The following is a 230,686-nucleotide window of genomic DNA, read 5'->3' as shown; positions in this document are numbered from 1 at the left end:
ATATCAAACTTTATTAGAATCTGGAGGGAACAATCGTGGATCACATCAAAGAAATTTTAGAGTACAATCGTGTTTTCGTAGAAAACAAAGAATACGAGGCCTATAGAACGGGCAAGTTCCCCAATAAAAAAATGGTCATTATCACCTGTATGGATACACGGCTAACGGAATTACTCCCAAAAGCTATGAACCTGCGCAACGGTGATGTGAAAATCATCAAAAATGCGGGTGCGATTATTTCACAGCCCTTTGGAAGCGTAATGCGCAGTGTGCTAGTCGCCCTGTATGAGCTGGGAGCAGACGAAGTCGTCGTCGTAGGCCATTATGAATGCGGTATGGCTGCATTAAATGCAGACCACATGGTCAATGAAATGCTCGATCGCGGAATTTCTCAGGAAGTGCTGAACACATTAGAAAATTCAGGCATTAAGCTAAATAAATGGTTAAAAGGTTTTGATAACATTGAAGAAGGGGTAAGAACTACCGTGAAGCTTATTAAGAATCACCCGCTTCTCCCCCCTAATGCCCCCGTTCACGGCATGGTTATTCATCCAGATACAGGAGCGTTAACGCTTGTCGTTGACGGGAATGAACAGTAAACAGGATACGCTTCGGCAGAAAGTTACCAGGGTAGTTTAAGCTCGTACATACGAGCCTAAACTACCCTTTTTTATGAAAAAAAGCGCATATACGTGGAGAATGACAGGAGCCAATTTTGGCTAACCTGTGAACGACCTGTCTGAAAGTTGTCAAACCATACAGTTTCAGTGTACACTTTTCATGAAGCTGCAGAATACCTGCGCAGTGCTGTTACAACCGTTACTATGATGGATGAAGGAGATAAGATCTATGAATTTACTATCGTATGGTCTGTTGGGGCTTCTCGCAAGAGAGGAATCCTCCGGCTATGATCTGATGTTGCGTATTCAGCCTTTTTGGCAGGCTAAGCACAGTCAGATCTATCCGCTACTGGCCCGTATGGAGAGCAAGGAACTGCTAGCCTCTCGTTGGATTCAGCAGTCCGACAAGCCTGATAAGAAAATGTATACCATTACCGACAAGGGAATCCATATGCTTCAGCAATGGTCCCAGGAAGCGTTAGCTGCTCCGGTTACACGGGATGAATTAAGTCTTCGACTGTTCTGTCTTTGGTTGACGGACAAAAGTAGTGCCAATCGTATGCTGGAGGAACGCAAACGTCATTTTATTCAGAAAATCCAGCATCTTGAGGATATTCTGAACGACATTCCCGCAGAGAATTTACATTTTGGCAGTAAGACCTTTGGTGACTATATTTTAGTACAAAAAGGACTTTTGAATGCTAAAGCAGGTCTGGAATGGTGCCAAATGGTTCTGCGTATGCTGCTTGCCGGTGATGTCAGTACGGATACTAATCCGTTTTTACTTAAGCCGCAAAGCTGAATGCTTTTACCAATCCATGCATAGGATTTATGGGACGTTATTATTTAATTTTTAAAAATTAAAATTCTTTGAAACCCTTTTCCATGCCATTCGTATTACTGGTTAGCGGTTGTTTGACCTATAAAAAAAATTTACTAAGGGGGATATATTTACATGAAAAAAACATTTACTTTGAAAAATATGATGATGCTGATGATGGCTTTTACCCTACTCATTGCTATGATCGCACCATCTACAGCTGATGCAAGGCGAGGCGGCGGGTTTAAATCCGGGCCTAAATCATACCAATCTACACCAAGCAAGGCAAATGACAGCAGTGGCGTCAATAAGTCAGATAGCGGAACCAAGTCAGGAGCAACTGCTGGGAATACAAACAGAACTGGTGGATTCCTTGGCGGTGGCGGCGGATTCCTGAAAGGTATGATGCTGGGCGGTTTGGCAGGTATGCTCTTCGGCGGATTGTTCGGTAACATGGGCGCATTGGGTAGCTTGCTTGGTCTGGCCGTTAACGTTCTCGCCATTTACGTCCTGATCATGGCCGGAGTAGGTATCTACCGTGCTATTAAAAATCGTCGCAGACCCGATGATTCCCGCGGAGGACGTTACTAAGCTATGATTTTGAGTATGGATGAGATTGTCAACGCTATTTGCTTGCATATGGCTGAACGCAAAGGTGTCCAGCCCACTGATGTAACAGTAGAATTAAGCTGGGAAGAGGATACAGGTTATTCCGCAGAAGTCCATGTACAGGGCCGTAGTCAATATCTGGTGGAAGCCAACATGATTGAAGCAATTCTGAGATACCTGTATTCCGAATACAATATTCGTGCCTATCGCGAACAAATCAGATTGGATCTGGATGAAGAAATTACTGCTATTGTCCAAACTTGATTATTTCGCATAAGAAGAACCGACCTTTGCTTGATGGCAAGGGTCGGTTTTTTTGCTCGTTTTCTAATAGATCATTAAGGTTGCTATAGCATTACATTTAGACGCGGACGTACCTTGACCTTGTTATATGGATTCATTTGCTCTATGAATAGCCTGTCTGCTAAATGATGGAGCCGGAGATAGCTGTACCTGCGGCACCCTTTCGAGTAAGCCACTACCGTACATTTCCCGAAACGGCTGCTCCTCCATATGAATATAGCCGATATAGCAGCCGCATTCTTTCATCCGGCACGGACGTTTGCCACTCAGACCCTCAAGACCATCCCTGTATAAGTGTCCTAGCACCCTTCGATCCTGATAGCAGTGTTTTACTCTTCCGTCACCCTGGACATAAAATACATCTTCACCAGCGCGACATGCCCGCCCCTGACTGCTATAATCCTTTAAATTCCATTGAAAATAGGGGTCTATCGTAGTTAATTCAGCAACCTCAACATCTGTATAATAATGTGGTCGATCCTTGTAGGCGTTGATCCACAAATAAACATCCCTTGGAAGTTGCGATCGCAAGGAACGAATAGCCGGAAATGCCTGTCTTAACCCGACAGTACCGACACTATAGGAAATGCCAAGTTCATATAGCTTCATAGCCTGCGATATAAAAACTTGCTCTTTCGTCTCTCCAGGGTGATATGTAGCCCACAGCGCAGCAGTCTCCGGGTTCAGTTCTTGCGTCCAATCCAGCTTAGTCGATAGATTCGTCTGTACCGCCACTTTTTCCACATGCGCCATGTGGGAAAACTCAATCATGGTCTTGCGATACCAGGAATGAATCAAGGCTTCTCCATACGGATTAAAAAAAATAGAGAGACGATGCCCCAGAGCGCCCTGTTCTCGTACCCAATCGGCAAAACGTTCCAACTGGGCCCGATCCTTGTTCAACGTTTCCCGACTATCAACGTTTTTACTGAACGGACAGTATGGGCAGGCATAGTTGCATGAGGTCAACGAACCACGATAATATAAGGTCGCTCTCATGCGCCTACATATCCTTCCATGCGCTCACGTACTGATGTGGAGATCATCCAGTCCCCAATCGCATCGGAATAGGCCATTCCTTCCTCTGTAAGTCGCAGCCTACCCTCCTCGACGACAGCCATACCGGATTCCAGCAGCAATGACATTCCCGTAAAATCGTCCGACAGGGATACATCGAAGCGCTCTGCATAGGCCGATAGCTCCAAACCTTCCCGATGAAGAAGCGCCTTTAAGATAAAGCGTCGCTTACTCTCATCCACATTTAAAATAAAGCCGTAGTCAGCCAGATCATGACGTTCCGCAGCAACATAATCTGCGATAATACTACGCGTAGCTGCTGCACTAACACCGTACCGGCTGGCATAGTGAACATTACGTGTATAGGATCGCGCACCACACCCCAGACCAGCCATACCTTCCTCCTGACAACTGTAGGGCAAAAGCGCTTTGCTGGATATACCATCATTTTTAGCAAAACGGCGCATGGAATATTGTACATATCCTGCCCGTTTGAGCCGTTCGCGCGCCACTTCATACAAGCTAAGACGAATATCATGTTCCAGCCCGGTATAGCCTGGCTTTAAAATCGTATTTTCTCGAATATATAGCGGATAAAGAAAAATTTCTCCTGGCGAGTAAGACAGTGCTTCCTCTAAAGAATACAGCCAGGTTTCCACCGTTTGACCAGGCAGGCCATAGATCAGATCCACGTTCAGCAATGGAAAGTTGTATTCCACCAGCCGCTCAAGTGCTTCTCTAACAAGTTTGGGCTTCTGAGGTCGGTAAATGGCGGCACTTTCTGATTCCACAAAGCTCTGAATTCCCATGCTGACACGATCTGTCTCGCGGCGCTTGAGCACCTCCAACCTATCCTCAGTCACAGTATCGGGAGAGGTTTCCACCGAAATAGAAGCTCGTTTAGGGTCCAGTCCCATTATATTTTCCGCTATGTCAAACAAACGCTCCACCAAAGGAGCCTCCAGTAAGGTTGGTGTACCGCCGCCGATCGCAAAACGCGAAAAAGGCCGACGGCCCATAATGGGTGCCCATTGCTTGGCTTGTCTTTCTAGCGCATCCACATACTCCTTATGTACATCCAGACGCTTGTCCGGCAAAGTGAAGAGGTTACAAAATCCACAGCGAGCCGCGCAAAACGGAATATGCATATACAAAAAATAGCTTTCTAACTCCTCCTTCTCCCACAGCTCCTGCAATGAGAGCGGTGTATCAAACGAACGATAGGCCGTTTTATGCGGGTAAGAGTACAGATAGGAGCGGTAGGGAGCTTCACGGATCGTGCGTGCCCATTCAGCAGGAGTTTCAGGCCACTGAAACCTAGAGGGTGCTAAGTTTGTGTCTATCTCCGGGGCTACCGCACCCGTTGGATGTGAGTGATTCAGATTCATGGCTTTCATTTCTGCTCCTTCCTCGCGCTGGATTGATTTCTTGATATTTTACTAGTGCAATCTATATTTCTATTTGCTTTATAATATAAATTCGCGGTAAGGCACATTCCAGACTACCTCATGCGCCAGACGATGTCCTTCATAGCCGTCTTCCCCATAAGCTGTACCATGATCGGAAAAAACCATGCAAAACGTCTTGCCCCGATTTCGTAAAGCATCAAACAAACGTCCAAGCTCACCATCCACATACCGCAAGGCTGCTCGTTGAGACTCCACTGAATCTTTAGCTGAGCCCTTCACAAAATAATGATTAGGCCCATGGATCGCTGATACATTCAGAAACAAAAACAAGCGCTGCGACGGGTCTGTATTCCCCAACAGTTTCAGAGCATGATTCACCTGATGCTCCGTCGAACGGGGATTGGTAACGCCAAAGTTCATACGCCAGTAGCTTTCTTGGAAATACCCTGGCAGCACTTTGGCAAGCTTATTTTTCTTCGTGAAAAAAATAACGCCGCCGATACAGATGGTCCGATAACCTTCACCCTCTAGCCCGGACACAATATCCGGGGCATCGAACAGCCAGGTATGTGGATGCGTACGCAGTCCCGTATCCTTTGTGTGAAACAGACGGATATGTGAAGTCTTATCCGTATTCGCTGGAGTCGGCAAAAATCCGCCAAAAAAGGCATGATGTGCAGCATAGGTAAAGCTACCCGGTGTATGACGCTTTTCCCACGACCCGGAGCCGCACAAATTCGGACAGTTCTCTTCCTCCAGCTTTGCTACATCATAACGCAGAGTATCAAGCGTAATCATGACAATATCATGAGAGCCGACAATTTGGTTCATATCAATCATATCTGTCTTTCCTTTCCGTACCCACGCTCCTATTAGCGAGGTGCTGCATTTCCCATTCATACGGATTCCAACCCTGATGCTCAACCCGGTACAGCAAATCACCGAACGGATTAACATCCAATACATAGGGACGACCGCCATGAGCCGGAACCAGCACATCCAGTCCAGCAACCATGGAGGCTGGAAAAACACTCATAGCGGCTTTCGCCGTAAGCTGGATCGATTCCACCGTATTCTGTGGTAATCCGGCTTCCTTCAGCGTGAGCCGCTCATTACGCAAATGCAAATTCGTAATGGGGCTGTGGCTCAAACGTAAAACCGCATGGCAAGCTTCTGATCCGCACACGAGTTGGCGCACATCATAAACACGCCCGTTCAGGGTCGCTTTGGGAATCCAGCGCTCTACATGTACCCCTTCCAGGCATAGCCAGTTAAGGATAGCATGAATGTCCTGCTTATCCGTATAACGACGCAGTCGTCCGGCATTATAATACACGCGCTGTCCGCGTATGATTTCCGTTCCAATCGTGGTCACCGCCAGTTCCGCGTGTGTATGGGGATGTACCTGATAGGCCATGACACCAGAAGCACCAGACCCACAAAATATTTTCACAAATACGCGGTGAAACCCGCTCTCCTTTATTGCCGCGTGCAGATCGACAACATCATGAAATGCACCACCTGAAGATGCAAGCACTGGCGGGACTCTTATATCTGCCTTGCTTAAATCGGCGCTACAACGCCGTTTGTCGAACATCACGGCCACTTCCGCCGGATCGTTCATCCAGTATGACGAGGGCCAGAGCAGAGCCACTTCATCCCGCAGCCAGGCCAGCAGACGGCAATAGCCCCGGAACCATTGTGCCGGGTGCCAAATACGACCGTGCTGCTCCTGCAGACGTCGCGCTTCTGCCGCCGATATACTTGTGCCTTGTGTCCATTCGGGCCATGGCAACAGAGAATCGTCTCCCTCACCATCCGAGGCGCCAAGAGCAATCAACTCACGCTCTACCTCAAAGCTTTCGCCCGGTGCATCCAGACGAAGCAGCGGACCACTGTTCATCTGCCCCGCCAGTAACTGATCAATGCTCTCTTGCAGAAAGGAACTGCCATTCACGCTATCATGCGTAGCTCGCGCAGCTATTCGCGCCATCAGCTCTCTCAGACCTTGTTTCTGCCGAATAGCTTCCAGCACATTCTTATAGGAAACCTCCAGAGCGGGTGGAAGCATTAATCTGCTTCGCGCCTCCTGCAGCCCGGTAGTTCGACGATTCCCCGGATTACCGAACAAGATAAACGGCTCGCTGACATTACAGTCTGACATCTTAACCATAGAGCCGCCTCACTTTAGATCATTTTAATTTTGAAAACAGTCCGTTTTAAGTCCATTTGTATAAATTACTCAGTCAGTGATGGATAACGCCAATCATCTTCCTCATCCGCTTCTTGTTGATCTTCCACGTTCACAGATAGACCCGAGCTTTTCCAACGTTGCATCATTTCACTAGACATATAATGATAGCTCAAATCCAGATGCTTCAGCCCTTTTATACTTTCACTAGCCAGCAGCGCTTCTGCACCTTTATCAGACAACGTACCTTGTGAGAGATCCAGCACTTCCAGTTGTCCAATCACAGGGGCATTAGCTGCTGCAATTGCAATTTCATCCTGTATTTCACTATCTTTCAGTCCCAAGTATGTAAGTTTGGGGAAAGGATTGCTATTCAAAAACGGCAAAACATCTTTCAGGTTACCGTCAAAACCATAGTTATCGACACCCAAATACAGTTCCAGCTTGCGCAGTTCAGGCAGTTCTGCATTGTGTATTTGCTGAAGAACGCTCACAGGCAGGCCGCCACAAATAATAACCAATTCCTGAAGGTTGTTATGACGAAGTGGTTCCAGACTCAGGTCCTGGCTTCCTTTGATATGAAAGGACTCCAACGCTGGAAACGCTTCTAATAACGGGGATAGATTCGTCTGGTTAATCCATGAAACCTCACACTCATCATATTCCATATCACCAATAAACAGCTTGCGTAACTTAGGGAAATGATCTTTAAGCTTCACTAACACTGGGATGAAATCATCTGGTGAGCTCTCATAGGCTCCACCCCAATCTCCAATGATCAGATCCGTAACTTCCGCGCTCTCCGGCTTGGCTGCCAGTTCCTCAAGCAATTTAGCCATCGTTTGGCCATTCTCATAAGCTTCAAAATCCACTACCAATTTTACTTCCATCTTACAATTCCTCCGATCATTTATCTGAGAATGTAATAAAACTTGAAAACTATCTATTTCCAATTTAGTCTATCCTATTCTACCAATGTTCGTCAAAAATAGTCCTATATCGACATCAATCCTATGTAAAATGTGCTCAATGAAATCAAAACAAGACAGCCCACTAAGCAGGCTGTCTTGCGCATATGTCTATAATAAACTTCTACTATTATATAGTAGTAATTCTAGAACCAAATTATTGGCTAATTGTAATCGGTGAGTTATCGGACAGCAATGCCAGATTATTCACGATCACATTCTCCTCATTGCCCAAGCCACTGGTAACGAGTGTTTGTGAACCTGCCGTCTGAACAGTCTTCACTTCCTTACGTTTCGCATGGTCTCCGTTTACAACATATACATATTCTTTACCTTGATCCTTTTGAACTGCCGCAGTAGGAACCACAATGCCTTCTTGTGCATTGGCAGCGACAAAGCTGATATCAGCCAACATGCCGGATTTCAGTTTTGTGTCTGGATTCGCAACTGAGATTTTTACAGGATAGCCTTTTCCACTTGCATCCAACGGGCTTACATTTTTAACTGTACCTGTTGTTACAATGTTGGACGCTGCAACACGAACCTGTACCTTGTCACCTACTTTTACATTGTTGATCTGTTCCGCTGGAACATAGATTAATGTATTGACCGTACTCAGATTCGCAATGACCAGCGCAGGAGATTGAGCGGATACCATTTCGCCCACTTCTGCATTTTTCGTACCCACAATACCATTAATCGGTGATGTAACAACGGTGTCATCCAATGCATCCTGAGCAATGTTTACATTCAGCTGAGCCTGCTTAAGAGATTGTTGGCTGGACTCGATGACCGCAGTATTTTGAGATACTTTGAGTTGGTTTTGCGCATTGCTGTAGCCACTATTGGCATTACTGTAGCTATTTTTTGCTGAATCATAGCTGTTGCGAGCTGTAGTCAAGGCCTTCTGCGCAGCTACCAACTGATCTTGTGCATTAGCCTGCGCATTTTGTGCATTATTGTAAGCCGCTTCCGCATTCACAACTGCTGTTTTGGCTTGTTCTAATTGTGCTTGAGTGCTCGCACCTGCATCAAATAGACTTTGTGTACGTGTTACATTCTTCTGTGCATCTGCCAAAGCTTGCTGCGTTTGTTTCACCGTATTGGCTGCCGAGGAGACACCATGTGTTGCTTGTTCTACGGCTGTAGTGGCTTGATTAATAGCCCCCTGTGCCTGATTGATTGCACTTTGGGATTGAATCACGCCGCTCTTGGACTGCACTAAGCCCGAGTTTGCTTGAACCATCGTAGATTCGTGGGATGCTTGAGCGGTGCTTACTCCGGCTGCTGCCGCAGCTGCTGCGGCGCGAGCTTTCGCAACATTATTCCGCATGTCTTTATCATCAAGCTTGAACAGTACTTGACCCTTTTTAACCTCGGAGCCAATATCCACAGGCAGCTCAACCACTTTACCGCCCACTTTAGGCACAATGTTCACCGTCTCCGAAGGTGTTACCGTTCCTGTATAAATATTTCCCTGTCCGATGATGCCTTGCTGTGCTTGGCTGATTTTAACCGGAACGACCATGTCCTGAGCCGCCCCGCTATTACTGGAGCAGCCTGCCAGCACTGCGCCGCCGAGCACTAAAGCCGCTAATGTACTTTCTACTCTCAATATTTTCATGATAATTCCCTTTCTTTCTGTCCGTGGAAATAATGTAAGTCATCCAGTCGATATTTTGTACTTCACTTATTTTAAGCTTCCGGCTGTGTCTTTGCTTTCTTCCTCTGAATAAACAAAAAGATGAGTGGAATTGTGCAAAACAGCGGTATGGATGAAATGAGGAACGTATCCCCAATTCCTCTTGATGTAGCATCCAGTGTGATTAAACTACTTATGGATGACATCCATGAGCTGCCCAATGTCGCTTGAAGCGCATGAGCCGAGTCTGGTGTAATGGACTCCGAAATTTGCTGGGCATGAGCAGCCGAACGGCTTTGCATAATGGCGGTTAGCACCGCAATCGCCATAGATGCAGCCACAGTACGTACCAGATTGGACGCTGTAGACGCATTGGCTACCTTGCTCGGATGAACGGCATTCATGCCGACCGTGGATAATGGCATCATGCAAATACCAATTCCCAGACCCCGTAATGCCATTACGGTTTCCAACCAGGCATGCGAAGTATCTGGCGTAAGCTGGTGAAGATGATAGGTCATAAAGCTGGTTAGCGTCAGGCCCACAAGTCCCAAAGGCACAATGCCGAACTTATCGAACAGCTTCCCGGCAATAGGCATCATAGCCGCCATGGCAATGGCCTGTGGAATGAGGATAATACCGGTATCAATCGGTGACACACGCTGGATATTTTGCAAAAACAACGGTGTTAGGAACGTTCCTCCGTACATCCCCATCATGACCAGACTAGAGGCAATTACACTAATCGTATACTTTGAATTCTTGAATAATGAGATTTCAATTACAGCATTATCCTTGCCGCTTTCTACATAGATCAGAAAAACAAGTGCCCAGAAAGCAATAAACAGCAGGGATACAATTCCAAAAGAAGTCCAGCCATCACGCTGGCCGTTTGTCAATGCGTACAAGAGTGTTCCGGCACAAGTTGCCGCCAGCAAAAAGCCCGGTAGATCAAACGGCTTCGGCTCTACTTTAGGCGGTTCTTTGATTAGAAGAATAACCATTAAAATTGCAAATAAAGCAACTGGCACACTGACAATAAACAAGAATCGCCAGTTAAACCACTCAATTAAATATCCGCTGAGCGTAGGCCCTACAGCCGGCGCTGCCATTGCAGCGATCCCCCATATACCAAGGGACATACCGATTTGTTCACGCGGCATAATTTTGTAAATAATCGTCATACTCAGCGGCATAATAACACCACCGCCCAGACCAGCCAGCACCCGTGCTGCGATCAGGGAAGAATCACTCCATGCAAAAATACATATTCCCGTTCCCAGCGAAAATACGCTGAGCGCAAGAATCAAAAACTTTTTGTATCCGAGGCGCTGCTCCATATATCCGGTAATCGGTACGATTACACCAGATGCAAGCGTGTAACCTGTAATAACCCACTGAATACGTGTCGTCGTAGATCCTAAATCTGTCGTCAATCTAGGAATGGCGACATTGATCAGACTGTTGTTCAGAATGGCGACAAAGGCGCCTAAAACGATAGCGAAAAAGGCAAGCCAGCGTTCTTTGGAAGAATCTGTCGAAGGAGCAGCAGCAATATCATTGGCAGCCACATGGACCCCTCCTTTTTAAGGTGTATGAATTTTTACTTCCACGTTCGTTCCAGGAATAAGCTTCAGATCCTTCGGCTTGTTCACAGCAATCTCTACAGGCACACGCTGAGTCACCTTGTTAAAGTTACCACTTGTGTTCACTGCAGGAACGAGTGAGAACACGCCGTTGGAGGCTTCGCCCACTTTACGAACTTTCCCCTGAATCACCTGGTCACCTGCTGCATCAAGCGTAATATCAACAAGCTGTCCTGGTTTAATACGGTTAATATCAGTTTCTTCAATATTCGTAGATACGTACAAGCTGTTCATATCCACCATAGTTGCAACAGCACTACCCGGCGATCCGATTTCATGCTCTTTCGAATAAATCTTAATGACGGTTCCGTTGATCGGCGCGCGCAGTACGGACTTGCTGATCATACTCGCATCCAACCCCGATACATCCTGCTCGGCAATCGGTTCATTACGCTGAACAACATCTCCTTCTTCCACATCAATGTGACTAATTTCTCCAGAGATTTGCGGCATTACCTTATATTGATCGGCTTGAACGCGCGCATCGTCACTTTTAACAAAGTGTGTTGCTTGATACCAATAATAGTAGCCAATAGCTCCACCGCTCAGAATGAGCAGTACAATGAGGATTGGCAATACAGTTTTCTTACTCACTTCTTCCACCCCTGTTGTCCAAAAAATTTTTATTATTCAACGCTAATATTTTAAAATTGAAATATTAGGCCATTAAACCAAATAGAGAGCGTAAATAAACACATGGCAACATTCCATGCAAAAGACAGGACTATCTTATGTACATAGGACAATCTGATCCATGGTCCACAAACCGCCTTTTATATTTAAATATTTTCATATAACTATTGTACATTGAAATATTATAGATATATTTATCTATTCAGGCAACATAAATTTTCAGTTTTTTCATAATTTTTTTTCATAAAAAAGAACCTTGTTTCCAAGGCTCTTTCACGAAAAGGGATAGTTTACAATTAAAGGGTTACACAGTAACGTTAAGAGAAAGGCGTAGGTACAGCTGACCGTTGTTTGCAGTTTTTCGCCTCCTGCCCTTCCTTCGTGTTCTTATTCATTCTGTTTCCCTGAGAAACTTGCTCCCCTATGCACCCCCCGCAAAGGCAGCGTTCTGCCGTCCCATGTACATCCTCTTTGGAATCCCGTAATAGCCGTACGTAATCCAGAGATTGCTGTAAAGAAGCAGGTCCCGGAATGAAGCGAACCTTTTTGCCTTCCAGCAGACAGTATACCTCAATAAGCTGAGGAAGAGCTCCAAATGCATAATAACAAAATACATTTGTCATATGTTGGAATGTACTGACAACGTTAGGATTATAGTCAACGATGTACTTTTGAATGAGCAGGGAATCTGCTTCTGCTGATAGTTGCCAAGCAGCCTGAACAATAAGCGAAATATTGACCTCTAACTCAGGCACAGACGTACAAAATTGTTCATACAGCATCACAGGCACCATCAAGTCATTATTTAAGCCACAAATTTTTGACAACTCACCTGACACTTTATTTTTGACATCCCAATAATGGAACAAAGATTCAAAGCTATCTGACTGCTTGGGCCACCATTTCTCCAGCACATACTGGACAGGGACTTCCCGCCGTACCTTTACTTCCATTCCAAAGTATTCGTTAAGCGCATGCCCTACTGCATATTGAACCCGTTGCCGCCAATTCCAGCCCTCACGCCCTCTTTTCCTCTGTGATTGACGGATTGGCTGTGGAGTTCTCCACATCTCCTCCAGCTGATAGTCGTGCAGAAGAGGAAAGCCGCTTAAGCTATCGCTATTGCGCATACCTATCCCTCACTCTCTTCTCAGGACACTTCAATACCAGCCTGTGCAAATTGTCTTCCGTAAGCTCGGCAATTCTCCTTGTCATCATCCAATGGATTGAACTCAATCTTCAGACTCTCTTGAATGACCGATGCACCGCGTTCTTTGACTTTTTCCTCTACCAAGTCCACTGCGCCACAGAATTGCGTATAAGATGTATCTCCACTGCCAAATACTGCGGTCTTTTTACCAGACAAATCAAGTTCGTCTAGTTCCTCGTAAAAATCCAAAAATTCATCAGGAAGCTCACCATCTCCCCATGTATATACACCCAGTAGGAACCCGTCATATGCGAGCAGTTCTTGCGCGCTGCAATCATACGAAGCCTTCAACTCCGCCTCATGCCCTGCCTGACGAACGCCCTCGGCGATCAATTCCGCAATTTCCTCTGTATTACCGGTCAAACTGGCATAAGCAATCATGATTTTACCCAAGTTCATCCCTCACCTTTATTTGAAATATGGGATGCTTTCACTCCCTGTTACTCAAATAATATTTGATAATGATTCTCATTGTCAAATATTAATTTCAAAACTAGCTTTATTCTTGGGGAGATATACGCAAAACAGCCGCATTACATGCGACTGTTGGCTGATAATCTCTATGGATAAGCACATTAAATTAGAGCCTTGTTTAATTAAGTAGAATTTCAGCTGTGTTGATAAAAAATATTATGTACGTACAATCCAATCCGTTTTTCATTATTTTAATAAAAAAACGGATTGTTGTACGTACAAGTGGGATTGATTTCATTTTAATATGGAAGCGCTATAATTACAAGTACATCCGAGAAAAAATATTTTAGACCATTTGACTACTTACTTATTTATGTAATCATTCGATTGTTGCTGAGGTTTGTTGTACAATAGACTCCATATGGGGATTTCTGTGCAGCTTGCTGCCTAAATCCTGAATTGACTGCTGAAGGATGGATTGTACATGTATGTAGCACAAGAGTGGAAAGACTATGAAGTAATGGATACAGGCGGTGGTGAAAAACTGGAACGTTGGGGTGATATTGTCCTGCGTCGTCCCGATCCGCAAATCATATGGCCTTTGGCCCAGGAAACAGCCGAATGGCGTAATGTTCATGGGCATTATCACCGCAGTTCCTCCGGTGGCGGCAACTGGGATATGAAAAAACCTATCCCCGAGCGCTGGACAATTAGCTATGGACCGCTTAAATTCCACATTAAACCGACCAGCTTCAAGCATACCGGTCTTTTTCCGGAGCAAGCAGCGAACTGGAGCTGGATGATGGATAAAATCAAAGGCGCAGGCAGACCGATTTCCGTACTGAACCTGTTTGCATACACGGGAGGAGCCACGACTGCTGCTGCGTATGCTGGAGCCAGTGTAGTTCACGTGGATGCCGCCAAAGGCATGGTACAGTGGGCAAAGGAAAACGTTCAATTGTCTGGTCTGGCTGACCGTCCGGTACGCTTCATTACGGATGACGTATTCAAGTTCGTGCAACGGGAACAACGTCGGGGCAACCGTTATGATGCCATTATCATGGACCCCCCTTCTTACGGACGCGGACCGAACGGAGAAACTTGGAAGCTTGAAGAAAGCTTATACCCGTTTCTCGAATCCTGCATGAGCATCATTTCGGATCAACCGCTGTTCATGCTGATTAACTCCTATACTACAGGTATTTCGCCTACTGTATTGCGCAATATGCTGAGCATGACCATGCAACAAAAGTACGGCGGACAAATTAGCGCTGGTGAAATCGGATTGCCGATCACACGCTCGGGATTGAATTTGCCTTGTGGTATTCTCGGACGCTGGGAGGCTTAAATTCCTCTTATGACTCAAAATGAACTTACCCGGCATGAGCATGCACTGCCCAACATTCCTGTCCTATATGAGGACAATCATGTTTTGGCAGTTGTAAAGCCTGTCAATGTTCCAACGCAAGAGGATGCCAGTGGTGATCCTGATCTGTTGTCTTTACTCAAGGAAGATCTAAAAATCAGACACAATAAGCCTGGTAACGTTTTTTTGGGCTTAGTTCACAGACTGGATCGGCCTGTAGGTGGGGCCATGATTTTTGCTAAGACGTCCAAAGCTGCTTCTCGCCTGTCAGAGTCGGTACGAAGTCGTCATTTTCACAAACTGTATACCGCAGTTCTGAATGGCGTTCCGACGGACCCACAGGGCCGTCTAACCCATTACTTGCTAAAGGATAGCCGAACCAACACGGTTCAAGCGGTTCGACCTGGCACAGCTGGTGCGAAAGAAGCCATTTTGGAGTACTGCGTGATCGGACAAGCAGATGGACTCAGTCTCGTGCAGATTAAGTTGCACACCGGACGCTCACACCAAATTCGTGTGCAAATGCAGGCGATCGGCTGTCCCCTCTACGGTGACCAAAAATATGGCGGTCATCTGAGCCGATCCGGTCAACAGCTGGCGCTCTGGTCCTTACTCGCTGGAGCACCGCATCCGGTTAGCAAGGACGATATGAGATTTCACTCGTTACCTCCTGTCCAATTTCCATGGAATGAATGGCCAAGGTCGCTTTATGAGAACATGATTACGTCTGAAATTTGAATCGGAAAGCCCTGCTCTATCTGAATATCGATCTTCGACCCCATTTGCACAAAGAACCTGCAACGCATGTGAACAACCATGCATTGCAGGTTCTTTTTTTTGCAGAAAATTAAATTAATGCGTCATCTCATCCTTTTATGACGAGGAAGCCACGGACTGCCCCTTCTTGCTGTTTACCAGCTGTTGACGGGGATGGGCGTTTTGTGCATTCGTATTTTTGATGAAAAATGCTAAAATCAGAGCGGCCACACTCAACGCTGTTGCAATGATAAAAGCCGAGTTAATCCCATAAATCGTAGCTTGATTACCTGCAGCCAGCATCCCCGCTTTATCCGTCACGCTTAGTCCCTCAGATGTAACAATCGATGTCAAGCGGTTGCTGCTTTGTGTGGACATCACTGTCACCAGAATTGCCGTCCCAATCGAGCCGGAAATCATACGCAGCGTATTACTCATCGCCGTACCATGTGCATTCAATCGTTGCGGAAGCTGATTCAACCCGGCCGTTTGGATCGGCATCATCAGCAACGACATCCCGAACATCCGCACCGTATAATTAATTAACAGTGTCATATAGGTGGTTGTTTCGGTCAACCTTGTAAATTCCCAAGTCGTTATAACCATGATCAGCAAGCCAATTACAGACAACCAGCGTGCTCCGATTCGGTCAAAAATAGCCCCCGTTACAGGAGACATGAGCCCCATCAGAATCGCTCCCGGTAACATCAGCATACCAGACTGGAGCGGTGTAAAACCCCGAATATTTTGCAAATAAATCGGAAGCAATATCATACCGGCGTACAAAGCCATCGTCACAATCACATTAATGATTGTCGTCAAGCTGTATACATCGTATTTAAAGATACGGAACTCCAGCATAGGCTCATCTGCCTTCAGTTGGCGAACAATAAACAAAATAAGCGCAATTGTCCCAACGATAAGCGTAGACAGGACTGGAATACTTCCCCAACCTGATGTTCCTGCATCACTAAAGCCGTATAACAGTCCACCGAAACCGAGCGTAGACAAAATGATGCCTGGAATGTCCAGCTTTGGCTTGGACTGCTCCGTTACATTTTTCAGAAAAATAAATCCGATCACAATTGAAATTACTGATATCGGCAGGATGATCCAGAACAATACCCGCCAGTCATAATGCTGTACTATATAACCGGATAAGGTTGGCCCAATGGCTGGAGCAAAACCCATCGCAATCCCCAGGGTTCCCATCGCCCGGCCACGACGCTCTATTGGGTAGATGTTCAAGATAACGACCATCATTAAGGGCATCATGATACCTGCCCCCGCGGCCTGAATAAGCCGACCGATCAGCAATATGCTGAAGCTTGGCGCTATAGCACATAACAGCGTCCCGATTGAAAAAATAGTCATCGCGCTAATAAACAATTTACGAGTGGAGAAACGGGCAATCAAGAACGCGGTCACCGGGATCAATACCCCATTCACGAGCATAAAGCCCGTGCTGAGCCACTGAGCTATATTGGCATCTATATTCAGATCACTCATCATTTTCGGTAAAGCCACACTGATCAACGTCTGATTTAATATCGCTACAATCGCGCCAATCAACAGAGCGGCCACAATGGGTGCTCTGCGTACATTACCTGGTAGTGTCATTTGAGGACTGCTCAAGTTGATTCATTCCCTTCGGTGTTAATTTCATGATCATTTGTTTATGGATATCCAGGACCATCTCTAGCTGGTCCTTCGGGATGTCCAGAATGGGCAAGACGCGCTCCATCCACATGGCGTCTACTTTTTGCATGATATCTTTCCCTTCCGGCGTAAGCGTCAACACTAAGGATCTACGGTCATGCTCATGCCGTCCGCGAGCAATATATCCCGCCTTGGTCAAGCGGTCAACCACTCCACTCATAGAGCTGCTTCCCACATGCGCTATATCTGCCAACTCGGATAATCCGATGTTGGGGCGTTTATTCAGAATTGCCAAAGCCATATGCTGAATGGCCGTCAGATCCAAATGCTGCTCCTCATTCCAGAAGGCATAAAATATCGTTTTGTTAACCTCCCTTACCGATTGAATAATCCGGTACACCTCAAGTCTGTCTTCCTCTCTGTCACTCACTGAAACCATCCTTCTTTCTAATACCCAATTCACAATCCATATAACATAAACAAGCAACTATTTGTACACGAATTGTTATTTATTAATAACTATTATTTTATCATCTCTTATGTAAATGTCAACATTCACCCAAATATCATCTATACTTCAACACAAAAAAGCGCGGTATGAATACCACGATAGGTATTTACATCCGCGCACTCCTATTTGCCTTAAAATGATAATCTGCTGCGTACAGCTACTTTTCATGTAGCCACCATTCTAGTTATTCTGCTCGCTCTATTGGTTCCTTTACTCCCTCAGTCTCACTTGCCGATACTGATGTCTTCGCCTTCGTTGTAATTTTCCCCAACAAATAAACCAGCAAATTTTGATTGTGCTGAGAAATTCGGTTTAGTGCAGAACCCAGAAAATCATCCCGTATTCGTAATCCACGCTCTACTTCTTCTCTCCCTTGATCTGAAATGACAATCCATACAATTCTACGGTCTTTTACGTCTCTGAAACGGGTGACCAGTCGATTCCGTTCCATCCGATCCAGCAGCATCGTAACCGCGGCTGGTGTGGTGGCGAGATATGGGATTAGTTGAGACGGTTTCATACGGCCGTATTCGTTCAAAACCTCCAGCACCGTAAGTTGAGCTTCGGTTAGTGATGGAGCCAGTTGCTGCTCCATATGAACCTTATAATCCTTAGCCATTCTGGACCAGATTTTCGCAAATTCGGTCGTTTGCATTTTGCCTCACTCCTTTAGATAACAGGGTCAGTAAAAGCATCAAAGTTACCGTATGGGCCACCGTCCGGATTGTATTTCATCACATTAAATTTTCGCCATTCAGCCCCGGTTTCCTGCCGTTTTTGGAGCATCAAATGAAAAGGGGAAGGAAGTCTCACCTCGGTTTTGAAGGCTGGTCAGAGTTCGACACCATGACGGCAAAAAGGTCCTCATTCGTGCCGGAATGGCACGAGAGGACCTCTCTTTTTCGAGCTAATAAGCGCTTGACTTTCCTATTATTCTATGGACTGAGAAGTTTGCGGCTCACTACGCAGCAGCACATTCACAATTTCGTCCTTCTTCTCCACTGGAGCCAGCAGCTTGCCTGTATCCTTTCGGTCGGTCAAAGGAGCCTTTTCCGAAAGGAAGGACATCGTTTGTCCTTCTGCTGTGATTGCAAATAATTGAACAGCTTCACGGCAATAGAAGGCAGCCACGATTCGAGTTCCATTCGAACGTACTCGTTTGCCTTCCTTGAACTCAAAGGTAGTGATACCTTTGCCGCCTCTTCCCTGTGTAGGATAGTCCAACAGAAGCGTACGCTTACCATAACCAGACTCGGTCAGCACCAACACTTCTCCTTCATCCTCTTCTACCCATAACGCCGCGATAATTTCATCGCCTTCCGCTAGCTGTATACCTTTGACACCAGCCGATACGCGACCCATCGCATTAACCTCTTGCTCCTTGAAGCGTATACTCATACCCGCGCGGGTAATCAGCATAATATCCCGGGTACCCTCGCTTAACGTTACCGATAATACCTCATCGTCCCCTGCTACTTTGCAGGCGGCTACGGCACTAGAACGTTTTGTAGCATATTCTTTTAATTCTGTACGCTTTACTTGGCCCTTCTTTGTTACAAATACTAGACTTTTGCCGATTTCCTCGATGTTTTTGAGCGGAATAACACTTACGATACGATCTTCCTTCGATAACGGAATGACGTTGACAATGGGTGTGCCCGGCTCTTTCCACTTATACTCTGGCACCTGATGTACAGGCAGTAAAAAATATTGTCCGCGCTGGGTGAAGACGAGCAATACATCCAGCGTATTCACATCAAGCAATTGGGTAACGTAATCCCCTTCTTTAACACCAGAACTTGAACGTTCCCCGCCTGAACGAGTGAATGACAACATACTTGTACGTTTCACATAGCCATCTTTCGAGAGTGTCAGCAGTACATCCTCTGCTCCCACCATGACTTCCAGGTTCACCTTAATCTCTTCTACCTCGCCCTGGATATCTGAACGACGGTCAATGCCGTACTTTTCGCGAATTTCCAAAAGTTCCTTGCGAATCAGGCTGATCAGCTTGCGATCACTTTCCAGAATAGAACGATATTGCGCGATTTTTTTCTGGATATCACCCAGTTCTTTTTCAAGCGTTGTGATTTCCAGATTGGTGAGACGGTACAACTGCAAGGTCAAAATAGAATCTGCCTGCCGTTCGCTAAAACCAAACATCCATTGCAAATTATTTTGTGCGTCCTGACGATTTTTGGAAGCTTTTATGGCTGCGATGACCTCATCCAGAATGTTCAGTGCTTTGACCAAACCTTCCAGCACATGGGCACGATCCTCTGCCTTTTCCAGTTCATACTGGATACGGTGAGTGACAACTTCGCGTTGATGGGCGATATACGCTTCCAAAATGGACTTCAGCCCAAGCTGATGTGGCGCCTTGTTCACAATGGCTACCATGTTGAAGTTATATGCCACCTGTAGGTCGGTTTTTTTCAGCAAATAAGCTAAAATCCCTTCCGCATCAGCTTCCTTCTTCAGCTCCACAACGATGCGCAAACCATTTCGTCCACTTTCGTCACGAACCTCGGCAATCCCTTCCACCTTTTTCTCCAGACGGATATTTTCCATGGCGGTTACGAGCCTTGATTTGACGATCTGATACGGAATCTCGGTAATGACCAGCTGCTGCTTGCCTCCGCGCAAAGACTGAATTTCCGTTTTGGAGCGAATATAAATGCGTCCTTTTCCCGTGCGGTAAGCGTCCTTGATGCCTTCGCCACCCATAATGAGTCCGCCCGTCGGGAAATCAGGACCTTTAATAAAGGTCATAATCTCTTCCAGCTCAATCTCCGGCTTTTCCATCACCGCAATGCTGGCATCAATAACTTCGCGTAAACTATGTGTAGGGATCTCTGTCGCAAATCCTGCCGAGATCCCACTGGAACCGTTCACCAACAAATTTGGATAACGAGACGGCAACACAACAGGCTCTTTGGCCGAGTTATCAAAATTGTCCTTGAACAAAACCGTACGCTTTTCAATATCGCGCAGCATTTCCATTGCGATCGGAGACAAGCGAGCCTCCGTATAACGCATAGCTGCCGCCGGATCATCATCCTGGGAGCCCCAGTTACCGTGACCATCCACCAGCACGTGACTCATTTTCCAAGGCTGCGCCATCCGTACCATGCCATCGTAAATCGACGAGTCACCGTGGGGGTGGTAATTACCCATAACGTCCCCAACGGTTTTGGCTGATTTACGATATGCTTTATCCGGCGTATTGCCCGAATCGTACATTGCATAAAGAATACGACGTTGTACGGGTTTTAATCCGTCCCGTACGTCGGGTATCGCCCGATCCTGAATAATATATTTGGAATATCGGCCAAAGCGGTCACCGACCACTTCCTCCAGAAAAGCTGGCAAAAACTGCTCCGATAAGCTCATGTATACACCTCTTTTGATAGCACTACTCTACGTATTCCGTGAAATCTACGTTTTCCACGATCCAGCGCTTGCGCGGATCCACCTTATCACCCATCAAAGTGGACACCCTGCGTTCAGCCTTGGCTGCATCCTCTATCTGAACGCGTAACAAGGTGCGTGAATCGGGATTCATCGTTGTTTCCCATAACTGATCAGGGTTCATTTCCCCAAGTCCTTTATAGCGCTGAAGCTCAAAATTTCGTCCAAATTCTTTTAAATAATTATCAAGTTGCTCGTCAGTCCAAGCATAACGCACCGTTTCGAGCTTACCCGACTTTCGAGTTATTTTATACAATGGCGGTTGAGCAATAAATATGCGTCCTGCATCAATAAGCTCTTTCATGTACCGATAAAAGAACGTCAACAACAGCACTTGAATGTGCGCACCATCTGTATCTGCATCGGTCATAATGATGATTTTGGAATAATTGCTGTCTTCCAGCGAAAACTCTGTTCCTACCCCCGCACCAATAGCTGCTGTAATAGCACGGTACTCATCATTCTTCATAATATCCGCCAGTTTGGATTTTTCCGGATTCATCGGCTTGCCCTTTAGCGGCAATATGGCCTGAATTTTAGAATCCCGTCCCTGCTTGGCTGATCCTCCAGCTGAATCGCCTTCCACAATAAACAACTCATTACGTGTAAAATCCTTGGACTGCGCAGGCGACAGTTTACCATTCAAATTGGAACTTTCACTGCGCTTTTTACCGGAACGCATCTCGTCCCGAGCTTTACGTGCAGCTTCACGCGCTCTGGATGCTTGAACTGCCTTCTTGATCAAAGTTTGTGCTATCTGCGGATTTTCTTCCAAAAAACGCTGCATCTGCTCAGATACGATGGCATCCACTGTACTCCGTGCCGAAGCGCTACCCAGCTGATCCTTTGTCTGGCCGACAAATTCAACTTCAGCCATTTTGACACTGATTACAGCCATCATGCCCTCACGTAGATCGTTGCCCTCCAAGTTTTTATCCTTTTCTTTCAACATCACCGTTTTGCGCGCATAGTCGTTCATGACACGAGTGTAAGCGGTTTTGAATCCCGTTTCATGCGTGCCTCCGCCACGTGTCGGAATGGAGTTAACGAACGAAGCAATCGTCTCTGTATAACCCGCATTGTACTGGATGGCAATCTCTACTTCAATGTCTTCTTTCTCGGCATTAAAGTGAATAACGTCATGTAGCACATCCTTGCCCTCATTCAGAAAAGCAACAAACTGACTTGCGCCACCCTCATAAAAATACTCATCTGACTTTCCGCTGCGTTCGTCTTTAAGTTGAATACGAAGGCCCGAATTTAGAAAAGCAATTTCCTGAAGGCGCTCAGCCAACGTATCGTAGTTAAAATGAATGCCTGCCTGAAAAACACGAATATCCGGTTTAAATGTAATTTTCGAGCCCGTCTTGTTAGTATTGCCCAGCACTTCAAGGCCTGTGGTCGGTTCTCCGACATGCTCCACGCCCTTCTTGTCCTGCCAATATTCAAACCGCTGACGGTGAATCTTGCCGTCCCGGTAAATTTCTACTTCAAGCCATTCCGAAAGAGCGTTCGTTACAGACGCACCTACACCGTGCAGACCCCCAGACTTTTTATATCCCGAACCGCCAAACTTACCTCCGGCGTGCAAAATGGTGAATACAACCTGAGGCGTAGGAATTCCCGTTTTGTGCATTCCTGTAGGAATACCGCGCCCGTTGTCTGATACTGTAACGGAACCGTCCTTATGCATTGTAATATCAATGCGAGAGCAAAACTTGGCAAGATGTTCATCCACCGCGTTGTCTACAATTTCCCATACCAAATGATGCAGTCCCGAAGAACTGGTGCTCCCGATGTACATGCCCGGCCGTTTGCGAACTGCCACAAGCCCTTCGAGCACTTGAATGTCGTCCACGCCATATTCTGAAGCTCCGCTTTGTGTGCCGGATACTCCCGCAGACAAGTCGATTTTGTCGACCATTCATGCTCCCCCTTTGTCTAATCGTAACCGTGTTTTGCCTTATTCTTGATGATTTTCACCAAAAATGCAAACAGATGTTTTCTTTTACCTTGTCCATTTTAATTCAATATATCCCGTTTCGTAAAGACGGCGAATGAAACAATCAATGCCGCAGCCCCCCAAATGCACAGTACAGCTAAAGAAAAGGGTAAGGTCATTCCCTCAATCGGGGCGGGGCTTCCAGATAAATAATCGGTTAATTCGAGGTTAACCATAAATAAATATTTAGCACTCTGCCAAGATGAAGCCATGTTTGTCAAAATAGTGCCCGAAATAAGCGCAGCCATCATGACCACGATACTTGCCGCCGTACTTCGTACCAGGACAGATACCATAAAGGCTAACGAAGCTACCACAAGACTGACAAACCAGATCAATCCGGCTTGCAGCATCAGATAATGCCATTGTGGAATCGCATGTACAGCAGACAAATCCACCGTCGATCCAACAATTTGAAATCCGGTAAATACCGGAACATTAAAACCGCGAAAACCAAAAAACAAGCCTGATATGAGATAGCTAATTATAAATACAGCCAAAATGATGAGCGAGACGAACATATACAATGTCAACAGCTTGCTCAGCAGTATTTTCCACCGCCTGACTGGGCGAGTCAGCAACATTTTTATCGTGCCTGTCGTCCGTTCTCCAGAAACCAAGTCGGAGGCAATGGCCATAATCAACAGCGGAACGAACAGATTTATGGAATTATCCATAAACTCTCTGGTAAAGGTGACACCACTCGGCTCATTAGGATTCACATCATTCTCCAAATAATATTGCATCTGCTGCACAAAGACCCGACGATAGGTCTTCCATTCCTCGGGAACCCGGTCACTTCCCAGCGAGTTTTGATTATCGGTAATGGCCTGACGCAGTTCAAGCCGCCAATCATTGCCGAATTTTTCGCGATTGTTTTCTGCCACTTTCATCTGAGCGTACGTAAAAATCGGCACAAGCACAAGTAAAACAAGTAAAATGACATAAAATCGTTTCTTCTTGATAATTTTGAGCGTTTCATTTTGTACGAGCGGTAAAATGTTATTCAAGTATCTCACCTTCCGTCATTTTCAGGAATAGCTGCTCCAGTGTAGGGTTGATTTTGGTTACACCTTTAACGGAAATACCGGAAGCCGTCATTTGTGTCACCAGCTCCGCAATATGCTCTTCATCCATTTCTGTAAAAATTGCATCGGCTCCGCTGCCTGCAACAATGCTGTCATCAATTAATTCATCGGCATTCGTAATCATTTGCACATGCGGAGAATTTTGCAATATGGCAAGACCCTGATCACGAGGCTCCAGTTGCCACACGGCCATGTGCGAGTGCGTCTCAACCAGTTCCCGTACACCACCTACAGCTAGCACCTTTCCCCGACTTATAATTGCCACCCGATCACATAGCAGCTGGATTTCGCTGAGCAAATGGCTGGAAACAAATACAGCCATGCCTTCTGCCGCTAGCAAACGGATAAAAGCTCTCATTTCCTTGATCCCCTTGGGGTCTAACCCGTTCGTCGGTTCATCCAAAATGAGTAATTTCGGTCTACCTAGCAAGGCTTGGGCTATACCTAGGCGCTGGCGCATTCCGAGAGAATACGTACTTACTTTATCGTGGATACGGCGATCGAGCCGAACCAGCTCAACGACTTCGCGGATACGCTGCTCGTCTACACCAGGCTGCATACGGGCAAAATGCTCTAAATTCTCCCACCCTGTCAGGTAGCTGTACACCTCTGGATTTTCCACAATAGAACCAATATGCCGTAAAGCCTGCTCAGGGTCACGATTTACATTATGACCACAGACGGTAATCGTCCCTTCCGTAGGCTTAATTAAATCGACCAGCATACGAATAGTCGTCGTTTTTCCAGCCCCATTAGGACCAAGAAATCCGAAAATTTCACCCGCACGAACGTCGAATGTGACATCATGAATGATCATTTTGCGTTTGATACGTTTCTTAACGTGCTGAACAGAGAGAACTGTTTCGGTATTGCTTCTGTCTCTGCCTCCGCTGCAAACCTGATTGGCGGAATGGAAACTGGACAATGCATCCCTTGATGTCGATTTTTCGGTTATTCCAGCCCCGGTCTTGTCAGCAGATTGGATGCTCATTGCTTGTTTCCTCCCTTTTTCACTTCAGCGGGTTGGCTACTTGTAGACTGTTGTTCATTATCCACTTTATCGGCATCCTTCGTGTTTGCAACTGCAAACCCTTGCGCGATACGTTCAGCGATTGCCTGATAGCCCTGTCCGTTTGGATGAAAATGATCGGATGATAAATAGACGGGCAAATTTTGCTGGAATAAATCGAAAGTTGGAACCAGAGTCATATTGCTGTTTTGGTTGGTAATTGCCATGGCAGCCAGATTCCATTCTGTTACTACAAGATTACCGGGAATTTTCATTTCCTGCAGATCACTGAATGGATTATATAATCCGACATAGATAATTTTAGCATTCGGATTGATTTTCCCTACCTTTGTCAGCACTTTTTGCAGACGTTTGGCGGCATCAGGCACAGCTTTACGCAAACCACTGAGTGTAGGCGGCTCTTTGCCAGTTTGGGCAGCCTGAGCTCCCTGAAATAAATCATTTCCGCCAATCGAGACAATAATGACGTTAGCCTTTTTCAACACATAAGAAACACCAGGCTCATCCAGCTTGGTCAATAGCCCTTGAGTCGTCAGCCCATTAATCCCCAGATTATTTATGAGCTGAGCCTTATGGCCTTCCTGATTATTCAACAAGCTCACCGACCGGCGCACAAAACCACTTCCGGAGTCATCCCCCGTGCCTTTGGCTAGCGAATCTCCAATGGCAGCTACCCGAAACTCTCCCGTCTGATTAGTAGCTGATGGTGCAGTTTGTGTCTGCGATGAACCGGAATGTACAGGTTGAGTGCTAACCATTGGCTCTGGAGCCGTGATACTTTGTACTGCTGTAAAAAATCCGTACAATAATAGCAATGTGGCGGCAATGGAAATGGAACCGACAGACCGCCAAATCCATTTTGATGAATTCACTCGTGTTCCCTCCTGATAGCTTAGTGAAATAAACATAAAGCTTCTCATATCATTTTGCAAATAAACCGTTCGGAATAAAAGCGCAATACATGCTTAGAGTCACATATAATTTCCCATGAACAGGCAAAAAAAGGATGGCAAATGACCATCCTTATATTATACTTTCTTGTGCGAACAGTTGATCTTCTCATCTCTAATCAGACGAATCAAACTATTTGCTATCAGGGATAAAACTTTTGATCCATTGTCCAAAACTGCCCGGATTTCGACTTTGAATCAGTACCGTTCCTTCACCGCGAAAGCGGCATACAAGTGCTTCTCCACTCGTTACGCTGGACAACCAGCCTTTAGATGCTTTTTCAATTTTATAATCCATATAATCCGGCCATGCCACCAGATGAGCATTATCAATAATACGCTCTTCTCCTGGCGCAATATAAATGGGATGAATGGCCCCATAAGAGGACAGGAATACCGTACCTCGACCACTGATTTCTACGATAAAAAAACCTTCACCGGAGAATAAACCTTTCATCAGGTTTTGCATTTTGGTGCTAACCTCAATGCCTTCTGTGCAAGCCAGAAAACCGTCCTTTTGGACCAACAGCCTATACGTGCCATCCAGTTCCACCGCTTGTACATCACCTATACTAGCAGGGGCTAACAACACCTCAGCCGGTCCCCGGGCTGCCCTCAGTTCTTGAAAAAAGAATTTTTCTCCGCTCAGCATTCTGCCTAAGCCACGTAACAATCCACCGTCTACCGTCCCCTTTATATCTACACTGGAAGACATGGAAACCATCGCTCCCATTTCTGCTTTAATCATTTCCCCGGGTTTCAACTGCACCTTGAGCATAGCAAAGGCACCTTCATGCACGATTTCGTAGCTCATTTGTTCACCTGGCTTTCCATAAGTAGTCTGATATCTATCCAACTTGCTGCTATCATACTATAAATACGTCCCTTATGTCTTTTCTGGTATAAAGCAGTGGTTATGCCACTGGAAGATGAAGAGACACCAAAAGACCCGCTGAACGTGTCAGCGGGTCTTTAGATTAACGTCACGTCACTATCTTTTCGTAGCAGCGACATAACGTTGGGAACGTATTTACTATCATCTTAGTTACGTGTGAACTCTTGTACCCAATACCCATTGTAGTAAGCCACACCGATTTGTGTAAACTCTGCCTTCAAAATATTCTCACGATGTCCCTGACTGTTCATCCAGGCTTTCATCACTTCTTGTGGTGTTTGTTGTCCCATAGCAATATTCTCACCCGCATACGTATAAGTTACACCGAATTTTTTCATCATATCAAATGGTGAACCATAGGTCGGAGATGTATGGGAAAAGTAATTGTTCGTACTCATATCCTTCGCCTTGACTAAGGCTACTTCTGTAAGCTTCGCATTCGATGCGAGGGGCTTGAGACCTTTTTGGCTGCGCTCGTTATTTACAAGCTTTACAACCTCAGCTGCAAATTGGGACTTGCTGAGTTGTGCATTCGTACCTGCAGACTGACCCGCGCCTGAGTTTGTGTTTTGTTTTTGAGTCTGTTGCTTGGTACCAGACTGCGAAGCCTTTTGGCCACCCTGTTTGGTTGTTGTTTGTTTGCCGGATGAAGGATTTGCTGTTTTGTTTTTAGCCTTGTCCTTTTCAGAAACATCCTTAATTACGGTCTTTGTTATCGTAGTCGTCCCGTTGGACATATTGACGGTATATCCGTTATTTTGAAACCATTGTTGTAGTTGGGCAGTCAAATCGTCAGCTGGTGAAGCTGATGCCGGAACGATGAATCCTGCGGATAAAATGGCGCTAAGACTTCCCATCACCAGTGTTTTTTTCAACATATTCTTCATTTCGTCATCTCCTTGTTGTATAAATGCCTTGGTGTGAACGCGTCTGGTTACAACTTTGTAATCTTTACTCTAGCAGTATATCATGTTTTATAGCAGGATCAATGGTATAAAAGTTGGAAAAAAAATAGCCCCGCTCGGAATTGACCCATGCGGAACTAAGTTAAAGTAGTGAGGCTTCAAGTATTAGATTGTCTTGTTATAGGCTGATTATCTAAGCTTTTTGCTGAAACGGTAGCCTTGCTTTTCAAAGCCGATTCGGTTGTAGAAAGCTCGGGCCTCTACTTGTTTGATGCGGTTATTCGCTCCGGTAATGAATAAATGATAGCATCCTTGCGCACGTCCCCACTCCTCACCACAAGCGACCAGGCGCTTGCCAATGCCCTCGCCGCGATACTCCCCGCTCACGACCAGCATGGTGATTTGTACGGCAGGATCAGGATAAGCCAAGCTTTGAGCCGTATGCATGCCGATTACTCCGACAACACGACCATCCATTTCTGCAACCATCATATTCGCTTGACTGTCCTCCCGCGCTGTTCCCATAACTTCTTTCATTACACCACAAGTCATCGGGTATCCGACTTCTCTTAGTAGTCCAGTTACGGCTTCGCAATCGCCAAGCTCTACGGAACGAATTGTCAGTACTGGAATCATCACATTGTTAGACATGATTTACCTCCACTTTCAGCATATTAGCAGCTTCTTTGGCCGTCTTCCGTGCTGTTTCCACATCTTCTGCAGCGCTAAGCGCTACAGCCATCCGGCGTCCCGGCTTGGTTTCAGGCTTCCCGAACACTCGCACCTGTGTCCGGGGTAGCAATAATGCATCATGCAGACCGCTTATTACGAAATCCCGCGTAGTCACTTCTGCCTTCAAAGTAGCTGAAGCTCCTGGTGTAAGCAGCGTGACGGATGGCACCGGGAATCCGAGAATGGCCCGCACGTGAAGCGCAAATTCCGACAAATCCTGCGTAATCATGGTCACCATTCCTGTATCATGCGGACGAGGGGATACTTCACTGAATATGACGCCATCAGCTGTTAAAAATAGCTCTACGCCAAACAATCCGTAACCACCCAGTTCATCCGTTATCCTACGGGCAATCTCTTCCGCTTCCGAAAGCTGCTTGTCCGTCATACCATGAGGCTGCCAGGATTCGACATAATCCCCATCTTTCTGAATGTGGCCAATCGGTGGGCAAAAAGTCGTACCCAAAACCGATCTGACGGTCAATAAGGTAATTTCGCTCTCAAACGGGACAAAAGCTTCAACAATGACACGTGTTGTTTTGGCACGCGCGCCTTCCAGCGCCGTATTCCAGCAGGATTCTGCATCTTCGATTGCCCTGCATACAGACTGCCCTTTACCCGACGAACTCATCAAGGGCTTGACCACGCATGGCGTGCCCAGCTCATGAACCGCCAACCGCAACTGCTCAAAGTTATCTGCAAAACGATAGGCAGCAGTCGGAAGCTCTAATTTCTCGGCAGCCAGCCTGCGGATACCTTCCCGGTCCATCGTAAGACGGGCGGCACGGGCCGTTGGTACTACGTGAAATCCTTCTTGCTCTAATTCTTCCAAAGCACCCGTAGCAATAGCTTCGATTTCAGGTACAATTATGTCGGGCTTTTCCTTACGAATTAGTGCCTTCAACGCCTCAGCATCCTGCATATCCAGACAGTGAGAGCGATGGGCCACCTGCATTGCTGGAGCCAGTTCATAGCGATCTACAGCAATACATTCCACGCCAAGCCGCTGAGCTTCAATAATGACTTCTTTTCCCAATTCGCCGCTACCCAGCAGCAGCATCTTCTTAGCCTTGGCAGAAAAAGGAGCACCCCACATCTTGAACTCTTCCCCCTCTGACGAAATTGCTCTGATCTCTTTTCATCTTTATTTTCAGGGTTTAGCTCCAAGAATGCAATAGTGCTCGGCATTAAAATTTACAAAAAACGCGATTTTTTGATCTTTTTTTTACAAAAATCTGAACTGTGCTTCCACCAGCCCCCGATATATTCCATGTTTTTTCATCAATTGTTCATGATTACCACTTTCTTGGATTTCCCCATGATCCAGTACAACGATATGATCAGCATTACGGATGGTGGACAAACGGTGAGCGACCATAAAAGAAGTTCTGCCTTCTAGTAAAACCTGAAGAGCCTCCTGAATTTTCAACTCCGTTTCTGTATCAATACTAGCTGTGGCCTCATCTAGGATAAGAATTCGCGGATTAGCCAGCAAGGCACGAGCAAAGGATAAGAGCTGTCGCTGACCCATGGACAGCATTCCCCCCCGCTCCTCTACCTCTGTTTCATAGCCAGCTGGCAAGTGAACAATAAATTCATGAGCATTGACCGCCTTCGCAGCCGCTTCAATTTCCTCATCCGTTGCATCCAAACGGCCAAATCGAATATTATCACGGATCGTCCCCGAAAAAATAAATGTATCCTGAAGTACGATGCTAATCTGGCTTCGCAAGCTCTCCACCGTGACATCACGCACATCATGACCGTCAATCGTAAGCCGCCCTGACGTAATGTCATAAAAACGGCTTAGCAGATTAATAATTGTACTTTTACCTGATCCGGTATGACCCACAAGCGCTATAGATTGACCCGCCTCGACAGAAAGATTAATACCTTTAAGCGCCTGACGTCCCTTTTCATACTCAAAAATGACCTTTTCAAATTGGATATCTCCCCGAATCGGCGGCAAGGCTATTGCTCCCGGTTTGTTTGCAATATTCGGCTGTTCATCCATAAACTCAAAAATTCGTTCTGACGAAGCCATCGCAACCAGTAACTGATTATACATTTGGCCCAGCCGATTAATTGGCTCCCAAAAGTTCCCAACATAGTTGGCGAAAGCAACCAGTAGCCCCACCGTAAGCTGATCTGTCTGGATTAAATGCGCTCCAAACCAAAACAGCACAAGCGTACCAAATCCCCCGGTAATATCAATAAGTGGGCCAAAAACCTGATTCATGGCAGAAGCCTTATCCCACGATTTTTTGCTAGAGCTGTTCATGTCGTCGAAATAAGCCATGTTTTCCTGCTCCTGCGTATACGCTTGTGTCACACGAATCCCCTGAATAGACTCATTCAAATGAGAGTTGATACGCGAGTTCTTCATACGCACTTCTTGCCAAGCGCGGCGGATACGTACGCGCAGCTTGGTCGAGATCAAAAACATGATCGGAACAGTGACAATTACCGCTAAACCGAGCTTCCAGTTAATAAGCAGCAAAATGACAATAATTCCGATAAGCTGTACGCAGTCAATCAGGACATTCACTGCACCGTTCGTAAATAGATCCTGTAGCGAGTTAATGTCATTCGTCACGCGCACTAATACAGAACCTGCCGGTCTCTTATCAAAAAAGTTAAAAGATAGCTTTTGAATATGCTTGAACAAATCTTCACGCAAATCGTAAATAACCCGTTGACCGATAATATTGGTGAATTTAATGCGGTACGTGCTGGCTGCCCATTGAATTAAATATAACAAGAGCACGGCACCCGTGATGAGCAACAGCAACTTTACGCTAGGCAGTGCAGGCCATGCGGGAGCAATTGCTTTATCAATGGCCAGACTGATCAAATAAGGAACGGTCAGCTTGGTAATGGTGCCGAGAATCATCATGACGAGAAGGATCGGCAAAATCTGACGGGCATAAGGCTTCATGTATGCCAACAAACGTTTGAATTCTGACCAGTTAAACGGTTTGTCAATGACATCATCATCTTGATAGACAAAGCGCTCATTCGTTGGTCTTTTTAACGGTTTGACTTTTTCTGCGGGTATATTCATGGTCTCACCTGCCCTTCGGATACACCGTCTGGAGCCTGAGCTATGTAATCGGCGTATTGAATATGATACACATCCTGATATGGACCTGGAGTAGCAATGAGCTGTTCATGTGTTCCACGCTGAACGATTCGCCCTTCCTCAAGCACCACAATTTCATTAGCATGACGAAGCGAAGAGATTCGATGAGCGATTATGAATGTTGTTCGACCACGCATAACCTCTTGAAAACCGGTCTGTATTTCATGCTCTGTTTCCATATCGACCGCACTGGTAGCATCATCCAGAACCAGAATCTTCGGATTTTTGAGTAGTGCGCGTGCGATGGCGATCCGTTGTTTCTGTCCTCCGGACAGTCCCAATCCACGTTCTCCGACGACAGTGTCATAACCCAGCGGTAGTTCAGTTATGAATTCATGCGCCTGAGCCAGTTTGGAAACGCGTATGATGTCATCCATACTGACATGACTTAAACCATATGAAATATTGTTGCGTATAGAGGACGAAAACAAAAACGTCTCCTGAAACACGGAAGAAATTTGAGCACGCAAATCGCGAATCTTTAAGTGACGTATATCCTTGCCATCCAACTTGATACTTCCTGCATTCACATTATAAGCGCGCATGAGTAATTGAATAATGGTAGACTTCCCAGACCCCGTTCCTCCTAAAATTCCAATGACTGATCCTGGCGGTGCGTCTAAATTGATGTCAACAACAGCAGGAAGCTTATTTCCGTAAGCAAAGGTAACATGTTCAAACGTAACATGTCCTTCCACCTGATCGGCATTGAGTGTAAGTGCTCCAGCTTCATCGGTTACATCTATGGACTGATTTAGCAGTTCCAAGACCCTTTCACCAGAAGCTTTGGACTGCGTATAGTTATTGATATGAAAGCCAATGCTCCAGATGGGGCCGATAATATACCAAATTAAGCTAAAGAAAGCGACGAGCTGCCCCAAGGTCATTGACTTCTGAATAACCAGATACCCCCCCATGCCCAACAGAAGGACCACACTGACAGAAGCAATCAGTTCCATAGCGGGGAAAAACCGACTCCATAAGGAAGCAGCCTGAATTTGATTACTCTTGTATTGTTCATTACGTACTGAAAATTTCTCAACTTCATAGGATTCGCGGGCAAAAGATTTGACGGTTCGCACACCTGTTATATTTTCTTGGACCGCTGTCGTCAAGGCGCTAAGGGCAATCCGCATTTCCTGAAAGGTGGGATGAATCCGGGATTCAAACTTGAATGTGACGAAGAGCAGCAATGGCATGCTGATCATCGTAATGAGGGTGAGCTGCCAGTTAATATACAGCATCATCATAGAGCCGAATACGACCATCAGTAGCACATTGAGGAGTTGGGCAAAACCAAACCCAATAAAGTTACGAATTGCCTCCAAATCACCAGTCAGTCGGGACATGAGATCACCCGTTTTGGCAGTGTCATAATATCTGAAGGACAGAAATTGTAGCTTTTCGTAACAAGCATTGCGGAGTCGGTACGCCAGATAGTTACCTAGCCGTCCACCAAAAAAACCATGTAAAAATTGCATGAACCCTTTGATGATGACTACTCCCAGCACAGTCAGAGCCAGCGCCGGTACTTTCCCAAAGTCACCAGGGATGATAGCGTTATCAATGAGCCTTTGGAGCAGGTTCGGATACACCAGTCCCAGAGCCGTCGCTATCGCAAGGCATAAAATAGAAAGAAACAGATAGTGTCTCCTCTCGCGAAAAAAAACTTGCAGTTGCCTGAGCACTTCCATGTCAATGTCCCTCCATTAGTTGCACGACGTTGTTATATGGCTTAGTGAAGTTTACCACTCGCGTTCCAAGGCGGCAAAGAGGATAACGAGCCGTATTCAGGCAGGTTATCAAGTGGTGGGTGATTAGACAAATTAAATCGCTTTCTTATTATTGAATATGGCTATTTACTCAGTATTGCTTTCTTTTTGGAGCATGCATAAAACACCGGGTTGTCCCACAACCCGGTGTCCTGAACTTAAATAAATGGTGTACTTATTTATCTTTACTCCAAAGCCGCAATCTTGCCAGCAAGCTCTTCCCAAACCTGTGGCTGCTCACCGCCCATAAGGGCATGCTCCATGCCACGAATCGTCTCCAGCATTTGCTCTCGAAGCTGAGCTTTCTGCCACATTTGCTCCTCCTGCATCAGCGTAACGTAAAAAGAAGACATTCGTTCTCGTTGCTGATCCACAGCTTCCCCGATTCGCTCGCGTAATATCGGCTCCAGTTTGGTTTGTAGATTCGCTCGACCAATTCCTTCAAAGAATAGCTTTGGATTTTTAAAGCTATTCCAATAATCCTTCCAATGAATGGACTCCTGCAGGGAAATTTCATTCAGCTCGGGAACAGCCCATTTTCTGGATTCAGGAATTGTGCAATCTAGTCCTGGCAACTGATGGTTCATGTGTTCTACGCATTGTTGTATAGCCTTGTGCACCAAAATTTGTCCCGTTTTTTCCAGCCGGAGTGTGGTTGCCAGTAATTCCTGAGACAGCTCCAGTTCGATCAAGCGCATCAGCTCACGACCACAAGATGCAAAAGCCGAACGGAGATCACCTACTCCTTCACGCAGAACAGATGGATGAAACGCCTCTGCCATAAATTCTCCAGTCCGATAGGACAGCCTTTGACGGACATGATACAGCAGTTCATCGGTTTCGCCCGATAACACAGATGCACCGTTGCTGTCAGTCAGGTCTAGGAGCGTATGCTCCAATTCCCCACGGATGCGAGTTAATCGCTCGAATCGGATCTCACGTTCTTCTACGCTATACCGGGCATCGGCTGCATGTTGCTCTATGCGGTTCCGCAGCCGGCTCAGTTCCTGCATAGCAGAAGCAATGGACAGACCTGCCAGCTCTTCGGCTGCAAATGCCGAGAAATCATCTTCAAATGCATCAAAACGTGAAGCTGAACGCAATGAAGCCTCTCCCTGTTCGGCAGCTTCCAACGCCAGCATACTGGAAAGCGGATAAATGCGTGGCTTTCGGATTCCATTCGCCTGTAGTTGTTCCTGTACATGCCGGGTAACAGAATGAAGTTCTTCTTCAGAAGAAGCTAGATCTGATGCATTCACAATAAAAAACGTCTGATCGAGCGCCAAGGTCTCTTTAACTCGACCTAGTTGGTTCAGGAACTGTCGGTCGCCTTGCGTAAACGCATGGTTATAATAGGTGACAAATACAAGAGCGTCCGCATGCTTCATATAGTTGAAGGTCACGCCTGTGTGCCGTGCATTCACAGAATCCGCTCCAGGCGTATCCACTAGCACGATGCCCTGACGGGTCAGAGCGCAATCATAATAAAGGTCGATATGCTCCACAAAGCATGATTTGTGCTCAGACGCAACAAAATCCCGATACTGCTCTAAATCCACCTGAAGCTGTTGTCCCAGCAAGCTTTCAGCTTCTTCCCATCCCGCTGCGGCAGCCTTCAAAAAACTATAATGGGGCCTACCCGCAGGATGGATGCCTTCCGGAGATAAAGCATGAACGGCTTCTTGCCAGCCCGCTGCCGCTGGCTCCCCCAATCCTAATAGCCGAAATGAGTATTTAAGATCTTCCCGCAACGCGTCCACTGATTTCATATGGACGTCAGCCGTGGCATGGCGCTCAGCACTTGCAGGCGCCATTATGCGGTTAATCGCCGCTGTCGTCGGATGCGGTGATACGGGCAACACAGCTTCACCCAGCAAAGCGTTGGCGAAGCTAGATTTCCCAGCGCTGAACGCTCCGAACAGCGCCAGCGTAAACTGCCCACCCTCCAGCGCAGCGGCGCGGGCATGTAAATCCCGTACCGCCGTTTGCATGGCAGGGTATGGGCTTACCAGGGCAGCGGCGGCCTTCAATCGGGCCGCTACTGCATCCAGCCGCGTGCGGCGGCCTCCGGCGGCAGGCTGTGCTGCCGCCGTTCCTGCTAGCGGCTGCGCCGATGCGTTCCGCGAGCCAGCGATATCAGGACGCGCAACGCCCGTTGGCGCCGCAGCTGGCGAGGCAGCAGCGGAGATATCGGACGCAGGTGCAGGCGCGTCCGCACGGGGCAACCCGCTTGGCGCGGAAGCCTGCGGCAGCAAGCTGCGCAGCAGGCTGGCGTGCGAAGCCGAAGCTTGCACGCGGGTGCTGTAGCGGCTCGCCGCCTCCGTCTGCGCCAGCAGCGCAGTGCGCGCATCCGCGAGAGCCGCGCGGCGGGCTTCGGCTCGCACTGCAAGCTGGGCCAGCAGGCGGTCTACTAGCGTAAGCGCCTTGCGGCGGCAATCGGCGGTCACAGCAGCACGTAGATCCTTGCAATAGTTCAACGTATACTCCGGCGACAACGCATTTTCCTTCACCGTCTGCTCTACCAGTTGCCGATCCGTTACAGGGCGGATGTCATCCAGCTCCTGCTCCATCGCAGCGGACCATAAACCCTGACCGTCACCCCAAGACCTCAGTAGCTCCCGCACATGAGGAAGCAATTGTCCCTCCACCTGGTCAGTCAGCATTCCTGTCAGCCGTTCCAAACGGCTTTCCTTTTCTCGCTCAGTCTTTCCTCCTGCAAACCATAGTCCTGTTTTGAAGCCCGGCTTGCGGCTCTCTAAGTATTCGCTTGCCGCTTCACGTAGCTCCGCTGGCGTCAAATGTGCGTGTTCCAGTAGATGATCCAGCTCTTGACGCAGTCGTTTACGCTCCTGTTCCGGAAGCATCTTCCAGTGTTCATCTTCTTGCTGCAAGGTTTTCTGCTCTATATCCAGGCGCAAAATGGCTTCTTCTCCACCTGCTTCTTTTAGCAGTGTGTTCAGTTCCTCTTCTTCAGCTGCCTGCACAGTCTCCACATGTTGCTCTACCAAATGGTGCATAGAGGACACTAAACTGTATGCCAAAAGCTCTGTTTTTCGCTCCAGCAATTTCGGGATCAGGTGCGTCAACTGTTTCCACTGGTTCCATGGATGATTCTGCTCCTTCAAGGAAGTAAAGAGGATATCCGTATAATGAACCTGCCAGGCATGAAAGCTAGTCTCCACCTCTTTACGATAACGTGTAAATGAAAGCTCTCGCTCCCGGTGTTTATCGATTTGATTGATGATCAAATATAACGGCTTGCCCCAATCCGACAAACTTTTGGCAAAGGACAAATTATTTTCAGATTGGACATGGTTGTAATCCATCACATAAAAAACAATATCTGCCCAATGTAAAGCAGAATGTGTCGCCAGCGCATGTCCGTGGTCTGTGGAATCTACGCCTGGTGTATCCAGCAACACTCCTCCGCTAGATAATATGGGAACATCCTCCCACACTTGAACCGATTCATAGGCTCCACCATTTTTACAATACTCAGCAAGCTCGGACAGGGAGGCCTCCATGATTTCCGGCTCTGGATTTTCCGCTGATTTGACTGGATGAATGAGCGCTCTCGGATGCCCATAACGGATGGACACTACATTAGCGCTCGTAGGCACCGGTCCAGATGGCAGCACGGTTTTACCACATAGGCTGTTAATCAAGCTCGATTTACCCGCTGAAAAATGTCCACAAAAGGCAATGGTCAGCTCCTGCACATATGCTTTTTCCAGCAGATCACCTGTCGCCTTCGCTCCCGCTTCGTCCCCGGCTTTACGCAATGTATTCTGTATCTGTTCTATCGTATCCAACCACTTTCCCGCATCTCCTGTAATCGTTTGCATCATAAGCTACGGTTCCACTCCTTATCACTTGTCTGCATCAAATAGCTATATTGTAGCATTCCTAAGCCGTTGTGAGAATCATCACATCAAAAAAACTAAACAGCGCTCCCCGCCAGTACCTGGCTTTAGGGAACGCTGTTTTTGTACATGATAATAATAAGTTCATTTTATTCTGTCCAAAACGGATCATTAGGAATAAGTATTTTGGCAACCGAATGCATTTCATCAAAGCCCACTTAAAGGACAACGACGAAGCAAGATATGTATACAACGGGTGAGCCTACTCATCACGTACATTCACCTTTTGGAACACGGGGAACGCGATACCATAATTCAGGGTGCAAAACGTATGCACACTTCATTGGAATAGGCCCTAGCCATATCAGGATGGTCTGCAAGGTTCATGTATAATGCGCCTTCGGGCTGGATAAACCAGCCGAGCCGCCTACACCGGAACATGCAACGCATGTCGTCCGCTAATTGAACTTAATTGGCTGCAGTCTCAAGCACTGGCAGCAAAATTTCAAATACTTGACCATGCTGTAAAATCGTAATCCCACGGGATTTGTCCTTCATTACGACCACTTCTGGCTTTTGTGACATACGCTCCAGATAATGCTCAGGTACATCACCGGAATGACTAACCGTGATTCCCTCAAGCTCGCGCTCTTCGTTTTCAGCAAATTCTGTTGTTACAATTTGCTCAAAAATATCAGAGAACGCTTCAAAATTGTCTGTATATACCGAAATGCACTTCATACTCTTCATCCTTTTCTACACATAAATGGTTAAACCCTTTGTTACCTCTGTGGGTCTTTAAGCTCTACGTTCCTTATCTTTTCTGATAAGAGACGTTTTCATACGTTTCTTGCCTTCCCTGCACACATCAAGCAACGGACATACCTGACATTGAGGATTTTGAGCTTTGCAATGGTAGCGTCCGAAAAAAATAAGCCTGTGGTGGGTCAAAGACCATTCATCCCTAGGTACCCTCTTCATCAGCTTTTTTTCCACCTCAAGCACTGAATCATCCCACCCTGCAAAACCGAGCCGTTTGGAAATACGCTCTACATGCGTATCTACCGCAATAGCTGGTACATTAAAAGCAGTAGATACTACGACGTTAGCTGTCTTGCGGCCGACACCGGGTAGCTTAACCAGTTGATCGTGCTCTGAAGGTATCTCTCCCCCGTACTGGTCTATTAAAATACGACAGAGGTTATGAATATGCTTGGCCTTGTTTCGGTACAAGCCGATTCTGCGAATATCCTGCTCCAGTTCCTCAAGAGGAACAGCCAAATAATCCTCAGGTGACTTGTATTTTTGAAACAGGTCTGCCGTTACTTTATTGACCATCTGATCGGAGCATTGAGCAGACAATAACACGGCGATCGTTAATTCAAAAGCATTGTCATGGTTCAACTCACAATGGGCATCCGGAAACATCGTACCGATGGTGTCCAATATATGACGTGCGGTTGCTGCATTCACGGAAATCCTACCTCCTACCAAAAAAAACGTCTTGATACGGGATAGCCCGCATCAAGACGGTCACTCTAAATAATCATCCGGAAAGAAACGAATACTATTTGTGCATGACTGCCTGCATAGGCGAGAAATACACTCCTATATTATCATTATCTGTCACAGATTGCACGTGAAAAGTGTGTAAATCCCCAAGAAATTTTCATACCGTCTGATCAGTTAGCGGCTCATGGGATGATCCAAATCTACATGTCCCATTAAGGACTCCAGAGATTGCCCATCTACGAGCAAATCCAGCGTTTTGACTTCCTTGAATTGGAACATCGTTTTCTTCAAGGCATCGATAGCCAATTCCTCGCCGCCAGCTCCCAATCGAGCCTCGTCCGGCAGGGAAATATCAATAGTCAATGCACCGTTATCCAATTTGATCTTATGCACGGAAATTTTCTCGGACCACAACGGGATTAGAGCAGAATCCCCACTCTTTTGCAGAGCTTCAAACGCTTTTTGCAATTTTTCCAGCTCGCTTGGATAGGTAATTTCCTTTTTCTGTTCTTTCAAGCCGTTCTCTTGTGTATCCGTATAGTACACCGTAATCTGCTTTGTTTGTCGATCTCCTGAATTTTCCGTGTCCGTCTTGGTCTTTGTAGGCTCTGTTGACGGAGATCCAGGTGTTTGACTCGCCCCGTTATTCTCAGCAGACTGAGCCGATGGATCAGGGGTCGTCTGTTCAGGTGTACTATTTTGTGCATTAGAAGTTTGTGTTTGCTGAGATGGAGTCGCAGGAGCCGATGTTTGCTTAGAGGCACACCCTGCACCTGCAATGGCGAACAATGCCAGCAGGCCTGCAATTACGATTTTCTTGTTCATATGTCCCCCTCCTTGCTTGACGTTGACAAGCGATTTGTTGAAGATTTATTTTACGTCGAGATACTCTGTGATTCCATCTGCAATCCCTTGAGCTACCCGATTTTGGAAATCTTCATCAAACAGTGTGGCTTCCTCTTTTGCATTACTCAGATATCCTACTTCAAGCAATACGGCTGGCATAGTCGTTTCCCGAATTACATGGAAATTGCCATAACGAATGCCTCGGTCTGTCAGACCCGTCGCAGGAGCAAAGTACTTATGCATAACGTTAGCGAACGCTTTGCTTGCACTACGCTGGTAATACGTCTCTGTACCGTTGGAAGCTGAGCTACCGCTGCTGTTAGCATGAATGGACACGAACACGTTAGCATTAAGGTTTTCAGCTACTTTTACGCGCTGTTTAAGCTCCAAGAATGTATCATCACTGCGTGTCAGCACAACCTCAAGATTGGAGTTCTGCTTTAATATGCTTTCTACTTTCAGAGCCATAGCCAGGTTGAAGGTCTTTTCATAATTTTTTCTCGAAACACCAACTGCACCTGAATCTTTTGCTCCATGACCAGCATCAATAACAACGACTTTTTTACCATTGCTGTTAGTTGGTGATGTCTGCGTGTCTTCCGGCTGTGAGCCATCTGGTAACGTTGCATCTGGCGTGGTATTCACTGAATCCTTGGAAGCCAAATCGACGATAACACGATTCGATCCATCATTATATGCGGTATAATTCATGGCATGTTTTAAATCAATAACAACGCGCACCGTTGAAGGTTCCTTTTGGAACAAAGCATACCGGATACCGGACACATCCGCTTCATTCTCAATGTCCAACGAACCATTTAAGTTGCTATCCAGCTTCTGCTGGTCTCCAAAATTGTCAGCAAACGCAGTCGCTGGCAAATCCACCACTACCCGATCAGGGCCTGTCATCGTAAACGCTTTCGGCTTGACGGCACTGGCTGTTGTGATGGTTAAACGGTTTTGGCTGAAACTAACTCCCTGCACCTGTGTAACACCTGAGTTCGCATTATTCGTTGGCGCAGTAACACTTCCAGTACCTGTACTGTTATTTCCAGACTTGGGAGGTGTAAATTCCCCGTTTCCAGACCCGCTACTGCGGGTATATAATTTTACGGACTTGGAGCTGCTGTCCCATTTTACGTCCAGTCCCATTTGCTCGCCGATAAAACGAAGCGGTACAAGGGCATAATTGGAACGCAGCAGAGGCGAAGCATCCAGACTAATGTCGCTTCCATTGACAGTCGCCGTCTTACTTCCGATTATCATTCGGATCGAGGTACTGTCCTTCTCAATCGTTATGGTTCGCGCCTGCTGCTTCCATGTCACGTCATATCCCAAATTTTCAGAAATTACGCGTAGCGGAACCATTGTACTTCCGCCAATTACTTGTGCCTTAGCACCACTAGGGACACTTAACTGTTGATCGTCGAGATAGATTTGTGTTCCACTCGAAGCCGCATGTCCATAACCCGGAACCGCCCACATGAAGACAAATAATAACAACAAAAAACCAAATTTCTTCATTCGTCACCCTTCCATTCATAATTTTTTTGCCACATGCTCCGGTGCGGCGACCTGATATACGCGCTTATGTAATATCAGACAACCTTTTAGACGTTATCTCACACCAAAAGTTGCGAATATATTCCATCATAACAGAAATATACGTGCCAAAGAACTATTTTTGTCGAATTTTGACTAAAAATATAGATCATTCGTTTTCCGTCAAAAGTCACAGCTAAAAAAACTAAAAAAGCTACTTTTCACCCCCATGAATTTTCATTAAAAGGTGGAAAGTAGCTTTTATTGCTAACATCCTTAGTTAAGTGATTCAGTTGCTCCTGTGCCCGTTCCAAGATACTCCTTCAACCCATCGACAATACCTTCGGCAATCTTCTCCTGTGTTTCTTCTGAAAACATGGCTGCTTCATTGGACAGATTACTAAGGTAGCCACATTCCAGCAATACAGCAGGCATTTGTGATTTTCTCGTCACTGCATGGTTTGCCACCCTGATGCCATTATCCTTAAATCCGGTAGCCGCTACAAGATATTTATGCATCGTCTTTGCCAGTGCCAAACTGTCCTGACGTGCATAATAGGTTTCAGAGCCATTGGTTTTTCCTTTATCTGAAGCTTGCATACTATTACCATGAATAGATACAAACACGCTTGCCTGCTGACTATTAGCGAGTTGTGGTCGTTCATCCAACGTGGGATACGTATCTCCATTGCGAGTCAATACGATTTGAATGTCAGGATCATTTTGCAGAAGCTGCTCGACTTTTAACGCTACCGCCAATGTAAATTCCTTTTCATGTCGCCCAGTCACACTACCTGCTCCAGGGTCTTTGCCACCATGTCCGGGATCAATGACGACGATTCGCCGTCCTTCGACATTCGTTGGTGTTACCGCTACTGGATTCACACTATGCTCACGCAATTGAAGGGTGATATCGCCTAGGCCATTGGTTGATAGATCGTAATCACGTGCTTGATTTAAAGCAATGACAATGCGTACGCCCCCATTCGGTCCATCTGTCGGAGCAAATCTAATTTCCTGCACATCCTCACTGTTACTATTCGTCAGCGCCCGCGTACCATCGCTACGAATCGGGAATGGCTGAAGAAAATCAGTCGTCATTGAAGCTTCTGGTAAATCTACAACAATACGATCATACCCCGTCATTTTGGATACTTTAGGGGTAACATCTTTGTTCAAAAAAATCTTTAACGTTTCACCCTCAAAAGTAATATTTTGTACAAGCAACGCATTCGCTGCGGTCTGTTCTGTATTCTGCTGCTTGGATGGTGAAGATGTAGCTTCAGTATGCTTGTCTGCTTCAACTGGGGTTATTGTCGTCGCTGTTGCTGAAGACGTTTTATTGGTGCTAGTTGTACTCTGTGTTGACGTTTGCGACGATGGTTGGGATTGAGACTGTTTATTCGCTTGTTGAATTGCAGCCTTTTGACTGAGATTTACGGATTTACTTTTATTATTCCAATCTACTTTCAGCCCCATTTGCTCCCCAACAAAACGCAATGGAACCATGGTCGAATTGCCCCGAAGTACAGGAGGCGCATCCAGACTTACTGTTTTTCCATTCACATCAGCCGATGTACGGCCTACATACATAGACATATCGGTACTGTTTTTTTGGATTGAGATTTTATAGGCTTGTGGTTCCCACTTGAACTGATACCCCAGCTGCTCCCCAACCACCCGGAGCGGTACCATGATTTTTCCATTGACCATTTCAGGTTTGGCATCCGCAGGCGCTTCCACTCTTTTGCCATCCAAAAACAAATCTGCTCCAGCCGCATTCACATGAGGGGAGGACGGCCATAACCAAATCAAGATAGCCGCTAGTATCACCCAACCATATTTCTTCATCCTCATTCCCCTAACTTATATATGTATTTTTTGGTATTTCTCACAGACACAGTCCTTCAACCAATTTACATTTACAATACCATGCTGAGTCGAACCGTCAACCCCTTATTTTCCAATTTATTGTTTGAGCATAATAAAAGCCCGCAGGCAAAAAAATTGCCAGTACGGGCTTTCTGTCTAACAAATGAGCAAGCTATATGGCTTCGTATTGATACTGAACTGGGAAATATGATTATACGCCTTGTTTCGCAGCGCGTCTTTGTTCATACGCCAGAATTTCAGATTCATGCTGGAGTGTCAGGCCAATATCGTCCAAGCCTTGTAGCAAGAATTGACGGCGATGTTCATCCAGATCGAATTCAATTTTCAGACCATAGTCGTCAGTGATTGTTTTTTCATTCAGGTCTACGTTCAATTGGTAGTTATCATGCTGCGCCGTACGCTGAAACAATTCCTCTACTTGCTCTTCAGATAGCTTGATCGGCAATATACCGTTTTTGAAACAGTTATTATAGAAGATATCCGCATAAGACGGCGCAATTACGCAACGAAAACCATAGTCCATAATCGCCCAGGGCGCATGCTCACGTGAGGAGCCGCAGCCAAAGTTAGCGCGAGAGATCAGCACAGACGCTCCTGCATAACGAGGCTTGTTGGGTTCAAATTCAGGATTGATATTGCCCGCTTCATCAAACCGCCACTCGTAGAACAGAAACTGTCCAAAGCCCGTACGTTCAATTCGTTTCAGAAACTGCTTAGGAATGATAGCATCTGTGTCCACGTTCACCCGATCCACAGGGGCTACAATTCCTTTTAATGTTGTGAAAGCTTCCATCGTAATTCCTCCTCTGTATCCTAGCGGACTACTTCTTCCTGCTTGAATTTCCAATCCCGTACATCAACAAAATGTCCATGAATCGCCGCAGCGGCTGCCATTGCTGGAGATACCAGATGAGTCCGTCCTCCGCGTCCCTGACGACCTTCAAAGTTACGATTAGAAGTCGAAGCACAACGCTGTCCCGGTTGCAGTACGTCTGGATTCATCGCAAGACACATACTGCATCCCGCTTCACGCCACTCAAATCCTGCTTCTTTAAAAATGACGTCCAGTCCTTCTTCTTCAGCCTGAATTTTCACACGACCCGAACCTGGTACGACGATGGCCGTTACTTTGTCAGAAACCTTGTAACCTTTGGCAACCTCAGCGGCTGCACGCAAATCTTCAATTCGCCCGTTGGTGCAGGAGCCGATAAACACATAATCAATCGCAATATCCGTGATCGGAGTACCTGGCTTCAAATCCATATATTCAAGCGCTTTTTCAGCCGCTTTACGTTCGTTTTCGGTTGGCAGTTCTGCCGGAATCGGTACGGTTGAGGAAATATCTGTACCCATTCCCGGGCTAGTGCCCCAGGTTACTTGCGGAATCAAAGCATCTACGTCAAACTCCAGCACGACATCAAACTCAGCACCTTCATCTGTGACAAGCTCTTTCCACTCAGCAACCGCTTGCTCAAAAGCAGCTCCTTGTGCTACATGTTGACGTCCACGCAAGTAGTTGAAGGTGGTTTCGTCCGGTGCAATCATTCCTGCTCTGGCTCCGCCTTCAATGGACATGTTACACACAGTCATGCGCTCTTCCATGCTCAATTCGCGGATAGATTCACCTGTGTACTCAATAACATAACCTGTAGCGAAATCTGTACCGTATTTGGCGATGACACCCAAAATCATGTCTTTTGCTGTCACCCCAGGTTTGCGGCGGCCTACAAAGCGAACTTCCATCGTTTTGGCTTTGGCTTGCTGGAGACATTGTGTTGCCATTACGTGCTCTACCTCACTGGTTCCGATACCAAAAGCGAGCGCTCCGAACGCCCCATGTGTGGAGGTATGGCTATCACCACAAACAATCGTTTTGCCCGGATGAGTCAGACCAAGTTCAGGTCCCATAACGTGAACGACACCTTGATCAACCGTATCCAGATCATACAGTGTGACACCGAAATCACGGCAATTTTGAGTTAATGTATCGATCTGCTGCTTGGAAATCGGGTCCGTAATATTGTAACGGTCCTTAGTCGGTACGTTATGGTCCATCGTTGCAAACGTAAGCTCTGGACGACGCACCTGACGGCCGCTAAGACGTAATCCTTCAAACGCCTGTGGCGATGTTACCTCATGTACGAGGTGAAGATCAATGTACAAAATACTCGGCTTACCCGCTTCCTGATAGATGACATGGTTATCCCAAATTTTCTCGAACATGGTCTTTTTACTCATCATTATTCACCCCTGTGTTTTTCGAACCTAGTGGAGAGAAGCTAACGGCTCTCTCTTGAATGTCAACAATATACCACGGGATGTTTGATTGGTCTAAGATATGATATCTATAGAAGTGATAGGTTAAGGCTATAAGGCTGGAGAAGGTGAATATAGGCGGTTCATTGCACTGTTTCTCTATCAGCTCTTAATTAGTAAAAACCTTCGACTAAAAGTCGAAGGTTCAGGCTGTCGAGAAACCCCCTGTTTTTTTGCAGGGGGTTTAAAACTGTCTTAGTGGTCTAAAAACTAGGGGCCTCAGATCGTTTTAAATCGATTTTTGTTTTAAAAGATGCGTCTCCCCATATAAAAATAGAAGTGTCGAAAAGTCCTCTGGACTTTCTCGACACTCTGAACCTTCGACTAAAAGTCGAAGGTTAAAAAAAGGGTTATACAAATGGATGAATACGAGAACTCTGTGGCCCTTTCTAAGGTACGCTAGTTATTACATTAAGAATTTGTGTGAATATTCATACTGTGAAAGCTGAATCAGTTATATATTCTCAGATATTGTTGACAAAATAAGGAATAAACTTGTACAATCAGGAAAATATTTTGTTTAGATTCCATTCTTCGTCGGTAACAAGGATATTGTAACTCGTAATAAGAATCATCTTAGCAATTGCTTTAATGGTTCTTTTTTTCCTCTACTTTTGCAAAACTGTTTGTATTTGATTTTGTTAGCTCTTAATAACTATATAAAGTATAAAACGAAATACAGTTATATAATTTGATATAAATCACAGGTAATTAACAAGAAAGCAAGAATTTTATAAATATCCTCCTGATGCGTTTTGTTGCAAAAAAATAGAAAACCGACTACGAGATTCAGCCGAAGAAAACATTCACATCCTAAAAAGGAGTTGGAATGATGAAACAAAATGGAATATCCGTTGAACACTACACTCCAATTTTGATTGTCGGTACGGGGATCTCAGGACTTACTGCTGCTTATTATTTGTCAAAAAAAAATATCAAGTACACGATTGTAACAAAAAAGAGTGCACCCAAACAAAGCAACTCCTTTCTTTCAGCAGCAAATACACGTGTTCCCTCAGAGAATGAAATTAATCATATTATTAATCTTACTATTGATAAATGTGGAGCAGATCGATCCGTAATTGAATCGCTATATAGGAATTCCAACATAATTATAAATTTCTTCGAAGAATTGGGTATTTCTTATGAGAAAACATCCTTTGGTATCATGCCTGAATGTATGATTAAATCACATGGGGGAAAGAAATTAATCAATTGTTTACTACAACATATTGAACAACCGATGTGTAATAAAATTTTGATACATTTGGAAAAGTACGATCACGGAATTATCGCAATATTTTATGACACACAATCAGATCAATTTATCAGAATATATACTAATTATTTGGTATTAGCTACGGGGGGATATGCAGGACAATTCTGTTTCAATGATAATTCGCCCGGTTCAACTGGTGAAACGCTAATCTTAGCTAAGAAAATAGGTGCGAGATTAAAGGGAATGTCTACAGTAATGTGTCATCCTTGGTCTATATATAACGGAAGACAAATTTTATTGGGCGGGGTTGTATCTTTGAGTCAAGGGAAAATAATAGATGAGGAAGGAGTTCAATTATTAGAAGATGAGTATATTTGTGATGCAATTGCTCGGGATGATTACCACGAAATGATTGATGAGATTTTAAAATTCCAACTAGAGTGCATCAAACAAAAAAAGGACATGTACTTGGATATGAGCCATGCTGATGAAAATGTATTAAATGAAAAATTCAAAACATATGGATTTAGTCCTAAAGTAGTTAAAAATAAAAGAATTAAAATTACACCAACGATGCACTATTCTTCAGGAGGAATCGAAATCAATGCTAATGCTGAGGCTATAAACTTGAATCGTGTTTTTGCTACTGGAGAAGCTCAATTTAATGGTGATCTTGGTATAGGAAGAATTCCTGGGCAAGCATTCGCATCAGGGATCGTTTTTGGTAAATTAATTGTTGACAAAATAGCTAATGAAGGTGTTTTCAATACTCAATATCAAACTTCATTTAAAGATCCACCTGAAACGATGCAGCTGTATTCGAAAGAAAATAATGACTTTCCGATTGAAGAGTTTCAGAAAAAGTTGTCAATTCTAATGATGGATTTGATCGCTTCCAATTCATCCGTTGTTTCTCTATCATTCCATAAAAAGAAAATACAAGAAAGTCAAAATATATTATTAAGTAGAGCAAGAGGATCAGGAAAACGATACGAGGATATTTTAACATTATTTTTCGGATATTTTGTTGCACTGGAAATTATAGAAGATATTGAAGCAAAGTCAGGCTTGTTGATTAACCAAAAATAGGATAAAAAGAGTCGCCTTTTCAGCTAATGGTAAGCACAAACCAACCATTCCAAAAAGAGGCGACCTTCATGAATCAGTCTACTTTATTTCAGCTGCTCCGACGTGGATCAGGCTTCGTTAAGGGGTATTACCCTACCTTCTCCGGAAAAGCCGCTGAGGTTCCTTTTGTGTGTCTAAAACGTTGTTTCACCAACTTCTTTAAGGTCGGGAATGGGCCAAACGGCGAACCTTATAGGTTCCTCAGGAACTAATGGGGCTATGCTTTAGAAATTAAATCCCTCGGTGGAGCTTAAGAATCTTTATAAATGAATTAATTTCAAGATGATTACCAGCAATATGAACAGTGCCAAGACAGCAGCTATCGATGTCCAAACTCTTCCGGTGATTCCCTCGTAGTCTCTTTTCATTTCCCCCACACGTAACGCCTCCTTTATTTTAGGGTACTCCTACTCCATAGGCTATGCGAGGTCTTGATTAAAGGAAGGGCTTCTTAACAAAAAAAGCTCAGCCGACCCATTAAGGTCCTGAGCTTTTTGATTTATTTAGAGTACTCACTTACTTCAAATGTTAGGATACGATCAAACAGCATATAATCCTTACGGCTGCTGAATGGGCCTTTATTGTTATCGTGCTTGTTTATGGCGTATGAAGCCGATCCAGAACCTGCTTGTTTAGCCTCATACCATGCAACGAAGTCATTGACCTCTTGCATACTCAAATCAAATTCCTTCTCTAAGCAAGTTGTCATGGTGACTACCAGAATTGCACGATCCCCGTTTGGAGTTGGTTCCTCTGTTCCTGGATTAGGAGTGGAGCTCGACACTTTAGACATCATCTCTAATTCGCTAAGAGCTAGATACTGACTTCCATTATTGCCTGTAATATTAATTCTATAATCCTTGTATGAATTAGAATTAGAAAAAGTGAATTTTTTGGGAGTGCTATTTACCCATCCAGTGATATTTGACTGGGTGTCTAGCACGTTCCAAGTCATCCCATCATTTGAGCCTTCGAAAGTCCAATTTTTAGGGGCACGGTCAGTTGCCGTGTCTGTGGGTATATAACATATTGCTCAATAACTTCGGGTTTAGGAAAGTCATATCTTTGCCAAGCAGCAGTTGTATTTGAAATCGGCTGATAACCAGTAGCGTCTCTCATCCTTATTTCACAATAAAACTCACCTTTGTACCATCATTATACTTATTTAATTAATGACTTACCCAAGATCCTGCTCCCCTGTTGTCACTAAGGGTTATGTATCGGATATCAACACCTGCGCCACCTTCAGCGCACATCGCCAACGGTCACTCGTCGCGGTCAAATCACTTTTTTGTAGGAACATCTTTTAAAGACTCTTGCGAGTTTCTTCAGCTCCGTCCCGGTCAATAGTACATACGTCAGAATGGCCGACTGCTATAGCATCTTTGATGTGTGCTCCCATTTCTGGATAGCACGAACTCGGAAACTCCAGTGTATACTCAGCTACTGCTTATTGGCTTGCTACCGATGATCTATTAATATGTGGAATAATTATAAGTTTGAATTTTGTAACGGGTGCATCCTGCTAATAATTCGCATGTGGAGTCGGTATAACTAATAGAGATAGAATCGAGCCTATACCCGTTTAGGAAGTTCAAGTCCTTATAACCTACTTCTGTAGCTGCATAGTCTTCCCAATCATTTGCCCAAGTTTTAAATTGATTGTTTCTTACATAATTAATGACATGCTCTGTGTAAGCTTGTGGAGTTACAACACCTTTTGGATTAGCTACGTCACTACTTGCATTTGCAAAGCCTGTTCCTGTGGAAAAAGAACCCACAAAATCAATCCAGCCGAGCCCATCTTTACATCTACTCTAAATTCAAACTGCTCGATAATAAAGAAATTCCCACAAACCAATTAAGTTGCGCTTCCACCCGATCTTTGAGAAATTATGGTATTTTCGCTAGTTGTACTTGCTGAAGCTGAAGCAACCCCTATCGTAGTTGCTATAGCTAAAGATAAAATCGAGAAAAGAAATATTCTTTTCTTCATAAATTCCCCTCCTATTTTTTTGATTTGGTCTACCTGAAAGAGACTTCCGACTACAATCTGGTAGTTCTTTTCATATCTACTTTAAATTCAAACTACATCGGTGAATTCTGTGGTAATTCCTGCACTAAAGAAAGCTCTGCTAACCTTATGGTCGGCAGAGCTTTCTTTTGCTTTAGAATCCCCCAATTTGTACAAGGGTCTGAATAAGCTGCTCATGATTGTGAGCGGGTACAGTTATAAAAAACAAAAAGCTACTCGCAACAATTAACAATGCCATTTTTTTCAACATTACTTAACCACACCTTTTCAATTAGATTGGAGAACTCTGTTTTGATTTCAGGAGTCGCATGGACTTGAAAACGCATAAACAGACCAATACAATTTATAAAGTTTGTTTCATTAGTTATTATATGTGACTTTGCCATTGCATACATCAAGTATTTAAAGCCATCACTGTATTTCACCCGATGTAAATAATAATGAGCCATTTCGTAAGCAAACCATGCGAAATAGTCTGGTATTACTTGTTGGGTATATATATCAGATGATGTTGGGAGTTGAGCAAATGAATTAATATTCGTTTCAAAACGTGAAAGGACATCATCCACATCTATTTCATATCGGTTAGCCGCTATCATAACGTTCAACAGCTTTGAGAGTTTCTCATTTTCGTTAGCGGTTGATGTTGCCGCTATATATTCAACATAGTCTGGCAGCACGCTAACATCTCCAGACAGGAGTTTATTGACGTACGTGTTACCTTCTGCCCACTGACTGAACAAGTTTACCCAGTGTTGAGTATCTTCATCAGTCTCTTTGACCCAATCTAAATTCGCATAGGCGTATGTATATAGTAGGGCTTGTTGATAATCGCCTTGGGCTTCACAAACACTAGCACACAACAAATCGGCGTAAGCAATGTATCCAAATAACGGATTTCTGGTTTCCTTATCATGCTCCCTGTTCTTTCGATTCTTCTGCTGATGCTTTATGGAATATTGTACTTCAGCTTTCCCTCTCATTTGCCTTGCCATTTCCTCAACCTTGTCCCACTTACGCAAAGACCTGTACACATTAGCCAAATCCTTCAATGCGTCAAGTTGGTCCATTTCATCCAGACGTTCAATGTAAGGCTCGAACAACGTAGCTGCCTTGAGATTGCGGCTTTGATCGTCCCCAACCTGAATCGTGAACATTCGATACTGACAGATCGCCAATCGTTCAGAATGTTGGTACTTCTCCGTTTCAGCTACACCCTCATAGAACAGCAACGCAGCATCATGTCGTCCCTGTGCTAATAGCACTTCTGCCATATCAAATAGTTTAGGCGAATAGAGTAGGTTGTCCATAATGGTTCCTACCACTCGACGGATCGCATCCAGCTTGTCCAATTCCGCACAACGATACAAAAATGGCTCTATTCGTCTCATATTCGGGGGGGTGTCGATGATGTAGTTTTCTATAAATAGGTCGTAAAAGTAGCCTTCTGGTAAACCCATAGCCTCGGTAATGCGATCTATCTGGTTAACAGACATAGATTTATTGCCTGACACTATGCTACTTACTATCCCCCTATTCATGCCCGCTATATGCCCAAACTCCATCATGCTCAAACCTTCTTGTTTTAGATATTGTTCCAATTCTGCTCTAATCGTGGGTGTAACTTTCATAGATAAACCACCCTTCATACAGAAGTACCAATATTTATATATTATTGCATTCTATTGTTGTCCATAATTTAACAGTTGTCAATAATTTTTATTTATTTGCATCGAATGTCGAAGTATATAAAATAAGCAGTTCCAAAGAGTCACTCTGCATTGAAGTCAAATAACCTTGCCACTGTTACCAGTGAGACTTATGGTAATGGAAATATAATCCTTCAAAAAACAGACACTTACATTGATCTGACTGTACAAAAGTACGGAGGATTACTTACTGAGTGGGACTACAAAAATCCGCTGAATTATCAGAGGCTTTTCATACTTGTATCTTAAATTAATTTGCTGCTATAACGCTACGAGTTTTAAAGGGAAATATTGTTCGGTGAATATAAAGTTGTAGACGGACAATACGTCATTAAGCTAACGGGCAGCTTAACTTGATTGGTGATATTATGCTACTCTATAAATAAGCAAATAATTTAATCAAGAGGTGTAATAATGCTGTTTCATGAATTTTATATCGGACAAGTATTTAAAACCAAGTCTTTAAAATTAACTAAAGAGGATATTACCAGATTTGCAAGGGAGTTTGACCCGCAATATATGCATTTAGATGAAGAGAAAGCATTACAAGGCAGGTTTAATGGAATTATCGCTTCAGGAATTCAAACATTAGCTGTTTCTTTTAAGCTTTGGGTTGAAACAGGCGGTTACGGTGATGAGGTTATTGCTGGAACTGCTATGAATAATATTAAATTTATTAAACCAGTATATCCAGGCGACGAATTGTACACCATTGTTGAAGTGATTGGAGTAAAAGAGATGAGGAATGGAACAGGACTCGTTACTGTATTGCTGTCGACTTTCAACAAGAAAGAGGAGCAAGTTTTTGAAGGCGATTTATCCGTTCTGGTTAAACAGTAAAGTTTCATAAAAAATCAATTATTACAGGTTTGAAGAGGTCCATGCATTTTAGCACGGACCTCTTCTCTTTATTCTAGCGTGGCTTGACTTGCGGCTTCATGTTCAGCCACACGTTGCAGTAATTCCTACTAAGTCTTCATTTGGCGACCTTGACGTTGCCCTTCTACAAACTGAATATCGCATAGATTCTACATCTTGAACCATACTTTACCACCATTTTGGATAACATATCTATGCCTTCTGGAGTTCGACTAGCATTTCCGTCCAATGTAATAATAATAAATTGATATTGCAAATCATATAAATGAATAATTTACTATAAATCTCTGAGATTCGCACTGAGCTATTTCAGTATAGAGGGCTTTGAGAATGCCATTTACTAATCTCAGCCCATAGTATGTCATTCAACTGCTTTTGTATTGGAGCTGTACAAACAATACGACGGAATGAGAAGCATCATACAAACCATAGAGGTATAGCTACTCAAGAGTGGTCTAATCTATGTAAATTTTTGGTTCAGTGTAATGAATTTCACATCTTTCCGGGTCAACCTGTTCTACCATAGAAGGGTGATACGCCGTGCTGGGCAGACCACTTGGGTCGGGACGGTTACATTTTGTTCTAAAACCAGCTACACAGGCTGTCTGGCATGCGCGGCAAGTACGCCTTTATTTTGATTCGAAGCGGAGTGTCCAGATGTTGAATACCGAATTGGAATACCGTGAGCGCATCAGGAAGTTGGCCGTATGTATTGTCAAGCACTACCGTGGAAAAGGACCGGACAACGTCAAGGTTTCACTGGATTCGCCGCTCCGGATTACGGTAGAAATTCGAGGTACATTGTCTAATTTGTCCGAAATTCTCGTTCATGAAGGGGCCGAGGACAAGGTCAGGGAATATTGGAACGTCCTTCGTCCCTATCTGGAAAAGGAGTTTATGAACGAAGCCGAAAAAACACTCGGCAGTCCCTTCACTTATACTTGGGAGGTCTGCCCCTCCGTCCATGGAGACGGACACATTATCATTTCTCTAGAACTACAACACATACACCGGTTGGATTAGCGGGAAGGAGCTTGTCTCCTCGCTCGCGGATAAGCCAGTACAGGATGCAGCGTAAAGCGGCATTTTTGTATTGGCTTTTTTTATGTTACGAGTTTCATCTATTTCATATAAAAGAGGTGCTGCACTTATGGCAGACAAGGTATTGACCGTATGTCCCTACTGCGGGAGCGGTTGTCAGCTTCATTTGCTGGTGGAAAAAGGACAGGTAATTGGCGCAGAGCCGGCTGGTGGTCGTACGAATGAAGGAACGTTGTGTCTGAAAGGACACTATGGATGGGATTTTTTGAATGACCCACAAATTCTGACTGCACGCTTGCGCAAGCCCATGATTCGCAAAAATGGAGTTATGGAGGAAGTGGAGTGGAAGGAAGCCATTCAATATACTGCCGAACGGCTGTCAGCAATTAAGGAAAAATACGGACCCGACTCCATTATGGGAACGGGCTCCGCACGCGGTCCGGGAAATGAAGCCAATTATGTCATGCAAAAGTTCATGCGGGCGGTCATTGGCACGAACAATATTGACCATTGCGCTCGTGTATGCCATGGCCCTTCTGTGGCAGGTTTGACTTACTCGCTCGGAGATGGAGCTATGTCCAACTCTATTCCTGAAATTGAACACTCTGATCTCATTTTCGTGTTTGGATATAATGCACCCGAAACACATCCGATCGTCGCAAGACGCATTGTAGCTGCCAAGCAAAGAGGCGCCAAGATTATTGTATGCGATCCGCGCATGACCGAAACAGCTCGTATTTCGAATATGTGGCTACCCCTAAAGGGCGGTTCAAACATGGCTTTGGTGAACGCTTTTGGTCATGTACTTGTGCATGAAGGACTGTACGACAAACGATATGTGGAAGCAAACACAGAAGGCTTTGCCCAATACGTAGACAGCATTAAAAAATATACTCCCGAATATGCGGAAGGCATTACGGGGGTCAAGGCGGCCGATATCCGGGCGGCTATGAGGGAATATGCAAAGGCCCCTACCGCTACAATTTTGTACGGAATGGGCGTATGTCAATTTTCACAGGCCGTTGATGTGGTAAAGGGGCTCGCTTCCCTTGCACTGTTGACGGGAAATCTGGGCAAGCCGAATGTCGGTATCGGACCAGTACGGGGACAAAACAATGTACAGGGTTCCTGCGATATGGGCGCTTTGCCGAATGTGTATCCTGGCTATCAGGATGTAACAGACAACACAGTCCGCAAAAAGTTTGAAAAAGCATGGGGTGTTGAGCTGCCGCGTAAAAAAGGCTATCCACTTACAGAGGTACCGCACCTCATCCTGAAGGAGAACAAGCTCAAAGCTTATTACATTTTCGGAGAGGACCCTGTACAAAGTGATCCGAACGCCGCCGAGTTGCGTGAAGCCCTAGACCAATTGGAATTTGTCGTGGTTCAGGATATTTTCATGAACAAAACAGCGCTGCACGCCGATGTCATCCTCCCTTCTACTGCCTGGGGCGAGCATGACGGTGTATATTCTTCGGCAGATCGGGGCTTTCAGCGCATCCGTAAAGCCGTTGAGCCACAGGGTGATGTTAAGCCAGACTGGGCTATTATTAGCGAGGTTGCTACTGCCATGGGCTACCCTATGTCCTATGCAAACACAGAGGAAATTTGGGATGAAATGCGCAGCCTCAGCCCATTATTCTCGGGTGCCAGCTACCAAAAAATGGAGCAGCAAGGCGGCGTCCAATGGCCTTGCCCTACCGAGGATCATCCAGGTACACCGTATTTGTATAAGGGAAATCAATTCTCGACACCTAGTGGCAAAGGCAGATTATTCGCCTGCGAATGGCGTCCGCCACAAGAACAACCGGATGCAAAATACCCGCTTGTCTTGTCCACAGTCCGTGAGGTAGGTCACTATTCCGTGCGAACTATGACAGGCAATTGCCGCGCGCTGCGCCAGTTGTCTGATGAGCCTGGCTTTATTCAGATTAGCCCAGAAGACGGAGCAGATCTGAATATTCTGGATGGCGAAATTGTTGCCATATCCTCCCGTCGGGGACGCATCATGGCACGGGCACAAATCAGTGACCGTGTGCAACAAGGTGCGACCTACATGACCTATCACTGGTGGGTTGGAGCATGTAACGAGCTGACCGCTGATTTTCTCGATCCGGTATCCAAAACCCCGGAATTAAAATACTGTGCCATCCGTCTGGAACGGATCGCCGACCAAGTGCAGGCCGAACGTGATGTACATGAATCGTACCAACGGATTCGCAGACAGATGAACGTCCAGGAAGCTGTTTTGGCTGATAAGGTGACGAGATGAGCGGCACAGGGAATATGATGCACCGTCCGACAGATAACCGGTCAGCTTCGACGAGTAGAATGGGAGCAGCCAGTAGAACAAGCGCTGTTGCTTCTTCTTTTGTAGTCGCAGACGCCGGGCAGTGCATCGGCTGCAAAGCCTGTGAACTGGCGTGCTTCGCCGTTCACAGTCAGGCTAACGGTATAGGAGCTTCGGTCGGAACCGTCAGCGTACCTGTTGTACCCAAGGTGTATGTTGTACGTACAGGGGATATGTATGTGCCGGTGCAATGCCGGCATTGCGAAAATGCCCCCTGCGCACATGCCTGTCCGGTACAGGCCATTCGTCAGGAGGACGGCGTCGTCATGATAGATGAGGAACGATGTATCGGCTGTACCTCCTGTGTTTTGGCCTGCCCCTTCGGGGCAATTGAGGTGTCTCCGGTCTACCGGGCAGGACACGTTGTAACGCAGTCCGGCCTGACTCACCGTGCAAATCGAGTCGCCCTTCCCCGCACCGCGGCAAGCAAATGCGATCTGTGCGCGGAAACAGAGAACGGACAGCCTGCATGTGTAGAGGCCTGCCCGAATCATGTCCTACGGCTGGCCAAAGGTATATCCGACTCACCTCCAGAGCCTCGGCGGGAAGTCTTTTTCCCACGCCTATAAGGTCAAAATCAGCCGCAGAAAGGTAGAAAAACATGTCAACCACAATAGACAAGATCTCTTCACCTCCTTGTATGAAGACGACTGATTGCACAGACCCTGTCATTCATATTGACCCTACGCTCTGCACGGGATGCAGACGTTGTGCTGGGGTTTGTCCAGTAGATGCCATAGAGGGACTGCCCGGAGAACCGCAAACCGTTAATGCAGACCGATGTGTTATTTGCGGTCAATGTGTACAAATATGCAGCGTATACGCATCTGACTGGGCAGGTTCATCTTCACAGGAAGGCGCCGCTAGACGGCTGGAACGTATCCAAGAACGCGATATGCCTGCCGACATCAGAGAGCCGCTATTCGCTGCCTATTATAGCTACAACTTGAATAAGGTAGCCGATATGATGACCAAACCTGGACAGTTTCGGATCGTCCAATGTGCTCCTGCCATTCGTGTTTCACTCGCGGAGGAATTCGGAATGCCGTTCGGCACCTTGACGCCTGGGAAAATGGCTGCTGCTTTGCGCCGCCTTGGCTTCGACCGGGTATACGACACCAACTTTGGAGCTGACGTGACCATCATGGAGGAAGGCACTGAATTGATTCGTCGCGTGACCGAAGGCGGTCCCTTACCCATGTTCACATCCTGCTGTCCAGCATGGGTCCGATTTGCAGAAATAGAATATCCCGATCTGCTAGACCATCTATCCAGCTGCAAATCTCCGATGCAAATGTTAGGAGCGCTAATCAAATCTTATGGCGCACAACTAGACGAGGTGGAACCTGCGAATATATACAGCGTTGCCATCATGCCATGTACTTGTAAACAATTTGAGTGCGATCGTCCCGAAATGGAATCTGACGGTTACCGTGATGTGGATGAGGTACTGACCACGCGTGAACTTGCATACTGGATCAAGCAGCGCGGAATTGATTTTGCGAACCTGCCTGATGAAGAATTCGATTCACCGTTAGGACAATATTCAGGTGCAGGCTCCATTTTTGGAGTCACCGGAGGAGTCATGGAAGCTGCCATCCGTACAGGTTACGAGCTGCTGACAAATGAAAAACTGCCGAAGCTCCAACTCGATTTTGTTCGTGGTGAGGAAGGCATTCGAGTAGCTGAGGTTCAGGTAGGCAAGCTGCAGCTCAAGGTAGCGGTCGTCGCCGGGCTACAACATGCCTATCAGCTATTGGATCGTGTCCAGGCGGGCGAATGTGATTATCATTTTATTGAGGTGATGGGCTGCCCTGCTGGATGTATCAGCGGAGGGGGACAACCCAAGCTCATGTTAGAAAAGCAACGAATTGAAGCTTATCGGGCACGTAAATCCTCCATCTATGGACATGATGCTGCACACCAGGTACGAAAATCGCATGAGAACCCTCACATCATCAAACTTTATGATGAATTTCTAGGTGAGCCGCTGGGTCATGTGTCGCATCATCTGCTGCACACGACCTTCCAACAACGGGGGCCCGGCAAGCAAAGCCGCAGTAGCACTATTTCCACCAAAGGGGATACGGGTTACTCCATTCATTAATACATTAAGTTATTTTTATGCTGTATACATTATATTTGTCGTTAGTTAGAGAGGAGTCGAATTGTATGAACCGTTTTGTTTTAGCTGATCCCGATCAGTGTATCGGCTGTCGTACCTGTGAAATCGCATGTGTCATCGCACATTCAGCGGAGAACCCTTTTATCTCGCCGGATGATGAGTTTCATTTTCACCCTCGTCTGAAGGTTATCAAATCATTTGGAGTCACTGCACCCGTTCAGTGTCGTCACTGTGAGGATGCCCCATGCGCCAACGCTTGTCCGAACGGCTCCATTACGAATGCAGATGGCTGCATTCTCATTAATAGTGAAAGCTGCATTGGCTGTAAAACCTGCATGATCGCCTGCCCTTACGGCGCGATTACCATGGTACCCGAGTATCGAAACGGGCAGCCTGTAGTGCAGGACGGATTGTATACCAATATGTCAGGTCGTTTGCAACCCAAAGAACGCATGATTGCCAGCAAATGTGATTTGTGCGAAGGCGTGGACGGCGGTCCGGCCTGTATTGGTAAATGTCCAACACAAGCCCTCAAGCTGGTCGAACCAGATCTGGTTCACGCCCGTGTTGAGGAAAAACGCGCTGCAAGTGCACGTCAGCTACTGCATATGACACGCATTCCAGCAACGGGTCTATGACTGAAGGTTTCCCTCTGCCTACAAATACACGAACCGAGCGGGATGCGCTAGGAGAGATGGAAATTCCCGCAGATGCCTTTTACGGTATTCACACTGCACGCGCGATGAACAATTTTGCGGTCAGTGGCAGGCCCGTGAACCAAAACTTGATCCACGCTCTTGTGTTGGTAAAAAAAGTAGCCGCTCAAGTAAATGGTGAGCAGAAACGAATTCCTGCCCAACGGGCCTCTGCCATTGTAAATGCCTGCGACGAAATACTCGCCGGGAGGCATCAACATATGTTTACCGTGGATGCCATGCAAGGCGGCGCAGGCACCAGTACCCATATGAATGTAAATGAGGTCATTACTAATTTGGCCATCGTACAGCTAGGAGGCAGACCAGGGCAGTATGAGATTTTACATCCGCTGGATGATGTGAACTGCTGCCAGTCGACGAATGATGTCTATCCGACAGCGCTACGAATTGCAGCGATACGGCTGCTTCGGCCTTTATGTGACACGATGTCTTCGTTACAGGATGCTTTACAGCACAAAGAAACAGAATATGCCGACTTGCTCAAGCTAGGCCGCACTCAGCTAATGGATGCCCTGCCCATGATGGCCGGGCAGGGCTTTGGTGCCTACGCAAAGGCTATAGCGCGCGACCGCTGGCGTCTCTATAAAGCTGAAGAGCGGCTGCGGGAAATCCCTATTGGGGGCACGGCGATTGGCACAGGTATGAACGCGCCCCGCGCATACAGCTATCGGATGGTCGAAAAGCTGGCGGATGAGACTGGCTTTGGACTGAGTCGCAGTGACCACCCGATGGACCCGATTCAAAATATGGATGTCTTTGTGGAGGTGTCCGGTCTACTCAAATCAGCTGCCGTGAATCTGTACAAAATATCTGGCGATTTTCGCCTACTGGCCTCTGGTCCTTTCGGTGGTTTTGGCGAATACACGCTGCCTCCAGTTCAGGCGGGATCCTCTATTATGCCTGGCAAGGTCAATCCGGTAATAGCTGAAATGGCAGGACTCACAGCCATGCGTGTGATAGCCGAAGATGCGGCTATCACTATGGCCGCTGCCTCCGGTCAGTTGGAGCTAAACGCATTCCTGCCGCTGATTGCCGAATCACTGCTGGAATCGCTACATATTCTGAACAGCGCGGTTCGACTATTCGAGGAGCGATGTGTGCGCGGCCTGATCGTGCGTGAGGAACGCTGTACTACAAATCTGCGTAACTCAGCCGTGATGGCTTCTGCGCTGGTCGCGGAGCTTGGCTATGATGAAGCTGCCTCTATTGCATCTGCAGCCATTGTGCAAGGTCGCGCACCAGAGGATATTGTAGAAGATCGTGGCCTACTGAGCCGTTCGCGGATTGACCAATTATGCCATCCCTATACAGTAACCAAGCCCGGAATTCCGGGACAGGAAGAAGGAACTCACCATGGGAATGAATGATACCCCTCGTAGCAATCGACCACATATCGTCCTGCTCGGTCGCCGCAACGCAGGAAAATCCAGCATTCTGAACACCCTGACTGGTCAGCCCGTCGCTGTGGTATCTCCTGTAGGAGGAACAACCACGGACCCCGTTTTCAAACCAATGGAGCTGCTCCCAGCGGGTCCCATTGTTCTGGTGGATACCGCCGGACTGGACGATGAGGGTGAGATCGGGGAGCTGCGCCGCAACAAAACGCTCGAAATACTTAATAGTACAGACTTGGCCTTGCTCGTTATCGACGCCACCGTTGGTGTCGGACCATTCGAGCATGAGCTACTCGAAAAGCTCCGCACCAAAAAGATTCCTGTTATTGGGGTATTGAATAAGATAGATACCCTTACTGAATCAGATAAAACGGCTACAAAGCTGGCAACTGAACTGGATCTCACCCTGATTCCTTTCAGTGCATCTTTGCTTTGGGGAGACACGGAACTGAAAAAAGCTATTACTAATACGCTCCCTCAAAACGAGGATCGTTTCCGTATCGTCGGTGACCTGTTGTCACCCGGCGATGTTGTTGTGCTGGTCGTTCCCATCGACAAAGCTGCACCAAAAGGCCGATTGATCCTGCCACAGCAGCAAACAATCCGCGATACACTAGAGAGTGATGCCATCGCTGTAGTGACCAAAGAACATGAACTACGATTGACGCTAGAGAGATTGGGACGCAAGCCTCGCTTGGTCATTACCGATTCACAGGTTTTTATGAAAGTAGCGGCCGACACGCCCAAGGATGTGCCTCTTACCTCTTTTTCCATCCTGTTTGCCCGTCATAAAGGCGATCTGGACGAACTGGTACGAGGTGCAAGAGCCATTGATCGCCTCAAGGATGGAGACCGTGTACTCATTGCCGAAGCCTGCACTCACCAATGCCAATCTGACGATATTGGTCGAGTGAAAATTCCCCGCTGGCTCCGCCAAACGATAGGCAAACGTCTCATCATCGAGCATGCATCCGGCTCCAGCTTCCCTGATGATCTGAGCGAATACGCACTGGTTATTCATTGCGGTGCATGCATGCTCAATCGGCGTACGATGCTTCATCGAATGTCGGAAACAAAAGCTGCCGGGGTGCCGATTGTGAACTATGGTATTTTCATCGCTTATGTACAGGGGGTCTTTCCCCGTGCTATTGAATGCTTCCCATCTGCTATGCTGGCATGGGAGCAAGCTGTAGAAGCCGGCAGTTATTCCTAAAAGACCTCATCTCATCATTAATATTTTTTTCCAGACACACAAAAGCAGTCGCGCTGATTCCAACGCGACTGCTTTTCATTTTCAAGTTCTATTATAAATCATGAGAATTTTCATAGCGTGAAATGATACTACGAATAATATAAATTGCTAAAAATACAAATCACGCTCGCCTGCTTCCAGTCGTTCCAGTCTGTCAAGCGTCAAACGGCGCGTCGATTCACGTGGTATACGCTCCAGATTCTCTCGCAGAGCGGCAGCTCCCAGTTCACGCGCCTCCTCATCCCCATAATCCAGCAGATATTCTTGGAAGGTCAGCAGCGAATTCGGCTGGCACACATTATGAATTTGTCCTGATTTGGCAAGCTCCATGAAACGATCTCCTGTTCGCCCCTCACGGTAGCAAGCTGTGCAATAGCTCGGCATATATCCGCCACGGCACAAACTTTTAATAATTTCCGATGGTGAGCGATGATCCCCCACCTCAAATTGAGGTTTATCATCAGTTTCCTGTTTTGCATATGCCCCTACGCCTGTAGCTGAACCTGCACTAATCTGCGACACGCCTAGACCAATGACGCGGTCCCTATATTCTGGCTCCTCGCGAGTGGACAGGATCATGCCAGCATAAGGAACAGCCAGTCGAAGAACGGATACAATTTTCATAAAATCCTCATCGTTGACCAGGTACGGATATCGCTCCAGATCTACATTTTCAGCCGGACGCAATCGTGGAACTGAAACCGTATGAGGGCCGCAGCCAAAGGCTTCTTCCAAGTGCTCAGCATGTTTCAGCATCGCGACGGTCTCATAGCGGAAATCATACAAGCCGTACAACACACCGATTCCCACATCATCTATACCCGCACGCATGGCTCTGTCCATTGCGGTGGTGTGCCAATCAAAGTCCCGCTTTGGTCCCTGTAGGTGGAATTTACGATAGCTTTCCCGATGATACGTTTCCTGAAATAAAATATACGTACCAATGCCCACCTCTGCCAGCTTCCGATAGTCCTCCTCGGTTGTGGATGCAATATTCACATTGATCCGCCGTATGCTGCCGTTATCTACCTTGACCTCATAGATCTGACGCAGACAATCGACGATATAGTCAATGGGACAATGGACTGGGTCTTCCCCCGCTTCCAGCACGAGCCGCTTGTGTCCCAGTTCTTGAAGCACTCTAACCTCCTCCACCAATTCCTCCGGTGTCAGACGGCTACGAGTAAAGCTGTCATTGGTATGTTTATAACCACAATATTCACAGTTATTCACGCAGTGGTTGCTTACATATAAAGGGGCGAACAGCACAATCCGGTTGCCATAAATTTGTTCTTTGACTGCCCTCGAAGATTTGAACATCTCTTCCAATAATTCAGGATCATCCACATGCAAAAGAGCCGCCGCTTCACTCGCACTCAGTCCCCGGCAGGCTCTCCCCTTTTCTAAAATTTCTAAAATACGGTGTCGATCTGTTGCCTCTTGTTTCCCCTGCTCCACTGCCGCCATAATCTCTGCTTCATTAATAAAATCCGCCGACACTTTCTCTCGTACTCCACTCACGTATACCCATCTCCTTATTTATGGTTACTGCAATGTTTCCGTTATGGCCTCACAAAGTTTCCTGTCTCATAAGCTGTCGTTGCACCCTCAAACTATCGCCGCGCCCCATATCGACTTCAAATCCCGCTCCGCGAATCCGCAGTTCCAGGCAATGTCGACATTGGGCAGACTCATCGCCCAAACATATTTTATTCTCATAAATCGCGTACTTAGGTCTCACCGCCAGTGGCGACAAATTGGGCATCACTACATTCGCTCCCGCCTGAAGCGCCTTCTCCCTGCCTTGGGGATGAATCGTTCCCATTGCCGTAGACGCCGGAATAAGTGCATCTGGAACGACCAATCGGGATAACGAAATAATATCGAGTGCCTTTTCCATGCTCCCCTGACTGGCATCCCGAAGCGGCGTGTTGCTATGCGGTAAAAAGGGACCAATCCCGATCATATCTGGTGACAGGCTGTGTAGATAGACCAAATCGTCTGCTAATTCACTATTCGTTTGTCCTGGTAACCCCACCATACATCCGGCCCCGATCTGAAAACCGATTCGTTGCAAAGCCAGCAGACGGCTGCGCCTGCTTTCCATCGTCATCGTCGGATGCAGCTTGGCGTACAAATGGGGAGAAGCTGTCTCATGCCGCAGCAAAAAACGGTCCGCGCCAGCCTCGTATAATTGCTCATAAGTTTCATCATCCCGTTCACCGATGGACAATGTAACCGCCACATCCGCAAAACGGCTTTTAATTTCCCGAATCAATTTCGTCAGCCGGGCTGCTGTAAACCAGTAATCTTCCCCACTTTGCAGCACAAAGGTCCGATAACCGAGTTCATACCCCTCCGCACAACAGGCCAGAATTTCTTCTGGCTGCAAACGGTAACGATCTGCCTGTTTATTCGAAGCGCGCAGCCCACAGTACATGCAGTCCTGACGACATATACTGGAGAATTCAATTAATCCCCGTAAAAAAACACCTTTGCCATAGCGCTCCAATTTGGTGCGAGCTGCCAGGTGTCTCAGTTGAGCCCGTAGCGTCGGCTCATCATCCAGACGTGTCAGCAGCTCCATCATTTCCGTATGCGTCCATTCCTTGCCGTCAGCTAGACGCAGTAATAATTCGTCCGTGACTCATCCCTTCTTCCCTCGTCCATCCGGACTTCACATCATCAGCGGCTTGTACCGTACATGTATTATTCTAGCAATATCGGAGAGGTTGTAACGTGATTAGTTTCACAAAAAATCCCATTTTATAAAAACCACCTCCAACTTCTGCCCCAAAAAATACACATTTATATCAATACACAAAAAAGCTGTCTCTTCCTCTAAAGGAAGAAACAGCCCTTGTCGATGGTTCTGCCTACTACTGAATCAAATCAATCGCCTGCTGGGGTACAAAATAATCAACGCCGTTAAATACAACTACACCGTTGAGCGTGGTATTTTTACCATTCAGCGTAGCTATATTTTTGTATACTGGAAGCTCCAGCTTGTTACTGCCTTGGGTCACTGTAATGACTTTCGTGTCCGCAGTAAACTTGGCTCCTTTAGCTTCAAAAGCGGCTTTTGCAGGAACAAACAACTGCTTGCTGACCGTATCCAAATCCAGTCCAAGCACACGTGTCATATATTTATTGACATCTGTATTGTCAATTACACCGGTTGGACGGTCTCCGTTCGGTGCATACGTGTACAACACGACATCGCCTCCTGTATGTCCGCCTGTAGTCCAGCCAATATTCGCACGTTTGCTAATGATCGGTCCGACAGCATAGCTCATGCTGCCTTCTTTGGCATCTTTAATGGTTTTTACTTCTTCGTCTGTCAAATCGGTGATGCCAAAATATGTGGAAAGCACCTCTTTAATATTGCTGCGATCTGCATTCAGCTTGGCTTCCAAGCCTTCGCCCGTCAGCTTCGCTTTTTTCAGCGGGTCTATAAGAGAAGCTAAAGGTGTTTTATCATAATTGCTAGTTGTATCGCTGCTACCAATCGTCAATCCACCATTTCCGTGGTCTGTCACTGCTACGACGACTGTATTTTGGTTTTGTTTGGCGTAATCCACAGCAACTTTCACTGCATCGTCAAATGAAAGCACGTCACTGATAATTCCAGTTGGATCATTTGCATGGGCGGCCCAATCCACTTTACTGCCTTCTACCATTAAGAAGAAGCCTTTATCGTTTTTGGACAACACATCAATTGCTTTCGATGTCATTTCCGCCAGACTAGGTTCCTTGGATGCATCGCGATCCAGGTTATACGCAAGGGCTTCGGGAGAAAAGCTGCCCCAGAGCTTGCTGGAGGTCGATTTTTTCAACCCTTCAGGTGTCGTGACAAAGTCATAACCCTGGTCTTTAATTTGGGCTACCAAATCTTGGCCATCTTTACGCCCTGCTGCCTCCAAAAACTTGCCGCCTCCACCTAACACTACGTCAACCCCGTTGTAGGCTTGCTGCATGCTGAGTGCATCATAATTTTTACGATCAGGATAATGTGCGGTAAAATCAGCTGGTGTCGCATGCATAATCTCGGAAGTCGCAATAACTCCGGTCGATTTTCCTGCCAGCTTGGAAGCCTCAAGAATGGAAGCTACAGGCTTCTTGGCGTCACCCGCTGCAATGGGTTGTTGTCCAGGCATTGTCGCTTCATCAGGAAGGACACCTACATACCCAGTATGTGATTTATATCCTGTGGCAAAAGCAGTACCCGCTGGAGCAGAATCAGCAATTGGAGCATCCGCAGAATGCGTACGCACCATGCCGCTTGCCATACTGTCTAAAGTTAAGGAGGAGCCTTTGTACCATCTAGCCAGTGCAGTGGCGTCATTAGCCATACCGTCTGGAATCAAAATAATTACGTTTTTAATCGACGTGTCCTTTTCGACTGCCATCGCCGTCCCACCGCTTACTGCTAGCATCATAGTCGCTACGAGTGCAGCCACCGATTTTTTCGTATGTATCCCCCAACATTTTAGCATTCATTTTCCTCCCAGATACTTTTTTGTACAACCAGAACTAAGATTAATCACATTTTATCAGGAGAATGTTAAATGGATTGCTTATCTGTATTAAAAGACTCTATTTGTATAAAAACGCTTCATCTATATAAAACTTGTGACACATGAGATTCGTTAAGATTGGGAATTTCATTTTATTATTGTATAATCAGTCTATGATGTAATAGGTAAAACTTATAAGACAAGGGGCGCAAAATTCGATGGAATTCAGACAGCTTCAGTACACCCTGCAAATTGCAGCGGAAAAAAACTTCTCACGTGCAGCAGAAAAACTGCATATTGCTCAGCCCTCTTTGAGCCAACAATTATCCAAACTGGAAAAAGAACTTGGGGTACTTTTATTTCAACGCAACACCAGCACGGTGGAATTAACACATGCAGGAGCAAGCTTTGTAGAAAAGGCAAAAAAAATAGTCGATGCAGTCGAGCAGCTCCGGCAGGAAATGGACGACATTTCTCAACTGCGAAAAGGGAAGGTTGTGGTTGGCAGTATGCCTATCACAGGTTCTCATTTGCTGCCGCATGTGCTGCCTGTATTCAAGAAGGCTCATCCGGACATTGAAATCGTGTTAGTCGAGGATTCATCCATGAATCTGGAGAAAAAAACTGCCAGTGGGGATACAGATCTCAGCCTGCTATCTCTTCCATTAGTTGAACCTACACTTTCCTATGTGCCCATCGGTGAAGAGTGGATTGATCTTGCCGTTCCTCCAGGTCACCCCCTAGCCCTGCGTAAAAAAGGAGGCCATCCGCAGCCTGTGCATATGGAAGAACTGAAAGATGAGCCTTTTGTCGTGCTGAAAAAAGGGCAAGGCTTTCGCAAGCTGACGATGGATTTGTGTCATCAAGCGGGCTTTGAACCTAATGTGGTGTTTGAGAGCACTAATATGGAGACGCTCCAATCGCTCGTAGCGACAGGTATGGGAGTGACACTCGTCCCCCGTTTTATCGCCCGGGCCGCCAGCAGCGAGTTTGTTCCAGCATTATTGCCACTCGCCGAACCTACCCCTAGCCGTACCCTGGCCATTGCTTACCGAAACGGACGTTATTTGTCTAAAGCTGCCGAAGCCTTTATTGATACCTTCCGAGAAACGGTCGAGCAACTTTCTCAAAAGTAGCTTCGAATGTGAAAAGGACCGTCTTCCTCCCTAGCCAAAGCCAGAGAAGAAGGCGGTCCCGGGGCTTCACCCCTATACTTTCAATACTTCATTTACTTTACGGGTTCGATTACACTGTTGCGATGTTGCTTCCATCTGTCTTCAACGAACCACATTTCATGTTCATTTGAATTTCATGTCAGCCTGGCCTGATTACTTTACGCTTGCTCGGAAACTCCACTTTATCCATCCCGCATCACTTCTTTCCTTAAGGTCTCTAGCCTTGGTCTCCCAAGAGTGTCCTACCTCAGTTCCAATGTGCTGTGTGATCCCAAAGTGCCTGTCCTCGCCTTTTTGTGATCAGGGTCTCCCTAAATCTGGTGGACTTTTATCCTGATCATAGCCCATTTCATAATTGTTTCCGACAACCTGTCTATTTAAGCCTCTCGGCCGTGACAGGCCATCCCTATTCGCCAGTTCGGATCTACTTTGGTTATCCATCGTTATCAACCTCCTGGTGTCGGGATACTATTATAATACACCTATGGGCTGTATCTGAAACAGGTATCGAAAAACTTTTTTATTATCGAGAAGAACCAAATGCTTGCTGTACCTCGGCTTCACTCACTTGTGTTTTAAAGACTAATTTTGAAGGATCTTGAGGTGAATAAATGACCTCTATAATACTTCCCTGCTGCAGTTTGGATAGTTGGGAAGAAAAAACATCCTTTTGCGTGGTTACATTAAATGTATCGCCGTTGTTTTTCGTTACACTGAGCTTAAACTGAAGCTTAATTTTATTAGGTCCTGCTTCCCCCATGGGTGTGACATCCAGCACCTTCGCATATGCCTGCTCACCGGTTTTGGCAACTTCCAACAGTTCAGGCGATACGCCCTGCTTGACCATTTGCTAATCTATTGTCAGATTGGTTTGGCGAAGCTGATCCAAATGCTGTGACAACAGCCCCCAGTTTTTCCGGGTAAATACGATTTCACAGCGATATATCAGCGTAACAGGTAGCATCATCTGCTGCATTTCCTCCCGCTCCCGGCCCATCAGCGCTTCAAAACGTGCTACTTCCTCCAAAGCCTTATCCAGCTCGCCAATCGATGTTAGCATAATAATACGGTTGTTCAGGATGGTCGTGAGCATATCTGGTGCATTTTCCAAATACACCAAATTGGCCTCAGCCATAGACAACGTTAACAGTGCTTCCTGTACAGAACCCATGGCAAAACAATATCCGCTGTAAGCCACATACAGGCCCGTCAAACGGTGAAAAAGCCGATCATCATATACCCTGCGCATCGTCTGCTCGAATACCTGCTTCGCCTGATCAAATTGCTTGACCTGAATACAGGCCTCCATCATAATGTTTTGCGCATTCAGCCAGTTTTCCGTCCCCTCTTCCACCAGACGTTTTAGCTGCGTAACGTTATTCAGCACATCATAATAATGATTTTTAGAGCGGAAATACTGGATTTTATAAAATAAAATTGCTTTTTTTAGCGGTGCGGGCAGCTCCACCTCATCCGAACGGCCAAACTTCTCCAAATAAAAATTTAAATAGGTCTGATGTAAATATTCATAGGCCGTTGGGTCATTTAATTGCTGGTAATATACGGCCTTCATCAAATAAGTCGTCATTTCCACCACAAGCGAATCGTTGCGATCCTCCAGCTGATCCACATAGCTTTCCGTGGCAGGATTAGCCAGCTTGGACAGCTCTGTGAAAATCTTATCCGCTGTAGCCAGCGTCTCCTCATCCTCTGCCGCTTCACGCAAGAGGTAGGATGGGTTTACACCTAAACGCCCAGCAATTTGCTCGGCCAGATCCTCTGCCAACGGGTAACGGTCAGCCAGTATATTCGCAAAATGTGCGGGTGTCACCAGCCCGTCTACCAGCTCTTTACGGGACAAGTTTTTCTTTTTACACAAAAAATCAATGCGTTCCTTAAGCATGGAGTATTCCTTTCTGCACTGATTATCGGTCATACAGTGAGGGACGCCGATCTTCAAACACCGGAATACGACCACGCACGTCCTGCACCAAGACAGACTCAATTGTTCCTGTGAGAATCTCCTCCTGCTCTCCGCCCTCAGCAATGATTTCTCCCCATGGATCAATAATAAGCGAATGCCCGAAGAAATCAGTATCTCCGCTGCGACCTACCCGGTTACAAGCAATGACATACATTTGATTTTCTATAGCACGTGCGGTCAGCAAGGTACGCCAGTGATGAAGCCGGGGATGAGGCCATTCCGCGGGTACGATCAGCAAATTTGCGCCCGACAAGGCCAAACTTCGGGCTAGTTCAGGAAAACGGATATCATAGCAGATTGACGCACCTGCCTGAATACCGCCATCCAGTGCGAATAAAACCTTTTCTTCGCCAGGCTGCAAATATTTTTCTTCATCCATAAGTCGGAATAGATGAATTTTGGAATACGAAGCAACCTCTCTGCCTGTGCGGTCAAAAACGAGCATCGTATTATACACATGACCGTCGCTTTTTTTCTCTGCGATTGACCCAGCTACTACGTTCACTTGATGGGTAGCGGCGAATGCTGCTATCCATGCCCGAGTCTCCGTCCCTTCCTTGTCCGCCAGCTCATGAATGCGATCCAAGGCATAGCCCGTATTCCACATTTCCGGCAGGACAATCAGATCCGGCTTTAGTTCGGTTTTCATCGCTTGTTCCATTAAAGCTCGGATATGACTGCGGTTTTCCGGGGGATTTCCTATCTCTATATGAGCTTGTATGAGTGCAACACTGAACGGCTGAGCTTCCTGATACGTCAAAATCCTTCATCCTCCTTGTGAGCCGGAGCTTTCCGCGACCCATTATCCGGTATTTTCCCCCATCATAGCCCGATCAGTCTGGATTACGCAACTATGCAAGCTTAATTCCTCCTATACAACTCGGTAAAATCGTGATAGATTATTTCTTAAACTATTCCAAAAGGTCGTGTGTATTGATGACTCATTTTTCTATTCCCTCCGCTGACGTCATGAAACAGTTACCTACTCAATTTTTTGCCACACTTGTACAAAATGTAAACCGTGAAATTGCGGCGGGACATGATGTCATTAATCTCGGACAAGGGAACCCGGACACCCCCACTCCTTCTCATATTGTAAAAGCTTTGCAGGAATCAGCGGATAACCCGCTGTATCATAAATATTCGCCATTTCGCGGTTACAGCTTTCTCAAGGAAGCCGTTGCCCAGCGCTATCAGGAGGATTACGGTGTGACGCTCAACCCTGAAACCGAGGTCGCCATCCTGTTTGGCGGAAAAACGGGTTTGGTTCAGCTGCCGCAAGTCTTACTCAATCCCGGCGATGTGTGTCTCGTCCCTGATCCCGGCTACCCGGACTACTGGTCTGGCGTAGCCTTGGCTAAAGCGGAAATGTCTTTTCTCCCATTAAAGGAGGAGAACCGTTTTCTGCCCGATTATGAAGCCATTTCCGAGGAAGAACGCCGCCGCGCCAAGTTAATGTTCCTTAACTATCCGAATAATCCAACCTCGGCAACGGCCCCACTTTCTTTTTACGAGGATACGGTTGAATTCGCGCAACGTAACGGTATTGTGGTTGCCAGTGATTTCGCCTATGGCGCTATTGGATTTGATGGCGAACGTCCGGTGAGCTTCCTCCAGGCAGAGGGTGCTAAAGACGTGGGAATTGAGTTCTATACCTTGTCCAAAACGTACAATATGGCGGGCTGGCGTGTTGGTTTCGCGCTCGGTAATGCCGAAATCATCTCGATGATTAATCTGCTACAGGATCATATTTATGTAAGCTTGTTTGGCGGCATTCAGGCAGCAGCGGCGACAGCCCTGACGGCCTCGCAGAACTGCGTAGGCGAGCTGGTAGCCCGCTATGAATCACGCCGTAACGCTTTTTATGATGCACTTGGGCAAATAGGCTGGAAGGCGACGCGCCCAAGCGGCTCCTTTTTCAGTTGGCTGCCTGTGCCGCAGGGCTATACTTCGGCTTCTTTTGCCGATCTGCTGTTGCGGGAAGCCAAGGTGGCTGTCGCTCCAGGGATCGGCTTCGGAAGCGGCGGCGAAGGATATGTGCGAGCGGGGCTGCTGAGCTCAGAAGCTCGACTGACCGAGGCGGCTGATCGAATTGGCAAGCTAAACCTGTTTGGTTAAGCCGAATTTTCCAGCTACAACTTCTTTGCCAAACCTGGTCTTTTCGTGGTATTCTGTATCCAATATCATTTAGCGCGTTGAAGGGACTATTAAGAGAGACTCGGTCCTGTTCAGAGAGTAAATTCCGATAGGCTGCAAGAATTTACCTGGACTCTCTCCCAACTCCTATCCCCGAGCGCCCTGCGCAATCAGGCGGTCCCTGCCGTTAACAGGTTTCAAGTGGGATGATCATGAATCATCAATGAAGGTGGTACCGCGGAAGCACAAACTTTCGTCCTTTGCATACAAAGGATGGAAGTTTTTTTGCATTAAAAAGAGTAAAATTAAGGAAGTGGACGTCTTGTCAACACGAATCGTCATTAAAATCGGAAGCAGCTCTCTGACTGGAGTGGAAGGTGGTTTGAATCGGGAAGCCATCGCTTATTTTGCCCGGGAAATCAGCTTGCTTCGTGCAAAAGGTCATGAAGTGCTGCTGGTTACATCAGGCGCAGTAGCCGCCGGATTCAGGGAGATTGGGTACCCGTTTCGCCCTAAGCTATTGCATGAAAAGCAGGCGGCAGCGGCTGTTGGCCAAGCTCTTCTCATGCAGGCCTATGAGCAGGCTTTTAAAGATTTTGACCTAGTGATCGCGCAGGTTCTGCTAACCCGTAGTGACTTTTTGAGCCGCAAACGGATGAATAATGCCGGAATGACCGTAGAAGAATTGCTGCGCCAGCAGGTTATCCCGATCTTTAACGAAAATGATACTGTATCGATTGACGAATTGAAATTCGGCGATAACGATATGCTGTCCGCGCTGGTTGCCAATCTGGTCAAAGCTCAGCATCTGATTATCATTACGGACACCGATGGCGTATATACGGCAGATCCGCGCAAGCATCCGAATGCCGTACGTTTTGAACGTATCGAAGAAATTACAGAGGAGATTTATGCATTAGCTGGAGGTTCTGGATCGTCTGTAGGTACTGGCGGCATGCGATCCAAGATCGAAGCTGCCAAAGTCGCTACACGCGGCGGTGTACCTGTATATGTGGGACGCGTAAGCGCGAATGGTGATCTAGACGCAGCCGTCGAAGGACACGGACCGGGAACTTATTTTGACACCCACCTCTCTTCACTTCCGATGAAAAAACAGTGGCTTGGATTTATGTCCACCCCTCTGGGCGCGGTGCATGTAGATGAAGGGGCTGAGGAAGCGTTGGTTCACGGAGGACACAGTCTACTTCCGGTTGGCGTACGACGTGTCGAGGGCAGCTTTCATGCCGGAGATGTCGTTGAGGTGCTCGGACCGGAAAATAAAGTGTTAGGACGCGGCATCGTCAATTATGACGATGAACAGCTCCGAAATGTACAAGGATTACCCAGCGGCGAGGTTGTGGGCAAAATTGGTCCCATTCACCGGCTTGAGGTGATCCACAGGGATGAATGGATTACATTATGTATGTAGGGAGGCCGTAACATGAGTGATTTAACGACTAACACAGCTGCAACCGAGGAGAATCAGTTTAGCGAAGTACGAACCAAAGCGAATCTTGCTAAAAAAAGTGCCGGGGTCATGAACCGCCTGACTACAGCACAGAAAAACGAAGCATTGCTTGCTATGGCTGAAGCTCTAGTAAATCATACTGAAGAGCTGATTGCAGCAAACCATAATGACCTGAAACGTGGACGGGAACAGGGAACATCGGAATCGCTGCTCGACCGCCTCAAGCTGACCGAGGACCGAATCGGAGCTATTGCCGAAGGATTACGCCAAATTGTGGCACTGCCTGACCCGGTCGGCGACACCCTTGAGCAAATTGAACGTCCAAACGGTCTGCGAATTGAGAAGATACGTGTACCGCTGGGTGTCATCGGCATCATATATGAAGCGCGTCCAAATGTAACCGTGGATGCCGCGGGCCTGTGCTTGAAAACAGGCAATCCGGTTGTGCTACGCGGTGGTTCGGCCGCCCTCTTCTCCAACCGCAAGATTATCGAAGTACTCCAGCAGGCACTAGACGCAACAGCTGTGCCACGCGAGGCGCTTCAACTTATTGAAGATTCAGACCGTGCCTCGGTCAACGAAATGCTTACCTTGAACGGCTTGCTGGATGTAATTATTCCACGCGGCGGACGTTCACTCATTCAAAATGTTGTTCAGAACGCTACCGTACCTGTCATCGAAACCGGAGCTGGTGTATGCCATACCTTTTTGGACGCTACAGCGGATACCGCAATGGCCGAAGCGATTACACTGAATGCCAAGGTGCAAAGACCGTCCGTGTGTAACTCGATGGAAACATTGCTCGTACACTCGGATTATGCAAAAGCACATTTAACAGAATTGGCAGAACGCTTTCGTGATGCGGGGGTTGAGCTACGCGGCTGTGCACGCACACGAGAATTGGCTCCTTGGGCTGTTCCTGCTACAGAAGAGGATTATGGCACCGAGTATAATGATTACATTATGAACGTAAAGGTCGTGGACAATCTGGACGAAGTACTGGAGCATATTGCCCGTTACGGTACGATGCATTCAGAGTGTATTGTCACCGAGGATAAAGCCCATGTCGAGCGTTTTCTGCAAGAAGTGGACGCGGCAGCCGTGTACCACAATGCATCCACTCGCTTCACGGATGGCTTCGAATTTGGGTTTGGTGCAGAGATCGGAATTAGCACACAAAAATTACATGCCCGCGGTCCAATGGGATTGCCTGCCTTGACTTCAACCAAATATCGCGTGTACGGTACTGGACAAATCAGGGAATAATAACTTAAATCATCTGTATCCTTGGAGGTTATGAATCTATGTGTGAATCACAGACAAAGGTTTTAATTAATGAGCAAATTACATTTTTCGGGGCAGGATCAATGGCAGAGGCTATTATTCGCGGAATGACGGCTCGTTCTGTTGTCAAACCTAGTGGTATTACCGTTATCAACCGCAGTAATCAGGCTCGCCTTGAGGAACTTCAAAAGCAATATGGAGTCTTGTTCCAAACCGAGGATGCCGCCAAAACCGAGCTTCTGCGTCGTTCTCCGGTCATTGTGCTTGCCATGAAGCCCAAGGATGCTGCACAAGCACTTGGACAGCTCGGCCCACTTCTGTCTGATGAGCAGCTGATCATTTCGGTAATCGCCGGATTGTCTATTCGTACGATGCAAACGTTGCTGGGTCGCAAGCAGCCGATCGCACGGACGATGCCCAATACATCCAGCTCAATTGGGCTGGGAGCCACAGGTATTAGCTTTTCCAAGGAGATCAGCGAAATCCAGCGTAAAAACGTGCTTACAATGTTCGAATCTGTAGGTACGGTAACGGTTATAGAAGAAGAGAAAATGGATGTTTTGACCGGGATATCTGGAAGCGGCCCTGCGTATGTCTACTACCTGATGGAGGCCATGATTGCCGGAGGGATCCGTGGTGGCTTGACCCCTGAGCAAGCGCACGAACTAACGGTGCAAACCGCGCTTGGAGCGGCACGTATGGTGCAGCAAACCGGAGAGGAGCCTTCTGCCCTTCGCCACAAAATTATGTCTCCTAATGGCTCTACGGTAGCTGCATTGGAAATGCTGGACAAAGGTGACTTCTACGAAACAGTGATTGCGGCGGTGCAGCGGTGCGCTGAACGATCCCGCGAGATGGGAGCTGTACTCAAGGAGGGAATTGAATGAGCTATTGCTTGGCGACCTACCGGGTATACGATGACAAAGCCGATTTTAACCAAAAGGCCCAATCTATTGCCATCGGCATGACGGTGGGCAGCTGGACTGAGCTCCCGCAAGCCAAACGGGACGCGATGCAAAAGCATCTTGGCTCGGTTCATTCTGTGGATATTCACGATGGAGGTCCCGGTGAACGGTACGCGGACCTGACCATCGCTTACCCGGATGTCAACTTCAGCCGAGACATTCCCGCTCTGCTGGTCACGGTCTTCGGCAAAATTTCGATGGACGGCCGAATTAAGCTAACGAAGCTGGATTTCTCGGAAGCATTCCGCTCTGCTTTTCCAGGACCGAAATTCGGTATCAGCGGCTTGCGCGAGCAGCTTGGCGTGTATGATCGCCCCCTGCTCATGAGCATTTTCAAATCTGTAATTGGCCTCAATTTGGACGAACTTCGTGAACAGTTTACCCGGCAGGCTCTCGGTGGTGTTGATCTGATCAAGGACGACGAGATCTTATTTGAAAACGCGCTGACGCCGATTGAAAAACGTGTCGAAGCCTGCATCAAAGCCGCCGAAGCGGCTAAGCGTGAAACCGGTAAAAAGCTGCTGTATGCCGCTAATTTAACGGGACCGACCTCGCAGCTTAAGACACAAGCTCTCAAGGCCATTGATGCGGGTGCCAACGCGTTACTGTTTAACGTGTTGGCCTACGGTTACGATGTGCTGCATGAACTTAGCAGCGATCCCGCCGTCTCGGTGCCGATTGCAGCCCATCCTTCGTTAGCGGGTGCTGTTTATCCATCGCCGCATTATGGTATTTCGGCCTCCGTCCTGCTCGGTCAGCTTATGCGGCTGGCTGGCGCTGACCTCGTCCTCTTCCCTTCTCCCTACGGCTCAGTGACGATGCCGCGTGACGAAAACATGGCAATCCGCGATGAGCTGATCAACCCTGATCTACCGCTGAAGGCCAGCATGCCTGTCCCTTCCGCAGGGATTCACCCGGGCCTCGTGCCGCTCATTGTACGTGATTTTGGTACTGACGTTGTTGTCAACGCTGGGGGCGGCATTCACGGACATCCGCTGGGTACAGAAGCTGGTGGGCGCGCCTTTGTGCAGGCGATTGAAGCGGTACAGAAGAATGTCCCCCTGGCAGAATATGCCCGTACTCACCCCGAGCTACAATCTGCGCTCGACACATGGGGAGGCGAACGATGAGCATAGCAAAGAAGCCCGTCATTTTTTGCGATTTTGACGGGACAATTACGAACAGCGACAATATTGTCGCCATTATGAAGCATTTTCAGCCTACAGGCTGTGAGCCCATCATGTATCAGATCGTAAATGGGCCTACATCCATTCGTGAAGGCGTAGGTGCGATGTTCGCCCTGATGCCTTCGGAGCAAAAGGACGAAATTATCTCATATGTACTTGGACAAGCTGGTATACGCGAGGGCTTTGCACGCTTTTTGGACTATGTACGAGAGCAGCAGATTCAATTTTTCGTCACCAGTGGCGGCATTGATTTTTTTATTGATCCATTGCTAAAACCCTTTGACATTCCACACGACCACATCTATTGCAACGAAGCGGATTTTTCCGGGGAGCGCATCCAGATTACGTGGCCGCATCCATGTGAGGAACCGTGTACAAATGATTGTGGCATGTGTAAAACGACTGTAATTCATCAATATCCTTCCGAACAATACGAACGGATTTTGATCGGCGACAGCCTGACCGATTTTGAAGGAGCTAAAATTGCCGATCTTGTGTACTCCCGTTCGCATCTGACTTTAAAGTGTCAAGAGCTTGGCGTACCACATGTACCCTTTGAAACATTTGATGACATTATCGAGGATTTAAAGCAAAAACAGGAGCAAGGGGTGCTGTAAATGAGTTTTAACTTGGCAGACATTTCATTGGAAGAAAAACGCCGCGCATTGGAAGAACTCGCTGATGTCAAAGAACTATTCGCATCTCGCAACTGGTTCCCAGGCACGAGCGGCAATTTGTCGATCCGAATCGGTGACTTTCATCCCGAACAATTTTATTTTGCAGTCACCGCCAGCGGCAAGGATAAAACCAAGCGTACTCCGGAAGATTTTCTGTTCGTAGACCAGTACGGAAAAGCGGCAGAAGCGACAAACCTCAAACCAAGCGCAGAGACGCTTATCCATTGCGAAATTTATCGCCTGACAGGCTGCGGAGCCGTTTTTCATGTGCATACCGTGTTTAATAATCTGATTTCCGAATATTACGGTGAGCAAGGCGCTGTACCTATCCAAGGTATTGAGCTGATCAAGGCTTTTAACATTTGGGACGAAAATGCTGCGATTGATATTCCTGTGCTGCCTAATTACGCAGATATTGCCTCGATTGCCAAGCTGGTGCCCAGTGTGCTAAATGATCAGGTGCCTGGAATTTTATTGCGTAACCACGGCATTTATGCGTGGGGCCGTAATGTATTTGAGGCTAAAAAGCATTTGGAGGCGTTTGAATTTTTGTTTGAAACGACCTATCGCTCCCTGCTACTGAAAACTTTGAAGTCAATAAACTCATAAATATCAAAGATGCTTATCATTATTTGTAAAAGTGGCCATTGAATATCGAGAACGGAGCCTAAGCGATAGCACAGGAACGTTCTCTTTTTTATTATTAGGGTATTCTATTCTACTAGCCACATAAAATCTTAGGCATGCTGTAAAAAAACGCCCCCTATTGGGGACGCTCCAGCGTGAATTGCTCTCCTAGCTTCGCATAGTTGTTCCCAGCCAACCGACTTACTGGACGCAACTCCTTAGCAATCACATACGTATTTTGGTATGCTTCCTCGGACAAATGATACTGCACTACGCGTCCGATTAACAGATCACAGGCAGGTGAGTCCTCCTTGCCTCCCAACGGTATAACTTGTTCCAGAATACATTCCATGCGTATTTTCGCTTCTGCCACACCGGGAACTTCGATTTTTGTACTTTTGACTGGGGTAAGGCCTGCCAGTGCAACCTCACTCTCCTGCGGCAACAGACGGGAAGCCGTCACATTCACCGCTCCCACATTGTCCTCGTCTGTGATATGTACGACAAATGCCTTGTGCTCCATCGCATTACGTGCTGTATCTTTGGATACTCCATCGACACGTTGTACGGATACAGACAGCAGTGGCGGTTCAGAGGCTACGATGGAAAAATAACTGAACGGCGCACCATTCAGCACCCCTTCGCTGCTCAAAGTCGTTACAAAGGCTACCGGCCTTGGGATGATACTTCCGGTCAACAGCTTATAATTTTCACGCCCTGTAAGCGTATCAGGATTCAATGAAATCATTTTTCTCCCTCATTTCCGATTACAATCGCTATTCGACTGCACATCATCAAGTTTCGCCTGATAAGCAAATACACCATTAGCTAGAAACATGGATGACATCTCAGGCTTCCCTTCCAGTATCGCGTGAATGATACGAAATGTAAAGTTGGAACCGGAAGATCTCCCTATTTTTCAATTATATTTCCTCGGCTATCGCGCACAGTAACCGTAGTTCCCTCAGGTACAGCAATCGTAACATCAAGCTGCTGCTGAGTCTGCATAAAACGTGTCGGAATTTGACCCAGTAATACATACAAGGTATCGCCGATTTGCTTGGTTTGATATAAATCTTGTCCTTTTAATTCGTCCTCTTTGCCTGTGTATACATAACTTCCGAACACATGCACTTCCGGTGAGGTGGTTGCGTCAATTTTGACCGCATAAGGATCTTCCCCCTGTACAATCACCTTGTTCACTCCGGCAGGTAGTTTTTCATGCCAGTCTGGGAGAACCCTTGTTTCCTGAACCGAACTCATTATTTCTCTGACTTGTGGAGTGATTCCCAATGAACTGACCAAGGCAAATCCGATACAGCAAAAAACCAATACCGCCGTAATAAACATACTGAACAAATCATAACCAATGCGCTCACGCGTCCCTTTCCAAGCAGTATACATTAAAATTTCCAATCCCAGCAAAACAAAAACGACAGGCCACCAGGTTAACGCCTGGTCCAGAATGCCCGCTCCCCAAAACTTGGAGGCAAACGTTACGCCCCCCAGCAGGACAAGGAAAAGTCCCATTGACAGCCTTCCAACTTTCCACACCCCTGCCGGAGTGTTTGACGCTTTAGAGGAGCTATTTTTGTTAGATGATGTACCCAATATACCTGTGGCACCTCCTCCATCGCTATGAGGATGATGGACTCCCTTTAAGGGAGCCTCACTCTTTGAAAATTCAGTATCCATTCTATTGCTTCTCCTTTACTCGTTTAGATTTGGAATTCCCGATCATCATCCAAATACCACCGCCGATCAACAATAAGGATACGATAATCGTCCGTAGATACATGTCAACCAAATTATAAATCTCTCCGTTTGGAAACAGACGATCCAGAGTAGGAACTAGTACGTTGATTAAGATGTAATAGGCGCCCAGCAATAGTAACCCCAAGCCTACCCAGCGGTGATATTGTGCAAACATACCGATCACAGGTTTGTCGATCAGCGGCTCCCGTCCATAACGGCTTACTTGCTGCAATGCATCAAAAAAACTGTAAAACCAAACCACCGGAAGCAGGAACAAAAAGAGTGAAAGATGCAGCACGTCCAGTACATAGATGCCTCCTAAAAACAAAAGCATGAGTTGGAGTCCACGCTTTTGCAAACCTATATACATATGTCCGGCACCGGGAAATACCGATAAAATGGTAGCCAGCATTTTACTTCGGCGTCCCTCGATTCTTCCATGCTCCAGTTCCTCAAACAAAGTCCGGTCCTGAAGAATTTCTCCAGCTTGTTTGCGATGTACATGCTGCACCGCATCAAACATGCAATACAGCCAAATAATCGGCAACACGCCCGCAAAGGCCAAAAATCCGGATTCGTTAGTAATGCTAGTAATAAAGATAAGAATCGCACCAAAGCCAAAGAAGGACAGTAAAAAAGACAAACCACGCTGCATCAGCCCCAAATGGAGGTGTCCCAATCCAGGAATGAACGACAGCAAAATCGTAAAAAAGCGTTCATTCTCCGATCCTCTTTGAAAAGCAGGTGATCCTGCCATACCATAGTGTCCTTGTTGATAATGGTTATTATAGTCCGGGCCATATCCCATTCCTGTTCCCGGTACATCCGTATCTGCGTGTGTTGCCCCCTCCGGCATCTCCCCTGTTAAACCAGCCTGTCCATAAGCTCCATTTTGCGAGTAAAAATCGTATGGATTGGGCCCTGCATGAGGGGGGTATGGAGCAGCGACTGCACGAGGATCATAACGCAACAAGCTAATCATGATATGCAGCATGCTGAGTCCCCAAAAAAGGGCGGCAACAAACATACCGAATAATAAAGGCGATTCGTCTCTTACTACGAATGCAAGAAATAATCCTCCTGCCAAACATCCGAAAAACAAAATGGTGTATACAAACACATTGGCTTTTCGTGTCCAATAATAGTGTCCCACACCGGGAATAATGTTCAATAGAAATGCCAAGAGCTTGCTTCTTTCCGTATAAGGCATCGCTACACTTCCTTTCTATTTATGGGATTTTGATAAAGTTCCCAATTAAAGGTTGTTATTTTTGAGTTTTTTCATCTCAGCCTTTATCCGATGATTTAGGGCTTTAATTTATCGAGCCAAGTTGTTGTAGCTCGCATGACCTCTTCACTGTAAGAAACGCGTTCTTTTGGAGGAATCGGCTTTCCGTCTGTTTGCGGCATCATTTTGTCAAAGGCTCCACTGGACAACAAGATCAACGTTAGGCTTGCGGCGACAACATAATGAAACACAGGTTTTTCAAACCAGCGGCGTTTTTTGAACATAACTTGACTCGGTTCAGCTTCTATCTCGGGAAGAACGGCCATTACCTGATCTGTGAAGCGCTCCGTATCCATCCAGGCAGAATAATCTTTTAAAGTTGACTCCAGTTGCTCCAGTGCAACAAGATATAACATCAGCGCCTGTTCGTCTTCCAGCAGTAGCTTTTCCAGCCGGGCAGATTCTTCTATCGTGCAAGTTCCTGCAATGTAAGCATGCCAGTCATTCGATTTCCCTTCAATCCACGGTTTATCTTGTTGGTCAGTCATTGCCATTCCTCCTCCTTCCAGTGATTTCGAATCCATAGCCGCGCCCGATAGAGTCTCGACTCTACTGTTTTTAAAGCTACCTGCGTCTCTTCTGCAATTTGATCGTAAGTTTTGCCCTGCATATAATAGGCTTGAATAATATCCCGATGTTGCTGGGGCAACTGGGCAATTTTTTGCGATAGTTCTACAGTTTGCTCCTCGCGGATGAGACGGGCCAGCACATCCTCATCCCGGGAAGGGAGCTGTACAAGGGATTGTGCCACGTCTATAAGCTCTGCGGGTCGTCTGTCCTGTTTGCGCTTAATATCCAGCGCTTTGTGGAGCGCAATTCGGCTCAGCCACGTTTTAAATCCTTCGTTCCGGTATTGGGGGAGAGACTTGTACACCTGAACGAACGCCTCCTGCGCGGCATCTTCGGCTTCCTTGCTGTCATGCAGTACCGAATAGGCGATATGAAATACATGCTTGCTGTACAGCTCTACGATCTCACGGAACGCCTGCCGGTCACCGGACCGTATTCGTTCAATGATTCTCTCTATATCAATGACGCTCTCCCCCTTCCCAATACTATAGACGCCAGGAAATTTCCTTCCCCTGCATATTTCGAAAAAAAATATTTAAAAAAGGACACACCCTCCTGACGGAATGGTGTGTCCTCTATCATTAAAGCCTATTTAGACCGATATATCAATTGCGTCCGCCACCACGGAATCGCTGGGCGTATTCTTTGGCATCCTGTGCATTACGAACACGGTTTCGGCTCCACTCCAGCAAAATACGGTCTATATACCGGAAATGTACTTTCCCTGCAAATACCGCTTCCTTCAAAGCCAGCAAAATCAGCTCCTCGGGATACCGATCCTGATCCACCCAGCTGGTGATCGTCTCGTATTCCATCGGTGACAATGGGCGCCCGAATTCTTTCTCAAAAATCGTGAACAAATTCCGTTCTTCTGTAAGCGGGGATTCTGATATTCCATTCAGTAAATCCGGCTTTCCGGCAAACAAAATGTCATCTTCATCGTGCTGCTCATTACGCTCAGCGATCATACATTCTGCCAACTTACGGTACAGCCCCGTCAAATTGTAACGTTCGAATTGTACGGATGAGCTGCGGTCTTCTACGGAATCGATTCTCAAAAATCCTTCTTTCATGAGCTTACTGAAATAGAGTGCGATTTCGTTCGCAGTGCATCCGATACGTGACTGCAATTGTTCCCATGTCGGAAATTCATTACGTTCCGCTTGTTTAAAGGCAAGCAACTGCATCAGTAGCAGCATTTCACCATCCGTCAGCCGAAGTGTCCGATAATGCTTGAGCAGGGCGTAGGGAATCTGGACCATTCCGGCTTCCATAGCAAAGGCTACTCCCTCCGCCCATTCTGCCGCTGATGTCTTGTCGAATGATCCGGTCATCGGTTACGGATACAAACGATACAGCATACGTGGGAACGGAATCGTTTCACGTACATGATCGAGTCCACAAATCCATGCTACTGTACGCTCCAGGCCCAGTCCAAAGCCGGAATGCGGAACGGTACCATAGGTGCGCAGATCCATATACCATTGGTAGGCTTCACGAGCCAAGTTATGCTCGTTAAAACGTTCTTCCATCAATGCTGGATCATCAATCCGTTGGGAACCCCCGATAATTTCGCCGTAGCCTTCAGGAGCGATCATATCGGCACACAAAACAACCTCTGGACGGGTCGGGTCGGGTTTCATATAGAATGCCTTAATGTGAGTCGGCCAATGTGTAATGAACACAGGCTTGTTATATCTTTCAGCAATCGCCGTTTCATGAGGAGCACCAAAGTCTTCTCCCCATGGGATATCGAAACCTTCACCTTGAAGGAAGGCAATCGCCTCATCATACGTAATACGTGGGAATTCGCCTTGAATTTGCTCCAGCTTCGAAACATCGCGTCCGATTGTTTCAAGCTCCTTCGCACAATTTTTCAGAACAGATTGCACGATATGACTTACAAACTGCTCCTGAACGCGCAAGGATTCTTCATGATCCACAAAAGCCATCTCAGGCTCGATCATCCAGAACTCAATCAGGTGACGACGTGTTTTAGACTTTTCCGCACGGAAAGTTGGACCAAAGGAATATACTTTGCCCAGCGCCATTGCCGCGGCTTCCATATACAACTGCCCGCTTTGTGTCAAATACGCATCTTCATCAAAATATTTAATGTGGAACAATTCTGTTGTGCCTTCTGCAGAGGAAGGAGTCAAAATGGGTGGGTCCACCTTCGTAAAGCCGTTGCCGTTAAAGAATTCCTGTACCGCACGGATAATTTCAGCCCGTACGATCAGAACAGCACGTTGCTTGGCGGAACGCAGCCACAAGTGACGATGATCCATCAGGAAATCTACACCATGCTCTTTGGGTGTAATCGGGTAGTTTTCGGTCAAATGAATAATTTCAATGCCTGTAACCGTTAATTCAAAGCCCGATTGGCTACGCGGTTCTTCACGCACCACTCCAGTAACGTAAAGGGAGCTCTCTTGAGTCAAGGATTTGGCGTCATTCCAAATATCCTCGGACACTTCGCTTTTCACGATAACCCCTTGAATATACCCGCTACCATCGCGCAGTTGCAGGAACTGAATTTTACCACTAGATCGTTTATTGTTTACCCAAGCACCGATTGTAACCGTTTCCCCTACATGGCGGCCCACTTGGGCAATCGTACTTTTATTCGTCATGACCGTCTCTCTCCTCTTAACCGAAAATCAAACAGCCCTTCCCCCTGGGTCAGGCTGTTTGCTCTCGCTGTTTGGTGCATGCGGAACTCAAACGTAAGTCCGCATGCATAAAGTTTATACTTTCGAACCGAACTACTGAACCAGACGGAACGTGTCACGGGCAATAACCAGTTCTTCGTTCGTTGGAATGATCAGTACTTCTACCTTTGAATTTGCAGTTGTAATCCGGCGAGGCTCGCCAGAACGAATAGCATTCAACGATTCATCCAGCTCGATACCGAGGAATGTCAATTGCTCCAACACTCTCTTACGCAGAACGATGGAGTTCTCGCCTACACCTGCTGTAAATGCAATTACGTCTACCCCGTTCATTGCGGCAGCATACGATCCAATGTATTTGCGCAGACGGTATTCATACATTTCGAATGCCAATGTAGAATTAGCTTCGCCTTTTTCCATACCTTCTGTGATTTCACGCATGTCACTGCTGATACCGGAAATAGCTAAAAGTCCACTATGCTTGTTCAGCATGGAATTGACTTCATTGACAGTCAATTCTTCTTTGTTCATGACATAAGGTACGATTGCTGGGTCCAAATCACCACTACGAGTACCCATCATAAGACCTTCCAGTGGAGTCATACCCATGGAAGTATCAACAGACAAACCGCCTTGAACTGCTGTTACACTACCACCATTACCGATATGACAAGTGATAATCTTCAGGTCTTCCAAAGGACGACCAAGGAATTTGGCTGCTTCCTTACTTACAAAATCATGGGAAGTGCCATGGGCACCGTAACGACGAACCTTATACTTATTGTACAACACTCTTGGAATGGCGTACATATAAGCTTTTTCAGGCATGGTTTGATGGAACGAGGTATCAAATACCACAACCTGCGGTACATCTGGCATATTCAATTCAGCCGCTTTAATCCCCATCATGGAAGCAGGGTTATGCAGTGGTGCCAGGTCAAACAAGCGGCGGATTTCACTCTTCGCTTCAGGCGTTACAACTGCAGACTGTTTGAAGATTTCGCCTCCATGAACCACACGGTGGCCCACAGCCTGAATTTCACTAGTACTGGAGATTACACCATGTTCAGCATCTGTGAGTGCGTTTAGCACTTTACGGATGGCTGTAGTATGTTCCAAAATTTCGCTAACTTCGGTGTATTCTTCTTTATTGGTTGGCTTATGCGTAAGAATGGAGGAATCCATACCGATGCGCTCTACCAATCCTTTTGCCAGAACGGACTCGTCCGTCATATCATACAATTGGTATTTCAGGGAAGAACTCCCTGCATTGATTACGAGAATTTTCATATCCGGTCACCATCCTTGTCGTACTTAAAGAAGCCTTCGCCCGATTTCACGCCCAGATTACCTGCACGCACCATTTTCTTCAGAACGATGGACGGACGATATTTCAATTCGCCGAATTCACGGAACATACGCTCCAGAGCAGCCAAAACGGAATCTAGACCAAAGCGGTCAGCCATTTCCAAAGGACCGCTTTGGAAACTATAGCCGATTCGCATAGCGTCATCGATATCTTCAGCGGAAGCCACGCCCTCTTGAAGTACATGGGCCGCTTCGTTAATCAGCAGACAGATAATCCGGCTTGTTACGAATCCAGGAGATTCATAAATCATGACTCCTTTTTTCTCCACTATTTCTTCCACGAACATTTTAGTGTGTTCAAATGTATCGTCCGAAGTTTTCAAACCACGAATAATTTCTACAAGATCAATACGGGATACTGGATAAATAAAGTGCATACCAATAACACGCTCAGGATACTTGGTCGAGCTAGCAAGCTCGGTCAGGCTCAGCGTGGATGTATTACTTGCAAGAATAATATTGCTTGGACACACATAATCTAGCTCTTGGAACACTGCTTTCTTCTCGTCCAGATTCTCTGTAATAGTCTCAATGACCATATCGCAGCTGCCGAGCTCCGCCAAATGGATTACTTTTTGAATACGGGATAAGATCAATTTTTTCTCAGCTTGAGTAATTGCCCACTTTTCCAGTTGTTTGTCCAGACTCGTTTCAATCATATTGTAGGCGTAGTCTAGTTTCTCTGGTGTCTGCTCTACCAGCAGCACATCGATTCCTTTGGACGCGAGCATTTCAGAAATCCCCTGTCCCATGGTGCCGCCGCCGATGACGCCGATTTTTTTAAATTGCATGATTCTTTACTCCACCCTTTCCTGGTCACTCTCATATATTGTATCCTTCTTTGTCGAAAAATACATGTTTATGTCCCAATAGATAATAATATCTTAGCACGGACTAAAAGTAAAAAAAAATAACCAGCATAAAAAATTATGCTGGTAATAAAGCATTTTCACTAAATTGACATCTAAATTGGTCTCCAGACAGAGTTTCTTCCTTCATCAGGATGTCAAGTGAGTTGTCGAACACAGGACGATGCTTTTCCAGCAACTCCAAAGTTCGGGTGTGCAGGTCAGCCATAATCTCGCCATTTTCCCGCATAAGTTCTTCTTTGGTTACCATTTCCATGTTAATAATGCCAAGTGAAGTCAAACCGGAAGTCATCATCGTATGGACGATATTCAGCGCCTGCTCAAAATCATTACTTGAGCCGGTACTGCGACCGCCATAGTACATTTCTTCCGCCGTAGCCCCTGCGAGTGAGATCATGATCTGCTCCTCCAGGAACTGCTTGGTGTATAAATAATGCTCTTGCTGTGGATTGTGGCGCACATAGCCAAGCGCTTTCCCACGTGGGCTAAGTGCTACCTGGCTTACGCTACCGGGACGAACAATTTCGGCCATAATAGCATGTCCCAGTTCATGAATCGCTACACGTTTTTTCTCTTCCAACGTCGATTCTCGATCTGTCTTTTCACCCATCATTACTTTGTCAATTGCCATCGACAGATGCTTCTGCGCAATCATTTTCTGATCCTGTCTCATCGCATAGATTGCCGCTTCATTCATCACGCTCTCCAGCTGTGCGCCGGAAAACCCGTAAGATTCCTCAGCAATTTTGTCCAGATTCGCATCTTCCTGAATCGGTTTGTTTTTGGCATGAATTTTAAGAATATGAAGACGGCCCTTCTTGTCAGGCAAATCCACTTGAATATGACGGTCAAAACGTCCTGGACGCGTTAAGGCGCTGTCCAACATTTCTTTACGGTTTGTTGCTGCAATGATCAAAATCCGCGGTGTATCTGCCGAATAAATGCCATCCATTTCTGTCAGCAACTGATTCAAAGTCTGATCATATTCTCGTTGCTGTCCACCCTCACGTTTACCACCAATTACGTCGATCTCGTCAATAAAAATAATCGCATTTTCCTTCTTTTCCTTGGCTGCACGAGTACGTGCCTCCCTAAACAACTCACGGACACGACCCGCGCCAACACCAACGTACATTTCAACAAATTCACTACCTGAGGCTGCAACAAATACAGAATTAGTATAGTGTGCGGCTGCTTTCGCCATCAGTGTTTTCCCTGTTCCCGGAGGACCTGTGAGCAGAACACCTTTTAATGGACGGATACCAAACTTGGAAATTTCATCATGTCGATTCAAAAAGTCCAGGGCCTCACGCAACTCCTGTTTAGCGCTTTCCTGCCCACCGATTTCCTCAAAAGTCAGCTTGTCCGGACCATTTTTTTTGCGTTTACGTTCTTGCCCAGCACCTACGGCCAAGCCGCCACGCGCATGCATGAGCATTAACAAGCCGCTGAGCATCACGCCAGCAACTAGAAGAGGGATAATATTCACCCCAATAAAAACGAGAAATATAATAGTCACCGGCACTATGCCGATTAATGTTTCCTTGATCCATCTAGGCATTAGGCCATACCCCCATTTGCTGAGATTGACGTGGCAAAACGATAAACTTGGTCGCTTTACCTTCGCTGAGTCGGATATAGACATTGTTCGAATCCATGTCGGTATCAGCTTTGATACCCGTCTTTTTCTTTTTCATCTGCTCAACTGTAGATGAAATTTGAGTATACTTTTTATTTTCCATCGCTTCGGCTACAGGAAACATAGCCTCAGACCACCATTGATTCAGTGCTGAATTGGAACGATCTTCAATATCCAGCTTAATGGTACGGCTGCCAATGATGGTTTGTCCTTTTTGCTTAACCACATCGACTAATCCGGCCACATCCGCCTGTGGTTTGAGATCTAGTTTCAATACAACCTGATCCTGTTTAATATCTATTTGAGCGCTTGTCACGCCTGGATATTGAGAAACCAGTTTTTCCAGAGGACTTTGCATTGTAACCTGACGGTAAATGAACCATCCCCCAAATAGCAGCAAAGCTGCCAAAACTGCCGCCACAACGATAGGAACTGCACGCAATTTCAAACAACATCCTCCTCTCAAAATGTAAAACACAGAAGAAACGGGACGAATGTCAACAAACAACCAAATTGCATGATCTTACAGCGATCAGCAATTCTTTTTTCTATCATTTTTGTCTATCACTTATAAAATATAGTATATCATAACGTATATCTAATATCGAAGGCAATGTGTGGAGGAGTTGTGATGAGGCAAAATCTTTGGTTAAGGTGGAGGCGAGACGCTGAGCGTAGGATTTGATCTTACGATCGCTGTTGCCACCCGATTTTTCTCGATTATATTCTTACGGAGAAAATCCGGCGGCAAGGCGAACGCTCCGCTTCTCCAGATTCAAATCCTCCACTCCGTACTGTCCGCCATAAAGATGAATTTGCCCTAGGAGAGAAGATGGATAGGTAAAGATGCTTCACTGGTTTTCAGCCCATTATACGGCATAGCAAGACTAAAAGACGTAAATACGAATTTCATCGCATTTACGTCTTTTTCTTAAGCTTTCAATTATTTACTAGTCATTCATTCCACATCTGCTAATCCTCAACCAGCTAGTTATTGGGCAAAGTATATTTTACACCCGTCGCTACCCCATCTGAGAAACGATAAAAGCTGTAGTAATGATGACTTCCATCATCGTAAAACAACTGCCACACATATTCGCCATTGAACACACTCGGCTGAAGCCTTACAATTTTTACACCTGGAAGCTGCTGCTGAATTATTGCCGTCATTTTTTGCTCATCGACTCCATTCTTCAGCAGTTCGGTGTGAACACCGCTATTATCTGCGGCAGGTACGTTAGGTTGTCCTTCCACTTTTTGAAAAGGAACCCACACCATTATATTTTCATTCTGTGCATTTTTCCCTTGAACCACCCAATATACCTGATCCCACACAGACTTCCATGTTTGAGTCGTGCTAACCAGACCACCTGATTGCTTGGCCTTAATGATAGCGGCATTTTTCTCAGCCACCTGGTCTTGAGTAACATAGGAATAATACCAGAAAATGCTGACCAGGATCAGTATTACGGCCAAAATGGCGACCGCTATCCACTTTTTCTTATTTTTCAAACCCGTGCTTCCTCTCTAAGGGGATGTGACACCTGAATTAGCGCGACAGCAGCCCTTCAAAGGCGGCTTGTGCCTCATGTTTGATGCGTTCCTCGTCCATAGTCAGGCATTCGCCGTTTTTCACAACCTGACGACCGTCTACCCATACGTGAACCACGTCTTTGGCGCTTGCTGAGTATACCGCATGGGAAATAAGATCTGTACGCGGCAAGAAATGTGCCTGATTCAGATCCAGCGCGATAAAGTCAGCCTTGTTGCCTGCTGCCAACGCTCCTACTTCTTTTAAACCAATTGACTTTGCACCGTATTCTGTTGCCAGACGCAGCGCTTCACTCGCAGGAACTGCCGTAGGGTCACCAGATACACCCTTGTGAATAAGTGCTGCCAGACGCATTTCCTCGAACATATCCAGGTTATTATTACTGGCAGGACCATCCGTTCCGAGAGAAACGGTAACCCCTGCACGCAGCAATTCAGGCACTCTTGCCACACCACTTGCCAGCTTCAAGTTGCTACCTGGGTTGTGCGAAACCGCTACACCACGTTCAGCCAGTAAAGCTATTTCTTCGTCATTCAAATGAACGCCATGGGCAACAAGCGAAGGACGGGAGAAAAAGCCAAACTTATCCAAGTGTGCAACTGGACGCAAACCGTAGTCACGTACGTTTTGCTCCACTTCGGCGATCGTCTCAGACATGTGCGTATGCAGCGGCAAATCCAGATCATGCGCAGCTTGTACGAATTTTTCAATAAACGCAGGTGGACAGGTGTATGGCGCATGCGGTGACATCATCGTTGTAATACGCCCGTCTGCTTTACCATGCCAGTTACGCGCAAAAGTTACGGCCTCAGCCAGCTTGATTCGCTGTTCTTCCTCCGAACATAGTCCAATTGCTCCACGCATCAGACTTGCACGAATACCTGACTCTTCAGCCACACGAGCCACCTCATCCATATGATCGTACATGTCCAGGAAGGTCGTTGTTCCACCTTTCAGCATTTCCAGCACAGACAACGACGTACCCCAGTACACGTCCGTAGATGTAAACTTGGCTTCCATAGGCCACATTTTTTCCTGAAGCCATACTTGAAGTGCCAAGTCATCTCCATGCCCACGCAGCAGAGACATCGCCGCATGACCATGAGTATTAATCAGACCAGGTAAAAATAAAAGCCCCTTACCATCGATCGCTTCCGTCTCTTCCTCACCCGAAGGCAAAGTCTCGCCAATGTAAGTAATGCGGCTATCTTCCACAATCATAAAACCATGGATTACCCCAGCTTCTGGTCCATTTACGGCAAAAGAGCCGTTTTTAATCATCCATTTATTCACTGTCATATTGTGTTTCTTCCTTTCCGTCCTCCAAATAATAAGCGAGGCTAAGCAAATCAGTTGTAAAGTCTGTGGCATGAATCCGAATGTTGGCCGGTGCCTTGAGAGTAGTCGGTGCAAAGTTCAGGATCGCTCCAATTCCGCTCTCAATAAGCCTGTCAGCCACGTGCTGTGCTTCAAAATCAGGTACGGTAATAATCCCGATTCGAATGTTTTTTTCTCTCACAGTCGCTTCCAGTTCATCCATCGGTTGCACGACCAATGTATTGATCTTGGTCCCTACCTTATCCGGAAACGCATCAAATACCGCTACAATCTTCATATTGTCTTTTAAATAAGCGTTATAATTCGAAAGGGCTTGCCCCAGATTACCTGCTCCGACCAATACTACATTAATTTGCTGATCGATTTTCAGGATATGGCGTATTTTCTCAATTAGATAAGAAACATCATAACCGATACCCTTCCGACCAAAATCTCCAAAATAGGCGAGATCTTTACGGATTTGGGCCGGGTTCAAATCTAGCCTCTGTCCCAACTCTTGAGAAGAGACCGTAGCCACCTCCCGTTTGTGAAGTGCATTCAGATAACGTAAATATACGGGTAACCTCCGTACGACAGCCTCTGAAATTTTATCTGATTTCATACTTGCTCCCCCTAATTGTAACGAACATACTTAGTGTCCGTCCGTTATGCCTCGGTCTCCGGGGCGGATTGGAGCCATTCGGCGATGCGGGGCACCATTTGCTCCGATGGCATATGCTCCATTTTTGGTCCCGGTAACGAGTACAAAAAGTGCTTTCCGTAATAGGATTCGATCACACGCGTATCGTAAACGATAACGACCCCGTGGTCGCTCGCTGTACGAACCAACCGACCAAATCCCTGTTTGAAGCGAATGACCGCTTGTGGTACAGACAGCTTCATAAATGGATTCTTCTTCTGCTGCTGGAGCAGCTCGCTTTTTGCCTCCAGCAACGGGTGATTCGGCGGTTGAAATGGCAAGCGAACAATGGCCAGACAAGTCAGAGCCTTCCCCGGAATATCGACGCCTTCCCAGAAGCTGCTGGTTCCCAGCAATACAGAAGCTTTGGCTTCCTGAAAACGGCGGGTTAACTTGCTGCGACTCCCACTGTCCACACCTTGTCCCAGCACAGTAATTTCGCTGGATGCTAAGGCCTCTTTAAGCGGCTCATACACTTGCCGGAGCATCCGATAGGAAGTAAACAGAACGAGCATTCTCCCCCGCGTCGCCTGAGCAGTCGCTCCTAGAGAGCTAACGAGCATATCTACAAAGTGTGCATCTCCTACACTGCCCTTCACGCTTGGGAAATCCCGTGGAATGACCAGCAACACCTGATCCCTGTAATTAAAGGGTGACGGGAGCTGCGAAGTCATCAGCCGCTCTTGATCTGCGGCTTCCTGCAAGCCGAGCTGATCGATCATGTACTGAAACGACTTATCTACCGATAAGGTAGCAGACGTCAGAATAATGCTTCTTTTTTTGTCAAAAAACATTTCTTTCAACTGGCGGCTCACATCGACGGGCACCGCATAAAATTGTAATGATTTACTGCGGAATTGCCCACTCGCTTCGAGCCAGTATACGGTTGTTTCATCATCGAGTCGCATAAAAAAGCGCAAATTTTCTCGAATCCCCGCCAGATCCTTGAGCAGACCCGTGATATCTGTAATAAGGCTATCCGCCGCATAATCGTCATGTTCTTCCTTGACGTCCAGCATCAGCTTGTCGCCCTTGCGCAAAATTTCACTCATCGTTACATATAGCTGATTTTCCAAAGCCCCCGCCTGATCCCACTTTGCAGGCTTGGCTGAAGGTTTGAGACGGGAAGAAAACTGTCCTGTTTCACCCGGTGTCGCATCGCTTCGTTCTGGCAACATGCCAAACAGCTTGTCGCTTAGCAGGTCCCAAGTTTCCTTAACCTCTAACACGAGCGGATACATCTGATCGATGGTTGAGGCCCAATCCGTCGACTTCTCGTGCCCCGATTTCGCCAACTGTTGACGAAGTGAAGGCAGTTGTCCATTCTTGCTGTCTTTGAACAGTCGCGTCAGTGTATGCACGAGTGTGAAATATTTCATATGCATACCTAGGTGCTTACCAGCTACTTCCTCCAGGTGATGGGCTTCATCAATCACCAGATGTTCATAGCTCGGCAACAACTGGTGACTAGCTTTGACGTCTGTAAACAACTTAGAGTGATTCGTAATAACAACATCCGCTATCCCTGCTTCATGGCGTGCACGATGATAATAGCATTTGCGGAACCATGGGCAAGAACGACCAAGACAGGACTCTGAATCACTCGCCACCGTTTCCCAGAAATCTCCACCACGGTTGCTCAGATTCAGTTCTTCATCATCACCGGTTTCTGTTAGTGTCAACCAGACGATCATCTGAGCAGCTGTAATTAAATCTTCCTTCGGTGTCGCGAAGTCTCTTCTGTTTATTTTATGTTCAAACTTACGCAGACACAAATAATGTCCCCGACCCTTGAAAATAGCAGCCCGGAACGGAAACGGAATCACCTTGGTCAGCATCGGAATGTCGCGCTCGCGTAATTGCTCCTGCAGGTTGATCGTATGTGTACTTACCATAACTCTCTGTCCTTTTTTCACACTGTGATACAGCGATGGGAGCAAATAGCCGAGGGACTTCCCTGTTCCTGTACCTGCTTCGATCAGTAGGTGCTTGTCTTCACTCAGTGCCTGATTTACACCCTCAATCATCTGTATCTGCGCCTCGCGCTCCTCATATTGGCTCAAGGATGAACGCAAATTGTCCCGCACATCATCCATGTACTCCTCAAAGGAAACACCTGACAGTGGATTCGGGTCATCTTCTCTACGCGGAGCAGCTAGCTCCGTCCAATCTTCCACTTTTAGCGCAAGCTGACGAAAAAACTGATGTCCCTCCAGATCCTGAATAGGATCAAGCTCTTTCTCTTCACGCACCCCATCAAGAAACCATCCAAGGTCACTGTCTTCCTCTGCAAACAAATCGCTAAGCCGCTGTATCGTTATCAAAGGTAATGCTTGAAGCTCACCCAGACACTTTAAAAACACCTCAGCCGTAGCCAACGCGTCGCTGTCTGCTTGGTGAGGGCGATCATGCGCCAGCCCAAACTCAGAAGACACAAAACCCAACTGATACGAAGATAGCGATGGAAACATAATTTTCAGAAAATCCATTGTATCCAAGATTCTTCCGCTAAACGGCAAATAACCGCACCGATCCAGAGCGTTTTGCAAAAAATTAAAATCAAACGCCACATTATGACCGACCAGTACAACATCGTCCAGCATAGGCACGAGCTCCATCATCATTTCTTCAAGTGCAGGAGCATCCTTGACGTCATCGTCTGTAATTCCGGTCAATCCGGTGATAAAAGGGGGAATAGATCTGCCAGGGTTTACATAAGAGCCGTAAACACGGGAAATGCTGTTATCATGATCTATAATTGCAAGTCCGACTTGAATGATGTCATCCGCGGACTGGGTGCCTGTCGTTTCAAAATCCAATACCGCAAATTTCATTCGGGCTAATCCTTTCTTATGACACTTACAAAAATAATAACTCTGTATATTAGCATAGCAGAAGATCGCCTGTTTGGAAATTAAGACAGCCAAAAAAGACGATGCACACGCCGCCTGAGAGGTGGGCATGCATCGTCTTGCTCGGTGTCTGACAACTACATCCAGGTCATCATGGAGCTGTCGTATCGAAGCTTTTCGGTACCGGACAGACAGGCTTCCATATTGTGCAGCGGCTCGGGTAACGCAGGATCGAACTGATGTGCGAGAGCAAAACATTTTTGCGCCTCCTCTACGTCAGCCTGCTTTGCCAACAGACAGCCTAGCGCATTATAGATGACCGCCTTCAGTCCTGCCTGCTCAGTCAGGTCCAGCACCTTCTGAAAATGGCATACAGCCTCTGCTGGATCATCTAGTTGAAAATAGGCCATTCCCATATACATGCGACTCTGCCAGCTGTTCGGAAAATGCTGTAGTACCTGCTCAAATTGTTGGATCGCCTCAGGGTACATGAGTAATCGATAATACCCTTGCCCCCGATTAAAAGCTGGCAGCTCTTTTTCAGGCAGCTCCGTGTCAGACATATCGGTCTCCGCGGAAAACCCAGCCGCACGCAGGCAAACCATTTTTTCCTCAAAGGCCAGCCACTCATCCATAATTCCGTCACTCATTCTCCGCAGCAGACTCCAGTGCTGTAGCAGCTCCTGCCTGCGGGAGCCCTGGGCTGATGGGTAATGCTTCACGATATCATCTAACATGCTGTTCATTTCTGCGAATACATGCTGGAACATGTGCATCCCGCCCTTATGAAAGATGGATTAATACACTCACATTTTTCGCTTAAAAGACGGGTTTCATCCGCACTCCCATTCATTACATGATCGTCGCGTGTACTTCTTTGTTCATCGTTTGGGCTGGTTTATTATGTTCATCAACAAATACCACTGTTGGTTTGTATGTTTTGGCCTCTTCATTCGACATGGAAGCATAGGAAATAATAATGACTGTATCACCAGGCTGCACCAAACGGGCTGCCGCACCATTGAGACAGATTACGCCGCTCCCACGCGGTCCGGGGATAACATAGGTTTCCAGTCGAGCTCCATTGTTATTGTTTACAATTTGAACCTTTTCATTCTCCAACAAATCCGATGTCTCCATGAGATCTTCATCTATAGTGATACTCCCCACATAGTTCAGGTTAGCTTCCGTAACCGTAGCGCGGTGAATTTTGGATTTCATCATGGTTCTAAACATGGGAAAGCACCTCCGCCTTCTGTATTCTTATATTGTCAATCAGTCTGGTATTGCCAAATTTCACAGCCAGCGCTACGATGACGTCTTCCTGAACATCACATAGCCGCTGCTCGGGAAGAAGGGGCTCCAGACCGGGAAAAGTTAATATTTCAATGTAATCAATGTCTGCTAAAGGAGAGGAAGTAATGGTGGACTCCACCATTTGATGTAGCTGACGAATCGTAATTGTGTTTGTTACTATATCTTCGCTCACTTCTTGCACCTTACGCAGTGACTGAGACAGCACCAACGCCTGCTCGCGCTGTTCTGCACTTAAATACACATTACGGGAGCTGAGGGCCAAACCATCCGCCTCTCTGACGATGGGACAAGGTACGATAGTCACGTTCATATTGAGATCAGTCACCATCTGCTGGAGCACAGCAACCTGCTGCGCGTCCTTCATTCCAAAGAAAGCCAAATCAGGACCTATCATGTTAAAAAGCTTGGCTACCACCGTGGTCACACCATCAAAATGGCCGGGACGGGAAGCACCGCACAAACGATCTGTCAAAGCGGATACACGAATTTTGGTTCGGGTTGGTTGTGGATACATTTCTGCTACAGTTGGCAAAAAAACAATATCCACGTCTTCGCGCCGCGCTACCTCCAAATCACGAGCTTCATCGCGAGGATAACTGTCTAGATCTTCATTCGGTCCAAATTGAATCGGATTTACGAAAATGCTAAGCACCACCGTATCCGCCATTTCGCGCGCCTTGTGCATCAAGCTCGCATGCCCTTCATGCAGGTATCCCATTGTTGGTACAAAGCCGACTTTATGTTGCTGTAAAGAGGTAGAACCGTGTACCTTTTTTGTTCCGCTTGTCCCAAGCTGCCGACGTTCAGCAATAATCTTGCGCAGCTGAGCCACTTCTCTTACGATGATCATGATCGTGATTCCACCTTTTCCTTAGCTTGTTCCTGTGTCTGTCCTTTTGCCTTACCATACAGGGATTCCACAACTCGGTCATCCGCGCTGAACACATGCTCCGCGGCCGGAAATGCCCGCCCTTTTACATCACTCACATACTGCTCAATGCTGCTGCGGATCAAGCCGCCTACATCGGCATAGGTTTTAACAAAGCGTTTGCTGAAATAAGGCGATGCGTACTGAATCAGATCGTGATAAACGAGTACCTGACCGTCACATCCACGTCCAGCACCAATTCCAATGGTTGGAATGGAAAGCTCTTTAGAAATCGCTGCTGCCACTTCCTCAGTTACCAGTTCCAGTACAACGCCAAAAGCACCCGCCTGCTCCAGCGCCTTGGCGTCCGCCATTAACCGGCGTGCGTCCGCTTCGTCCTTGCCTTGAATGCGATAGCCGCCAATTTGATTAACCGATTGCGGAGTAAGCCCGATATGTCCCAATACAGGCACACCTGCCTGAACAGTTGCTTTTACAACATCAGCAATTTCAGCTCCGCCCTCCAATTTAACAGCATGCACATGTCCTTCCTGCATCAGACGGCGGATGCCCTGAAGACTTTCTGAAACGCTGCTGTGATATGTCATAAAAGGCATGTCCGCTACGATAAATGTATGTTCCGCGCCTCTTGCGACTGCCCGGGAATGGTACACGATATCATCCAAGGTTACAGGGATGGTTGAATCGTAACCAAGAACTACGTTACCCAGCGAGTCACCCACGAGAATCATGTCAATTCCTGCCTCCTCGGCTATTTTAGCCGATGGATAATCATAGGCGGTCAGCATACTGAGCGGAATGCCCTCTTGCTTCATTTTTTTCATTTTCACAATATTCAGTGCTTGTTTTCCTGCCATTGTAAATGGCTCCCTTCCATCTTTTTTTGGCACAAAAAATAACCTTTTATGAACGCCTGTACATCTGCGTCAACAAAAGGTCCGAACAGCCAAAAAAGACACTCATTTTGAGATCGTCCCTTCTGTCTCGGTCCTGTTCGGCTCAGAGCAGAATCCAACGTAACCTTCAAATGAAGTTATGATGGTCTTACAAACTTGCTAAAGTAGAGCATGTGCCCCTGGAGTGCAGCTCGGACCGTCCGATGCCGCCTCCTGCACAGTATAACAAAAAACATCAGCTTTTTCACGTGAAGTTTTGCACAGGGAATAGAACGATTTTGGTCGTTTTCATAGCTAGGGTTGCTTCTACAATTGTATATCCCCTGAAATGACCTGAATTCGCTCTCCCTGATCCGTTTCTACTACGAGTGCCCCGGAAGGGTCCAAGCCAACAGCTGTGCCTTCTACAGTTACCCCTTGTCCGGTATGTGCCCGTATGCTACGGTTCATAGTCACGGACAAAGCCTCCCACAGCATGGCTATAGGCTGAAACCCCTGCTCGGCATACAACTTACTTAGCTGTTCCATCTCTTCCAGCACTGAGGCGATCAGCACAGTACGGTCAATTTCACGCCCTGCTTCTATTTTCAAGGACGTTCCCACCTGCGATAACTCTTCCGGGTAATCTTCTTTATTTAAATTCACATCAATGCCAATCCCTGCAATACAGTATCGAACCCGTTGATCCTCTGTTGCAGATTCCAGCAGAATACCGGATACTTTGCGACCATGAATCAGCAGATCGTTTGGCCATTTGATACCAGCCTCCACACCCGTCAGCCGACGAATGGCCCTGCACACTGCTACACCTGTAAGTAGCGTTAGCTGGGGGGTAAAAGCCAAGGGCTGGGTAGGACGCAACACAATGCTCATCCAGACTCCTTTGCCACGAGGGGAATACCACTTCCGTCCCAAACGTCCCCGACCTGCCGTTTGTTCCTCTGCAAGCACTACTGTCCCCTCTGGCGCGCCCTCTTCTGCCAAGCGCATGGCATCTTGCTGAGTGGAAACCGTCGAATCCAGTACAACGATACGCTGGCCAAACGATTGAGTATTTAACATATCGGCCAATTTGGAGACTTGCAGCCGATCCGGTCGGGATATCAACCGATAGCCCCGACGCGAGGAGGCATCAATGTTGTAGCCCAACTCACGCAGTTTGTTGATCTGCTTCCATACTGCTGTTCGGCTAACCGAGAGGCGTCGGCTGATTTCCTCCCCTGATACGTAATCGGATGTACCTTCCTCCAGTATGCCTAACAATCTTTCATGATTATTCACTACTCATCACCCGTTTCGCTTCCTGAAGCAATGTTTCTGTTTCATTCGGAATATCTCCGCAGGCAACAGCTTGTAAAAGCTGTTCCATCATCTGACCCAGCCAAGGTCCGCCTGGTCGATTTATCGCCTGAACCAGTTCATTTCCTGTAATATTTAAATCTTTGATATGAACGACTACAGCCTGCTTTGTCCACGAGCTTGCCAGTTCGGCTGTTTTCGCCACATGCTTTTCTACCCACGGCGGTAATCCGCGGAATGAAGCAGGCAGTGTCTTGTAAAGATCAAGCCAGTCTGAAGCTGTATCTTTTCCCAGTCTAATTAGCAGACGAATCCAGCTACGACGCAGTGCCTCATCGTTGACAATGCCAGACTCCCCGGGATCGGAATCGCCAGCTATGGCACCAGCACTGTAGATTAATTCGGTCTCCCATTCCAGCAGATGAACCAGCCGAAGTCGTACCGCGTTGGAAAAGGTCCAAGCTCTTAGTAGCTCGTCCGCTGCCTCTGAGGTAAGTCTACAAGACATTAAGAGCAGGCCCCACCGCAGTTCTTCTTGCAGTTGAACGATCCCCTTGAGCGCCCATGCTTCACATTGTTCCCAAGGAACCGGAACCTTCGTACAACCGAGCAATCCGCTACGGCTCAGCATCTCCAACCCACGTAAAGGGTCAGGGCCCGCTAGCATCTTTTCCAGCTCGACCCGCACACGTTCCATGGCTATGTAACGAAGTCCCTCTTTGCGCCGAATCATGCCTTTCCAGGTGTTGTAAGCAACACGGAACCGAAACACAGAGGCAAAACGGATGCAACGCAGCATTCGTAATCCGTCCTCTTCAAAACGTTCCTCGGCTCGGCCTACACAACGAACGAGAGCGGCTCGTAAATCGGCTTCTCCTCCAAATGGGTCCACATGCTCTCCGTGTTCTGCCATCGCAATCGCATTCATAGTAAAATCCCGTCGCATCAGATCCTCACGGATATCCTTCACGAAGGCAACTTCCGTTGGACGGCGGTGATCGGCATAACCACTTTCTGTTCGAAAAGTGGTTACCTCGAACGCATGGCCACCCTGCATGACTGTAACCGTCCCATGCTGAATTCCTGTCGGAATGACGTGAGGGAATAGCGCTATGACCTGTTCAGGCTCAGCCGAAGTAGTCAAATCCATATCATGAATGGCTCTTCCTAATAGCTCATCCCGCACACAGCCACCGACCCAGTAGGCTTCGTGGCCTGCTGCGGTTAGTGTATGTATGACCTCTCTTCCATGAAATGCCATCTCTTGGTCAGCATATTGCCAAGTATTTGTATTCATAGGGTTTCCCCCTTTGCAAGTATTCAATATAAAAAACGGACGCGAGTCCGCCCTCTTAAACGCTGATCGGTTTAAGATCCGGCACCTCGCGTCCCAGCACACGGTAATATATCTCTTCATATTGACGGGTAATCAGCTCATCACAAAAAACGGTACGGGCGCGGGTCAGACACGCTTCACGGAAACGTTCCGCCATCGCTTCATCGGACAACAGCTCTACTGCATAATCAGCCATTGCCTCAGTATTACCGATTTCAGCAAGATACCCCGTACTTCCATGCACAACGAGTTCAGGTACTCCCCCTGCCTGAGAACCGATGGTCGGCACTCCACAGGCCATTGCTTCCAGTGCAACCAGACCAAAACTTTCTTTTTCCGAGGGAAGCAGCAGCACATCCGCCATAGAAATCACTTCTGCGATCTGATCCTGCTTACCTAAAAAGAAGACCTTATCTTGCAGACCTAGATTCTCGATTTTGCAACGGATTTTTGGAAGATCCGGTCCTTCTCCCACCAACAGCAGCTTCGCAGGTACTTTACGTTGCACTTTTTCAAATATATCCAGCACATCTCCCACCCTTTTGACAGGACGGAAATTGGAAATATGCATCATTATTTTTTCATGCGGTTGGGCAAAATCTCTTCTAAGCGCCGCGGCATCTCGTGGATAATATACCCGTTTATCTACAAAATTGTAGGTTAAATCAATAGGTCGTGTAATTTCCAACGCATCTATCGTCTCCCGAATCAAATCCTTGGAAACCGCTGTCACAGCGTCACTTTTGTTAATAGCCAGCCGAATCAGGTCCTTCAACGACTCATCCTGTGCCAACACTGTAATGTCCGTACCGTGCAAGGTGGTTACCACCTTCAGATGATCACCCACCATTTCCTTTGCCAAGTAAGCGCATACTGCATGGGGTACCGCATAATGAACATGGAGTACGTCCAAATTCTTCATTTGTGCGACTTGGGCCATTTTGGTCGCCAGTGACAAATCATAGGGTGGATATCTAAACACGTAATAATCGTTAACTTCAACCTCATGATAAAAAATATTTTTCTGAAACGCCCCGCCTAATCTGAACGGAATGCTATTGGCAATGAAATGGACCTCATGCCCTTTTTCTGCCAGCAACTTACCCAACTCAGTAGCCACTACCCCGGAGCCACCCAACGACGGATAACAGGTAATTCCAATTTTCAATTTGTCATTCAAGCTAAGCTGCCTCCTTCCGCTCATCAGTGATAACTTTCCTGCCGATTTATTTTAACATTCTGCAAAATGCTCAAGTATAGAATTCTTATGTGAATAGCTTAACCAGATATGGCGTTTTGGACGCAAAGCCTTCTGCATACGAAATCAGTTTGCGTTGACCCAACAACGAGTCGCGAGCTTTTACGCGTTCCACATATCCCTGATTTAAGGGTGTGGATACTGTATCCTTTCCAGGTGCTGCCTGAAATTGCGAAGCATAACTCAACAAAGACCGTTCTTTGGCTTCATAATGCTCGGTGATATCCACAATCAAATCCGTTCTGCCAATATCATTAATAAAATAAAAATATAATTGCTCTACCTGTACCGCAGGATTTTCTGGCATAAAACGTCGCAACTTGGCGTTAAATACCGCTTCCTCCACTAATTTACTGCACATGACATGGTCTGGATGCCGATCCTCCCAATAAGGAGCAAATACGACTTTCGGTGCATGGCGCCGTATTTCTGCTGTAACTGCAGCTACATGTTCTGGAGTTACATATAATCCACGATCCGGCAGACCTAGATTCGTCCGCACGGCAAGTCCGAGTACTTTTGCAGCGTGTTCTGCCTCTGCCATACGAGTATCCACATCACCATTAGATGACATTTCAGCCCGCGTCAAATCGCAAACGCCCACCTTTAAACCAGCGGCTGTATGCTTGGCAATCGTGCCTCCCATTCCTATTTCTGCATCGTCGGCATGGGCTCCGAAAATCAAGATGTCCAGTGTCATTTTATATCACCTTGCTGGTCAATCCCCGGTTTATATTTATGTACCAGCTCACGCCAAGCAAAATCGCCACGGTCTAGCGCCTTAACCAGTATTTCAGCAGTTGCAACGTTGGTTGCCAGAGGAATCCCTTGTACATCACACAGACGTAACAGGGCGCTAATATCCGGCTCATGTGGCTGGGCCATAAGCGGATCACGCAAGAATATAATCAAGTCCATGTCATTTTGTGCAACCATAGCCCCGATTTGCTGATCTCCTCCAAGCGGCCCGGACATGAAACGGTGAATTTGAAGCTTGGTTTGCTCCATAATGCGCAGACCTGTTGTACCTGTTGAAAATAACTGGTGATCTGTAAAAACATGCTCATAGGCCGTTATGAAATTTACCATTTCATCCTTTTTTCGGTCATGCGCTATAAATGCAATCTTTAACATTCAAAGTTCCTCCTGCCTCATTCTATAATTTCGTTCGTCAAATCATTCGCGTATTCTTAATCGATGTAATGCTCAAATCCATACACAAGCCCTGGCTGCTCCATGACCTTCTGAATACCGATTTTAACACCCGGCATATAGCCCGCTCGTTCATAAGAATCCTGACGAATTTTCAGAGATTGTCCAAACCCTCCGAAGATTACTTCTTGCTGTGCGAACACACCGGGAAGACGGACACTGTGAACACGGAACCCTTGATAGTACCCCCCCCGTGATCCTTCTAACGTTTCTTCCTCTTCCGGGTTACCCTGTCGTAGCTCTTCACGCTGTTCGGCGATCAACTCTGCGGTCTTAATGGCTGTGCCCGATGGCGCGTCCAATTTTTGGTCACCATGATATTCGATGATTTCCAGATGTGGGAAGTATTTCGCTGCCTGAGCCGCGAACCGCATCATCAAAATGACTCCAATCGAAAAGTTCGGCGCGATCAGACCACCAATTTGCTGCTCACGACACTGCTTGTCCAGTTCATTAATCTGTTCGGGGGTAAACCCTGTCGTTCCGATAACCGGACGTACTCCATACTTGATAGCAAGCGCTGTATGTGCGTACGCAAAACGCGGCCCCGTAAAATCGACCATGACATCCGCTCGACTATCCAGTAAAGCCTGCTCCACGTCCTCCACAATAGCGATACCCGCTTCCGGTAATCCGACGAGAAGGCCGGCATCACTGCCGGCATGTGTTCTGTTCACTGCGGCCACAAGCTGTAGTTCCTCATCCTGAAGAACCAATTTGACAACTTCACGGCCCATACGCCCTGCTGCTCCTACAACAGCCACTTTTATTGGTTCTGACATATCCCTACAACTCCTTATGCATCCATTTGTGTTAGATCTGTTCATTCATCTGCTGGCATAACTTCTTCATGAGGTTGGCAAGCTGCACATTGTGAGGAAACAGTGCAGCCGCCTCGCGAGCAGCCTGCACAGCTAGCTTATACTCATTCAATTCATCATAAATCAATGCGAGCAGCAAAAAAGCATCCCCACATAACGGATCGAGGGCTATTGCTCGTTCCAATAGCAAAATCGCATCCTGACGCACCTGTGGCGTAGCTCTGTCGACATCCAGCATTTTTCTGGCCTTCTCCGTATGCTGCCTGGCTTCCTGCGCATGCAGATGGAGAACATATTCATCCTGCTGTGGAGCGAGACGAACCGCATGCTCTGCATATGCGAGAGCCTGCTCCAAACGACCACTACGAGCATAGGTAACCGAGCACCGGAAATAATGCTCCGCATGATCAGGCTGGGCTGAAATTGCTTTTTCAAACCATTCCACGGCCTGCTCAAAATCGTTCTGCAAAATGCACTGATAAGCTTTCTGAACGTATTCCTCCGCCTTCATGACACTGCACCTCCGGGTAACCGGTTTGGTACAGCATATGTACAAAACGCCTAATCGGTGTCCTTTTTGGTCCAGCGATTCGCGTCACGCGTGTTAAATTTTTGCATGACCTTATCATGAGCCTCGGTCAAATTTATACCTAGCGAGTTCGCAAAGCAAACTGTGATGAACAAAATGTCTCCCAGCTCCAGCTCAATCGAATTGTCCGCCTCATCCGTTTTTTTCGGTTTCTCGCCAAAGGAGTGATTGACTTCCCTCGCCAGTTCCCCGACTTCCTCAGACATCCGGGCCAACATCGCCAAAGGACTAAAATACCCTTCCTTAAATTGAGATATATACTGGTCTACCTCACGTTGAATTTCATCTAATGATTTTTCCATGAAACACGCAATCCCCCCATGTGCAGGTTTATTCATATGTTATCGTAAAGCACATTTTAAAACAAATTTTTTTTAATTGTGTACTTATGATCCCAACTTACAGTCATCAGTCTTTTAAAGCTACCGTAAAAAGGTATACTACATATAAGGAACTGCGATTTAGCAAAATCATCATGATGTCGTTCTTCCTTAAACTGCTACTGCGAGGGATCATATGAAGATATCCAAGTCCATGGAACAGCTTAAACTGATTTTACCCATTGTGCTCGGGACCGCCATCTATGCATTCGGTCTGCTTTATTTTATAATACCCAGTAAACTGATGGAAGGTGGTATTACAGGGATCACCCTGCTGCTCAATTATGCTTTTTCGATTTCACCCTCTCTCTCCACATTGCTGCTGAACATTCCTTTATTTTTAATTGGGTGGAAAATGCTTGGGGGCAAGCAAATTCTATATACAGGAGTAGGTATCGGGTCGCTCACTTTTTTTCTGTGGTTGTATGAAAAAATGATTCATTTCGGATGGATGGGAACATTTCAAACTGAACACGATTTTATACTTTCTTCATTATATGCGGGGGTTACGCTTGGGGCCGGATTAGGTATTGTGTTCCGCTTTGGCGGCACCACGGGCGGCTCGGATATAATCGCTCGTATTCTAAACCGGAAGTTTGGCTGGAGTATGGGAAGGATTCTGCTGGTCATTGATATCGTCATTATCGGTGCTTCACTACTTTACATACCAAAAGAAAAAATTCTATATACATTAGTCGCCGTGTTCATCGCGTCCAAAATTATTGATTTTATACAAGAAGGGGCCTATTCTGCCAAAGCCTTTATGATTATCAGCGACCACACGATGGACATTGCGGATATTATTATTAGGGACATGGATCGCGGAGTTACTATTATTCCGGCTGTAGGTGCATTTTCCAAGCAGGCCAAGCATGTTGCCTATTGTGTCGTGCCTCGTCAGGAAATACGACGTTTGCACCAAATTGTTAAATCGGTTGACCCACAGGCGTTTATTATCATACAGGATGTGCATGATGTACATGGGGAGGGGTTCAAAGAGGAATAGCCCGGAAACCCGGGCGATGGGCTAACCTATATGGATGGCTCAGCAGCCAACGACACGAATATTCGAATTTTGCATCGTTATCCAGAGAAACCAGCTCGATATTTACGATAACCTGCATAGGCCAGCGCCAGCAGAACAATCATGCCGATTGCCAATTCTGCCCGGCGCTCACTTTCACGCGGGATAAATGGCGCCAGGGCAGTGGCGTCTTTTTCACGTCCAAACAAGGCATTAAACGTCGGATTTCCCTGATCCAACGCTCCTCTAATCGCTGAGGCATCTGCATTTTGCTGATCCCCCAATCCTTTGACGTAGGAAATCCATGAATCAGCCCGGACAACTTCACTTGTTCTGCCATGAATCAATGCTGCTGTACGGATCGTCTCATAGTGGTCCTCCAGCACTGCGGCTCCAGCTTTGAAACCCTTCATGTTGCCTTTAGCAAACTGGCTGTTCAAGCCACTAACATCTTCTTTTAAAATCTTATAATACTGCTGCCATAAGGGCTGACGCGGATGTGCAAGCGCATCTGTAGCAAGTCGTAAATTGGCCGCAGCCTTCACCCATTCATCCGGTGATGCTTGGACGGACTGTGTAGCTTGCTGTACCTCAAGGATGCTGCCGGACAAAGCATGAATGGCCTCTACAGATAACGCTGCCTGCACCTGTCCAGTGCCAAACCATCGACTCACTTCGGCTACATCCGCGCGCGCTTTTTCAATGTTCCCGTCCATCACATCTCGGTACAGTATCGCAGCTGCATGATCCAGTTCCTCAATCTCTTTTGTATTTCCTACGGGTTTTGACTGATCACGCGCTTCTGCCACACCTGGAGGGACGCAGACGGACAGCAGCAGGACCATAGATAAAACAACACTCGAAACAATACGTATCATAATTTGAAACGCCTGACCCCTAATCATGGGACATCCCTCCTCACCTTACTGTATGGCAAGGTTACCGAGACTAGAACTTGCTTTAGGACAAATGGTATCCCCCTCAAAATCTGCAACCACAATCGTGTCATATTGAGGTATATACATAAATTTATCTTTAAAAAACGAGATGGCATAGAATAAAACCAGCCATTCACTACTTTCCGCAGCAAAAAGTGAATACGGATTTAATCTAGCACTTTTATTTTTCAGTAAATTTAAATCCGACTGCTCTTCCATGTTCAATTTCTCAACTTTAATGTCTAGGTTGTTTGCGGTTACTTTCCGGTTTAATTGATATTCTTGTGCCAAAACAAACCCGAATTTAGGGTAAAAATTCTTCACACTATCATTTGCGAACAAATACATAACATCACAGTTGCCCTGCCAATCTTCTAATACGCGTTCTAATAAAAACCGGCTCAACCCTTGATTTCTATAGTTGGTATCCGTCATGACAGTTCCGATTTGGATACACTTTCTCATTTCACCCGACAAACAAAAATCCATCAGACTTATAGATACATTAGCCACAACAACCTCCCCATCTAAAAGTACGTAAGGGATATATTTATCATTCCAAAAGCCCAATTGATACCAAGCTTCAAAATCAAAACCAAAGCTTTGTTTAGCTAATTGATTAAAGCTCTTTCTTATTTTATGATCATCACGGATTCCTTTTTTAAATATATATTCTTTTTGGTTTATAACAATGTTCATCTCTATTTCTCCACTTCTACTCCCATTCGATTGCGCGCAAACATGGCAAGCCATGCCGCTATGATACTGACAAGGGTCAGCATATAGGTAAAAGCACGCACTTGCGGTACATCATCCGTTAGCGTCTTCGGAAGATACGGATATATGCCAAATGTATAATCCATCGTATCATTTAACAATGTCCAGAGTGTGGCTAGGCACAAAGCAGTCCATTTGCAGGTGAAAAAACGCACGAACAGCAGTGCTTCGACCGCCATTGCCGTGTGAGATGCCACCAGCATCCAATCCTGCCATATCATATGTCCCCCCTGCGCAACTCCCCAAAAAATAATAGCTGAAGCCCAGATGCCATATTTTACACTCGTGACAACAGCCAACGCCTCGATGATCTGGCGAATGACCTTCAAGCTCTTGAGACGCGGAGAATAGAGCAAAAATGCTATAGAGATCGTAAAAAACAGACTCGCCGTCGGACTATCAGGCACAAATACAATCTGCCACATTGGGTGATAATTTAGTGTATATTCCAACTGCCCCCCATACCATATGTACCCATACACCGTTCCGACCAGATTACACCAGAACAGCAGCCACAAAAAAGGCCGGCTCGTCAAGAACGACCGGCTCCACAAATAAGATAACGACACGTCCTTCATCCTCCGTTCATACGACAGTTGCCTTGTACAGGTCCCATCCTACAAAGACTATATCATATACAAGCGTATCAAAAAAACCTGACCGCCGCTACAGTCAGGTTTGATGATTATAATCTTGAACTAAAGATTCGTCTGAAATCCAACTTAGGATTCCTAAGATTGTACTAACTCATTGCTTTCAGCTCATCCGTAAGATGACGAAAAGCTACTTCATCTCCGGAGGCTAGCGCCTCATCAATATCCTTGTAGAGTTTTTCACTCCGGTGTTTACGTAATGCCTCGTCCAAAACCATTTCAGCAGACAGGCCCAACATTACTTCATAAGTAACCTTCATTTTATCCATAGGATGCACCTCCAACATGAGTTTAAGAGATCCTATATTCTTTTCCTTTCGCCACATAGCTGAGTGCCGTTCGTGACATCCGCTGCAAATCTGCATCTGTCAATTCGCGCACCACTTTGGCAGGTGTACCGAGAGAAAGAGTATAGGGTGGTATTTTGGTGTTTTCCGTAACGACCGACCCTGCTCCTATTAAAGCATATTCACCAAGCTCCGCTCCGTTGAGTACAATGGCCCCCATACCGATTAAAGTGCCTTTGCCTACCGTACAACCGTGGATTATTGCAGCATGACCTACCGAAATATCATCCGCCAGCAACAGGGGCTGATCCGTGTTCACATGTCCCACGACACCGTCCTGAATATTGCAGCGTTCACCGATGATGATAGGCGCCATATCTCCGCGCAGTACGGCATTAAACCATACAGAGGAATCTTGACCGATCGTTACTTTTCCGACAATTTTTGCTCCTTCTGCCATATAGACAGATGAATGGAGCTGTGGCATGTTTCCGTTATAGTGAATCAGCAACAACTTCACCCTCTCATTTTGGGTGAAATTCTATCAACATGTGTGCTGCTTGTCAATGGAGCCGTATGCCCGAGTCGTTCCGCCCAATGCGGCACTCTCCCGCCAACTTCAGTCCCCAGGCCGTCATCTGTACAGATGGTCCCGTCGAATGTTCACCCTGACGAAGCATACCCAAGTGAAGCATCATTCGTATAATCCTCTGATCAAAGACCGAACGGGGCGTATCATAGTAAAACGGTCGAATCAGTGGGCCGATATGTACAAAAAGCGACTCTGAGGACGTCCAGGGTCTGGCACATTCTCCAATCCAGTAGACTAGAGACAGCAAATTAGGAACGGCTCCTTTATACAATCTTAACCAAAACCTGAATAGCTGTATCATTTCTTCCTCAATTGTATGCTCCTGATGCGCTTCTCCCTTTGCCGTCAGCACAACTTGGTCCCCTTTCTCCTCAATGTACTTGGAGTGACGGGCATAATCATAAAGTAGTGCCATTCGGTCTGGATAAAACTTAAAAGAGGAGCCATACCCGAAACGCCATCCTCCCTTACCCAAAAGCGGCTCCGCAATGTGCAAATGTTCCATCAGCTGCTGCTGATTGCGACGATACCAAGATCCCTCGGGATTTAGCGGAACCTCATGCTGCCCCATGTATTGAAGGAAAAGCCGTAAATCCTCTGCCAGCAGATGCCCTTCATCCCGGTACGACGACGGTTCGCTTACCCGGGTCATTCCGTTTTGGAAGTCATGTACCATAACACGTCGAAAGCGCTCCTTCATATCCAACGGAATTTGGAACAAATACCTCGTATTGTGCGTCGAACCGTTGAACAACCAGCCACTAGAACGCAGACGGGTCACAATATCCCTTGGCCGCTCACCAGGATTCTCGTCCTCCTCAACAGACTGTTTGGCTATTGCAATCAATTCCTCCATGCTGAAATACGGTCGGTCATCGAACAGCAACGCGTTCAAAAACCTTACCTCTGACAACCTCAGCTCCTTGACCTGCGTCTCAAAAAAACTACTGCTGCCGAGCTTCGTCAAAATCCCCTGGATCAACTCATGTTTGGAATTAGGTTTACAGTCACAATCGTAATACACCGCGATTCTGTTCAAATGCACAATATCCGCAAATGTCAGCATATCCGCCAGATTCATTGTTCCATCGCCTCGTCACTGGACTGTCATCCGGAATTGATTCTTACCTGTTGTACCCACAGCTTTGACGGATTGTTCAGACTCTAAACCTCTTTTTTTGCAAAGGTATAATTAAAAAACAAAAAAGACCACGACTCCTACGATAAGTAGAAGCCTTGGTCTTTTACTAACTTTTTGAGTTACAGTCACTTTTCTCTTGCAAATGCTTCGTGCAATTATACAAAAGTGGTGCCCAATCCATATCCTCACGCTGGAGTACACTAAGTGACAAATTGCCGATTCGTTCCGTGAATTTTTCCTGATACAGAGCCTTATACAAATTAGCCAAAAAACCGCCGTGGGAAACGACCAGCAGATTCTTGTCCCGATTTTCCGTCCAAATGGCTTCCATAAAAGCTAGCCCGCGAAGCTGAAGATCCGCATCGCTTTCCTGCCCTAGATCCAGCAGATGCCAGTCGACTCCCCACTTCTCTTCACGCTCGGCCTGGGTCATGCCCTCGACCTGACCATAAGCACGTTCTCTTAGTCGATCATCAGGCTCTAACAACGGGAGATGCAGAGCAGAAGCAATAATCTCCCCGGTCTCTTTCGCTCTGGAGAGACTACTTGTAATAAGCCCGTCCCAATGATAAGGCTCTTCCTTTAATCGTTCTGCCAACAAGCGTGCCTGCCGACGCCCTTCCTCATTCAAGGGAATATCACTGTGACCCTGGATTTTCCCTACCGCATTCCAATCCGTCAATCCATGTCTGATCAAGCCAATAAGCATCGTGTCGTTTCCTCCGCTGTTTTGTTATTCAGGCATTGTTATGAATTCATATTGGAGCCCAGCTGTCCTGCTAATTTCTGACCCTTCTCGCCCGATGGATCCAGCCCAGAGAAAATAAAGCAAGCGCAAGTGCCAATACAGACAACAACATCCAGTATTGCGGATAAGTAGGAACAATGCTAGCAACCAGCGGGTCCATAATGCCACTATTCACATCTTTAATGTGGTATTGATATTGTGGAGATGTACTTGTAGTTTCCAACAGTCCTGTCGGTAAAATACCTGTGTCCATGACAGGAGCTGCTTGAGGGGGATTTTCCTGAGAGGAGCTTCCGTTCCAGTTCAAAAACAAGAAGCTACATAAAAATACGGCCAAGAAGCCGGCGATCCATACAGACATATACTTACGGGCTGCTGGGTTCACACGCGCACGTCGATGCTCGCCCGGAACAAGCCACGGTGATTCTTCATAAATTCGATCCATGACTCTGCGATTCATTGCCTCTAGCTTTTCATCTGTTATTTCAAAGGAAATATCACGAATAGCGGACCGATTTTCTTTTGACAAATTCCACTCTTTTTCTTCCGAACCATGCTCCCACCCAGCAGACGAGCTTTTGGCCCGTCTGCGCTCCGAGTCTTGTTTCGATACATTTTTGCCTGTAGCGAACAAATCCTCAGTGTCTCTGGATTTCATTGGCTGCTCATCCCTTCGTTTTCCTCATAGAGAGGCTCAAAAAAATAAGGCTCCAACTGCGTCTTCACACTGGATCTTGCCCGGAAAAGCAATGACTTCACTGCACTGACCGTCTGTCCTAAAATAGTCGCAATCTCCTGATAATCCAATTGCTCATATTCACGCAATATCAGTGCAGATCGCTGCTTCTCAGGCAATCTATTGATCGCTTCACGAACCATTTCTACCTTCTCGCCGCGAAGGACAGCCTGCTCCGGAATTACATCCGATGGAGCTACCGGTACATAACCGCTCTCCTCCAATGGAACCTGACCGCTACGGTGCTTGCGAAGCTCACTTAGCACCGTATTGCGTGCAATCGTATATAACCAAGTGGAAAACGATGCGTCTACCTCGCGAAAAGAGTGCAGGCTCCGATACGCTTTATAAAACGTTTCTGAGCACAAGTCCTCAGCAATCATTTCCAGGTTCGAACTTTTCAGCATATGATAAACAAAAGCTAAAATTTTACGTTGGTGCCGCCTCATTAATTCTGAATAAACCTCAACATTACCTTGTTTGATTTCCTGAATCATCTGGGAATCTGTCATCATCCGAGTGAGACCCTCCTCGCCCATACATGTGCTGTTTTCCCGTTCGATTCTGTCTATATATACCGAACAGGTCAAAAAAAGTTGCGCCCTCTGCGCAAATGGATGAAACAGCATCATGGAACATTTATTATTTTCTTACCCTATGTAGTGCCAACATTAACGGTGCTATCCCCAACAATATTCAACATCCAAAATGGACTTACCCATTGTACCACAAAATGTCCATCAGTAAAAAAGTCCAAAATCCCCACGATTTCTATCAATGCCTCCCTAACGCTGGTACCTGATTCATTTATACAGCTTTTCAGAGGATTTTAAATTTTTTCAAGATTAAATGACAAACCCATTGAAAATATTCTATTCAAATGCACCAATAAGGATAAATACGCAAAAAGAAAACGCTTCAAAAAAATTATTGACAAAATGAAAACGTATACATATAATAAAAGTACAGTATGGTTTCTCTCCACTCCTATCCTACTCAGCTACTTCACTAAAAGTAGCTACCACCCGGGGCTTTACCCGGGTGGTCTTTTTTTATTAGGCGATGTTAAATTCTAATGTTGATATTTGACCATAAGAAAACCGCCTTGGTGAAAAGGCGGTTTATTGTGCTATCGTTCCCGTTAGTTGAGTCCCTTTAATTTGGTTTTGCATTGATTTCCGTTAAAGTTCATTCATCACGATGTCCCACCGAGTTGAAGCAGCTTGCTACCGGCCGCGATGCGGTTAGTCGGTGCGGATGTGTCCCGGCAATCACTTCCTCGTTCCTAGTTTTCGGGACCGAGGGTCACCCAGACCCCGAGTGTGAATGCGGTGTTTATATGATTGATACACACCCGACTTCTTCGAATACTTTCACACTGCTTTTTTTGTTTCTATTTTTTACTCTAGTAATGTATATTTCAGTTAAGTCTTCTTTTAAACGTCACTTATTTATTACCGAGTTGTTCCGCCAAACCGATTAGTAGTCCTTCAATTCCACGAATGTAGCAGAGCCGATACGAGTCCTCGTACTGAACCACTTCGCCAACGATCTGAGCACCATACTTAGTGAGTCTGGATACCATTTCGTCAATGTCTTCAACGGTGAACATGACGCGTAGATAACCGAGGGCATTTACAGGAGCAGTTCGGTGATCGGATATAATAGGTGGGGTGAGAAATCGCGAAAGTTCAAGTCGGCTGTGGCCATCTGGGGTAACCATCATAGCAATCTCTACACACTGTGAACCCAGCCCGGTTACGCGACCAGCCCATTCACCTTCGACAGTAGCTCGCCCTTCGAGCTTCAAGCCAATCTCCTCGAAGAAAGAGATTGCGTCATCAAGGGATTCTACAACGATGCCAACATTGTCCATTCTTAGTAATATGTTTTTTGCCATAATTTTCATCTCCTTATTACCTTAATAAGATCGTTTTATGTAATAAAATTACGTAGATACCCCTTTTCTAAACTCCCAAATCGCACGAACTGGAACCGCCACACCCTTGATTCGGGACTGCAAAAAGTAGATAAGCTCCCGCTTACCGTTATCATCCAATGTACCAGCATGCCTCTTCAGTTCCTTTAAATCCATAGGTAAATCATCTCTGAACAGTGATATTACCCTTATTACAGAACATTAGTTCTTAAGTATCAAATATCAACAATAACATTTAACATAGCCTTTATTTAAAAACAGGAGCTTTAAAAAAGCGGACGAAGAAACCCTTCGTCCGCTCTAAATCTTTTCTACTACTTCACTCCCGGAAAGTGTGTGTTGTTTTATAGGCAATCAGAACATATATTCAGAAAATCCGCAGGCAACAGCGATCGTAAGATCAAATGAGTCGCGGAGCGGTCTCCTTACACAACACACATTTTCCTTTCTAAACCACCACTTTATACCCCATCGAATCCAGCAGAGTCTTGGCACGCTCCCAATCCTGCTCTTGACGGAAGGAAAGCCGCATGATGCCTGGGACATCCTCCCGGCTTTCAATGATTTGCATATTGCTCAGATTAATGCTGTGATTACCGAGTTCCATAGCAATTCGCCCGATAATCCCTGGGGTATCCGGTACATCAATATACAGATCGAACGTGGAGACGATGACTCCTTTGCGACGCTCTGGCAGTTCACTGCGGAAGTGCCCAGCTGTCAAAAACTCGTCAGCGATTCCCTCACCGTCTTGTATTCTCAGTAAATGGGTAAAACGCTCAATCTGTCCGTTCCATTCTTCCAACAGGCCTAGTAAAACTTCACGATTGCTCAGTAAGATGTCCCGCCACACAACCGGATCACTAGAGGCTATCCGTGTAATATCACGGAACCCGCCCGCAGCCAATGTACGGTACAACGGATTTTCATCATTGTGCTTTCGCACCTGATTCACCAGCGCCGCTGCAATAATGTGCGGAAGATGGCTAATCGCACCGACAATATCATCATGCATATCAGGTTGGACACGCACAACATGAGCACTAGTATATTTTAATAAACGTTCCAGTGAACTGTATGCTTCCTCAGGCACACCCTCTGCCGGGGAAAGCACATAATATGCGTTTTCAAATAACAATGCGGAAGCAGCCTTTACACCGGAACGCTCCGAACCGGCCATCGGATGACCACCGATAAAGTAAGCGTTGCGCAAAGAAATTTCTGATGCTTTTTTGGCAATTGCCGATTTCGTGCTGCCTACATCAGTAATAATACAACCCGCTTTAAGCGGTAGCTTGCTTAACAGTTCGAGATAATGCTCCAATAAGCCCACAGGTACGCATAAAAAAATAAAATCGGCATCCTCTGCCGCTTCTTCAACCGAAAGAGTTGCGGTGTCCACGACACCACGGCTTAACATCGGTTCCATCAGTTCAGGGAGATGGGCATGGCCGACAACAGTAATATCCGGCTTCCCTTTAAAACAAAGTGCGAGGGACCCACCAATCAGTCCCACGCCGAAAATGGCAATCTTCATCAATTATCAAATCCCATCTGCGGAAATTATAGGCGTACTTTCGCCGCTTCCGCCCCCAGGACCTGTTCCAGCACACGAATAAACAACTCATTTTGCGGCTGTGATCCAACCGACACCCTAATATATGTCGGATATTTATGATGACCTGCGCGAATAATCACACCTTTACGAAGCAACTCCTGGAATACCTCACCGGATGGACGACGTACATCCAGCATAATAAAATTACCATGTGCTGGGAAAGACTCCAGCCCCAGACGCTTGAGCTCATTTTGCAAATAAGCTCTGCCCTCTGCATTACGATCCCGGCATTCTTGAACAAATTCCTGATCTTCCAAGGCAGCAATGGCCGCAGCCTGCGCTACCCGTGATGTATTAAACGGTTCACGAACCTGATTTATCAAGCGAATGATTGACTCGGCTCCCAAACCATAACCAATGCGCAGCGAAGCAAGCCCATAGATTTTGGAGAAGGTGCGTAGTACAACCAGGTTTTCGTACGCTGGCAACAAACGAATGCCGTCGGGATACGAACGATCCGTCACAAACTCGGCGTAGGCTTCATCCAGAACAACCATGATGTGCTTTGGTACTTGGTCCAAAAACGCAATTAGCTCTGCTTCAGGTACAATCGTGCCCGTCGGGTTATTTGGATTACAGATCCAAATAATTTTTGTACGGTCATTGATGTGAGACAGCATAGCATCCAAATCATGTACACCGTCACGCAAAGGCACCTCAACTGCAACCGCTCCCTCAATTTCCACATTACTTTTGTATACGGAAAATGTCTGATCGGCCATAATGCTTTCTTCCCCGGGAAGGAGGAAAGCACGCGTAATCAACGCAATAATTTCGTCAGATCCGCAGCCATAGATAAACTGTTCCTCTTTTAAACCCGTCCGTTTAGCTAGTGCCTGTGTCAAAGCTACTGCACTTCCGTCAGGATATACACTAATGTTGGCAAACTCCTGCTGAATGGCCTGAAACACTTTGGGAGAGCTACCATACGGATTCTCGTTCGAGGCGAGCTTGATGACTTCATCGAGTCCCAGCTCACGTTTTACGTCTTCAATCGGTTTACCGGGCTGATATACTGGCAAATGTACAATATGCGGTTTAGGTTGCATGCCCCTACCTCCTCTATCCAATCAAAACATATTTATTACTTTCTATTTTGACAGTTACTGCTTTAATTGTGCCACAAAATTATGAATTTGCAAAAGACCTTCTTGCCTGCGCGCAGAATCATTCAGCAATGGAATGGCCTCCTCCACCTGACGTACAATTGCACTGCCGACCACAACTCCATCGCAAATGTTTGAAAACCGGGCTACCTGCTCTTGAGTAGAGATCCCAAAACCGACCGCTACCGGAATATCCGTATGCCGTTTGACCTGCGCGATAAAGCCCTCTATACCTTCAAAAAAGGAAGCTCTTTCCCCAGTTACACCCAGCGAAGATACACAGTATACAAATCCACGGGCCTGACGGACAATTCGTTCGATCCGCTGTTCAGAAGTTGGAGCCACCAGAGGAATCAGATGCACACCCACCTCTGCGGCCCGTCCTCCCAGCTCCTCCGCTTCCTCAAGCGGAAGGTCCGGAATAATCAGACCGCTGATACCGTGCTCCTGCAAGCCTGCAAAGAAAGCATCCATACCCATCTGTAATACAGGGTTATAATACGTGAACAGAATAAAAGGCAGACTTGAACCTGCCGCCCTGGCCAGAGAAGCTGTCTTCATGCACGTGCGAATGGAAATTTGCCGTTTCAGTGCACGCTCAGACGCGCGCTGAATTACAGGACCGTCAGCCAGCGGGTCGGAATAGGGTACACCCAGTTCCAATATGTCAGCTCCGGCCGACTCTAACTGCCGAATGATCTCTATTGTAGTATCCACATCCGGGTCGCCTACCGTCAGAAAAGGGATTAATGCCGTTTTGCCTTCATTTTTAAGGCGACCAAACGCCTGATCAATTAAATTCATGACGGTTTTCCTCCCAAATACTTGATAATGGAGTCCACATCTTTATCCCCGCGTCCAGACAAACAAATAACGATAATATCATCTGCCGTCAACGTAGGTGCCAGCTTGACGACCTGCGCAACAGCATGTGCCGACTCTAATGCAGGAAGTATTCCTTCGGTACGGCAGAGGAGCTGAAGCGCGTCCAGCGCTTCCTGATCCGTGATCGGAACATACTTGGCCCGCTCAATATCTTTCAGGTATGAATGCTCCGGTCCAACACCTGGATAATCTAATCCAGCCGAGATGGAATGCGCAGGTTGCACTTGTCCGTACTCATCCTGAAGCAGATAACTCATAGAGCCTTGGAAGACCCCTTGTGTTCCCTTGGTCATCGTAGCTGCATGGAATTCCGTTTCGACACCTTTTCCAGCGGCCTCCACGCCAATCAATGCGACACCCTGATCCTCAATAAAAGGATAAAACATGCCGATGGCATTGCTTCCGCCACCGATCGCTGCCACGATGACATCCGGAAGTCTGCCTTCCTTCTCTAGGATCTGGCGACGTGTTTCATCACCAATCACGCGTTGGAAGTCCCGCACCATCATCGGATACGGATGTGGGCCGACAGCTGAACCCAAAATATAGAACGTATCATGGACATGGCTGACCCAGTAACGCAAAGCTTCATTCCCTGCATCCTTAAGTGTACGTGTACCTGATGTCACCGGAATGACCTCTGCACCCAAAAGCTGCATCCGAAAGACGTTCAGCTGCTGGCGCACAGTATCCTCTTCGCCCATAAACACCTTGCATTCCAATCCGAGCAACGCAGCCACAGTCGCTGTCGCGACACCATGCTGTCCTGCGCCTGTTTCAGCAATGACCTTCTGTTTCCCCATACGCTTCGCCAGCAATCCCTGAGCTAATGCATTATTGATTTTGTGGGCACCGGTATGATTTAAATCTTCGCGCTTCAAGTAAATTTTAGCTCCGCCCAAATGCTGACTCAGACGCTCCGCATGATAAAGCGGCGTTTCCCGACCAGAATAGTCCTTAAGGAGCCCGTTCAACTCTGCTTTAAACTCGGGATCATCCGCGTACTTACGGTAGGATTCCTCCAATTCAATCAGTGCGTTCATCAACGTTTCCGGTACAAAACGTCCTCCAAATGTTCCAAAACGTCCGTTGTTATCAGGTAATTGTGTCATGCCTGCTTCACCCTTTCCACAAATGCTGTGATTTTTGCAATGTCCTTGACTCCGTTCGTCTCTACACCGCTGGATACATCCAGCCCATGGGGATGATACTCATGAACCAGCTTTTCCGCATTATCGGCAGTCAACCCGCCGGCTACAAACAAAGGAATTCCATATTGATGGGTCCAAGCCTGATAGGCAGGAATTCGATCCCACGCAAACGTTTTTCCGGAGCCGCCGCCATACAGGGGATCGTATGTATCCAGCAATAAAGCGTCAATTGTCCCGACATAGGCATCCAATTCGTCCGCCGAGCGTTCTGTTTGTCCTTGACTGTCCACAGACCATGCCTTGAATACCTGTATACCAAAATGCTCCCTAATCTCCCGACAGCGCTGCGGACTCTCCTGTCCATGCAGCTGTATGACATCCAAGGGTGCTTTCTCCATCACATCATTTAACAGTGCATCACCAGGGTTCACAAATACACCCACGCTGCGCGGTCTGCTGCCTGAGGTCCATTCATCTAATACGCGAAGCAGCTTTCCAGCCTGTACGCCGTCAATCCGGCGCTTACTGTCAGCAAACACAAAACCTATATAATCGACCGGTAAGTTTACCATAGATTTTAGCACTTCAACGCTTTGAAGTCCACAAATTTTTACGCCCGTTTTGTTCATGCTTTAACCCCGTCCATCAATTCGGCTACAGCCTTTCCTACATCTTCCTTGCGCATCAGATGCTCCCCCACCAAGATACCGTGTGCACCTACCGAATGCAGATAATTAACATCTTCCGGTCCCGCAATTCCGCTCTCACTGATGAACGTAACCCCTTTAGGAATTAGCGAGATCAGCTCCTCTGTCGTCTGGAGACGAGTCTCGAATGTCCGCAGATTTCGGTTATTTACACCAATCAAGGTTGCTGTCCCCAGCTCCAGCACCGCTTTAAGCTCCTCACTGTCATGCACCTCTACCAACGCGTCCAGCCCGAGGTCCTTGGCAATCTGTAAAAAAGACCCTAATACACGCGGTTCCAGGATAGCGGCAATCAATAGCACCGCATCCGCTCCCAGCAGACGAGCTTCATATATTTGCCGTTCATCAATGATAAAATCCTTTCGCAGCAGCGGAATCTTCACCTGATCGCGAATTTGCTGTAAATATTCAGGGCTCCCCTGAAAATATGTCACATCTGTCAGTACAGAAATGCAATCCGCTCCTGCTCCCTCATATGCACGTGCAATGTCCACCGGATGGAAATCCGGTCGAATCAGCCCTTTGGATGGGGAAGCCTTCTTCACCTCAGCAATCAGTCCGAGCGGACGATTGCGTTTGCTCGCGATCGCATTTTCGAATCCTCTCGTCGCAGGTAAATCAGCAATTAATCGTTCAGCTTTACTTATTTGAAAATGCTCCTTAAGCTGCTCCACTTCTTGTCGCTTCGTCACCACAATTTTGTCAAGATACATATTGATATTCCCCCGTTGCCTGTATTAATTGATCCAGCTTAGAAAGTGCCAGTCCCGAGTCAATGGCTTCTGCCGCTCGTGCTACTCCGGCCGTCAAGGTAGCCGTTGCACCTGATACATAAATGCACGCTCCTGCATTCGCTAACACAACATCCCGATAAGCTCCATGCTCTCCGTTTAAAATTCGTCGTATGATATCTGCGTTAACCTGTGCGTCGCCGCCCAGCACCTGATCAAGAGAATGCGTCTGCAAGCCCAGATCCGACGGATGAAGCTCGAACGTGTGAACCTTGCCGTCCTTCAGTTCGGATACTCGTGTCGCAGCTGAAATACTAATTTCATCCAGCCCATCCAGACTACTGACAACCATGGCCCGTTCGGAGCCGAGCTGGTTCAATACCTCGGCAATGACTTCCGTTTTGTTGGCGTCATAAATGCCCAACAGCTGCCGATCCGCACCAGCCGGATTCGTCAAAGGACCTAGCATATTGAATACCGTCCGCACACCCAGCTCGCGGCGCGGCGCGGCGGCATGCTTCATAGACGGATGATACAGCTGTGCGAATAAAAAGCAGATGCCGATTCGGTCCAGGCATGACCTAGCCTGATCACTCGTCAAATGAATGTTGACTCCCAATGCCTCCAGGACATCAGCACTCCCGGCACGGCCACTTGCAGAACGATTGCCATGCTTTGCTACCCGTACAGACACCGAAGCTGCGATGATCGCGGATATCGTGGAAATATTAAACTTGTGAATCCCTGAACCTCCGGTTCCACATGTGTCCAGCAGACGACCGCTGCCTTCTTCAGCTTGCACTGGACTAGCGTAGCTACGCATAGCCTCGGCAAAACCAGTGATTTCATCTACCGTTTCCCCTTTGAGGCGAAGAGCCGTCAGCAGCCCGCCAATTTGCGCCTGTGTAGCACTTCCACTCATAATCTGTTCCATTACGCTACGGGCCTCCGTACGCGAAAGGTGCTGTCCCTCAATGATCCGGCTTAACCCCACTTGCATCATGTCATGTCGTTCCATTGTCGTCTCCTCCTCAAAATCAGATTTTTGTGTGTTACGGAGTGTACAAATAATCCTGGTTGATGACGCTGTTATAGGGCTGTGTCGTTGCCGGGAACATCACTTCTGCCGTACGGATTGCCTTCAGCAATGCCTTCGCTTTGTTCACCGTCTCCTGATACTCGCTTTCCGGAACCGAGTCCCACACAATTCCAGCGCCTGCCTGGACATAGGCCCGGTTCTTTTTAAACACAATCGTGCGAATCGTAATGCAAGCGTCCATATTACCTGAGAAGCCTAAATATCCAATCGCCCCTGCATAGGGTCCGCGTGCTTCCCGCTCCAACTCAGCAATAATCTCCATGGCTCGTAGCTTCGGAGCCCCCGATACGGTGCCGGCTGGCAGACAAGACAGGAAAGCATCGAAGAAATCTTTGTCCTCCCGTAGCTCACCTGACACATTGGATACAATGTGCATGACATGGGAATAGCGTTCAATCTCCATGAACGTATCGCATTTGACTGTGCCAAACTGTGATACACGGCCCAAATCATTTCTTCCCAAATCAACCAGCATCAGATGTTCTGCACGTTCTTTTTCATCGTTTAACAGTTCTTCAGCAAGTGCCACATCTTCTGTCTCCGTTACCCCACGCGGTCTCGTTCCTGCAATAGGACGGGTTTCTACCCGGCCGTTTTCCACCTTGACGAGTGCCTCAGGCGAAGTGCCTACGATGATCTCGTCATCCATTTTCAAATAATACATATATGGCGACGGGTTCATCGTGCGCAGCACGCGGTATACCTGTAAAGGTGAGGCCTCTGTATCAATGTGAAAACGCTGGGATAGTACAACCTGAAAAATATCACCGGAGCGGATATACTCCTTCGCCTGCTCTACGTTTGATATAAACTGTTCCTTCGTCACATTGGATTGGATCTCACCCAGTTCCACATCATCAGGAATGGAGGCTGATCCTAATCGCTCCGGTGGGGCCTGCTTGCGCAAATACTGTGCCGTTTCCTCCAACTTGCGTTCCACGTCAGCATAAGCAGCACGAATGTCCTCCTCGCGGAACCCTTCGCCTACATGAACATTGCCGACCAGCAAAATTTGCTGCTTCACATGATCAAAAACAATGACTTGATCGCAGAACATAAAACGAATATCATCCATATTCAAATCATCTACCGAATGCTCTGGTAGCTTTTCATAATATTGAAGCAGGTCATATCCAAAAAATCCGATAGCCCCGCCTGTAAATGGAGGCATTTCTTTCAGTTTCGGACTACGGTATTTACGAAGCAATGCTTTGAGCGCTTCAATCGGCTTGTCGTTTAATATTTGCCGTTTACCGTGTTGTTCCAATATCAAACGTCCTTTTTTACCCGAGACCATTAGAAACGGATCTGTACCGATGAATGAATGTCGCGCCCACTGTTCGCCTCCCTCTACACTCTCTAGCAGAAAGGCACGGTCCCGCTCGGCATACCGACGGAAAATCCGAATCGGCGTCTCCATATCAGCCAGCACTTTTTTGTACACAGGAATCAGGTTAAATTCATTCGCCATCGTTATCACTTGCTCCACATGCGGCGTTAACATGAGATCACTTCCTTTCCAAATTGGCGCAGAACCATAGGAGAGAATATAAAAAAGCCTCTACCGGTAAGGTAGAGGCTGTCAGTTATTGAAATTATAAGAATGCTCCATATGTAAATGACTACAGCAAATAGATAAGTATACACTCATCCCTTTTGTATAACCACGCAGGTTGCTTCAAATAAGCTTCTCTGTAGAAGAATATCTCTTCATAGACAAAAGCTTACCTGCTACCGCCGGTCTCTGTAATCTCATATGGAATTGACTAAGGCTGCACTCTTCTCATCTCAACTCTGTCTCTGGCTAACTCTACTCTACTTAACTCTGCTACACACACTATATCTCATGGGATGTTACTTTGGCAACCATCAACTTTAAAAACGGGCACTTATTTCCCTTGGGAAGCCAGATCCGGTCTTAACGCCTGTGCTCCGTTCAAATATACATGTTTAATTTCCCGCTGGGATTTATCGGTGTTCACCTGTACCATCAGACGGATGCACTTGGGTAAACTGCCTGCCACAGGAATTTCTAATGCACACATGAGCGGAACCATATCCCAGCCATCAAGCTGACGAATGGCCTTGGCTGGAAAGGCAGTATCCAGGTCATGGGTCACCGTAATCCATACGTTACTAATATCCTCCGGCTGAATTTCATTGTAGGATACAATTTCCTCCAATAGTTGGCATGTTGCTTCCAAAATTTCGTTTTCTTCATTATTCACTACGGTCGTCGCGCCACGAATTCCCCGATTGTACATCGTTACGCCCCCTCTTTTAACTGTTCAATAACTTGTCGGATGTAAGAGACGGAAATATCCTTCACAACCTCCACGTGCCCGATGCTACGTGGGACGACAAAAGTAATGCTGCCTTCTTTGAACTTTTTGTCATGCATCATCGCGTCCAGCAGCCGATCTGTATCGAGATGTGACGGAAGGGAGGTCGGTAGCCGTAGCGAAAACAACATATCCTTCGTTTCATCTGCCAAAGAAGGATCTGCCCCCAGCTTCACGCCCAAAAGTGCGGAGCCGACCATACCAATAGAAATGGCTTCCCCGTGTAAAAACTCACCGTATCCCGCAATGGCTTCAATCGCATGACCAATCGTATGACCTAGGTTTAGAATAGCGCGCAAATCATTTTCTCGTTCATCGCGCGACACCACTTCGGCTTTTACGGAACATCCCTTTTCCAGACCGTACTCCAGAGCTGTCGCATCCAGCGCAAGTAAATCAGTCGCATGGTCACGGCACCACTGGGCGAAATCAGCATCCCAGATCAAGCCATGCTTGATCATTTCAGCAAGCCCCGCAGATACCTCACGAGGAGGTAATGTTGACAACGTATCTACGTCATACAACACAAGTTCCGGTTGATGGAAGGCTCCTATCATATTTTTCGCCAAAGGATGATTGATGCCAACCTTACCGCCCACGCTACTGTCATGGGCAAGGATCGTAGTGGGGATCTGTACAAACTTGACACCTCTCATATAAGAAGCCGCCACAAATCCAGCCAAATCGCCCACCACACCACCACCAAGTGCAATAACGGCTGAATTGCGATCCAAGCCGCCCTCAATGGCTGCTGTTATGACCTGCTCAAATACAGCAAGCGACTTGGAGGTTTCACCTGGCTTAACGACAAAGGACACTGTCTTGTAGCCAGATGCCTGAAGATTGCTCTCCAATGTGGCCAAGTAGAATCCTGCTACATTTTCGTCAGAAACAATCAACAACGGGCTTTTTTGCGCAATTCCTCGTTCCTTCAACAACTCTCCGGCTCGATGTAGCAGCCCTCGTCCGATATGAATAGGATAAGAACGTTCCCCAAGCTGTACCGTCAGCGTACTCATCTTAGTACCGCCCCAGTTGTTCTTCGTAGGATGCAATATTCGCACGAATCTCTTCAATCGAATCCCCGCCGAATTTTTCTAGCAAAGCTTTCGCAATCTCCCAAGCTACCACATGCTCCATAACTACGCTAGCCGCGGGTACTGCACATGCATCCGAACGCTCAACCTGTGCAGTGAACGCTTCCTTTGTATCAATGTCAACGCTTTGCAGAGGTTTGTAGAGTGTAGGGATCGGCTTCATTACGCCACGAACCACAACTGGCATTCCATTCGTCATGCCACCCTCAAAACCACCCAAACGATTGGTACGACGGTGATATCCACGTTCCTCATCATATAGGATCTCGTCATGCACCTGTGAACCGCGCAATTCTCCTGCTTCAAAGCCAATGCCGATTTCCACGCCTTTAAATGCATTAATCGACATGACGCCTTGTGCAATACGTGCATCCAGCTTCCGATCATACTGTACATGACTGCCCAGACCAATCGGAACACCTTCTACGATACATTCCACTACCCCACCGACTGAATCACCTTCTTGCTTGATCAGATCAATATATGCTTCCATTTTCTTTTCGGTTTCTGGATCGGTTACTCTCACCGAGGAGGCTTCTGTCACGGCAATCAGCTCATCAATCGGCAGATCACGGTAAGGAGCTTCGATTTCCCCAATGCGGATGACCTGACCTGCCACCTTGATTCCGAACTCAGCCAGCAATTGACGGGCCAAACCGCCGCATGCCACACGAATTGCTGTTTCGCGTGCACTGGAGCGCTCCAGCACGTTACGAAGATCCTTCAGGTTGTATTTCATTCCGCCATTCAAATCCGCATGACCCGGACGTGGTCGGTGAACCCGACGTTTTTCCTCATCACTGCCTTCAATAGGCTCAATATTCATAATGTTCTGCCAGTGCTTCCAATCGTTATTTTCCACAACCAGCGCAATCGGTGCACCCGTGGTGTAGCCGTGACGTACGCCTCCGGCAATTTTCGCCGTATCTTTTTCAATCTGCATACGCCGACCCCGTCCATATCCTTTCTGACGACGGTGCAGCTGAAAATTCAATTCCTCAAAATCCAATTTTAAATTGCTCGGCATACCCTCTACAATGGCAGTTAGCTGGGGACCATGCGTTTCCCCCGCGGTTAAATAACGTAAACTCATGACGCGTTCCCCCTTTAAACTGTTAAACTGTGCATCGCTAAAATCTTTAACTGTGCTTCATTATAGTATACGCACCTTTCTTTGACAAGAAAAGCCACGTGTATGCAGATAAACAAAAACACGCCTCTTAGCCAAAGGGGCTAAAGGACGTGCTTTGCTGATAAGCCAACCATCAATTACTCAAAGATATAAATAAGTTCCTACAAAACTTTGGATGATATACGCAGGCTTATGCTTTTTTTCGATAAAAAAAGGTTTCCGTCGATTCCAGACCATATTGGTTAGGAGAAAAGATTTGCTCTGTGCTACCGACAAATAACACACCGCCGGGACGAAGACTGGCTGCAAACTTTTGATACAACGTATGTTTGGCCTCTTCTGTAAAATAAATCATTACATTTCGACAGATAATGAGATCATAGCCATCCTCAAACCGATCCAGCAGCAAGTTTTGCTTTTGAAATTTCACGGCTTGTTTCAAACGGTCATCAATTCGATACATCGCACCATCCGGCTTGAAATATTTGCTAGCTACCTGCTCAGGTACATCCTTGAGCGAACGCTCCAAATATTTACCTTCCTTGGCTTTTGCCAATGCACCATCATCAATGTCGGAAGCTGTAATGGAGCAATTTCCTAAAATCCCTTTACCGTCGAGAACCATAGCCAGGCTATAAGGCTCTTCACCAGTCGAGCAGGCCGCACTCCACAGCTTAAGCTTCTGCTTTCCTACAAGCAGTTGTGGCAAGATTGTATCCCGCAGCACTTCCCACCGATTGGGATTTCGCCAAAATTCCGAAACATTGATCGTCATCCGATCCAGAAATTCATAGAATAGAGGTTTTTCCTTCATCATGGCATCATAAAAAGAAACAAAACTGGGAAACCCGTTTTTGTTGCGAAGCGTAGTTAACCGCCTTTTCATCTGTGCTTCTTTGTATTGTGCAAGATCAATACCTGTGCTGTCCTTGATTTTGCGGATAAACGCTGTGTAATCGGGGTCCGTCTGACCCAGTTCCATATCCGTCATGCTACCATCCTTCTTCATACGTAATTAAACTTATACCCAGGTCGCCACACTTTTTTCATACCGAACGGATTCTTCCGGCAGGAAAAAATTTGCAATCTCGCGCTCTGCGCTCTCCGGTGAATCTGAACCATGAATGAGGTTAAACGGTGTATGTGCTGCAAAGTCTCCACGAATTGTGCCCGGAAGAGCTTCGGTTACTTGTGTTTTACCAATCAACAAGCGGGAGAGCGTAACGATGTTATCCCCTTCCCATACCATAGCAAACACAGGGCCTGATGTGATAAAGCCTACAAGCTCTTCAAAAAAAGGCTTGCCCACATGCTCTGCATAATGCCGTTCTGCCTGTTCTCTTGATACTTGCACAAGCTTGCCAGCCGCCATTTTGAAGCCTTTGTCTTCCAGACGACTGATGATACGTCCAATCAGTCCACGTTGTACACCATCCGGTTTAACCATCAAAAAAGTACGATCCATCGGCTCACTCCCAATCCAATCTAATGTATTTATACAGTACTAAACTGTATTGTAACAGAAAGCTTGGAAACGGTTAAAGTATTTTGTCACAGCAAACCCAAAACACAACTTTAGTAGGAGCGGCGTGTTACAAAATGAGCAATATCGCGTAGCGTCTTTTTTGTTTTGACATCCGGTAGTAAGTCCAGCGCGTTTAGCGCTTTATTAATATATCGGTCGGCGAGAATTTCAGCTTTAGCGATTCCTTCACTTTTTTTGATCATATCCACCGCTTTGCGTGCATCTCCTTGTCCATCCCCATCCTGAATGCGGCGGATTTCAGCCAGTAGATCTGCACGCAGCTCAGGCTGTTCAAGCGCATAAATCACCGGAAGCGTAATATTCCCCTGTCTCATATCGCTGCCCGGCGGCTTGCCAATCTTTTTTTCCGTGCCACACAGATCGAGCAGATCATCCTGGATTTGAAAAGCCATACCTACGTTATAGCCATAGCTGTACAGCAGGGAATTGATACTTTCTCGCGCCCCTGCAGCCATAGCTCCCAACTGGCAGCTAACCGCAATCAACAATGCTGTTTTGCGCCGTATGCGAAGCAAATAATTACGCACACTCTGATCCACATTAAAAAAATCACGAATCTGTTCCATTTCACCAATGGACATCTGCACCAGCGCTTTAGACAGTACCCGGTGAATGTCGGGATTCGGCAGTCCAGCAGCAATAGACAGCGCACGTGCATATATGTAGTCTCCGGTGTACATAGCCACCCGATTGTCCCATTTGGACTTCACGGTGGGTTGACCGCGTCTCATTTCCGCATCGTCAATCACATCGTCGTGAACGAGAGAGGCAGAATGAATCAGTTCTAGAGGTACCGCTATACGCTTGAGCTTGTCCAGATCATATTCTCCAAACTTGCCTCCCAGCAATACAAATACGGGACGCAAACGCTTGCCCCCTGCTTTAAGCAAATGAAGCGACGTATCATTAATCAACGGCTCCGTACTGTCGATACTGCGGTACAACTCTTCTTCTATAAAGTTCATATCCTTCTTTAATAAACCAAACAAATCCAATCGTTTCATTCTTTCACCCGTGTCAGCGTATTGTCACTCCAGAGAAGCGGCTTCACTCGTCGGTCAAGCAGCCCCAGTTCATGCGCATACTGAAAATAAAGCTCTAAACCTTGTTGTTGCTTCTCTCCAAAATCATAACACAGATTAGTAAAGTAGCGCTCCCAATAATCTCGCAGACCTCCAATTTCCTCGCATGCTTCAGAAATAACAGGCGTCAGGTCCGACAGACTACGCTGCTTGCTTGCGCGGAACGCACTCGCAATTTCAGCCACCGCGGCAGGATTCTGAGCAGCAACAGCACGTCGTACTGCCCATACAGCAAAAGTCATACTGTAGCCCGTCCAGCGCTTCCACTCTTCTCCGAGGTCCGTAACATACAAATCTTCACTTCGCCAAGATGCCTTAATCGCGTGATCTCCAATCAATAGCCCTGCATCTGCCTGTTCCAGCATCAAGTCAAGATCCGGTTCACAGTCAAAATAGGAAGGTTGACCTTCCCATGCCTTTTGCATCAAAATTTTCAACAAATTCACGGATGTAGCAGACGTATTCGTAAGTGCAATGGTTCCGTTTTTGATTTCGTCCAGCGGCTTGCGTGAAAATAGTAAAATGGATTGCACAGGACCATCTGCACTGACGGATAAATCTGGCAACAATAGCATTTCCTCAGCACCCGATGCATACGCAAAGGAAGACATCGCACTAATATCCAAACTTCCAGTCAGCATACCTCGATTCAATTCAGCCGGAACTTTAGATACCATCTCCGCCGAATGGAGAAGCTTAGAAGGATTAAAAAAATGAAAAATAGGCCAAGCGTTTGTATATTTAATTTTTCCGATTGTGATTGTCTTGGTGTCCGGTGTCGGCATCGGAATCCCCCCATCTCGTAAACAATTGATGTTCTATACGCAAGCTGTCCAATACTTTGCCTACGAGGAACAGCACAATATCATCCAGCGTCTTGGGATGAAAGTAAAAAGCCGGCATAGCCGGAATCATTTTGACGCCGAGTCTCGCAAGCTTAAGCATGTTTTCCAAATGAATGGCATGTAGAGGCGTCTCACGAGGCACAAGGATCAGCGGACGACCTTCCTTCATCATCACGTCCGCTGCCCTCGCCATGAGATTATCGGACGAACCGTGTGCCACTGCTGACAACGTCCCCATCGAGCATGGCATGATAATCATCGCATCCACCAAATAAGAGCCGCTCGCAATCGAAGCTCCAATATCTGTGAACGGATGGTATACAAGAGAACCGGGACGGCCTCCGAATTGTTCATTCAAAGCCCCTTCCCGGTCAGTCACATTCCAGCCCAACTCCTCTTTCAACACCCGCCAGCCAGCATTGGAAACGATCAGGTGAACTGTGTATTGCAAGTCCAGCAGAGTCTCTACCAGTCGCACACCATAAATGCTTCCGCTCGCGCCTGTAATGCCAATAACGATTCGTTTGCCTTGATGTCCGCTCACCTGATTATTCATTAGTATTGACGCACCACCAAATCAATCAGTGTAAAGGCAAATACGACAGTGCTAAGTACACCGTTCATAGTAAAGAATGCCGTCTGCAATCGACTCAAATCTTTTGGAGATACGATATAGTGTTCATAAAATAAAATAATGTACGAAATAATCATGCCCGCCAGATACCACCAGCTTAAATCTGCAATAAAGAACAATACAATAAATCCGATCGCCGTAATGACGTGGAATGCCCGAGCGATGTTCAGCGCACCTGCTACACCAAAACGGGCAGGAATAGAATAAACTCCTTCGTTTTGGTCAAAATCTATATCCTGACAAGCATAAATTACATCAAATCCCGCCGTCCAAAATGCAATCGTGAGATATAGTACGATAGCGGTCAAATCTATTTGTCCCGTTACTGCAACCCACGCGCCTAGTGGCGCCAAACCAATAGTCAGACCAAGTACAATATGGCAAAGCCAAGTGAAACGCTTGGTGTAAGAATAAAAAACGAGCATAAAAAAGGCCAGCGGAAACAGCTTGAACGCCAGCGGACTTAACTTGAATGATGCCCAGAATAACAACACCAAACTGACGATAATAAAAATCACCACTTCGCTCGATTTGAGCAACCCCGCCGGGATAGCGCGTCCTGCTGTGCGCGGATTTTTCCCGTCAATCACCCGGTCAATCATACGATTGAAGCCAAAAGCCGCGCTACGCGCGCCAACCATAGCTAGCAGGATCCAGCCGATCTGCGGCCAGGAGGGAAGGTTGCCTGTCACGACAACAGACCCCAATACAGCCCCCATGAATGCAAATGGGAGCGCAAATAACGTATGTTCAATTTTAATCATTTCCAAAAAAATAGCAATTTTCTTAAACATGCTGACTCTCCTTGATTCCAATGTGCAATGCCGCAATGCCTCCGGTGAGAGAATGAGCCTGGACATCCTTCAATCCGACTTCACGGAAGATGCCAGCCAACTCATCCCTTCCTGGAAAAAGCGCCAACGAATCAGGGAGCCATTTATACTGCTCATAACGTTTGGCGAACAATTTGCCGAGCATGGGCAAGATGTGTTGAAAATATGTGTAGTAAATCCCCTTGAACGGCTGCCAAGTAGGTTTAGACAATTCCAGACATACGACCTGCCCGCCAGGTTTGACGACTCGTTGCATCTCCTGTAACACTTGGCGCAGGTCAGGCACGTTGCGCAGACCGAAACCAATCGTCGCATAATCAAATGAATTATCTTCAAAAGGTAGTTCCATCGCGTTGCCCTGAACAAGCTTAATTTGCTTTTCACGGGATTCTGATGTAATCTTACGCTCGCCAACATTGAGCATGTTCTGACTAAAATCCAGTCCTACGATGTGACCACTTTCACTTGCACGCGCCATCGCAAGCGTCCAGTCACATGTGCCACAGCAAAGATCGATTGCCGTATCGCCGCGATGCATGTTCATTTTTTTCATCGTAAATTTCCGCCAAGCCTTATGTCTGCGAAAGCTCAGTATATCGTTCATCAAATCGTATTTACCTGCTATACTTTCAAACACGCCATGAACGAATTGTTCTTTCGGCTTGGTGTCGCTTGATCCCATCACGTTCACCTAACCTTCCCTCACAACTGGGTGCGGACTATTTAGCAGCTTCAGGAAAGGCTCAAGCATGCGTTCAAATTCCTCGATCCCCGTATTTTGATCATCTGACAGGATCTGCCGGATGTGTGTAACAGCCGTGCGAAGCTTGTCCAGTATCGCATCCTCGGCTTTGTATTTCAGAACAAGCTTACGCCATGCTTCAGTGTCAGTACCACTATCTGAAAGCAATGCCTGCTCGTTCCGGTCCCCGTTACCATAAATATGCCAGAACATATATCCGAAACGGGACTTGTCCGGTTCTGTCCGCTTCCCCCATTCCTCCACCAAGGTATCACAGAGGGCAAATTTGTTGAGAAGCTGCTTCCAAATTTCCTGATCCTGTTCTGCTACAAGTGAAGTGAATGATAAAAAAAGCTCCTTTTTGAAACGAACCATCTGAGTTAAATACTGAGTTGCATCCAATCGGAATTGCTTCATTCCCCAGTACAGACTCATTTTCCCTGCGTTCACTTCACATACAGCATCACTCAGCTTCGAAATGGCCGTGATGCGGCCTGCCAGTGCAAGCAACTGATAAAAACGACTACTAAAATAGTCCCCTGCTAACACTTTCAGCTGCCTGGAACGCATCTCCTCCGGGCTCCGTATACCGGATAAAGTATCAATCATATCATGCGTATCCAGCCCCATCTGCACAAGTGAGGTTACCAATGCGTACAGTTCGTCCTCACTGGCATGCAGCTCCTGCGCATTCCGGTTCAAAAACACAAACATCAAACGGGTACGGCTGTCAGGAAAAGCCGGCATTTCCGTATGTTGTTGAATCATGTCGTATTCCACATATTTCCTTGCTAATTGGGGTACGCGATACGGTTTCATCCTAAGCCTCCGAGACATGACTTTCTGCTATACTCAAATAATTGCAATGCCTTATATTATATCACAATTTAAAATGATTCGCGACTAAAGTACTGTAGGTCCACCGGCAGAAATATCTAATCTGTATATACACCGTTAAACCTGTTTTGCCACATGGGCGTTACTGTAATGCGGAAACGGGATTTCAATTCCTCTGGCAATTCCGCGCCTTCCCGGCTTCTCAGCTGTTCCAATGCCTCGTTCGTCCACTCGTTCCGGCGTATATCTGATGCAAGCAGCAAATGCCGTTCTCCTGACCATTCGTCCTGCGTCACCACCCGAAGCAGCAATTGCCGTACATTCGTCGTTCCGTAAAAGCTAAAAGCGGCAAGCTCCGCCATGTTTTGATAAATCTCTAGTGGGGCAGTTTCTTCCTTGGACAGCTTGACATCCAGGGTCAGGACTGAATGTTCCCAGCTTGCGCTTGCAATCGGTGTGGTCAACGGCAGCTCGTTCAGCGTATCCACCAGATTGTCATCCGACAGCAGCACCCGTTGCTGAGGCGAAATCGTCGCCTGTGTCTCACGAACTGCTGCGGTTCCTGAGTCCAGCACCTGTAAGGACGGTAGCAACACAGCTGCTGCGATGGTTATGAGAATGGAGCCACCGAATACAATCCAAGGTTTCATCAGAGCCTCCCCTGACCTCTACTTCATAATGTGGGCTTGCTACAGTAAAGGTCCTCACTCTCATTCTACAACAAAAAAAAGCAGGCTATGCCTGCATTTTAATCCTCCGTATCTACTACCCCGTGCTTAGTCATCACAACGGCTTTGCCGCGAATTTTAATAGCAGAAGTATGATCCGTAAATTGGACGATCAGTACCTCGCCCTTGTCCAATTTTTCTGAATGATGCAAGCGTGTATCCTGACCTCTAGTCAGACCAAAAACCTGACATCCGTTGCTTTTCGCTTTAATTACGACGTACTCACTGCTACCCGTCACGTTATCTTCCATGTCCTTTTCCTCCCTGAGAGCCGAAGCTATACTTTTTATGATGGAGATTCAAGCTAGTTTTGTCAACTACATGCTTCCCGAGCTACCTGCAACAATTAGCGTGTCCCGAGCCATACTATCCGTGCAGTCCATCCATTAAAGAAAGGAACGGATCTGATGAAAAACTATCTTCCCGCCAATCTCAGCCCTGCCCAAATCGAACGGCTTCAACAGCTAGAGCATGAATTTGCTGAGCTAACGGGTGAACCCCTGGTGCTGATCGCTTATGCCTCGCGAAACGCCAGAACAGCTTCCTCTTCTTCAGACCATAGCACCTCTACCACGAAGTAAACAGGGCAAAAAGAAAAGGCCGTGAATCAAATTCACGGTCTTTTCAGCGCATTGGGAATATGTAAGAAATCTTATTTAATTCCGTCTTTGAGCGCTTTACCCGGTTTAAATGCCGGAATTTTGCTCGCAGGGATTTCGATTTCTTCTCCTGTTTGCGGGTTACGTCCTTTACGTGCGGAACGTTCACGAACCTCAAAGTTCCCAAAACCTACCAGTTGCACCTTATCTCCGCTTTGCAGCGCTCCAGAGATCGCCTCAAATACTGCATCGATTGCTTTGGTTACGTCCTTTTTGGACAATTCAGTGCTTTCAGAAACCTGATTGATCAAATCCGTTTTATTCATAATATTCACCTCCCAATTCAAGTGTAGTCCAGCATTAAGGTTATCGGTGTTAATGACCGATATGAGGTCGCCTGTATAAAATAACCCGGGCGGCGTACTGCCTTCCATAATGTTATCATCTGTTTCCGTTTCGTCGTTAAATATACATAGAATATACCTAACCTCCGCAATATAGGCCGAAACTGGCGTTTTATGGCACCCTTCTTGCGTGGAACAAGGTTTATAGTAATACAGTCCACAGACAATTTCAAGTACGACGACGGTTTAACACGTAAAAAGTAACCGCCAGCGCAAGTACCAGCACTACTCCTTTGACAATATCATGGGCAAAATATTGCACATTCATCATCGTTAGTCCATTAACCAACACACCGATCAATACCGCACCAATAAATGTACCAATAACATTGGGTTTACCAGCACCAAAGACCGAAAAACCGACGAATACTGCAGCTACCGCCTCCATGAGCAAAGGGGAACCCGCGTCAATTTGGCCTGAGCCTACTCGCGAAGCATACAAAATACCGGCAATCGCCGCAAATACGCCTGAAGCAACATAGGCCAGAGTACGGACTTTTTTTACCCGTATGCCCGACAGACGAGCAGCTTCCTCATTTCCACCCGTTACATACATTTGACGCCCATGCTTTGTATAGGTCAAGAAAACATGCACCGCCGCCACAGCCAGTAACAGTAAAATAACCGAAATCGGGATACCCAACCATTTACCTTGCCCCAGCAAAAGAAATGCAGGAGATATCTCCCCCGGCGCCTTGCTGCCATCGGGAAACTGCATATGATTGTATATGGTATAGCCCTGAGCGTACGTTTTGTGAATCCCGCTTACAATATACATGATTGCAAGGGTTGCGAGCAAATCAGGAATACGCAATTTAATGATCAATAATGAATTTAACAGTCCTACCAAAGCGCCGACAATCAGAGACACAATAATGACCACCGCAACAGGCTGCTCATACCAGACCATCAAAGAAGCTGAAACGACCGTTGTCAAAGATACTGTAGCTCCCACCGACAGGTCAAAACCGTCCACGATAAGTGACAACGTCACACCAATGGCAACGAAAGTAACAATGGCAATCGATCCTAGAATATCCATTAAATTATCATAAGTCCAGAAATAAGGTAATATAGATGAAAAAAACGCCAATACACCTATAATGACAACTACGGCACCGTAACGAAATGAGACGTTTAACCATTTTTCCTTCATGAATGCACCTCTTTACCGCCGCTGGCATACAACAGAAGCTGTTCCTGTTCCACTTCGCCCCGCGCAAATTCCTTTATAATTTTGCCATCATACATCACTGCAATCCGATCACCAATGCCAATCCCTTCAGCAAATTCACAGGTTAGATAGATGATTGCTTTTCCTTGCTCCGCCAACTGGCCAATGATACGGAAAATATCACTTTTTGCCCCTATATCCACACCCTTGGTTGGCTCGTCAAAAACAAATACATCCGCTCCGGAATGCAGCCATTTCCCAATCGCAACTTTTTGCTGATTCCCGCCACTCAAATATTTAACATTCTGGCGGAGTGAAGGCGTCTTAATACCGAGAGAGGCGACAATCCCATTGCCGTTATTTCGTTCTTTACGCCGACTGATGAAACCAAGGACACTCAGCTTGTCCAAAAGCGGAAGGCTGAGGTTTCTTTCCACACTCTCCTCAATCAACACCCCCTGCTTACGTCGCTCCTCGGGTATGGACACAATTCCTCGAGCTACCGCGTCCGCTGGCTCTCTCAATCGAATGGAGCGACCTTTAAAGGTCAGCTCTCCCTTATCCGGCTTGTCTGCTCCTGTAAGAAGTCGTGACAGCTCTGTCTTGCCTGCACCAACCAAACCCACAATAGAGAGAATTTCACCACGTCGGGCCTGTAAATCAACGCCGTGCACTCGTAATCCTTTGTGAAGCCCTTTTGCTTCCAATATCGTTTCACCAATCGGTACCTCTGTTTTTGGGAATTCCTCTTCAAATGTTTTGCCAAGCATATGCGTAACGATGTCGCCTACACTTAAATCAGAAGCAGGCCCCGTGAACACGCGCTCACCATCACGCATCACCGTAACACGGTCACTGTGTTCGATAACCTCCGGCAATCGGTGTGTGATGAGAATACATGCAACCCCCTCATCCTTGAGTGTATGGATTGTACGGAACAAACGTCGCGTTTCTTCCTCGCTGAGCGGCGCCGTAGGCTCATCAAAAATGATCGTATTTGCTTGCTGTGTCAGAATACGTGCGATAAGTACAAGTTGTTTTTCTGCCAACGTCAGTTCAGACACATATCGTCGTACGTCAATATCTACCTCTAGACGTGCTAATGCCTCACGCGCTCGTCTGCGCATAGCCCCCGGCGCAGCCCACCATCGACCATCAGGTGCAGACAAATCGTCCATTACAATGTTTTCAGCGACGGTTAACTGAGGCACAAGCGCTGAATCAACCTCCTGATACACACAGTGGATTCCCGCTCTTTTGGCCTCCCACGGTGAACTAATGTTTAGTTCCTTGCCACCAACTACGATAACTCCCTGATCGGAACGATACGCACCGGACAAAATCTTCATCAATGTGCTTTTCCCTGCCCCGTTGGCACCCAGCAGAGCGTGAATTTCGCCACCCTGCACCGTAAAATCCACGGCTTGCAGCGCATCTACACCAGCAAACTGTTTGCTGATTTTCTTCATCTCCAATGTATATACTTGTGAACTCATGGTGCCCCCTCACGCCTGCTTATGATAAAAGCGCGCCGAAGCGCGCCTTTTGCATGATGCAAACATTTTATTTGGACGTTTCATATTCCTTCATCCAATCCTTATAGCCCTGCTCACTTTGGCCCCATCCCTCCACATATTGGGACAGCTCGGATGTGGAAATTTGCTTATCTGGCAGCGCTTCGCGTTGCACATATACAGCCTTCAATACGACTTTCTCCTCCGGATTATCCCCATGCAGCTTCTGATATGCATAGCGCACTTGTACGCGCCCGATATCTGTTGGATCAACGGCTGCCGAGGCCACCCAAGGATTTTTCGGGTCCTGGATCATTTGCAAGTCCTCGTCGCTCATGTCAATGCCGTAGACCTTAATTTCCGTACGTCCCGCTTGTTGGATCGCACGGGCTGCGCCTTTGGCAAATTCATCCCAAGCCGCCCAGACGGCTGTAATTTCGCCCTTAGGATATTGCTTTAATACAGCTTCCATTTTGGCTTGCGTATCTAAAGCAGGATTCTGAGCCGAACCAAAAGTCGCGATTTCTTTAATATCCGGATTGGATTTCAAAAATGCATCATAAGCAACCTGACGACGTTCCATCGGTGCAAATCCGGCAACCCATACTTTCACAATGTTACCTTTGCCGCCGATATCCTTTTTCATTTGCTCCAGCGTCAACTCAGCCATGCTTTGGTCATCCTGTGAGAGCACTACCGCACCCGGAACATTGACGGCAGCATCGAACACGATAACCGGAATATTGCGGGAAATTGCTTTTTTCAGTCCTGTCTCCAGCAATGCATCACCGTGATCAGTCAAAATGACATCAAACTGCTGGTTAATCGCACTATCAAGCAGAGAAGCCATTTTAGCCTTATCGTTATCTGCCACAAACTTAGTCAGCGTACCGCCAAATTTCTTAACTTCCTCTTCCACACCTTGAACATACTGTTGCGAAAATGTGCCCGTGTTAAACTCCATGATCAACGCAACCCGTTTACCCTTTAGATTTAAATTGTCCGTTTTTCCGTTTGTTGTATTCGATCCCGCAGTGCTTGTCCCTTGAGTGCCGCTCTCTGTTTTCGGTACGCCGCATGCAGTGACCAGCAAAACCAGCACCAGTAGCATGATAGCCCCTAGCCCTAGCTTTTTGTTTCTTTGGAGCTCTTTTTGGATATTCATGATTTCATTTCCCCCTCGTTCAATCCACAAAATGATTCAAATTTGATACTTAATATATCGCTTTAAACCAAGTATGTAAATAGGTTTTATGAAATATAGAAAAATTTCCGGTTTTAAAGCCAAAACACAACAAACAACCGCCCCCCGATTGAATACCGGAAAACGGTTGCTGCTTAAATATGAAATCAGGACGGAGCCTAGTCCGAAGATACAATCCTGTTTTGTTATTTTAAATATGAGAAAGCTCACATCTAATTTATTTGGAGCACTGCTTTACCGGAGAACCTCCGATCTATCAGTTGTTGGGCAATAGTTCCAATTTCCTTCCAGGATGTCTCCACTTCGATCCTTGGTACTAACTGGCCTTTGGAAACAAATTCACCTAATAATTTCAGATCTTCCGCCGGCGAATAGCGATTTATCTCCTCTCCTAAAAAGAAGCTATACAAGGTTCTACCACCTAAGCCCCTGATTTTAATCGTTGCGTAAGGTGAGGATGAATGTCCCATGGATACACATATTCCGTCTGGCACAAGCTGAGGCAGTAAGGCAGCTAGCGTATCGCCACCTACTGAATCTATAATTAGATGATAAGGTCCAAATGCATCAACCGATGGAATCGCGGTATCTCCAACAATAACCTCATTAGCACCAGCCTCTTGAACAAGTAAGGCTTTTTCCGTTGTTCTGGCAACACCTACTGTAAAAGCTCCAGATTGCGCGGCTAGCTGATGTGCAAAAATTCCAACTCCGCCAGTCGAGCCAGTAATCAACATTCGCTTACCGAGCAGCATTCCTCCTTTTCTAAGCGTATAGAGCGCTGACAGACCAGCTACTGGTAAAGTAGCCGCCTGGGCAAAGGTAATATCATCGGGAAATTCAGCCAGTAATGAAGTAGGAGCAGCAACCTGTTCGGCCCATGCTCCCATCAAGAGAAGGCCTACGACACGGCTTCCCTGTTTCGGACCCGTGCCATCTTTAGCCTGCTCAACGACGATCCCAGAAAAATCCCAGCCTGGTCTGATCTGTCCTCCATTATTTCTTGCATCTACAACTTCACCCCGATTAAGAGAGAAGGCTTGTACTTGAACGATCGCTTCCCAAGGCTGGGCCTGTGGGGCGGCAACTTCCTTTATCGCAAAATATCCTGAAGCAAACGGATCTGTTACAATTGCACGAACCATATGATCTCCTCCATGTTTGTCATTGAGAACCCTTTGTAAATAGCTCCCCTTTTTCACAATGTAGTATACTGTAGGGAATCATGTGTACCAAGTGTAGAACTACACCTCATTATGAAAAGGATTGAAAAGAGATGACCATGCACAAGGATGAGGACTTCCAGCACAAAACATTAAAAATCGTATTGGGAGAGATTGAAGCTGTTCGTATGAAACGCCAGCGGGAATATACCGAGCAATCTCACCCGTTATTGAAACGATTTACTCAGCAGGAGCTTAATGATGAGGCCTGTCCTACATATAAAAATCTATTGGTTGGACGGTCTCGTCGAATACCGGATCGGCAAACGATGATCCATATTGCTGAGTATCTGGAGTGCACTTCAGATGAGCGCAACGATCTTCTCCTCGCCGCCGATTATCTTCCGATCCATTACGAATTGGAAGGACGGTCTCTGGAGCTGGCGCTGGAGCAAGCGCAGCAGATCATGAGTAATCTGCCTTTTCCGGCAATGATCGTCACTCATACCTTAGATATTAAGGGGTTAAATGAGCCGTTTCGCCAGTTATTTGATATCCCCTATGATTCTTTTATGAATGGCAAGCTGAATAAAGTTGATTTTCATTTTAACTCCGATTTTTCCATTCGGCCCCGTTCCACCTTCGATACTGAGTCGTTCGAACAATGGGAGTCTCATGCTATTTATGGGATACAAGCTTTTAGAAGGAATAACATGTTTTCCCGATACGACCATGGGTATAAAAAGTTAATTGACAGATTTCGAAAATACGACGACCTCAATAAATATTGGAATATGCAGCCAAAGGACTCAGCAAATGAAGTTGAGCAATCCAAAATCATTTTGGCCAGAATGGGAACCATGGCCGATTTTGTCCCTATTCGTTACAAGCAAATTCATCTTTCTGTAAGCAGCCACATGTATCCTGGAATTGAAGTGTACTTACCAATAGACGAACCTGCACGCAGAGTATTTGAATATTTGGGGTGTCCTGCAGAATGTCAGAACTTCGCGTTTAATGAATAGCCAGTCAATGAGAAACGAAAGCTCAATAAAAATAGAGGTAGTCTAGGACTTTATTTTCTCGTCCATAGCTACCCCTGTCTGGTTTTGGAGGTCAGTCTAATATTTTGTTTTCTGCGAACCGTAGAGAGCAAATTGCTCTCCACGGTATTTCCTTATGCATTTTGGGTCTGGCTTAGCCTTAAAGAATAATAGCAATGAGACCGCCTGAACCTTCATTAATGATACGACCCAGCGTTTCCTGCAGCTTATAGCGTGCATTGTCCGGCATCATGGCGATTTTACCCTGAATGCCTTCCCGTACAATAGAATGCAGCGAACGTCCGAAAATGTCTGACTCCCAAATTTTGATTGGGTCATTCTCAAAATCCTGCATCAGATAGCGCATAAGCTCCTCACTTTGCTTCTCTGTTCCGATAATCGGAGCAAATTCCGATTCCACATCGACACGAATCATGTGTATGGAAGGTGCTGTTGCCTTGAGCCGCACCCCAAACCTTGTACCCTGACGAATCAACTGCGGATCGTCTAGTGCCATCTCGGACAACGACGGCGCGGCAATGCCATATCCCGTTGTCTTGACCATTTCCAGCGCCTCAGCGAAGCGGTCGTACTCCCGTTTGGCATGGGCAAAATCCTGCATCATTTGTAGCAAATGATCCTTGCCGCGAATCTCTACCCCGACGACTTCGACCAAAATCTGGTCGTACAGCTCATCGGGAGCATACAGATCAATTTCAGCTACGCCCTGCCCCATATTCATCCCGCTCAACCCGGCCCTGTCGATGAATTCATATTCCATAAACTGGCCAACCACTCGATCTACATCACGCAGGCGTCGAATATCTTTAACCGTATCGCGAACGGAATTTTCATAATTGCTACGCAGCCAGTGTTCTTCGTTCAGTACCATGACCCAGCTCGGCAGGTTTACATTCACCTCATGCACCGGAAATTCATACAATACTTCACGAAGTACGCCTGTAACATCATCTTCCGTCATAGTCGCGGCGCTGAGTGTCATGACGGGTATATCGTACTTGGCAGCCAGCTCACTGCGAAGCTGGAGTGTTTCATCACTGCGCGGATGCGTGGAGTTGATAACCAAAACAAATGGTTTGCCAACTTCCTTCAACTCCTCAATGACGCGTTCCTCCGACTCTACATAAGAGCTGCGCGGGATTTCCGCAATCGTGCCGTCTGTAGTGACTACCACACCGAGCGTCGAATGCTCCTGAATAACCTTGCGTGTACCAATTTCTGCCGCTTCCTGAAAAGGAATAGGTTCTTCGAACCATGGTGTGGAGATCATCCTCGGACCATTTTCATCCTCGTAACCTTTTGCTCCTTCTACTGCATATCCTACACAGTCAACCAGACGTACATTCACATCCAGTCCTTCCGTTACTTTGATCTGGACGGCATTATTCGGTACGAATTTAGGCTCCGTCGTCATGATCGTCTTGCCTGCCGCACTTTGCGGCAACTCGTCTACGGCGCGGGCACGGTCCGCCTCACTTGTAATGTTTGGCAGAACAATCGTCTCCATAAACCGCTTGATAAACGTTGATTTTCCTGTTCGGACTGCGCCGACGACCCCAAGATAAATGTCTCCTCCGGTGCGTTCGGCAATGTCTTTAAAAATGTCCACTTTCTCCAATGAAATCCCCTCCTCAAAAGTCTCCGAAGGAAAAATGCTTAAAGAGCATCCGCTTCGTGTTCAACCAACTGCTTGATCCCAGATGCGGCAGAACAGCCTTTAAAATGCCCGGAAGTCGTCCGCCGCCGAGATTCAGGAGACTGATGGAATCGGCGAAACGGCGTAAACTCGTACATGCATTTGGACTGATACCATCATATGTATCCCCTCCGTAAAATATGTTTAGTTTTTTGAAAAATAGATTACGACAGAGCGATCATTGCAGAAACGATATTTTACGTTTGGGTCCACTCACCTAATATATGCGGGGCAAGGCTCTCCCATGACTTTGTCGCTAGACTAAATAAAAAAAGGATGTTTCTCCTGACTGTTTAGAGTCGTCGGAAACCATCCTTTTTTTATTCTCCTGATATAATCGGCATTACCACAGTTCATCATCCATCGCCTGACGCTCCAGTTGCCGCCTGATAGCCGCTTTGAGCTTATCCTCCGGTATGGTTACCTCCATATCGCCTTGGACACGGGCCTGGCAGGATAAGCGTATTCCTTCATCCAGTAAAGGTCCCAGCTTCCGCTGCTCTGCATCGCTGGGTTGACCTGCGAATTCAGCCCATTCTGGAGATATTTGTACCTTACACATCAGACAGGCTGCTTTTCCGTCACAACGAGTGGGAATATATACACCCGCTTTACGAGCAGCCTGAAGCAATGACGTACCCTGACCAACCTGTACGCGCCTGCCTGACGGCTTGAACGTAATCTGCACATTCATGAACGGTCCTCCAGTCGTCTTTCTCCTAATACACACAGCTTATACTTCATTGCCCATCTGGATTACAGAATGCAACTCTGGCCAAGGCAGAAGTTCTGCAAGCTTGTCCAATTGCTCCTCATTCCAAATATTACTGACTAGTAACTGCTTCAGTACAATTATATGACGTTGCGGATCGCGCTTCATGACATCTGCAATCGCTTTGTACCGGTCGGGTCGATTTCGCAATATATTGAATAAAAGTTCATGACTGAGCGGCATCAGACGCAGTGAAGCACTCCCCAGCTCAAGCTGAACACCAGTCGACCAAAGTAGTCGCTCGATCTCTAAGCGGTATAACGCTCCGTCACATAATACCTCAAATCCTCCCACCAACTCGACTGGAAATCCCTCCAGATCATAGTGGCTCAGCAATGAAACGTAAGAGCCGCTACGGTCGACCTGCTGTCGATCTATACTCATACCCAGGGGGTGCGAATGAAGCTGCTTTGCGGCATGAATATCCGCATAAATATCAATGTCCCGAGGCAGGCGATCCAGTTCAACTTCTTGCACAAGTAGTGAACAGCTCCCGCCCAGCATCCACGGAACCGACACTGTTGACCAGCTCTCTGCCAAGCTACTCAGCGCAACTGCCAGATTGTGAGGAAGCCTGTCTACTAACACTGATGATATTGCCTCCTTCAACATTATTGCCTCCTTTTCCGTCTTTCCTTCCGTTTCCTGATGGGCATCATTATAACATGTTCGACAGGGCAGTTCGATATTTTGTGTACTGAAAAAGAGGTTACCTACTCCAAAATACAAAAAAAACCGCGAACCTTCCCGGTTCACGGTGATTAATACTAACTGGCGTGCGGCCAGCGGTCTATTTTTTCATCATCATTTTCATCAACGCTTCCATATTGGAAGGATTCATTCCGCTCTTTTTGACAGCACCAACAATATCCCTTACTGTATCTTCCGACACCGGAATGTTCGCCATCGCAGACACCTGCTTGATAAGCTGACGCAGTTGCGCTTCGCTTTGAAGCGTGTCCGCCTTTACCGTGCCTGCCAGCTTTTTCACTGCATTTTCGGATATGTTTTTGCCGCCTTTTTTGTTAATGGCCTTCAATGCATCTTTCGGAAAGTTTTTATTCACAATCTCCCCTCCTCCGCCATTGCTCAACTCAGTCTATGAGTGGCGGAGACAAAAGGTGATTAAGCGTACATAAGACATGCCAAACGCCTAACTAAAAAAGGCTATCTCATTATAGAAAAAATCTACCATGAGACAGCCTTTATATTATTAAAGCTCATCCGAGCCCTTAAGAATGCCATTGCTCCCAAGTTTGAAGTGGCATGACTTCCATCTCGGTCTTAGGATCGCGACCCATCAGCGCCTCAACGGCCTTACGGACGTCACGTCCTTCAAACAGTACTCCATACAGCACCTCTGTAATAGGCATCTGAACACCTAATTTTTGAGAGATGGCGTATGCCGCTTTTGTCGTTCGAATACCTTCTACGACCATGCCCATAGATTCCAGCACAGCATCAAGCTGTTGGCCCTGTCCCAATAGTGACCCTGCACGCCAGTTGCGACTGTGACGACTCGTTGCAGTGACCACTAGATCGCCAATACCAGCCAGGCCGGCAAAGGTTAGTGGGTTAGCGCCCATCTCAACTCCGGCACGGGTAATTTCAGCCAATCCACGGGTCAATAAAGCCGCTTTGGCATTATCACCGAAACCAAGTCCATCTGACATTCCTGCACCCAATGCGATAATGTTTTTTAGCGCCCCGGAAAGTTCCACGCCGAGCAAATCACGGTTTGTATAGACGCGGAAATAGGAGTTCATGAACAGCCCCTGTGCGGCTTGTGCAGCCTTCTCATTGGAGGAAGCTACAACGACCGTTGTAGGACATTTCCTCACCACTTCTTCCGCATGACTCGGGCCAGACAGCACAGCAATATCACCCTCAGCGACTTCCAGTTCTTCCGAGATCACCGTGGACATACGTTTAAGCGTTTCAGTTTCAAAACCTTTAATGGCATGCACTACCAGCATATCCTTGCTAAAATGAGCTTTCAGACTACGTGCTACCTGACGAGCAGCAGCCGAAGGAGATACGATAATCACTGCTTTAGCACCAGATACCGCAGTCTGCATATCAGTTGTAGCTGAAATGCGGTCAGACAAAATGGAGCCTGGTAAATAATGCTCATTCGTATGCTTCTCATTGATTTCAGCTGCTTGCTGCTCGTTTCTCGTCCAGACAGAGACATCGTTGTTATTGGCCGCAAGAACGGAAGCCAGGGCTGTTCCCCAACTCCCAGCGACCAGCACAGCTATTTTCTCAGACAAGACGATCTCCTCCTTTGGAGCCAAGCTTGTTCTCATTCCCACGTACCAGCTTGACTATGTTGGTACGGTGTCTCCACACAGCGAACAGACAAATGATTAGAGCCGTCCAAAATAACGGCCATGCATAACCAAGCACGAGTAATATCCAGGGAGTCAAAATGACAAATATGAGCGATCCCAAGGATACGTAACGCGTCATTACGATTGCAAGTATCGCAATGATTCCGGCATATAGTGCGGGCAGTAAGGCAAGCGATGCCAATACACCAATAGCAGTCGCAATACCTTTTCCTCCACGGAAGTGAAAATATATCGGCCAGTTATGGCCCGCAATCGCTGCAATGCCGCACAAACCCGATACCCAGGATGATTCTCCACCTAACCAGTGCCCTATTAGCACTGCAATAACCCCTTTAAGTACGTCCAGCAGCAGTACCAGAATAGCTGGGCCTTTTCCAAGCACACGCAGCGTATTCGTCGCACCGGCATTGCCGCTTCCATGCTGGCGAATGTCGATTCCTTTTAATTTTCCATACAGCAAACTAAAGCTGACAGAGCCAAGCAAGTAACTGAGTACGATGGCAACGATTTGTAAAATCAACCTATTCGCTCCTAACTTTCGTCAGACTTGCGCCGTGTAAAGATACGAATTGGAGTTCCTTCAAAATTGAAGGCGGCGCGAATTTTGTTCTCCAGATAACGCTCATACGAGAAGTGCATTATTTCTGGATCGTTTACGAATACAACCATCGTAGGCGGCTTAACAGCAACCTGGGTCACATAGTTAATACGCAGACGACGTCCCTTGTCTGTTGGTGGAGGATTGATGGCAACCGCGTCGGAAATTACATCATTCAGCAAATGTGTCTGAATACGCAATACATGCTGCTGTGCCACATGCTGTACAACAGGAAGCAGCTTTTGCAGGCGTTGCTTCGTTTTTGCAGACAAGAACACAATCGGAGCATATGTCATAAACAGAAAGTGATCGCGAATTTTCGTTTCAAACTGGTGCATCGTTTTATCGTCCTTGTCCACGACATCCCATTTGTTAACGACAAACAGAGACGCTTTCCCCGCTTCATAAGCATAGCCAGCAATGTGCTTATCCTGCTCAATAATGCCTTCCTCGCCGTTAATAACGACCAGTACAACATCTGCACGCTCAATGGCACGCATGGCACGCATTACACTATATTTTTCAGTCGTTTCATATACTTTGCCACGTTTACGCATACCTGCCGTATCAATCAGCACATACTTTTGACCGTCTTTTTCAAAAGGTGTATCAATTGCATCACGCGTCGTGCCCGCAATGTCACTAACGATAACCCGTTCTTCTCCCAGAATGGCGTTAACCAGTGAAGATTTACCTACATTCGGGCGGCCGATCAAGGCAACACGAATAACGTCTTCATCATAGTGATCTTCTTCCAGCTCAGGCAAATTGGACGTAATTGCATCTAGCAGGTCGCCTATCCCTGTGCCATGACTACCAGAAACAGCAATTGGATCACCAAATCCATAAGAATAAAACTCATAAATCAGATCGGCGCGACTGAGGTTGTCCACCTTGTTGACAGCTACGATGATCGGTTTACCCGAACGATATAACATTTGAGCTACCTCTTCATCTGACTGTGTAATTCCTGCTTTCGCATCACTCATGAATACAATTACATCTGCTTCTTCTATTGCAAGTTCGGCCTGCATACGGATGGATTTTAAAATGACATCCTCACCATCAATCTCAATGCCGCCGGTGTCAATAATACTGAAGGATTTACCATTCCACTCCGATATACCGTATATACGGTCACGAGTGATTCCGGGTTTATCTTCCACGATGGACAAACGATCCCCGATAATCCGATTAAAAATAGTGGACTTACCCACATTCGGACGACCAACGATAGCCACAACGGGTCTTGCCATAAATTCACTCCTCCTGTCAATTCTTCCGCTATCATCATAGCAAAAAACATACCTATTAGCGATATGGTCACGTAACAACAATCGGCGAACCCTCTGGGTCCGCCGATGGTGTACGTTATGCTTATTATAAAATGTATTGATTTAAACTCATTTAAATTTGTTCAGCTTATCGCCAAAACGCTCGCCGAGCGTAATGCTCAGACCGGAATTATTGAGGGAAACGTTAGGATTATTCAGTTCCTCACGAGGTGCACGAGATGCACGTGGTGCTCTTTCTGCTTTAGGAGCAGCTTCAGGAGCTTCCTCAGTTTCTTTAATGCTCAGGCTAACACGTTTTTCGGAAGGATTCATTTCAAGAATTTTAACTTTCACTTCTTGTCCTTCTTCCAGAACTTCTTGTGGAGTTCCAATGTGTTTGTGGGAAATTTGGGAAATATGAACCAAACCTTCCACGCCAGGAGCGATTTCAACGAATGCACCGAAGTTAACCAGACGTTTTACAACACCTGTTACGATGTCATTGTTGTTGAATTGTCCAGCAGCCGATTCCCAAGGACCAGGCTGTGCAGCTTTCATGCTCAGGCTGATTTTTCCTTTTTCAGGATCTACTTTCAACACTTTCACTTTCACTTGATCTCCTTCAGAAACTGCATCAGAAGGCTTATCGACATGAGTCCAAGCAATTTCAGATACGTGAACCAGACCGTCCACGCCGCCAACATCTACGAAAGCACCGAACTGAGTAAGACGTTGAACCGTACCTACGATTTCTTGGCCTTCTTTCAGCTCAGCCATTACTTTAAGCTTGTTGGCTTCGAATTCTGCTTCCAGAACATCTTTTTGAGAAAGGATCACTTTGTTATTTTCACGATCCAGTTCTTTTACAACAACACGCAATGTGCGGCCTTTGTAATCACTGAAATCTTCAACGAAGTGGCGTTCTACCATGGATGCAGGGATGAATCCGCGCAGACCCACGTCTACCACGATGCCGCCTTTAACGACATCATTCACAACAACTTCAAATACTTCTTTGCTTTCGAACAGTTGCTCCAACTTTTCCCAAGCATTTTCACTGTCGATTGCACGTTTGGACAGAACAAGTTTTTCCTTGCCATCGTCAATGCTGATAATTCTAGCTTCAACCTCTTGGCCTACTTGTACTGCTTCTTCTGCGTTATCCAAACCAGAAGACAACTCGCGAATTGGAATAACTCCATCGTATTTATATCCAATGCTTACTACCGCTTGGTTATCTTCCAATTTCACGATTGTACCCTTAACGGTGTCACCTTTTTTCAGGGAGACGATTTGATCGAGCTCGTCTTGATTTGCCGCTTCAGCAGCTTCTTGATTTTTAATTTCTTCCGACATGTCAATACCCTCCTCAATTCAAAAAAAACCATTTATTTAAACCTGCGCATGGCAGAGTTCAAAACATAAATAAACTTTTGTTCTAGTTTTCCGAGCTTAGACACAATTCATGCAAGCCTTTCAGTTATTCGTAGGCTTACCCGTTTCCTTCATCGTGCGAATACGAGACATAATTGCTTCTGTTGCAAGTTCAAGCGGATCTCCTTCGATATCGGCACCCTTTTGGTAAGCGTCCAAATTGACAGGTTTACCGTATAACACTTTCGTTTTACGGAAAAGCTTGTAATCACCAATAATGGCGACCGGAACGGCAGCCGCTCCACTGCGTAGCGCAAAGCTTGCAGCACCTTTTTTACCGATTCCCCCAGCTCCTCTGGAGCCTTCGGGAAAGATCCCCATAACCTTACCATCACGCAAAATGTTCAATGCCAGCTTAATGGATTCCTTACTTACACCACCGCGTTTGACTGGAAAAGCTCCCAGTTTCCCAATTAGTGGACCCAGTACAGGAACATTAAACAGCTCGGCTTTTGCCATAAAGTGAACCTTTCGCTTCAGCAAAATACCGACTGTAGGAGGGTCAAGATTACTAATATGATTAGAACACAACAGCACTCCACCCTCAGCAGGAACATTTTCCCTGCCTACCGCCTCAAGTCTAAACAGAACGCGGTAAATGAGACGCAAAATACTGGCGCATACAGTATATATCATTGGCTGATCTCTCCATCCTTCTCCGTTAAGCAATAAGATACGATCGTATCAACGACATCCTGAATGCCCATTTGAGTCGTATCGAGCACGATGGCGTCCTCACTGCAACGAAGCGGGGATACCTCCCTCTCCTCGTCAAGCTTGTCACGTGCCGCAATGTCACGTTCTAGCTGCTCCAGAGTGATATCATCAGTTTCGCTCAGTTCTTTAAAACGGCGAGAGGCACGTTCCTGAACACTTGCGGTCATGAACACCTTGACTTCCGCATCGGGAAGTACAGTTGTTCCAATATCGCGACCATCCATAACGACACCCTTGCGTGCAGCCATCTCACGCTGGTTTTCAGTCAAACGTGTACGTAAACCAGCAATACTTGAATACTGTGACACGTTGCTAGTCACTTCCATCGAACGGATCACAGTGGTTACATCTTCCCCGTTACAATAAACCTTTTGGCCTGTGGGGTCCGGTACTAATTCAATCACCAGCTCAGGTACATGTTGAAGCACTTTTTGTACATTTTCTGCAGGAATTTCCTTACGCATCATGTACCACGTTGCTGCTCGGTACATGGCTCCGGTATCTACATATACATAAGAAAGTGCTTTCGCCACCAGGCGGGCCACTGTACTTTTCCCTGCACCAGCAGGTCCATCAATGGCTACATTTATTTTGTTACTTGAAGATACATGTTGCCTTGCCAACAGGGAATTCCTCCTAACCTAACCTCAAGAAAAAAGCAGGCATTGCCTGCGACGTGAAAATTATACCACACATTTATAGGCGATGCAAAATAAGCGACAGGTTTACTAAAAAAGAAAAATTTCGGATGATTAAGATTTCCCCCGGAATTCCAGCTGTCTTTCAAAGCAATATTTAATCAGTTTTTGGCGCTCCTGATCAGCGATTTCCTCATATTTCAGCATAATGAGTTTGCGACCGTTTTCCATCTGCTGAATGCGCACAATTTCAGATTGGAACGGAACATGCTCCTGAGTACCGTTTTTATATGGAACTAAAATCCAGCAAGACAATGATTCTCCTTCTTCAAGATGATGAGTTCCCTGGGTGTGAAAAGAAACACCCCCGCCTCCTACATCATGTGTCTCTGCTACAAATCTGGACTCGTTCGCACCATGCTTTACTGCAATTTCCAAGTTGGCCTTAACCCGAAGAAAGTTGCGGCGCTGAATTTTGCTGATGCTGTCTGGAGCAGGTTTGTGGATACGAACCATCCGGAGGATATCCTCTTTAAAACCCGTAACGTGGGTATTAAAATAATTTTTAATCCCACCCTCGCTCATAAAAAATATAGACAGTTCTTCCCCTAGAAACAATTTTTTCAAATGCCCACTTGTTTGTGACATAGGAATTTCAATTAAAAAGTTCTGTGACTCCTCTTCCGCAATACGAGACTTAAATTCAAAAATCTCGTCCTTATGGTCAGTACCAGCCACTTGTATGTATAACACATCATTAATTTTGGGAAACAAATGATCCACCATCCTTGTCCATTAAAAGCTCTAATTAAGGTATATAATACCACGACTTTATGCCTATATTAAGCATTTTATTTGTTCGATCTATGACTAAAGCACAAAAAACCTCCTTCATGAAGGAGGTTTAGAGTGACTATTGATTCATTTTCATGTAATCAACTACGCATTACTTGCAGTAACCTGAGGTTCATCTGAATCTTTAACCTCTTCAATCGTTTCTTCCATCCCCGTATTGGCGTTAATGTATATCCGGTAGACGGAACCATTGATTTTACCACCAAATTCATAACATAGAACTTCATTTGAAAGTTCATTTTCAATTAAAGCTTTACGGTGGTAAGTTTCACGAAACTCAGGATTCAATTTTGCTCGTGCTGCATTCAAATTCAATTTCGCTTGCGGAATGCGGCGGAGATGACTATGCTCATACACATAATCACTGGATTGAAAACCGATCACTTGTCCGTTATCAAGGCCTGATCTGACTGTGATTTTTTCTGGATAGATAATCACGTCCCCTTGTTGGCTCGCAAATGTAATATTAGCTAAATTCCCGCTCTCATCATACGCAACTGGCTTCATTCCTTTGTAACCTTTTTGTTCAAGGTATTCACTAGCATAGCGAATCGCTTCATTACGTGTTGCTTTTTTAGGACCTACAGCTCTCATGTCATGATAAGAAATAAGCTTGCCGCCTTTTTTCGTAAAATCCATACTGGCCACGGGTTGCTTCTTATTTAGCAGGGTAGCTGTATAAGATGCCCATTCCGTTCCTTTACCGTTTTCGTTCACACGGATCTGACTTTCCGGTTTTCCTGTAAATTCAGCGGCATTTCGTTTAATTTGTTCTGCATTCACTGCCGGGAGACTCAATTTTTTCACAGAGCGTTTATCATAGATGCTGGCTACAGACGGTCCCCAATCCAGCTCCTTGTAGTTTTCCACCTTTTTGTCCACGGTTTTAAAGCCATCAATAATGGTGTTGTCCTTCGGACCAGTTTGCGAACCTGCCGCCATATCTACATCCATCCATCGCAAATTTTTGCTAAGGACCTTTTGCTGCACTTCCTGCATGTTTTTCGAAATTTCTTTGGAATTGTTATATAACGTTTTCAGGTTCGAAATTTCTTTCTCGTTTAAAGGCTCGTGATCCAGATCACGGACAGCGGTCTGATACGAAAACGCGGATAGATGTGACAGTAAATCCTTGGCATGATTAAAAGGCATTACATTCAGAGGCAACTGATTAACCTCATTTTGGGCCTCACTTGCAATCCTCCACACGTTCATCAAACATTTGCGGTGCATCGCGTGTGAAGTATTATGGACAGCAACCGCGTTCCCGAGTTGAGAATGCAGCTGATCCATATGAAACGACAAATCGTGAAACGCACGCTGGTATTGATTTTCCGCTTTTATCGACATGCTATTTGCCTGAAGAGACACCTCTTTTCTCATCTGGCTTTGCTGATAACCCCACACAAATGCTCCTATCATCATCAGGGTAACCACCGGGAACAATACGGCACTAAGTCGCTTATACATATTGGGAGTCTCCTTTCTTCAAGTACACTACCGATAGTGTGACAAGAAGAATGCTCTCTTATGCATGGTTTTCCATGACTTCAACAATAAACTCACAATTATCGCAAATGCAGCGTTTAAAGCCGGTCTGAATCTGTCCTTGCTCTATACGTCCTCTCAGCACAAAACGTTCCCCACATCTTTTACAATGAATTCTTACTTTTATACGCAAAAAAAAGACACCTCTTTCTCTAACAGGTTTGTCAGATCAGTGTGCCCCATTTTGTTACATGTTAACCTTTTCTTCCCGTTTTAACAAACGAAAAGGAGAACGGTTATTAGCTCGACTGATCTTCGCCATTCCTCCATACCATAGAAATGCCATAAGTGGAATGATAAACCAGATCCAGTCATGCGAAAATTTCGTTAAAATCAAATCGTATACTCCGTGCCAGAACCATGGAAGCACCAATGACAGCAGCAACATGTATTTGCTCCTCAAGCCCTCTGAAAACTTGGCCTTCCCCATGTAGTAGCCCATCATTACACCAAACATCGCATGACCAGATACCGGTAGCAATGATCTCATCAGCATCATGCTAATCGAAGCATGGCCCGCCCAGGCATATAACAGATTTTCAACTGTTGCAAATCCGAGTGAGACTGCGGCCGCATACAAAATACCGTCATAAGGCTCGTCGAACTCGGTATGATTATAGATGATGTGATACAACAGAAACCATTTAAAAAACTCTTCCACTCCCGCTGAAATGCCGAACACCTGGATTAACGTGTGATCCCCTAGCCAAAGCAGCAGCCCGCGTTGAAAAATCATGACAGGAAGAACCACCAAAAAGCCGAGCAAAAACACTTTAATAACCATGTGCAGTGGCTCCGAATCATACCTGTCCTTCAAGTAAAAATACATCAATAAGGCGAGACCCGGCGCTGTGGCTGCCGCTAAAACCGAAAACAGAAGCACCGATCATCCCTCCATAAAAATGAGTCGGCCCTGCTTTTAGCGCAGAGCCGACAAATTCACTTCGATATCACTTTCGATAAAACGAATCAAGAACGGCTGTCAAAATGAGTGCAGATGACAGCAACTGCCTGCTCAGGAATGACCAGCTTGCCGTACTCTTCCAACATAGCTGGTGTAACGGATGAGCCTTCTCCAAATTCAGCAAGAACCGCAATTAAAGCCGCAAGCTTGGACTCCTCTACTTCTTCTGGTTCCAAGTGCAGAATCCATTTTCCTCTATAATGATACAGCTTACCTGCTTCCGTAGTGTTACTACGAAGCATATGAGCCGCTTCTATGAGTACTTCGAAATCGCTAAACGCGTAAACGATGGAATCGCTATGCTCCAGCGTGACTTCCATTTCGTAGACTTCCTCTGGAAGCTCCTCATCGGGACCCGAACCATACTGTTGATGGTCGTATTTTCCCCGGGTGACGATAACAACCATTCCTTGAGCAGGAAGCGCAAAGACTTCGACAGCTAACGGTCCCGTGGCGTCGAAGCCCAGTTCGCTGTATGCCTGATCCATCATTTCGGTAAACAGCTCATGAACTCTTGGAATTTCTTGCCACATATCGTCTTTTTGAATACCGCGTTCGCTCAAATCGTCAAAGGTAAGGAAAATCCGTATCTTGTCCTGACTTAATCTTTCTATTTTCATACTGGACCCTCCTCCTGGCAGCCGAGTGTTATTAACAGATTATGATGCAATTATGATGCCTGTGATGAAAATGGTTCTATGTAATCATGTTATCATTTTATAATCGTAAATGCACGCAATAAAAAGATAAAAAAAAAGAATCATTTGAACGGCTTTTACAAAAAAGCCGCAAAATGATTCGGAATAAAGGTTTCTGGGTTACAATCCCGGTACGGCTGTATGAGTTTCTTTCAAAATTTGCTCGACCTCACGCTTAACATCGGGACTTGTTCTGATGAAGTCTTTAATCAACTTCATATTCTCTTCTTTGTTCTTGGCAGTATGGGCGTTATGAGCGGTTTTATCTGTTGGTGAATGGTGGTCTTGATCCTTATGGGTGTCTTCTTTATTTAGCGTTATCTCGCCCATTCCGGGGAATGCCGCGTCCATCATTTTAGTACGGGCTTTCTGCACTAAATTGCCGCTTTTTTTTCCACCCATGTCCATGGATAAGCCCAACATGTCGCGGTTGCGGGAGATCAAAGAGCTTGCTACAGCGCCCAAGACGATTCCCAGGAAAAATGAAGATGTTTTCACAATTAGAACCTCCCTTTGTGGTAGAATCAAGCATAGTGTTCGTCAGTAGTGACAAACTCATACGGTATAAAATACAGGAAGGTGAGATGAAATAATGGGTACAAAAACAGCAGCCATTTTGTTCACCGCATGTCTGCTGCTTAGTGCTTGCACTGCAACCAAGCCGGAATCTGCGGCAACAAGCAAACAGCAGGATTCGGTAGCGTCTGACTCAAGTAACAGCGCCAAAGATCAGAGCAGCGTCTCTTCCCCAAAAAGCAGCAGTAAGCAAGCAGGCAGTGATGATCATAACTCAGCGGGTAAAACCAATGCACAAAATGATAAAACCAGCGAAAGCAACGAAACAGGAGCTGCGACATCTGCAACTACCAATAACAAAATGTATCACTTGAACAAAGCCTACAATTTAATTCCTAACCAACAAGGCACCGAAAAAAAAGTCGTGTTACTGACCTTTGATGATGGTCCTAAGGAAGCAGCCATGATTAACAAAATCATAGATGTACTCGATAAACACAAAGCGAAAGCGATTTTCTTCGTAAACGGTTACCGTGTAAAAGAGCATCCTGAGTTGCTTAAGCTTATCCATGACCGTGGACAGCCCATCGGCAACCATAGCTGGGATCACATCGTGCTGAAGAATAAATCTGAGCCTGAGGTCAAAAAACAGATTGAATCGGTACAAAAAGTTGTTAAGGACATTACAGGACAAGCCCCCGTATTCTTCCGTCCCCCTCATGGTGCCGGCGGAGACGTAGGTCGCATGGTCGCTAAGGAAAACGGTCTCCTATACATGACATGGTCCGTCGGTTCTCTGGACTGGACAATGAAAAAGAATCAGCCTAATAAAACGGAGGCACTTCTCAAAAACGTAACGGAACAACTTCATCCAGGCAGCAATATTTTGATGCATGAACTGCCATGGACAGCTGAGGCTCTGGACAGTCTATTGACACGCCTTGAGCAAAAGGGGTACCAATTTGTTGATCCTCAAAGTATTGAAGTTCCTGCCAGCAAATAGAGACTTGCGTATACTCAGTCTTAACTGTAGATGATGCAATAAAGGCCTCCACTCTCCGCTATTCATGCGGAGACGGAGGCCTTTTTACCGTATCATTTTGCGCCTTTACCAAAGCATTTCACTGATGGGTGGTGCACCCTTGATGCCCCACCACAGTAACGCTGCAGTAATCAGCACAAAAAGAGTACTCAAAAAATTTAAAAACCACTTGCTTACCCGAATACGGCGGGACGGAAACATTTCTGCCCGCGTTCGGTACTCACTGGCAGGAGTATCATCCTCCATCGTCACAGCAACTTCTGGTACAGCAGCAACGTGAGCCAATTCTTGCACGGGCCGTGAAGCACGGGAGCGAACTGGTTTAGATTTTGACCTGTCCTCCTCCTTGCCTTTGCGACCATTTCGACGGCTACCATAGGTCTGCACTCTGCTAAGTTCCTGATTCATTCTTCATACCTCCGAAAACGTAACGCTAAGCCAGATATAAGGTCAATCACAAAATGACAAATGATCGGTGCCCACAGACTACCGGTCTGCACATATATGTAGCCCAATCCATAACTGCTAAGAAAAACCCAGCCAGTGGGAATCCAATGCCGTAAATACCGGATATGAATCACCGCAAACAAAATGCTTGTCCAATAAGGACCAAAGCTGTACTGAATTGCACCTCTGAACAAGAGTTCCTCACAGATAGAGACGATAGCTGCTATACAAATAATATGCCACACCGGACGATTTTGAAACAGCATTTGGTTAATACCACCGTCATCCATAGCATCCTCAGGCATAATCCGGGACAGCAACAGATCCACAAGTAACATAGCGGCGGCCAATCCCAATCCCCACCATAAGACGTGCAGAGTGTTCGGCAATGCAAATAGTTCTAACACATTTCTTTTCTGGAAAAATATCCATATTGCGCCAATCAGCAGGGTCAGCCCCTGAGTTAGATACAAATTGTAAAGCAGCAAGCGGTCGTTCAATTCATGAATTTGCGCTCTTTTCCATTTCACTTTAAGCTTTTTCATAGTTAGTTAGTCCTCTGCATAGTCTTCTTTAGCATCATAGCCAAAAAGTCGGGCGGATTCAAGAAGACTTAAATCTTAATTTTCCGCATTCTGTAGCTATATATCTAGCCGGCTATCCACACATGTCGCATGTCCTATTGACATGCCCATGTAAGCCATGATACATTATGAAAAAATTATTAGCGACAACAACAATGATGGAGAAAAGGTATTGATTTCGTCCTCAGAGAACCGGTGCTTGGGTGGAAGCCGGTGACGAAGTAACTACTTTCAGCGCTCCTGAGTTATTGCACCGAGGTCTGTGGAATACTTCCCGGCATTAGATGCAATCGGCAGAAAACCGTTATCCTTTCGGTCATTTTATGACCGCTGAAGGCAGTCCATTGCGAAATGGCTGCGAATTAGGGTGGTACCACGATAACTCTCGTCCCTTACTATGGAGATAGTATGTGATTCGGGGGTTTTTTTGATGCCCGAAAACCGCAAAGCGCCTCCGCGTAAGACTTTTGATCGTCAGTTTGGTGCATAATACTATTTTATCCCTTTTCTGCGTCAATGCGTTATCACACTAGTATTTCACACCGCTCTCCTGTACTTTTAGAAGCATTTCAAGTTTTTTCATGTTCTTTATGGAATGTATTTCAGTTTGAAGTACATCCTGTCCATAAAAGAAGTTAACTTTGAGGAGGAAACCAAATGTTTAAAGTGTTAGTATCCGATCCGATCAGTGACCTGGGCATCCAGCAGCTGATGGATGCAGACGATGTCACGGTGGACAAGAACACAGGTCTCAGCGAGGATGAATTGGTTCAAATTATTGGTGACTATGACGCATTACTCGTTCGAAGCCAAACTCGGGTAACCGAACGCATCATGACGGCAGGTAAGAACCTCAAGGTTGTAGGGCGAGCTGGGGTCGGAGTGGACAACATCGACCTCGAAGCAGCAACACAACGCGGGATTATCGTTATTAACGCTCCTGACGGCAACACGATTACGACTTGTGAGCACACTTTTGCGATGATGATGGCTCTAGCACGTCATATTCCACAGGCATATGCCAAAACCATTGGCGGTACATGGGATCGTAAAACATTCCTCGGTGTCGAACTGCGTAACAAAACACTTGGAGTCCTCGGCATGGGACGTATCGGCAGTGAGGTGGCTAAACGTGCTAAAGCATTTGGCATGAGCATCCTCGGCTATGATCCATTTCTAACGGAAGAACGCGCTGAGAAGCTGGGCATTAAGCTGGCGAGCGTGGACGAAATTATCCGCAACGCAGATTTTATGACCGTACACACACCATTAACACCGGAAACGAAACATATGATTGCTCGTCCACAGTTTGAAGTGATGAAAAAAGGAATGCGCATCATCAACTGTGCCCGGGGTGGAGTTATCGATGAAATGGCTCTTGTTGAAGCCATTGATGAAGGTATCGTTGCCGGTGCAGCCTTTGACGTATTCGAGTCAGAGCCGCCAGCACAGGATCACCCATTCCTGAGTCATCCGAAAATTATCGTCACACCACATCTGGGTGCCTCGACTGTCGAAGCTCAGGAAAATGTAGCTATCGATGTGTCCGAGCAAGTGCTGCATATTTTGCGTGATGAGCCTTTTAAAAATGCGGTCAACATGCCTCCAGTACCATCCAACGTCATGACGCAATTGCAGCCATATTTCTCGCTTGGAGAAAAGCTGGGCAGCTTTGCCGCTCAGATCACGAATCAGGCTGTACGTGAAATTCAGGTAGATTACGCTGGCGATTTGTCCTCTGTGGATACACAGCCGCTGACACGGTATATTTTGAAAGGTGTTCTTAGCCGTCATCTGGGCAGCGATGTGAACATTGTAAACTCTGTACATCTGGCCAAAACACGTGACATCCATCTTGTCGTATCTCAGGCGCCCGCCACCAAGGGTTTTACCAACCTGATTACCGTTACACTCAAGACGCAGAGCGGCGAAGAGCAACGTGTATCTGGCACCCTGCTGGCAGGCTATGGCGAACGTATTGTTCGGTTGAACCAGTTCCCGGTAGATGTGGCACCGGAAGCTCATTTCCTGCTCATCTCCCACAATGATAAACCAGGCATTATCGGTCGTGTCGGCACCTTGCTTGGCGAGAACGGCGTCAATATCGCTTCCATGCAAGTAGGGCGTAAAATTGTCGGCGGTGAAGCCATCATGATCCTGACCGTTGATAAAGCTGTACCAAAAGACGTGCTGATTCAACTCGTTGGTTTGCCAGAACTAAATACTGCCCAAGAAGTAGTGTTAAATTAGTTCCAAACAATATTGAGAAGTCCATGGTTTTATAATAAAGAGAGGCGCCTGGCTACCCAGGCGTCTTTTTCTCTTATACCGTTATCTGTCATGAGAGCAATCATCATGCATGAAACAGGATGTTCCACGTTGAACAAGATAAATGTTGATTTTTCAACAAAAAGCACCCTCTTCCGAGGATGCCTGCAAACCGGGGTATATCAGCTGGGGCTTATAATTCTGTTACAGACCCAGCTTTGTTTTGTTGGAGATCGGCAGCAAAATAGTAAATTCCGTCCCTTCCCCCAATACGCTTGTAGCAGAGACAGAGCCTCCGTGAGCCTCTACAATGTTCTTGACAATAGCAAGCCCCAAACCAGTCCCTTTATCCTCACCACGTACTCTGGCCTTATCTGCCTTGTAGAAGCGGTCGAAAATATAAGGTAGATCCTCGCTGGCAATGCCTACACCTTCATCCTTAATCCGAATACGGATTAACTCATGCCGTTCTCCCAAAATTCGATCCGCCGCAATAGTAACCTTTTTCCCGCCGGGTGTATGTCTGAATGCATTATCCAGCAAGTTGGTCAATACCTGCTCCAGTCGGTCTTCATCTGCCTCAGGCAGCAGTAAACGTTGGCCTTGCTCATGGTAATCGAGTGTCAGTCCCTGTTCCTTTGAACGTACCGTAAATTTACGGTGAACACGCTCGATCAGCTCATTCACATCCACTTCCTGTCGGTGCATGTCTGTATGACCAGCCTCCATTCGGGCCAGATCAAGCAGATCCTTGACTAACCTTCCCATGCGTAATGATTCATCATGGATGACCTGTACCAGCTCCTCGGATTCTTCAGGGGAACCCGCCATGCCATCCAGCAACGCCTCACTGTAGCCCTGCATCATAGATAAAGGTGTACGGATTTCATGAGATACGTTGGCCACAAAATCGCTCCGCATCTTCTCCAGCTTCACTTCTTCCGTAATATCTCTAAGCACAGCTACTGCACCGCGGATTGCATTATCCGTATACAGAGGAGCCATCTGCACCGACCAGGAGCCCTTCTTGACATGGATATAGTCTCCGACATCCTCTCCCCTGTCCATAACAGTATGGAACAGAGACTGCAAAGGCTCAGGTACAGAAGCTCCAAACTCCTCCAGATCACGCTCCTGCCACTCCAGCTTTTTCCAGATATCCAACAGACTTTGTGCCGGCGGATTCGTCAAGATGATTTGTCCGCTTCTGTCGAAGGTGATTACGGCATCAGACATGCTTCGCAGTACGCTGGATAAATGGTTTTTTTCCTCATTCAGACTGCGGATCGTTGCTTCCAGTTCCGTAGACATATGATTAAAAGTTTTCGCCAGTTCTCCAATTTCGTCACTGGTCACCAGCGAAAGCCGAGTATCATACCTTCCCTCACGAATCGCATTCGCCGCCTGAATCAACAGCTGCATAGGCTGTGTGATTTTAGTAAAAAGGAATAAGGCAAAAAAGGTCGTCAATAAAAATCCGACAATGCATGTATAGGTGAACAAATGCTTGATTTCCGTCGATTCATACGCCGCAAAATTTCTGTTGATGTACGGCAATAAAAAAAGCCCTAGAAAAATAAGCACAGAGCCTACAAGACAAATGATGGTGATCCACAGCTTGCCTACCAGCGATCTCCAGAAGTTCACGTTATTTTGGAACCTCCAGCTTATAACCTACGCCCCACACGGTCGTAATCATAGCCGCTGCCTCTGGCGATACCTTATTCAGCTTTTCACGAAGCCGTTTCACATGCGTATCCACAGTGCGCAGATCACCAAAAAATTCGTAATTCCAAACGTCTTTCAGCAGTTCCTCACGCGAGAAGACTTTATCTGGCGACACCGCCAAATAGTGCAACAGCTCGTACTCTTTAGGCGTGAGACTGATTTCAATCCCGCCCGCAGTTACCCGGTGCGCATCATGCTCAATGATAAGATTCGGAAAAACAATACTATTGCTTGGTACCGCCTCTTTCGTTAAAAAGGCAGTTTCCGACGAACGGCGTAAAATCGCCTTCACCCGGTAAATGACTTCTCGCGGGCTAAAGGGCTTAACCACATAATCATCGGCTCCGACTTCAAAGCCTTGTACACGGTTCACTTCCTCACCTTTGGCAGTGAGCATAATTACAGGTGTAGACTTAGTCTGACGCAGCCGTGTACACACCTCAATCCCATCCATCCCCGGAAGCATTACATCCAGTAAAATAATGCTGTAATCGCTTGCAGTCGCTTTTTGGAGGGCAATCTCACCATCCTCAGCTTCGTCAATTGCATATCCTTCTTTTTCCAGATACATCCGCAGAAGGCGGCGAATGCGTTCTTCATCATCTACAATTAATATGCGGTTGCTTTGTTCTGACATATTCCCAGCCCCTTCGCTAAAAAAACCATTCTCTCTATTTTACTATTTTCCCGTGCTTGGTCAAACTTTACTCTCATCCAATAGTCTCTTTACACCAAAAAGGCCGGGGTTATGACCCCCGTCCTGTCCGTTTCTTTTTCGTGTTGTCTGATTTGGCAAGTTGAATGAGACGGTTGATTTCGTCCTTGGTTAAGGGTCTGGTCAGACCGCGCTTCAAGTTTTGTAGCAAAAGATCACCGAAGGCAATCCGCTTGAGTCTGATGACCGGGTGTGAAATGGCCTCAAACATCCGTCTTACCTGGCGATTTCTACCTTCATAAATGGTAATCTGGATCACAGACTCCTTACCATTCGGATCTACATCTTTATATTCTACCTCGGCTGGTGCAGTAATGCCATCTTCCAGCACGATTCCTTTTTTCAGCTTGTCCAGCTCAGTACCATGCGGAACGCCTTTGACTGTTGCCACATATGTCTTGGGCACATGATGCTTGGGATGGGTGAGCAGATTGGCGAACTCGCCATCATTGGTAAGCAACAGCAGTCCTTCGGTGTCGTAATCGAGACGTCCTACCGGATATACGCGTTCCTTAACGCCTTTCAGATAGTCTGACACGATTTTACGGCCTTCCGGATCGGAAGCACTCGTAATGACTCCTTTAGGTTTGTTCATCATCAGATAGATTTTTTTCTCGGTTTTGATCGGGCGTCCCTTTACCGTAATCATATCTTGATCAGGGTCTGCCTTCGTTCCCAGTTCAGTTACGACAACCCCGTTCACTTCCACGCTGCCCGCCTGAATAAGCTCCTCACATTTACGTCTGGAAGCTACACCAGCTTGGGCCAATATTTTCTGCAATCTTTCCATGTTCGCTAATTCACCTCATGCTAATGATACCCATCCATGAGCAAAATCACAACCCCCGTTCAAAAAACGATGCAGAAATTAAAATACAAGCAGGCAAATGGCAATGGCTGCCACAAAACCAACCACATCTGAAAATAGTCCTACCTTCAAAGCATACCGTCCATTGCGGATACCTACCGCACCAAAATATACAGTTAGCACATATAGCGTCGTGTCTGTGCTGCCCTGAATCGTTGAGGCGATCCGACCGATCATGGAATCCGGGCCATAAGTGCGAATTAGATCCGTCGTGAACGCAAGTGAACCGGTGCCCGTCAATGGACGAAGCAAGCCTAAAGGCAGTACCTCACCGGGTACACCCCAGTGTTTAATCCATGGGGTAACCCAGGAGATCAAATAGTCTAAAGCGCCGGATGCTCGAAAAATGCTAATCGCCACCATCATGCCTACGAGATGAGGAATAATGCTGATGGCGGTAGAAAAGCCGTCTTTGGCTCCATCCACAAAAGAATCGTAGACAGGTACCTTTTTAGCATATGCATATAAAGGAATAAAAGCGAGAATAACCGGAATGGCCCAAGTCGATACGAGGTTTATAAAATTAAGCATGCCTCCCTCATCCTTTCCAAGTGGTGTCCCTGCCCTTGGCAGCCGTGATTCCCGTTCGCGGAACGGCAGGTGAAGATACGGGCAGCGTCGTTGAAGAGGCAGCAGATGTTGGTGCTGATGAGGTGAGTGGTGCCAAGGATGTCTGGGACGGCGGAATCGCTGGAGGACGGCGGCGCAATTCTCGACTACGGTACCAACGGTCCGCCGCAATTGCGGCAAAGGTGGCTATTGCGGTCGCTACCAGTGTCGTACCGACGATTTCTGCCGGATGTGCGGAATGAAAATTAAGCCGTATCGCGATCAACGTCGTAGGAATAAGCGTAATACTGGCCGTATTCAGGGCGAGCAGCGTACACATGGCTGGTGTGGCGGTTTGCTTATCTGGATTGAGCGTCTGCAACTCTTGCATAGCCTTGATTCCCATCGGTGTGGCTGCATTCCCCAGACCCAGCAAATTGGCGCTCATATTGGACAAAATGTAACCCATAGCGGGATGATTACGCGGAACATCAGGGAAGAGAAAGGCAACCAAAGGAGAAAGCAGCTTGGATATTTTCTGTAAGAGCCCACCATCTTCAGCCAGCCTCATCATGCCCATCCAAAACACCAGCACACTTATCAGTCCAAAGCACACTGTAACCCCCGTAGTTGCCCCGTCAAAAGCTGCTTTCGTCACCACCTCAATATTTCCCTGCGCGGCGGCAAATACAAATCCAATACAAATCAAAGCCACCCATATGAGATGAATCATGGCTGATTCCTCCTTTTCCCAATGATGTGACACGTCCCAGCTCTAATTTCCTGCTTGCCCTAGGCTCCAAACAAATTTTTTAGGATTTCGTTCCATCTGCTCGTCCAACCTTGTTGCTGAGTATTGTTCGCAGGATCTTGTGCAGTTGGAGCCTCTTGCTGTGGATGTACGGTACTTTGAGCAGGCAGCTTACTACCTTTTTCATACACAGGAACAGAACCGATAAGTTTACCTTCCAATAGGAATTCGACCCGCCCTCGTAAGCCAAAAGATACGTCCGCTCTGTCTGCAGAAGCAGAATTTTTATACAACACCAGTCTTTTGTGCAACTGGGTCTTCTCACCATCATGTAAAGGATAGGCAAAGCTTGTACCTGTTAATAGTGGGTAACCATCGATAGGTTGCTGCTTGTCCGTAATCGGGATGAGCGGATAATATCGGAATCCGTAATCAAGCATACGTGCATGATCGTTCCAATCGTCCCCGTCATTCAAGGTAACGGCAGCGAGCTGGCGACCGTTCCGTGTGGCAGAGCTGACCAGACAGCGAAACGCTTTTTTGGTAAAGCCTGTTTTCACACCGTCAGCTCCCTCATACAGCCGCAGCATTTTGTTTTTGTTGTGCCATGAGTAGTCCCAAGAATCGTTGGGATTCGGTGCTTTTTTCAGTTCTGTTTTTACGATACGGGCAAAAGTTGGATTATGCAGCGCATAAGCAGTTAGCCGGGCCATATCATTGGCTGAGGAATAATGTCCCTCGGCATCCAGCCCGTGAGGATTAGCAAAATGTGTATGGCTTAGCCCAAGCTGAACCGCCTTGTCATTCATCAAATGGACAAATCCCTCTTCTGTCCCCCCCACATGCTCAGCAATGGCAGAGGCTGCATCATTACCAGAACGGAGCATTAAGCCGTACAGCATATTTTCCAGCGACATTTGTTCACCCATTTGCAGAAAAAGCGAGGAACCTTCTTTGGCATACGCGGTAGGACTCACCTTTACCCGGTCCTGCAAGCGTCCATGTTCAATGGCCACAATTGCAGTCATAATTTTGGTCAGGCTGGCAATACGTAGCTCCCGGTCACCCTCGGTAGAATATATGATTCTTCCTGATGTGACATCAATTAAAGAAGCAGCCTGTGCATGGGTTCCTAATACAGGCGGCGCTGCTTCTGTTGTTATCGCTCCCCGAACGGGCTGTGGACTCAGCAACGTAAGCGGCAATGACAAAATAAGCAGAAGCACCAGCGGCAAAACAAATGCGCGTGCCTTATTCAAGAAATGGCTGTGGTCCGCGTGAATGTGTTGCTTTTTTTTAAACATTTGGATTCCTCCGGTTTTGAGCAAGTCTTGTACCATTCTATGTCCAAGCTGTTCAAAGTATGTCCACCTTTATAACAGAAAATTCCTTTACGGGACAGCCATTAGCCGCTCTCTTTTTGCTCTCTTTTTGCTTTCTTTCTGCATAAACCAAGCAACTTGCCCTCCCGAGTACATATATATTAGTTACCAAAGTTAAATATGGATCGGGGGTTACATCATGCTGCGTCTCCAGTTTGAAATGATTTTAAGATCGCGGATTGTAGAGTCCGCAGAAGCATTGCATCGAAGCGGTGTATCCTTTGCCACTTTTGCTACAGCACGTTGCAACCAGCAATTTTGGGATTTAACGGAAAAGGGTGGTTTTCAGATTAAAGCAGGTGTCACTCCGGCACAGGGGATCAGAGACATTTTTTCAAACGGTCATCAATACGCTTTTGAATGTGCAACAGCTATGGTTATTGTGCTGTACAAAGGAGTGCTGGATTCCATTCTGGAAAGTGAGTTTAATCGGATTTTTGCAGGTATGCTGCTGTATGACTGGCATTATGACAGTGACCTCAGGCTCATACAGCAGCAAGGGAGTCATAAAGCAGCTCCTGGCGATATTCTGTATTTCAACAATCCAGATGTGTCATCTGAAACATTGGAATGGAAAGGAGAAAATGTCGTTAAGCTGAAGGAAGACTTGTTTTATGGACATGGGATTGGCATCTTGCCGGCGAAGGGTATTATCGATTCCCTGAATCAACATCGTCGGCCGGAAGCCACGGTATCTGCTTATTTGACGAATGAAGTGGTCTATCCGGACTTCATCTACTTATCGCAGTTCGCTACCGAAGGAAATCGAAAAAATGAATTGTCACTGCATACTTTGTATCACCAGGAATACAGTCACCGTATACATGCTGTCATTGGGGGAAGGCAGTATATTCTGTGATAGGGCCAAGTGTAAGCAGAAAAGAAGGTATTCCTTAGCCTATACTCGGCTTTGGGATACCTTCCGGAGAGAACGCTTTTCATTTCCAATGACTTTTACAAGTAAGCCGGTCCAGAATTACTTTGATCAATATTAATATCTACAGGTACCTGTGGGGGTGGAGTCTGCACGTTGTCGCCTGCATTCCGGAAGATAGACTGAACCTTATCAATCAGGTATGGGGTGGAGTCAATGAGTTTCTCAATCAGATGCGTTTGGTTGTCCAATGGAACGATTTGTGCCCCCTGTTTGCCAACAACCAGAAAAGCAATGGGATGAATAGATACACCACCACCGCTACCGCCACCAAAAGGATGAACTTCCTTCCCGCTATGATTACCGGAAGCCGAGGAAGTATGAAGTGCCTCTTCGTCTACGTTAAAATCACTTCCCCCGGCAGCGAAACCAAATCCTACCTTACTGATTGGCAAAATAACGGAACCATCGGGTGTTTCCACCGCGTCTCCCACAATCGTATTCACGTCTACCATGGCTTTGATGTTTTCCATTGCGGTTTGCATGAGCCCTTGAATCGGGTGATCTGACATGATTAATTCCTCCTCTGCTTATCTCAAGCGTAGATTGCCTTTTCTTTCGCTATTGTGCGCAGGAGTTCAAGGAAATATGTATGTCATCCGATTCGGTTATGCCTTAATCTGGAGGACACTGAAATCCCAAAGTTCAGAAAGATTAAGTTTCACCACATTTCAAAGTTTATCTTTCATTGTTAGCTTGAAGATCTTCATTTTTTTTGAAAAAAACCCGCTTCCATGCCTCGGGTCCACCCGGAACGCGCCATATGCGGTAAGATAAGATGAGCATGGAGAAAATTAAATAGCCGAGCGATACGTTTGCTTCACAGTTCAAAGTGGTGGTAAAACGCAAGCGATCCACCCAATACGGCACAACATACAGCTTAGGGGTACAATCCATGCGCACAAAGCTGGAAGCAAAACCGATCAAGGTCGTTTTTAATCCCCACAAAATACCGGTTGAGGTAGCTGTATAAGCCGCGTCAGCAAGACTAATGTTGGTGGACCACTCCATTTTGGACATCGTCACATGTGCCAATGTATGTCGCAACCATCGATTGAAGGATTTCGTTCCCTTGAGCAAAACCCGTATATCATATATAAATTGCTTGATTTTTTCTGTATCAATATTACCGCTATCCACGGAAGCATCCGTTTTATGTATGTTTTTGTTGCGATCAAGCCGATAGAGAAGCCCTTTTTTCAAACCTGTTATGAGAATGGCCGGAACATCGTAATTTATTTTAATCATCCCGTATAGAAATCTGATCTCTAGATGCGCCCGATCATCATTGTCATGTTTGGCAATATCCAGCTTCAATCGAATACGAGAGAGCAGAATAGCCAGCACAAGTAATATAACGACGATGATGGCGATACTGATCCATTTCCACACTGGCGAGTCCTCCCTACCTTTTTGCTATAAATATCATGGCAAAAATAGTATGACCGTTCGCCGGAAAATCATGCATCTTAAAATACCAACAGCCAGCCCCTAAATACTTGAGGACTGGCTGTCTATTTGAAATTTTACATAAGTGAGCCGCAAGATCCGGATGAACTTTATTGGGATTCAAGATCCAGATCGTTGGCTGCAGGCTGGCTGCTCTCCAGACGCTCGAACAATAATTGAGTCTCTTCCTCCAAATTGTCCGAATCTTCGAACAACTCCGGTTGTGGTAGATCTGCCAAAGAGCCCAGACCGAAATAATCCAAAAATGATTTCGTCGTTCCGTACAATATTGGCCGTCCGATGGCTTCAGCTCGACCTTTCTCTTCAATGAGCTCCTTGTTGACCAGTGTATGTATGGCCCGCTCGGATTTGACACCCCGAATCTCTTCGATTTCAACTCTTGTAATGGGCTGGCGGTAGGCCACAATGGCCAGCGTCTCCAAAGCAGCTTGAGACAGTGAGGCACGTGCCGGAGAGTATGCGAGCTTTTCAAAGTAAGGTGCATGTTCGGATAAAGTTGCAAGCTGATAATGACCGGCAATACGGACAAGTTGCAGACCTCTTCCCCCCTGCTCCATGTCCTGCTTCATATCTTCCAGGCACTGTTCAACCAGCTCTTGCTGCTGCTCTACAATGTCGGCGATCTGCTTGGTGGACAACCCTTCCTCTCCTGCGAGAAACAGCAGTCCCTCAATAATTGATTTCAGCTTCAGATAATCCATTAACCCGTAAATCCCCTCTCCACTCCATTACAATATCATCGAAAAGCTTCTCCTGATAACAGAAAATTTGCTTCATTTTCATCAGTTCAAGGATAGCCAAAAAGGTCACAACCACTTCATGCCGATACATATCCTCATGCATCAGCTTGGAGAACAGCAGCCGTCCTCCATTCCCCACCATCTCTAAAGCTCCAATAACTTGCCGGATACGGTCCTTGACTGATATTTCATCCCGATGAACACGGGTTACCGTCGTACGTCGTTCTGCTTTGCGCAAAGCACGCTGAAAGGCCGCAACCAAATCGCTTGCATGCAGCCCATGCACCGGATTTGCGGGTTCAGTGGGCAGGAATGCACTTAGATCTTCTGGCTCCTTGCCATAAATTAGACTCCGCTCCCACTCACGTTCACTTAGATGGCGAGCAATCCCTTTATATTTACGATACTCCACCAGCTTGCGGACCAGTTCCTCACGTGGATCATAATCCTCTTCCTCATAAAAATCTAAATCGTCATATTCCATCACAGGTGGCTTGGGAAGCAACAATTTACTCTTAATGGATAAGAGCGTCGCCGCCATCACCAGAAACTCGCTCGTAATGTCCAGTTCCAGCTCCTGCATACTGTGCAAAAAAGCCATATACTGATCAGTAATATCGCTAATCGGGATATCCTGAATGTCGATCTCGGCTTTATCAATCAGATGCAACAGTAGATCCAGCGGACCCTCGAATGTTTCCAGCTTGTAATTTACGACTGTCAATGTGCTTCCCCCTGCCTTACTCCAATCATCATTCAACAATACCTTTCCCTATAGCACTTATGCTCTACGTTATCAATCCCTCTTTCTGTAGTATATACGTCATCGCCTTGCTTAACAATCCAATCCCTTTTTCACCTTGCAGTTTATACCGTTCTATTCAGCTATTCCTATCATTAAAATTGCTTGCCGAGATTGGCCATTTCAATCGCAGCCAGTGCAGAATCCCAACCTTTATTACCAGCCTTTGTACCTGCTCGTTCAATAGCCTGTTCAATGTTTTCTGTAGTCACTACACCAAAAATAACGGGCACTCCCGTTTTCAGGCTGCTCGCTGCCACACCCTTGGCCACTTCATTGCAGACGATATCATAATGTGAAGTAGAACCACGGATGACCGTACCCAGCGTAATTACGGCATCATATTTGCCGCTTGCAGCCATTTTTTGTGCAATCAGTGAAATTTCAAATGCACCCGGTACCCAGGCTACATCAATTTCATCTTCCTGTGCACCATGTCGTTGAAGTGCGTCAATTGCGCCGCTTAACAGCTTGGTCGTAATAAACTCATTAAATCTGCCTACCACAATACCATATTTTAAACCGTTCGATATGAGATTACCTTCTAGAAAACGTGCCATGTTTAATCAACCTCTCTTAGTTTAATTATTTAGGGACTTCGGACAATACTTCAGATTTACTTGGAACCAAGATGTATTTTTACAATGACAAACGACGACGGTAGTCCACCAAATGCTGAATACTGATCAGCTTCAATTGATGTCGCTTGGCGACCACTGCCAGATCAGGCAGGCGGGCCATTGAGCCATCTTCCTTTATAATTTCGCAAATGACCCCAGCAGGCTTGAAGCCACTGAGTCGGGCCAGATCAACAGCCGCTTCAGTGTGACCAGCACGCTGCAAGACACCACCATCGCGAGCAATCAGCGGAAACATGTGACCAGGCTTGCGGAAATCACTGCCTGTGACTGCTTCGTCTGCCAAGGCGCGTACAGTCAAGGAGCGCTCGGCCGCTGAAATACCCGTTGTTGTCTTCATATGATCTACCGATACCGTAAAGGCAGTACCGTGGAAATCTGTATTTTGCTCTACCATAGGATGCAATTCCAAGGCCTCGGCTCTTTGTCGTGTGATTGGCACACAGACCAACCCGCGACCCTCTGTAATCATGAAATTAATGACCTCAGGCGACGCTTTTTCAGCCAAAGCGATAAAATCGCCTTCATTTTCGCGCTGTTCATCATCCACTACAATAACGACTTTACCGTTTTTTAAGTCCTCCAACGCTGCTTCGATGGAATCCAAACGAATCTCTTCGTCATGTTCCAACTCGCCATGCTCTATGACGTTTGCCATTGCACTTGTTTGGCTACCTCTATCCATAACACTTTCCTCCTTATGTCTTGTGCCACGAATGCTTCTAAACAGGCTTACCCTTCAATATCAGGCAAAGCCGTGTTTCGCCAAATAGTCCAAACTGAGAGGAGCTTCTTCTACTATCTCCGCCTCCGCTGCACCTCTGTAATTTAAAAGCTGTTCTACATATTTGCCCAAAATATCGCATTCGATATTGACGGTATCTCCCTCACGTTTGGCTTGTAAGGCCGTTTCGGATAAGGTGTGGGGAATAATGGATACGGCAAAGGTATCTCCCGTACGCTGTGCGACTGTGAGGCTGATACCATCAATTGTGATTGACCCTTTGAGAAGAATATATTTAAATAATGTTTGATTTTTAGGCTCAATTTCGAACACAACTGCATTCTGATCTGATGTTACCCCGCGAATCGTTCCCGTCCCGTCCACATGTCCTTGCACGATATGTCCTCCGAACCTTCCGCTCGCCGCCATCGCTCGCTCCAGGTTGACTCGGCTGCCTGATCTCAACTCTTTCAGATTACTGCTGCGAAAGGTTTCCGGCATCACATCAACCTTAAAGTCTTTCGTACCGATCTGTATCGCCGTCAGGCAAACGCCATTCACTGAGACACTGTCTCCTATTTTCAAATCGCCCAACACCACGGAACCCGAAATCCCCAGCACCATCGCTTCACCGCTTTTGGAAATAGTTTGAATGCGACCCACTTCCTCGACCAATCCGGTAAACATGCCTTCACTCCTTTCCACTACATTTCAGTTTATCCCTAATTCATCAGCTATAAGCGCAAAAAACCCCCAGTTCGGATTCAATCCGTCATGGGGGTGATGAGAGTCACATTTGTAGTATACAAGCGCAGTTCATATGCATCTTAAGACGACATGAAATCATAGGTTTGCCAATAGAAAGCATGACTGAGGATACAACCAAATACGCTCTGAACACCATCAAAAAGAAAGCTTAAGCAAGCTATCGCCCGATGCTGTCCTACAACGAAATAAGCTGTACGCACAATTGGGTATGCTAAAAATCGGCACATGTCACGTCATGCACATGCGCTTCGTATCCTTCTCCCATCCAGACTATACTGTCGGTCCCGGATTTGCACCAGGTCCACCTTCTGCCGATCATTCAGCATCCGGGTCACGGACTAAGCCATGCTGTTTCTCACAAAAACGATCCACAAACATGTCATCACCGCCGGTGGGGAATTTCGCCCCGCCCCGAAGGATCTTGCTCTTATTTAATTAAATTAACTTTAAACTTGTTACGTATATTAGCACCGACTTCTAAAAAAAGCAAGTTATCTAATAGAAGCTCCTGCTTTGGTTTTGACATATTGGCTGGAGAGTTCTTCAAACCAGGTTTTATCATTCATATGAAGCGCCAAGTCAATCAGATCGGCCAGTTCCTCGACTCCCAACTCTGTTGCATGATCAAAGGTAATTACGGCTGAAGCAACCGGTCCCCGTCCTTCCTCAGAACTTGCTTCATAATCCAGTCGCACATCAACATGTCCGTCAATAAACTCGCATTTCAGAAAATAAATAATTTCGCACATTAAAATGGGGCGTACCTGTGTTTCTAACACGCAATCCATCACCTTGGCAGAATAATGCTGGTTCGTCAGCGTGAATTTGTGTTCTGTCGCTGCCAACGATGCCCGTCCAAAATCATCCGTAAACTTTAGCTCCACTGGCTGGATGTTCATAACCTTAGGGATCTGCTTCTTTATAATTTCGATTATTTCAACTGTATTCAGCTTAATCATTACCTGCACCTCATTGCATCTTAAAATTCAGAAGAAAACTTTTTAACGTGCCTCTTATAGGCCTCCACTCCTATATCGGAAATCATTACCTGTTTTTTTATGCTTCAACCCATAAACGACAAAAAAGATTCTTTGCGCAATAAACGCAAAGAATCTTGATTGAACCACTACAGTAACAGCGGCTAACAATGTTAATCGATGATTATGCAAAAAACGTAATTATAGCTCTGAAATTTCATGTTTCTTTTTCAGGATAGTCCAGCGACGCTCAATCTCCTGCTCAAAGGTAGCCAGCGTAGCCTCCTCCTTGAGAAGATGCTTCGTTTTACCCATTAATTTCAACCATTCAGCAGCTGGAATCCGTTTTCCCTTGTCTTCCGGATTGTACGTAATTGTCGTACTGCCTTGCTCTATTTCGTACAAAGGAAAGAAACAAGACTCGACTGCAGCGCCCACAATGCTGGTGCCCAGTCTGTCATCAGATTTCCAATTCAGCGGGCAGGCGCACAGGATCTTACCATAGGCCGTACCCACGTTGTTCGCATACCATTGAGCCTTGGCTGCTTTGCGCAGCATATCCTGCGGATGACTTTCAGCTGCTGTAAAAGCATACGGAATGTTACAAGCAGCCATGATTTGTACGGTATCCTTGTGATGTCCTTGCTTTCCTTTTTGCATTTTCCCTACACCCGACGTACTGGTCATGTGACCAACCGGAGTGGAGTATGATTGCTGTGAACCTGTATTCATGTACCCTTCGTTATCATATTCCAGCATGATCAGCTTATGATTACGCAGAGCCGCACCAATCGCAGAACCCATACCTATATCCATCCCACCGTCACCACTGATCATGATAAAGGTCGGATCGTCCGACATTTCAATTTCATTACGGCGCTTCATTTCCATATAAGCTTCCAGCGCTCCTGAAAGTGTAGCGGCCCCGTTTTGAAAAAGATTGTGGATCATCGGTTGTTTGTGTGATGTATATGGATACCCTGTCGTCGTCACATAAACGCAGCCTGTCTGGAACAACACGACAATATCCCCTTCAATACCTTTGAAAAACAGTTCCAGCGCAGACAATGCCCCACATCCTGGGCAAGCCCCGTGACCTGGTGTAAGACGGCGTGGTTTGGTTGTCAACGACCGCAGGGGTGGCACCTTGACTTTGAGCTTCCCGGTCGCCTCGTCCGGCGTAACCTGAATCAGGCCCGTACGGTATGCATTGCCACGTGGCGGCTGCATAACTTGCGGCATCACCTTGTCCGGTGAACCCGGATTAATACCGTAATAATCAAAGGGCTTCTCCGCTCGTCCGGCCTCTGCCGCCTCAATCGCAAGCTGGAAGAACGCCTCTGCATCTTCCGCATAAAAATCCTTGCCGCCCAAGCCAAAAATACGGCTCAACACGAGTGTCCGATTCAGTGGGTCCTCCTGCAAGGCCGCCTTAATTTCATGCGTTAAATTCCCGCCGTCTGCCCCATACGAGTCTGCACGTTCACCTACCAGCAGCGCCTTGACATCACGTAAGGCTTCCCGCAGTTGTGCGGCTGGGAACGGTCGGATGATATTCGGACGTATCACACCAGCTTTAATCCCGCGCGCACGGAGTTGATCCGCCACATCCTTAGCCGATTCAGCCGCCGAATTCAACAGGAATACCGCGACCTCAGCATCCTCCATTTGATACAGATCTAAAATCGGGTATTCCCGACCGGATAAAGCGGCATATTCTGCTGCTACCTGCTCATATACTCCTTCGGACAGCTTCAGTGCTTCGGACAGCTGAACATGATTATTCGTCAGGTCATCACCGTTCATATGCGCACCTACGGTAACAGGATGATCAAAATCAGTAATATTCGGATAATTTAAGTTCGGGTTAGGACCTACAAAACCGCGCACGGTCTCAGCATCTGCAAAATATTGCACTTTACGTTTTTGATGGGACGTATAAAAACCGTCATATGCAACCATTACAGGTAGCCGAACATCGCTATGCTCTGCGATTTTTAGTGCCATGATGTTCATATCATACACAGCCTGTGGTGTACTTGCCGTCAAAATGACCCAGCCTGTATTCAAACCATAGTACAGATCCGAATGATCCCCGCGAATATCCAGGGGACCACTGACAGCTCGTGTCACCAGATTCATAACCATTGGAAAACGGGTACCTGACTGAACAGGTAACTGCTCCAGCATGTACAGGAAACCTTGCGAACTAGTGGCGTTCACAACCCTCGCTCCCGCTGCGGCAGCTCCATAACAAATCCCTGCCGATCCGTGTTCTCCGTCTGCTGCAACCAGCTTAATATTATGCTGACCTCTCGTTCTCATCTGATCCAAATACTGCGCTACCTCAGTAGATGGAGTAATCGGGAAATATCCCATCATATGATAATTAATCTGCGCAGCCGCCGTAGCTGCCATTTCATTACCGGATTCGAACGTTGTCACTTGCGCGGCGCCTGTCTGTTTGAGTTCTTCCTCCAGTTTTGCCATTACGCACGCCCTCCTTCATATACCGGAAATTGGTGGGCAACTCGATTCTGTTCCGCCCATCCCCATTGCTCACGACGCGAGCTTAATGCCCCCGATGGGCAAATATCTACACATTTCAGACATCCTTTGCAATACTGGTAATCAATCCCTTGCAAAAATGGCATCATTCTTCCGCGTTTGTCAGCTTGCTCTTCCCATACAAAACAGTAATCCGGGCAAATCGAATCACACTTGGCACAATGGGTACATTTATCAGCTTCATATTCAGGCACATACCCCTGACGTGAACCACTAACATCTCTTGTCATGCTGTTTCCCTGAGTTGCAATAACGCCCCCCAGTAGTTGCGTTTCGTATCCCAGCAGTGGCTGCGGACGTTCAAAGACCCGATCCTCTGCGTCATCAGTAACTGGATATACGTGCAGTTCCATTTCCTCATACCCCCGGTTAAACGTACGGAGATTAGGTTCCACTAACAGTGGATTTTTCTTTTCAAAGGTACTGCGTATAACCGATCTCATCGCTTCCGGGTCCAGGAAATCACAGACACGGAACAAGGCACCGAGCATGGACGTATTTAGTTTGGTCCGCTCTTCCAGTGCGATGCCCATCGCATCCACCACCGCTAGTGTACCGGATACCAGTCCCAAATCAGCCCGTATTTCTTCTGCTGGACGCGTGGAATTAACCACTACAATCCCATCCGCTGGCAGTCCGCTGATTACATTTACCGTTTTGTATAACGTTTCATGGAAAATGCCTACCACATGCGGTTGCTCAATCGGACTGTGATCCCGAATATCGACCTCCGGCTCACAGAAGCGGACGAAGCTTTTAACCGGAGTTCCCTTTTTTTCCGAACCGTAGGACGAAAAATTTGAAGCATTCAGCCCCAGACCAAGCACCCCGGTTTCGGCCAACATTTTGCCAGCCAGATTAGCGCCGAGTCCACCAATGGATTCCAGCCGGATTTCAAAAAATCCGAGTCGATTTGTGCGCGTTAAAATAGACAATGTGATAAGCCCCCTTCTTTTCCAATCCTTACTGAGTTTGAATACTCATATAAAATAAATGGAAAATGCATTCTTATCGAAAGGCTATCACAACACTTACTTTTCGAATGTGATCTAACGCACTGTAATGCCTACGTGATTGCGAAAATCAATAAACCGTCAAACAAAAGACAACAAAAGCCGCCCTGTCCAAAGACAGAACGGCTTAGGTGCAACGCTATTTGAAAAAGATCATGTAATTAACGGTAAAATTACACGTCAAATACTTTAACCTCTTTCATTTTGTCGCCTTGTTTTACAGCATCAATGAATTCCATACCTTTGGTTACTTTACCAAATACAGTATGTACTCCATCTAAATGTGGTTGTGGAGCGTAGCAGATAAAGAATTGGCTGCCACCTGTGTTGCGACCTGCATGAGCCATGGACAGAACGCCTTTGGCATGCTTTGTTGTATTCGTAGCTGTTTCACAGTCAATCGTGTAACCAGGACCGCCTGTACCGTTACCGATTGGACAACCACCTTGAGCAACAAAGCCCGGAATGACACGGTGGAAGCTCAAACCGTTGTAGTAACCGCTGTTTGCCAGCTTTTCAAAGTTAGCAACGGTGTTTGGAGCTTCTTCTGGGAAAAAGTCAATTTCAACGATACCGCCGTTTTCAAGATCTATTCTACCTTTTTTCATTGTTTGTATCTCCTTTTCAACCTGTTTTGAGAACTAAATAACATCAAGTTCCAGTTTACTATGAATTGCCGCGCTTAGCAAAGTCTTGTCCAAAAAAAAGAGCCATTGTCCCCGGTGTATTATTACCGACTCAATGGCCTGCATGATCTTACAATTCTAAAATCAGGACGAAACGGTAATCTTGGCGTTGGGCTGAACCACTGGACTAGCTTGATCACGAATCAAGCGCTGTGGCACAACATCGTTGCGTACGATATCTTCGTAGGTTTCCCGACGCACTACCAACTCGGCCTCACCGTTGTTGACAAATACAACTGCTGGTCGACGTATTCGGTTATAATTACTCGCCATGGAGTAATTGTAGGCTCCGGTTGAGGCAACAGCGAGCAAATCGCCGCTATTTATACGAGGCAGCTCTACATCCCAAATCAGCATATCGCCGCTTTCACAGCATTTGCCCGCAATGGACACCGTCTCTTCGTTCGTATCCTGCGCTCGGTTAGCCAGCATCGCTTCATACTTGGCCTGATACAGTGCAGGGCGTGGATTATCTGTCATCCCGCCATCTACCGAGATATATTTACGTACCTGCGGAATATCCTTGATGCTTCCTACCGTATATAAGGTCGTACCTGAATCGCCTACAATACTGCGTCCCGGCTCAATCCAAATTTCTGGAAGTTCATCGTAAAGTCCTGAAAAATAAGTTTTCACCGCTTCGCCGATAGCCTGTACATAGGTTGATACTTTCAGTGGTGTGTCCTCTTCTGTGTAGCGAATGCCAAATCCCCCACCCAGATTAATCACTTTGAAAGAAAACTGAAGCTGTTCCTTAATTTCTCTGGAAAAAGCTGCAACCCGTTCAGCAGCCATTTGGAAGCCATTCACTTCGAATATTTGCGAACCGATATGAGAATGTACCCCCAGCAGGTTAAGATGGTCTAGCTTGATAGCCTGTTCCACTGCTTGGCGTGCTGTACCGTTTCCAATGTCAAAGCCAAATTTCGAATCTTCTTGACCTGTGGCCATATATTCATGCGTATGCGCCTCAACCCCTGGTGTAACCCGCAGTAAGATATTCACCTGCTGTTCTTTCTCGGAGGCAAGGGCCTGCAACAAATGCAACTCCATTTCGCTATCGACGACGAAGCAGCCAATTTGCGCATCTAACGCCATTTCAATTTCTTCCGGTGTTTTGTTATTGCCGTGGAAATGGATTCGCTCTGCCGGGAACCCTGCTTGTAGCGCAGTAAACAATTCTCCACTGGAAACTACGTCAAGTGACATCCCTTCTTCAGCAGCTAAAGCGCACATCGCCATAACACAAAACGCTTTGCTTGCATAAGCGACTTGAAACTTCAATCCGGTTTCACGAAAAGCTTCTATATACTCCCGGCAGCGCCGGCGGACTAACTGTTCGTCAACAATATATAGCGGTGTGCCAAAACGCTCTTTCAAAAGTGTTGTATCACAACCGCCGATTTCCAAATGTCCATTGCTGTTAATTTTACTGCTTCCATGCAAATACATGTTCTGGCGCCTCTCTTTCTGGAACAAGCTAGTCATATTCCATCGAATGTTTACACCAGTATAGCAAAAAAAACATCAAGAACAATGGATTTTTATGCAGATCATTTATATTAATGCTCTTGTCCATTGCCTGAGTTCGAATCTGTGTCGGCATCCGTATGGGGCATACGCGTATTGTCCCTCGTTTTGTTAGATGACGGGCGGTTAGGTGCATCTAGTACAGGCATGCGGAACAAGATGGAAGCTAACGCTTTGGCATTAAAAGGAATGAACGGCCACAAATACGAAGAATTATATGACCGATGCAGCGTCAGCATCAAAATGATCAGTGTCGTACCCACGACAAAGCCCGGTACGTGAAAAATTGCAACAGCAACCAGCAGGAATAGTCGAATCAGTCTATTCGCCAGCCCTAGCTCGTAGCTCGGTGTTGCGAACATTCCTATGGCAGCGACAGCCATATACAGCACGACCTCATTCACGAAAAGTCCCGTCTGAACCGCTATGTCACCGACTAGAATGGCTGCGATCAAGCCCATAGCGGAAGCCAGTGGTGTCGGAGTATGCACAGCCGCCATTCGCATAAGATCGACCCCTAGTTCCACGATGATAAACTGTGCAATCAGCGGAAGATGTGCTTCCTTTTGAGGACCGATAAAATCGAGAAACGCCGGTTTTAATTCGGGATTGATAACCATTAGCAGCCACATGGGAAGCAGAAACATCGAGGCAAATATGCCTAAAAAACGTACCCAGCGCAAATAACTTCCCATAAAAGCAGTTTGCCGATTCTCTTCTGCATGCTGACACAAGTCAAAAAAAGTGGTAGGCAAGATCATCACGCTGGGTGAGGTATCGACGAAAATAACGAGCCTTCCTTCCATAATATGCGAAGCCACGACATCTGGTCGCTCCGAATATCGTACTAATGGATATGGATTCCAACCTTTATTGATAATCGTCTCCTCTAATTGCTTATCGGCCAGAGGAATACCATCCAAATTAACATTTTTAATTTTGTCTCGTACAGTATCCACCATCACCTTATCCACAATATCGTCAATGTAGCCCAAACATACGTCTGTTCGGGTTCGACGTCCGACCTGCATTGCCTCAAATTTAAGTCCTGGATCCCGCAAACGTCGGCGCACCAAACCTACATTTGTAAGCATTGTTTCAGTAAACCCGTCGCGGGCACCGCGCACAACCCGCTCCAAAGAAGGTTCCTCCGGACTACGCACCGGATAATTACGAGTATCCAGAATAAGGGAAAATCGTTCGCCTTCCATGAAAAAGGCACTCATCCCTGTCAGCACCTTGTTAATGACGACAGACATCTTATCTGTCTTCTCCACCTGAATATGTGGAATAAAATTTTCGAAATACGCTTGTAGTCCATCCGAAGAGAGATTATCCGGCGTCAGATAGGTGAGACGCTTTAGCACTTCAAGCATGATCTGATCTTTCGCAAAGGTATTTAGGAACAGATATCCGGTATGACGCCCACCCAGTGTCATTTCCCTGAATACCACATCAAAGGTCTCCCCCAAACCTAATACTGTTTCAAGTGTATTCTTATTATCCTTCATCCTCGGCGATATATCATCTTCGTTCTGCCAGTAGCGAACGGACTCCTCTACGTTATCAGACCGCTCACTCTCTTTTTTGTGTTTAAAACGTGCGGATTCCTGCGCCTGCTTTTCCTTCCATGGACTCAACTCTTCTCCGTCAGTATGATATTCCTTTCCGATTCCCCCGTCTTCTTGATGTTGCTCTTGATCCGCTCTGTGATCCATATTCCTTGCCCCCTCGCTTTCGTTGTTAACGGTTGTATACAAACCAGTCAAATAAGGAACCCGTCACCTTGCCAAGCACCATTGCCATTAATAGGCCAAACATATACACGGTCATGTGGAGTCGCTTGGCGAGTATAGGCAGGAGATTCAACACCTCCGTTAAAGCCGCGGCGAGCAAACCAATAAACACTCCGCAAAACAACCCAGGTATCCATGTAAATATGCCCGGTAGTGGCAAGCAAATGTTCCAAAAATCGACCACAGTCCCCAGCACTGAACCTATAATCATTGCCTTTTCGTATGCACGTGATTTTTTATACGTACGGGTGAGTTGTGCTAATCGCGGCATGATATCCAGCACAATAAAAAAAGCAATTACACCGCTACCCACCGCAAGGCCCCCAGCAATACCTAAAATAATCTGAAGTGCAGCCTGTACAAATATCATGGTTTCTTATCCTTTGTGTGCAAACGGGCCATCTTTTCATACTCCTCTGCCACAACATACTGATCCACATTTTCCTGGTACAGATACATTTCCACCTCCAGCGGCGTCGGCTCCTCGTTCCAATTTTTCTTGAACAAGTGATTAAAAAAAACGATCATGCCAAAGCCGATGCCGATCGAGTAAGCAATTTGAAACAGGTACGGATGTTCATCTTTATGTCCCGTAATCATCTCCACAATCCGAACCTGTACCTCCATCATGCTAACGTCGGCATGAAAATTCATAATTGTCAGCGCAGAACCAAAAAACAGAAGCACCCATACCAAAACAAACAGTATTTTGGACGGCTTACGGGGTTTCTCCACGAGTTCCACAAGTACATGTGGCTTCCCGAGAGATTCAACTACGACCCCCGGAATATGATCTCTAATTTTTGCTATGATCTGCAGCATGTCTATCAGTATCAGATTACCGTCCTGGTGCTGCGGCCGCTTGAGAACAAGCTCAAGCAGATCCTTTTCCCATTCAGGATTAGTCAGCAGATGGGCTACATCACCCAAATGTAAATCCTGCCCTTGTATCATGCGAACACGGCTGCGGAGCCGCAAGTAGACAATAGGAGCTACTGTAGGAGCCGGACTATGAGTCATCCGATCCCCTCCTTATCCTCGTAATTATCGATTAGTATGGAACGAAGCGAGGAAACCTATTCTGTGTATTGTCTTTTATCCCACGCAAAAAAGAGTACCCCTGGCCATTAAAATGGCTTTGGAATACCCTTTTTAAATACGTAAGCATAAAGATTTCACTAAGATCCTGACTGTTATTATTGGGCAATCTGATCGCGGATCAGTTGTAAAATCTTTTTTTCCAGCCGTGATACCTGTACCTGAGAAATACCAAGCCGACTTGCAACCTCTGATTGAGTCTGATCCCGGTAATAGCGCAGGTACACAATCAACCGCTCCCGCTCAGATAGTCCGCCAATGGCTTCATTGAGTGCCAGCTTGTCGAACCACCTTTCCTGTGATTCGTCAGCAATCTGATCCATAAGTGTAATTGGATCACCGTCATTTTCGAACACCGTTTCGTGAATGGAGGTAGGCGGCTTATTGGCCTCCTGCGCAAAAACAACATCCTCCGGTGTCACTCCCAGCTCATCAGCAACTTCCTTGACTGTAGGCAGACGGTTGAGCCGTTTGGATAGCTCGTCTTTCATTTTGCGGACCTTATTGGCCGTTTCCTTCAAGGAACGGCTAACTTTGAGTGTACCGTCATCACGCAGGAACCGTTGAATCTCACCGATAATCATCGGTACTGCATATGTTGAAAATTTGACTTCGTAGCTGAGATCGAATTTATCCACCGATTTTAACAAGCCGATGCAACCAATTTGAAAAAGATCGTCAGGTTCATACCCCCGGTTCATAAAGCGCTGCACGACAGACCAGACGAGCCGGATATTACTATTGACCAGTGTCTCACGAGCCTCATTATCACCGGATTGACTCAGTGCAATAAGCCGCTTGACTTCCGCATCCTCCAAATAGCTGTGCGAAGTTTTTTTTCCTCCTGCTTCCATAGGATCAACTCCTAATTATATAAAGCTTTCTTGGATTCAATCCTTTTCTTCATCCGGACCGACGTGCCTCCGCCCGGCTCACTGACTGCTTCAAACTCATCCATGAAATTTTCCATAATCGTAAAGCCCATGCCGGAGCGTTCCAATTCAGGTTTGGACGTATATAGAGGTTGCTTGGCAAGTTCCAGATCTTCAATTCCTCGGCCTGCGTCCTCAACAACCAACGTAATCACGTCCGCTTCAATCCTGACTTTGATCGTTACGACACCTGACGGGTCGCTGTCATAACCGTGAATAATGCTGTTTGTCACCGCTTCAGACACCACGGTTTTCAAATCACTTAGCTCATCCATTGTGGGATCAAGCCTAGAAATAAATGCCGCGACAGCCACACGAGCAAATGCTTCATTCTCCGATTTGGCAGCAAACTGCAAGCTCATGAAATTGTTACCCGTGCCTTCTCTCATGACACTACCTCCAGTTCCGTGAGCGCATTTCCCTCGTTGTCATATATGGGCATGATTTTGAACAGCCCGGACATATCCAGCAGTCGGTGTACTGGCGGATTGACATCACAGACTGCCATTTTCCCGCCCTTTTGCTTGATCAATTTGTACCGTCCCAAGATAACGCCAAGGCCGGAGCTATCCATAAACTGAAGATTCTTCAGGCTGAGCACAATATGCTCGCATTGCCGACGCTGAATCGCCTCATCCATTTGCATACGGACCATGTCCGACGTATGGTGATCAAGCTCACCAGACAGCCTTACAATCAGTACCCCCCGGTGATGCTCCATTTCAATTTGCAGGTTCATGCTTACTCACTCTCCTCCCGGTCTTGGACAAGGATTTCTACGTAGCCGCAGACGATTCCTGCCCTCCGACAAAACTAGAAGAAAACCCCGTAAAATCTACAAAGAAAATAGGTTCGACATGGTACGTTTAAACAATTTCCACCATCCGGCCTTTTCGATAGCCACAGGCGAAATGATATTAAACTCCTTAAGACGTTGTCCATCCTGATAGACGACCAGCTTACCGATTGGGTCACCAGCCCGGACAGGAGCTTTGAGGCTTGGGGCCAGTTGTAATTCATGACGCAACGTTTGTTTGTTGCCACCTTTTTTCACCAGCACGCTGTAGGAACGATCAGCCTGAATTTTCAGCTCTGGCAATACGCCTTTTTCAACTTTTACGCTGCCCAGCAATTCACCCGGCTTGTATATGGATTTCATTGTATATTGAGAAAACGCATAGTCGAACATGGAAGATACTTCATTGTTGCGTATCTTCGTATTCGGCTCCCCAAGCACGACAGCTACGACGCGCAAGCCATCACGCTTCGCAGTAGCGGAAAGACAGAACTTTGCTTCTCCCGTATAGCCTGTTTTCAGCCCGTCTGCTCCAGTATAGAAACGGACAAGTTTATTCGTATTCACCAGCCAAAAGGGTTTGACTGAGGATTTGCGCAAATAGTCCTGATAGGCTCCCGTATATTTCGTAATTTGCGGGTATTTCAACAACTCCCGGCTCATAACCGCAATATCATGCGCAGAAGAATAGTGATTTTCTACGGGTAAACCGTTGCAATTGGCAAAATGCGTATCCTTGAGCCCGAGCTGCTGCACCTTGGCGTTCATCATGTCGACAAAAACCTGCTCAGACCCTGCAATTTTCTCAGCCATCGCCACAGAAGCGTCGTTGCCGGAAGCCATCGCGATTCCCTTCAGCATCTCATCGACCGTCATTTCTTCTCCCGGCTCCAAGAAAATTTGCGAGCCCCCCATTGAAGATGCATATTCGCTGGCACGAACTTTATCGGTCAGCTTAAGCTTGCCATCCTGAATGGCCTCCATGGTCAGCAACATCGTCATAATCTTGGTGATGCTCGCTGGAGGAAGCTTTTCACGACTGTTTTTTTCATAGATGACTGTGCCCGTATCTGCATCCATCAGGATCGCCGAGAGAGCCTGGGGAGCTAGCTCAGCCGCTGATCCCTCTTTGGTTTTGCTTTCAGGTATGCTTTCTTCGGCCCAACCGCCGACAGGGACGGCAGTCAAGGCTATAAGGCAAGCCAGGATGAACGCCACCACTTTTTTCTTCACAATCGGTTCCCTCCTCAACATATTGGCGTAAAGCACCGGAGCCCATTTACTGATCTCTCCGGTCTATTCGCGTGCTGCTAACCATTGTCGTCAGAATGAAAGAAAAATATTCCATATGGATAAAAACATCAAATAGCACCAAGCTGAGTCAGCATGGTGCGCTTTTTCCAATATATAAAACGACAGAACATCTATCGTCTGTGAAATAATGGTTTAAATTCGGCTTACGGTGAGATATGTGATACCGCCACCCGGTAAAATATCCATTGTATTTTGACTAAACACCCGTATATCAATAAAAGAATTCGCTTCCAGTCTAAGTTCCATTGCTCCACTCAATGCACTATAGTTCAGTCCGCCGATAACCCTATCATCGAGATAGGCATAGGCGGAGCTCCCGGCAAGCTGCTCATCATTCAGGTGAAGTGCCAGCCGTGTGCGATTCCCATCCACTTGAGGATCGGTCGAAATGTAAACTTGTATTCTGTATTTCCCAGCTCGCTTGGCTCGCCATCGGCTATTCGCCGCGTCGAATTCAATCAGCTCATCATGGTTGATTTGATTGAACTTTACCTTCTGCCAGCTACCTGCGGGGAGATTTTGCCTTGCTCCCAGGTAGGCTTTAACAAAGGTTTCGTCCAAATGCTCAATTCCGTTGTTCGAGTATTTCTCGACCAGCAGCAAAGCCTGCCCTGTCCCATTGTTCTCGTCATAACGATTATTGCTATAGCTAAAATCCAAATGTGAGCGAAGTGTCACCTGCTGTGTGGAAGAGCTACCAGAGAAAGAAATAAGCTGCTTTAGATTACGGGGATACCCTCCCACCTCGTCCACCAAAATTTTTTTGCCAATGACCACATCCACAAAATAGTTACATACGGATTGGGTGTCATCGAATTTGTCCGCTATCGCTAAAATGGAGTCACGCAAGGCCACATTTTTCGTTTCTTTGGTAGCACCAATTTGAATAAAAGAAGGCACTGTCATCTTATGCTCTCTGCTTAGTCCCTCAAACCAGCAACCTATAAATTCAGCGTTCATAAAATCATTAATTAGAATGGGAATATCATTGGAACTTCCATCCTTAATGTGCTGGCTAGCCAAAAATCTGGCTCCGTTGGAGCTGTTCAGATCCAATGCCGTATCGTTCCCCAATGTAAAAAGCGCTATGCTAGTAAACTGTGAACTTCTATTCTGCAAGTGAATCCCTGTTTTATTGTAATTAATCTCCGTGCATTTAAATAAATTCACATCACTTTCGTAGCCCCAAAAAGCCGTTTCAAAATGCTCAATTAGGACGTTATCTAGGGTAACTCCGCCGCCCTTCCAATCCTGAATACCTAAAGTACCTTTGCCATAATATCCACGCTTCACTGACTGCGAAAACGGATTATTTAATGTGGATCTGTCAGCCCCCTCGTACCGGATCGATAAGTCATGAAACTGCACATTTTGAAATCCGCTAAACGAGGGTAGACTTTCATCTCCAATTTGAAAACAAGGACCCGTACCATAATATTCAATCGACGTAACACCTTTGCCTTGTCGGTATCTGCCCTTATGAATGCCAAAAATGCGTACACCCTGCTTGCGAATCTGTAGGGTAGAGGTTATTTTGTATCGTCCACTGGGGATGTGAAGAATGGAATAATCGGGGGTCTTATTAATCAACTCCTGCAAAGCTGCCGTGTCATCCTGAATACCATCACCAGCAGCTCCAAACCAACTTACGTTTACACTGCGTTCAATGAATTCTTTTTCAATGGTTTTAAAATTTTCATTTAATTGCTGCGGCGTTAAGTCTTTGCCTGTACCACTCAAATTCAACTTCAAACGGTCTGTAAAATGATCCGCCACCCGAACACCCCCAGGTTTAAAAACATAAAAAGTTCCTTTTTAACCAAGCCGAAGAATTCTTCATTTTCTTAGCATGGACTGAGTATATGCACAATAGGGCTTGCTCTAGGCTTGAGAAAAATGAAAATAAATATTTTATTATTATTGTACAAGAAGATACGTTTTGTATAATATAGATACATAATGTATCTAGGTGGTGAAATCGTGAAACATGTACTTACCGTAGCTGGTTTACTGGCTTTTTCGATTCCTTATGCTTGTCAGGGTTTGTCCCCCAGAGTTATCACGATTTCCCTGCTTATTCTGTTGTTCAGCTATACCATGCTACTACCTTCACTCAAGTCATTGATCGCAACCTTAGTCGACAATCCGTTGCTGACTTTACTCATGCTGTACATCGCTGCCTCCTGTTTATGGGCTGAACAAGAGCAGACCTCTTCCTTGCTGATGGTTCTCAAATTTCTTGCCTTCTCTACCTTTGGACTCTATTTGGTCACTCATTATACAACACAGGGCTGCATTCGCCTCTTAGTCGTTACGTTAAGTATTTTGAGCATCCTCAATCTACTCGCCGTTTTGCTCGTTCCCTCCTTTGCTATTCATGGTGGCGTAGAACATACTGGGCTATGGAAGGGCATCTCTGGTCATAAAAATACACTTGGAACTCTCTCTCTGTTAAGTTTTGTTTCACATGTTATTTACTTTTTCAGGGGTAAACATAAAGTTTTGCATATTGGCTTCATCTTACTCAATGCCTTATTGCTCATCGAGTGCCAATCTACCACCTCTTTGGTGCTGACATCTTCGCTCTTCGTATTTATATTGTTTATATTGCTATTCAAGAGAATCCGAAGCATTGCATTACGCGGTTTCTTCATTAGCTGTTCCTGCTTGTTCGTTCTTTTGGGTTTGGTATTCATCTTTACTTATGGAGATGCGATTGCGTCGGAATTTGGAAAAACAACGACCTTAACTGGAAGAACGGAAATCTGGCAGGGGATTGGTGGTGCTATTCAGAGCCATTACTGGTTCGGACATGGTTACGGCTCCTACTGGGCAGCCCGGCCCAGTATCTATGCGAATGGAATTCGATTTGATCTGACAAGCAGCCATAGCGGTTTCCGAGATCTGTGGATCGATGTGGGCCTTACAGGACTACTGGCAACCATTACACTCGCCATAACCACTTTATTTAAATTCAGAATTGGTAAAGCAGATATGTATACATGGCTAACGGCAGCGGTTTTTTTCCTTTTTATCGTATTGAATAATATAACGGACAGCCGTTTCCTGAACTCGCTATCTATTTACTGGATTATTTTTATGGTTATTGTGATCAAGGTGCAAGAACGACATAAACTGGCTGTAGCAGAAAAAGCGAATTCAACTGCATTGAGCACACAGCCTCTTCATTAGGAGATCATACTCAGCTCAACCGCTGTATGTGAAAAAGAACCCCGTACCCACGCCAACAAAAGGCGTTCGGATACGGGGTTCTTGGGATATATGTCCACCGCTTCGGTTGAACATGATCCCCAATCTACATTTGTGGAATAATCGCTAGCACAAGTTTTAAAAATTGCTCACGTACCTTCTCTGCCGTCTCCATCACTTCACCATGGGACAAAGGTTGATCCAGAATGCCTGCGGCCATATTCGTGATACAGGAGAAGCCCAGTACCTCAATACCTGCATGACGGGCTACAATAACCTCAGATACGGTCGACATACCCACCGCATCTGCGCCCAGTGTACGCAGCATGACGATTTCAGCAGGCGTTTCATAGTTAGGTCCCAGCAATCCAGCATATACACCTTCTTGCAGGCTGAAGCCCTGTTGGTTAGCCGTTTGCTTAGCAATTTCACGCAAGCGGCGGCTGTACGCCTCCGACATGTCTGGAAAACGAACGCCCAGACCGGCATCGTTCGGTCCGATCAGCGGATTTTGTCCTGTCAGATTAAGATGATCCGAGATGACCATCAGATCGCCTGCTTCGTAGGAAGTATTTACACCACCTGCTGCATTCGTCACCAGCAGACTTTGAATCCCCAATTGCTTCATCACCCGAACTGGGAAAGCCGTCAGTTGCGGGCCATAGCCCTCATACATATGGAAGCGTCCTTTCATCATGACGACAGCGCGACCTTCAATCGTGCCTAACAGTAATTCTCCCTCATGACCTTCTACCGTCGATACAGGAAAATGGGGAATATCCTGATAAGGAATACTAATTCCATCCTGAATTAAATCGGCCAGAATACCGAGACCCGATCCCAGAATAAGACCAATCTCTGGACGTATTCCGCTTTTGGCACGGATATATTCTGCTGCTTCCTGAATTGTAGCTTGGTTGGCTGTTGACATTAGTATCTCTCCTGACTTGTACAATCGTAAAGTTATAGTCATTATCACATTTTCTATGAAAGTAAAGTATCGTTACGTTCGATCTTTGCTTTCATGAGAAGTGCGGTTGCCGCCGTGCGGGTGATGCTTTTCATATACTTCCTTCATATTCCGTCTTGCCGTCTGCGCATATACCTGCGTCGTTGACAGATCAGCATGACCCAGCATTTCCTGTACAGAGCGTAAGTCCGCTCCGCCCTCCAGCATATGTACCGCAAAGGAATGCCGCAGCGTGTGGGGCGTGATATCCTCGCTTATGCCTGCTTCCTGGCCGTACTTCTTAATCATTTTCCAGAAGCCCTGTCTACTGAGACGCTGTCCAGATACGTTCAGGAACATGGCTTCCTGCTCTACCTGAGCTTCTTCACCCTGCCCGGATCTCAGCAATAATAGACGCTGCTCATCCATGTAGGCTTGTGCCCACTGTGATGCCTCACGGCTGATCGGTACAACACGCTCCTTGCCTGCCTCGCCGCCACAGTGCACAAAGCGCAGATCGGTGCGCACATCACGCACGTTAAGGGCAATCAGCTCCGATACGCGAATGCCCGTCGCATATAACAACTCCAGCATCGCCTTGTCTCGCACCCCTTGCGGGGCAGTCACATCTGGCGCGGCCAGCAAACGCTCTACCTCATCCTGCGTTAGCACCGAGGGCTTCTTTTTAGTCGCTTTAGGCAGCTCCAGCAGAACGGACGGATCATGGATCGTAATTCCCTCCCGAATAAGAAAATGAAAAAAGGAGCGAATGGAGGCGACACTACGTGATATCGTCGCCGCAGCTTTTCCCTGTTCCTTCAAACGGCCCAAATACAGTACCAGATGTGACCGTTGGACGTTATCCGGCTGCTCAATTCCACAGCTTTCTGCGAACTCGACAAACTGCTGTACGTCTCGTTGATACGCTTCCAAAGTGCTGCGCGACAAACCCTTTTCCTCTTCCATATATTGAGCGAAAGGTTGAATGTACATTTTCATGAGTTCCAAAAGTCTCCTTGTTCTACATACAGCGGTTCAGTCTCAGCGTCTGCTTCTTCGTGTGCTGCCTTCATTTCATAAGCTCATCAAGACCGATTACTTAGACTATTCACCATACCAGTAAAAGAAACGTAAACGTTCCAACACTGCTATTCGATGCTCGGACCCTTCATTTACTTTTTGTCCGCCAAATACCTTAACTGCATGTCCTTCCGGTATTCGGTAATGATCTACAGGTGTTATCCAATCTGTAAAGAGCCTGAGGCTAAAAAAGAGCATACATGCCAGCACCCCGAACAAGATTACCAAACGCAGCCATTTTAGTCCTCTCCGCAACGATAGTACCATGTGAATCAGCCGCCTTTTCCCCAGAATATGGCCCTAATTAGGACTCTCTATGGAAGGGTATGACAAGCTATTCCTTTTTATACCGCTTAATCCCGAACAACAGATCCCGAACCAAAAAAGCTCTCCCGAACGCATCTTCGTCGGTGAGAGCTTGGGTAGTCAGCTTTTAGTCCTGAGATTTGTTTTTTTTGGATTTGCCCAAAGATTTCTGAGCGGTCGTATCGTTCTTCGCCTTACAACGATAACAAATACCGTGGAAGTCCAAACGATGATCCACTACGGTAAAATTATATTCCCGTTCCAGGCGCTCCTCCAATGGTCCAAGCCAATCTTCCAGTATTTCATCTACACTGCCACACTGCACACATATCAAATGGTGATGGTGATGTTTGGTTGTATCGCCGCGCAAATCATAACGCGCAACGCCATCACCAAAATTAATTTTCTCCACGACATGCAGTTCACTTAGCAGTTCTAGGGTACGGTATACGGTTGCCAGACCGATTTCGGGAGCTTTCTCTTTGACGAGCATAAATACATCTTCCGCACTCAGATGATCATCTTCGTTCTCAAGTAAAACTCTGACGGTGGCTTCCCGCTGAGGCGTTAGTTTGTAGCCCTGGGATTGTAGTTGCTGCTTAATTTTTTCGATCCGTGCTTCCATGTGTCTCCCTCCCCCTGCAAAGCTACTGCCTACTGCACTTTTTTCACTCCTATTATTATAGGGGGTCTATACAAATAAAGTCAAACATTTTGAAACGGATTAAGATGACACGGAAGCTGTCAGCATAGGAGTGACCCATTGCATCATAACCGGGGTGATCCAAGTTTCAAAGGACGCGCTACCAATAAGAAGCACCATCATCACAGCAGTCAATCCTGCGTAAGACAGCAACGGACGCAGCATTCCGTCTGACGGCCGGGTAGCGAGTATTTTGGTTTTGATCATATGGATGGAAAAAGTCATCGCAGCCACGCTGCAGACGAGCAGTACCGGAATCACGAGCAGGTTATGGGGAGCAACTGAAACCAAAGAAAATAGCAGTCCTTTCCACGAATATTGCCCCACCATATAACCTACTGAAAATCCGATTAGCACACCCTTGAGGAAATTCAATACAAGAATGCCCGGTAGACCAATAACCGAAAGGCCACACACCCAAATTAGGCCGACCCATTTCAGATGTAAAGATACGCTATCCCAAAAGGTCGAGGCCGCCTGTGAATCAGCGAAGCCCTGTTCGTTTTGATTGACCGTTACAAAAAAATCCTTCAGGTAACGGGACAAATCCTGTAACTGCTCCAGCGAGAGCGCGTTTACCATAAGTGCACCAAAGACGACTCCCACCAGAAACAGCACAGCCAAGAAAACATAATACGGCGTCTGATCCTTTAACGTATGACGAAACCATTGCATCGGCGTCCTGCCCCTTTCATCTGCTTGTTTGTCCAAAAAACAACCGTAATCCGACGGCTGATGGCTAGAAGTGGGGCAGCTTTCGCTGCAGATCAAACATCACGAATGATGTGCCAAGCCAGCGGCATAGATAATTTATGGTTATGAACAAGCAGACGCTGATATGCCTTTAGAGGGACAAGACTTTACTAGGACTTAGCTATTTTGCCGTATGTTCCACCACCACCGGATACAAGCGACAGTCGCCCCTCGCGTGAAAGCACAATTTGCTCTGCCAGCACTTTTCCGACGACTGCTACTAACTCCTCCTGTGTAACCTCATGTAAAATATTCATTTCTGTTCCAAATGCAGCCAGTAGCTGGTTCAGCTTGGCTTTGCCCAGACCTGGAATAAACTCCAGTGGAATCTGGTAAATGTACGGCGGACGATGGGACGGAATCATGGGTTGCTCACGGTCGGCAATGCTCCATATTCGATCCAACACACCTCGCACAAGCTTGGTATGACCACAGTCAGGACAACGTTCATCCGCCATCTGTTGCTCGTCAATAATCGTACCGCAGCTTTGACAGTATGAACGATGGTATTTGCCCAGTTTCGGATTTAATCCGTAATTGGCACGCACCCCTCGTCCTTCACGACGCTCTAAAGCCATTCTGAATTCATCAAAACACGGCTTTGCCAGTGATAATTTATTGTATTCTCGTCCGATTTTCCCAAGTGAATGGGCATCTGAATTCGTGAGAAAGCTGAAGCGATCCAGTTCCGAAATCAAACCGGCCATAGATGAATCTGCGCTCAGCCCCAGCTCCACCCCACTAATGAGCTCCATATCCAGCAGTTCCTCCATACGAGCCGCTGAACTGCCGTATATGCCCTTATGAGGAGTAAAGACGTGCGCAGGCACCATAATGCCTCCACGTCCGTAAATTTGCTGCTGCAACTCACGTGGCGGTGCATAGATTCGTTGTGAGCTGAGATTAACATTTTTCATATGCCGGGCCAGCCATTGGGTAAAATCCTCCATCGCCGCCAGATCTGGAAAATAGGCCAGTACGTGCGCCTCAGGACGACCTTCAGCACGTATTTCCAGCTCCGTGCCAAGGAGAATGACCGTATCCCGGTATGCGATACCCCCGCCGCTGATTTCCTTCATTTCACCCGTATGTAAATAGGTACGAATATCCTCCTGTACATTAGGTGCATGGCAGTCAATGATACCGATCAGCCCAATTCCTTTGCGACCGGAGGCTTCCTTAGCTATGTTGGCAAAGGTCAGATCGCGGCTGCCACTAATTTTGACCGGATTTCCCTTCTCTGTCCTGCCAATATGAATATGCAAGTCTGCAAAGTAGTCGTTAAGTTCTACTATATTTTCATCCATACGCTTAGAAGCTCCCTGTAAGTTGGCGGAGTTGCCATGCATAGACGGCCAGAATCGTTTTAGCATCACTTATCCGTCCTTCACGAATGAGCGTCTGTGCTTCTTCCAGCGTCACCTCAAACAGCTCCAGAAATTCATCCTCATCCGGTTCCATCTCACCTAACTCCAGTTCTTCGGCCACATACAGATGAATGATTTCATCCGCAAAGCCAGGAGAGGTATAAAAGGAGTGCAGCAGCTTCAACGACTTGGCAGTAAAACCTGTCTCTTCTCTCAGCTCCCGCCCCGCTGCTTCCATCGGGTCTTCACCCCGCTCTAGCTTACCTGCAGGAATTTCTACCTCACAGCGCCCCATCGCCTGTCTGTACTGGTCCACGACCAGCATTTTCCCTTCATGTAGAGCCAAAACAGCCACCGCACCTGGATGCTTTACGATCTCACGCTTGCCAGTGGAGCCGTCGGGAAGCTCTACCGTGTCTACCTGTAATGTAATGACCTTTCCCTCAAAGATAGGCTGTGTGGACACGGTCTTTTCCTCCAGCGCAGGATTGGAATAAGGCTTGCGATGTGCATCGTTTGTTGGATTGTTCAATTGTCCGTTCGTTTGCTCGTTCATCGGTAAGTTTCCTCCTTCATATCTATCTTTCTTTATTAATTATCACCAAAGTTAGTCTAACTTGTCCACTTTGTACATATGCTGGTGGTAGAATAACAAACTTCCTGTCCTGAGGAGATGCAGAAATGAAAAGCTACCGTACTGAAAGCACCCTCCATATCGTTGGTAAAGCCTGGCAGATTCAAGCACTCTTGCGTCAATGGCAAAAGGAACATGGCCCTACAGCCACCATCGCTTCGCTAGCTGTTCCAAAAAAGGTTCAGGTCTAAAGACGAAGGAACACTGTTCCTGTCTTTAACCTGAACCTTTTTTCAGTATGTTGCAAGTGTATAATACAAATTTATTTTGTGGTTTCTTGAATCAGAGCTACGACAACTTCAGCAACCTTCACCAGGTCATCGGCCTTAATCTTTTCCTCTGTTGTATGGATGTTCTGGTAGCCCACAGCCAAATTCACCGTTGGAATTCCAAGCCCGTTGAATACATTAGCATCTGAGCCACCACCGGAATGGAAAGTTGGCGTTGCCAGTCCCAGTCTTTGAATCGCACGCTGAGCAACCTGTACAACTTCATCATGCTCCGTAAAGCTGAATGCCGGATAGATGACTTCACTGCGGAACTCTCCCTGTGCACCAAATTCACGTGTGGTGGTTTCCAGTGCTTCACGCATATGCTGGATTTGATGATTAACCTTTTCTTGCACAATACTACGAGCCTCTGCACGGATCAATACAAAATCGCATACCACATTTGTCGCGCCGCCGCCCTCGAAACTGCCGATGTTAGCGGTCGTTTCCTTATCAATCCGTCCTAGTTTCATTTTAGAAATTGCTTTAGAAGCGACCTGAATGGCACTAATGCCATCTTCGGGATTTACCCCCGCATGAGCGGACTTCCCAGTTATCTTCATTTCAATACGTGCCTGCGTTGGGGCAGCTATACAAATAGAGCCGACCTCACCATTTGAATCCAAAGCATATCCGAAATCAGAATCTAGCACTTCCGGCTTCATCGCCCGTGCACCCATCAATCCAGATTCCTCGCCAGCCGTAATCACGAACTGGATTTGACCATGGGGAATATTCTGCTCGCGCACGACACGAATCGCCTCGAACAAAGCAGCAATTCCCGCCTTGTCGTCAGACCCCAGAATCGTTGAACCGTCACTACGAATCCAGCCATCCTCACCCAACTGTGGCTTAATGCCTTTACCCGGAGTAACGGTATCCATGTGGCAGGTAAAAAACAATTTGGTTGCTTGCTCCACACCTTCCGCTTTCCAGGTGACGATCAGATTGCCTGAACCATGTCCGGTTCTTTCACGAGAATCGTCTTCCATTACTTCCAGCCCGAGTGCATTAAACTTTTCTTTTAGAACACGTGATATTTCCTGCTCATTTTTCGTTTCGCTATCCACCTGTACGAGTTCCATAAATTCCTGTACGATTCGGTCTTTTACTACTTTTACTGTCATTAAACTTTCCTCTCTTTCCCGATTACGCTACAATACGGATAGATGTTCTTATCTATGACTTAAACCTATCCTAAAGGAGTTACACATGTCGAACAAAAAATGGGTTCGTTTTTTCATCTACATTATGCTCGCAGCTATGATTGGTTCTACGCTGTTCATGGTAATTGAGCCGTTTATTATGCCACTATAATAAATTACCGTTCAAGGTATCCGGCTGCTCTAAGGCACTATTGAGGCCTCGAGTGGACGAGCTGTTACGCAAAGCAAACAGGCGGGCTTCCGTGTAGATACACAATAGCCCGCCTTACTTTATTGGAAAGAATGCGTTTGCCATTGCGCAACAAATGAAAATTGCTGTTCAAAGTACGGTACAATTTCCTTCGCAATCTGCTCCACCGATATAGGCTTCTGTATGCAGTCCTCCAATGATGTCACACCGTATTCCTGAATTCCGCACGGGACAATGCCCTCAAAGCCCTCGTGCTGTATCCCTGATTTGATGTTAAAGGCAAAGCCATGGCTGGTTACGAAGCCCCGACGGTGCTTACACTTGTTGAATTTGACGCCAATGGCCGCAATTTTAAGATTCCCGATCCATACCCCCGTATATTCAGGCTTACGGCTTCCTTCAACTCCATAAGATGCCAACAACCGGATGATCACTTCTTCCAGACTTCGAAGGTATCCGTGCAGATTCAGCGCCTCCCGGTTGCCGAGCATAAGTAGAGGATATCCGACAAGCTGCCCCGGCCCATGATATGTAATGTCTCCCCCCCGGTCAATCTGAAAGACGCTGATTCCCTGCTCCTTCAGTTGCTCTGGTGTGAGGAGCAGATGTTCAGGATGCCGCTGAGAACCAATCGTATAGGTCGGCGGATGCTGGAGAAGCATAAGCGTTTCTCTTGCCTCTCCTGCATCCAGCTTTCCCACGATCTCCTTCTGGACATCCCATGCATGGGCATATTCCATCCTATTCGTATAGGTTACATCAAGCGGTCGTCTGTTCACGGCCTGTCACTTCCTCTCCGTACATTTCCCCCACTGTTCGGATGATTAGTACAGCTTCGTATCTAAAGTGTAGCCTTCTAGATTTTCTTTAACCCGTTGCAAGAATCGTCCGCAAATCACTCCGTCCAAAATGCGATGATCCAGCGACAAGCACAAATTAGCCATCGAGCGGACCGCAATCATATCATCAATAACCACGGGTCTTTTGACAATGGATTCAAAGGTAAGAATTGCAGCCTGCGGATAATTAATCACCGGATAAGATAAAATTGAACCAAAGGAGCCTGTGTTGTTTACAGTGAACGTTCCGCCTTGCATGTCGTCCAGTTTGAGCGTGCCTTCCCGGGTTTTACGTGCCAAATCGTCAATTTCACGAGCTAATCCAGCAATATTTTTCTGATCCGCTTTTTTAATAACAGGGGTAAGAACGGAGTCCTCCGTACCTACGGCTAGCGAAATATTGATGTCTCTTTTGACGATAATTTTGTCCACTGCCCAGACCGAATTCATAATCGGATATTCCTTGATTGCATTCACGACTGCTTTCATGAGGAAAGCCAGATACGTAATGTTAATGCCTTCTTTTTGCTTAAATTCGTTTTTGATCTTGTTGCGGAGCATCACCAGGTTGGTCACATCCACCTCAATCGTCGTCCAAGCATGTGGAATTTCGGAAACGCTTTGTCGCATATTGCGAGCAATTGCACTGCGAATGGGTGTAACATCAATAAAATACTCGGATCTGTTATTGTTGCCACCCTCAACTTCGATCACAGGAGCTTTTGGAGCCTCCGTCAAATGAATCCCACTGTTACGAACCGGAATAGCAGGGTCCATATTTTGAATCGGTGTACCGTGCTGAGTGGCAGACTGCTGTCTTCCTGCAAAAGGAGAGCCTTGTCCTGATGTCGTCGCAGTCGGCTGTCCAGATACTCCAGTGGGAGCAGAACCGCCCTGCTGCACATAATTCAGCACGTCTTTGCGGGTAATTCTTCCCCCCATACCCGTGCCTGGTACTTGGCTTAAGTCCACATTATGCTCAGCAGCCAGGGTTTGCACCGCTGGGGAAAAACGTCCTCTCATGGACTGATCCGATCCAGCACCCTGCTGAGATTGTGTTTGTACGGTACTTTGAGATGCTGGTACAACAGGTGTCGCCCCTGATGCCGCCGCAGGTGCAGCCGACTTCGTCTGGATACGGCATATCAACTCTCCTACCGCTACTGTCTGACCTTCCTCTGCCAACAGATCACCCATAATGCCGTCCAACGTGGATGGGATTTCTGCATTCACTTTATCTGTAATAACCTCGCAAATCGGCTCGAATTGCTCTACCGTTTCACCAGGTTGTTTGAGCCATTTGGCAATTGTCGCCGATACGAGCGATTCTGCCAATTGTGGCATGGTCACGTCGTTCCATTGTGTTTGGTCTGACATTTTTTCAACTCCTTAACATCATAGGAGGGCGCGTTTTACCGCTACCCCCGCTATACTTTTCGAATGCTTTCGTCCAATCTGCCCTATATTAATACATTGCAAGACGGCGCATGGCTTCCTTAACTTTATCCTTGTTTAACATATAAAACTTCTCCATCGGTGGACTGATCGGCATGGCTGGTACATCAGGAGCACATAGACGCTCAATCGGCGCATCCAGCTCGAACAGACACTCCTCATTAATAATAGCCGATACCTCGGCACCGATGCCGCCCGTTTTGTTGTCCTCATGCACGATTAATACCTTACCTGTATGTCGTGCAGCCTCAACAATGGCTTCGCGGTCCAACGGTTGGAGTGTACGCAAATCCACAACATGTGCGGTAATGCCCTCTTCCTTCTCCAATTCCTCAGCAGCCTGCATGACAAAATGCAAAGGCTGGCTATAACCGATGACCGTAATATCGTCACCCTCACGTAATAGATTAGCCTTGCCAATCGGAACGATATAATCATCCTCAGGCACTTCACCCTTGATCAGCTTGTAGGATTTTTTATTTTCAAAAAACAACACCGGATCAGGGTCACGAATGGCTGCTTTCAGCAATCCTTTTGCGTCATAAGGGGTAAAGGGAGCAACAATTTTCAAACCCGGCGTACCAAAAAAGATCGATTCTGGACACTGAGAGTGATACAAACCGCCAAAGATCCCACCACCGATTGGCGCGCGGATTACCACAGGACAGTTCCAATCGTTGTTAGAGCGGTAGCGGATTTTAGCTGCTTCACTAATAATCTGATTGGTCGCCGGAAGCATGAAGTCCGAATATTGCATTTCGGCAATCGGCTTCATTCCGTACATGGCCGCACCAATCGCAACCCCGGCAATAGCCGACTCAGCCAATGGCGTATCCATGACACGTTGCTCACCGAATTGGTCCATAAGCCCCTTTGTCGTTGTAAAGACACCGCCCTTCACCCCGACATCCTCACCTAATACAAAAACCGTTTCATCCTGCTCCATCTCTTCTTTCATGGCAAGACGAATCGCATCAATATATTCCATAATCGCCATCGTTACCGGCCCTCCCCATCGCTATCTGCATACACATGCAGCAGCGTATCTTCGGGCTTTGGAAAAGGCGCTTTATCTGCATATTCAATCGCTTCCTTGACTTCGAGCAGCAGCTCAGCCGACAGATCCGCATCCTTGGCCTCATCCCAAATGCCGCATTCGATCAAGTAGCTTTTCATACGGGCTACGCCATCCTTGGCCCAGTTCTCTTCCACTTCCTCCTTGGTCCGGTAAGCCAGATCATTATCCGAGGTGGAGTGAGGAGACAGTCGGTACATCATGGCTTCGATCAGCGTAGGACCTTCACCGCGGACAGCACGTTCGCGTGCTTCCTTCACCGCCGCATATACCGCCAATGCATCATTACCATCGACTCGAATCCCTGGAAATCCATATCCCAAAGCACGGTCGCTTACCTTGCCTGCCAACTGTTTATGAATCGGAACCGATATCGCATATTGATTGTTCTCGCACATAATGATGACTGGCAGCTTCTGTACACCAGCAAAGTTACAGCCTTCGTGAAAATCTCCCTGATTGCTGGAGCCTTCTCCAAACGTAACAAACGATACAAAATCCTTTTTCTGCATTTTGGCAGCCAAAGCTACACCTACTGCATGCGGAACCTGTGTCGTTACTGGGCTGGAGCCTGTCACAATACGCAGCCGTTTACTACCAAAATGACCTGGCATCTGGCGACCACCGCTATTGGGATCATCTGCTTTAGCAAATGCCGACAGCATCAGTTCACGCGGCGTCATTCCTACCGCAAGCACGAATCCATAATCCCGATAATAGGGAAGAAAATAGTCCTTTTCCCGATCAAGGCCGAAAGCTGCACCTACTTGTGCCGCCTCCTGTCCAATGCCGGAAACGTGGAAATTAATTTTCCCTGCCCGTTGCAGGAGCATGTTGCGCTCGTCAAATCTTCTTGCGAGCAACATATATCTGTACATATCAATAACTTGTCCGTGAGTAAGTCCCAGCTGTTCATGTCTGAAGCCAGCGTCTACAGCGCCTTTAGAACTCATTGAGGCACCTCCTTAAGTGTCAAACATTCTACTTCCATTACCTAGTACCATCTTGTCTTAAAACCTGGTACTAAACTCTGACTAACCCCATTATAATCCTTTTCTCCCCAAAAAGAAAAGCACCGATTTATTTGAAACGTTTATATGCCAATCGCCTGTCCATCAACGGCCAGCATCGCTTCTCCCAAAATCTCCGACAATGTCGGATGCGGATGAATAAGCTGTCCGACTTCCCACGGCGTAGCATCCAGCAGTTGCGCAAGAGCCGCCTCGCTGATCAGGTCCGTCACATGCGTACCGATCATATGTACACCGAGAATATCATTGGTCTTGTCGTCGGCCACTACTTTGACGAAGCCGTCCCGACTGCCGTATACTAGCGATTTTCCGATAGCTTGAAAAGGGAACTTCCCTGTCTTCACCTGATGTCCACGCTCGCGGGCTTCTTGCTCCGTTAAGCCGACGCTTGCGGCTTCAGGACGTGTATAAATACACCGCGGAATCAGATGGTTAGGTACACTGTGAAAATCTTCGCCCGCCAGATGATGAACCGCCTGCAAGCCTTCATGGCTCGCTGCATGCGCCAGTTGTAAGCCGCCGATGCAATCCCCAATGGCGTAAATATGTGGTTCATTCGTCTGCAAATGTTCATTAACTGAGATAAAGCCACGCTCTACGCGGATATCCGTATTTTCCAGCCCGATATTTTCCACATTTGCCTGACGCCCTACAGAAATGAGCAGTTTGGAAGCGCTGAGGGTTTCGGTTTCTTCCCCTTTTTGCACGTCAATCTGCACACCTTCCTCATCTTTGCCGTATGTTTTAGCCAGCACTTGTGAACCCGTCAGCACCTTGACACCACGCTTGGTTAACAAGCGCTGCATTTCACGCGAAACGTCTTCGTCTTCCGTGGGAATAAGTCGATTCGCAGCTTCAACCACCGTAACCTCCACGCCAAAATCATTTAGCATGGAAGCCCACTCCACGCCAATAACACCACCGCCCACGATAATCAGGGATGCTGGCAGCTCCTCCATCGTTAACGCTTCGTCACTGCTCAGAATAAATTCGCCATCTGGCTCTAGTCCGGACAGCACACGCGGGCGTGATCCTGTTGCAATAATGAGATGTGCAGGAACAATCGTTTCCATCTCACCGTCTTCTAGTTCCACGGCAACTGCTCCGCTTTTTGGAGAAAATATAGACGGACCAATCACGCGTCCCTTACCGCTCAGTACCGTAATTTTATTTTTACGCATCAAAAATTGAACGCCCTGATGCAGCTGTTCCACAACGGCTTCCTTACGTTCCTGAACCTTGGGAAATACAAGCTGTGCTCCCGATGTCTCGATACCGTATTGTGCACTTTCTTTAATCGTGGCATATACTTCCGCACTGCGTAGCAAGGCCTTACTCGGAATGCAACCACGGTGCAGACAGGTTCCGCCAAGCTTGTCCTTTTCGATGATAACCACTTCTTTGCCTAGCTGCGCGGCACGAATGGCTGCTACATACCCCCCGGTTCCTCCACCCAAAATAGCGACATCACAATGTATAGTCATGTTTCTCCTCCATTAACAATTGATTATATATAGCTTATTGTACTCTCTTTAATTCACTGTACAAAATATAGCGTTTAGGCATAGGCTACAAAAAAGCTAACCCTTTAATCCAGATATCTTTCCATATCATTCATACAGCGCATCTCGTAACTTAGTAGACATCCTTGAACTTTGTGCTGATTTGGCACGCAGCGCCTTGCGAAATGATTCATTTTGCTTGCGCAGAAAGTTCAGCTCTGTCTCCAGCTCAGTGATGAGTTCTAGAGCTTGCGGGCTGATCAGCCCTTGCTCCAGTAATGCTCCTTTTTTGGCACTATAATCCGTATTTTTTTCGTCCATGCCTTTCACTCTTCCCTTCATTCCACTACGCTTCACCATATCATGCCCGCGGCGGCAGAGCAATGACGACCACATTTACGTTTTAGAAATGGACATACAAAAACATGTCGAAAATCAATATATTTTCTCTAGTCTGTATACGGCTGGTTATGGTAATCTATAATGGCGTTTTCTTTCGGAGAAGAAGATTTACAGTGTTATGTACATGTTACAGAGAGGGGAATTCGCTTTGCCTACAGGACGAATTACGATTATTACAGGCCCCATGTTCAGTGAAAAATCCGGCGAATTGATTCGCCGCTGTCAAAAACTAATCCAATACGGGCATCGTAAAGTGGTAGCTTACAAACCCGCTGAAGATAACCGCTATGCCGAGGACGAAATAGTAAGCCGGATCGGATATCGGCTGCCCGCTATCTCTATCCCAAGAAAACTTACAGATGAGCTCGTTCAGCGTATTTTGCAAGAAACAAAAGATGCCGACGTGGTTGCCTTTGACGAAGTCCAGTTTTTCAGTCGTCATATTATGTCGCTTGTACAAGAGCTAGCTTATTGCGGCAAGCATGTAATTGCCGATGGGCTGAATCTGGATTATCGAGGCAAAGAGTTCGGCTATGTCGGTGGTCTGCTCGCCATGGCGGATGACATCGAGAAGCTGACTTCCTTTTGCGCTGTCTGCGGTAGCTCGGAAGCAGTATTTACGCAACGTATGGTAAATGGTAAACCTTCCACTGTGGGACCTATTGTGATGATCGGCGACTCTGAGGCTTATGAGCCTCGTTGTCGAAATTGCTTTATACCTCCTCATAAAGTGAACTGCGATTAGTGGACAGATAGATCGACAAGCTGCAATATGCCTACGTGAGTACCAGTAACTTTTTTCTTGCATTTTTTTGGAACGAATCGAACCATTGCCCCGTATATCCGGTTAAGCTGTACAAGTTTTTAGTTTTCGTTTGTATATCATGACCATGAGATTATCTGGGGGGACGGAATAATGAGTTTTTTTAACAAAATCTTAGCAAGCGCAGGAATCGGTTCAGCTAAAGTCGATACGTTGGTGGATCAAGCTGTATATGTGCCTGGGGAAGAACTTAGTGGCATCATGCGCATCAAAGGCGGCAAAATTGATCAGGAAATCGGCAAAATTGACATCGAGCTCAAGACAGAATATATCGTGGAGCACGATGATAAAAAAACTATCAGCACCTGCTGCATTGCACGGATTAAGGTATCTGACGGCTTTCATCTAGAGCAAGGACAGGAGCTTGAAATTCCTTTTTCCTTCAGATTGCCGTTGGAAACTCCTGTTACTCACGCCAAACAGCCCGTCTGGCTGGAAACAGCATTAGATATTGGCATGGCTTTGGACCCGACCGATCGTGATTCACTCAAAATCGAGCCACATCCCTATATGAATACAGTGTTTGAGGCGGTTCACCTGTTGGGCTTCCGATTCCGCTCCTCCACCTGCGAACGTCATCCTAAGCTGGGACGCGGCGTTCCGTACGTACAGGAATTTGAATTTACGCCCGGATCAGAATATGCACGTGATATCGAGGAGCTAGAGCTGATTATGCAGTTAGAACCCGAGGGTGTGCATGTGCTTGTAGAAGTAGACCGCAGGGGCAGAGGGTTATCTGGTTGGCTTGAGACTGCATTTGATATGGATGAGCGTCATGCCTGGTTGAGTTTAAGCCGGGAAGAGCTCTCCTATGGACCCGATCACATAGCGGATGCACTCGAGGAACTAATTGACAGGCAAATTAGATAACAATGTAAAATACAAACAAAAAACTCCTAACCAATTTACTATATCGGTTGGGAGTTTTTATTAATTAAAAGAATTCTTTAATGATGGTCCTCAATCGTCTTATAGACTAAAGTGGCAACATATCCTGTCTTTCCGCCTTATGCTTACACTCTTTGCATACCCCATACAGCGATCCATTGTCATCCGCATAGAAGGTTAATTTGTCTTCTTTTTTACAAAAGGAGCATTTTTGCTTGCCTGTGCCCTGGATAGAGTCAGACAGTCCAAACCCAGTCTGGGCCTGAATACCTGCTGCTTTTGCATTCGTGCGTGGACCGGAAGACACTTTTGACTTAGATTCATTACGGGTGCGGGATTGTCGAGCGGACTTACGAGGACGAAATTCAACGACATTACTGTCCCGCTGTTCATTCACTTGTTTGTTGCTGCTGCGACTACGCCTTACTTTAACAATCCAACCCAACGCCACCAACAACACGCCCAAGAACACCCAAGTCAGACTATACCACATGCTCTCATCCCCGCCTTTGCTTTAGAATCAATTGGGTTAATACCACTAGCCCGTTCAATGCGATGACTTAGCCTATAGCTTTATTCATTGAAATATACCCGTGTATACAGCCTCTGTGCTGTTCATCCGATTGTCTCCATATAAAAATCGTACCCTCCCGTGCAACATCCGACTCGCCTCTAACTGAGCATATTAGGTAAATCATCTTTTCCTGAGGAGTACATTGACCCGTTTTACAAATTGTACATCATCCTTTTGAAAAACGATAATATCCCCTCTATGAAGATCGTTCTCCTTATCATAGCCCAATGGTGAGAATAAAAATGGCCCAGATGGCTACATTACTCCCCTTGATAATAAAAATCAATGAATCTTTTCGTCAACGGATTAAACTTATCAAAGCGTTTGCGATGCGGTAAAAAGCCTGACTTATGTACTTGTTCTGCTAGTGTTTCTACATGTTCGAATCGCTTGAAAAAGGGCAACGCAAAAGCGTAGATATCTTCAACGATCTCTTGGATCACTCGTTCTCTTTCTGCTTCTGTGGACACAAGGTAATCCCTGTTTTCCGTATATTTCTTGGTCAGAGCAATCAATTCACTGTGAAAACAAGCCCCAGTACTATACTTCTTTTTTATTTTTTTGGATTCTACGACAATATAAACTTTTAATGCACCATATTTAGTCGCACCAAAACTAATTTCAAATATAAATTCCTTGGTTTCTTTTTTCAAAACTTTTCTGATTTTCAGATATTTAAAATCACTCAAAAATGGTGTAGCTATAATTTTGTCTATCGCTAACTGACGTAGTTCACTTGCTTTAAGTTCAGTCTTATTATCCATCATGTCACTCCAACCCAAAGAATTTCACACCATTATATCATATCGTTCCAATTACAGGCTCCTCATATCTCCACCCTTTAATCACAATATATTAATAAAAAAACAGAAAAAAGCCGCTCACAATAGAGCAGCTAGTTCCTCTTAAACATAAAAAGCAGTATACGAATTATACTTTGAATTTACCAATTTGCCCTTGCAGGTCTTCCGCCATTTGGGACAGATTTCTTGCAGAAGAAGCAATTTCCTCCATAGATGCCAGCTGTTCCTGAGTTGCGGCAGATACGTGTTGTGTCCCTGCTGCGGCTTCTTCAGCAATCGCTGAAATTTGTCTGACAAAACCAACAATCTCATCAGTACTTGCAGACATTTGTTCTGATCCGGCAGAAACCTCTTCAATTTCACTGGCCACTTTATTTACGGTTTCCTGAATGAGTTCAAAGGATGTGCCTGCATTTTGTACAACTTCACGACCTGTCATGACATCCTTCCCGTTGGACGCTACCGCCTCAATAGCATGGGTAGTATCCTTTTGAATCAATCCCACAAGCTCCGTAATTTGTTGAGCAGAATGAGCCGATTGTTCGGCCAACTTGCGAACTTCGCCTGCAACTACAGCAAATCCGCGACCATGTTCCCCTGCGCGGGCCGCTTCAATCGCAGCGTTCAAGGCAAGAAGGTTGGTCTGACTAGAAATATTGGTGATAACATCAATGATCTTGCCAATTTCGTCTGAGCGCTCTCCCAATCCAGCCATGAGATCTGCCAATCCATTCATCGAATCATTCACGGCATTCATCTGCGTAACTGCCTGTTGAATCATCTGGTTACCTTCAGCCGATTTATGGGCCGCATCTTGCGCAGATGCGAATACATTTTGCGCGCGGATGGCGATTTGCTCAACACCGATAGACATTTCCTCAATAGCTTGGGACGATTTCGTCACCATATCTACCTGGTCTCCTGTTCCAGTAGCTACTTCTTGCACCGTTTCGGTTATTTGTGCAGAAGCTTGGCTATTTTGCTCTGCGCTGGCCGTCAATTCTTCTGAGGAAGTGGTTACCAGCTCAGTCGTCTTACTCACAGATTGAATCAGTTCACGAAGGTTCTCAACCATGACATTAAAGGAATGTGCCAACGTACTGATCTCATCCTTGCCCTTCACAATGATAGCTTCACTTGTAAGATCACCCGATGCGATACTTTCAGCAGCACGACTGATTCGCAAGATAGGTTTAGATATAATTTGGGCTATGATGATTGCCATGATCAATGCTAATATAACGGCTGCTATACTCAAAACGATGACCAGTTGTCTACCTGAAATAAAGTTGTCAACAGCTTCTTTCGTAGTCTGTTTAGATCCATCTGCATTCAATTTAATGAGCTGACTGATCATATCGTTTGAACTATACCATAACTTATAGGACTCTTGATGAAGGATGCTTGATTGAGTGTAATCATTAGCTTTCCCCGCTTCAATCATTTCTGGCAACTTAGCCAAATACTCCGTATAATTTTTGGAGAATTCTTCATACATTTCACGTTCTTTAGGGGTAGCAATTAATTTTTCGTATATTTTTCGATCGTCCTCAACCTTTTTTAAAACCTTATCATATTCGGCCTGAACCTTCTCCATTTCTTCTGGGTCACGTTCTACAATAATGTTTAATGAGATCCGCTCTACATCAGATATATCACCATTTAGTGTTCCCAGGATAGTCACACTTGGCATCCAATGGCTATCTATTTCCATCGAAGTGTCGCCTAAATTTTTCATTTTTGAGATAGATGTTGTACTAATGACAATCAATAATATTATTACTGCAAGAAAACCCAATATCAATTTTGTTCGAATGTTAAATTTCATATATTCGCTCCTCAGTTCTCTTTATATTAGATACTATATCGACAACAAACGACACATTGTTTATATCAAATTTAAAGAGAATTTCAGAACTGTTTACAAAAGGGAAATTTTTCTTCGTGATGGTTGGTGCAACTGATCCAGGTTTATTTTATAACCTCGTGGAGAGCATTATGTTTTATAATCCCCAACAATTGTACCGTCATATAGGGAGGGAGATGCTGAAAATCTTTATTCACTTATTCCATCAAACTTAAAAAAAGGATACCCAAAAACGGGTATCCCCAGGCTGTCGAGAAACCCCCTGTTTTTTTGCAGGGGGTTTAAAACTGTCTTAGTGGTCTAAAAACTAGGGTCCTCAGATCGTTTTAAATCGATTTTTGTTTTAAAAGATGCGTCTCCCCATATAAAAATAGAAGTGTCGAAAAGTCCTCTGGACTTTCTCGACACTCTGAGGATACCCAAAAACGGGTATCCCTTTATGTTTTACTTCCTAGCATTCACCATAAATCGTTCTGAATTTGTCCTTATTCCTAATTCGGTTTGATTGTCCAAAATAAATTGTTGGAGTATTTGAAAATCAATTTCTTCTTCTCCGAAGTTGGGAATAATTGGTGTGTGTTTCAAGAGAAATATTAAGTCTGCAGGAGTCTGATAATATTCGGTTGCATTGAATTCAAATGACTGTATGTCCTTAAAGCCCGCGTCACTTAATTCGGTAATATATTGAGCTTTTAACGAGTCTTTCTTAGCACCCCATGCCTGTCCTCTTCCAAACGCTTCTTTAATATTTAATTTGTCGTTTTCGCTTACTTGCTGTGTCAGGAACATACCATCCTTTACTAACACCTTTGCTATTTCTTTTGCATAAAAACATGAATGTCGAGAAGAGATTACATTAAAGAAGTTCTCAGGAAAATTTAGATTTTCAGCATCCATCTGGAGAAAACGAACATTTGCTATGTCTGATTCAGCAGAATTCTTGGTTGCTGTTTCAATCATTCCGGTGGAATGGTCAATCCCAACTAAAAGTAATGCAGAATCTGCTATTGATAAAATTGCTTCCCCGCCGCCAGTACCGATGTCAAGCAATATATCCGACTTCTTGCATGTCTTCGCTACTTCATTGTAGAAGTCCCATTTTACTCCTTTGGAGATACATTTCACATTGCTGAAATTCCAGCCGTTGATTTTTCCAATCTTATTATAAAACTCTTTATACTCTATTGAATTCATTTTCTTTCCACCTTCCAATTAGTGATAAATACTACGGGATAGCAGACCGATATCATTCAGTATTTTAACAACTTTCTCCCTTAATAGAACGACTACTGAAAGTAATGAAAATGATGATAATTGAAGAAAACTTTAAATTGTCCAATTGAAATTCAAAATCGTTTATAAAAAATACCGCCTATTTACTGGTTCTTGGAAGAACCAATAAATAGGCGGTATTAGTTGTCTACTATTCAGAAGTTTATCGGATCGGGTCGGCTGTTTTGGAAATTAATAGCCATCCCTGCAATTATCATTGATAAACGTAAAACCACAAAAATCCCTTGCTTCATCAATCATTCTGACCCTTTCAGGACACCTTGTTCTCAATTCTCAGCTTATCTGCTACCATCGCTATGAACTCTGAATTGGTTGGTTTGGACTTACTGATATTAATGGTGTACCCGAACAGGTGTGAAATGCTGTCGATATTTCCACGGGTCCATGCTACCTCGATAGCATGACGAATGGCGCGTTCTACGCGAGATGCCGTCGTTTTGAACTTTTCGGCGATTGCCGGATATAATGTTTTGGTGATGGCTCCCAAAATTTCGATATTATTGTACACCATCGTAATGGCTTCGCGTAAATATTGATAGCCCTTGATGTGAGCTGGTACACCAATTTCATGTATGATGGCCGTGATACTGGCATCCAGGTTTTTCGTCTTACCCATAGGTACAACGTTGGACCGCATGGATGAAATGGTCACCGGACTGCTGCTAACTAACTGCGGCCCCACTAATTGGCGAACACGGTTAGCCAGCACTTCCATGTCAAACGGCTTCAAAATATAATAAGATGCCCCGAGCTGTACGGCCCTCTGTGTAATATTTTCTTGACCGAATGCAGTCAGCATAATGATTTTCGGCTGTGGAGTCAGGTTCATTTCTCTTAAACGCTCCAATACACCGAGACCATCCAGATGAGGCATAATAATATCTAAAATAAGTACATCAGGTATGTTGCGGGATTCTGCGATGCGTTGGAGCACTTCTTCGCCGTTATAGGCGATTCCTGTAACTTCCATATCCTCCTGATCGGAAATATATTCAGCAAGCAAATTCGTAAATTCCCGGTTGTCATCAGCCAACAATACCTCAATTTTTTGCAATGTACTTCCTCCTCATTGAGTGATATTCCATTGTGATATCTGTTTACAGTATATAAATATTTCTTGTCGGAGTATATGATTTCGACATCGAATTATGAATTCCTTCTGTCGAAAATTATTTTTATTTATTTTTTTTATACTTTCTATTATAATTGATTCTTTATCTTGCAAATATGAGTTATTCCCCTGCTTTTCGACAAAAAAATCTTAAGGCCACTAGCTCGCCTTAAGATTAGAAGATGATTTCAAGCTTACGTTATTCTGCATGATTCCTGCATCGCGCAGCATCCATTCGATAAAACAACCGTAACCTGATTTAGGATCATTAACAAATACATGTGTCACAGCCCCGATAAGCTTACCATTTTGAATAATCGGACTACCGCTCATTCCTTGAACGATTCCCCCGGTCTTATCCAACAGCTTTGGATCTACAATGCGAATCACAAGTCCTTTGGTTGCTGGTTTGTCCTGCTGAGAAATGTGTACAATTTCCGCCTGAAACCGCTGAATTTGTTGACCTTCCAGTACAGTCAAAATTTCTGCCGGTCCTTCCTTTACTTCATTCGCAAGAGCCACCGGAATAGGAGTTGAATACAATCCATATTGCGGCTCATCTGACATTTTCCCAAAAATTCCGAAATTCGTATTTCGTTCAATATTTCCTAATACCCGATGATCTTTGAGAAAATGAGCGCGTTTTTCTCCTGGTTCCCCACTTTGGCTTTTCGCAATTGACGTCACATTGGACTGCACAATCTCTCCGCTCCCCACGACAATAGGGGTTTGGGTATTCATATCGGTAATTACGTGGCCCAATGCCCCGTATACACCTTGGTCCGGTGCGTAAAACGTTAATGTACCTACACCTGCAGCCGAGTCTCTAATGTACAACCCAAGCCGCCACGCTTTATCATCTTGATCATATGCTGGTGTTAACTTCGTGGAAATCGTCTGCTCTCCTCGACAAAGTGTAATGTCGAGCGGCTTTTTATTCTTACCTGCTTCGTCTACTGCCTCAGCAACCCTTGCCAGGCTATTGAGTGGTTTGCCGTTCATGTGTGTAATCCGATCCCCTAGGCGAATCCCCGCTGTTTCACCAGGTGACACCTTACGATCATTACTTTCTTGAATGATATGGTGACCGACGACAAGCACTCCTGAAGATTTTACTTTGACCCCAATCGTCTGCCCCCCCGGGTATACTTTTAAATCGGGAACTACACTTTCTTGGGTTGTCCTCATGCTTTTAGAGCCGAACAAGTCCAAAGAAGCTTGTGGAGGCAGCGCAGCTTGCACATGCTGAGCGTTACCGATAGAACACATAAGAAAAACAAGCAAAAGACCGAGCAATTTGATCCTGGAGTAAAAATTCAATGGCTGTCACGCTCCCTTTGCTTCTTTCGCTTGACGAGTAAAGGTGGTCGCCAATTGCGTACCTATAAGGTAACCTTGCCCCCAGGCTTTTATAACTGTTAAACATTACGCCAGCCGCTCTTTTCAGGCTTTCTTTCCTTCCGCCAAATTCAGCATTTCCTGTGCGTGATGCAAAGTTTTTTCGGTAATTTCCACACCGCCCAGCATCCGTGCCAATTCCTTGACACGCCCGTCCTCCGTAAGTCCCTCAATTTGAGTCATGGTCCGTCCATCATGGACATTTTTCTCAATAAGGTACTGATGATCTGCCATACATGCCACCTGTGGCAAATGAGTAATGGAAAAGACCTGACAAACGGAAGATAAACGATATAGCTTCTCGGCAATGGATTGAGCTGCACGACCACTCACCCCAGTATCCACCTCGTCAAAAATGAGTACTGGAATTTGATCATGACGCGCAAAAATACTTTTCATCGCCAACATGATACGTGATAGCTCACCGCCTGAAGCGATCTTACCAAGTGGACGTAGTGGCTCACCTGGATTGGGGGAAATAAGAAATTCCGCATTATCAATGCCCTGCTTGGTAGGTCTTACCTTCAGACCTTTATACTCATATCCGCGTGGATCTTCAATCGGATCTATGCGCACCTTGAGTGACGTTCTTTCCATCTGCAGGTCTTTTAACTCCTGCTCCACTTGCTCTGCAAGCTCTTCAGCACAAATTTCGCGTGCTTCTGTAAGCTCTTCCGAAATCTCAAGCAAATCGGAAAGCAACTCATCCCGTTTTGCAATGAGCTGCTCCAACCGCTCATCTTTATTTTCCAGCAGATCGGTTTCCTGCTCGATACGGCTATAGTATTCCAAAATCTGCTCTATACTATCACCATATTTTCGCTGTAATCCGGTAATTTGATTCAAACGTTGCTCCACTTCATGCAGCTTACCTGGATTAAATTCAATATCCTCACGATAAGAACGTAATTGGAATGCTGCGTCCTCCAACTGGTAAAAAGCAGACTGAATCTGCTCCGCAATGGGCTGAAGGCTTTTGCTGTCATAGCTTTGGACATCGTTTAATCTGGACAACACGTTATTGATCGTATCCAGTCCACCTCTGCCGCTTAGCAGTTCGTATGCTCCTGATATCCCATCCATCATTTTCTCACTATGGGATAGCTTGACCCGTTCCTCTGCCAATAATTCATCTTCTCCCAATTTCAACTCCGCCGCAGCGATCTCTTCTAATTGAAATCGGTACATATCCAAAAGCTGATAAGCCTTTTGACTGGAGCTTTGCAGTTCTCTTACTTCTTTTTCCGCTTTGACAAAAGCATTGTAACGCTCCCGATAAAGCGTTTTGACCGGACCGATGACCGAATCACCGAACGTATCCAGCAGCGCCAGATGGCGATCTGCACGTAGCAGGCTTTGATGCTCATGTTGCCCGTGGATATTGACGAGTTGCTCACCCACCTCACGCAGCATCGTTAAATTAACCATCTGGCCGTTAATTCGAGAAGAACTTTTCCCTTGAACCGTAAGTTCGCGACGAATCAGCAAATGCTCCTCTGCATTAGCCTTAATCCCTTGTTCCTCAAGTGTATTCCAAACTGGATGTTTTACCGGCAGTTCAAATAAGGCTTCCATCTCTGCTTTATCACAACCGTAACGCACTAAATCAGCAGAGCCCCTACCGCCTGCAATCAGCCCAAGCGCATCGATAATAATGGATTTACCAGCACCTGTTTCCCCGCTCAACACATGAAACCCTTTATAAAAATGAACATCGACGGCCTCTACAACCGCCAAATTCCGTATAGACAAAGTGACCAGCATCGTTCTTTCACCTCTATGATGTACAAATTAAAACGCCTAATATGCGTAGCCATTATAATTAGGAAATGTAGCCCATAAGACGATTCACGATAGCTTCGCTGTTTTCTTCCGATCGGCAAATAATCAAAATGGTATCATCCCCGCTAATCGTCCCCATGATCTCGGACCATTCAATATTGTCCAATAAAGCAGCAATCGAGTTGGCTGTTCCCGGCAGGCATTTCATCACAATCAGATTGGTTGTGTAGTCAATATGCAAAAAGTTATCGACCAACGTACGTTTCAGTTTCTGGGCCGGATTGTAACGTTGATCTGAAGGCATCGAATATTTATATCTGCCATCGTCCATTGGAACCTTGATGAGCAGCAACTCCTTGATATCACGTGATACGGTCGCCTGAGTAACCTGAAAACCAGCCTTACGCAATGCTTCAACCAGATCATCCTGCGTCTCAATCTCATGTTGTGAAATAATTTCCCTAATTTTAATATGTCGTTGACCCTTCATATAATCCTCCTATGGATTAACCTTCATATTCCTCTTCTTCGAGGTCTTCCACTAATGTAATAAGGCGAATACTTCGCTCGTCCGTATCAACGTACAATACACCCGCGCAACCCGGATAGAGCAATAAATACGGCATGAGCCTGTCCCTTAAATCAGGACCACTCCACTCCATTGGTTTCTTGCGGCGTGACGTTTTGACCATATATGTCGAACCGTTTCGTACAGCCACGTAGTCTATAAACAAACGGCTATACACGGTATGTCCATTCACTTTAAAAGCAAGCGGTATTTTCATCTTCCCGCCCACTACTTCATATCCTGCTTCTTCGAGTAGGTCTGTGACAGGCCCTTCGTCCAAGTCCTCGTTAATCGGTATCGTCTTTAGTACAAGCGGCCCTGGCTCCTTCAACCAGGCACGTAGGCTATACAAAGCCCATATCCCTAATATCACCCCGATTACAGCGATGATAACCGTATCATATCTTGTGTCCATGGACCGATCACCTCATGGACATATTCTAGGACAAGATGTAAAATCCCTTTTCCTTTGTACATCTCATTATAGGCGAACGTGAGTTCTATAATCAATCCCTCACACCAAAAAGAGGTTCCCTTAAGTTCACAGAACTCATGGAGAACCCCTGAATGTTACTTACGCGATGGACCATTATTAAAAGTCTGACCTGCTTCCTGAACGGTACGTTCAATCAGTGGTCTGAAATCCATCTTCTCCAGCTGCGATTCTGCAGCAGGAAGCCCATCCAAACGCCAATGCGCTAAAAATTCAATATTGCCTTCTCCACCTGTAATAGGCGAATAAGCCAAACCTTGCAGCGTAAGTCCAAGCTCATGTGCAAACATCAGAATGGTCTGCAACACTTCTTTATGCGTAGCAGGATCACGGACCACACCGGATTTTCCGACCTTTTCGCGTCCAGCTTCGAATTGCGGCTTGATTAGAGCTACAATATCAGCAGGTTGATGCAACAAGGCAAGCAACGGGGGCAAAATAATACGTAATGAAATAAAGGAAACGTCAATACTAGCGAAATTCGGCACGGAACCATTCAAATCCGCGGGTGTCATATATCTGAAATTCGTTTTCTCCATTACGCATACTCGTTCATCATTACGAAGGGACCAATCCAGCTGGTTATAACCCACATCAATGGCGTATACGTATTCAGCTCCATGCTGAAGCGCACAATCTGTAAAACCTCCAGTGGACGAGCCAATATCCAGCATTGTCCTGCCCTTCATATCCAGCTCAAATTGACGGATGGCCTTCTCCAGCTTCAATCCTCCACGGCTTACATACGGATGCACCGAACCCTTAACTTTAAGCTCGCTGGCGCGTGGTACCTTCATCCCCGCCTTCTCGATCCGTTCGCTGTCCGCCAGCACTAGCCCAGCCATAATCGCAGCTTTAGCTTTTTCACGGCTTTCAAAAAAGCCTTGTTCTACAAGTAATACATCAATGCGTTCCTTCGGAACAGACATGTTAATCTCCCTTTAGGCAGCCAGGCTGCTCTTGTCATACTTTTTATAAACGTCATGGTCTTCACTTCAAGTTACCCTATACGGATTGTCCCATGCCATATGCTGGCTCAGCAGCCCATTTACGCAACTTTAAGCATACATCTTCAATGGTAAGACCTACTTCAGCACGCTGCTCTTTGATGGAGCCATGCTCCACGAACAGATCGGGAATCCCCATTAGGCGCACCTGTGCCTCTTGTATTTCGGCTTTAGCGTAAAATTCCAGTACAGCGCTACCCAAGCTTCCTGCTTCAGAAGCTTCTTCCAATACGATCAGCTTCGTATGCTGACGAGCCAGCTCACGCAACATATCCTCGTCCAAAGGCTTCAGGAAACGGGCATTCACGACGCCCACTTGCAAACCTTCCCGTTTCATCGCCTCCGCAGCCTCTGTCGCCACCTGGAGCATCGGTCCTGATGCGATTACAGCAAAGCCCTCGCCTTTACGCAGGAGCTCCCAACTGCCGATGGGAATAGCCTGTAATTCTTTATCCATCGGCACGCCAACCACATTAACACGCGGGTAACGATAAGCAATTGGACCATCTTCATAGTCGAGTGCTGTTTTCATCATATGGCGTAGCTCGTTCTCATCCTTTGGCATCATAAGCACAAGATTGGGGATATGACGCAAGAATGCCACATCAAACACGCCATGATGAGTTTCCCCGTCAGCCCCAACAAAACCTGCACGGTCAATCGCGAACATTACGTTCGCATTATGACGACAGATATCATGCACAATCTGGTCATAAGCACGCTGCATAAAAGTGGAATACACCGCAAACACCGGCTTCATCCCTTCCATTGCCAACGCAGCACACATGGTAGCTGCATGCTGTTCAGCAATGCCGACGTCAATCATACGGCTAGGAAACTCTTTACTAAACGGTACCAATCCTGATCCGCCAGGCATAGCGGGTGTGACCGCAACGATGCGCTCATCCTGCTCAGCCAGCTCAATCAACGTTCGACCGAAAATTTCGGTATACATCGGATTACCTACAGCTTTGAGTACCTGACCCGATTCAATTTTGTAGGGACTGATTCCATGCCATTTGTGTGAATCTGCTTCCGCAGGTTTATAGCCCTTGCCCTTGGTGGTTACGACATGCACCAATACAGGGCCAGTGACATTATCAGCCTGCTGGAAGGTTTCGATTAGCTTCGGCAAATCATGTCCGTCCACTGGACCGAGATACGTAAGTCCCAGTTCCTCAAACAGTACACCAGGCACCATCATATATTTAAGACTGTCCTTGACACGGCCAGCCGATTTAGCAAGTTTACCGCCGATCGCGGGTATTTTTTTCAGCAAAACTTCCAGCTCATCTTTTGCTCGCAAATAATGACGGTCCGAGCGGATTTTACTCAAATAATTATGCATGGCCCCTACATTAGGTGCTATGGACATTTCGTTGTCATTCAGAATGACCATTAAATTTTTGCGCTCATGACCGATATGATTCAACGCTTCGAAGGCCATCCCCCCAGTCAACGCTCCGTCTCCGATCATTGCAATGACTTTATTGTCCTCGCCCTTCAAATCTCGAGCCAAGGCCATTCCCATTGCCGCCGACAGAGAAGTGCTGCTATGACCGGCTTCCCAAACATCATGCTCGCTCTCACTTCTTTTTACAAAACCACAAAGTCCATCACGCTGACGAAGTGTATCAAAACGGTCCATTCGCCCTGTCAATATTTTGTGTACGTAGGCTTGGTGCCCAACGTCATAAATCATCTTGTCCTTTGGACTGTTATAGCAATAATGCAGGGCGATCGTGAGCTCAACCACTCCCAGATTCGATGCCAGATGCCCCCCAGTCACGGACAGCTTCTCAATCAAAAAGCTCCTGATTTCCTCGGCTAGAGAAGCCAACTCCTCAACCGACAGTGATTTCAGATCGCCTGGTTGCTTTATGTGTGGAAGCAGCACGCATATCTCCCCGCTTTCCTTCAAGTTTGTGTGTAAAGTTAACAAGTATTATATCACACTTTTTAACTGTGCTTAAACGCAGACAAGTCAAAACAGCTCTAACGCAACTAATGATCACGCTTCATCAGGTAATCCGCTATCTCCAGCAAACGAGAAGAATCGGGAATACCGCTCTCTGTTATCACTTTTTTAGCAGATGCGGTGAGTTCCTCCACCTGCCGCAAAGATGCGTCCATACCAATGAAATACGGATAGGTAACCTTCTCCTGCTCAACATCACTTTGCGTTTTCTTACCCATTTTGCTCTCATCGCCTATGAGGTCCAGTATATCGTCCTGTATCTGAAAAGCCAGCCCCAAGTCTCGTCCAAAGCGGCGAAGCGCCTCTAATTGATTCTTGTCCGCCCCACCAATCCGTCCACCTGCCAAGAGCGAGAAAATAATCAAATCAGCAGTTTTATGAAGATGGATATATTCCAGTTCCTCGATCCCCGTCATTCCTTGCTCGCCTGACATATCGGCGACCTGTCCGCCTACCATGCCCCGTGCGCCACTCATTTCGGACAAATCCTCAACAATGGACAACAGCGAATCGGATGAAACACCGTGACGTCGTCCTGCTTGCACAATGCTGTAAAAGGCATGGGTCAACAAAGCATCACCCGCAAGGACGGCAACCGCCTCGCCGTATACCTTATGATTCGTCAGCTTACCTCGCCGATAATCATCATCATCCATGGCTGGCAAGTCGTCATGAATGAGAGAGTACGTATGTACCATTTCTACCGCACATGCCACTGGCAACGCAGCTTCCCTGCTTCCACCGAATGCTTCAGCAGCAGCGATCACAAGCAGAGGCCGCAGCCGTTTTCCGCCTGCGGTGAGTGAATAATTCATAGATTCTCGAAGAACATCGGGAATGTTCCAATCGGCCGGGAACTGCTCTGTCAGTGCAGACGAAACCGCATCAGCCGTCCCGGTCAAATATTCCTTGAACGACGGTCTATTCAAGCCCTTCACCGCCGTTTTCATCTAATCCGCCGCCAAAAGGCTTTTTGCGCAAATCTCCATCCTCTTCCACGATCATTTCAATTTTACGTTCAACCTGCTCCAGCTTTTGACTGCAAAGCTGAGACAGCTTCATCCCCCGCTGGAACAAATCAATGGCTTGCTCCAGAGGAACGTCTCCATGCTCCAGTTGTCCGACAATTTCTTCAAGAGCGGCCATAGCCGCTTCAAAATTCAATTCCGTTTCATTCGCCACCGTGCTTCGCGTCCTCCTTCATTCCCCATACTTGGCAGTCCAACTGCCCATCACTCACTTTAATCTTGATGGAATCTCCCGGCTGTACGTCTTTGAGCGACTTAATCAGCCGTTTCTCCTGCTCATCGTATACCAAGCTATAGCCTCGGGCCATGACTTTGAGTGGGCTCAGCGCATCCAGCTGACGAATTCCCGTGTGCAACTGCTGCCGTCCCGTTTTCGTAATAGCACGCATCGCAGACTCCAGCTGACGTTGCGCCATATCCGCCTGCTTGCGTGCCGAACGAATTTGTTCACGTGGATTAAACCGCTCTAGTACCTGACGCATACGTGCATTCTTTTCTGCGTTTAAGCGTGAACGGTTACCCTCTGCGCGGATTAGCCGCTGATGCAGCATGTCCATTCGCTCTGCATGCTGTAGCATATAGCGGCGTGGGTGCAGCAGGACTGGTGAACGCTGAAGCCTCACCAAGCGTTCACGGCTGGTTTCCAGCCGCTGCCGGAGGGCGTTGCGCAGGCGTTGCTCACGCTGGAGCAGCTGATCCCGTAGCTCTGCCTGATTAGGCACAGCCAACTCAGCTGCTGCGGTTGGCGTTGCTGCACGCAAGTCAGCCACAAAATCGGCAATGGTAAAATCCGTTTCGTGTCCAACTGCCGAAATAACCGGAATGACCGATGCGTAAATAGCGCGCGCAACCGCTTCCTCATTAAACGCCCACAGTTCTTCCAACGAGCCACCTCCCCGTCCGACGATCATCACCTGAACCTCTTGCATACGATTCATAGCTTCAATTGCCTTGACAATCGAGGGTGCGGCACCTTTTCCTTGTACAAGCACAGGATACAACACAATTCCAGCATGCGGGTATCGCCGTTGAAGGGTCGTAATAATATCACGCACAGCCGCTCCGGTCGGTGACGTAATCACGCCAATGGTTGCCGGATGGGCAGGGAGATTACGCTTACGAGCAGTATCAAACAGTCCCTCTGCATCCAGCTTTTGCTTGAGCTGTTCGTAAGCCAAATAAAGGCTTCCTATACCATCAGGCTGCATTTGAGTCGCATAAAACTGATATTGTCCATCTCGTTCGTACACGGATACGTTTCCCCGGGCAATAACACGCGTACCTTCTTTCGGTACGAAGGGAAGCCGCTGATTATGGGTTGCAAACATAATCGAACGTATGCGGCTCCCCTCATCCTTGAGCGTAAAGTACATGTGACCACTCGAATGATGCGTAAAATTAGAAATTTCCCCGCGTATCCATACATCAGACAGCACCTGATCCGATTCCAGTTTCATCCGGATATAACGATTCAGGTCCTTTATAGAGTAAATACGTTGTTCAGCCATAGGCAGCTGCCCTTATGCCAAACCGTGCGACCGCTTGGCCGCTACAAGCGTATTTTGCATCAGCATCGTAATCGTCATCGGGCCTACTCCGCCGGGAACAGGCGTAATCGGACCAGACACTTGCTTCACGCTCTCAAAATCAACGTCTCCCGCCAGCTTTCCGTTCTCCAGACGGTTCATCCCCACATCTATCACAACCGCTCCGGGCTTCACGAACGAAGCATCAATAAAGTTGGCTTTGCCGATCGCAACGACTAAGATATCCGCTTGTCGACTTAGATCCCCGATATTCGCTGTACGGGAGTGGCACATCGTAACCGTAGCATTTTCACGTTGCAACAATAAAGACACTGGCTTGCCTACGATATTACTGCGACCAATAACTACCGCATGTTTACCAGCAATCTCCACTCCAGCACGCTTGATTAACTCAATGACTCCAGCAGGAGTGCAAGGCAATAGACTATCGTCACCGATGACCAAATTCCCTACGTTCACCGGATGGAATCCATCCACATCCTTCTCCACTGCAATCGCGTCAATGACAGCTTTTTCATGAATATGCTTTGGCAACGGCAGTTGAACCAAAATCCCATGGATAGTACTTTGATGGTTCAGCTTGTCCACTAGTTCCAGTAATGCTTCCTGAGAAGTATCTGCTGCCAACCGGTGAACCTCTGAGTAATAGCCGAGATCATGGCACGCCTTTTCCTTGTTTTTAACATACACCTGCGAAGCGGGATCTTCGCCTACCAATACAACAGCCAGTCCCGGTTGAAAGCGGTGCTCTTTCAGACGAATGACCTCTTGCTGAATGCTTGCGCGAATATCCTGAGAGATTTGTTTACCATCAATGATCGGTGCTGACATGTTTAACCACTCTCCAACCTGATTCAGTAGTCTCTACTTAAAAACGTGCTTTCAATTGCTCCAGTTCTTGAATCACTCGTCCCAGTACACCATTAACAAATTTACCGGATTCCTCGGTACCAAAGTGCTTCGACAACTCAATCGCTTCATTAACAGCTACCTTGGCTGGAACATCCTCACGGAAAATCATCTCATATGCCGCAAGTCTCAAAATTTGACGATCTACACGTGAAAGTCTGCTGATCTGCCAGCCTTTAAGATAATCCACCAACAGCCCATCAATGGCTTCCTTGTGCTCCCACGTACCCCGCACATGCTCTAAAACATACGCTCTTAACACTGCCGCGTCTTTAACGACAACTTCCGCTTCGTTTTCCTCAGCGGCTTCCTGAAGCAACATGTCCACGGCTGCTGCCGCATCCACTTCATTCATTTCCATATGGTACATACTCTGTACCGCTAATTCCCTCGCCAGACGTCTTTTCATGCCCTGCCTCCTACGCTTGCCTATATCTATTTTTCATTCTAACCAATTTCCACAAAAAAACCTGTGAACGCATCCTCCAAAACGTTGGGCGCAAAGAAGCTACAGCTCTATTTTGGAGAACACGTATCACAGGGTTCATTTAAAAGGACGCCAACGCTGCGACAACCAATCGCCCCATTCCTTCCAAGGGAGAAATGAACCAAGCGCTGAATCGCTACGTCTTCCTAGCGTATATCCGATGAACACCATCAATGCAAAGAACAACATATTCCAAAAGCCTGCCCACAAATAAATAAAACCGAAAAAAATACCAGCCGTGATCCCCATGATCCGGCCCTTGTAACTTCCCCATATTTCTTTCCAGGGCATCAGGGAAAATCACCTCTATTCCACACGACTCTTAAAGCTGGGTGACTGAGAAACATTAGCGATGTACACCGACACATTGGACACAGGAATTCCTGTAATTTCTTCCACATGATCGTGTACCCCCTTTTGTACCTCGGAGGTTAACACCGGAATGGAGCTTTCCCCGTCTACAACCGCCCGAATCGTAATATCAAGTCCCGATTCCAACACGCGAACGCGTGCTTTCAAATCCTGCATCCCGCGAAATCGGGAAGCTGCTTTGAGGCACAGATTTTCAATGGTGTCCACTGAAATCTGAATGTCACCATATTCCGTTCGTTGATCAATAGAATGCTGTACGGTTTGGTTCCGTCGAATAGAGATATAAAAAAAACGAAGACTCAATAACAACAGAACCCCTGCAATAATCAGGCTGGTAAACCACACCACTCGCTCATCCTCAATACTTAAAACATACGGAATGGCCCCGCTCAGGAGGAGGATGGCGAGAATGGAAATAATTCCGATACTTAAGCTGTACAAGAACAGCAGAAGTCTGTCCATAACTTTAGCCACGAAACGCACAGCCTCCTTAAATTAGAGTAAACCCTCGACCCATAAGGGTCGGGGGTTTGTACAAAGTATCGCTCTATTTAACCCGTCCGGCGCCCAGCACTTCCGGCTCTTCTACTTTTTCGGCATTTTTGAATTGAACATCATGAATTTGCACGTTCACTTCAACAACGTTAAGACCTGTCATGTTCTCAATCGAACGCTTAACATTATGCTGAATAGCAGCAGCCACCTCAGGCAGACGGTTACCGTACTCAATAATGACGGAGACGTCTACAGCAGCTTCACGCTGTCCGACTTCCACTTTTACACCTTTAGATAAATTTTTGCGGCCTAGCAGTTCGGCAAACCCACCAGCAAATCCGCCACTCATTCCCGCTACGCCTGGTACCTCAACGGTAGCCAGTCCGGCAATGACTTCAATAACTTCTGGGGCAATTTGAATCTCCCCAATTTCTGTACGTTCGAATTCGGTTGGCACTGTGCTCATACCTTCAACACCTTTCGGTCAAAATAAGTTTCATTCCAGCTTTGGATTTCAAAGCAGACATGCTCACTTATTATCCATACTATATCATTTGGCGTTCATTATGACAAACTGAGGAAATATACCGATTAAACTTCGTTTTCCTCCAAAAATTTAATATCAAAATCGCCTCTAATAAAGGTCGGATGCTCTAGCAAGCGCTGATGAAAAGAAATCGTTGTGGGTATGCCCTCAATAGCAAACTCAGACAAAGCCCGCTTCATTTTGGCAATTGCATCTTGCCGTGTAGGTGCCCACACAATCAGCTTGGCGATCATAGAGTCATAATAAGGAGGAATGCTATAACCTGGATATGCTGCGCTGTCTACCCGTACTCCAGGACCGCCTGGAGGCAGATAAAATCCGATTTTACCCGGTGCAGGCATAAAATTGCGATCCGGGTCCTCAGCGTTAATACGGCATTCTATCGCCCAACCATTGATGGTGACTTCTTCCTGCGTAAAGGAAAGCGGATGTCCTTCAGCGACAGAAATCATTTCCTTAATCAGGTCTACACCGGTAATCATTTCTGTTACGGGATGTTCTACCTGAATACGTGTATTCATTTCCATGAAATAGAAATTATTGTCCGGGCCGAGCAAAAATTCGAGAGTACCTGCACCAGAGTATTGAACGGCCAAAGCTGCACGAACAGCTGCCTGACCCATTTCTTCACGAACATCCTGCGATATTACAGGACATGGTGCTTCCTCCAACAACTTCTGACGACGACGCTGCACAGAGCAGTCCCGTTCGCCCAAATGGGCAACATTACCATGCTTGTCCGCTATGATCTGTATTTCCACATGTTTCATACCGGTCAAATATTTTTCTAGGTACACACCCGCGTTGCCAAATGCTTTTTGCGCCTCCTGCTGAGCGGTAGTGATTTGCTGAATAAGGTTATCCTCATCTTCGGCGATACGAATACCTTTACCTCCGCCACCTGCTGTGGCCTTGATAATTACCGGATATCCGATATCACGTGCGATGCTGATCGCATCCTGCAAATCCTCAACCAGCCCGTCTGAACCCGGAATAACCGGAACTCCGGCATCCTTCATGGTCTGCTTGGCTACGGCCTTATCTCCCATTTTGTTAATGGCTTCAGGAGAAGGACCAATAAACGTAATATTACACGATTCGCAAATTTCAGCGAAGTCTGCGTTTTCCGCCAAAAATCCGTAACCTGGATGAATGGCATCACATTCAGTCAATGTAGCAACGCTCATCAGGTTCGTAAAATTAAGGTAGCTGTCCTTAGATAGCGTCGGTCCGATACAGTAAGCCTCATCTGCGAGACGCACATGTAACGAATCCTTGTCAGCTTCCGAATATACGGCAACTGTCGAAATATTCATCTCGCGGCAAGCGCGAATGATACGAACCGCAATTTCTCCACGATTTGCAATCAATACTTTTTGAAATGTCATGACTTTACCTCCCTGGGAGCAGTCTTGCCGAACCCTCAAAAGAGGGTTCAAACAAGCTCTTTACTCCGGTTTCACAAGGAACAATGGCTGGCCATACTCGACCAACTGTCCGTTTTCGGCCAAAATTTCCACAATTTCGCCCTTCACTTCAGCTTCCAGCTCATTCATCAGCTTCATCGCTTCAATGATACATACCGTTGTTTTTTCGCCCACTTTGCTGCCAATACTCACATACGGAGCCGTATCCGGGGATGAAGAACTATAGAAAGTTCCTACCATCGGAGATACGATTTTATGTAGATTGCTTGCATATTCCCTCGGTTCCCCAGCAGTTGCAGGTCCAACATCGGACTGTACTTGTGGATTTGGAATAACAGCTTGTGGTGCCACTGCATAAGTAGGTGTTGCCACAGGAGCCTGTACCGTAACGATCTCGCTTTTGCCAGGTTTTCGGATCAACAGGCGAGTTCCTTCATTTTCAATTTCAAGCTCATGCACAGACGTTTCATCCACCAGCTTGATCAATTCCTTAATCTCGCTTAATTTAAACATCTCTATTAATCACTCCTTCAGCATTTTGCCGGTTGCTGATTACATTGTTGAAACAGCTTTATGTATTATATCACAATCATTAAAAATAGAAAGAGCCCGGAATAATGCAGAAATCCGGGCTTTTTCGCGTTTTTTGTCTTATTGTGTAACATACTGGACACTGATCTTATCCTGCGTTACGTTCAGTTCCTTCATGACTTTATCAACAATTGTTACCGCTTGCTTAGCATCCAATTTTTCACTCAGAACCACTACTTTGTATTTATCAGCATCTTCCTCACGGACGACCGCATTGGCGAACTGCTGCTGAAGCTCTTCTTCAATTCCAGTAATTTTAGCCTGCTTATCTTCAAGTACATGTAATTCCTTTTGAGCCTCCGCGGCTTTCTTTGGTGTGCTGTCGTTCATTGCGGTAGTCAGTTCATCATTTTTCTTCTGATTTTCCACGTCCCGTTCCAGCAAATAGTTGTCAATCACAGCTGCTGCTGTAGGTTGGGCAGCTTGATCGGTTGCCACTTGATCCAGTACCTGCTGGTCGGTTTTGGCTGTAGAGGCTGTTTTATCGTCACTTTGTGCTGTCGCGTCCGTCTTAGTCACAGTTGTTTTTTGATCGGATGTCGCTGATTCAGTAGTAGGGGTAGCTGCCGTATCTTTATCGCCTTTTGAGTTTTCTGTTGCTGGGTCAGTTGTGGAAGCCGTATCCGATTTTGTGGAAGTTGCTGATGCTCCATCAGTTACTTCTCCATTCGTCACTACTTCATTTACCTTCAGTTCGTTCAATTGTTCCTCTGCCTTCGTCGTTGCTTCCTGTGCGGCATCCTGCTTAACCTTGCTCACTTGCTCGCTATCGGCTACTGGTGGATTGGCAGGGCTTGAGTCCTCTGTAAACAAATAATACGCAGACAGCACGACCATTAAACTCAGCATGGACACCAGCCAAACGGTTTGTCTTTTATTATTCATGTTCCGTCCTCCATATTCATTAATGGTTTAAAATATAAACTTCTTTGTTCCTAAATCCCAAATTATCCCTGCTTGCGCGGTACGACTGAAATTTTGTAGGAAGGTACATTTAGTCCCTTCTGTACAGCATCGACAATTAGCTGCTTCACTGTAGGGTTTTCTGCCCCCATAGCCACAACAAGCACTCCCCTCACCTGCGGTTTTACTTTTTTTGTCACAATCGGGGTGTGCTGGCCACCTGATGACTCATAGGTTACAATCTCGCCATCACGTGTATATTGAGTAGTGTGCCGTTGTCCGCCATTGGCGTCCGTCTCGTTGTTCTCTTCCTGCATGTCCTTTACATTGCGTTGAACGATAACTTCTTCGGTGGAATCTACCGTAACCATGACATCGACGGTTCCTACGCCAACAATCTGCTCCAGCATCTGTTTCATATTGTCCTCAAAAACCTTCTCGATCCCGGCAAAGGAACTTTCTTCACCTGTTGTTGTCTCTAACGTAGGCTCATTTTTCATCACGCCAGGCGGCTCACGGCCTACGTTTTCTGGATCAACCTTTTTCACATTAACGAATGAATTAAAAAGCATGATCGCTACACCGATAAGGCCGAGTATAAGCAGCCAACGAAATGAGTTGAATCTTTTCGCCCCATCCGCCCCTCCACCCAGCCATTGCTCCAGCTTTTTCAGCCATTTGCTCATTTCTGCTCACCTCCTGTTACCATTCATGTGTTCCATCCTGCGAAGAAACCACCTGAACATTTTTGCTGTCTATCCCCCATTTTTCACGTAGAAGTCCTGTAATTAAGCCAAAAGCTTTCGTATCCGTTGGCTTTCCGTCCTCAGCAGTTTTATCAGGATTACGATCTTCTTCTCGCGTTCCTTCATTAAGTTCTGAATTTTTTGTATGTGTCGGTTCCACACGAATATTCACTGTCTTTTCGGCTACAGGCTCCACCATTATCGGCTTGGCATCTGCACCAGGCGAGACGTCTGTGTTGTTCTTTTCTTTTTCTGGCTGCTGCTCTGCCAATTTGACCACTACCGACTGGACACCCGTTCCTGCCTCCAGCTCCGATTCCTTCTGTTGAATCTTTGCAAGGGTAACCTGGACCGACTGAATTGCTAACCCAGTATATTGTTCCAACTGTCCTTTCATTTCCTTAGCTACCTCTTTGCCCGCCCATTGCATGGAGCTTTGTTCTTGCTGTTGCTTCAACTGGCTGCCTTTTGCTAAAATCTCCTCCAATGTCGGTTCCCTCTTGCCTGTCTCAGCCTGACGTTGAAGATCCAATGCTCGCCCTAGAACCTCGGAGGGGCTGCTACTCAGTAAGCGCACGACCGGAGACAGCAACGTCAGCAAAATAAGCAGGCTGAGAACGAGTTTGACATACCTTTCCATAGATCGGCTCGGTAAGATCATATCGACAAAAGAAGCCAGCAACACGATTAGCACCAGTTCCTTAAGCCAGCCTCCCAGCCAGGTCACTTCACTCCCCTCCCCCCTTGTTGGTTTACATGCATTGGTTCACCTCATCATGACCGTCATATTGCCTGCTGCGAGCATGACTGTAATCGCAAGGAAAGACATTAATCCCACTGCCGCCAGCGCCGCGAAAACATAAATCATGCTCTTGCCGATTGCATCCAGACATTCCACGATAGGCGTATCACCCAAAGGCTGCATGATCGCTGCTGTCACTTTATAAATGAGAGCCAGTGTCAGAATCTTGAGGGCGGGAAAGGCGCACAGGAACAATATAATAATGACTCCTACCAGACCAATGGCATTTTTAACGAGCAGCGAAGCCGAAATGACTGTATCTGTCGCATCTGCCAACGCCTTGCCGACCACCGGAACAAAGCTACCTGTAATATATTTGGCTGTGCGGATCGTTAATCCGTCAGTAACTGACGAAGTCAAGCCTTGTACCGAAATGACTCCCAGAAATATGGTCAGCAGCACTCCCAGCACTGCTACTCCAGCGTTCCGCATCAGATCGGCTAGCTGGGTCAGTTTGTATTTGCCCGTCAGCGAGTTGACCAAGTACAGCACAGCCGAGAAGAACAGTAGCGGGAAAACCAGCGTATGAATGACTGTTCCGACTGTGTTGATCATAAATACAATCAGCGGGTGGGTCACCGAAACTGTTACGACGTTCCCCATCGAGGCTAACATGGTAAACAACAAGGGCAACATTGCCATCATGAAGTGAATCATGCTATCAATCGCTTCTTTGGCATAACCAATCGCTACACTAAAGCTATTAATCGCCAGAATGATAATGACCATGTATACGATAGCGTAGGCCACTTTGCTGACCTGTTTGCTTTCAAAAGCGCTTTGCAGCGTTTCCAGCACCATACTCATAATGCTGAGCATGACGATGGTGACGAGCAACTTGGCATTTACTCGGATTTCATGGATGAAAAAATCAGCTATAGCGCTCAATACACCCTTTATGCTGAATCCTTCACCGCCTGGAAGCAGCATGTCCATGAAGGAAGGCGTTTTCTGATCAGGGAAAAATCCGCCGTATTCCTGCATGAGCCCGTCCCAATAATGTTCTACTTCATCTTTGGGCATTTGCTCCGCCTGCTGTCTGATCCATTCGTTAGTCGGTGTATCTGCAAAGAGGACCGCAGCTGAGGCACACCAAAGACATAGCAACAACATCGCAATTACTTTGAGATTCGGCATGCCCCCTAGCCTTTTCATGGCATCACCCCCTCAGGCGGGCATCAGCTTCAGAATGGTATCAATAATAATGCTGATAATCGGGATTGCGAGCACCATAATGAGTACCTTTCCAGTAAGCTCAATTTTGGAAGCAATCCCGTCTTGTCCTGCATCCCGAACGATTTGCGCTCCAAATTCAGCAATATAAGCGATACCGATTATTTTCAATACGGTTTTAAAATAGATCATATCCATGCCCGAAGACCGAGCCAGTCGCTCCAGTACAGAAACCACAGATCCGATCTTGCCAATCAGCAGCAAAAAAATGACGATTCCCGCAGCTGTTGCAATCAAAAAGGCAAACATCGGCTTCTGTTCCTTAATGACTAAAATGAGGACTGTGGCAATGAGGGCGAAGCCCACCACCTGAATGATTTCCATGTGTCCACCTACTGAAAAAGAAAGATAGATTTGATCTCTTGCAGAAGGTTATCCAGCATTCGCACCACCATGAACAGGACCACGACGAAACCGATGACCGTTACCCAGTGGGCCATGTCTTCTTTGCCCATTTGCTTTAATACGGTATGAATCATAGCGATAATAATGCCAATTCCGGCAATCTGGAAAATCGCGTTCACTTCTAAATTCATTCGAGCACCCCGCTAATAGATCAAAATGACGATCAATGCTCCGATCAGCAGTCCCAGGCTCCTGCTCATACGCTCGTACCTCACCTGATCTGCCTGCGCCTGCGCTTCCTCATGGGATAACTGCTGGATGGTCAGCGCAATGTGCTTGATCTGGTCTTCACGGTCGCTGGTTCCAAGACTGTAAGCAAGCTGCCGCATCGCTTCCTTCTCGGCTTGCTTCATAGAGGAACGGCTCCACGAGTCTTCAATGGCTTTATGCAAGCTTTCTCTGGCAGTCAGGCCAAAAGAGGGGTGCATCCACCGTGAGGCTTGCTGAAACAGAGTGCGCAGCGGCTCTCGCAAGGGCTCTCCTGTCTTGGCGAAAGCATCTGGTAGCGGAGACACCCCGTAGGAAACCTCGGTGGTCAGTCTTTGCAGCGCAAGAATCAACTCCCTGATTTGCCGCGGCCTCATCGCAAACTGCCTTGCCCGCTGCCAGCCTGCCAGCGTAGCGGCCAGTATAACCAGGGCGGCACCCAGCAACTTAAGCATAGGAGATGCCCCCATTCTGCCCTTCTCCAGGCAGTGTAATCCTGCGTTGCTTGGCATCTGCCAGCCGGAATGAGACGCCCCGGCTCGTCCGCTCCAGCATGACGTAGAGTTGAAACAGCTCTTGCCCTGTAGTTAATCCAGCAAAAGCAGGCCGGGTCGCCATTTCAGCCACATCGCGACCATGTGCGGAAGCAATGACTGCAATGCCTGCATGAAGCGCTTCGCGCACCGCCTCCGCATCTTCCGGTCGTCCGATTTCATCAACAATGAGGACATCCGGTGACATCGAGCGGATCATCATCATCATGCCTTCTGCTTTCGGACATCCGTCCAATACATCGGTGCGAGGCCCGACATCAAAACCGGGGATACCTTTGTGACTGCCAGCGATCTCAGAGCGTTCGTCTATAATGCCTACCTTGAGTCCATTCCGTCGCCCCCCATTGCTTTCCATCCCTCCGTAACTGAGTTGCCGAGCCAAGTCCCTAAGCAGTGTCGTTTTGCCATGCTGAGGAGGGGACAAAATGAGGGTGTGCCGGATTTTCCCGGACATTCGATCTGCTACATAAGGCAATATCCGATCAGCTATGCCGGGAATTGCACGAGCAATTCTTACATTAAAGCTGCTTATATCCCTCAAATGTTCCACTCGTCCTCGGTTGAGTACGGTTCTCCCTGCCAAGCCAATACGATGACCGCCAGGGATCGTAATAAACCCTTTACGAAGCTCCTCTTCCATGGTATACAGGGAATGATTGCTGATAAAATCCAGCAGTCGGTGGGCATCCTCACGGTCAGGCTTATAGGCTTCTACATGGTTCAAAGTCAGCCGACCCGCAGACGTTACAAAATGATGATCACCATTTGCATTAATTTCCAACGGTCTTCCTTCCCTAACCCGGATTTCTTCCAGTTGCTTAAATACCGTTTCCGGAAGCCTTCCGAGTATACCGTGCAACGGTTCAGGAAATAACTCCAGCCATTCCATACCGATGCCGCCCCCTCACAGTTGTCCTTTTTCTTTAAGACAAGTCTATGGTTGACTCTCGCTTTTTATGCCGAAAATATATTGAAAGCCTAGGCAAACTTTTGCTAACTCCTATCAACGCTCAACAGACCTTTCCCCCGCTTGTTAAAGCACCATTCTCTAATTCGCACAAATAAAAAAGGGCCTCTCAAAGCCTTGTCGGCTAAGGGATACCCTTGGGTAGAAAAGATAGATTCAGCAAAAAAGAGGCTGCCCCTCAGTCTAACTCTCACTGATGGAACAACCTCTTAACCTACTGCTGTATTCTATGATTTATCAAACTATAAATAGAGGACTTATAATGTGTCAACCTTTACCTGTCATAGCATCGTTCACATTAGACATATTCATGTCTAGATCACGTTGCAGTTATTAACGACGGTCTTGCGGTCCACCCACAAACGCTTGCTCCTCGGTGTCCAGGTTATAAGCTGTATGCAACGCCTGAATAACCTCATGAAGCTTACCCGCTTCAATTACACACGATACTTTGATTTCAGATGTGCTTACCATTTTAATGCTAACGCCTTGCTCTGCCAGTACGGCAAACATTTGCGCAGCAACACCTGGATGGCTAACCATTCCTGCACCTACAATGGATACCTTCACCAGATTTTCCTCAGACGTTACTTCACGGTATGGAAGCTCTCCGCGAATACCTTCCAGCGTCTTCAGTGCTGCTTCACGATCCGTCAGAGCTACTGTAAAGGAGAAATCCGCTTTACCAGCTTCGACCCCGCTCTGTACAATAATGTCAACATCAATTTTAGCTGCCGCCAGTGTTCCGAATACTTTCGCCAGTACACCGGGGATATCGGCGACGCCCAAAATACTGATTCTTGCTACATTTTTATCATATGCAATCCCACTGACTACAACGCCCTGTTCCATTACTGCATCCTCCTTTACGACCGTTCCTTCATTATGGTTAAAACTGGACCGCACAATCAACGGTACCCGGTTATGTTTGGCATATTCTACCGCACGAGGATGCAATACAGCTGCACCCAGATTGGCTAATTCCAGCATTTCATCATAAGAAATTTCTTTTAGCTTACGAGCCACTTTTACGATCCGTGGATCTGTTGAATATATACCGTCCACATCCGTGTAAATTTCGCAAGCATCCGCTTGAATCGCCGCCGCCAGCGCAACGGCCGTCGTATCAGAGCCACCACGTCCCAGCGTCGTAATGTCTCCCTCTGCAGACATCCCTTGGAAACCAGCTACAACAACGATCTTGTTGCTGCTCAGTGCATCCAGCACACGCTGAGGTTGAATGTCCGTAATCCGTGCTCGACCAAAGTCAGATTCAGTACGGAAACCAGCCTGCCATCCCGTAAACGATACCGCTTCATGACCCAACTGCTGAATAGCCATCGACAATAAGGCGATTGAAATTTGCTCACCTGTCGTCATCAACATATCCAACTCACGTGCAGGCAACTGCTCATTCAACAATTTGGCCTGGTCAATCAGTTCGTCTGTCGTGTCTCCCATTGCGGAAACAACCACTACACATTGATGCCCTTCACTCTGTTTCTCAACAACGCGTTTTGCCACGCGCTTCATGCGCTCCGTGTCACCGACGGAACTGCCTCCGAATTTCATGACATACAAAGACAACGATATTCACTCCCTCAGACTCAACAGTATGTAACCTTGAGATGGCACCAAACGACTGAACGTGACATCCTGCGGCATAACTTTAGTTCAGTATAATACGAAAGTGCTGTGTGGAGCCAATGTTTTTTAATATTAGTGCTTATAAAAATATCCCCTGCCCTTAACAAGGACAGAGGAAATCTAAAAGTTGCAAATTTTATGCGCGAGACATGTATTTGCCGTCACGTGTATCAATCAACAATACGTCATCTTGGTTAATGAACAAAGGAACTTGAACATTCAAACCCGTTTCCAGTTTGGCATTTTTGGTAGCACCTGTAGCCGTATTACCTTTAATGCCTGGCTCTGTTTCGATTACTTTCAGTTCCACGCTTGTAGGCAGGTTAATACCCAGAATTTCGCCGTTATAGCTGACGATATTTACATTCATGTTTTCTTTCAGGAAGTTAAGCTCCCATTTCAGTTGATCGCTGGACAATGTGAATTGATCATATGTTTCATTATCCATGAATGTATGGTCGTCTGCACTAGCGTACAGATAAGATACACCACGATTTTCGATTTGTGCCCGACCGATCGTTTCACCCGCACGGAATGTACGTTCAACGGTGTTACCGTTACGCAAGTTTTTCAACTTGGAGCGTACGAATGCAGCACCTTTACCCGGTTTTACGTGTTGGAAATCCAGCACCGTAAAAATATCTCCGTCTACCTCGACGGTCAAACCTGTTTTAAAATCATTAACGTTAATCACTAAAATACCCCTCCTACAGGACTGTTATCGTTATTAAACGACTGTAAATTCTTTGCTCGAATGTGTTAATACTTTGATGCCGCTATCTGTAATAACGATATCATCCTCGATCCGTACACCGCCCAATCCAGGGACATAGATACCTGGCTCGACCGTTACCACCATACCCGGCTCCAGAATATCATCACTCACCTTCGACAGACGTGTAGATTCATGTACTTCAAGACCCAGACCATGACCTGTACTGTGCCCGAAATTGTCTCCATAGCCATGGCTCGCAATAATATCCCGGGTCAGTGCATCCGCTTCACGGCCTGTCATGCCCGGCTTAATATGTTCGAGTGCGTGAAGCTGCGCCTTAAGTACAATATCGTAGATTTCGCGCAACTGGGGCGCCAAATCCCCTTGTGTAGCCACTGTACGTGTCAAATCAGAGCAATAGCCATCCAGCAACGCACCAAAATCAAACGTAATCAGCTCGCCTGCTTGTACTAACTTAGCACTGGCTACGCCATGGGGCAATGCCGAACGAACCCCGGAAGCCACAATTGTGTCAAATGAAGAGGATGTAGCTCCCTGCTTGCGCATGAAGAATTCCATTTCCAGATCCAGCTCACGCTCGCTGACACCTGGCTTGATGTAAGGTAAAATGTGCGCAAATGTAGCATCTGCCAAATCCGCTGCCCGCTGCATCACTTCCAGCTCTTCTGCATCCTTGTACACTCTTAACTTCTCCACAATGCCCGACACCGGAACCAGTGAAATAGGTGACAAATCTTCGCTATAAGCTTTATGCGTCGCAACAGTTACCGCATCTTGCTCGAAGCCTGTTTCGCTGATCTGATGGGAAGACAGCAATTCTTTCACCGTTTCCATGACCTGTGCAGCGTGCTGCACCACCGTGAAGCCTTCGGCTTGTTCGGTCGCTTGCGTCATATAGCGAAAGTCAGTCAGCAAATAGCTATGGGATTCCGTAATCAGCACATAACCCGCCGAACCTGTGAAGCCTGTCAAATATCGACGATTGACAGGGCTAGTAATTAGCATAGCCCGCAGATTATGCTCGCCCAGCGCCTGCCGCAGCTTTAACACCCGGTCATTCTTCATCTTTCATTCCGCTCCCCTCTGTCAAATAACCAAATGCTATTTTAACACAGGGAATAGGCGCTTGAG

229 protein-coding genes, 2 pseudogenes, 1 riboswitch and 1 other annotated feature are annotated in these 230,686 nt (G+C 46.5%); of the genes and pseudogenes, 33 read left to right on the top strand and 198 right to left on the bottom strand.

What is annotated here, in order from left to right:
* The first annotated feature begins 35 nt into the window (after positions 1–35).
* The 4 genes from ACL9RM_RS05160 (at position 36) to ACL9RM_RS05145 (ending at position 2,313) form a co-directional block, all read left to right on the top strand.
* On the top strand, positions 36–599 hold the full coding sequence (locus ACL9RM_RS05160; protein ID WP_061831592.1) for a beta-class carbonic anhydrase: 564 nt from the start codon (positions 36–38) through the stop codon (positions 597–599).
* Positions 600–849: 250 nt separating this feature from the next.
* A complete protein-coding gene (locus ACL9RM_RS05155; protein WP_235309644.1) occupies positions 850–1,422 on the top strand; it encodes a PadR family transcriptional regulator in 573 nt (190 codons plus the stop codon).
* A gap of 153 nt (positions 1,423–1,575) precedes the next feature.
* A complete protein-coding gene (locus ACL9RM_RS05150) occupies positions 1,576–2,031 on the top strand; it encodes a hypothetical protein (RefSeq protein ID WP_061831590.1) in 456 nt (151 codons plus the stop codon).
* A gap of 3 nt (positions 2,032–2,034) precedes the next feature.
* A complete protein-coding gene (locus tag ACL9RM_RS05145; RefSeq protein WP_013310599.1) occupies positions 2,035–2,313 on the top strand; it encodes a YxcD family protein in 279 nt (92 codons plus the stop codon).
* A gap of 123 nt (positions 2,314–2,436) precedes the next feature.
* On the opposite strand, the gene ACL9RM_RS05140 is transcribed toward ACL9RM_RS05145, so the two are convergent.
* The 10 genes from ACL9RM_RS05140 to ACL9RM_RS05095 all read right to left on the bottom strand — a co-directional run bounded on the left by ACL9RM_RS05140 (position 2,437) and on the right by ACL9RM_RS05095 (position 13,467).
* A complete protein-coding gene (locus tag ACL9RM_RS05140) occupies positions 2,437–3,351 on the bottom strand; it encodes an STM4011 family radical SAM protein (RefSeq protein ID WP_250268675.1) in 915 nt (304 codons plus the stop codon).
* The gene (locus ACL9RM_RS05135) at positions 3,348–4,766 is read right to left on the bottom strand and encodes an STM4012 family radical SAM protein (protein ID WP_250268676.1); all 1,419 of its coding nucleotides are present in this window, start codon (positions 4,764–4,766) and stop codon (positions 3,348–3,350) included. Before ACL9RM_RS05135 ends, ACL9RM_RS05140 begins: the two co-directional genes overlap by 4 nt.
* Positions 4,767–4,835: 69 nt before the next feature.
* The gene (locus ACL9RM_RS05130; RefSeq protein ID WP_061831587.1) at positions 4,836–5,618 is read right to left on the bottom strand and encodes an STM4013/SEN3800 family hydrolase; all 783 of its coding nucleotides are present in this window, start codon (positions 5,616–5,618) and stop codon (positions 4,836–4,838) included.
* Positions 5,611–6,951 (bottom strand): STM4014 family protein, encoded by a 1,341-nt coding sequence (locus ACL9RM_RS05125; RefSeq protein WP_165177100.1) that lies wholly within the window; start codon positions 6,949–6,951, stop codon positions 5,611–5,613. Before ACL9RM_RS05125 ends, ACL9RM_RS05130 begins: the two co-directional genes overlap by 8 nt.
* A 65-nt stretch (positions 6,952–7,016) precedes the next feature.
* Positions 7,017–7,859, bottom strand: coding sequence for an STM4015 family protein (locus ACL9RM_RS05120; RefSeq protein ID WP_165177102.1), 843 nt, complete (start codon positions 7,857–7,859; stop codon positions 7,017–7,019).
* Between the two features lie 235 nt (positions 7,860–8,094).
* Positions 8,095–9,561, bottom strand: coding sequence for an efflux RND transporter periplasmic adaptor subunit (locus ACL9RM_RS05115; protein ID WP_165177104.1), 1,467 nt, complete (start codon positions 9,559–9,561; stop codon positions 8,095–8,097).
* A 71-nt stretch (positions 9,562–9,632) separates the two neighbouring features.
* Positions 9,633–11,150, bottom strand: a complete 1,518-nt coding sequence (locus ACL9RM_RS05110; RefSeq protein ID WP_235309639.1) for a DHA2 family efflux MFS transporter permease subunit — start codon at positions 11,148–11,150, stop codon at positions 9,633–9,635.
* Positions 11,151–11,165: 15 nt separating this feature from the next.
* Complete coding sequence (locus ACL9RM_RS05105; RefSeq protein ID WP_414126211.1) at positions 11,166–11,819, bottom strand: HlyD family secretion protein; 654 nt, start codon at positions 11,817–11,819, stop codon at positions 11,166–11,168.
* A 356-nt stretch (positions 11,820–12,175) separates the two neighbouring features.
* Entirely contained in the window at positions 12,176–12,988 is an 813-nt protein-coding gene (locus tag ACL9RM_RS05100) for a hypothetical protein (RefSeq protein ID WP_235309638.1), read from the bottom strand.
* 20 nt (positions 12,989–13,008) lie between these two features.
* A complete protein-coding gene (locus ACL9RM_RS05095; RefSeq protein ID WP_069289771.1) occupies positions 13,009–13,467 on the bottom strand; it encodes a flavodoxin in 459 nt (152 codons plus the stop codon).
* Positions 13,468–13,966: 499 nt separating this feature from the next.
* Here ACL9RM_RS05095 and ACL9RM_RS05090 point away from each other — a divergent pair, with 499 nt between their 5' ends.
* Complete coding sequence (locus tag ACL9RM_RS05090; RefSeq protein ID WP_028540694.1) at positions 13,967–14,830, top strand: class I SAM-dependent methyltransferase; 864 nt, start codon at positions 13,967–13,969, stop codon at positions 14,828–14,830.
* Between the two features lie 9 nt (positions 14,831–14,839).
* Entirely contained in the window at positions 14,840–15,586 is a 747-nt protein-coding gene (locus ACL9RM_RS05085) for an RluA family pseudouridine synthase (protein ID WP_250261160.1), read from the top strand.
* Between the two features lie 135 nt (positions 15,587–15,721).
* On the opposite strand, the gene ACL9RM_RS05080 is transcribed toward ACL9RM_RS05085, so the two are convergent.
* From ACL9RM_RS05080 to leuC, 22 genes are all read right to left on the bottom strand, one after another.
* On the bottom strand, positions 15,722–17,224 hold the full coding sequence (locus ACL9RM_RS05080; RefSeq protein ID WP_061831578.1) for a DHA2 family efflux MFS transporter permease subunit: 1,503 nt from the start codon (positions 17,222–17,224) through the stop codon (positions 15,722–15,724).
* Positions 17,208–17,693 (bottom strand): MarR family winged helix-turn-helix transcriptional regulator, encoded by a 486-nt coding sequence (locus ACL9RM_RS05075; protein WP_250261159.1) that lies wholly within the window; start codon positions 17,691–17,693, stop codon positions 17,208–17,210. Before ACL9RM_RS05075 ends, ACL9RM_RS05080 begins: the two co-directional genes overlap by 17 nt.
* Positions 17,694–17,958: 265 nt before the next feature.
* A complete protein-coding gene (locus tag ACL9RM_RS05070) occupies positions 17,959–18,429 on the bottom strand; it encodes a MarR family winged helix-turn-helix transcriptional regulator (protein WP_061831576.1) in 471 nt (156 codons plus the stop codon).
* 275 nt (positions 18,430–18,704) lie between these two features.
* The gene (gyrA, locus tag ACL9RM_RS05065) at positions 18,705–21,167 is read right to left on the bottom strand and encodes a DNA gyrase subunit A (RefSeq protein WP_250268678.1); all 2,463 of its coding nucleotides are present in this window, start codon (positions 21,165–21,167) and stop codon (positions 18,705–18,707) included.
* A 22-nt stretch (positions 21,168–21,189) separates the two neighbouring features.
* Positions 21,190–23,169: a DNA topoisomerase IV subunit B gene (gene parE / locus ACL9RM_RS05060; protein WP_061831574.1), complete on the bottom strand. Its 1,980-nt coding sequence runs from the start codon at positions 23,167–23,169 to the stop codon at positions 21,190–21,192.
* Positions 23,170–23,267: 98 nt separating this feature from the next.
* Positions 23,268–24,257, bottom strand: a complete 990-nt coding sequence (locus ACL9RM_RS05055) for an ABC transporter permease (RefSeq protein WP_235309635.1) — start codon at positions 24,255–24,257, stop codon at positions 23,268–23,270.
* Positions 24,250–25,326, bottom strand: coding sequence for an ABC transporter ATP-binding protein (locus ACL9RM_RS05050; protein ID WP_250268679.1), 1,077 nt, complete (start codon positions 25,324–25,326; stop codon positions 24,250–24,252). Before ACL9RM_RS05050 ends, ACL9RM_RS05055 begins: the two co-directional genes overlap by 8 nt.
* A complete protein-coding gene (locus ACL9RM_RS05045; RefSeq protein ID WP_250268680.1) occupies positions 25,323–26,273 on the bottom strand; it encodes a GDSL-type esterase/lipase family protein in 951 nt (316 codons plus the stop codon). Before ACL9RM_RS05045 ends, ACL9RM_RS05050 begins: the two co-directional genes overlap by 4 nt.
* A 175-nt stretch (positions 26,274–26,448) precedes the next feature.
* Positions 26,449–27,129, bottom strand: coding sequence for a TIGR00266 family protein (locus ACL9RM_RS05040; RefSeq protein WP_322171511.1), 681 nt, complete (start codon positions 27,127–27,129; stop codon positions 26,449–26,451).
* 227 nt (positions 27,130–27,356) lie between these two features.
* Positions 27,357–28,097 (bottom strand): CAP domain-containing protein, encoded by a 741-nt coding sequence (locus ACL9RM_RS05035; RefSeq protein ID WP_069289777.1) that lies wholly within the window; start codon positions 28,095–28,097, stop codon positions 27,357–27,359.
* Between the two features lie 207 nt (positions 28,098–28,304).
* Positions 28,305–28,766 carry a GNAT family N-acetyltransferase gene (locus ACL9RM_RS05030; protein WP_061831569.1) on the bottom strand — a complete coding sequence of 154 codons (462 nt, stop codon included), beginning with the start codon at positions 28,764–28,766 and terminating at the stop codon, positions 28,305–28,307.
* Positions 28,759–29,943, bottom strand: coding sequence for a formate-dependent phosphoribosylglycinamide formyltransferase (gene purT / locus ACL9RM_RS05025; RefSeq protein ID WP_250268682.1), 1,185 nt, complete (start codon positions 29,941–29,943; stop codon positions 28,759–28,761). The genes ACL9RM_RS05030 and purT overlap by 8 nt, the downstream gene beginning before the upstream one ends.
* A 129-nt stretch (positions 29,944–30,072) precedes the next feature.
* Positions 30,073–31,911: an ABC transporter ATP-binding protein gene (locus ACL9RM_RS05020; protein WP_250261151.1), complete on the bottom strand. Its 1,839-nt coding sequence runs from the start codon at positions 31,909–31,911 to the stop codon at positions 30,073–30,075.
* Positions 31,908–33,683 carry an ABC transporter ATP-binding protein gene (locus tag ACL9RM_RS05015; protein WP_061831566.1) on the bottom strand — a complete coding sequence of 592 codons (1,776 nt, stop codon included), beginning with the start codon at positions 33,681–33,683 and terminating at the stop codon, positions 31,908–31,910. The genes ACL9RM_RS05020 and ACL9RM_RS05015 overlap by 4 nt, the downstream gene beginning before the upstream one ends.
* Positions 33,684–33,946: 263 nt before the next feature.
* Positions 33,947–37,609, bottom strand: a complete 3,663-nt coding sequence (locus tag ACL9RM_RS05010; RefSeq protein WP_069289780.1) for a dynamin family protein — start codon at positions 37,607–37,609, stop codon at positions 33,947–33,949.
* 483 nt (positions 37,610–38,092) lie between these two features.
* Positions 38,093–38,365, bottom strand: coding sequence for a hypothetical protein (locus tag ACL9RM_RS05005; RefSeq protein ID WP_013310628.1), 273 nt, complete (start codon positions 38,363–38,365; stop codon positions 38,093–38,095).
* A 57-nt stretch (positions 38,366–38,422) separates the two neighbouring features.
* Complete coding sequence (gene nth, locus ACL9RM_RS05000) at positions 38,423–39,097, bottom strand: endonuclease III (protein WP_023989081.1); 675 nt, start codon at positions 39,095–39,097, stop codon at positions 38,423–38,425.
* A 213-nt stretch (positions 39,098–39,310) separates the two neighbouring features.
* Positions 39,311–39,961, bottom strand: coding sequence for a GerMN domain-containing protein (locus ACL9RM_RS04995; protein ID WP_250261150.1), 651 nt, complete (start codon positions 39,959–39,961; stop codon positions 39,311–39,313).
* 45 nt (positions 39,962–40,006) lie between these two features.
* The gene (locus tag ACL9RM_RS04990; RefSeq protein WP_250261149.1) at positions 40,007–41,506 is read right to left on the bottom strand and encodes an N-acetylmuramoyl-L-alanine amidase family protein; all 1,500 of its coding nucleotides are present in this window, start codon (positions 41,504–41,506) and stop codon (positions 40,007–40,009) included.
* A gap of 294 nt (positions 41,507–41,800) precedes the next feature.
* Positions 41,801–43,375, bottom strand: coding sequence for an N-acetylmuramoyl-L-alanine amidase (locus ACL9RM_RS04985; RefSeq protein ID WP_250261148.1), 1,575 nt, complete (start codon positions 43,373–43,375; stop codon positions 41,801–41,803).
* Positions 43,376–43,607: 232 nt separating this feature from the next.
* Positions 43,608–44,210 (bottom strand): 3-isopropylmalate dehydratase small subunit, encoded by a 603-nt coding sequence (gene leuD / locus ACL9RM_RS04980; protein WP_250261147.1) that lies wholly within the window; start codon positions 44,208–44,210, stop codon positions 43,608–43,610.
* 20 nt (positions 44,211–44,230) lie between these two features.
* Positions 44,231–45,655, bottom strand: a complete 1,425-nt coding sequence (gene leuC, locus ACL9RM_RS04975) for a 3-isopropylmalate dehydratase large subunit (RefSeq protein ID WP_069289784.1) — start codon at positions 45,653–45,655, stop codon at positions 44,231–44,233.
* A 910-nt stretch (positions 45,656–46,565) separates the two neighbouring features.
* On the opposite strand from leuC, the gene ACL9RM_RS04970 reads away from it, so the two are divergent.
* A complete protein-coding gene (locus tag ACL9RM_RS04970; protein ID WP_254328440.1) occupies positions 46,566–48,041 on the top strand; it encodes an FAD-binding protein in 1,476 nt (491 codons plus the stop codon).
* 538 nt (positions 48,042–48,579) lie between these two features.
* Here ACL9RM_RS04970 and ACL9RM_RS04965 read toward each other — a convergent pair.
* From ACL9RM_RS04965 to ACL9RM_RS04945, 5 genes and pseudogenes are all read right to left on the bottom strand, one after another.
* Entirely contained in the window at positions 48,580–48,873 is a 294-nt protein-coding gene (locus ACL9RM_RS04965; protein WP_422759356.1) for a hypothetical protein, read from the bottom strand.
* Positions 48,874–49,249: 376 nt separating this feature from the next.
* Positions 49,250–49,515, bottom strand: a pseudogene (locus ACL9RM_RS04960) (sporulation protein); the annotation flags it as partial.
* Between the two features lie 40 nt (positions 49,516–49,555).
* Positions 49,556–49,861 carry a hypothetical protein gene (locus ACL9RM_RS04955; protein WP_155765222.1) on the bottom strand — a complete coding sequence of 102 codons (306 nt, stop codon included), beginning with the start codon at positions 49,859–49,861 and terminating at the stop codon, positions 49,556–49,558.
* Positions 49,862–49,941: 80 nt separating this feature from the next.
* Positions 49,942–50,076 carry a hypothetical protein gene (locus ACL9RM_RS04950; protein WP_269142004.1) on the bottom strand — a complete coding sequence of 45 codons (135 nt, stop codon included), beginning with the start codon at positions 50,074–50,076 and terminating at the stop codon, positions 49,942–49,944.
* A gap of 251 nt (positions 50,077–50,327) precedes the next feature.
* Positions 50,328–51,746 carry a transcriptional regulator gene (locus ACL9RM_RS04945; RefSeq protein WP_250268684.1) on the bottom strand — a complete coding sequence of 473 codons (1,419 nt, stop codon included), beginning with the start codon at positions 51,744–51,746 and terminating at the stop codon, positions 50,328–50,330.
* 492 nt (positions 51,747–52,238) lie between these two features.
* Here ACL9RM_RS04945 and ACL9RM_RS04940 point away from each other — a divergent pair, with 492 nt between their 5' ends.
* From ACL9RM_RS04940 to hydF, 8 genes are all read left to right on the top strand, one after another.
* On the top strand, positions 52,239–52,664 hold the full coding sequence (locus ACL9RM_RS04940; RefSeq protein WP_250268685.1) for a MaoC family dehydratase: 426 nt from the start codon (positions 52,239–52,241) through the stop codon (positions 52,662–52,664).
* 579 nt (positions 52,665–53,243) lie between these two features.
* Positions 53,244–53,726 carry a DUF2294 domain-containing protein gene (locus tag ACL9RM_RS04935; RefSeq protein ID WP_235309619.1) on the top strand — a complete coding sequence of 161 codons (483 nt, stop codon included), beginning with the start codon at positions 53,244–53,246 and terminating at the stop codon, positions 53,724–53,726.
* 127 nt (positions 53,727–53,853) lie between these two features.
* The gene (gene fdhF, locus ACL9RM_RS04930) at positions 53,854–56,016 is read left to right on the top strand and encodes a formate dehydrogenase subunit alpha (protein ID WP_250268686.1); all 2,163 of its coding nucleotides are present in this window, start codon (positions 53,854–53,856) and stop codon (positions 56,014–56,016) included.
* Positions 56,013–56,663, top strand: a complete 651-nt coding sequence (locus tag ACL9RM_RS04925) for a 4Fe-4S dicluster domain-containing protein (RefSeq protein WP_061831772.1) — start codon at positions 56,013–56,015, stop codon at positions 56,661–56,663. Before fdhF ends, ACL9RM_RS04925 begins: the two co-directional genes overlap by 4 nt.
* A gap of 32 nt (positions 56,664–56,695) precedes the next feature.
* Positions 56,696–58,201, top strand: coding sequence for a [FeFe] hydrogenase, group A (locus tag ACL9RM_RS04920; protein ID WP_250268687.1), 1,506 nt, complete (start codon positions 56,696–56,698; stop codon positions 58,199–58,201).
* A 65-nt stretch (positions 58,202–58,266) separates the two neighbouring features.
* On the top strand, positions 58,267–58,857 hold the full coding sequence (locus ACL9RM_RS04915) for a 4Fe-4S dicluster domain-containing protein (protein WP_013310648.1): 591 nt from the start codon (positions 58,267–58,269) through the stop codon (positions 58,855–58,857).
* Positions 58,854–60,302 carry an aspartate ammonia-lyase gene (locus ACL9RM_RS04910; protein ID WP_250268688.1) on the top strand — a complete coding sequence of 483 codons (1,449 nt, stop codon included), beginning with the start codon at positions 58,854–58,856 and terminating at the stop codon, positions 60,300–60,302. Before ACL9RM_RS04915 ends, ACL9RM_RS04910 begins: the two co-directional genes overlap by 4 nt.
* Positions 60,289–61,542 (top strand): [FeFe] hydrogenase H-cluster maturation GTPase HydF, encoded by a 1,254-nt coding sequence (hydF, locus tag ACL9RM_RS04905; RefSeq protein WP_250268689.1) that lies wholly within the window; start codon positions 60,289–60,291, stop codon positions 61,540–61,542. Before ACL9RM_RS04910 ends, hydF begins: the two co-directional genes overlap by 14 nt.
* Before the next feature lie 147 nt (positions 61,543–61,689).
* Here hydF and hydG read toward each other — a convergent pair whose 3' ends face one another.
* From hydG to ACL9RM_RS04890, 3 genes are all read right to left on the bottom strand, one after another.
* Complete coding sequence (gene hydG, locus ACL9RM_RS04900; protein WP_013310651.1) at positions 61,690–63,102, bottom strand: [FeFe] hydrogenase H-cluster radical SAM maturase HydG; 1,413 nt, start codon at positions 63,100–63,102, stop codon at positions 61,690–61,692.
* 49 nt (positions 63,103–63,151) lie between these two features.
* Positions 63,152–64,210 carry a [FeFe] hydrogenase H-cluster radical SAM maturase HydE gene (gene hydE / locus ACL9RM_RS04895; protein ID WP_223822128.1) on the bottom strand — a complete coding sequence of 353 codons (1,059 nt, stop codon included), beginning with the start codon at positions 64,208–64,210 and terminating at the stop codon, positions 63,152–63,154.
* Positions 64,211–64,460: 250 nt separating this feature from the next.
* Positions 64,461–66,077 (bottom strand): alkaline phosphatase, encoded by a 1,617-nt coding sequence (locus ACL9RM_RS04890; RefSeq protein ID WP_414126209.1) that lies wholly within the window; start codon positions 66,075–66,077, stop codon positions 64,461–64,463.
* 239 nt (positions 66,078–66,316) lie between these two features.
* On the opposite strand from ACL9RM_RS04890, the gene ACL9RM_RS04885 reads away from it, so the two are divergent.
* Positions 66,317–67,234 (top strand): LysR family transcriptional regulator, encoded by a 918-nt coding sequence (locus tag ACL9RM_RS04885; RefSeq protein WP_069289796.1) that lies wholly within the window; start codon positions 66,317–66,319, stop codon positions 67,232–67,234.
* Between the two features lie 339 nt (positions 67,235–67,573).
* Here ACL9RM_RS04885 and ACL9RM_RS04880 read toward each other — a convergent pair whose 3' ends face one another.
* The 4 genes from ACL9RM_RS04880 to ACL9RM_RS04865 form a co-directional block, all read right to left on the bottom strand.
* Positions 67,574–67,714, bottom strand: a complete 141-nt coding sequence (locus ACL9RM_RS04880; RefSeq protein ID WP_023989112.1) for a hypothetical protein — start codon at positions 67,712–67,714, stop codon at positions 67,574–67,576.
* A gap of 82 nt (positions 67,715–67,796) precedes the next feature.
* Positions 67,797–68,120, bottom strand: coding sequence for a DUF3592 domain-containing protein (locus ACL9RM_RS04875; protein WP_172828235.1), 324 nt, complete (start codon positions 68,118–68,120; stop codon positions 67,797–67,799).
* 3 nt (positions 68,121–68,123) lie between these two features.
* Entirely contained in the window at positions 68,124–69,176 is a 1,053-nt protein-coding gene (locus ACL9RM_RS04870) for an XRE family transcriptional regulator (RefSeq protein ID WP_414126208.1), read from the bottom strand.
* A 22-nt stretch (positions 69,177–69,198) separates the two neighbouring features.
* Positions 69,199–70,017, bottom strand: coding sequence for a carbon-nitrogen family hydrolase (locus ACL9RM_RS04865; RefSeq protein ID WP_069289797.1), 819 nt, complete (start codon positions 70,015–70,017; stop codon positions 69,199–69,201).
* Between the two features lie 176 nt (positions 70,018–70,193).
* On the opposite strand from ACL9RM_RS04865, the gene ACL9RM_RS04860 reads away from it, so the two are divergent.
* The 7 genes from ACL9RM_RS04860 (at position 70,194) to ACL9RM_RS04830 (ending at position 77,583) form a co-directional block, all read left to right on the top strand.
* The gene (locus ACL9RM_RS04860; RefSeq protein ID WP_069289798.1) at positions 70,194–71,375 is read left to right on the top strand and encodes a pyridoxal phosphate-dependent aminotransferase; all 1,182 of its coding nucleotides are present in this window, start codon (positions 70,194–70,196) and stop codon (positions 71,373–71,375) included.
* A 241-nt stretch (positions 71,376–71,616) separates the two neighbouring features.
* The gene (proB, locus tag ACL9RM_RS04855) at positions 71,617–72,822 is read left to right on the top strand and encodes a glutamate 5-kinase (RefSeq protein ID WP_069289799.1); all 1,206 of its coding nucleotides are present in this window, start codon (positions 71,617–71,619) and stop codon (positions 72,820–72,822) included.
* Positions 72,823–72,834: 12 nt separating this feature from the next.
* Complete coding sequence (locus ACL9RM_RS04850; protein WP_069289800.1) at positions 72,835–74,127, top strand: glutamate-5-semialdehyde dehydrogenase; 1,293 nt, start codon at positions 72,835–72,837, stop codon at positions 74,125–74,127.
* A 38-nt stretch (positions 74,128–74,165) separates the two neighbouring features.
* Complete coding sequence (gene proC, locus ACL9RM_RS04845) at positions 74,166–75,032, top strand: pyrroline-5-carboxylate reductase (protein WP_165177165.1); 867 nt, start codon at positions 74,166–74,168, stop codon at positions 75,030–75,032.
* Positions 75,029–76,240, top strand: a complete 1,212-nt coding sequence (locus ACL9RM_RS04840; RefSeq protein ID WP_250268694.1) for a 2,3-diketo-5-methylthiopentyl-1-phosphate enolase — start codon at positions 75,029–75,031, stop codon at positions 76,238–76,240. Before proC ends, ACL9RM_RS04840 begins: the two co-directional genes overlap by 4 nt.
* Positions 76,237–76,914, top strand: a complete 678-nt coding sequence (locus tag ACL9RM_RS04835; protein WP_414126207.1) for a 2-hydroxy-3-keto-5-methylthiopentenyl-1-phosphate phosphatase — start codon at positions 76,237–76,239, stop codon at positions 76,912–76,914. Before ACL9RM_RS04840 ends, ACL9RM_RS04835 begins: the two co-directional genes overlap by 4 nt.
* Positions 76,915–77,583, top strand: coding sequence for a methylthioribulose 1-phosphate dehydratase (locus ACL9RM_RS04830; RefSeq protein ID WP_250268696.1), 669 nt, complete (start codon positions 76,915–76,917; stop codon positions 77,581–77,583).
* Between the two features lie 154 nt (positions 77,584–77,737).
* Here the strand turns inward: ACL9RM_RS04830 and ACL9RM_RS04825 are convergent, their stop codons facing one another.
* The 27 genes from ACL9RM_RS04825 to ACL9RM_RS04695 all read right to left on the bottom strand — a co-directional run bounded on the left by ACL9RM_RS04825 (position 77,738) and on the right by ACL9RM_RS04695 (position 104,102).
* Positions 77,738–78,349, bottom strand: coding sequence for a flavin reductase family protein (locus tag ACL9RM_RS04825; RefSeq protein WP_061829175.1), 612 nt, complete (start codon positions 78,347–78,349; stop codon positions 77,738–77,740).
* Between the two features lie 164 nt (positions 78,350–78,513).
* Positions 78,514–79,296, bottom strand: coding sequence for a hypothetical protein (locus ACL9RM_RS04820; RefSeq protein ID WP_165177175.1), 783 nt, complete (start codon positions 79,294–79,296; stop codon positions 78,514–78,516).
* Between the two features lies 1 nt (position 79,297).
* Entirely contained in the window at positions 79,298–80,566 is a 1,269-nt protein-coding gene (locus ACL9RM_RS04815) for a multi-tm2 domain protein (protein WP_250261122.1), read from the bottom strand.
* Between the two features lie 95 nt (positions 80,567–80,661).
* On the bottom strand, positions 80,662–81,132 hold the full coding sequence (locus ACL9RM_RS04810; RefSeq protein WP_061829178.1) for a hypothetical protein: 471 nt from the start codon (positions 81,130–81,132) through the stop codon (positions 80,662–80,664).
* Positions 81,129–81,617, bottom strand: coding sequence for an RNA polymerase sigma factor (locus ACL9RM_RS04805; RefSeq protein ID WP_061829179.1), 489 nt, complete (start codon positions 81,615–81,617; stop codon positions 81,129–81,131). The genes ACL9RM_RS04810 and ACL9RM_RS04805 overlap by 4 nt, the downstream gene beginning before the upstream one ends.
* A gap of 202 nt (positions 81,618–81,819) precedes the next feature.
* Positions 81,820–82,548 carry a DnaD domain-containing protein gene (locus tag ACL9RM_RS04800; RefSeq protein WP_069289808.1) on the bottom strand — a complete coding sequence of 243 codons (729 nt, stop codon included), beginning with the start codon at positions 82,546–82,548 and terminating at the stop codon, positions 81,820–81,822.
* A gap of 3 nt (positions 82,549–82,551) precedes the next feature.
* Complete coding sequence (gene asnS, locus ACL9RM_RS04795) at positions 82,552–83,847, bottom strand: asparagine--tRNA ligase (protein ID WP_013310674.1); 1,296 nt, start codon at positions 83,845–83,847, stop codon at positions 82,552–82,554.
* A gap of 132 nt (positions 83,848–83,979) precedes the next feature.
* Positions 83,980–85,176, bottom strand: a complete 1,197-nt coding sequence (locus tag ACL9RM_RS04790) for an acetate/propionate family kinase (RefSeq protein WP_013310675.1) — start codon at positions 85,174–85,176, stop codon at positions 83,980–83,982.
* Positions 85,173–86,045, bottom strand: coding sequence for a 3-hydroxyacyl-CoA dehydrogenase family protein (locus tag ACL9RM_RS04785; RefSeq protein WP_069289809.1), 873 nt, complete (start codon positions 86,043–86,045; stop codon positions 85,173–85,175). The genes ACL9RM_RS04790 and ACL9RM_RS04785 overlap by 4 nt, the downstream gene beginning before the upstream one ends.
* 136 nt (positions 86,046–86,181) lie before the next feature.
* The gene (locus ACL9RM_RS04780; RefSeq protein WP_069289810.1) at positions 86,182–87,684 is read right to left on the bottom strand and encodes an AAA family ATPase; all 1,503 of its coding nucleotides are present in this window, start codon (positions 87,682–87,684) and stop codon (positions 86,182–86,184) included.
* A complete protein-coding gene (locus tag ACL9RM_RS04775) occupies positions 87,677–88,210 on the bottom strand; it encodes a hypothetical protein (protein ID WP_061829183.1) in 534 nt (177 codons plus the stop codon). Before ACL9RM_RS04775 ends, ACL9RM_RS04780 begins: the two co-directional genes overlap by 8 nt.
* 539 nt (positions 88,211–88,749) lie before the next feature.
* Positions 88,750–89,274: a DUF5590 domain-containing protein gene (locus tag ACL9RM_RS04770; RefSeq protein ID WP_165177181.1), complete on the bottom strand. Its 525-nt coding sequence runs from the start codon at positions 89,272–89,274 to the stop codon at positions 88,750–88,752.
* A gap of 37 nt (positions 89,275–89,311) precedes the next feature.
* Positions 89,312–90,613 carry an amidohydrolase gene (locus ACL9RM_RS04765; protein WP_250261120.1) on the bottom strand — a complete coding sequence of 434 codons (1,302 nt, stop codon included), beginning with the start codon at positions 90,611–90,613 and terminating at the stop codon, positions 89,312–89,314.
* The gene (locus ACL9RM_RS04760; RefSeq protein ID WP_023989135.1) at positions 90,600–91,253 is read right to left on the bottom strand and encodes a redox-sensing transcriptional repressor Rex; all 654 of its coding nucleotides are present in this window, start codon (positions 91,251–91,253) and stop codon (positions 90,600–90,602) included. The genes ACL9RM_RS04765 and ACL9RM_RS04760 overlap by 14 nt, the downstream gene beginning before the upstream one ends.
* Positions 91,254–91,297: 44 nt before the next feature.
* On the bottom strand, positions 91,298–94,165 hold the full coding sequence (gene dinG, locus ACL9RM_RS04755; protein WP_061829187.1) for an ATP-dependent DNA helicase DinG: 2,868 nt from the start codon (positions 94,163–94,165) through the stop codon (positions 91,298–91,300).
* A gap of 155 nt (positions 94,166–94,320) precedes the next feature.
* Positions 94,321–94,953 (bottom strand): tetratricopeptide repeat protein, encoded by a 633-nt coding sequence (locus ACL9RM_RS04750; protein WP_061829188.1) that lies wholly within the window; start codon positions 94,951–94,953, stop codon positions 94,321–94,323.
* A gap of 82 nt (positions 94,954–95,035) precedes the next feature.
* Entirely contained in the window at positions 95,036–95,419 is a 384-nt protein-coding gene (gene panD / locus ACL9RM_RS04745) for an aspartate 1-decarboxylase (RefSeq protein WP_013371641.1), read from the bottom strand.
* A complete protein-coding gene (gene panC, locus ACL9RM_RS04740) occupies positions 95,412–96,350 on the bottom strand; it encodes a pantoate--beta-alanine ligase (RefSeq protein WP_250261119.1) in 939 nt (312 codons plus the stop codon). The genes panD and panC overlap by 8 nt, the downstream gene beginning before the upstream one ends.
* The gene (panB, locus tag ACL9RM_RS04735; RefSeq protein ID WP_250261118.1) at positions 96,347–97,246 is read right to left on the bottom strand and encodes a 3-methyl-2-oxobutanoate hydroxymethyltransferase; all 900 of its coding nucleotides are present in this window, start codon (positions 97,244–97,246) and stop codon (positions 96,347–96,349) included. The genes panC and panB overlap by 4 nt, the downstream gene beginning before the upstream one ends.
* 345 nt (positions 97,247–97,591) lie before the next feature.
* On the bottom strand, positions 97,592–98,566 hold the full coding sequence (locus ACL9RM_RS04730; protein ID WP_250261117.1) for a biotin--[acetyl-CoA-carboxylase] ligase: 975 nt from the start codon (positions 98,564–98,566) through the stop codon (positions 97,592–97,594).
* On the bottom strand, positions 98,559–99,881 hold the full coding sequence (locus ACL9RM_RS04725; protein ID WP_250268697.1) for a CCA tRNA nucleotidyltransferase: 1,323 nt from the start codon (positions 99,879–99,881) through the stop codon (positions 98,559–98,561). The genes ACL9RM_RS04730 and ACL9RM_RS04725 overlap by 8 nt, the downstream gene beginning before the upstream one ends.
* A gap of 55 nt (positions 99,882–99,936) precedes the next feature.
* Positions 99,937–101,100 (bottom strand): N-acetyl-alpha-D-glucosaminyl L-malate synthase BshA, encoded by a 1,164-nt coding sequence (gene bshA, locus ACL9RM_RS04720; protein WP_061829193.1) that lies wholly within the window; start codon positions 101,098–101,100, stop codon positions 99,937–99,939.
* A gap of 85 nt (positions 101,101–101,185) precedes the next feature.
* Positions 101,186–101,878, bottom strand: a complete 693-nt coding sequence (gene bshB1, locus ACL9RM_RS04715; protein WP_061829194.1) for a bacillithiol biosynthesis deacetylase BshB1 — start codon at positions 101,876–101,878, stop codon at positions 101,186–101,188.
* Entirely contained in the window at positions 101,875–102,312 is a 438-nt protein-coding gene (gene mgsA, locus ACL9RM_RS04710) for a methylglyoxal synthase (RefSeq protein WP_013310694.1), read from the bottom strand. Before mgsA ends, bshB1 begins: the two co-directional genes overlap by 4 nt.
* Positions 102,313–102,368: 56 nt before the next feature.
* On the bottom strand, positions 102,369–103,172 hold the full coding sequence (gene dapB, locus ACL9RM_RS04705) for a 4-hydroxy-tetrahydrodipicolinate reductase (RefSeq protein WP_069289816.1): 804 nt from the start codon (positions 103,170–103,172) through the stop codon (positions 102,369–102,371).
* 31 nt (positions 103,173–103,203) lie between these two features.
* Positions 103,204–103,722, bottom strand: coding sequence for a tetratricopeptide repeat protein (locus ACL9RM_RS04700; RefSeq protein ID WP_013310696.1), 519 nt, complete (start codon positions 103,720–103,722; stop codon positions 103,204–103,206).
* A gap of 50 nt (positions 103,723–103,772) precedes the next feature.
* Complete coding sequence (locus ACL9RM_RS04695; RefSeq protein ID WP_023989148.1) at positions 103,773–104,102, bottom strand: nucleotide pyrophosphohydrolase; 330 nt, start codon at positions 104,100–104,102, stop codon at positions 103,773–103,775.
* A gap of 214 nt (positions 104,103–104,316) precedes the next feature.
* Here ACL9RM_RS04695 and ACL9RM_RS04690 point away from each other — a divergent pair, with 214 nt between their 5' ends.
* Positions 104,317–105,186: a YitT family protein gene (locus ACL9RM_RS04690; RefSeq protein ID WP_250261115.1), complete on the top strand. Its 870-nt coding sequence runs from the start codon at positions 104,317–104,319 to the stop codon at positions 105,184–105,186.
* A 77-nt stretch (positions 105,187–105,263) separates the two neighbouring features.
* Here ACL9RM_RS04690 and ACL9RM_RS04685 read toward each other — a convergent pair whose 3' ends face one another.
* From ACL9RM_RS04685 to ACL9RM_RS04505, 37 genes and pseudogenes are all read right to left on the bottom strand, one after another.
* Positions 105,264–106,109, bottom strand: coding sequence for a sporulation protein YpjB (locus tag ACL9RM_RS04685; RefSeq protein ID WP_250261114.1), 846 nt, complete (start codon positions 106,107–106,109; stop codon positions 105,264–105,266).
* 18 nt (positions 106,110–106,127) lie between these two features.
* Complete coding sequence (locus ACL9RM_RS04680; protein ID WP_250261113.1) at positions 106,128–106,841, bottom strand: GNAT family N-acetyltransferase; 714 nt, start codon at positions 106,839–106,841, stop codon at positions 106,128–106,130.
* Positions 106,842–106,843: 2 nt separating this feature from the next.
* Positions 106,844–107,488 carry a DUF1405 domain-containing protein gene (locus tag ACL9RM_RS04675; RefSeq protein WP_013310701.1) on the bottom strand — a complete coding sequence of 215 codons (645 nt, stop codon included), beginning with the start codon at positions 107,486–107,488 and terminating at the stop codon, positions 106,844–106,846.
* A 173-nt stretch (positions 107,489–107,661) separates the two neighbouring features.
* Positions 107,662–107,841 carry an IDEAL domain-containing protein gene (locus ACL9RM_RS04670; protein ID WP_013371655.1) on the bottom strand — a complete coding sequence of 60 codons (180 nt, stop codon included), beginning with the start codon at positions 107,839–107,841 and terminating at the stop codon, positions 107,662–107,664.
* A gap of 22 nt (positions 107,842–107,863) precedes the next feature.
* Positions 107,864–108,370, bottom strand: coding sequence for a gamma carbonic anhydrase family protein (locus ACL9RM_RS04665; protein WP_023989153.1), 507 nt, complete (start codon positions 108,368–108,370; stop codon positions 107,864–107,866).
* Between the two features lie 52 nt (positions 108,371–108,422).
* Entirely contained in the window at positions 108,423–109,532 is a 1,110-nt protein-coding gene (locus ACL9RM_RS04660) for a hypothetical protein (protein ID WP_250261112.1), read from the bottom strand.
* Between the two features lie 166 nt (positions 109,533–109,698).
* Positions 109,699–110,301, bottom strand: coding sequence for a histidine phosphatase family protein (locus ACL9RM_RS04655; protein ID WP_068941607.1), 603 nt, complete (start codon positions 110,299–110,301; stop codon positions 109,699–109,701).
* A 70-nt stretch (positions 110,302–110,371) separates the two neighbouring features.
* Positions 110,372–110,998: an anti-sigma factor gene (locus ACL9RM_RS04650; RefSeq protein ID WP_250261111.1), complete on the bottom strand. Its 627-nt coding sequence runs from the start codon at positions 110,996–110,998 to the stop codon at positions 110,372–110,374.
* Positions 110,995–111,591, bottom strand: a complete 597-nt coding sequence (locus ACL9RM_RS04645) for an RNA polymerase sigma factor (protein ID WP_172828252.1) — start codon at positions 111,589–111,591, stop codon at positions 110,995–110,997. Before ACL9RM_RS04645 ends, ACL9RM_RS04650 begins: the two co-directional genes overlap by 4 nt.
* A 932-nt stretch (positions 111,592–112,523) precedes the next feature.
* Positions 112,524–112,976, bottom strand: coding sequence for a VOC family protein (locus ACL9RM_RS04640; RefSeq protein ID WP_250268698.1), 453 nt, complete (start codon positions 112,974–112,976; stop codon positions 112,524–112,526).
* A gap of 63 nt (positions 112,977–113,039) precedes the next feature.
* Positions 113,040–113,171 (bottom strand): annotated as a pseudogene (locus ACL9RM_RS04635) (IS1595 family transposase); the annotation flags it as partial.
* 292 nt (positions 113,172–113,463) lie between these two features.
* Complete coding sequence (locus tag ACL9RM_RS04630; RefSeq protein WP_250268699.1) at positions 113,464–114,552, bottom strand: prephenate dehydrogenase; 1,089 nt, start codon at positions 114,550–114,552, stop codon at positions 113,464–113,466.
* Positions 114,553–114,578: 26 nt separating this feature from the next.
* Positions 114,579–115,682, bottom strand: a complete 1,104-nt coding sequence (gene hisC, locus ACL9RM_RS04625; RefSeq protein ID WP_250268700.1) for a histidinol-phosphate transaminase — start codon at positions 115,680–115,682, stop codon at positions 114,579–114,581.
* Positions 115,683–115,736: 54 nt separating this feature from the next.
* Entirely contained in the window at positions 115,737–116,543 is an 807-nt protein-coding gene (trpA, locus tag ACL9RM_RS04620) for a tryptophan synthase subunit alpha (protein ID WP_250268701.1), read from the bottom strand.
* Positions 116,540–117,736, bottom strand: coding sequence for a tryptophan synthase subunit beta (trpB, locus tag ACL9RM_RS04615; protein ID WP_250261108.1), 1,197 nt, complete (start codon positions 117,734–117,736; stop codon positions 116,540–116,542). Before trpB ends, trpA begins: the two co-directional genes overlap by 4 nt.
* A complete protein-coding gene (locus ACL9RM_RS04610; RefSeq protein ID WP_250261107.1) occupies positions 117,733–118,404 on the bottom strand; it encodes a phosphoribosylanthranilate isomerase in 672 nt (223 codons plus the stop codon). Before ACL9RM_RS04610 ends, trpB begins: the two co-directional genes overlap by 4 nt.
* On the bottom strand, positions 118,401–119,195 hold the full coding sequence (gene trpC, locus ACL9RM_RS04605) for an indole-3-glycerol phosphate synthase TrpC (protein WP_250261106.1): 795 nt from the start codon (positions 119,193–119,195) through the stop codon (positions 118,401–118,403). The genes ACL9RM_RS04610 and trpC overlap by 4 nt, the downstream gene beginning before the upstream one ends.
* The gene (gene trpD / locus ACL9RM_RS04600) at positions 119,185–120,231 is read right to left on the bottom strand and encodes an anthranilate phosphoribosyltransferase (protein ID WP_250268702.1); all 1,047 of its coding nucleotides are present in this window, start codon (positions 120,229–120,231) and stop codon (positions 119,185–119,187) included. The genes trpC and trpD overlap by 11 nt, the downstream gene beginning before the upstream one ends.
* A gap of 34 nt (positions 120,232–120,265) precedes the next feature.
* Complete coding sequence (trpE, locus tag ACL9RM_RS04595; RefSeq protein ID WP_250268703.1) at positions 120,266–121,816, bottom strand: anthranilate synthase component I; 1,551 nt, start codon at positions 121,814–121,816, stop codon at positions 120,266–120,268.
* A gap of 385 nt (positions 121,817–122,201) precedes the next feature.
* Entirely contained in the window at positions 122,202–122,576 is a 375-nt protein-coding gene (aroH, locus tag ACL9RM_RS04590) for a chorismate mutase (RefSeq protein ID WP_013310718.1), read from the bottom strand.
* Positions 122,577–122,578: 2 nt separating this feature from the next.
* Complete coding sequence (gene aroB, locus ACL9RM_RS04585; RefSeq protein ID WP_250268704.1) at positions 122,579–123,673, bottom strand: 3-dehydroquinate synthase; 1,095 nt, start codon at positions 123,671–123,673, stop codon at positions 122,579–122,581.
* 1 nt (position 123,674) lies between these two features.
* Complete coding sequence (gene aroC, locus ACL9RM_RS04580) at positions 123,675–124,844, bottom strand: chorismate synthase (RefSeq protein WP_013310720.1); 1,170 nt, start codon at positions 124,842–124,844, stop codon at positions 123,675–123,677.
* Between the two features lie 229 nt (positions 124,845–125,073).
* Entirely contained in the window at positions 125,074–125,874 is an 801-nt protein-coding gene (locus tag ACL9RM_RS04575; protein WP_023989169.1) for a CheR family methyltransferase, read from the bottom strand.
* Between the two features lie 30 nt (positions 125,875–125,904).
* Positions 125,905–126,348 carry a nucleoside-diphosphate kinase gene (ndk, locus tag ACL9RM_RS04570; protein WP_061829211.1) on the bottom strand — a complete coding sequence of 148 codons (444 nt, stop codon included), beginning with the start codon at positions 126,346–126,348 and terminating at the stop codon, positions 125,905–125,907.
* A 110-nt stretch (positions 126,349–126,458) separates the two neighbouring features.
* Complete coding sequence (locus ACL9RM_RS04565; RefSeq protein ID WP_061829212.1) at positions 126,459–127,433, bottom strand: polyprenyl synthetase family protein; 975 nt, start codon at positions 127,431–127,433, stop codon at positions 126,459–126,461.
* Complete coding sequence (locus tag ACL9RM_RS04560; protein ID WP_235309589.1) at positions 127,430–128,296, bottom strand: menaquinone biosynthetic enzyme MqnA/MqnD family protein; 867 nt, start codon at positions 128,294–128,296, stop codon at positions 127,430–127,432. The genes ACL9RM_RS04565 and ACL9RM_RS04560 overlap by 4 nt, the downstream gene beginning before the upstream one ends.
* Positions 128,253–128,912, bottom strand: coding sequence for a UbiX family flavin prenyltransferase (locus tag ACL9RM_RS04555; protein WP_061829214.1), 660 nt, complete (start codon positions 128,910–128,912; stop codon positions 128,253–128,255). Before ACL9RM_RS04555 ends, ACL9RM_RS04560 begins: the two co-directional genes overlap by 44 nt.
* A complete protein-coding gene (locus ACL9RM_RS04550) occupies positions 128,912–129,784 on the bottom strand; it encodes a UbiA-like polyprenyltransferase (RefSeq protein ID WP_061829215.1) in 873 nt (290 codons plus the stop codon). The genes ACL9RM_RS04555 and ACL9RM_RS04550 overlap by 1 nt, the downstream gene beginning before the upstream one ends.
* On the bottom strand, positions 129,777–130,505 hold the full coding sequence (locus ACL9RM_RS04545; protein WP_061829257.1) for a demethylmenaquinone methyltransferase: 729 nt from the start codon (positions 130,503–130,505) through the stop codon (positions 129,777–129,779). Before ACL9RM_RS04545 ends, ACL9RM_RS04550 begins: the two co-directional genes overlap by 8 nt.
* A 9-nt stretch (positions 130,506–130,514) precedes the next feature.
* The gene (locus ACL9RM_RS04540) at positions 130,515–131,384 is read right to left on the bottom strand and encodes a heptaprenyl diphosphate synthase component 1 (RefSeq protein WP_250268705.1); all 870 of its coding nucleotides are present in this window, start codon (positions 131,382–131,384) and stop codon (positions 130,515–130,517) included.
* A 116-nt stretch (positions 131,385–131,500) separates the two neighbouring features.
* Entirely contained in the window at positions 131,501–132,052 is a 552-nt protein-coding gene (locus ACL9RM_RS04535) for a hypothetical protein (RefSeq protein ID WP_061829217.1), read from the bottom strand.
* Positions 132,053–132,150: 98 nt separating this feature from the next.
* A complete protein-coding gene (mtrB, locus tag ACL9RM_RS04530) occupies positions 132,151–132,381 on the bottom strand; it encodes a trp RNA-binding attenuation protein MtrB (protein WP_013310730.1) in 231 nt (76 codons plus the stop codon).
* Between the two features lie 401 nt (positions 132,382–132,782).
* On the bottom strand, positions 132,783–133,055 hold the full coding sequence (locus tag ACL9RM_RS04525; RefSeq protein WP_013310732.1) for an HU family DNA-binding protein: 273 nt from the start codon (positions 133,053–133,055) through the stop codon (positions 132,783–132,785).
* A 247-nt stretch (positions 133,056–133,302) separates the two neighbouring features.
* The gene (locus ACL9RM_RS04520; protein ID WP_414126205.1) at positions 133,303–134,289 is read right to left on the bottom strand and encodes an ABC transporter permease; all 987 of its coding nucleotides are present in this window, start codon (positions 134,287–134,289) and stop codon (positions 133,303–133,305) included.
* Entirely contained in the window at positions 134,286–135,803 is a 1,518-nt protein-coding gene (locus ACL9RM_RS04515; RefSeq protein WP_250268707.1) for a sugar ABC transporter ATP-binding protein, read from the bottom strand. Before ACL9RM_RS04515 ends, ACL9RM_RS04520 begins: the two co-directional genes overlap by 4 nt.
* Positions 135,804–135,870: 67 nt before the next feature.
* Positions 135,871–136,986 carry a sugar ABC transporter substrate-binding protein gene (locus ACL9RM_RS04510; RefSeq protein ID WP_250268708.1) on the bottom strand — a complete coding sequence of 372 codons (1,116 nt, stop codon included), beginning with the start codon at positions 136,984–136,986 and terminating at the stop codon, positions 135,871–135,873.
* A gap of 251 nt (positions 136,987–137,237) precedes the next feature.
* Positions 137,238–138,170 carry a zinc-binding dehydrogenase gene (locus ACL9RM_RS04505; RefSeq protein WP_250268709.1) on the bottom strand — a complete coding sequence of 311 codons (933 nt, stop codon included), beginning with the start codon at positions 138,168–138,170 and terminating at the stop codon, positions 137,238–137,240.
* Positions 138,171–138,301: 131 nt separating this feature from the next.
* Here ACL9RM_RS04505 and ACL9RM_RS04500 point away from each other — a divergent pair, with 131 nt between their 5' ends.
* Complete coding sequence (locus tag ACL9RM_RS04500; RefSeq protein WP_061829223.1) at positions 138,302–139,213, top strand: hypothetical protein; 912 nt, start codon at positions 138,302–138,304, stop codon at positions 139,211–139,213.
* Positions 139,214–139,391: 178 nt separating this feature from the next.
* Here ACL9RM_RS04500 and spoIVA read toward each other — a convergent pair whose 3' ends face one another.
* The 16 genes from spoIVA to ACL9RM_RS04420 all read right to left on the bottom strand — a co-directional run bounded on the left by spoIVA (position 139,392) and on the right by ACL9RM_RS04420 (position 153,298).
* Positions 139,392–140,870, bottom strand: coding sequence for a stage IV sporulation protein A (gene spoIVA / locus ACL9RM_RS04495; RefSeq protein WP_023989182.1), 1,479 nt, complete (start codon positions 140,868–140,870; stop codon positions 139,392–139,394).
* Positions 140,871–140,908: 38 nt separating this feature from the next.
* On the bottom strand, positions 140,909–141,046 hold the full coding sequence (locus ACL9RM_RS04490) for a hypothetical protein (RefSeq protein WP_013371690.1): 138 nt from the start codon (positions 141,044–141,046) through the stop codon (positions 140,909–140,911).
* Positions 141,047–141,291: 245 nt separating this feature from the next.
* Positions 141,292–141,642, bottom strand: coding sequence for a 2Fe-2S iron-sulfur cluster-binding protein (locus ACL9RM_RS04485; RefSeq protein ID WP_039271045.1), 351 nt, complete (start codon positions 141,640–141,642; stop codon positions 141,292–141,294).
* Positions 141,643–141,681: 39 nt separating this feature from the next.
* Positions 141,682–142,332, bottom strand: coding sequence for a hypothetical protein (locus tag ACL9RM_RS04480; protein ID WP_250268710.1), 651 nt, complete (start codon positions 142,330–142,332; stop codon positions 141,682–141,684).
* A gap of 178 nt (positions 142,333–142,510) precedes the next feature.
* Positions 142,511–142,786, bottom strand: coding sequence for a stage VI sporulation protein F (locus ACL9RM_RS04475; RefSeq protein WP_013310741.1), 276 nt, complete (start codon positions 142,784–142,786; stop codon positions 142,511–142,513).
* Between the two features lie 166 nt (positions 142,787–142,952).
* Positions 142,953–143,993 carry an NAD(P)H-dependent glycerol-3-phosphate dehydrogenase gene (locus ACL9RM_RS04470; protein WP_039271042.1) on the bottom strand — a complete coding sequence of 347 codons (1,041 nt, stop codon included), beginning with the start codon at positions 143,991–143,993 and terminating at the stop codon, positions 142,953–142,955.
* Positions 143,986–144,594 (bottom strand): glycerol-3-phosphate 1-O-acyltransferase PlsY, encoded by a 609-nt coding sequence (gene plsY, locus ACL9RM_RS04465; RefSeq protein ID WP_039271041.1) that lies wholly within the window; start codon positions 144,592–144,594, stop codon positions 143,986–143,988. Before plsY ends, ACL9RM_RS04470 begins: the two co-directional genes overlap by 8 nt.
* Before the next feature lie 11 nt (positions 144,595–144,605).
* Positions 144,606–145,928, bottom strand: coding sequence for a ribosome biogenesis GTPase Der (gene der / locus ACL9RM_RS04460; protein ID WP_013310744.1), 1,323 nt, complete (start codon positions 145,926–145,928; stop codon positions 144,606–144,608).
* A gap of 147 nt (positions 145,929–146,075) precedes the next feature.
* Positions 146,076–147,302, bottom strand: a complete 1,227-nt coding sequence (rpsA, locus tag ACL9RM_RS04455) for a 30S ribosomal protein S1 (protein WP_013371699.1) — start codon at positions 147,300–147,302, stop codon at positions 146,076–146,078.
* Between the two features lie 120 nt (positions 147,303–147,422).
* Positions 147,423–148,016 (bottom strand): lysophospholipid acyltransferase family protein, encoded by a 594-nt coding sequence (locus tag ACL9RM_RS04450; RefSeq protein WP_013310746.1) that lies wholly within the window; start codon positions 148,014–148,016, stop codon positions 147,423–147,425.
* Entirely contained in the window at positions 148,013–148,720 is a 708-nt protein-coding gene (gene cmk, locus ACL9RM_RS04445; RefSeq protein WP_039271040.1) for a (d)CMP kinase, read from the bottom strand. The genes ACL9RM_RS04450 and cmk overlap by 4 nt, the downstream gene beginning before the upstream one ends.
* Positions 148,721–148,849: 129 nt before the next feature.
* Positions 148,850–149,509 carry a flagellar brake protein gene (locus tag ACL9RM_RS04440; protein WP_165177242.1) on the bottom strand — a complete coding sequence of 220 codons (660 nt, stop codon included), beginning with the start codon at positions 149,507–149,509 and terminating at the stop codon, positions 148,850–148,852.
* 165 nt (positions 149,510–149,674) lie between these two features.
* A complete protein-coding gene (gene ypeB / locus ACL9RM_RS04435) occupies positions 149,675–151,060 on the bottom strand; it encodes a germination protein YpeB (protein WP_061829227.1) in 1,386 nt (461 codons plus the stop codon).
* Positions 151,061–151,325: 265 nt separating this feature from the next.
* Entirely contained in the window at positions 151,326–152,021 is a 696-nt protein-coding gene (gene prsW / locus ACL9RM_RS04430) for a glutamic-type intramembrane protease PrsW (RefSeq protein ID WP_039271035.1), read from the bottom strand.
* Positions 152,022–152,107: 86 nt separating this feature from the next.
* Positions 152,108–152,722: a genetic competence negative regulator gene (locus ACL9RM_RS04425; RefSeq protein WP_013310751.1), complete on the bottom strand. Its 615-nt coding sequence runs from the start codon at positions 152,720–152,722 to the stop codon at positions 152,108–152,110.
* A 198-nt stretch (positions 152,723–152,920) separates the two neighbouring features.
* Positions 152,921–153,298, bottom strand: coding sequence for a hypothetical protein (locus tag ACL9RM_RS04420; RefSeq protein WP_039271033.1), 378 nt, complete (start codon positions 153,296–153,298; stop codon positions 152,921–152,923).
* A gap of 94 nt (positions 153,299–153,392) precedes the next feature.
* Here ACL9RM_RS04420 and ACL9RM_RS04415 point away from each other — a divergent pair, with 94 nt between their 5' ends.
* Entirely contained in the window at positions 153,393–154,319 is a 927-nt protein-coding gene (locus ACL9RM_RS04415; RefSeq protein WP_250268711.1) for a polysaccharide deacetylase family protein, read from the top strand.
* 105 nt (positions 154,320–154,424) lie between these two features.
* Here ACL9RM_RS04415 and ACL9RM_RS04410 read toward each other — a convergent pair whose 3' ends face one another.
* Positions 154,425–154,766, bottom strand: coding sequence for a hypothetical protein (locus ACL9RM_RS04410; RefSeq protein WP_250268712.1), 342 nt, complete (start codon positions 154,764–154,766; stop codon positions 154,425–154,427).
* On the bottom strand, positions 154,763–155,350 hold the full coding sequence (locus ACL9RM_RS04405) for a type II CAAX endopeptidase family protein (protein WP_061829230.1): 588 nt from the start codon (positions 155,348–155,350) through the stop codon (positions 154,763–154,765). Before ACL9RM_RS04405 ends, ACL9RM_RS04410 begins: the two co-directional genes overlap by 4 nt.
* Positions 155,351–155,535: 185 nt before the next feature.
* Positions 155,536–155,785, top strand: a binding site (T-box leader).
* 261 nt (positions 155,786–156,046) lie between these two features.
* On the opposite strand from ACL9RM_RS04405, the gene serA reads away from it, so the two are divergent.
* Positions 156,047–157,639, top strand: a complete 1,593-nt coding sequence (gene serA / locus ACL9RM_RS04400; RefSeq protein WP_039271025.1) for a phosphoglycerate dehydrogenase — start codon at positions 156,047–156,049, stop codon at positions 157,637–157,639.
* Between the two features lie 222 nt (positions 157,640–157,861).
* Here the strand turns inward: serA and ACL9RM_RS04395 are convergent, their stop codons facing one another.
* The 6 genes from ACL9RM_RS04395 to ACL9RM_RS04370 all read right to left on the bottom strand — a co-directional run bounded on the left by ACL9RM_RS04395 (position 157,862) and on the right by ACL9RM_RS04370 (position 163,572).
* Positions 157,862–159,304, bottom strand: coding sequence for an ATP-binding protein (locus tag ACL9RM_RS04395; RefSeq protein WP_250268713.1), 1,443 nt, complete (start codon positions 159,302–159,304; stop codon positions 157,862–157,864).
* 1 nt (position 159,305) lies between these two features.
* On the bottom strand, positions 159,306–160,022 hold the full coding sequence (locus tag ACL9RM_RS04390; protein WP_039271023.1) for a response regulator transcription factor: 717 nt from the start codon (positions 160,020–160,022) through the stop codon (positions 159,306–159,308).
* Positions 160,023–160,131: 109 nt separating this feature from the next.
* On the bottom strand, positions 160,132–160,890 hold the full coding sequence (locus ACL9RM_RS04385; RefSeq protein WP_023989197.1) for a pseudouridine synthase: 759 nt from the start codon (positions 160,888–160,890) through the stop codon (positions 160,132–160,134).
* 78 nt (positions 160,891–160,968) lie between these two features.
* Positions 160,969–161,499: a spore maturation protein gene (locus tag ACL9RM_RS04380; protein WP_013310760.1), complete on the bottom strand. Its 531-nt coding sequence runs from the start codon at positions 161,497–161,499 to the stop codon at positions 160,969–160,971.
* 7 nt (positions 161,500–161,506) lie between these two features.
* Positions 161,507–162,250 (bottom strand): nucleoside recognition domain-containing protein, encoded by a 744-nt coding sequence (locus ACL9RM_RS04375; RefSeq protein WP_039271021.1) that lies wholly within the window; start codon positions 162,248–162,250, stop codon positions 161,507–161,509.
* A gap of 59 nt (positions 162,251–162,309) precedes the next feature.
* On the bottom strand, positions 162,310–163,572 hold the full coding sequence (locus ACL9RM_RS04370; RefSeq protein WP_250268714.1) for a D-alanyl-D-alanine carboxypeptidase family protein: 1,263 nt from the start codon (positions 163,570–163,572) through the stop codon (positions 162,310–162,312).
* 217 nt (positions 163,573–163,789) lie between these two features.
* On the opposite strand from ACL9RM_RS04370, the gene ACL9RM_RS04365 reads away from it, so the two are divergent.
* A complete protein-coding gene (locus ACL9RM_RS04365) occupies positions 163,790–164,509 on the top strand; it encodes a protein-glutamine gamma-glutamyltransferase (protein ID WP_250268715.1) in 720 nt (239 codons plus the stop codon).
* Between the two features lie 95 nt (positions 164,510–164,604).
* Here ACL9RM_RS04365 and ytfJ read toward each other — a convergent pair whose 3' ends face one another.
* From ytfJ to ACL9RM_RS04265, 20 genes are all read right to left on the bottom strand, one after another.
* Positions 164,605–165,096 (bottom strand): GerW family sporulation protein, encoded by a 492-nt coding sequence (gene ytfJ, locus ACL9RM_RS04360; protein ID WP_061829234.1) that lies wholly within the window; start codon positions 165,094–165,096, stop codon positions 164,605–164,607.
* A gap of 166 nt (positions 165,097–165,262) precedes the next feature.
* Positions 165,263–165,976 (bottom strand): DUF2953 domain-containing protein, encoded by a 714-nt coding sequence (locus tag ACL9RM_RS04355; protein ID WP_250268716.1) that lies wholly within the window; start codon positions 165,974–165,976, stop codon positions 165,263–165,265.
* A gap of 167 nt (positions 165,977–166,143) precedes the next feature.
* On the bottom strand, positions 166,144–166,755 hold the full coding sequence (gene scpB, locus ACL9RM_RS04350; protein ID WP_013310766.1) for an SMC-Scp complex subunit ScpB: 612 nt from the start codon (positions 166,753–166,755) through the stop codon (positions 166,144–166,146).
* Positions 166,724–167,518, bottom strand: a complete 795-nt coding sequence (locus tag ACL9RM_RS04345) for a segregation and condensation protein A (protein WP_103048712.1) — start codon at positions 167,516–167,518, stop codon at positions 166,724–166,726. Before ACL9RM_RS04345 ends, scpB begins: the two co-directional genes overlap by 32 nt.
* Before the next feature lie 173 nt (positions 167,519–167,691).
* A complete protein-coding gene (ribE, locus tag ACL9RM_RS04340) occupies positions 167,692–168,156 on the bottom strand; it encodes a 6,7-dimethyl-8-ribityllumazine synthase (RefSeq protein WP_250268717.1) in 465 nt (154 codons plus the stop codon).
* 79 nt (positions 168,157–168,235) lie between these two features.
* Positions 168,236–168,919, bottom strand: coding sequence for a 3,4-dihydroxy-2-butanone-4-phosphate synthase (gene ribB / locus ACL9RM_RS04335; protein ID WP_302057459.1), 684 nt, complete (start codon positions 168,917–168,919; stop codon positions 168,236–168,238).
* 60 nt (positions 168,920–168,979) lie between these two features.
* Positions 168,980–169,645, bottom strand: coding sequence for a riboflavin synthase (ribE, locus tag ACL9RM_RS04330; RefSeq protein WP_039271010.1), 666 nt, complete (start codon positions 169,643–169,645; stop codon positions 168,980–168,982).
* A gap of 330 nt (positions 169,646–169,975) precedes the next feature.
* Positions 169,976–170,149, bottom strand: a riboswitch (FMN riboswitch).
* A 68-nt stretch (positions 170,150–170,217) separates the two neighbouring features.
* The gene (locus tag ACL9RM_RS04325) at positions 170,218–170,685 is read right to left on the bottom strand and encodes an IDEAL domain-containing protein (protein ID WP_039271008.1); all 468 of its coding nucleotides are present in this window, start codon (positions 170,683–170,685) and stop codon (positions 170,218–170,220) included.
* A 219-nt stretch (positions 170,686–170,904) separates the two neighbouring features.
* Positions 170,905–173,193: a thiamine pyrophosphate-dependent enzyme gene (locus ACL9RM_RS04320; protein ID WP_061829238.1), complete on the bottom strand. Its 2,289-nt coding sequence runs from the start codon at positions 173,191–173,193 to the stop codon at positions 170,905–170,907.
* On the bottom strand, positions 173,193–174,206 hold the full coding sequence (locus ACL9RM_RS04315; RefSeq protein ID WP_190297512.1) for a 2-oxoacid:acceptor oxidoreductase family protein: 1,014 nt from the start codon (positions 174,204–174,206) through the stop codon (positions 173,193–173,195). The genes ACL9RM_RS04320 and ACL9RM_RS04315 overlap by 1 nt, the downstream gene beginning before the upstream one ends.
* 251 nt (positions 174,207–174,457) lie before the next feature.
* Positions 174,458–174,892: a peptidylprolyl isomerase gene (locus tag ACL9RM_RS04310; RefSeq protein ID WP_013310775.1), complete on the bottom strand. Its 435-nt coding sequence runs from the start codon at positions 174,890–174,892 to the stop codon at positions 174,458–174,460.
* 162 nt (positions 174,893–175,054) lie between these two features.
* The gene (gene lysA / locus ACL9RM_RS04305; protein WP_250268718.1) at positions 175,055–176,422 is read right to left on the bottom strand and encodes a diaminopimelate decarboxylase; all 1,368 of its coding nucleotides are present in this window, start codon (positions 176,420–176,422) and stop codon (positions 175,055–175,057) included.
* A gap of 110 nt (positions 176,423–176,532) precedes the next feature.
* A complete protein-coding gene (locus tag ACL9RM_RS04300) occupies positions 176,533–178,218 on the bottom strand; it encodes a spore germination protein (protein WP_250268719.1) in 1,686 nt (561 codons plus the stop codon).
* Between the two features lie 25 nt (positions 178,219–178,243).
* Positions 178,244–178,666, bottom strand: a complete 423-nt coding sequence (locus tag ACL9RM_RS04295; protein ID WP_039271000.1) for a stage V sporulation protein AB — start codon at positions 178,664–178,666, stop codon at positions 178,244–178,246.
* Complete coding sequence (locus ACL9RM_RS04290) at positions 178,663–179,316, bottom strand: stage V sporulation protein AA (protein WP_039270998.1); 654 nt, start codon at positions 179,314–179,316, stop codon at positions 178,663–178,665. The genes ACL9RM_RS04295 and ACL9RM_RS04290 overlap by 4 nt, the downstream gene beginning before the upstream one ends.
* 176 nt (positions 179,317–179,492) lie before the next feature.
* Positions 179,493–180,248 carry an RNA polymerase sporulation sigma factor SigF gene (sigF, locus tag ACL9RM_RS04285; protein ID WP_023989213.1) on the bottom strand — a complete coding sequence of 252 codons (756 nt, stop codon included), beginning with the start codon at positions 180,246–180,248 and terminating at the stop codon, positions 179,493–179,495.
* An 11-nt stretch (positions 180,249–180,259) separates the two neighbouring features.
* The gene (gene spoIIAB, locus ACL9RM_RS04280; RefSeq protein WP_039270996.1) at positions 180,260–180,715 is read right to left on the bottom strand and encodes an anti-sigma F factor; all 456 of its coding nucleotides are present in this window, start codon (positions 180,713–180,715) and stop codon (positions 180,260–180,262) included.
* Positions 180,712–181,065, bottom strand: a complete 354-nt coding sequence (gene spoIIAA, locus ACL9RM_RS04275) for an anti-sigma F factor antagonist (RefSeq protein WP_013310782.1) — start codon at positions 181,063–181,065, stop codon at positions 180,712–180,714. Before spoIIAA ends, spoIIAB begins: the two co-directional genes overlap by 4 nt.
* 96 nt (positions 181,066–181,161) lie before the next feature.
* A complete protein-coding gene (locus ACL9RM_RS04270; protein ID WP_250268720.1) occupies positions 181,162–182,355 on the bottom strand; it encodes a D-alanyl-D-alanine carboxypeptidase family protein in 1,194 nt (397 codons plus the stop codon).
* A gap of 213 nt (positions 182,356–182,568) precedes the next feature.
* Positions 182,569–184,212 (bottom strand): glycoside hydrolase family 55 protein, encoded by a 1,644-nt coding sequence (locus tag ACL9RM_RS04265; RefSeq protein ID WP_250268721.1) that lies wholly within the window; start codon positions 184,210–184,212, stop codon positions 182,569–182,571.
* Positions 184,213–184,416: 204 nt separating this feature from the next.
* Here ACL9RM_RS04265 and ACL9RM_RS04260 point away from each other — a divergent pair, with 204 nt between their 5' ends.
* Entirely contained in the window at positions 184,417–185,628 is a 1,212-nt protein-coding gene (locus ACL9RM_RS04260; RefSeq protein ID WP_039270991.1) for an O-antigen ligase family protein, read from the top strand.
* Between the two features lie 124 nt (positions 185,629–185,752).
* On the opposite strand, the gene ACL9RM_RS04255 is transcribed toward ACL9RM_RS04260, so the two are convergent.
* From ACL9RM_RS04255 to ACL9RM_RS04225, 7 genes are all read right to left on the bottom strand, one after another.
* A complete protein-coding gene (locus ACL9RM_RS04255) occupies positions 185,753–186,577 on the bottom strand; it encodes a purine-nucleoside phosphorylase (protein WP_209947348.1) in 825 nt (274 codons plus the stop codon).
* Positions 186,578–186,649: 72 nt separating this feature from the next.
* Positions 186,650–187,594 (bottom strand): site-specific tyrosine recombinase XerD, encoded by a 945-nt coding sequence (gene xerD / locus ACL9RM_RS04250; RefSeq protein ID WP_250268723.1) that lies wholly within the window; start codon positions 187,592–187,594, stop codon positions 186,650–186,652.
* Positions 187,595–187,699: 105 nt separating this feature from the next.
* Positions 187,700–187,942: a YqzK family protein gene (locus tag ACL9RM_RS04245; protein ID WP_069289838.1), complete on the bottom strand. Its 243-nt coding sequence runs from the start codon at positions 187,940–187,942 to the stop codon at positions 187,700–187,702.
* Positions 187,943–188,108: 166 nt separating this feature from the next.
* Positions 188,109–188,606: a Fur family transcriptional regulator gene (locus ACL9RM_RS04240; RefSeq protein WP_039270985.1), complete on the bottom strand. Its 498-nt coding sequence runs from the start codon at positions 188,604–188,606 to the stop codon at positions 188,109–188,111.
* A gap of 99 nt (positions 188,607–188,705) precedes the next feature.
* Positions 188,706–189,359 (bottom strand): stage II sporulation protein M, encoded by a 654-nt coding sequence (gene spoIIM, locus ACL9RM_RS04235; protein WP_023989222.1) that lies wholly within the window; start codon positions 189,357–189,359, stop codon positions 188,706–188,708.
* A gap of 188 nt (positions 189,360–189,547) precedes the next feature.
* Positions 189,548–190,744, bottom strand: a complete 1,197-nt coding sequence (locus ACL9RM_RS04230) for an endonuclease Q family protein (RefSeq protein WP_250268724.1) — start codon at positions 190,742–190,744, stop codon at positions 189,548–189,550.
* Positions 190,745–190,748: 4 nt separating this feature from the next.
* Positions 190,749–191,360 (bottom strand): NUDIX domain-containing protein, encoded by a 612-nt coding sequence (locus tag ACL9RM_RS04225; RefSeq protein ID WP_414126203.1) that lies wholly within the window; start codon positions 191,358–191,360, stop codon positions 190,749–190,751.
* Positions 191,361–191,485: 125 nt separating this feature from the next.
* Here ACL9RM_RS04225 and mciZ point away from each other — a divergent pair, with 125 nt between their 5' ends.
* Positions 191,486–191,629 (top strand): Z-ring formation inhibitor MciZ, encoded by a 144-nt coding sequence (gene mciZ, locus ACL9RM_RS04220; protein WP_076159536.1) that lies wholly within the window; start codon positions 191,486–191,488, stop codon positions 191,627–191,629.
* Between the two features lie 71 nt (positions 191,630–191,700).
* On the opposite strand, the gene ACL9RM_RS04215 is transcribed toward mciZ, so the two are convergent.
* Positions 191,701–192,834 (bottom strand): tripeptidase T, encoded by a 1,134-nt coding sequence (locus tag ACL9RM_RS04215; RefSeq protein ID WP_250268725.1) that lies wholly within the window; start codon positions 192,832–192,834, stop codon positions 191,701–191,703.
* An 85-nt stretch (positions 192,835–192,919) separates the two neighbouring features.
* Between ACL9RM_RS04215 and prli42 the strand changes: the two genes are divergently transcribed.
* Positions 192,920–193,024 carry a stressosome-associated protein Prli42 gene (gene prli42, locus ACL9RM_RS04210; protein ID WP_250268726.1) on the top strand — a complete coding sequence of 35 codons (105 nt, stop codon included), beginning with the start codon at positions 192,920–192,922 and terminating at the stop codon, positions 193,022–193,024.
* 119 nt (positions 193,025–193,143) lie between these two features.
* On the opposite strand, the gene lipB is transcribed toward prli42, so the two are convergent.
* The 6 genes from lipB to ACL9RM_RS04180 form a co-directional block, all read right to left on the bottom strand.
* The gene (lipB, locus tag ACL9RM_RS04205) at positions 193,144–193,842 is read right to left on the bottom strand and encodes a lipoyl(octanoyl) transferase LipB (protein ID WP_039270978.1); all 699 of its coding nucleotides are present in this window, start codon (positions 193,840–193,842) and stop codon (positions 193,144–193,146) included.
* 45 nt (positions 193,843–193,887) lie between these two features.
* A complete protein-coding gene (locus ACL9RM_RS04200; protein WP_250268727.1) occupies positions 193,888–195,279 on the bottom strand; it encodes a dihydrolipoamide acetyltransferase family protein in 1,392 nt (463 codons plus the stop codon).
* A gap of 88 nt (positions 195,280–195,367) precedes the next feature.
* Positions 195,368–196,354 carry an alpha-ketoacid dehydrogenase subunit beta gene (locus tag ACL9RM_RS04195; RefSeq protein WP_039270974.1) on the bottom strand — a complete coding sequence of 329 codons (987 nt, stop codon included), beginning with the start codon at positions 196,352–196,354 and terminating at the stop codon, positions 195,368–195,370.
* 2 nt (positions 196,355–196,356) lie between these two features.
* Positions 196,357–197,385 carry a thiamine pyrophosphate-dependent dehydrogenase E1 component subunit alpha gene (locus ACL9RM_RS04190; RefSeq protein WP_250268728.1) on the bottom strand — a complete coding sequence of 343 codons (1,029 nt, stop codon included), beginning with the start codon at positions 197,383–197,385 and terminating at the stop codon, positions 196,357–196,359.
* Positions 197,386–197,525: 140 nt separating this feature from the next.
* Entirely contained in the window at positions 197,526–198,947 is a 1,422-nt protein-coding gene (gene lpdA / locus ACL9RM_RS04185) for a dihydrolipoyl dehydrogenase (protein WP_250268729.1), read from the bottom strand.
* Positions 198,948–199,073: 126 nt separating this feature from the next.
* The gene (locus tag ACL9RM_RS04180; RefSeq protein WP_069289844.1) at positions 199,074–199,307 is read right to left on the bottom strand and encodes a hypothetical protein; all 234 of its coding nucleotides are present in this window, start codon (positions 199,305–199,307) and stop codon (positions 199,074–199,076) included.
* Positions 199,308–199,515: 208 nt separating this feature from the next.
* Between ACL9RM_RS04180 and ACL9RM_RS04175 the strand changes: the two genes are divergently transcribed.
* On the top strand, positions 199,516–200,112 hold the full coding sequence (locus tag ACL9RM_RS04175) for a thymidine kinase (protein ID WP_023989232.1): 597 nt from the start codon (positions 199,516–199,518) through the stop codon (positions 200,110–200,112).
* A gap of 171 nt (positions 200,113–200,283) precedes the next feature.
* Entirely contained in the window at positions 200,284–201,060 is a 777-nt protein-coding gene (locus ACL9RM_RS04170; RefSeq protein ID WP_250268730.1) for a sporulation protein, read from the top strand.
* A gap of 106 nt (positions 201,061–201,166) precedes the next feature.
* Here the strand turns inward: ACL9RM_RS04170 and ACL9RM_RS04165 are convergent, their stop codons facing one another.
* The 32 genes from ACL9RM_RS04165 to ACL9RM_RS04010 form a co-directional block, all read right to left on the bottom strand.
* A complete protein-coding gene (locus ACL9RM_RS04165; protein ID WP_250268731.1) occupies positions 201,167–201,571 on the bottom strand; it encodes a hypothetical protein in 405 nt (134 codons plus the stop codon).
* 341 nt (positions 201,572–201,912) lie between these two features.
* On the bottom strand, positions 201,913–202,419 hold the full coding sequence (locus ACL9RM_RS04160) for a hypothetical protein (protein WP_241081057.1): 507 nt from the start codon (positions 202,417–202,419) through the stop codon (positions 201,913–201,915).
* A gap of 163 nt (positions 202,420–202,582) precedes the next feature.
* Positions 202,583–204,283, bottom strand: coding sequence for a methyl-accepting chemotaxis protein (locus ACL9RM_RS04155; protein ID WP_250268732.1), 1,701 nt, complete (start codon positions 204,281–204,283; stop codon positions 202,583–202,585).
* Between the two features lie 483 nt (positions 204,284–204,766).
* Positions 204,767–205,516 carry a class I SAM-dependent methyltransferase gene (locus ACL9RM_RS04150; protein WP_061829255.1) on the bottom strand — a complete coding sequence of 250 codons (750 nt, stop codon included), beginning with the start codon at positions 205,514–205,516 and terminating at the stop codon, positions 204,767–204,769.
* Between the two features lie 349 nt (positions 205,517–205,865).
* Positions 205,866–206,669: a sporulation transcription factor Spo0A gene (gene spo0A, locus ACL9RM_RS04145; protein ID WP_023989239.1), complete on the bottom strand. Its 804-nt coding sequence runs from the start codon at positions 206,667–206,669 to the stop codon at positions 205,866–205,868.
* A 216-nt stretch (positions 206,670–206,885) separates the two neighbouring features.
* A complete protein-coding gene (gene spoIVB, locus ACL9RM_RS04140) occupies positions 206,886–208,046 on the bottom strand; it encodes a SpoIVB peptidase (protein ID WP_039270958.1) in 1,161 nt (386 codons plus the stop codon).
* Positions 208,047–208,169: 123 nt separating this feature from the next.
* Entirely contained in the window at positions 208,170–209,888 is a 1,719-nt protein-coding gene (recN, locus tag ACL9RM_RS04135) for a DNA repair protein RecN (protein WP_028540598.1), read from the bottom strand.
* A gap of 58 nt (positions 209,889–209,946) precedes the next feature.
* Positions 209,947–210,396 carry a transcriptional regulator AhrC/ArgR gene (gene ahrC / locus ACL9RM_RS04130; protein ID WP_013310809.1) on the bottom strand — a complete coding sequence of 150 codons (450 nt, stop codon included), beginning with the start codon at positions 210,394–210,396 and terminating at the stop codon, positions 209,947–209,949.
* Between the two features lie 16 nt (positions 210,397–210,412).
* On the bottom strand, positions 210,413–210,889 hold the full coding sequence (locus ACL9RM_RS04125; RefSeq protein WP_235309554.1) for a hypothetical protein: 477 nt from the start codon (positions 210,887–210,889) through the stop codon (positions 210,413–210,415).
* Positions 210,890–211,044: 155 nt separating this feature from the next.
* On the bottom strand, positions 211,045–211,896 hold the full coding sequence (locus ACL9RM_RS04120; protein WP_023989243.1) for a TlyA family RNA methyltransferase: 852 nt from the start codon (positions 211,894–211,896) through the stop codon (positions 211,045–211,047).
* Positions 211,897–211,972: 76 nt separating this feature from the next.
* Entirely contained in the window at positions 211,973–213,871 is a 1,899-nt protein-coding gene (gene dxs / locus ACL9RM_RS04115; protein ID WP_039270954.1) for a 1-deoxy-D-xylulose-5-phosphate synthase, read from the bottom strand.
* Between the two features lie 107 nt (positions 213,872–213,978).
* Positions 213,979–214,902 carry a polyprenyl synthetase family protein gene (locus ACL9RM_RS04110; RefSeq protein WP_250268733.1) on the bottom strand — a complete coding sequence of 308 codons (924 nt, stop codon included), beginning with the start codon at positions 214,900–214,902 and terminating at the stop codon, positions 213,979–213,981.
* The gene (gene xseB / locus ACL9RM_RS04105) at positions 214,874–215,134 is read right to left on the bottom strand and encodes an exodeoxyribonuclease VII small subunit (protein ID WP_013310814.1); all 261 of its coding nucleotides are present in this window, start codon (positions 215,132–215,134) and stop codon (positions 214,874–214,876) included. Before xseB ends, ACL9RM_RS04110 begins: the two co-directional genes overlap by 29 nt.
* Positions 215,124–216,488 carry an exodeoxyribonuclease VII large subunit gene (gene xseA / locus ACL9RM_RS04100; RefSeq protein ID WP_250268734.1) on the bottom strand — a complete coding sequence of 455 codons (1,365 nt, stop codon included), beginning with the start codon at positions 216,486–216,488 and terminating at the stop codon, positions 215,124–215,126. Before xseA ends, xseB begins: the two co-directional genes overlap by 11 nt.
* Before the next feature lie 12 nt (positions 216,489–216,500).
* Positions 216,501–217,358: a bifunctional methylenetetrahydrofolate dehydrogenase/methenyltetrahydrofolate cyclohydrolase FolD gene (gene folD / locus ACL9RM_RS04095; protein ID WP_103048685.1), complete on the bottom strand. Its 858-nt coding sequence runs from the start codon at positions 217,356–217,358 to the stop codon at positions 216,501–216,503.
* 37 nt (positions 217,359–217,395) lie between these two features.
* Complete coding sequence (gene nusB, locus ACL9RM_RS04090) at positions 217,396–217,845, bottom strand: transcription antitermination factor NusB (RefSeq protein WP_039270947.1); 450 nt, start codon at positions 217,843–217,845, stop codon at positions 217,396–217,398.
* A gap of 135 nt (positions 217,846–217,980) precedes the next feature.
* Positions 217,981–218,214, bottom strand: coding sequence for a DUF2273 domain-containing protein (locus ACL9RM_RS04085; RefSeq protein WP_023989248.1), 234 nt, complete (start codon positions 218,212–218,214; stop codon positions 217,981–217,983).
* A 15-nt stretch (positions 218,215–218,229) separates the two neighbouring features.
* The gene (gene amaP, locus ACL9RM_RS04080) at positions 218,230–218,769 is read right to left on the bottom strand and encodes an alkaline shock response membrane anchor protein AmaP (RefSeq protein WP_013310819.1); all 540 of its coding nucleotides are present in this window, start codon (positions 218,767–218,769) and stop codon (positions 218,230–218,232) included.
* A 73-nt stretch (positions 218,770–218,842) separates the two neighbouring features.
* A complete protein-coding gene (locus ACL9RM_RS04075; protein WP_013310820.1) occupies positions 218,843–219,256 on the bottom strand; it encodes an Asp23/Gls24 family envelope stress response protein in 414 nt (137 codons plus the stop codon).
* A 125-nt stretch (positions 219,257–219,381) separates the two neighbouring features.
* Complete coding sequence (gene accC / locus ACL9RM_RS04070; protein WP_039270945.1) at positions 219,382–220,725, bottom strand: acetyl-CoA carboxylase biotin carboxylase subunit; 1,344 nt, start codon at positions 220,723–220,725, stop codon at positions 219,382–219,384.
* Between the two features lie 60 nt (positions 220,726–220,785).
* Positions 220,786–221,277 carry an acetyl-CoA carboxylase biotin carboxyl carrier protein gene (gene accB / locus ACL9RM_RS04065; protein WP_039270944.1) on the bottom strand — a complete coding sequence of 164 codons (492 nt, stop codon included), beginning with the start codon at positions 221,275–221,277 and terminating at the stop codon, positions 220,786–220,788.
* 138 nt (positions 221,278–221,415) lie between these two features.
* The gene (locus ACL9RM_RS04060) at positions 221,416–222,240 is read right to left on the bottom strand and encodes a SpoIIIAH-like family protein (RefSeq protein WP_250268735.1); all 825 of its coding nucleotides are present in this window, start codon (positions 222,238–222,240) and stop codon (positions 221,416–221,418) included.
* Positions 222,241–222,302: 62 nt separating this feature from the next.
* Positions 222,303–222,944, bottom strand: a complete 642-nt coding sequence (spoIIIAG, locus tag ACL9RM_RS04055; RefSeq protein WP_029517255.1) for a stage III sporulation protein AG — start codon at positions 222,942–222,944, stop codon at positions 222,303–222,305.
* A gap of 16 nt (positions 222,945–222,960) precedes the next feature.
* Positions 222,961–223,731 carry a stage III sporulation protein AF gene (gene spoIIIAF, locus ACL9RM_RS04050; protein ID WP_235309547.1) on the bottom strand — a complete coding sequence of 257 codons (771 nt, stop codon included), beginning with the start codon at positions 223,729–223,731 and terminating at the stop codon, positions 222,961–222,963.
* A 39-nt stretch (positions 223,732–223,770) separates the two neighbouring features.
* Positions 223,771–224,961, bottom strand: a complete 1,191-nt coding sequence (spoIIIAE, locus tag ACL9RM_RS04045) for a stage III sporulation protein AE (protein WP_039270939.1) — start codon at positions 224,959–224,961, stop codon at positions 223,771–223,773.
* Positions 224,962–224,973: 12 nt separating this feature from the next.
* A complete protein-coding gene (gene spoIIIAD / locus ACL9RM_RS04040; RefSeq protein ID WP_039270937.1) occupies positions 224,974–225,363 on the bottom strand; it encodes a stage III sporulation protein AD in 390 nt (129 codons plus the stop codon).
* An 8-nt stretch (positions 225,364–225,371) separates the two neighbouring features.
* Positions 225,372–225,575 carry a stage III sporulation protein AC gene (spoIIIAC, locus tag ACL9RM_RS04035; RefSeq protein WP_010345636.1) on the bottom strand — a complete coding sequence of 68 codons (204 nt, stop codon included), beginning with the start codon at positions 225,573–225,575 and terminating at the stop codon, positions 225,372–225,374.
* Between the two features lie 12 nt (positions 225,576–225,587).
* Positions 225,588–226,106, bottom strand: a complete 519-nt coding sequence (spoIIIAB, locus tag ACL9RM_RS04030; protein ID WP_029517252.1) for a stage III sporulation protein SpoIIIAB — start codon at positions 226,104–226,106, stop codon at positions 225,588–225,590.
* Positions 226,099–227,094: a stage III sporulation protein AA gene (gene spoIIIAA / locus ACL9RM_RS04025; protein WP_013310828.1), complete on the bottom strand. Its 996-nt coding sequence runs from the start codon at positions 227,092–227,094 to the stop codon at positions 226,099–226,101. Before spoIIIAA ends, spoIIIAB begins: the two co-directional genes overlap by 8 nt.
* A gap of 411 nt (positions 227,095–227,505) precedes the next feature.
* Positions 227,506–228,759: an aspartate kinase gene (locus ACL9RM_RS04020; RefSeq protein ID WP_028540593.1), complete on the bottom strand. Its 1,254-nt coding sequence runs from the start codon at positions 228,757–228,759 to the stop codon at positions 227,506–227,508.
* Between the two features lie 196 nt (positions 228,760–228,955).
* A complete protein-coding gene (efp, locus tag ACL9RM_RS04015; protein WP_029517249.1) occupies positions 228,956–229,513 on the bottom strand; it encodes an elongation factor P in 558 nt (185 codons plus the stop codon).
* 33 nt (positions 229,514–229,546) lie between these two features.
* Positions 229,547–230,620, bottom strand: a complete 1,074-nt coding sequence (locus ACL9RM_RS04010) for a M24 family metallopeptidase (protein WP_414126202.1) — start codon at positions 230,618–230,620, stop codon at positions 229,547–229,549.
* Positions 230,621–230,686: the final 66 nt, after the last annotated feature.

The organism is Paenibacillus sp. S29, assembly GCF_049319765.1.
GTDB lineage: Bacteria > Bacillota > Bacilli > Paenibacillales > Paenibacillaceae > Paenibacillus > Paenibacillus polymyxa_B.
The sequence above is the reverse complement of the archived record's forward strand: the minus strand, read 5'-3'. Positions and strand labels throughout refer to the sequence as shown.

Coding starts and splice junctions, on each gene's coding strand:
- ACL9RM_RS05155 (WP_235309644.1), top strand. CDS start 850: ATGAATTTACTATCGTATGGTCTGTTGGGGCTTCTCGCAAGAGAGGAA.
- ACL9RM_RS05150 (WP_061831590.1), top strand. CDS start 1,576: ATGAAAAAAACATTTACTTTGAAAAATATGATGATGCTGATGATGGCT.
- ACL9RM_RS05145 (WP_013310599.1), top strand. CDS start 2,035: ATGATTTTGAGTATGGATGAGATTGTCAACGCTATTTGCTTGCATATG.
- ACL9RM_RS05140 (WP_250268675.1), bottom strand. CDS start 3,351: ATGAGAGCGACCTTATATTATCGTGGTTCGTTGACCTCATGCAACTAT.
- ACL9RM_RS05135 (WP_250268676.1), bottom strand. CDS start 4,766: ATGAAAGCCATGAATCTGAATCACTCACATCCAACGGGTGCGGTAGCC.
- ACL9RM_RS05130 (WP_061831587.1), bottom strand. CDS start 5,618: ATGATTGATATGAACCAAATTGTCGGCTCTCATGATATTGTCATGATT.
- ACL9RM_RS05125 (WP_165177100.1), bottom strand. CDS start 6,951: ATGGTTAAGATGTCAGACTGTAATGTCAGCGAGCCGTTTATCTTGTTC.
- ACL9RM_RS05120 (WP_165177102.1), bottom strand. CDS start 7,859: ATGGAAGTAAAATTGGTAGTGGATTTTGAAGCTTATGAGAATGGCCAA.
- ACL9RM_RS05115 (WP_165177104.1), bottom strand. CDS start 9,561: ATGAAAATATTGAGAGTAGAAAGTACATTAGCGGCTTTAGTGCTCGGC.
- ACL9RM_RS05100 (WP_235309638.1), bottom strand. CDS start 12,988: ATGCGCAATAGCGATAGCTTAAGCGGCTTTCCTCTTCTGCACGACTAT.
- ACL9RM_RS05095 (WP_069289771.1), bottom strand. CDS start 13,467: ATGAACTTGGGTAAAATCATGATTGCTTATGCCAGTTTGACCGGTAAT.
- ACL9RM_RS05090 (WP_028540694.1), top strand. CDS start 13,967: ATGTATGTAGCACAAGAGTGGAAAGACTATGAAGTAATGGATACAGGC.
- ACL9RM_RS05085 (WP_250261160.1), top strand. CDS start 14,840: ATGACTCAAAATGAACTTACCCGGCATGAGCATGCACTGCCCAACATT.
- ACL9RM_RS05080 (WP_061831578.1), bottom strand. CDS start 17,224: ATGACACTACCAGGTAATGTACGCAGAGCACCCATTGTGGCCGCTCTG.
- ACL9RM_RS05070 (WP_061831576.1), bottom strand. CDS start 18,429: ATGCAAACGACCGAATTTGCGAAAATCTGGTCCAGAATGGCTAAGGAT.
- gyrA (WP_250268678.1), bottom strand. CDS start 21,167: ATGAGCTTATCGGAGCAGTTTTTGCCAGCTTTTCTGGAGGAAGTGGTC.
- parE (WP_061831574.1), bottom strand. CDS start 23,169: ATGGTCGACAAAATCGACTTGTCTGCGGGAGTATCCGGCACACAAAGC.
- ACL9RM_RS05050 (WP_250268679.1), bottom strand. CDS start 25,326: ATGAGCATCCAATCTGCTGACAAGACCGGGGCTGGAATAACCGAAAAA.
- ACL9RM_RS05045 (WP_250268680.1), bottom strand. CDS start 26,273: ATGTTTATTTCACTAAGCTATCAGGAGGGAACACGAGTGAATTCATCA.
- ACL9RM_RS05040 (WP_322171511.1), bottom strand. CDS start 27,129: ATGAGCTACGAAATCGTGCATGAAGGTGCCTTTGCTATGCTCAAGGTG.
- ACL9RM_RS05035 (WP_069289777.1), bottom strand. CDS start 28,097: ATGAAGAATATGTTGAAAAAAACACTGGTGATGGGAAGTCTTAGCGCC.
- ACL9RM_RS05030 (WP_061831569.1), bottom strand. CDS start 28,766: ATGTCTAACAATGTGATGATTCCAGTACTGACAATTCGTTCCGTAGAG.
- purT (WP_250268682.1), bottom strand. CDS start 29,943: ATGTGGGGTGCTCCTTTTTCTGCCAAGGCTAAGAAGATGCTGCTGCTG.
- ACL9RM_RS05020 (WP_250261151.1), bottom strand. CDS start 31,911: ATGAATATACCCGCAGAAAAAGTCAAACCGTTAAAAAGACCAACGAAT.
- ACL9RM_RS05015 (WP_061831566.1), bottom strand. CDS start 33,683: ATGGAAGTGCTCAGGCAACTGCAAGTTTTTTTTCGCGAGAGGAGACAC.
- ACL9RM_RS05010 (WP_069289780.1), bottom strand. CDS start 37,609: ATGATGCAAACGATTACAGGAGATGCGGGAAAGTGGTTGGATACGATA.
- ACL9RM_RS05005 (WP_013310628.1), bottom strand. CDS start 38,365: ATGAAGTGCATTTCGGTATATACAGACAATTTTGAAGCGTTCTCTGAT.
- ACL9RM_RS04995 (WP_250261150.1), bottom strand. CDS start 39,961: ATGAACAAGAAAATCGTAATTGCAGGCCTGCTGGCATTGTTCGCCATT.
- ACL9RM_RS04990 (WP_250261149.1), bottom strand. CDS start 41,506: ATGAAGAAATTTGGTTTTTTGTTGTTATTATTTGTCTTCATGTGGGCG.
- ACL9RM_RS04985 (WP_250261148.1), bottom strand. CDS start 43,375: ATGAAGAAATATGGTTGGGTGATACTAGCGGCTATCTTGATTTGGTTA.
- leuD (WP_250261147.1), bottom strand. CDS start 44,210: ATGGAAGCTTTCACAACATTAAAAGGAATTGTAGCCCCTGTGGATCGG.
- leuC (WP_069289784.1), bottom strand. CDS start 45,655: ATGAGTAAAAAGACCATGTTCGAGAAAATTTGGGATAACCATGTCATC.
- ACL9RM_RS04970 (WP_254328440.1), top strand. CDS start 46,566: ATGAAACAAAATGGAATATCCGTTGAACACTACACTCCAATTTTGATT.
- ACL9RM_RS04965 (WP_422759356.1), bottom strand. CDS start 48,873: ATGTCTAAAGTGTCGAGCTCCACTCCTAATCCAGGAACAGAGGAACCA.
- ACL9RM_RS04950 (WP_269142004.1), bottom strand. CDS start 50,076: ATGAAGAAAAGAATATTTCTTTTCTCGATTTTATCTTTAGCTATAGCA.
- ACL9RM_RS04945 (WP_250268684.1), bottom strand. CDS start 51,746: ATGAAAGTTACACCCACGATTAGAGCAGAATTGGAACAATATCTAAAA.
- ACL9RM_RS04940 (WP_250268685.1), top strand. CDS start 52,239: ATGCTGTTTCATGAATTTTATATCGGACAAGTATTTAAAACCAAGTCT.
- fdhF (WP_250268686.1), top strand. CDS start 53,854: ATGGCAGACAAGGTATTGACCGTATGTCCCTACTGCGGGAGCGGTTGT.
- ACL9RM_RS04925 (WP_061831772.1), top strand. CDS start 56,013: ATGAGCGGCACAGGGAATATGATGCACCGTCCGACAGATAACCGGTCA.
- ACL9RM_RS04920 (WP_250268687.1), top strand. CDS start 56,696: ATGTCAACCACAATAGACAAGATCTCTTCACCTCCTTGTATGAAGACG.
- ACL9RM_RS04915 (WP_013310648.1), top strand. CDS start 58,267: ATGAACCGTTTTGTTTTAGCTGATCCCGATCAGTGTATCGGCTGTCGT.
- ACL9RM_RS04910 (WP_250268688.1), top strand. CDS start 58,854: ATGACTGAAGGTTTCCCTCTGCCTACAAATACACGAACCGAGCGGGAT.
- hydF (WP_250268689.1), top strand. CDS start 60,289: ATGGGAATGAATGATACCCCTCGTAGCAATCGACCACATATCGTCCTG.
- ACL9RM_RS04890 (WP_414126209.1), bottom strand. CDS start 66,077: ATGCTAAAATGTTGGGGGATACATACGAAAAAATCGGTGGCTGCACTC.
- ACL9RM_RS04885 (WP_069289796.1), top strand. CDS start 66,317: ATGGAATTCAGACAGCTTCAGTACACCCTGCAAATTGCAGCGGAAAAA.
- ACL9RM_RS04880 (WP_023989112.1), bottom strand. CDS start 67,714: ATGGATAACCAAAGTAGATCCGAACTGGCGAATAGGGATGGCCTGTCA.
- ACL9RM_RS04875 (WP_172828235.1), bottom strand. CDS start 68,120: ATGGTCAAGCAGGGCGTATCGCCTGAACTGTTGGAAGTTGCCAAAACC.
- ACL9RM_RS04870 (WP_414126208.1), bottom strand. CDS start 69,176: ATGCTTAAGGAACGCATTGATTTTTTGTGTAAAAAGAAAAACTTGTCC.
- ACL9RM_RS04860 (WP_069289798.1), top strand. CDS start 70,194: ATGACTCATTTTTCTATTCCCTCCGCTGACGTCATGAAACAGTTACCT.
- proB (WP_069289799.1), top strand. CDS start 71,617: ATGAAGGTGGTACCGCGGAAGCACAAACTTTCGTCCTTTGCATACAAA.
- ACL9RM_RS04850 (WP_069289800.1), top strand. CDS start 72,835: ATGAGTGATTTAACGACTAACACAGCTGCAACCGAGGAGAATCAGTTT.
- proC (WP_165177165.1), top strand. CDS start 74,166: ATGTGTGAATCACAGACAAAGGTTTTAATTAATGAGCAAATTACATTT.
- ACL9RM_RS04840 (WP_250268694.1), top strand. CDS start 75,029: ATGAGCTATTGCTTGGCGACCTACCGGGTATACGATGACAAAGCCGAT.
- ACL9RM_RS04835 (WP_414126207.1), top strand. CDS start 76,237: ATGAGCATAGCAAAGAAGCCCGTCATTTTTTGCGATTTTGACGGGACA.
- ACL9RM_RS04830 (WP_250268696.1), top strand. CDS start 76,915: ATGAGTTTTAACTTGGCAGACATTTCATTGGAAGAAAAACGCCGCGCA.
- ACL9RM_RS04825 (WP_061829175.1), bottom strand. CDS start 78,349: ATGATTTCATTGAATCCTGATACGCTTACAGGGCGTGAAAATTATAAG.
- ACL9RM_RS04820 (WP_165177175.1), bottom strand. CDS start 79,296: ATGGATACTGAATTTTCAAAGAGTGAGGCTCCCTTAAAGGGAGTCCAT.
- ACL9RM_RS04815 (WP_250261122.1), bottom strand. CDS start 80,566: ATGCCTTATACGGAAAGAAGCAAGCTCTTGGCATTTCTATTGAACATT.
- ACL9RM_RS04810 (WP_061829178.1), bottom strand. CDS start 81,132: ATGACTGACCAACAAGATAAACCGTGGATTGAAGGGAAATCGAATGAC.
- ACL9RM_RS04800 (WP_069289808.1), bottom strand. CDS start 82,548: ATGACCGGATCATTCGACAAGACATCAGCGGCAGAATGGGCGGAGGGA.
- asnS (WP_013310674.1), bottom strand. CDS start 83,847: ATGACGAATAAAAGTACGATTGCCCAAGTGGGCCGCCATGTAGGGGAA.
- ACL9RM_RS04790 (WP_013310675.1), bottom strand. CDS start 85,176: ATGAAAATTCTCGTAATCAATGCAGGGAGTTCTTCCCTGAAATACCAA.
- ACL9RM_RS04785 (WP_069289809.1), bottom strand. CDS start 86,045: ATGCAATTTAAAAAAATCGGCGTCATCGGCGGCGGCACCATGGGACAG.
- ACL9RM_RS04780 (WP_069289810.1), bottom strand. CDS start 87,684: ATGCCTAGATGGATCAAGGAAACATTAATCGGCATAGTGCCGGTGACT.
- ACL9RM_RS04765 (WP_250261120.1), bottom strand. CDS start 90,613: ATGACAGTGAATAAATGGATGATTAAAAACGGCTCTTTTGCCGTAAAT.
- ACL9RM_RS04760 (WP_023989135.1), bottom strand. CDS start 91,253: ATGAAATCAGATAAAATTTCAGAGGCTGTCGTACGGAGGTTACCCGTA.
- dinG (WP_061829187.1), bottom strand. CDS start 94,165: ATGAAATTTGCGGTATTGGATTTTGAAACGACAGGCACCCAGTCCGCG.
- ACL9RM_RS04750 (WP_061829188.1), bottom strand. CDS start 94,953: ATGTTCCAGCATGTATTCGCAGAAATGAACAGCATGTTAGATGATATC.
- panD (WP_013371641.1), bottom strand. CDS start 95,419: ATGTTTAGAACCATGATGAAATCCAAAATTCACCGCGCTACGGTTACG.
- panC (WP_250261119.1), bottom strand. CDS start 96,350: ATGATCATCGTAAGAGAAGTGGCTCAGCTGCGCAAGATTATTGCTGAA.
- panB (WP_250261118.1), bottom strand. CDS start 97,246: ATGGCAGGAAAACAAGCACTGAATATTGTGAAAATGAAAAAAATGAAG.
- ACL9RM_RS04725 (WP_250268697.1), bottom strand. CDS start 99,881: ATGAATACAAATACTTGGCAATATGCTGACCAAGAGATGGCATTTCAT.
- bshB1 (WP_061829194.1), bottom strand. CDS start 101,878: ATGACACTGGACATCTTGATTTTCGGAGCCCATGCCGACGATGCAGAA.
- mgsA (WP_013310694.1), bottom strand. CDS start 102,312: ATGTTAAAGATTGCATTTATAGCGCATGACCGAAAAAAGGATGAAATG.
- dapB (WP_069289816.1), bottom strand. CDS start 103,172: ATGTCAGAACCAATAAAAGTGGCTGTTGTAGGAGCAGCAGGGCGTATG.
- ACL9RM_RS04700 (WP_013310696.1), bottom strand. CDS start 103,722: ATGAAGGCGGAGGAATACGTTCAGAAAGCTTATCAGTGCATTTTGCAG.
- ACL9RM_RS04695 (WP_023989148.1), bottom strand. CDS start 104,102: ATGGAAAAATCATTAGATGAAATTCAACGTGAGGTAGACCAGTATATA.
- ACL9RM_RS04690 (WP_250261115.1), top strand. CDS start 104,317: ATGAAGATATCCAAGTCCATGGAACAGCTTAAACTGATTTTACCCATT.
- ACL9RM_RS04685 (WP_250261114.1), bottom strand. CDS start 106,109: ATGATTAGGGGTCAGGCGTTTCAAATTATGATACGTATTGTTTCGAGT.
- ACL9RM_RS04680 (WP_250261113.1), bottom strand. CDS start 106,841: ATGAACATTGTTATAAACCAAAAAGAATATATATTTAAAAAAGGAATC.
- ACL9RM_RS04670 (WP_013371655.1), bottom strand. CDS start 107,841: ATGGATAAAATGAAGGTTACTTATGAAGTAATGTTGGGCCTGTCTGCT.
- ACL9RM_RS04660 (WP_250261112.1), bottom strand. CDS start 109,532: ATGAATCTGGCGGATATGCTGACATTTGCGGATATTGTGCATTTGAAC.
- ACL9RM_RS04655 (WP_068941607.1), bottom strand. CDS start 110,301: ATGCTTATTGGCTTGATCAGACATGGATTGACGGATTGGAATGCGGTA.
- ACL9RM_RS04650 (WP_250261111.1), bottom strand. CDS start 110,998: ATGAAATCCAGAGACACTGAGGATTTGTTCGCTACAGGCAAAAATGTA.
- ACL9RM_RS04645 (WP_172828252.1), bottom strand. CDS start 111,591: ATGATGACAGATTCCCAGATGATTCAGGAAATCAAACAAGGTAATGTT.
- ACL9RM_RS04640 (WP_250268698.1), bottom strand. CDS start 112,976: ATGGCAAAAAACATATTACTAAGAATGGACAATGTTGGCATCGTTGTA.
- ACL9RM_RS04630 (WP_250268699.1), bottom strand. CDS start 114,552: ATGAAGATTGCCATTTTCGGCGTGGGACTGATTGGTGGGTCCCTCGCA.
- hisC (WP_250268700.1), bottom strand. CDS start 115,682: ATGCAACCTAAACCGCATATTGTACATTTGCCAGTATATCAGCCCGGT.
- trpA (WP_250268701.1), bottom strand. CDS start 116,543: ATGAATTTAATTGATCAGGCGTTTGGTCGCCTTAAAAATGAAGGCAAA.
- trpB (WP_250261108.1), bottom strand. CDS start 117,736: ATGACACAATTACCTGATAACAACGGACGTTTTGGAACATTTGGAGGA.
- ACL9RM_RS04610 (WP_250261107.1), bottom strand. CDS start 118,404: ATGAACAAAACGGGCGTAAAAATTTGTGGACTTCAAAGCGTTGAAGTG.
- trpC (WP_250261106.1), bottom strand. CDS start 119,195: ATGTATCTTGACAAAATTGTGGTGACGAAGCGACAAGAAGTGGAGCAG.
- trpD (WP_250268702.1), bottom strand. CDS start 120,231: ATGGAACGACATGACATGATGCAAGTGGGGTTAAGCCGGATCATTGAG.
- trpE (WP_250268703.1), bottom strand. CDS start 121,816: ATGTTAACGCCGCATGTGGAGCAAGTGATAACGATGGCGAATGAATTT.
- aroH (WP_013310718.1), bottom strand. CDS start 122,576: ATGTACAATCGGGGAATTCGTGGCGCGACGACCGTAGTGAATAATGAA.
- aroB (WP_250268704.1), bottom strand. CDS start 123,673: ATGAGTACGCTGACGGTACAGCTTGGGGAACGTTCTTATCCTATTCAT.
- aroC (WP_013310720.1), bottom strand. CDS start 124,844: ATGAGTTTACGTTATTTAACCGCGGGGGAAACGCATGGTCCCCAGCTA.
- ACL9RM_RS04575 (WP_023989169.1), bottom strand. CDS start 125,874: ATGACGGATATGGAACTGGGTCAGACGGACCCCGATTACACAGCGTTT.
- ndk (WP_061829211.1), bottom strand. CDS start 126,348: ATGGATCGTACTTTTTTGATGGTTAAACCGGATGGTGTACAACGTGGA.
- ACL9RM_RS04565 (WP_061829212.1), bottom strand. CDS start 127,433: ATGAAACGATTGGATTTGTTTGGTTTATTAAAGAAGGATATGAACTTT.
- ACL9RM_RS04560 (WP_235309589.1), bottom strand. CDS start 128,296: ATGCCGACACCGGACACCAAGACAATCACAATCGGAAAAATTAAATAT.
- ACL9RM_RS04555 (WP_061829214.1), bottom strand. CDS start 128,912: ATGAATAATCAGGTGAGCGGACATCAAGGCAAACGAATCGTTATTGGC.
- ACL9RM_RS04550 (WP_061829215.1), bottom strand. CDS start 129,784: ATGTTTAAGAAAATTGCTATTTTTTTGGAAATGATTAAAATTGAACAT.
- ACL9RM_RS04545 (WP_061829257.1), bottom strand. CDS start 130,505: ATGGGATCAAGCGACACCAAGCCGAAAGAACAATTCGTTCATGGCGTG.
- ACL9RM_RS04540 (WP_250268705.1), bottom strand. CDS start 131,384: ATGAAACCGTATCGCGTACCCCAATTAGCAAGGAAATATGTGGAATAC.
- ACL9RM_RS04535 (WP_061829217.1), bottom strand. CDS start 132,052: ATGAAACCTTGGATTGTATTCGGTGGCTCCATTCTCATAACCATCGCA.
- mtrB (WP_013310730.1), bottom strand. CDS start 132,381: ATGGAAGATAACGTGACGGGTAGCAGTGAGTACGTCGTAATTAAAGCG.
- ACL9RM_RS04525 (WP_013310732.1), bottom strand. CDS start 133,055: ATGAATAAAACGGATTTGATCAATCAGGTTTCTGAAAGCACTGAATTG.
- ACL9RM_RS04520 (WP_414126205.1), bottom strand. CDS start 134,289: ATGAAGGAAAAATGGTTAAACGTCTCATTTCGTTACGGTGCCGTAGTT.
- ACL9RM_RS04515 (WP_250268707.1), bottom strand. CDS start 135,803: ATGAGTTCACAAGTATATACATTGGAGATGAAGAAAATCAGCAAACAG.
- ACL9RM_RS04510 (WP_250268708.1), bottom strand. CDS start 136,986: ATGAATATCCAAAAAGAGCTCCAAAGAAACAAAAAGCTAGGGCTAGGG.
- ACL9RM_RS04505 (WP_250268709.1), bottom strand. CDS start 138,170: ATGGTTCGTGCAATTGTAACAGATCCGTTTGCTTCAGGATATTTTGCG.
- ACL9RM_RS04500 (WP_061829223.1), top strand. CDS start 138,302: ATGACCATGCACAAGGATGAGGACTTCCAGCACAAAACATTAAAAATC.
- ACL9RM_RS04490 (WP_013371690.1), bottom strand. CDS start 141,046: ATGTACGAGTTTACGCCGTTTCGCCGATTCCATCAGTCTCCTGAATCT.
- ACL9RM_RS04485 (WP_039271045.1), bottom strand. CDS start 141,642: ATGAATGTGCAGATTACGTTCAAGCCGTCAGGCAGGCGCGTACAGGTT.
- ACL9RM_RS04480 (WP_250268710.1), bottom strand. CDS start 142,332: ATGTTGAAGGAGGCAATATCATCAGTGTTAGTAGACAGGCTTCCTCAC.
- der (WP_013310744.1), bottom strand. CDS start 145,928: ATGGCAAGACCCGTTGTGGCTATCGTTGGTCGTCCGAATGTGGGTAAG.
- rpsA (WP_013371699.1), bottom strand. CDS start 147,302: ATGTCGGAAGAAATTAAAAATCAAGAAGCTGCTGAAGCGGCAAATCAA.
- ACL9RM_RS04450 (WP_013310746.1), bottom strand. CDS start 148,016: ATGATATATACTGTATGCGCCAGTATTTTGCGTCTCATTTACCGCGTT.
- ypeB (WP_061829227.1), bottom strand. CDS start 151,060: ATGTATAAGCGACTTAGTGCCGTATTGTTCCCGGTGGTTACCCTGATG.
- ACL9RM_RS04425 (WP_013310751.1), bottom strand. CDS start 152,722: ATGAAAATAGAAAGATTAAGTCAGGACAAGATACGGATTTTCCTTACC.
- ACL9RM_RS04415 (WP_250268711.1), top strand. CDS start 153,393: ATGGGTACAAAAACAGCAGCCATTTTGTTCACCGCATGTCTGCTGCTT.
- ACL9RM_RS04410 (WP_250268712.1), bottom strand. CDS start 154,766: ATGAATCAGGAACTTAGCAGAGTGCAGACCTATGGTAGCCGTCGAAAT.
- ACL9RM_RS04405 (WP_061829230.1), bottom strand. CDS start 155,350: ATGAAAAAGCTTAAAGTGAAATGGAAAAGAGCGCAAATTCATGAATTG.
- serA (WP_039271025.1), top strand. CDS start 156,047: ATGTTTAAAGTGTTAGTATCCGATCCGATCAGTGACCTGGGCATCCAG.
- ACL9RM_RS04390 (WP_039271023.1), bottom strand. CDS start 160,022: ATGTCAGAACAAAGCAACCGCATATTAATTGTAGATGATGAAGAACGC.
- ACL9RM_RS04385 (WP_023989197.1), bottom strand. CDS start 160,890: ATGGAAAGATTGCAGAAAATATTGGCCCAAGCTGGTGTAGCTTCCAGA.
- ACL9RM_RS04380 (WP_013310760.1), bottom strand. CDS start 161,499: ATGCTTAATTTTATAAACCTCGTATCGACTTGGGCCATTCCGGTTATT.
- ACL9RM_RS04375 (WP_039271021.1), bottom strand. CDS start 162,250: ATGATTCATCTCATATGGGTGGCTTTGATTTGTATTGGATTTGTATTT.
- ACL9RM_RS04370 (WP_250268714.1), bottom strand. CDS start 163,572: ATGTTTAAAAAAAAGCAACACATTCACGCGGACCACAGCCATTTCTTG.
- ACL9RM_RS04365 (WP_250268715.1), top strand. CDS start 163,790: ATGCTGCGTCTCCAGTTTGAAATGATTTTAAGATCGCGGATTGTAGAG.
- ytfJ (WP_061829234.1), bottom strand. CDS start 165,096: ATGTCAGATCACCCGATTCAAGGGCTCATGCAAACCGCAATGGAAAAC.
- scpB (WP_013310766.1), bottom strand. CDS start 166,755: ATGGATTATCTGAAGCTGAAATCAATTATTGAGGGACTGCTGTTTCTC.
- ribE (WP_250268717.1), bottom strand. CDS start 168,156: ATGGCACGTTTTCTAGAAGGTAATCTCATATCGAACGGTTTAAAATAT.
- ribB (WP_302057459.1), bottom strand. CDS start 168,919: ATGGATAGAGGTAGCCAAACAAGTGCAATGGCAAACGTCATAGAGCAT.
- ribE (WP_039271010.1), bottom strand. CDS start 169,645: ATGTTTACCGGATTGGTCGAGGAAGTGGGTCGCATTCAAACTATTTCC.
- ACL9RM_RS04325 (WP_039271008.1), bottom strand. CDS start 170,685: ATGATTAAGCTGAATACAGTTGAAATAATCGAAATTATAAAGAAGCAG.
- ACL9RM_RS04320 (WP_061829238.1), bottom strand. CDS start 173,193: ATGGCAAAACTGGAGGAAGAACTCAAACAGACAGGCGCCGCGCAAGTG.
- ACL9RM_RS04310 (WP_013310775.1), bottom strand. CDS start 174,892: ATGAAAAAAGGTAGAATAGATCTTGAAAACGGCGGTATCGTTGAAATT.
- lysA (WP_250268718.1), bottom strand. CDS start 176,422: ATGTATTTGCATGGAAGCAGTAAAATTAACAGCAATGGACATTTGGAA.
- ACL9RM_RS04300 (WP_250268719.1), bottom strand. CDS start 178,218: ATGGATCACAGAGCGGATCAAGAGCAACATCAAGAAGACGGGGGAATC.
- ACL9RM_RS04295 (WP_039271000.1), bottom strand. CDS start 178,666: ATGATATTTGTACAGGCTGCACTTCAGATTATTTTAGGTATTGCTGGG.
- ACL9RM_RS04290 (WP_039270998.1), bottom strand. CDS start 179,316: ATGACTCATAGTCCGGCTCCTACAGTAGCTCCTATTGTCTACTTGCGG.
- sigF (WP_023989213.1), bottom strand. CDS start 180,248: ATGGAAGCAGGAGGAAAAAAAACTTCGCACAGCTATTTGGAGGATGCG.
- spoIIAB (WP_039270996.1), bottom strand. CDS start 180,715: ATGAGAGAAGGCACGGGTAACAATTTCATGAGCTTGCAGTTTGCTGCC.
- spoIIAA (WP_013310782.1), bottom strand. CDS start 181,065: ATGAACCTGCAAATTGAAATGGAGCATCACCGGGGGGTACTGATTGTA.
- ACL9RM_RS04255 (WP_209947348.1), bottom strand. CDS start 186,577: ATGTCAACAGCCAACCAAGCTACAATTCAGGAAGCAGCAGAATATATC.
- xerD (WP_250268723.1), bottom strand. CDS start 187,594: ATGAAAATGTACATTCAACCTTTCGCTCAATATATGGAAGAGGAAAAG.
- ACL9RM_RS04245 (WP_069289838.1), bottom strand. CDS start 187,942: ATGGTACTATCGTTGCGGAGAGGACTAAAATGGCTGCGTTTGGTAATC.
- ACL9RM_RS04240 (WP_039270985.1), bottom strand. CDS start 188,606: ATGGAAGCACGGATCGAAAAAATTAAGCAGCAACTACAATCCCAGGGC.
- spoIIM (WP_023989222.1), bottom strand. CDS start 189,359: ATGCAATGGTTTCGTCATACGTTAAAGGATCAGACGCCGTATTATGTT.
- ACL9RM_RS04230 (WP_250268724.1), bottom strand. CDS start 190,744: ATGGATGAAAATATAGTAGAACTTAACGACTACTTTGCAGACTTGCAT.
- ACL9RM_RS04225 (WP_414126203.1), bottom strand. CDS start 191,360: ATGAACGAGCAAACGAACGGACAATTGAACAATCCAACAAACGATGCA.
- mciZ (WP_076159536.1), top strand. CDS start 191,486: ATGAAAAGCTACCGTACTGAAAGCACCCTCCATATCGTTGGTAAAGCC.
- ACL9RM_RS04215 (WP_250268725.1), bottom strand. CDS start 192,834: ATGACAGTAAAAGTAGTAAAAGACCGAATCGTACAGGAATTTATGGAA.
- prli42 (WP_250268726.1), top strand. CDS start 192,920: ATGTCGAACAAAAAATGGGTTCGTTTTTTCATCTACATTATGCTCGCA.
- ACL9RM_RS04200 (WP_250268727.1), bottom strand. CDS start 195,279: ATGTCAGACCAAACACAATGGAACGACGTGACCATGCCACAATTGGCA.
- ACL9RM_RS04195 (WP_039270974.1), bottom strand. CDS start 196,354: ATGGCGATTATGGAATATATTGATGCGATTCGTCTTGCCATGAAAGAA.
- ACL9RM_RS04190 (WP_250268728.1), bottom strand. CDS start 197,385: ATGAGTTCTAAAGGCGCTGTAGACGCTGGCTTCAGACATGAACAGCTG.
- lpdA (WP_250268729.1), bottom strand. CDS start 198,947: ATGACTATACATTGTGATGTCGCTATTTTGGGTGGAGGAACCGGGGGG.
- ACL9RM_RS04180 (WP_069289844.1), bottom strand. CDS start 199,307: ATGAAGGGAAGAGTGAAAGGCATGGACGAAAAAAATACGGATTATAGT.
- ACL9RM_RS04170 (WP_250268730.1), top strand. CDS start 200,284: ATGAGTTTTTTTAACAAAATCTTAGCAAGCGCAGGAATCGGTTCAGCT.
- ACL9RM_RS04165 (WP_250268731.1), bottom strand. CDS start 201,571: ATGTGGTATAGTCTGACTTGGGTGTTCTTGGGCGTGTTGTTGGTGGCG.
- ACL9RM_RS04160 (WP_241081057.1), bottom strand. CDS start 202,419: ATGATGGATAATAAGACTGAACTTAAAGCAAGTGAACTACGTCAGTTA.
- ACL9RM_RS04155 (WP_250268732.1), bottom strand. CDS start 204,283: ATGAAATTTAACATTCGAACAAAATTGATATTGGGTTTTCTTGCAGTA.
- ACL9RM_RS04150 (WP_061829255.1), bottom strand. CDS start 205,516: ATGAATTCAATAGAGTATAAAGAGTTTTATAATAAGATTGGAAAAATC.
- recN (WP_028540598.1), bottom strand. CDS start 209,888: ATGCTGGTCACTTTGTCTATACGGAATTTGGCGGTTGTAGAGGCCGTC.
- ahrC (WP_013310809.1), bottom strand. CDS start 210,396: ATGAAGGGTCAACGACATATTAAAATTAGGGAAATTATTTCACAACAT.
- ACL9RM_RS04125 (WP_235309554.1), bottom strand. CDS start 210,889: ATGGACACAAGATATGATACGGTTATCATCGCTGTAATCGGGGTGATA.
- ACL9RM_RS04120 (WP_023989243.1), bottom strand. CDS start 211,896: ATGTCTGTTCCGAAGGAACGCATTGATGTATTACTTGTAGAACAAGGC.
- ACL9RM_RS04110 (WP_250268733.1), bottom strand. CDS start 214,902: ATGAAAACGGCGGTGAAGGGCTTGAATAGACCGTCGTTCAAGGAATAT.
- xseA (WP_250268734.1), bottom strand. CDS start 216,488: ATGGCTGAACAACGTATTTACTCTATAAAGGACCTGAATCGTTATATC.
- folD (WP_103048685.1), bottom strand. CDS start 217,358: ATGTCAGCACCGATCATTGATGGTAAACAAATCTCTCAGGATATTCGC.
- nusB (WP_039270947.1), bottom strand. CDS start 217,845: ATGAAAAGACGTCTGGCGAGGGAATTAGCGGTACAGAGTATGTACCAT.
- ACL9RM_RS04085 (WP_023989248.1), bottom strand. CDS start 218,214: ATGCCCTGGAAAGAAATATGGGGAAGTTACAAGGGCCGGATCATGGGG.
- ACL9RM_RS04075 (WP_013310820.1), bottom strand. CDS start 219,256: ATGAGCACAGTGCCAACCGAATTCGAACGTACAGAAATTGGGGAGATT.
- accC (WP_039270945.1), bottom strand. CDS start 220,725: ATGACATTTCAAAAAGTATTGATTGCAAATCGTGGAGAAATTGCGGTT.
- accB (WP_039270944.1), bottom strand. CDS start 221,277: ATGTTTAAATTAAGCGAGATTAAGGAATTGATCAAGCTGGTGGATGAA.
- ACL9RM_RS04060 (WP_250268735.1), bottom strand. CDS start 222,240: ATGAATAATAAAAGACAAACCGTTTGGCTGGTGTCCATGCTGAGTTTA.
- spoIIIAG (WP_029517255.1), bottom strand. CDS start 222,944: ATGAGCAAATGGCTGAAAAAGCTGGAGCAATGGCTGGGTGGAGGGGCG.
- spoIIIAE (WP_039270939.1), bottom strand. CDS start 224,961: ATGAAAAGGCTAGGGGGCATGCCGAATCTCAAAGTAATTGCGATGTTG.
- spoIIIAD (WP_039270937.1), bottom strand. CDS start 225,363: ATGGAAATCATTCAGGTGGTGGGCTTCGCCCTCATTGCCACAGTCCTC.
- spoIIIAC (WP_010345636.1), bottom strand. CDS start 225,575: ATGAATTTAGAAGTGAACGCGATTTTCCAGATTGCCGGAATTGGCATT.
- spoIIIAB (WP_029517252.1), bottom strand. CDS start 226,106: ATGCTTAAGTTGCTGGGTGCCGCCCTGGTTATACTGGCCGCTACGCTG.
- spoIIIAA (WP_013310828.1), bottom strand. CDS start 227,094: ATGGAATGGCTGGAGTTATTTCCTGAACCGTTGCACGGTATACTCGGA.
- ACL9RM_RS04010 (WP_414126202.1), bottom strand. CDS start 230,620: ATGAAGAATGACCGGGTGTTAAAGCTGCGGCAGGCGCTGGGCGAGCAT.